Raw genomic sequence first — 230,686 nt, forward strand, 5'->3', positions numbered from 1 at the left:
CTTCCATTTTTAATGTTATGGAATATTCTTTGGCTTATCCTCTCTTCGCTGATTATGGCGGTCATTTTTTATTCTGATGATAGCAACCGTTCCTCCAACGATAAGGAGGGCGGCAAATGAATGCGGCACTTCCTATTATAGGATTTTTCCTTCTTCTGGCTCTGGCTATTGGAATATACGCCAAGCGTGGGCGTAAGATGAGCCTTGAGCAATGGACCGTCGGCGGCCGGGGATTTGGCAGCCTGATGGTATTCTTCTTAATGGCCGGTGAAGTTTTTACGACATTTACATTTTTAGGTGCGAGTGGCTGGTCATACAGTAAAGGGGCGCCAACTTTCTATATTCTTGCTTATGGTTGTTTGGCTTTTGTAACATCCTACTGGATATTGCCCCCAGTTTGGCGTTTTGCAAAAAAACACAATCTTGTATCGTTTCCTGATTTCTTTGCGACCAAATATCAAAGTAAGGCCTTAGGCATTGTAATTGCTATTATTGCCGCTATCGGCATGACGTCATTGCTTATTATCCAGCTGCGTGGGCTGGGTGTTATTGTTTCACAAACCTCCTATGGTGCGATCACTCCATCTATTGCTATTTTTATCGCGGCAATTGGTATGGTTGTTTATACAATCATTTCCGGCGTTCGCGGTTCTGCCATTATTGCTATTTTCAAGGATATGATGATCCTCATTATGGCAATCTTTTTAGGTCTTTACCTGCCTTATCATTATTATGGTGGTGTCACCGAGATGTTCACCATGATCAATCAGGCTAAGCCCGAATTTTTGCGATTGCCAGATGAGGGATTAAGTCTGACCTGGTATAATACGACTATTCTGGTTATCGGCCTTGGCTATTATCTTTATCCCCATGCCTTTACTGCAATCTACACAGCCGAGAGTGAACGCGCTATTCGCAAGAATGCAATTTTAATGCCACTCTATCAGATTGTTTTGGCTTTCATGTTTCTTGTCGGATTTGCTGCAATTTTCAAGATTCCACAATTGACCGGTGCAGAAGGAGATCTGGCTTTATTTTATCTGATCAAACAGACCTTTAGTCCTTGGTTTGTCGGTTTGATTGGCGGTATCGGTCTGTTGACAGCACTCGTACCGGGAGCCATGATCCTGCTTAATATTTCAACACTGGTTTCCAGAAATATTTATCAGGAGGGGCTAGCTCCTCAAACAACAGATGCCAATGTTGCTAAAATTGCCAAATTTATTTTACCTCTTTTTGCTTTGATTGCCGTTTATTTTACCTTGGGCGGTGGTGCAACATTTGTGTCCTTAAGTATATTTGCTTCCAGTTTGCTGACCCAACTTTTACCGACTTTCGCTTTTGCCATTTTGCCGCGTCCTTTCGGTAATAAATATGCGGCCATTGCCAGTATCATTGTTGGTGGCGCTGTCATCGCTTATTTCAGCCTTTCGACTTTGCCTTTTTCCCAACAGGTACCCAATGCCCCTTCTTTCATTCGTTTCATGAATACGGGAATGATTGCGTTGTTGTTGAATGCTGCTACTTTTGTTCTTGTTTCTTTGCTGACACGCAAATCATCGACCGGAATTATCAAGGAATAGGATATGTCAAAGTCATTCGATGAAATTTTTAATAGGAATGATAATCCTGCGGTTACGTTGCGGCGTGAGTTCCATCGCTTTCCAGAGACCGGATTTCTAGTTTATCGGACTGCTTCGTTGACGGCAGATTATCTTGAAAAGATGGGGTTTGATGTCAGGGTTGGGCCTGAGGTTATGGATAAGAGTGAGATTATTGATCCACCGAGTGTGGCTGCTGTAGAGCAGGCAAAAGCGGAAGCTTTGCAGGCGGGTGGTATCGCAAAATGGATGGATAAAATGCCGGATGGGCAAACTGGCATTGTGGCAACAAAAACATTTGGTGATGGTCCTGTTTTAGCTTTTCGATTTGAGATGGATGCATTGCCGGTCGAAGAGACATTGGCGCAAGACCATGAGCCGAATGAGGGGGGCTATCGTTCATGTCGCGAAGGTTTTATGCATGCCTGTGGTCATGATGGGCATAATGGCATAGGTCTTGCCGTAGCTGCTCGCCTTGCACAAATGAAGAATCTGAAAGGTACGATCAAGTTTATCTTTCAACCTGCAGAAGAAATTGCCCAAGGTGCCAAGCCGATGGTTGCGGCAGGTGTTGTCGATGATGTCGACTACTTTTTCTGTCAGCATCTTGGTTGTTTTCTACCAAGTGGCTCTTTGGCTGCTGATACGATTGGCTTTTTGGTTGCATCCCGTTGGAAGGCTGTTTTTACCGGTGTCGGGGCGCATGCAGCTATGGGGCCGCAAGAGGGAAAAAATGCCCTTATGGCCGGCGCAACAGCAACATTGAATATTAATGCTATTGCCCGCTTTACCGGTTCGCAAACCTTTGTCAATGTTGGTCAATTATCCGCAGGCAAAGGATATAATGTTATCCCTGAGCATTGCGAAATGTTATTGGAGGTACGTGCCGAGAACCGAGAGGCACATGACTTTATGGCAGGGCGTGTTCATGAAATTCTCAATGGTGCAGCTCTTATGCATGGTGTGAAACTGACATTGGAGCCTAAAACCCATATGCCGGGCAACCAGAACAGTCCCGAAGCTGTGGCCATGGTAACGAAAGTTGCGCATACTATATCCGCCTTGAAAGAAATATTGCCTGAATGGTCAATCGGCGGGGGGGATGATGCTTCTCTTATGATCCAACGTGTTCGTGAAAGAGGCGGTTATGGTTGTTACTTTATGATTGGTAGTGATATTCCGGCTGTGCATCATGCTGATAATTTCGATATTGATGAATCAAGCCTTGAAATTGGCATAGAGATGTTTTTGGGGCTAGCCAGAGAAGTCCTTGGGTGTCCATAAAATACTATGGTGAAGCCGTGATCGATTAAATCGTCACGGCTTTTGTCTATTGGCTATCTATTTGGGTTCAGCCGTTGATATGCTGCATTGATGGTCGATATAGGGTAGGGCATGAATGAGAGATTCCCGGAAGACCAGCCATTCATGGTCCCCGTTAATGATGCGTAGCTCGACATTGTCCGGTTGGATTGTATGCAAGCGCCAATAGAGATTGGCTGACATAACGGCAATGCCCAAACGGTCATTGTCGCCGCTTTCAATCCACATGGATACGGGGGTCTTTTTTTGTTTGTAGCTTTCAAGTGCTGTCGGATAATTTAGGCTTTTCCATAGACTCTCGTTAAACTTTCCATCTTTTCCCATAAATTGCTCGGCTCGACGAGATGCAGAATCCATTGGTGGTAAAGGGTCGTAGATGGCAGGGCTGAGAATGGCGGCGCCACAAAAAAGGTTGGGTTGGCGTAATGAAATATTCAGGGCGCCATAGCCGCCCATGGAAAGGCCGCCGATTAAACGTCCGGAACGTTGTTTTTCTGTCTTATAGTGGCTTTCGATATAAGGGATAAGATTATCAACAAGTGCGGCTGCGTCCTTTTCATGTGCGCCATCCGTATACCATGATTCTGGTCCAAAGGTTGGCATGACAACAATCATTGGTCTTATGGCCTTTTGGGCGATTAGTCCGTCAAGCGTATATTGAACCGAACCTTTTTCTTGCCATGTGTGTTGATCTTCATCGGCACCATGCAGCAGATAGAGAACTGGAAAATCGCTTTTGGAATCATCATAGCCCTCCGGTAGGTATATACTGTATGGAATGTCGCGGTTGAGTATTTCTGATGAGACGGTACCGTCTTTAAGTGTGCCGCCACGTGCAAACGCTGTTGATAGTGTTGCGAGCAATATGCTGCTGATAAAGAGTACTTTTTTAAGTTTGGTATGATGCATGATAATTCGCTCCCATATGTGCAGTATCGACAGAGCTGGGCTGTCAGTAATTTTGAGTAGAACAGCATGCTGTTGATGTAGCAATAAAAGTCTAATTCACATTGCGGTGAGAAATTTAACCTTATCTGTGAGCGTCTATAATTCTGTATATGTTATTTTCCCCATTGATGAATGAAGATGTGTCGGTTAGAAAGCGGACAGTTCTATTTTTTTTAGGATAATGCGCACCCGTAGCTCAGCTGGATAGAGCGCTGCCCTCCGAAGGCAGAGGTCTCAGGTTCGAATCCTGTCGGGTGCGCCAAAATCATCAATAAAAACAATATGTTATAAGATCGTAAAATGTAGGCAAAAAGATTTGGCATTTTTTGTAGCAGTTTTGTAGCAATTAGGGTCAAAAAAACACTTAAAACCAGCGCGTTACAGATTTTAAGAAGTGTCGAAAAGACGACTTTTTGCTCTCTAAAACATCATTTGGAGCAGTGATATTTATATGCGTTTTTTCTGGTGATTCTTTGTTGGTTGATGTGACCTTATCAGTCTTTCTTCTGTTGGCATAAGCTTTCGGTTTTGTTTCGAATGACATCGTTTTAGATAGCTTCTTCAAATCATCAATACGGTGTGTATATAATTTGGAAAGTTCATCAACCGTTTTTATGGTTACAAAATGCTCGCGTTTAATGGCGAGAAAGCTTTCAGGTTTGTCGCCGCTCTTTTGCTTAGATCGCCTTTTTCAAGGGTTTTGAGTGCGCTTATCCAATACCATTGATTTCCTGTTTCATCATAATAAGCATACCAGAGGGGTATTCTGAAAAGGCTTTCGAACATTAAGGCGCGTCTTAATTCATCATTATAATTCAAGGTATAATTGTCATAAGTTTCAGAATATGTATAATTTTTAGCGTCAATGGCAATTAGTCCAATGGATTGGATCAATAAAAAGAAATCAGGTCTTTTTGTGCTGCCGGAAAACAACTGAGTAAATGTTTCTGGAGACTGGCAGATGGAAACATATGGTAACTGAGAGTCCGATAGCCATTTATTGAGGGCGTTTTCGCCTATTTCCCCTTGTTTTATAAGTTCGTTCATTATTCCCCACTTTTTGTTTTCATAACATAGGATTAGGCTTTTTATAGATACGATAGTTAAATATCAAAATCCTTGTGTGATCATGTCTAGTGCCGAAATGATCGTATCATGTTCATGGGATAGGTTGGTAATGAGCGATTTAAGCTCTGGAGTTTCAACCGAAGCCATGAATTGTGTAACCATGACATAATCATTCTTACCAATCTTAAAGATTGGATTTAGTTTTTGTGCCGGAGAAGGGGCTTTATCGCGCAATATAAGAGGAACGACAATTCGCGTTTTGAGTTGGTCAAGAAGATCAGCTTGTACGTCCAGCAATAGAATATCATTGCTGCCCTGATAAACATCATATCGCGCCATCAGAATTGCCGATGCTTTACCAGAGGAAGCCCATTTTTAGACACATAGTCATTGGAGCTTTCGAGCGCTATGGCATTTTCTTGTTTCCATAGTTCAGTTTTGGCTTTGCTTAATGCTTCAATAATGCCGTTTTCTGCTGCTTTAGACATATTGATTCTGTATGAGCGTGCTTCTTTTAAAAGCTGCCCATTCAAAGATAGATTGACTGGCTTCCGCAATTGTAAGGCTGGCATAATATACTCCATAAATATGCGCATACTTTATATGTATATAATGGCGTTAATATGATCGAATTACAAGTGATTAAACTAAGCTCATGACTCACTAATTAAGATAGAATATGACTGTAGCGGCGATGCATATAGCTGTGAAGAAGGTATGAGCACATCGATCATAGCGCATAGCGATACGCTGCCAGATATACAAAAATATTTTGGCATTAAAGGAAAATTGAAATGATTGTGGGTGATAAAAATAACTTTGCTATCGAAACAGAAATGATCGAAGCATATGAAAACCTTGGATCATTAGCATGGGGATTTTTTGTTATTTATCTCGATGGTGTTTGTTATGGTGTTCGGGAACCAGATGCAACATGGTTAGCTTGTTCGTATAATACAGTAAAAGATAGACTCAGACAGCGAGGTAAACACGTCGCTCCGTTTTTGTGTAAAGCTTCAGCAAAGGCAATTGTTTGGGCACATGAGAACACATATTGGCGATATTCGGAAAAAGAAAAGCATTTTTTTGGACTTGGTAAGGATGAATTAGATAAATTTATACTTGCTAATGAAATAGAATGGGCTCCTGATGGAGATGAAGCATTTGATGATTGTAGCAGAGTTTTACAGTTTGATGAAGGTGATTTCGTTCGTCTTATTGGATACAAATCTTTGAACCCTAAAAAGAAGATGTTTGATACGATAAGAGAAATCATAATTCCAAGTGATGAATATTATCAAATTTTATCAAAATGGATACAAGACTTTGACGAAATGTGGAAGGATACGCCTAAAATGTAAAAATGACCTAATCTGGGCGATATTGTCAGAATAACTTTGCGTTTGGTGAGGGCGTGATGTTTTGGGAGATGAGCAAGTCAGATCCTTTCAAGTATTTCAAAACGTCGCCTGAAATCATCCGCTTGGTGGTGATGGTTTTTACGTGCGATATCCACTGAACTTTCGTCAGGTTAGAAATGTTCGCTATGTATAAAATGAATATCTGGCGTTTGAATGATACAAGATGGGTAAACTTAAAATATCTCTAACGTCTCAATTCCATTGTTTTATAAGTGTCATTGGTCAACAATGTTATTGAAAAATCACCTCTTCACCTTGTGTATTCTTCTTGTGCTGTCCGGCTGTGCGCTAACCGTGCCATGGCAGACACAGACAATTGCCGGTTGGAATGACCGACCGATTGGCACGCTGCAAGCGGTTTTGGGTGTGGCTGATGATGTGCAGTCTGCAAAAGAGGGAACCCGCTATATCTGGCAGCAAAGTGATATACGCTGGGTAACATCGTCAACTTCTGCGTAAAGCTTGTCCATCCCGCCCCTTTCAGATGAGTTAGAGTTAGTCTGACAACACCTTTTTAATAGATCATTAACCATGCTGGCGTAACTGGGCATGAAAGTACGAGGCTGCTTCTTGATTCGTTCATTATTTAAATCGTCTTAAGTCGTTAATATCCAAAATATAATCCATCCATGGTAAAAAAAGATGCCAAGAATTATTTTCTCCCACCGTCTGTGCTTATTAGCGGCTATAGCTGTTGCAGGGTTATCTACCGGAACAACACTTGTCGCTGCACAAGAGTTTTCTCCAACTGACCTTGGGACACTCGGCGGAAATACTTCATCTGTCAAAGCCATCTCTGCGGATGGTCGTGTCATTATTGGTAATAGCCAAACGGCCAGCGGGAACAGTCTCGCTTTCCGCTGGACAGAGGCCGGTAATATGCAAGATCTTGGAACACTGGGGGGGGGCTATTCATATACCACTGCCATCTCTGCAGATGGTCGTGTCATTGTTGGCGATAGCCAAACGGAGAGCGGAAAAAGTCATGCTTTCCGCTGGACGGAGGCCGGTAATATGCAAGATCTTGGAACACTGGGGGGGAGCTATTCATATACCACTGCCATCTCTGCAGATGGTCGTGTCATTGTTGGTGATAGCCAAGCGGAGAGCGGGTACAGTCGCGCTTTCCGCTGGACAGAGGCCGGTAATATGCAAGATATTGGAACACTTGGCGGAAACTATTCATCTGCCAAAGCGATCTCTGCAGATGGTCGTGTCATTGTTGGTGATAGTGACACGGCGAACCGAAAAAGTCATGCTTTCCGCTGGACAGAAACTGGCAACATGCAAGACCTTGGAACTCTCGGCGGGGTCACTTCATCTGCCAAAGCCATCTCTGCAGATGGTGATGTTATTGTTGGTAATAGTTACACGGCGAGCTTTAACATTCACGCTTTCCGCTGGACAGAGTCCGGCAATATGCAAGATCTTGGTCACCTTGGTGGAGACTATTCATCTGCCACTGCCATCTCTGCGGATGGTGGTGTCATTATTGGTGATAGCAAAACAGCGAGCTTAAATATTCACGCTTTCCGCTGGACAGAGGCCGGTAATATGCAAGATCTTGGAACACTTGGTGGAGACTATTCATCTGCCACTGCCATCTCTGCGGATGGTGGTGTCATTATTGGTGATAGCTCAATGACGGGCTTGAACTTTCACGCTTTCCGCTGGACAGAGTCCGGTAATATGCAAGATCTTGGAACACTCGGTGGGGATGTTTCATCTGCCAAAGCGATCTCTGCAGATGGTAATGTTATTGTTGGTGATAGCCAAACGGCGAGCGGGGACATTCACGCAGTTCTTTGGAAATTTTCTCCTAGTGTGATCTCGCCTAGGCCTATTGATGTTAACAACACGATTGAGACCGTCGCTGCGGCTGCCAATGACAGTTTTGCTGCTATGGAAATGCAGCGCATGGGGCTTACCCGTCTGCAAGATGGCTGTTATGCCAACAAGGCCGGTGAGACATGCTACAGCATAAAATCTGACATCAACAGTTTTGATGGCAATAGGGATATTCAGGCACGTATGAATTTTGGACATGCATTCACGGATAACTTCTCTGCCGGTATATCGATTGCCCATTCTGTCTGGCGTGATTTGCCAGATAGCTTTGAACGCAACAACAATAATATTGGTGGCGGTCTTTATGCGCAGTGGAAAGATACAACCTCCGATGGTAGCTGGTATGTGCGTGGAGCACTTGCAGCCAATCGTTACGATGTTGAGCGCAAACGCTCTGTGCTTGCCTATACGGAAGCAGGAGCTGGAGATAGTGTTGTTCATGGCTGGGGCGCTTCGCTTGAATTGGGACGTAACCATTCCCTTTCACAAAAGGATAGTTTCGGTTATTATGGCGGCCTGCGTTACAGCCATCTGAAGATGGATGGATATACAGAGAGCAATGTTGCGTTTGCCTTCAGCTATTCGGACGTTAAATCAGAACGCACTGCCGCCTATCTGGGAGCGAATTACACCAGAAATCTTACCGATAAGGTGATATGGTCGATCAACGGAGAAATCGAACAAGATCTTTCGTACAAAGATCCAAGCCTTCTTGCCCGTGCCGACTATATTGGAGCATTCAGATTCGGTGGCCATGCAGAACACACACGTGCAAATCTCTTGACGACCTTATCTTATGCTGTTTCCGACAAGCTCAGCTTTGACGTGACACCTTATGTCAGTGGCACGACAACACGCGATGCTGCTTATGGTACAATGATTGGTATAAGTGGAAAATTCTAGAGTATAAAAGGCGGCGGTATGGCCTTGTCAGAATAACTTTGCGTTTGGTGAGGGCGTGATGTTTTGGGAGATGAGCAGGTCAGATCCTTTCAAGTATTTCAAAACGTCGCCTGAAATCATCTGCTTGGTGGTGATGGTTTACGTGCGATATCCACTGAGCTTTCGTCAGGTTGGAAATGCTTGCTATGTATAGAAATCAATATCTGGCAGCAAAGTGATACAAGATGGGCAAACTTAAAATATCTCTAACGTCTCAATTTCATTGTTTTATAAGTGTATAGTTCAATGTAGAATTGCCGTAAGCTTCCAAAAATTCAAGTTTGGTAAGGCGCCGTTCAGCCATTTCAGAGTGGCAACGGCGCTCTTTTCTTTATTCAGCAGCAATTGCGGCTTTAACGGAATCACGTTGTTTCATGCGGGCGATAAAAGCGGCAAGAGCTTTAAAGCCTGAAATATCAACGCCGACATGGCTGCACCATTGTGTGACAACAAATAGATAGCAATCGGCAACACTCATGTCGTTGCTTGTCAAATATTCATTTTCAGCCAATGCTTTTTCAGTAAGTTCGAAACGGTTCATAAGTTTCTGTTTGGCTGCATTCTTTTCCGACTCTGTCGAGGCTGGATTAAAAAGAGGGCCGAAATTCTTATGCAATTCTGTTCCGATATAGTTTAGCCATTCCTGCACTTTTGCACGTTCAAAGCTTCCGGCTTTGGGGAGGAGGCCTTTTTCAGGTTTTAAGTCGGCGAGATATTGTACGATTGCCGGGCCTTCTGTTAGCACGCGTCCATCGTCAAGCTGCAGGGCAGGAACATAGCCTTTGGGGGTGATGGCTAGAAAGTCGGCGCCGTCAGCTGTTTTTTTTGTGTTAAGATCAATGGAGATAAGTTGAAGATCAATGCCAAGTTCGCAGGCCACAATATGGGCGGATAGGGAGCAAGCGCCACGTGAATAATAGAGCTTCATTTGTTTTCCTTTTTTAGTTTGTCATAATAACGCATTGTTTATATGGGGATTGTCTACCTTAAAAAGCAAATGAATTTATAATAATTGCGCTTCATAGGTTGTAATGATTGTGTTTTTCATTGCGTGTGGTTACAGATTATGCTGAATTTTAATTTGCACAACAAAGAGGCAATTGAGTTGGACTGGTTGGCACGCCCTATAGATATAGGTTCTGTTACGGTAAGAAACCGTGTCTTTCTTGCACCTATGTCCGGTGTGACAGATTTACCCTTCCGGCAGCTGGCGTGGGAAGCCGGTGCCGGGCTGGTGGTTTCTGAAATGGTTGCCAGTGGAGAGCTCTGCCAAGGTCGAGATGAAAGCTTGGTCCGTCTATCGGGTGAGGGGCTTGGCTTGCATATGGTGCAACTTGCTGGAAGGGATCCTTATTGGATGGCTCAGGCTGCGTGTATCGCAGAACAATCGGGTGCCCATCTTATTGATATTAATATGGGGTGCCCGGCTAAAAAGGTTATCGGTGGTTATTCTGGTGCCGCATTGATGCGGGATGTGGCTTTGGCAGCACGTATGATTGATGCTGTTGTCAAAGCTGTCACAGTGCCCGTTACGCTGAAAATGCGGCTTGGATGGGATGAATATTCTATAAATGCACCACAGCTGGCGGCTATGGCCGAAGATTTGGGTGTTGCTATGGTGACTGTTCATGGACGGACACGTATGCAGTTTTATTCAGGCAGGGCAGATTGGCGTGCTATTGATGCTGTGCGTCAAAAGATAAACATACCTCTTGTCGTTAATGGTGATATTGGTGATGAGGAAAGTATAGGCAAGGCTATTGAAGAATGTGGTGCCGATGCTGTCATGATTGGGCGTGCCTGTTATGGCCAACCTTGGCTTGCCGGTTGTCTTGCCGGCGCTTTGCCTCCGGATAATATCAGTGGGTATATCAAGCGCCATTATCATATGATGCTTGCCCATTATGGAGAAAAAGTCGGCATTCGCCATGCCCGCAAACATCTAGACTGGTATGTGATGCGTCATGGTGGTTCTGGTGCCCTCGAATGTAAGCGGTTATTGATGCAAACAACGGATCCGCAGACTGTCGAGATGTTGATTGATTCATTGTTTGAAAATCGACGTCCAAAAACAAAGGTAGCTTGATTTTATGGCTGTACAACAAAAGATCGAAAATGATTTGGCGGCCAATGTATTGGATGCTGTTTGTCATCCTATTATTATGGTTGATGCTGATAATTATATTACCTATGCCAATGCCGAGGCAGAGCAGTTTTTTAAAGCGAGTTCTGTTGTTTTAGCCCGTAATCAAATTGATCAGATTGTTCCTTTCGGTAGCCCGGTTCTGACATTGATCAAGCAGGTACGAAAGAATCCTATTCCAGTTAATGAGTATAAGGTGGATCTTTCATCGCCGCGTTTGGGCAAGGAAAAGCTGGTTGATGTTTTTGTTCAGCCTTTGCGAGAGGTTGATGGTGGCGTTGTCTTGTTGTTTCAGGAAAAATCTATGGCCGAAAAGCTTGATCGGCAAATGACCCATCGCGCGGCTGCACGCTCGGTGACGGGATTGGCATCAATGCTGGCCCATGAAATTAAAAACCCGTTATCTGGTATTCGCGGAGCGGCACAATTATTGGAAACGGTTGTCGGTGATGATGACCGTCAGCTAACACGCCTTATTACGGATGAGACAGATCGTATTGTTGCACTTGTTGACCGGATGGAAGTTTTCTCGGATGAGCGTCCGATTGAGCGTTTTCCAGTCAACATCCATCTTGTTCTTGATCACGTTAAGGCGTTGGCTGAAAACGGTTTTGCAAGCCAGATCAAGTTTATTGAAAAATATGATCCGTCACTGCCACCGGTTTATGCCAATCGTGACCAATTGGTGCAGATATTCTTGAATTTGGTCAAGAATGCCGCAGAAGCAATTGGGAATCGTGAGGATGGTATTATTACACTGACGACAGCCTATCGCCCAGGTATCCGTCTTTCTGTGAAAGGTAATCCCGATAAGGTTGCTTTGCCATTGGAGTTTTGTGTCGAAGATAATGGTTCTGGCGTGGCGCCGGATATTTTACCGCATCTTTTTGATCCGTTTGTGACCAGCAAAACCAATGGTTCGGGACTAGGCCTCGCTTTGGTGGCAAAAATTGTCAACGATCATGGCGGTGTGATTGAATGTGAATCTCATGCCGGACATACGGTGTTTAAGGTACTTTTGCCCATGTGGAAGCCCGATATAGAGGATGAAGATAATAGAAGGATGTTGCGATGAGCAAGGGGATGATACTTGTAGCTGATGATGATGCGGCCATCCGTACAGTGCTCAATCAGGCTTTGTCGCGTGCCGGTTATGATGTCAAGGTTGCAGCCAATGCAGCAACATTATGGCGTTGGGTTGCTTCCGGTGATGGTGATCTGGTGATTACCGATATTATAATGCCGGATGAAAATGCTTTCGATCTTTTGCCTCGGATAAAGAAGGCGCGTCCGGAAGTGCCTATTATTGTTATGAGTGCGCAGAATACTTTTATGACTGCTATCAAGGTATCAGAGGCGGGGGCTTATGATTATTTGCCTAAACCTTTTGATTTGACCGAACTTATCAGCATTGTCGGGCGGGCACTTGCAGAGCCTCGCGCCAAAAGCGAAGTGTCAAAGATAGAAGAGGGCGGTGAGAGTATGCCGCTTGTCGGACGATCGGCGGCAATGCAGGAAATTTATCGTGTTCTGGCGCGCATGATGCAGACTGATCTTACGGTTATGATAACGGGTGAATCCGGCACAGGTAAAGAGCTTGTTGCATGTGCGCTGCATGAATATGGTCGTCGCCGCAAGGGGCCCTTTGTTGCCATCAATATGGCTGCTATTCCACGGGATTTGATTGAATCGGAATTGTTCGGTCATGAAAAGGGGGCTTTTACTGGCGCAAATACACGCTCGATGGGGCGTTTTGAGCAGGCCGATGGCGGCACCCTCTTTCTGGATGAGATTGGCGATATGCCGATGGAAGCGCAGACCCGTCTTTTACGTGTTTTGCAGCAGGGTGAATATATGACTGTTGGTGGGCGTACACCGATCAAGACCGATGTGCGTATTGTGGCTGCAACCAATAAGAACTTACATCAATTGATTCATCAGGGATTGTTTCGTGAAGATTTGTTTTATCGGTTGAATGTTGTGCCATTGCGTTTGCCACCCTTGCGGGAGCGGACTGAAGATATTGGAGATCTAGTTCGTCATTTTTTCAAGAGTGCGGCAAATGAAGGGCTGCCGCTAAAGCATGTCAGCAAAGCCGGTCTGGAAATGTTGCAGCGTTATTCGTGGCCGGGTAATGTGCGTGAGCTAGAAAACCTGATCCGGCGGTTGGCTGCGCTTTATCCACAAGAAGAGATCAATGTTGATGTGATTGAAGGCGAGTTGAAAAACGAGATGCGCAGTGGCCATGCACAAGATGTGCAGGCACCAATTGGCGATATCTCGATTGCTCAGGCTGTCGAGTTGAATATGCAGAAATATTTTTCTTCTTTTGGGCAGGATTTGCCGCCAAACGGGCTTTATCACCGTGTTTTGGCCGAGGTTGAACATCCGCTTATTCTGGCTTGTTTGACAGCAACACGGGGCAACCAGATCAAGGCGGCGGAATTGCTCGGGGTTAATCGTAATACATTGCGTAAAAAAATTCGGGATCTTGGTGTTAATGTATATCGTGGCACACGTTAATCGGTTTTTTAATGCCGTATTGTTATTTCTCCATTGACCTTCTCGAAGAACATTGTAAAGAAAAAGCACGGCAAACCGGAGGGGTGGCCGAGCGGTTTAAGGCACCGGTCTTGAAAACCGGCGTGCAGGAGACTGTACCGTGGGTTCGAATCCCACCCCCTCCGCCATTCTGGAATAAAAGTGGAAACCTGTTTTTGCAGTGTTTTTTCACCTGAGAGACCAGCAAGCACCCGCAACAGATTTCCCTTATGCCCGATAATCCGAACGCGGACGTCGCCGACCTCGACCCGCTGGGCGAGTGCCCGCAGGTGTTCACGTCGATAACCGCTTGATGGTTCACGCAGCCGCCTCCGGGCTGCCTCGGCGAAGTATTCCAGCATTTGTGGGGTGATTGCCTTCTTTTGCGAACTGTCGAGCATGGCGGAAATGTGGGAGGTGAACTAGAGCAAAATAGTGATGCAAAAGGTTTGATTGGAACAGATTTTGAAAAGTACTTGCAAAAAAAATAGGAGGAATAGGTAGCTTTAAGATCTCTAAAAATGGTCGTGAGGTTGACGGTGCATATGGCCCAAATAATAGTATCTGGTATGAAGCTAAATCTGGTAGGTATTGGGAAAAAGATGTTTTAGGGAAACCTAGGCTCAGGACTCATTAATTGAGATAGAAGATGACTGTAGCGGCGATGCATATGGCTGAGAAGAAGGTATGAGCACATCGATCATAGCGCGTGGCAATACGTCGCCAGTCTTTGAGTTTGGCAAACAGGTTCTCGATTTTGTGTCGTAACCGATAAGTTTTCCTGTTAAAAGCTATTTCGGTGGTTCTGCCCTTTCTGGGTGGAATACAAGTCTTGATCTTTCTGTCAAGCAGTGCCTGCCTGAACCAGTCAGCATCATAACCGCGGTCAGCAATCAACTCCTTGGTATCTGGCAGCATTGGCAGCAGAAGAGCGGCACCTTTGTAATCGCTCATCTGTCCTTCAGTCAGCAGCAGGCATATCGGCTTTCCATCCTGATCGCAGACCGTATGCAGCTTCGAGTTCAAGCCGCCTTTTGTGCGCCCAATATAGCGGGGAACATCCCCTTTTTTAAAAGGCTGGCAGCAGTGCGATGTACCTTGAGATGCGTGGCATCAATCATGATGCGTTCAGGCTTAGGCCCCTGTCCGGCAAGAGCGGAAAAGATGCAGTCAAATACACCCATCCGGCTCCAGCGGATAAAGCGGTTATAGAGCGTTTTATGCGGACCATAGCCGACGGGTGCATCCTTCCATTGCAAACCATGCTTGATCACGTAGACAATGCCACTGATAACGCGCCGGTCGTCCACACGCGCAACTCCATGAGACAACGGGAAAAAGGGAGATATCCGCGCCATCTGCTCTTCACTCAATAGAAACAAATCACTCATTGTTTTTACCTCCTGTAAAAATAATGAATCATAAATCAACCAAAATAGGAATCCTCAAAATTAATAGGTCCTGAACCTAAAAAAACGATATTGCATGAATTACATCGCTTATATACAAGCAATTCGGCTGGTGGTGTATCTGGTGCACTAGTCACAAGAGAGACAAAAAGTGCACAAGATTTTGCTGACAAAGCGTTTTTGTATCTTAAGGGAAAATGATAATGGATCGAGAGATACTTCATAAATGGATAGATACCGCAAATAAAATTATTGAGAACAGCAATGGAAATTATACATGCCCACTTTGCAATAAAAATGAATTAGTTGTTATAGATTGCGAAAACGATGAAGGTACTGTCATTATAGAAAAATTTGTATCATGCAAAAATTGTAATATGAGAACAGCCATTTTAATTAATAAAAAAAAGTAATAAACTTTACGTCATTGTCAGAATAACTTTGCGTTTGGCGGTAGCATGATATTTTGGGGTATGAGCAAGTCAGCTTCTTTCAAATATTTCAAAATATCGCCCGAAATCATCCGCTTGGCAGTGATGGTTTATTTGCGATATGCAATGAGCTTTCGTCAGGTTAGAAATGCTGGTTATGTATAAAAATGAATATCTGGTGTTTGAGTGATACAATATGAGCAAACTTAAAGTATCTCTAACGTCTCAATTCCATTGTTTTATAAGTGTCATTGGTCAACAATGTTATTGAAAAATCACCTCTTCACCTTGTGTATTCTTCTTGTACTGTCCGGCTGTGCGCTAACCATGCCATGGCAGACACAGACAATTGCTGGTTGGGACGACCGACCGATTGGCACGCTGCAAGCGGTTTTGGGTGTGGCTGATGATATCCAGTCTGCAGAAGAGGGAACCCGCTATATCTGGCAGCAAAGTGATACACGATGGGTAACATCGTCAGCTTCCTATAAAACGGCAGGGCTGAAAATGGTCAATGGCCACAATGTAGCAACCATTCGCAATGGCCCGCCCATCCGGACATTGCAACCGGTTTCGTGCCGTGTAACGGCAACAGTTGACCCGAAAGGCAATATCATAACGTTGACCACAACATCTAACGGAATGAGCTGTCAGAACCTGCTTTCAAAACTATAGTCTTTATTAATTCCATAGCCATAGTTGTCGATTTGAATGTCGTTGTGTAGATCACGGCAGGAAGCAATCCGCTATTCGGCCTTGTCGGCGATGAGAAGGCTGGCGACATCACCTTAAAAGCAGGTGAAGATATCAATCTGGTCAGTGCTGTCGGTTCGCAAGACAGTAAAAGCAAATCGCAGTCGGAGAGCGTTCAGATTGCCCCTGATCTCAAAAGCGGAAATGCCTATTTTGACAAGGGTAAAACCACAACGGATGGTACCTATAATGTTAACAGCCATGTGACGGGAACAGGCGATGTCAGCCTTGAATCGGGCAAGGATACCAATCTCAAGGGGGCCGTTGTTTCCGGCGAGGGTGTCAAGGTTGATGTGGGTGGCAATCTCAATGTTGAAAGCCAGTTGGATAAGGAACGGATCAAGATTGATCATACGACCATATCGGGCGGCTATGGAAACAACAGTGCCAATTTTGATTACACCAAGCAAAAAGGCAAGGGCAAAAGCGACACGGTCAATGAACAGTCAGGCATTCATGCTGGTGATAGCGGCTTTGATATCAAGGTTGATGGCAACACTGATCTTAAGGGTGGCCTGATTACCAGTGAGGCCGGGGAAGATAAGAATAAACTTGAAACCGGCACTTTGACTTGGTCGGATGTTGAGACCAAGTCGGAATGGAGTACCAAGACATCGGGCTTTGGTGGCACAGTGGGCCCTGGTACGCAGGGTGCGCCGGGTAGCGGGCCATTGATCAAGCCGACATTGAAAGATGGCGACAAGGATGAAGGCAGTGCCAAGACAGCTGTTTCACCGGGTGAAATCACGATTACCAAGCCGGACGAACAGAAACAGGATGTCAATACGCTCAACCGCGATACGGCCAATACCAATGACGAGATCAAAGGTCTGCCGGATCTGCAGAAGAAGCTCAACGAGCAGCTGAAGACACAACAGGAATGGGCTAAGGCTGCCGAGAATATGGCCAAGGGTGTCAAGGAAGCCTCGGACTATATGAGGGAGCATGCCAAATCAGAAGCAGAAAAAAAGCTTTGGGATGAGGGTGGTGCCGCCCGTGCGGCCTTGCATGCTATTGCTGGTGGATTGCTGGGCGGTGTCAACGGGCTGGATGGTGCGATCAAGGCGGCGATTGGTGCGGGTGTCAGTACCATCATTGCCCCGTATGTCAAAAAGATTGTTGATCAGGCGATAGCCCAATCTGGCCTTAAAGGCGAGGATGCCAAGCGTTTGAGTGATACACTGACGTCAAGCATCGTGCTTGGTCTTCTCAGCGGTGCGGGTGGTAGCGATACCGGTGGTTATGCATCAAATGAGATCAAGTATAATTATTTGACAGAAAAGCAGAGAAAGAAAGCTGAAAAACTTGCAGAATGTTGGTTGAATAATGACGCCTGTGAGCCTGGAGAGCTGGAAACTTTTAATGAACAAATAGCTTTGCTTCTTGCCGAGTCGAAACAACAGACGTTGATTATGATGGACGTTTGCAATCAGGGGCCAAGTGAGGCTTGTTCGGCCATGATGAAAGATGCACAGGAGTTCCTTGATTGGCATAATACCGTATTCGTAGATTTTGATAAATGGGTCATTTTAAATTCAAATAACTTCTCTGTTAAAGATAAGGACGCGCTATTGGGAGCCAACCTCGATTCAATTGCGGTTGATGTATACAGTAGGGGGTTGTATGGTGAAGAGGCATCCCGTGAGATAGCTGCCCAGATTGCACGCCATGATGGACGTGTGCAGGTGGTGATGGGAGTGGTACAAATTGCCGGTGTTGCAGTGTGTTCAGCGGCCAATATTGCCTGTGTTTTGGGTGTCTCATCCGCATTGCTTGGTGTAAACCGTTTGGAGCAAGGCGCCCATCAGATTATCACATCTAAAGAACAGCTTTCTCTGATTGAAAAAGGGTTGATAGCAACCGGAGTGTCGCAAGCTCAAGCAACAGAAGTTTTGAATTTGATAGAAACAGGTGATGCCATAGTTACCCTTGGTTATGGCGGTTATGTCATCATTACATCAAAGCTTGGGAAGACAATTGCTGTTTCAAAAATTGGAGATGAGATTGTTGAGGGTGGTAGTAAATCAGCTAATGTTGATAATACTACTTTTGAAAAACTGTTTCCTAAAGGTGCAAATGGTAATCAAGGTGTTATTGATATTTTGAATCCTAATGGCAAGTTGATAGGTACAAATACATCAGGAAGCCGATATTTTGTTAGAACAGTTACACCAGAAGAATTCAATCAGCTTCAAACCCGGCTCCTTCAAGACGCAACACCAGCAGGCCCATATGCAAATGGAAATGGTATCTGGTATAATCTTCCTGCTGGAGGTCGTATTGGTGTTAGAAAATCTGTTGATAATGGCGTAACATTAGATTTTGATGTGCCGGGTATTTCAAACAAATTTAAAATACATCAAAAATAGGACGCTAATTATGAAGTATACACGCGATAATTTAGTCATGGATGCTAAAGAGTTATTGGATGAAGATGACTTTCCATTTGGATTAATAATTGACATGGGACGAGAAAAAAAAATGTTAGGTATTAGTCTAAAAAATTATATTAGAGAATATGTGCATGCAATATTTATGGCAGGTGGAGCACCTGTAAGTGATAAACACTATGAAACAAAGGATATTGATAAATTTGTAAATGATAAAATCATGGAATATGAACGTGCTGGTGGAGATAATTCAGATCAGCATACTTATTTTTACATGGAGCCATGGTTTAGCAAGTTTTCAGTTAAATAGAAATTTAAATTATCAGTGGTTAATTTGCCCCTGATCTCAAAAGCGGAAATGCCTATTTTGACAAGGGTAAAACCACAACGGATGGTACCTATAATGTTAACAGCCATGTGACGGGAACAGGCGATGTCAGCCTTGAATCGGGCAAGGATACCAATCTCAAGGGGGCCGTTGTTTCCGGCGAGGGTGTCAAGGTTGATGTGGGTGGCAATCTCAATGTTGAAAGCCAGTTGGATAAGGAACGGATCAAGATTGATCATACGACCATATCGGGCGGCTATGGAAACAACAGTGCCAATTTTGATTACACCAAGCAAAAAGGCAAGGGCAAAAGCGACACGGTCAATGAACAGTCAGGCATTCATGCTGGTGATAGCGGCTTTGATATCAAGGTTGATGGCAACACCGATCTTAAGGGTGGCCTGATTACCAGTGAGGCCGGGGAAGATAAGAATAAACTTGAAACCGGCACTTTGACTTGGTCGGATGTTGAGACCAAGTCGGAATGGAGTACCAAGACATCAGGCTTTGGTGGCACAGTGGGCCCTGGTACGCAGGGTGCGCCGGGTAGCGGGCCATTGATCAAGCCGACATTGAAAGATGGCGACAAGGATGAAGGCAGTGCCAAGACAGCCGTTTCACCGGGTGAAATCACGATTACCAAGCCGGACGAACAGAAACAGGATGTCAATACGCTCAACCGCGATACGGCCAATACCAATGACGAGATCAAAGGTCTGCCGGATCTGCAGAAGAAGCTCAACGAGCAGCTGAAGACACAACAGGAATGGGCTAAGGCTGCCGAGAATATGGCCAAGGGTGTCAAGGAAGCCTCGGACTATATGAGGGAGCATGCCAAATCAGAAGCAGAAAAAAAGCTTTGGGATGAGGGTGGTGCCGCCCGTGCGGCCTTGCATGCTATTGCTGGTGGATTGCTGGGCGGTGTCAACGGGCTTGATGGTGCGATCAAGGCGGCGATTGGTGCCGGTGTCAGCACTATCATTGCCCCGCATATCAAAAAGATTGTTGATCAGGCGATAGCCCAATCTGGCCTTAAAGGCGAGGATGCCAAGCGTTTGAGTGATACACTGACATCAAGCATCGTGCTTGGTCTTCTCAGCGGCGCTGGCGGTAGCGATACCGGTGGTTATGCCAGTAATGAGTTGAAGTATAATCTTTTAACTGTAAAGCAAATCGTTAGATTATCTGAGCTTGAGGAAATCTTACTGAAATGTGCCAAAGGCGCGTGTTCTGATGAAGAAAGAGAAAAAGTTTTAAAAGAACTTTCAGAAATTGATAAAGAAAATGAAAAATCAAACAAAGAGGTCTTGGAGCAATGCTCAAGAGGCGAAAGGCTGTTGTGCGATAATTACTTATATAAAAACGATATAAATCGTAAGTATATATACGACTTAGGCCAAGCCTTTAAAAAAGGTGAAATAAGTCAAGATGATTATGAGTTTTGGAAAGAATATAACTTAAACCTTTTGACTTTATCTTGGTATCAAGATCCACATTTAGTAACTGAATTCAATCGTGCATTTGGTACGCAGGGTGAATATGCGATAGATATTTTAACGATCATCTTTACAGCTGGAGAATCAGGTGTTGGGACAAGTGCAAAACTTGCTGCTCGCGCAAAAGCAGCACAGGTCCTTTCTCGTCCTCTAACGCAAGCAGAAAGCATAGCTCTTAGGGTGCAATTGACTGGTGAAGAGATCGCCGCTGGTCACGCATTTGAAAAACACGTTCTAGCGGGAGAATTTTCAGAATTTGGTATTCAGACTAGAAAACAATATGCTCGATTTATTGAAAATATTATTATAAACCCATCAGAAATTAGGTATGCTAAAGATGGGCGTATATTCTATTTAGATAACAAGACACGTACAGTTGTTGTTAGGAATCCCAAAGCGGAAGGTACAGCCTTTAGGCCCCCGTCAGCTAAAGAATGGGAAGATTACATCGCTACAAAAGTTCCTACTCGTAACAAGCCGCATTAGGAGTTAACATATATGATTAGAAATTACGATCTGACCAATGATGAAATTGAAACCATTAATAGGTCTATGACAAATTGTCTTATAAATATTGAAGATTGGGAATTCAATTCTCTTACAGGAGGGGAGAAAAGTGACATCTATAATCTTCAGCTCAAAATCAAGAAAATAAAGGAAGAAAAAAAAATAAATATCCAGTTTAATGATGATGAAATTAGATATATTCTTTCATGTTTAGCGGAGACTATGTTGAATAGTAGCTGGCATGCCAACAATTATCTTGCCATTATGGGGTCATATGGTGACAATGTTATTCCATTGATGGGTAAAGTAAGAAAATTAATCGATAATTACAATATAGAACTTTAATGGGCATTGTCAGAATAACTTTGTGTTTGGCGGGTAGCGTGATATTTTTGGAGTATGAGCAAGTCAGATCCTTTCAAATATTTCAAAACATCGACTGAAATCATCTGCTTGGCAGTGATGTTTTACGTGCGGTATCCACTGAGTTTTCGTCAGGTTAGAAATGCTCGCTATGTTTAGAAATGCTCGCTATGTATAAAAATAATATCTGGCGTTTGAGTGATACAAGATGGGTAAACTTAAAATATCTCTAACGTCTCAATTTCATTATTTTATAAGTGTCATCGGTCAACAATGTTATTGAAAAATCCTCTTTTCACCTTGTGTATTCTTCTTGTGCTTTCCGGCTGCACGCTAGCCATGCCATGGCAGACACAGACAATTGCCGGTTGGAACGACCGACCGATTGGCGCGCTGCAAGCGGTTTTGGGTGTGGCTGATGATATACAACCTGCAAAAGAGGGAACCCGCTATATCTGGCAGCAAAGCGATACACGATGGGTAACATCATCAGCTTCCTACAAAACGGCTGGGCTGAAAATGGTCAACGGCCACAATGTGACAACCATTCGCAATGGCCCGCCCATCCGTACCCCGCAACCGGTTTCGTGCCGTGTAACGGCAACAGTTGACCCGAAAGGCAATATCATAGCGTTGACCACAACATCTAACGGAATGAGCTGTCAGAACCTGCTTTCAAAACTATAGTCTTTATTAATTCCATAGCCATAGTTGTCGATTTGAATGTCGTTGTGTAGATCACGGCGGGCAGCAATCCGTTATTCGGCCTTGTCGGGGATGAAAAGGCTGGCGATATCACCTTAAAAGCAGGTGAAGATATCAATCTGGTCGGTGCTGTTGGCTCGCAGGATAGTAAAAGCAAATCGCAGTCGGAGAGTGTTCAGATTGCTCCTGATCTCAAAAGCGGAAATGCCTATTTTGACAAGGGTAAAACCACAACGGATGGTACCTATAATGTTAACAGCCATTAAAGAAAAAAATGTTACAATATCTCAGAGTAAATTTATTCAGCTAGTTAACACCCTTGAAAATATGGAAAATTTTAATGAAAAATAATTTTTGCGTTCATCTTAATGTTGGAAAGAATATATACAATGTAATATGCAAAGATGATTTTGCTAAAATATTTTTTAATGGTGTCGAAAAAAAAATGTGAATACTTTCTATTATCATCCATCTTTTTCGTTTGTAGGTGATTATACTGTTTATATTTGGTTTTGTACGAATCTATATATTTTAAATGGAGATGAAATAATAGAAATAGACTCAGATTATGAGTTACATTCAATTTTTTCTGTTTCAGAAAATACGCTTATTGTTGTTACGGAATTGAGTGTTTCTTGGAGGTCAACTTCTAACTGGGGCTTGTTATACGAGTATGTTCATGATGAAGTTATAATGAGTTATAGCATAAATGACATGAATTCGGTTTCATTTGAAGATTTTAATAATAAAAAATTTATTATAAATAAAGATGCTGGTATTGTGGTATTGTAAGAATATCTTTGCCTTTGGTGGGCGAGTTCCAATGTGAAGTGCAACACTCCAGAGCAATATGGTATTGCTCGTTTATCACAACGCGGAGTGTTGCCATGTCATCTTATTCACATTTGAGTTTTGAAGAAAGATCAGAAATCCATAATTTGCATATTCTGGGTTACAGTCTGGAAGCCATAGCAAAGCGTCTGTCACGTCATCGCTCAACCATTGGTCGCGAACTTAAACGCAACCGTCTCACCCACGGCGGCTATTCCCCTATTGTCGCACAAGGACGTTATCGGTTAAACCGGCAACGGCTGTGCCTTCTGGAAAAAGATAGCACTTTAAGCAGCTTTGTTATTGACCTATTATCCGAAGGCTGGACACCCGAACAGATCAGCGGTTGGCTAAAAGCAGAGAACGAGAAAGGCCTATGTGCTATTGCCTTTGAGACCATTTATACCTTCATCTATCGGGCCTCACAAAAAGGGCGCAAGCTATGGAAATATCTCACCCGTCATCACCATAAGCGTAAAAGGCAAGGTACTAAGGCCTCACGCGATAGGATCAAAGAGCGCCAATCCATTCACGACAGGCCGGATCATATCAATGATCGCTCGACCTTCGGCCATTGGGAAGGTGATCTGGTCATCTACAAAAAAACGTCCGCTATTGGTTATCCATGAGAGAAAGAGCCGGATAACCTTTATGGCTCGTATTGCCAACAAGTCAGCCGATGAAACACTCAATTCCATGTTGGCCATATTAAGCCGCCTTCAGCCACAGGCACGTCAATCTGTGACATTCGATAATGATATGACTTTTGCCAAACACCACGTTCTTGCCAAAAAGCTTAAGCTGGAAACGTGGTTCTGCGATGCTTATGCCTCGTGGCAAAAGGGCGGTGTCGAAAATACCAATGGCCGCATCAGGCGATGGCTACCGCGTCATACGGATCTCGACGCAATCAAGCAAAACGACATAGAGGACATTATCATCACGATGAACACGACACCGCGTAAATGCCTGAAATTCCAAACACCACTCCAAGCCTTCATGAAAGAACTTGGAACCAACATCAAATTATGATTCAAATAACCCAGTGTTGCACTTCACGCTGCAATCTACCGAGCTAAATTGAGATCGTAAATCTAAGCAAGTTTTGTTGTGTCTTTACAGTTTGTTCCATTTTAATGGTCATCTTAGATAAGAAACGGTGATATAGTTCTAAATACCGATGAATGGTTAGCTTAATTGCCATGGTTTGATGATTGTCGGCGTATGATTTTATCTATAATCATTATTTTTTATTCTGATTATAGGTGACGGTGATGTTGTTTTTTCGGTTTGTCGCACTTTCTTTTATGGTTTTGACTTATCTGGCCCAGCCTGCTGTGGCTGCAGATAAGGTGAAGCTGACAATTGCCTTGGCGCGTAATACGATAACGCCGGGAGAAGAGAACTATATGTACGCAATACCCAAGCAACTGGGCTATTTCGATCAGGATAATCTTGATGTTGAAATTTTACCGACGAATGGTTCTACGGCTGCCTTGCAGGCTGTTATTTCTGGTACGGCCGATATAGCCTTTGCATCATCCGCCAATATTGCTGCAGCGATTGATAAAGGAGCCGATCTGAAAGCCTTTGCAGGGGTTACAATTGTTTGGCCTTATTATATTGGTGTTCCTGAAGATTCTGGCATTTGGACGGTGGATGACCTTAAAGGTAAACGGATTGGTGTTATCAGTACGGCTTCAGCTTCTTATTCCGATTTGATGGCGAATTTAAAAACAGCCGGTTTGTCGGAAGACGATGTGGCAATTATTCCTGTCGGTGCTGGAGCACGTGCCGCGGCGGCTGTTAAATCCAACCAGATTGATGCTATGGATAGCTATACAGATGGTTTTACAGCTATGGCACAAAATGGTGTGAAGCTGCGCATGCTGAAAAGACCTGAAAAGATGGACAGGTTGTTTAGTGTGACTATGGTGACAACCAATAAGACTTTAGCTGAAAAAAGAGAACCGCTGATTCGATTTGTACGTGATGCCTATAAAGGGGTGATTTATACTAGGCTTTATCCTGAAAGTGCTATAAAAATGGCCTTTAAAGAGTTTCCTGAATTGCCCGGATCGAACGACATCAAAAGCCAGAAGGCAAAGAATACATTTGAACAAATGATGGATGCTCTTCATTACACGATACCGGCAGATGGTTCAGATCCGTATCATTGGGGACATTGGCTTGATTTACCAAAAGAGCGTTGGGAGGCTGTATTGGATTTTGCCTACCAATCGGGGCTGACAACTAGAAAGCTTGCCGTTGACGATATCTGGGATGATTCCTTGATGAATGAAATATACCAGTTCGGTATTGAGCAAATCCAACAGCAGCCATAAAAGGCTTAAGCATGTTTTAGCAAAAGAGATTGGGCTTGTGTTATTCGTTGATCGCGTTAAAACGCGCATTCATGGTGTGATAACCGGCAAGTGGTGTTTGTGTGATTGAAATTCGACATCTTAACAAGAGTTATAAAACCCATCAGGGGGAAATGACAATTGCTCTGAAGGATGTCGATCTTACGATTGCCAGTGGAGAATTTGTTTCTCTGGTTGGGCCTTCGGGCTGTGGAAAAACCACCTTGCTAAAAATATTGGCCGGCTTGGATCCATCTTTTGAGGGACATGTGTCTGTCAACGGTCATCCGGTTGTTAAGCCGACCGCTGATATTGGGATGGTTTTCCAAGATCCTATTCTTTTGCCGTGGCGCACTATTATTGAAAATATTTTGCTTCCCGTGGAACTCCATGGTTTGGAGCGTGAATTTTATACCGATCGCGCTATGGAACTTATGAATATGATGGGATTAAAAGGGGTTGATAATAAGTTCCCAAGTGAACTCTCTGGGGGGATGCGGCAGCGTGCCGGCATCTGCCGTGCTTTGATTCGCGATCCGCAGGTCTTGTTGATGGATGAGCCTTTTGCAGCTCTTGACGCCATGACACGTGACTTTTTGAATGAAGAGCTGCAGCGCATCTGGATGAGTAGCGGCAAGACAATTATTTTTGTAACCCACTCTATTCCAGAATCGGTTTTTCTCTCGGACCGTGTCGTTATTATGAGTCCGCGCCCCGGCTGCATTGCCGATATCGTTTCTGTCAAGCTTGCGCGTGAGCGCAAAAGAAGAGATTTGGCAAGTGACGAAGCCAATGATATCCTTTTTCGCATTCGTGATCATTTCACGCTTCATCCGCAATGATCCAGTCTGGTATGAGTAGAATAGGTTGAACCGTATGTTCACGAAACATCCTTGGTTGACACAGTGTTTTTATGTGGTGCTGTTTTTTCTTGTTGTCACCAGTTTGTGGGAAGTGACGGTTGTCTATTTTAATATTTCCCCCATGGTTTTGCCTTCACCAAGCATGATTGGCGATGAATTGTGGCGGTTTATCTGGGGATATGATCATTTTTGGGATCATTATATCATTACCATGCATGAGGTGCTTTTGGGGTTTGTTCTGGCGACAGCTATTGCTTTGATTCTGGGGATTGCTATTTCCGAGTGTTTCGTTTTGCGTCTGGGGCTTATGCCTTATGTTGTTGCTTTTCAGGTTGTGCCGACTGTTGCTTTGGCGCCTATTATTACCAACTGGTTCGGTTATGGCATGACATCCAAGGTGTTAATGGCGGCGCTGATCGCATTTTTTCCAATGCTATTGAATGTGATTGCTGGTTTGCAGGCTTCGCGTAATGACCAGATACAGATGTTGCGCTCATTTGGTGCAACAAACTTCCAGATTTTGCGCAAAGTTCGTATTCCAAATGCGCTTCCTTATATGTTTGTGGCGTTGGATCTCGGTATTATTTTTGCTTTGATCGGTGCTATCGTTGCCGAGTTTCAAGGCGCTCAGAAGGGGCTTGCACGAATGTTGCTGCAATATAACGAAAACTTCGAAATTGCGAAAATGTTCGCGGTTTTGGGGTTGCTTTCGTTGACCGGCGTCATTCTTCATATTGTTGTCGAATGTGTAAAACGCCGTATTATCTTTTGGGATGGTGAATAGGGGTGTTCCTGATTCACATTTGATTGCATAAATAATGGGGAAGAAATGGTGGGCGATGAGAGACTCGAACTCCCGACATCCTCGGTGTAAACGAGGCGCTCTACCAGCTGAGCTAATCGCCCGTTGAAGTTATATCAACAAACTGTGCCGCATGCTTTATGCAAAAGTCGCGTGAAGCGCAAGAGGCTGAATAGAAAGAATCGTTTTTTTTTCAATAAAATTGAAATTTATGCATTGCATAACACTTTTTTTAAAAAACCTCTCTCTACTTGCTTGACAGAAATGGATGAACACCGTAAACGACCGCTCACCAGATATTTGTTCTGGTTTAAAAATGGTGCGCGGGTGTAGCTCAGTTGGTTAGAGTGCCGGCCTGTCACGCCGGAGGTCGCGGGTTCGAGCCCCGTCACTCGCGCCATTTTTATTTTCCCCTTATTTATTACAGTCTAGTCTCTTGTGATGCCAGAGCTGTTGTTGGTTGAAAACCTCCGAATCCCTTGTTCACATTATTTTGCGATAAAAAAATAAAAAATGCGGTTTTATTTGGATGAAACCTATTGCTTCATCGCGAGGTGTGCGCTAACCCTCTGGCAGGAAAATTGATCGTACGGCATGCCCTTGAAGCTGTTAGTGTGAGACAATGTCTTAAAGCGCTTGGCATGTCTTGGTTTTAAGATGTGCTATGTTCGCTGCATTGACTTGTATACAGAGGTAGGCAATTGGATCATGACTGAATCATTGAGTGCATTATTGACTGCGTATCTGCCTGCGCTGATTTTCATTATTATCTCGATTGTGATTGTCGGTGCACTTTTGGTTATGCCGTATATTCTGGCATATCGTTCTCCTGATCCTGAAAAACTTTCTGCATATGAATGCGGATTCAATTCATTTGATGATGCGCGCATGAAGTTCGATATCCGCTTTTATCTCGTATCGATTCTTTTTATTATTTTTGATCTTGAAGTAGCCTTTTTATTCCCGTGGGCGGTTTCCTTCGGTTCGGTTGGCCTTTTTGGTTTTTGGTCGATGATGCTGTTTCTTGCCGTGCTGACAATCGGGTTTATTTATGAATGGAAGAAGGGAGCTCTCGAATGGGATTGACGAGCAGCAATTCGACTCTGGTTGCCCCGAAGCCGAAAGGGATTATTGATCCCAATACGGGTAAGCCGATTGGTTCTGATGATAAATTTTTTCAAGAAATCAATTCCGAGCTTTCCGATAAAGGTTTTCTGGTCACTTCAACGGACGCCTTGATTACATGGGCGCGTACTGGGTCTTTGATGTGGATGACTTTTGGTCTTGCCTGTTGCGCTGTTGAAATGATGCAGGCATCAATGCCGCATTATGATAATGAACGTTTTGGTTTTGCCCCGCGTGCTTCACCGCGTCAGAGCGATGTGATGATGGTTGCTGGCACGTTGACCAATAAAATGGCGCCTGCGCTTCGCAAGGTTTATGACCAGATGCCTGAGCCACGTTATGTTATCTCGATGGGCTCCTGTGCGAATGGTGGCGGTTATTACCATTATTCCTATTCGGTTGTACGTGGTTGTGATCGTATTGTGCCTGTTGATATTTATGTGCCCGGATGTCCGCCAACGGCGGAAGCGCTTCTTTATGGCATTCTTTTGCTTCAGAAGAAGATTCGCCGCACCGGTTCGATTGAGCGCTAAAGGAGTATCGCAATGTCTGTGGAAGCGCTTGTAGAATTGCAGAGCTATTTGCAAGAAAAGCTTGGGAAGAAGCTTGAGGAAGCCGTTTTGGCCTATGGAGAGCTGACGCTGGTGGTGGCGCCGAAAGATCTGGTTTCTGTGTTGGCCTTTTTGCGTGATGATTCACAATGCCTATTTGTTAATTTTGTTGATGCCAGTGGTGTTGATTTCCCGAGTCGTGAAAAGCGTTTTGATGTTTCGTATCATTTGCTCTCGCCGCGACAGAATATGCGTATTCGTGTTAAGGTTCGTACCGATGAAGAAACAGCTATTCCTTCGGCTTGTTCTGTTTATCCTTCGGCAGAGTGGTTTGAGCGTGAAGCTTATGACATGTATGGTATTCTTTTCTCTGGACATCCAGATTTGCGCCGTATCTTGACCGACTATGGTTTCGAGGGGCATCCTCTACGCAAGGATTTTCCGGTTACAGGTTTTTTTGAATGCCGTTATGATAATGAGGTCAAGCGCGTTATTTATGAGCCTGTTGTGCTTCGTCAGGAAATGCGTAGTTTTGACTTTCTGTCCCCATGGGAAGGAACGGAATATGTCCTTCCGGGTGATGAAAAAGCGGGAGAGGGCAAATGATGATTTGCAATATGCTCCGTTCTAACAGTGAAGGAGTTGATCGTGGCTGAGGTCAATGTCCGTAATTTTAATATCAATTTTGGTCCGCAGCACCCTGCGGCACATGGTGTTTTGCGTCTTGTGTTGGAGTTGGATGGTGAGGTTGTCGAGCGGGTTGATCCGCATATCGGCCTGTTGCATCGCGGCACCGAAAAGTTGATGGAAACCAAGACCTATTTGCAGGCGACACCTTATTTGGATCGTCTTGATTATGTTGCGCCGATGAATCAGGAGCATGCTTTTGTTCTGGCTATTGAAAAGTTGTTGGGTGTCGAAGTGCCCAAACGTGGCCAGTTGGTGCGTGTGCTTTTCAGTGAAATTGGCCGCATTCTCAATCATCTTTTGAATGTTACAACTCAGGCCATGGATGTTGGTGCGTTGACGCCACCTTTGTGGGGGTTTGAGCAGCGTGAAAAATTGATGATCTTTTATGAGCGTGCCTGTGGTGCACGATTGCATGCTAATTACTTCCGTCCGGGCGGAGTCCATCAGGATTTACCGGAAGAACTGGTCGAAGATATTGGCAAGTTTATTGATCCGTTTTTGGTTGCTTTGGGTAATCTTGATGATTTGATCACGCCAAACCGTATTTTCAAACAAAGAAATGCCGATATCGGTGTTGTTTCGCTTGATGACGCATGGGCACGTGGTTTTTCTGGTGTGATGGTGCGCGGCTCGGGTGCGGCTTGGGATTTGCGCAAAAGCCAGCCTTATGAATGTTATGACGAAATGGAATTTGATATTCCTGTCGGCAAAAATGGTGATTGCTATGATCGTTATCTCATCCGTATGGAAGAGATGCGTCAGTCGGCACGGATTATGCGTCAGTGTGTAGAACGTTTGCTGAGTACTGAAAGATATGGGCCGGTATCGAGCCTTGATCATAAGATTACGCCACCTAAGCGTGGTGAGATGAAACGTTCGATGGAATCGCTTATTCACCACTTCAAGCTTTACACGGAAGGTTTTCATGTACCGGAAGGTGAAGTTTATGCGGCTGTGGAAGCGCCAAAAGGAGAATTTGGTGTTTATCTGGTGTCAGATGGTACCAATAAACCTTACCGCGTCAAATTGCGTGCGCCGGGTTTTGCCCATTTGCAAGCCATGGATTTTTTGACAAGAGGCCATATGTTGGGTGATGCGACAGCAATTTTGGGTTCTCTTGATATCGTTTTTGGAGAGGTTGACCGCTAATGTCTGTACGCCGTCTCGCTGATGAATCTGTTCAACCGTCCAAGTTTTCCTTTAGCAAGGAAAATATGGCTTGGGCAGAAAAGACAATTGCCAAATATCCGGAAGGTCGGCAGCAGTCGGCTGTTATTCCATTGCTGATGCGTGCGCAAGAACAGGATGGTTGGGTTACACGTGCTGCGATCGAATATATCGCAGACATGTTGTCTATGGCTTATATCCGTGTTCTTGAAGTCGCGACTTTTTATACGCAATTCCAGTTGAAGCCGGTGGGTACGAAAGCGCATATCCAGGTTTGTGGAACAACGCCTTGTATGTTGCGTGGTGCCGGCGATCTGATAAAGGTCTGTCAGAAAAAAATTCATCATGATCCTTTCGAAACAAACAAGGATGGTACCTTGTCTTGGGAAGAGGTTGAGTGTTTAGGTGCTTGTGTGAATGCACCTATGGTTATGGTCTTCAAAGATACTTATGAAGATCTAACACCAGAACGCTTGGAAGAGATTATTTATGCTTTTGAAGCGGGTAAGGGGGAAACAATTCCTGTTGGTCCGCAATCAAGTCGTTATAGTTCGGAACCTATTACCGGATTGACATCATTGGATGATGGTGCATCCGATAAGCCTGCCAAAAAATCCACAGCCACTAAAAAAGTAGCTGAAAAGAAGACTTCTGATGGCAAAGCTCAGTCACCTGCGCGCTCTGCACAAAAGGGTAAGTCGACTCTTGTTGGCGAATCGACGGGTAAGGAACCGAAAGAAAAACAGAAGGCTGCGCCCAAACCTAAGGCTGCGCCTAAGAAAAAAGTTTAATTGAGCGCTTTTACGCGTTGAAAGAAAAGGGAAAGGTGAGACATGCTGGCTGATAAAGATCGCATCTTCACCAATATATATGGCTTGAAGGACAAGTCGCTTAAAGGTGCCATGGCCCGTGGTCATTGGGATGGCACCAAGGCGATTATTGATAAGGGTCGAGATTGGATCATCGATGAGATGAAAGCATCCGGCTTGCGTGGTCGTGGTGGCGCAGGTTTCCCGACCGGTATGAAATGGTCATTTATGCCGAAACAGAGTGATGGTCGTCCCCATTATCTTGTTGTTAATGCGGATGAGTCAGAGCCGGGTACATGTAAGGATCGTGAGATTTTACGCCATGATCCGCATACATTGATTGAAGGTTGTGTTATCGCAACTTTTGCAATGGGGGCCAATACAGCTTTTATCTATGTGCGTGGTGAATATATTCGCGAGCGTGAAGCGCTTCAGGCCGCTATTGATGAATGTTATGATGCCGGTCTTCTGGGTAAGAAAACCAAGCATGGACATCCTTGCGATATTATCGTCCACCATGGTGCCGGTGCTTATATTTGCGGTGAAGAAACAGCCTTGCTGGAAAGCCTTGAAGGTAAAAAAGGCCAGCCGCGCTTAAAGCCGCCATTTCCTGCCAATATGGGCGTTTATGGTTGTCCTACAACTGTCAATAACGTTGAATCGATCGCTGTTGCGCCGACCATTTTGCGGCGTGGTGCATCATGGTTTTCTAGTATTGGCCGTCCCAACAATGTTGGAACCAAGTTGTTTATGGTCTCAGGTCATGTCAATACACCCTGCACAGTTGAAGAAGGTCTTGGGCTGACATTTCGTGAGTTGATTGATAAACATGCTGGCGGTATCCGTGGCGGTTGGGACAATCTCTTGGCGGTTATTCCCGGTGGGGCATCCTGTCCTGTCGTCCCAGCTGAAAAGATGGCCGATGCCATTATGGATTTTGACGGCATGCGTGAGGTCGGTTCTTCCTTTGGTACCGGCGGTGCGATTGTGATGGACAAATCGACAGATATCATTAAGGCTATCTGGCGCATTACGGCGTTTTTCAAGCATGAAAGTTGTGGGCAGTGCACGCCTTGTCGTGAAGGCACAGGCTGGATGATGCGTCTGTTGGGACGCATGGTCGAAGGTAATGCTCAGAAGCGTGAAATCGATCTTCTGTTTGAGGTTTCAAAACAGGTTGAAGGACATACAATTTGCGCGTTAGGCGACGCAGCTGCGTGGCCGGTGCAAGGGTTGATCCGTAATTTCCGTCCGGAAATTGAAAAGAGAATTGATCAATATACGAGAAATGCAGTCCAGAGTAAAAATATAGCTCTGGAAGCTGCAGAGTAACATGTAGGTTTGTAAGATTAATACAAGGCGGTTTTAAACGCTGGGTTTAAGGTAAAGGGCGGATTGACCGCCGGTCTGGAAAAACGATGGCAAAGATCAAAGTTGACGGCAAAGAGATCGAAGTCCCCGATCATTATACATTGCTGCAGGCAGCGGAAGCTGCTGGAGCCGAGGTACCGCGTTTTTGTTTTCATGAGCGCCTTTCGGTTGCTGGTAACTGCCGTATGTGCCTTGTCGAGGTAAAGGGTGGACCGCCTAAACCAACAGCTTCCTGTGCGATGGGCGTACGTGATTTGCGGCCAGGTCCTAACGGTGAAGCGCCGGAAATGTTTACCAATACACCTATGGTCAAGAAAGCGCGTGAAGGTGTGATGGAGTTTCTGCTTATCAACCATCCGCTTGATTGCCCCATTTGTGATCAGGGCGGTGAGTGTGACCTGCAGGATCAGGCTATGGCCTATGGCCATCATTCATCGCGTTACAGCGAAAACAAGCGTGCTGTTGAAGATAAGTATATCGGGCCTTTGGTTAAGACAGTGATGACTCGTTGTATCCACTGCACCCGTTGTGTCCGCTTTACCACTGAAGTCGCGGGTATTTCAGAACTGGGTTTGATCGGTCGTGGTGAAGATGCTGAAATTACAACCTATCTTGAACGTGCGATGACATCGGAATTGCAGGGCAATGTGATTGATCTTTGTCCTGTTGGTGCTTTGACATCTAAGCCTTATGCGTTTCACGCACGTCCTTGGGAATTGACCAAGACAGAATCCATTGATGTGATGGATGCTGTTGGCTCTGCTATTCGTGTTGATACACGCGGACGTGAGGTCATGCGTATTATGCCGCGCATCAATGAAGCGGTGAATGAAGAATGGATTTCGGATAAAACCAGGTTTATTTGGGATGGGATTCGCACCCAGCGTCTTGATCGTCCTTACGTGCGCCAAGGTGGCAAGCTTGTTGCGGCAAGTTGGCAGGAAGCATTTTCTGCCATTAAGGCCGCGGTTGATAAAGCCTCCAAAAAGAATATTGGTGCGATCGCCGGCGATATGGCAAGCGTTGAAGAAATGTACGCGTTGAAGCAGCTTCTTGCGTCTCTTGGCTCGACCAATATTGATTGTCGTCAGGATGGCTCGGCCATTGATCCGGCTTTGGGGCGTGCAAGTTATATTTTCAATCCGACAATTGCTGGCATTGAAGAAGCAGACGCCTTGCTGATCATCGGATCGAACCCGCGTTTTGAGGCTTCGGTACTCAATGCCCGTATTCGTAAACGCCAGCGCATGGGTGATTTCCCAATCGCTGTTATTGGTGAACAGGCTGAGTTGCGCTATCCTTATAGCTATCTTGGTGCTGGTGCTGAGACATTGGCATCGATTGCCAATGGCAAGGGTGATTTCTTTAACATTCTTAAAAAAGCTGAAAAACCGCTGATTATTATTGGGCAGGGCGCGCTTATAGGTGCGAATGGTGCCGATGTATTGGCGGCATCTGCAGCCCTTGCCGATAAGGTGGGTGCATTATCAGCTGATTGGAATGGTTATGCCGTTCTACATACAGCGGCTTCACGTGTCGGTGGCCTTGATATCGGTTTTGTACCGGAAAAAGGTCAAAATGCGGCTGCGATTGTTAAGAACGCACCGGTTCTTTTCTTGTTGGGTGCTGATGAGATTGAATTGCCTGCAAAGAAGGGCTTTACGGTCTATATTGGCAGCCATGGCGATAATGGCGCCCATGCAGCCGATGTTATTCTGCCAGCATCTACCTATACAGAAAAGTCGGGCCTTTATGTAAACACTGAAGGTCGTGTGCAAATGACAAATCGTGCAGGTTTCGCGCCGGGTGAGGCCAAGGAAGATTGGGCAATTTTACGTGCGCTTTCCGATGTTTTGGGGCAGCGTCTTCCCTTTGATTCCCTGACGGCTTTGCGTGCAAAACTCTTTGCTGAATATCCGCATCTGGCTGCAATCGATACGATTGAAAGTGGAAAAGTTGCTGATATTAAAAAACTTGGCTCAAAAGTAGGTGATATCGGCAAGCAATCATTTGCTTCTTGCGTGAAAGACTTCTATTTGACAAATCCAATTGCTCGCGCGTCTGCAGTTATGGCTGAATGTTCGGCCCTGGCTAAAGGGCGTGTTCAAGAAGCTGCGGAATAAAGGACGGAGAGGGAAAGAAAGCTCATGTATGATTTCTTTATAAACTGGCTCCTGCCTTTGTTGATCATCGTTGGCAAGTCATTGCTTCTGATTGTTGTGATGCTGCTACTGATTGCTTACCTTCTTTATGCGGATCGTAAGATTTGGGCGGCTGTACAGTTGCGCCGTGGCCCTAATGTTGTTGGACCTTGGGGATTGTTCCAGTCTTTCGCGGATTTGATCAAATTCGTATTGAAAGAACCTATTATACCGGCTGGTGCCAATAAGGGAGTGTTTTTATTGGCGCCTTTTGTGTCGGCTGTGTTGGCTATTGCTGCTTGGGCTGTGATTCCTGTCAATGAAGGTTGGGCGGTTGCAAGTATCAATGTCGGTCTTCTCTATATTTTGGCGATATCTTCATTGGAAGTTTATGGCGTTATCATGGGTGGCTGGGCTTCTAATTCGAAGTATCCATTTCTTGGCGCCCTACGTTCGGCCGCGCAAATGGTATCTTATGAGGTATCGATTGGCTTCGTGCTTGTGACTGTTATTCTGGTAAGTGGCTCGGTCGATCTGACCACCATCGTTACAGAGCAATCAAACGGTATTGGAACACGCCTTGGCCTTATGCCAAGTTTCCTTGATTGGAACTGGTTGGCGCTGTTCCCGATGTTTATCATTTTCTTCATTTCGGCTTTGGCTGAGACCAATCGTCCTCCTTTCGATCTTGTTGAAGCGGAGTCCGAACTGGTTGCCGGTCATATGGTTGAATATTCATCGACGCCTTATATGCTGTTCTTCCTTGGTGAATATGTTGCCATTGTTTTAATGTGTGCACTAACGACTATTCTTTTCCTTGGTGGTTGGTTACCGCCACTGGATGTCTCATGGTTGAATTGGGTGCCGGGTGTTGTCTGGTTTGTTCTGAAGCTTTGCTTTGTTTTCTTCTGGATTGCGATGGTTAAGGCTTTTGTTCCGCGTTATCGCTATGACCAGTTGATGCGTCTGGGCTGGAAGGTTTTCTTGCCATTGTCACTTGCCATGGTAGTTATCACAGCTGCCTTCTTGAAATTAACGAATTTTGGTTGAAGGAGGAAAAAAGATGAATGCTGTTTTCCAAGCTGCCAAATCACTGCTTTTGCTGGAATTTGTCAGTGCCTTCTGTTTGGCGATGAAACAATTTTTTTCGCCTAAGCCGACAATCAACTATCCTTATGAAAAGGGGGTTGTCAGCCCGCGTTTTCGTGGGGAGCATGCTTTGCGTCGTTATCCCAATGGTGAAGAGCGTTGCATTGCCTGCAAATTATGTGAGGCGATTTGTCCTGCACAGGCAATTACAATTGAAGCCGGACCTCGTCGTAATGACGGCACAAGACGCACAGTGCGATATGACATTGACATGGTCAAATGCATCTATTGTGGCTTCTGTCAGGAAGCATGTCCGGTTGAAGCTATTGTTGAGGGACCGAATTTTGAATTCGCAACCGAAACACGTGAAGAACTTTATTATGACAAGGAAAAGCTCCTTGCTAATGGTGATCGTTGGGAGCGTGAAATCGCCCGCAACATCGCAATGGATGCTCCCTATCGCTAAGATAGATGTGTTCACATAAATGCTGCCGATGCATTCAATGGATCGGTAAAAAGTCGGATATTGAATGGTTCGGTATCCTTGGTGGTCTAACGAGTAGGGGAAACCCATGCTGACAGGTTTAGCGGCGCTGTTTTTTTATATCTTCGCCTTTATCATGATTGCGGCGGCAATTATGGTTGTGGCGGCGCGCAATCCGGTTCATTCGGTCTTATTCTTGATTTTGGCTTTTTTTAATGCCGCGGCATTGTTTTTGCTGACAGGAGCTGAATTTTTGGCTTTGATCCTGTTGGTTGTGTATGTCGGAGCTGTCGCAGTTTTATTCCTTTTTGTTGTTATGATGCTGGACGTCGACTTTGCCGAACTTAAGCGCGGGGTTCTTCAATATGCACCAATTGGCGCTTTGATCGGTTTGATTGTTCTCGTTGAGCTTGTTGTTGCTTTTACCAGTTCTTATTTTTCATCAGATCTTGCAATTAAGGCAGTTGAAAAAATACCGGATGGGCGAAGTAATATTCAGGCTCTAGGCGATATTCTCTATACGGATTATGTTTTTTATTTCCAGATGGCCGGATTAGTTCTGCTGGTGGCTATGATTGGCGCTATTCTCCTAACATTACGTCATAAGCCGAACGTTAAGCGTCAGAAAATTTCTGAACAGGTTGCTCGAACAAAAGAAAACGCAATCGAAATCAAACAAGTTGAATCTGGTAAAGGTATTTGAGAGGAAAACGACAATGCATGTTGATATTGCTCACTATCTGACGGTTTCAGCTATTATGTTTACGATCGGTATTTTTGGTATTTTCCTGAATCGTAAAAATGTAATCATTATTTTGATGTCAGTGGAATTGATCCTTTTGTCGGTCAATCTGAACTTTGTCGCGTTCTCATCGGTTCTCAAAGATATGACCGGTCAGATATTCGCGCTGTTTGTCTTGACAGTTGCTGCTGCTGAAGCAGCGATTGGTCTGGCTATTCTTGTCGTCTTCTTCCGTAATCGCGGTTCGATTGCTGTTGAAGATGTTAATGTGATGAAAGGTTGACGGCACCATGTTTTACGCAATCGTCTTCCTTCCTCTGCTTGGGTTCCTGATCGCCGGTCTTGGTGGTAGGACAATTGGAGCAAGGGCAAGTGAACTCGTAACCTGTACCTTTATGGTTATTTCGGCTGTTCTGTCATGGGTGGCTTTTTTGACCATTGCCATGGGGGATGGAGAGACTGTGCGTGTGCCGGTTCTTCATTGGGTTAGCCTTGGCGGTCTTGATTTTGACTGGGCTTTCCGTGTTGATACGCTAACGGCTATTATGCTGGTCGTTGTCAATACGGTTTCTGCTTTGGTGCATATCTATTCTATCGGTTATATGCATCACGATCCCAGCCGTCCGCGGTTCTTTGCCTATTTGTCGTTCTTTACTTTCATGATGTTGATGCTGGTTACTTCCGATAATCTCATTCAAATGTTTTTTGGCTGGGAAGGTGTCGGTGTTGCATCCTATCTGCTCATTGGTTTCTGGTTCCAGCGTCCGTCTGCAGGTAAAGCAGCTATCAAGGCCTTTGTGGTCAACCGTGTTGGCGATTTCGGGTTTCTGCTTGGTATCTTTTGTGTTTTCACCTTGTTCCAGACAGTTGGTTTCGAACATATATTTGAAAAAGCACGTGATAATAGCTTCATTCAACAGATGACATTTCTCAATTGGCATGTCGACGTGGGCGGTGCGCTGACAATCACCTGTCTGTTGCTCTTTATCGGTGCAATGGGTAAGTCGGCCCAGTTTCTGCTGCACACATGGCTGCCTGATGCGATGGAAGGACCGACACCTGTTTCGGCTCTTATCCATGCTGCGACCATGGTGACGGCTGGCGTCTTTATGGTTGCCCGTATGTCGCCGATCTTTGAATTGTCCCATACTGCATTGACTGTTATTGTTGTGATTGGTGCAACAACGGCATTTTTTGCCGCAACCGTCGGTCTGGTTCAAAACGATATCAAGCGCGTTATCGCTTATTCAACCTGTTCACAGCTTGGCTATATGTTCGTGGCGCTCGGTGTTGGTGCTTATGGTGCCGGTGTTTTCCATCTTTTTACCCATGCTTTCTTTAAGGCGCTTTTGTTTTTAGGAGCAGGTTCCGTTATCCACGCTGTTTCTGATGAGCAGGATATGCGTAAAATGGGTGGTCTTCGTAAATATATTCCGACAACCTATTGGATGATGATTATTGGTACGATTGCGTTGACTGGTGTTGGTATTCCGGGAACGTTGTTCGGTACTGCTGGGTTCTTTTCCAAGGATGCAATTATTGAATCAGCTTTTGCTTCGCATAATTGGGCGTCTGGCTATGCATTCTGGATGCTTGTTATTGCCGCTCTCTTTACCAGTTTCTATTCATGGCGTCTGATTTTCATGACTTTCCATGGTAAACCGCGGGCAACAGCAGATGTTATGCATCATGTGCATGAATCCGGTTTAGTTATGCTGGTTCCGCTTTTTGTGTTGGGTATTGGTGCATTGTTTGCTGGTGTTGTCTTCCAACCGCATTTCTTTGGCGATATGTATGATCATTTCTGGAAAGGCGCGTTGTTTACTGGGGCAGAAAACCATATTCTTCATGAATCGCACGGTGTTCCGTTGTGGGTGAAATGGTCACCATTCATTGTGATGGTTATCGGTTTTGTTCTGGCCTTTATTTTCTATATTGTCGCAACTAGTATTCCGAAAATGCTTGCTACGGCTTTTGCACCTATCTACCGTTTTCTGCTCAACAAATGGTATTTTGACGAGCTTTACAACGTTATCTTTGTCCGCCCTGCATTCGCTATCGGTCGTTTCCTTTGGAAGATCGGTGACGGCAAGATCATTGATGGTCTTGGTCCTAACGGTATCGCTGCACGTGTTGTAGATGTTACCAATAGAGTTGTGCGTATGCAGACCGGCTATCTTTACCACTATGCATTTGCAATGCTGATTGGCGTTGCTGCGCTCGTCACTTGGATGATGATCGGGAGCTTATGATAATGACCGACTGGCCCATTCTTTCAACGGTTACGTTCTTTCCGCTTGTCGGTGCGTTGATTATCCTTTTGGTTAAGGATGACAGCGAAGCCGCAAAGCGCAATATTCGTAATGTCGCGTTGTTTACGACCCTATTTGTATTTGTAATTTCTCTCATTATCTGGGCTGGATTTGATCGTTTGAATCCTGGTTTCCAGATGGAAGAGAAGATCGGCTGGCTGGGTGGCGGTATTAGCTATCATATGGGCGTTGACGGTATATCCGTACTTTTTGTTGTCCTGTCAGCTTTTCTTATGCCGTTTTGTATCTTAGCTAGCTGGGAAACAGTTAAGGATCGTCTGAAAGCTTATATGATTGCTTTCTTGATCTTAGAAACAATGATTATCGGTGTTTTCTGTGCTCTTGATGCGGTTCTTTTCTACGTCTTCTTTGAAGGCAGTCTTATTCCGATGTTTATTATTATCGGGGTATGGGGTGGTCCGCGGCGTGTTTATGCCAGTATCAAGTTTTTCCTTTATACACTGCTTGGTTCTGTTTTGATGCTGGTTGCGATCATGGCCATGTTTGCTGTGTCGGGTACTCTTGATATTCCAACTTTGTTGCAATACCAGTTCCCTGCACAAATGCAGTTCTGGTTATGGCTTGCCTTTTTTGCTTCCTTCGCAGTCAAAATGCCAATGTGGCCAGTTCATACATGGTTGCCGGATGCCCACGTTGAAGCACCGACAGCAGGTTCTGTCGTTCTGGCGGGCGTTCTTCTGAAGTTGGGTGGTTATGGCTTTCTGCGTTTTTCATTGCCGATGTTTCCTGATGCATCCGCCTATTTTGCTCCGTTTGTCTTCTCGCTATCGGTGATTGCGATTATTTATACATCGCTTGTAGCCTTGGTGCAGGAAGATATGAAAAAGCTGATTGCTTATTCATCGGTCGCCCATATGGGGTATGTGACGATGGGCATATTTGCAGCTAATGAACAGGGTGTTCAGGGTGCTATTTTCCAGATGCTCTCACACGGTATTGTTTCAGGCGCTTTGTTCTTATGTGTTGGTGTGATTTATGATCGTCTGCACACACGTGAGATTGCTGCGTTTGGTGGCCTTGCCAATAACATGCCGAAATATGCTACCGTTTTCTTGATTTTCACTATGGCAAATGTCGGTCTTCCCGGTACATCAGGTTTCTTGGGCGAGTTTTTCTCCCTGATCGGTGTATTCCAAGCGAACACATGGGTTGCTCTTTTTGCAACGACAGGTGTAATTCTCTCGGCCGGTTATGCGCTTTATCTTTTCTATCGTGTTGCTTTTGGACCGCTTGAGAAGGAAAGCCTGAAGGCTCTGCTTGATTTGTCACCCCGTGAGAAATTCATTCTCTACCCGATGATTATACTGACGGTTTTCTTCGGTATCTATCCTGCTCCGATCCTCAGTACGACAGCAGCTGCGGTAGAAAACCTTGTTAAACCCTTTGTTGCACAGCTGCACTAAAAGAGGCGAATGTGATGCAAACTGATATGATGGCCCAATTGACACTGATTTTTCCGGAGCTTTTGCTGGCCGGAGGCGCATTGGTGCTTTTGTTGATCGGTGTTTATTCTGGCGCCCGTTCTTATGTGACTGTAACAGGCTTAGCAATCGCTTTGCTTGTTGCAACCTGTGTCGTGGTTGTGGCATTCCCCAACGATGGGTTCTTTTCTCACAACGCCCTGATTATTGACCCTTTCAGTCGTTTTATGAAAGTGTTGACATTGATCGGCTCTGTTGCGGCATTAATTATGTCTGTCGGATTTGCAAGAGCCCAGAATTTTGATAAATTCGAATTTCCGGTTCTTGCTGTTATTGCAACACTGGGCATGATGATCATGATTTCAGCTGGCAATATGTTGTCGCTCTATCTTGGACTGGAGCTTCAGTCTTTGTCCCTTTACGTTCTCGCTGCAATCAATCGTGACAATATCCGCTCTACTGAAGCGGGCTTGAAGTATTTTGTGCTTGGTGCACTTTCATCAGGTATGCTTCTCTATGGTATTTCGTTGATATACGGCTTTACCGGACAGATTGGATTCCGTGAGGTTGCAATCGTTATGCAGGGCAGTGAAGCACAATTGGGCCTTATTTTTGGTATGGTCTTTGTTCTTGCCGGTCTTGCATTTAAGATTTCTGCTGTTCCCTTCCATATGTGGACACCTGATGTTTACGAGGGCGCACCGACCCCGATTACGGCTTTCTTTGCCGGCGCACCTAAAATTGCAGCTATGGCTTTGATTGTACGTATTATTATTGATGCTTTTGCGCCACTGACGACAGCTACTGGTCACTTGGCGGCATGGCAACAGGTCATTGTATTTGTATCCATTGCTTCAATGGTTCTGGGTGCTTTTGCGGCAATTGGTCAAAGTAATGTCAAGCGACTGATGGCTTATTCGTCTATCAGCCATATGGGCTATGCGTTGGTCGGGCTTTCTGCTGGTAATGTATTTGGCGTATCCGGTGTGATTTTGTATATGACCATTTATCTGGCTATGACGATTGGTTGTTTTGCTTTTATCTTGGGTATGCGCAATCGTGAAGGCAATGTTGAAGACATCTATGAACTGTCGGGCCTTGCAAAAACGAATCCCTATATGGCTATCATTATGACGATGCAGCTGTTTTCTCTTGCTAGCATTCCACCGCTCGCCGGTTTCTTTGCCAAGTGGTATACTTTTTCAGCGGCTGTTGGTGCAGGGCTGACAATTTTGGCCGTCATCGGTATGGTTGCATCGGTTGTTGGCGCTTTCTATTATCTACGCATGATCAAGATTATGTGGTTTGATGAGCCTAAAGCCGGTTTCATTGCATTGAGTGTAGAGCTGAAAGTAATTCTTGGTCTTTCAGGCTTGTTCGTTCTGTTCTTCATTGTTTTCGGTGGATGCTTGAAACCATTGGCAGATGCGGCAGCAGCCTCGCTTTTTTAAAGCGTTGTGATGAATTTTTATCCTTATCGGGAAATTTTCGACAATGGGTATAAGGTGGAGTGGCATGAAAGTGTCAGTTCCACCAATTTGCTTGCTGCACAAAAGGCCGAAGAAGGAGAGAGCGGAAAACTTTGGTTTGTTGCAGATGAACAAACCCAAGGGCGTGCGCGCCGCGGGCGACATTGGGCAAGCGAAAAAGGTAATCTTTATACTTCCTTGCTTTTATCAGAACGTGACTATGGAAAGTCGGAAATGGTTGCTGCTCTTGGTTTTGTCGCCGGAGTCAGCATGGCGGAAGCTGTTTTAGAAATGGCCAGTCATCATGGTGCTTCTGATTTGCCACTAACTTTGAAATGGCCCAATGATATTATGCTTGCAGGTGCCAAAGCGTCGGGTATTTTGCTTGAATTGATTAAGACATCGTCTTTTGGTTCGTATCTGGTGATTGGTATTGGCATTAATCTGATTCATAAGCCCCATTATGCTGATTATCCAACTGCAAGTCTGCAAGAATACGGCCTTTCTTGTGGGGCAAGGGATCTATTTATTGCCATGATGCGTCATTGGGCTGTCAATTTTGATCTTTGGCAGACACCTCGAGGGGCAGAGTTTATTCGGGATAAATGGTTGTCCTATGCTGCAGGGCTAAAACAGACTATTAGTGTGGTCAACCATGGTAAAATAGTGAGCGGTATATTTGATACGATTGACAATGACTTTCGTTGTGTGATCTGTGCCGCTGATGGATGTGTTCATACCATAGCGGCCGGCGATGTATTTCTGGGCAATGTAGCCAGTGTTAAAGCCGGGCAAAAGTAATTCTGGAGTGAAGTTTAAATGACAGTCGCCAATGATAATGAATTTGTTTTTCTCCCTTTAGGGGGCGTTGGCGAAATTGGTATGAATTTGGCTTTATATGGGTATGGCCCTGAAGGTGATAAGGAATGGCTCATTGTTGATATGGGCGTGAGTTTTGCTGGCTTGGACTTGCCGGGAGCTGATCTTATTCTACCCGATATACGATTCCTTGAAAGTGAAAGACATAATTTGCGCGGACTTGTTTTAACTCATGCGCATGAGGATCATTATGGTGCTGTAATGGATTTATGGCCGCGTCTTAAAGTGCCGGTCTTTTGTACGGCTTTTACAGCCGGATTGCTTGAAAGCAAAAGACAATCCGATTTTAACTCCTATGATGTGCCTGTGACTGTTTTTAAGGCTTCGGAACGCTTTCAGGTCGGTGTTTTTGATATTGAGGCGGTTTCGGTTAGTCATTCAATTCCCGATCCGGTGTCACTTGCGATTACGACGCCATTGGGCACTGTTATACATACTGGCGATTGGAAGATTGATCCTGAACCGTCTTTGGGCGGAGTGACAGATGAAAAGCGTTTTCGCGCCATTGGGGAAAAAGGCGTGTTGGCCCTTGTATGTGATTCAACCAATGCAATGCGTGACGGGGTGTCACCATCAGAACGTGAAGTGGGAGAAAGTCTCGAAAAGATTATTTCTCAAGCGCGGGGGCGGGTAGCGATTACGACTTTTTCATCTAATGTCGGGCGTATCCGCTCTATTGCATTGGCCGCAGAGGCGGCCGGTCGTCAGGTTCTCCTTGTCGGGCGGTCAATGAAACGTTCAGTCAATGTGGCTGAAGAATTAGGAATGATGGAAGGTGTTGCGTCTTTTGTCAGTGAAGAAGATTATGGTTTTATTCCGCGGGAAAATATTGTTCTTGTTTTGACTGGTTCGCAGGGAGAGCAACGCGCAGCGCTTGCAAAACTGTCGCGGGATGAAATGCGTAATCTGGCATTGAGTCCTGGTGATACGGTTATTTATTCATCACGTGCTATTCCCGGGAATGAGCGAGCAATTATTGATACCCAGAACCGCCTGATTGATCGTGGCATAAAAATCATAACTGATCATGATGCGTTGGTTCATGTATCAGGTCATCCCCGCCGCAATGAACTGTTGAAAATGTATGAATGGGTAAAGCCTCAAATATTGGTTCCTGTCCATGGAGAAGCGGCGCATTTGACGGCCCATGCGGAACTGGGAGCCAATGCTGGCATTAAAACTGTTGCAACGATCCGTAATGGCGATGTGCTACGTTTGGCACCTGGAAATGCCGAGGTTATTGATCAGGCTCCTGTTGGTCGAATCTATAAGGATGGCAATCTTATTGGCGATGAAGACGAGCTTGGTATAAGCGAACGCCGCAAGTTGAGCTATGTAGGCCATGTGGCGATATCGTTGCTGATCAACAGCCGACATGAGTTGGAAGAAGAGCCGGATCTTGTTGCTTTTGGTCTGCCGGAGACGGATGGTCAGGGCGAGTTTATGGAAGATATTTTGATGGATGTTGTCGAGGATGCGATCAACAATATTCCACGGGCGCGCCGCAAGGATAATGAGCTGATCCGTGAGGCTGCGCGTCGGTCTGTGCGTTCGGCTGTCAATGAGATATGGGGTAAAAAACCAGTTGTAACTGTATTTCTTCACCGTGTTTGATTGCAAAAAAATGCAAGGCCGAAGCCTTGCAATTTATGATAAATACGCGTGATCCATTCCTAAAATTCAGGCGGCTGCGCTATACGCGCCTAGATCATTATCCCTCCCAAGACTTGATCGCGTATGAACGGTTGTTCCATTCTTATTATCACTTATTTTCATATCCGAGCTTTTTTGACTTGTCATCAAAAAAATACAATTAAAGCACAATTTTGCCATATTTAGATATGGATGGCACACTATTATTACTGTTTTTAATAGCAGAAAGCCCCGTTTGTTTTGTCAGAACTGTTAAAACCAGTGTATCTATTGTCATGGATGTTAACAGATACTGGATTTTCAAAGCACGATTGTGCATATCTGCGGCTGTCTAATTTGAATCGTTTGATTCGTTAACCGAGCAGGAATTTCCTTAATGCGCCTTTCCCATTATTTTCTTCCCATCCTTAAAGAAAATCCCAAAGAGGCGGAGATCGTTTCCCATCGCTTGATGTTGCGAGCCGGTATGATCCGGCAACAATCTTCAGGTATCTATTCTTGGCTGCCTTTAGGGAAAAAAGTCCTTGATAAGGTTTGCAATATTATCCGTGAAGAACAGAACCGGGCAGGGGCACTGGAAATATTAATGCCAACGCTTCAGTCGGCAGATTTATGGCGCGAAAGCGGTCGTTATGATGCTTATGGTCTGGAAATGCTGCGTATCAAGGACCGGCAGGAACGTGATATGCTTTATGGCCCGACAAATGAGGAAATGGTCACAGATATTTTTCGTTCTTATGTCCGTTCTTATAAAAATCTGCCGCTTAATCTCTATCACATTCAGTGGAAATTTCGTGATGAAATTCGCCCCCGCTTTGGTGTTATGCGGGCGCGGGAGTTTTTGATGAAGGATGGTTATTCATTCGATCTCAATTATGAGGGGGCGAGAGCGGCTTATAATCGTACATTTGTCTCTTATTTACGTACCTTTTACCGTTTGGGGTTGAAGGCAATCCCTATGCGTGCGGATACTGGACCGATCGGTGGCGATTTAAGCCATGAGTTTATTGTATTGGCCGACACAGGTGAGAGTGGCGTATTTTGTGATAAAAAATATCTTGATATGAAGTCTCCGGATGCAGAAATCGACTTTTATGATGATGCTGCTATGGAAGCGATTGTTAAAGAGTGGACAACGCCATATGCGGCAACAGATGAAATCCATGATGAAGATGCGTGGATGAAGGTTGCACCATCTGATCGATTGTCGGCTCGCGGTATTGAAGTGGGGCATATTTTCCATTTTGGGACGAAATATTCACAAGCTATGGGCGCAAAGGTAATGGGGCCAGATGGCAAGGAACATACGGTTTCCATGGGTTCTTATGGCATAGGGCCATCCCGTTTGATTGCTGCGGCCATTGAGGCGTCTCATGATGAAAACGGTATTATTTGGCCGGATTCCATGGCACCATTTAATTTTGGTATTATCAATATGAAACCGGGTGATGAAAAATGTGATTCGATGAGTGAAAAGCTCTATCAGTCATTTCAGAATGCTGGTTTTGATTGTTTGCTTGATGATACAGATGATCGTCCAGGGTCGAAATTTGCAACAATGGATTTGATCGGTATCCCTGTTCAGATCATAATTGGGCCTAAAAGTGCTGCCAATGATGAAGTTGAAATCAAAATTCGGAAAACCGGTGAACGCGAAAATATGACGCTTGAAGCGGCAATCAATAAGTTGGTGAAATAACCAATGGCAGATAGCAGCAATTTATCCGTAACAACCTCGAAGGCATTTGCAACCTTTGAGCGGATGATTGCGCTTCGCTATATGATTCCCAATAAAAAACAAATATTTACATCGATAATATCAATTATATCTTTAGTTGGAATTACGCTGGGCGTCTTTGCGCTTGTCGTTGTGATGTCCGTGATGGGTGGTTTTCGGGCTGATTTGCTTGATCGCATATTAGGGATGAACGGGCATCTGACTGTTTATAGCGGTATGGACAGTGATTTTTCCGATTATAAAACTCTGATTCCCAAGCTGGATACAGTTGAAGGGGTCAAATATGTTCTGCCTATTGTACGAGGACAGGCATTGGTGCAGGGGCCATCGGGTGACAGTAGCGGTGCTTATGTACGCGGCCTTCGCGCTCAGGATATCGCAAAGATAGAAATCATTGTGAAAAACATCAAGTCAGGTTCTCTTGCTGAATTTGATAAGACTGACGGTGTGGTTATTGGTCAGGATATGGCAGAGAAACTAGGGCTTTTTGTAGGAGACGATATTCGGATTATTTCGCCGGATGGTGATACGACGCCTTTTGGTGTTAATCCACGGGTTAAGGCCTATAAAGTATTGGCTATTTTTCAAATTGGTGCCGTTGATTTTGATTCAGGGTTGATTTTTATGCCCCTGAAAGAAACAGAGGCTTTCTTTAATCTTGATGATCGTATTAATGCGCTGGAAGTATTTTCAAATAATCCTGATGAGATTGATAAGATTAAGCCTTTACTTGAAAAAGCAGCCGGACGGCAATTGGCTATGAGCGATTGGCGACAGAACTATAGTGCCTTGTTTAATGCCTTGCAGGTAGAACGGGTAACAATGTTCATTATTTTGTCATTGATTATCCTTGTTGCCGCTTTGAATATTATTTCCGGCCTGATCATGCTGGTGAAAGACAAGACCCATGATATAGCGATTTTACGTACTATGGGGGCAACACGCTGGGCTGTTTTGCGCATTTTTATTATGGCGGGAATGGCAATCGGCGTGATCGGGACAGTAGTTGGGGCTATTCTTGGCATTATATTCTGTTTCAATATCAATGCTGTTCAGGAGTTTTTGTCGTGGATTCTGGGTGTTGATCTTTATAATGCGCAGACCTATCTTGTAGCTAAACTTCCATCTCGGGTTGATCCGATTCAGGTTTTTCTGATTGTCAGTTTATCTCTATCTCTTTCTTTTATTGCCACGATTATTCCGGCATGGCTTGCTGCCCGTCTCGATCCGGTAAAAGCATTGAGGTATGAGTGATGGCTGCTGTTTTACAATTACAAAATATCAGTCGCAGTTATCATGATAGTGATAAGGAACTGGTCATCCTTAAAGATGCAGATTTCACCCTCAATAGGGCCGAGACTGTTGCGCTGGTTGCTCCCTCTGGGGCTGGTAAATCAACTCTTTTGCATATTGCTGGCCTTTTGGAACGTCCCAACTATGGTGATGTTTTCTTGCATGGACATAGCTGTGCGGCATTAAGTGATAATGATCGGACATCAATCCGACGTGGTGACATTGGTTTTGTTTATCAGTTTCATCATTTGCTGCCCGAATTTACGGCTCTTGAAAATGTCATGATGCCGCAAATGATCGCCGGTCTTACAAAATCCGAGGCTGCCGATCGCAGTTTGAAATTGCTGACTTATTTGCGTGTCGGGCATCGCGCCAAGCATCGTCCATCGGAAATGTCGGGTGGAGAACAACAAAGGGTAGCTATTGCCCGTGCGGTTGCTAACGCTCCGTCTGTTTTGCTTGCTGATGAGCCAACCGGAAATCTTGATCCGGTAACATCGTCTTATGTTTTTCAGGCTCTTTCTGCACTTGTTCGCCAGTCAGGATTATCGGCACTGATCGCAACGCATAATCATGCTTTAGCCAAGCAGATGGATCGACGTATTACATTGCGTGGCGGCAAGGTTGTGGAGCTGCCTTAGGGTTTTGTTAACTTAATTGGCGCGAGCAAAATAAAATTATTTTTTAGGGGTTGAAATAAGAACAAAACAAGAACATAATAAAAACCAATAAAGAACAGGAGTTTGTTATGTCAGAATTTGTTTATGATATCCTTTCCTTTTTATCGGTTAGCTTATTTGTTGCCACTATAGGCATTTGGATGACGGTACTATAAGCCATTTTAAGTCGATTAGGCAGAAAGCTGTGGTCTTTTTTATCCGTACTGGACTTTGGACGTTGGAAAATACAAAAGTAGTGTCTTGAATTATTTTATGTAGACAAAAGAGATTGTCATATTTTGTTTGCCAGCTCAATGACAAGTCCAGATTGTGATGACAACAGCTGAAAAGAATAAAAGTGTCGATGGTGTTAGTGGCGCGGGTATGGAAATGCCACGCTTTATCCATCTGCGTGTTCATTCTGCCTATTCCTTATCAGAAGGTGCGCTGAAGGTTAAGCAAATCGTCAAATATGCCGCAGATGATCAGGCTCCGGCAATAGCGATTACAGATACGAATAATCTGTTTGGTGCGCTTGAATTTACCCAAAGTTGTTTAGGTTCAGGAATCCAGCCAATTATTGGTTGTCAATTGGCTGTTGATTTCGATGAGGATGAGAGCGAGCAGCGGTTGACACCTTCCCGTCAGCCTATTGATTATGCATCCATTGTTTTGTTGGCGGCCAACGAGACAGGATATAAGAACCTTGTCCATCTTGTCAGTAAATCATATCTTGATACGGCTGACTTCGAACCATGTCATGTAAAAGCGTCGTGGCTTAGTGAATTATCAGATGGTATCATTGCTCTGAGTGGCGGCTCTGATGGACCCGTTGATCGCTTATTAAAAGAAGGTAAGCAGGATAAAGCCTATCAGAACTTAAAAGTATTACATCGGATTTTTGCCGATTGTTTTTATGTCGAGTTGCAACGACATGGTAATTATAACAAGAGTGTAGAAGCACAGTTGGTCCAGTGGGCCTATGATGAATCTGTTCCGCTTGTTGCGACCAATAATGCTTTTTTTGCCCATCGTGATGGGTATGAGGCTCATGATGCCTTGTTGGCTGTTGCTGAAGGGCAGGTGATTTCAAATCCCGACCGTCGGCGCGTTACACCGGATCATTATCTAAAAACGCAGGATGAAATGGTGGCGCTTTTTGCAGATCTGCCAGAAGCTTTATCCAATACTGTTGAAATCGCGCTACGTTGTCATGTCTATACGTCAACCCATAAACCTATTCTGCCTCATTTTGCCGGTGCGTCTGATAATCCGGAAGAAGCGATTGCGCTTGAAGCTGAAGAATTGCGTCGACAGGCTCGGGAAGGGCTGAAGCAACGCCTAAAGAACAATGGTGTTGCCGCGGGTTATACGGTTGAAAATTATGAAGAACGGTTAGAATATGAACTTGATATTATCGTTCGTATGCAATTTCCAGGTTACTTTCTAATTGTTGCGGACTTTATCAAATGGGCCAAGGCGCATGATATTCCGGTAGGGCCGGGGCGTGGTTCAGGGGCGGGTTCTCTTGTTGCCTTTGCCTTGACAATCACGGATGTTGATCCGTTAAGGTTTTCACTGCTGTTTGAACGCTTTCTTAATCCGGACCGCGTTTCAATGCCTGACTTTGATATTGATTTTTGCCAGGACCGTCGTGAAGAGGTTATCCGTTACGTTCAGGAAAAATATGGGCGAGATCAGGTTGCCCAGATTATCACCTTTGGTAAATTGCAGGCGAGGGCGGTTTTACGTGATGTTGGGCGTGTACTTGAAGTTCCCTATTCGAAGTCTGATTATCTGAGCAAGTTGGTGCCTCAGGCGCCAGGGGCCAATATCGAACTGGCAAAAGCCATTGCAGATGAACCGAAATTTGATGAAGAGCGCCGTAACGATGCGGTTGTCGGGCGGCTTCTGGATATCGCCTTGCAGCTTGAGGGACTTTACCGTCATGCATCGACCCATGCAGCCGGCATTGTGATTGGCGACCGACCCTTGTGGCAACTGGTTCCTATGTATCGCGATCCCCGCTCGGATATGCCTGTAACACAGTTCAACATGAAGTATGTTGAGCAGGCTGGTTTGGTCAAGTTCGATTTTCTGGGATTGAAAACACTAACGATCCTTAAAACGGCAGTTGAGTTTGTCCGCCGTAAAGGCATCGATATTGATCTTTCTCATATACCGCTTGATGATCAGAAAACCTATGAAATGATGTCTCGTGGTGAGACGGTTGGCGTATTCCAGGTTGAAAGTGCAGGCATGCGTAAGGCATTGCTGGGCATGAAACCCGATTGCATTGAAGATATTATTGCACTTGTCGCGCTTTATCGTCCAGGTCCGATGGAAAATATTCCAACCTATAATGCGCGTAAACATGGTGAAGAGGAAATTGCCTCTATCCATCCCAAGATTGATCATTTGGTCAGCGAGACGCAGGGTGTTATCGTCTATCAGGAACAGGTGATGCAGATTGCACAGGTTCTATCCGGTTATTCATTGGGTGAAGCGGATTTGCTGCGCCGTGCTATGGGTAAGAAGATCCATGCGGAAATGGAACAGCAGCGTACGCGTTTTGTCGAAGGCGCGCTTGCCGGTGGAGTTGAAAAGGTTCAGGCCAATACGATTTTTGATCTGTTGGCCAAGTTTGCCGATTATGGTTTTAATAAATCCCATGCTGCAGCCTATGCGATCGTATCCTATCAGACAGCCTTTATGAAGGCTCATTATCCGGTCGAGTTTCTTGCTGCGTCAATGACCTACGATATGACCAATACTGATAAACTCAATGATTTTAGACGGGAAGCCAATCGTCTTAATATTGAAGTGATTCCTCCATCTGTGCAGACGTCGTTTCGTGTTTTTGAAGTTGGCGAAAACTGTATCTATTATTCTCTTGCTGCCATTAAGGGAGTCGGTGAGGCGGCTGTTGAGCATATTGTGGCCCAACGCGGTGATAGACCCTTTGCTGATCTTGCCGATTTTTGTGAACGTACAGATCCCCACCTTGTCAATAAGCGCGTTATGGAAGGATTGATTAATGCTGGTGCATTTGATTGTTTTGCCATTGCCCGTGAGCGGCTTGTTGCAGGATTGGAAACAATAAATGCTCGCGCAATGCGCAAGCGTGATGACCATTCAAGCGGTCAGACAGATATTTTCGGGCTGGGAGATGGGCCGAAAGAGCCGCTTTTATTACCCAATGCCACACCGTGGCTGCCTGCCGAAAAACTGCATCGGGAATTTCTTGCTGTCGGCTTTTATTTGTCTGCCCATCCATTGGACGAATATCGTACGCTACTTGATAAGATGCGTGTCCAGAAATATGCCGATTTTGATATTTCTGTACGAAAGGGCGTCACAGCCGGTCGTTTGGCGGGAACAGTTGTTGCCAAACAGATACGCAAGACTCGTATGGGCAAGAAAATGGGTATCATACAGTTTTCAGATGCGACAGGGCAGTTTGAAGCTATTCTATTTGCAGAAGGACTGGCGCAATATGGTGACCTATTGGAGCCAGGACAATCGGTTGTTATTACTGTTGGTGCAGAAAACCGGCCTGAAGGTGTGAGTTTGCGCATTCAGTCTGTGCAATCTTTAGAGGATGAAGCAAGCCGTCTGCAAAAGACAATGCGTGTTTTTGTGCGTTCGTCTGAAAACATTAATGCTATCTCGCATCAGTTACTCAAGGGGGGAGACGGCCAAGTTTCCATAATCATGATACAAAATGATGGTGCGCGGGAAACGGAGATTGCTTTACCGCAACGTTATAAGCTTAGTCCCCAGATCGCCGGTGCAATGAAGGCACTTTCTGGTGTTGTCGATGTTGAGGTCGTTTAACTTCGGCATAAAAATGCTGCGCTCCATGAGTTAAACTTGCTTGCCTTGTGTGTGTTTTTTTGTCAGTTTGAAATTATGTATGTCTCTGCGACGGATATTATGTCTGCTGCGCGATTTATTCGTATTGAGAAGAGGATTTTATGAAAGCTTTTATTTCTTTGTTGGCAGGCGGAATCTTGGCTGCCGGAATTTCATCAGCTTCGGCTTCTACTCTTGATGATGTTAAAGCACGCGGTGTTTTAAACTGTGGTGTCAGCAGCGGGCTTGTAGGCTTTAGTATTCCGGACGAAAAGGGAGAATGGACCGGCTTTGATGTTGATTATTGTCGTGCTGTTGCATCTGCTATTTTTGGTGATGCCAAGAAAGTAAAATTTGTTCCTCTTTCATCGAAGGAACGATTTACAGCATTACAGTCAGGTGAAATTGATGTTTTGATCCGCAATACGACATGGACGATGAGCCGTGATGTTTCGTTGGGATTAGAATTTACCGGTGTCAACTATTATGACGGCCAAGGGTTTATGATCAATTCCAAGAAAATTCCTGACATTACATCGGCCATCCAACTTTCCGGGGCATCTATTTGCGTCCAGTCAGGGACATCGACAGAACTGACATTGGCAGATTTTTTCCGAGATAACAAAATGGAATATAAGCCTGTTGTATTTGAAAAGTTTGCCGAGACCAATGCTGCTTATGATGCAGGGCGTTGTGATGTTTATACAACGGACCAATCATCGCTTTACGCTGTACGTCTTCAGCTTGCACATCCTGATGATCATACTGTATTGCCACAGATTATTTCTAAAGAGCCCTTTGGTCCGGCTGTTCGTCAGGGGGATCCGCAATGGGCTAATATTGTGCGCTGGACAAATTATGCCCTTATCAATGCTGAGGAGTATGGCATTACCCGTGCCAATGTTGAGGAAATGACAAACTCTAATAACCCGGATATCAAGCGGATGCTCGGTGCCGAACAGGGGAACAATATCGGGAAAGATCTTGGTCTTGATAATGATTGGGTTGTAAAAATCATTAAAAATGTTGGAAATTATGGCGAAATTTTTGAACGTAATATTGGGCAGAACACACCATTGAAAATATCACGTGGTATTAATGCACTCTGGTCTAAAGGTGGCCTAATGTATGGTATCCCGATCCGCTAGGTTTTTGGTTAGTACTTTTGGCTTCTTGCGATCCTATGAAAGACTGTCCATCTTCTTATCCCTTTAAAAAAATTGGATTTTTTAGGGCGAAGTTTTGGCGTAGCCTTTTTTGGCAGCTTTTTATTGTTGTCATTATTGTTTATGGTCTCCAGTGGTTGGTCAATAATACAATCGATAATTTAACGCGTGCAAAAATTACGTCTGGTTTTGGCTTTCTTGATATGCGGGCCGGTATTTCTATACCTGATAGTCTAATCGCCTATAATCCCGATTCTACCTATCTTCAAGCTTTGCTAGCTGGGTTGGTCAACACGATTGTTATGGCTATATTATCAATCTTTACAGCAACAATTATCGGCTTTTTTATTGGTTTGGGGCGTCTTTCGCATAATTGGCTGTTGCGTCAGTTCTGTACCGTTTATGTTGAGCTTTTTCGAAATATACCGCCCTTATTGGTGATATTTTTCTGGTATTTCGGGGTTTTGACGGTTTTACCGGATGCTAATAACAGTTTGTCCTTTGGTAAGTGGCTTTATATCAATAAAAAAGGGTTTTATTTCGCTGCTCCGCTTTGGGATGCCAACAGCTGTTTTGTCTTTTGGGTCTTCTTGGGAGGACTTTTATTAAGTGTTGTCTATGGATTTTATTGCCGTCGTCGTCAGCCCCATTTTTTACGTTGGCCTGTTTATTTGTTGTTGGTGCTTATCGTGCCACTGGCTATGCTTATTTTCTGGGTGCCGCCAACGGGGTTTGACTATCCGGTGAAAGGTTTTTTCAATTTCAGTGGTGGTAAGGCGGTATATCCTGAGTTTTTAGCCTTGTTTCTAGCTCTTTCACTTTATACGGGGGCTTTGATTGCAGAAACTATTCGCTCTGGTCTTCTCGGTGTTCCTAAGGGATATATTGAAGCTGCCAGCGCATTAGGTTTTAAAACACGGCAGCGTATCCGGCTGATTGTTGTTCCACTTGCAATGCGTATTATAATACCACCTCTGGCAAGCCAATATATGAATTTGATTAAAAACACTTCACTTGGTGTAGCTATTGGCTATTCTGAACTGATGCGTGTATCCAATACAATTTTTATCCAGACCAACCAATCTATCGAGGTCGTTGTTATATGGCTTGTTGTTTATCTGGGATTGAGCCTTATCGTTTCTTTATTGATGAATTGGTTTAATCGTAAAATGGCATTGGTGGAAAAATAGTATGGATAAAACACCATCATACAAGCCGCTTATAGCCGCTTCCCCACCGCCGGTTAAAGAAAAAAGCGTGAAGAGATGGCTCTTAAGTAACTTATTTAAGTCTTTACCTGATGGTATTGTTACTATTACCCTATTGGTTGTCATATATTTTATTTCAGTGCCGTTGTTACATTGGCTTTTTATTGATGCGGCATGGATTGGTGATGATCGTGGCGTTTGTACAACCTTGTCGCAAGGTGGGCTTAAACCTGATGGCTGGTCGGGAGCGTGCTGGGCTTTTGTTAATGCCAATTTTTCACAATTTATATATGGCAATTATCCGGTAGGAGAACGTTGGCGCGTCGACTTCACAGCGTTGATCGCATTGATGGTCAATATTCCGCTTTTGGTTCCGTCGTTTGGATACAAGTTTCTCAATGCCGCGGTTTCCTTATTTGTTGTGCCGATTATTGGCTGTATCGTCATTTATGGAGGTCTTTTTGGCCTTTCTGCTGTTGATACACAATTGTGGGGAGGCTTGATGGTGACGCTGATTATTGCTTATATCAGTATCACTATTTCGCTTCCATTGGGTACGCTTCTAGCGCTTGGTCGTCGTTGTGATTTGCCAGTTATCAGCCTTCTTTCGACTGGTTTTATTGAAATATTACGCGGCATTCCTCTGGTTGCCATTCTTTTTATAGCGAGTGTTATGTTTCCGATTTTCCTTCCAGATGGAATGAATTTCGATAAATTCTTACGCGCTCTTATCGGGATCGCTTTGTTCACATCGGTCTATATTGCTGAAGTTGTTCGTGGTGGTTTGCAAGCTGTGCCAAAAAGCCAGTATGAAGCGGCTCAATCATTAGGTTTTGGCTATTGGGGTACAATGCTTCTTGTTATTTTACCGCAAGCTTTCAGAATTATCATTCCCGGATTGATCAATACATTGATCGGCATGTTGAAGGAAACAAGCCTTGTCTATATTATTTCGATGTTTGATTTGTTGGGCAAAGTTACCCAGCTTTCGCAACAGGCAAAATGGATTACGCCGCAGACACCGGCAACGGCTTATGTCTTTGCTGGAATTGTATTTTGGCTGTTTTGCTTTTTGATGTCGCGATATGCCCATTTTATTGAAAAACGCATGCAGCGCCGCGAGCGTTAGAGGATTTAATGATGGCGATAGAAAGCAAAAAAACGAATATGCCTTATGCCGTTGAGATGTCCGGCGTAAACAAGTGGTTTGGCGATAATCATGTTTTGCGCGATATTGATTTAAATGTCTCGAAGCAGGAAAAGATTGTTATTGTCGGCCCATCGGGGTCGGGAAAATCGACATTGATCCGTTGCATTAATGGTTTGGAACAGATTGAGCAGGGTGATATCGTCGTTGAAGGCCTGAAGCTTGGCAATAATGCAAAAAACATCGAGCAGATCCGCCAAAATGTCGGTATGGTATTCCAACATTTTAATCTTTTTCCCCACCTTACAATTCTTGAAAATTGTACGCTCGCGCCGATTTGGGTTAAGAAAATACCGAAAAAAAAGGCCGAAGAACGTGCGATGGAGCTGCTTGAGCGTGTAAAAATACCCGATAAAGCCAATCAATATCCTGGTCAGTTATCGGGTGGGCAACAGCAGCGTGTCGCTATTGCCCGTTCTTTATGCATGGCCCCTCATATCATGCTTTTTGATGAACCGACATCGGCTCTTGATCCGGAAATGATCAAGGAAGTATTGGAAACGATGGTTGATCTAGCGACAACCGGTATGACGATGATCTGTGTTACCCATGAAATGGGATTTGCACGTGAAGTGGCTGATCGTATTATATTCATGGATCAAGGCCAGATTATTGAAAGCAACAAACCGGATGCTTTTTTTAACGCTCCTGATCATGAGCGTACACGGGCATTTTTCAAACAGATATTATAAAAGCTGTATTATCAATATTTATTTTTTGGCGAATTCGGTTGCATCATAATTATAAAGCCAGTCGAGGCTTGACATAAAGCTTTCAGGTGAGCGCATTTTCATCATTAAATTGCGCGCGACAGCTACCATACCGGTTGCATGGTAAACAAAGCGGTTGAAATTGCCCCGTTTGGCAACCATGCTTACACGTGTCGTGCGGATGTTATTGAACAGGGAAAGCGCTTCTGGCAGCGTTAAATCTTTCATTGAGAGAACTTCAGCAAGAGCAGCGGCATCTTCAATGGCCATGGCTGCGCCTTGTGCCGCAAAAGGCAATACAGCATGCGATGCATCGCCGAGAAATACTTGGCACTTGTTACCAAGAAATCGCATGTGGTTCATCTGGAAGAGCGGCCAGAATGTCCATTTCTCTGTGCTTCTAAATATTTCAAGAATGCTTGGGTGCCAGTCCTTGAAGTGGTCGAGCAGTAATTGTCTGTCACCTTCGTTAGACCATGTCTTTCCGGGAGAACTGCCTTTGGTGATGGCAACAAAGTTATAGGATTTCCCTGATTTTATCGGATATGTGACCAAATGGTTGCTTGGCCCCATCCATGCAGAGACAGTGCCACTCTCTTGCAGAGAAGATAGAAAAGCTCGAGGTATGTTTTCCATGGGAATAGTCGCACGCCATGCAATGAATCCGCTAAATACGGCATTTTCTTCTAAAGGTTGCAACTGTCGCAACTTTGACCATACACCATCACAGCCGACAAGAAGTGGCGTTGTCAGATGTTTCGGTTCTTCATTACAGGCAATTTTTATATCGACAGCATCAATGATAGAGGGGGCAATATCAACAACACTGTGTCCTAGCTTGAGTTCTATTCGTTTGTTGGTTTTAGCAAAATCTAAAAGTACGCGCTGTATATCGGCACGATGGATTGTAATATAGGGAGCATGCCACCGACGTTGGGCAATATCCTTTAAATTGACGCTTAAATAGTTTTTGAGATTTAATCCATCACTGAGAGTGAGAAGGGCGGGCTCAACCGCATATTTCATCAATTCGTCAAGCACACCTAAGCGCGCTAGAATACGCGTCGCATTGGGCGCAAGCTGAATGCCTGCACCCACTTCATGAAGTTCGCTTCCACGCTCGCATATTGTAACGGCAAAGCCTTTTTGGGCTAAGGCGAGTGCGGCTGAAAGACCTGCAATTCCAGCTCCGGATATAAGAATTGGTTTTTCAAGGTTGGCCATTATAAGGCTACCCTCCGGCAAGAAATTATATTAGGCCGCCTTATGATTGACGTCGAAATGGCATCCTTGGGGAATGGTTTCGCTGCCCTGTAATTTTGAATTATACTGATAAAATGTTGAGCAATAAGGACAAATCTTTGTATCATCTGCCCCCATATCAAGGAATATATGGGGATGGTCAAAAGGTGACGATGCGCCGACGCACATAAATTCCTTAACGCCGATATCGATCGTTTTATATCCGTGATCATTCTGGAAATGGGGAATCTGATGGTCTGCCATAGCTCTTACTCTGCTGTTTGTATAATCGAAAGGGAGCGATTCTTGTCGTAACCCAACTAAGTTAGTTTTGTCCTAATTTTCATCATAATGCAAGGTGGTTGCTGTGACAATTTGACATTGTTAATCATGGTGTCTTGTTCATAAAATTGTTATATTTCAAACAAAAATAAGGTACTATGTTCAAAGCATCATTGATGGTGCGCTCTGTAATTGGGGATATATATGACATCGAAAAAAAAACATACAGAAGATCATTCCAAAACCATACAGATGAATTTGACGACACCTTCTAGATTTATCAATCGTGAATTTTCTTGGTTGCAATTCAATAATCGTGTTTTGATGGAAGCATCGAATCCGAAACACCCGCTGCTTGAGCGTGTCCGTTTTCTTTCTATTTCAGCAACAAATCTTGATGAATTTTTTATGGTTCGCATTGCTGGCTTGGCTGGGCAGGTGCGCGCTGGCGTGATAACGCCGAGTGCGGATGGAAGAACGCCTCAGGAACAACTTGATTTTGTGTTGACAGAAGTCAGCCGTTTGCAAACAAATCAACAGGCTGAGCTACGTTCATTGCGCACAGAATTGAAGACGCAAGGTATTGAGATTATTCGTCCTGATAAAATGAACAAGGAAGAAAAGAAATGGTTGGAAGATCATTTTCTTGATACGATCTTTCCTGTGCTTACACCATTGTCGATTGATCCTGCCCATCCATTTCCATTCATTCCTAATCTGGGTTTTTCTATTGCGATGCAATTGGTGCGGCATACCGACAAGCATGTAATGACAGCTTTATTACGTTTGCCGACAACTTTGAAGCGTTTTATCCTTCTGCCAGCGCTTGGAAAGATAGCGCGCTATATTACCTTGGAAGATACGGTACGTCTCTTTATTGGATGTCTTTTCCCTGGGTATGAAGTAAATGGTGCGGGCACATTCCGTATTATCCGTGATAGCGATATCGAGGTTGAAGAAGAAGCAGAAGATCTGGTTCGTCTGTTTGAGACAGCCTTGAAACGTCGACGTCGCGGACAGGTTATCCGTATTGAGTTTGATTCTGAAATGCCGGAAAACTTGCGTCAATTTGTTGCAACTGAATTGGCTGTGCCTGAAAACAGGATCAGTGTGCTAGATGGCATTCTCGCTCTTAATATGATTTCTGAGATTGTCTCTATTGACCGCAGCGAACTGAAATTTGTTCCGTATAATCCACGTTTTCCAGAACGTATCCGTGAACATGGCGGGGACTGTTTTGCTGCTATTCGTGAAAAGGACATTGTTGTTCATCATCCTTATGAGTCTTTTGATGTTGTGGTCCAGTTTTTGCGTCAGGCTGCAGCGGACCCTGATGTTGTTGCAATTAAGCAAACGCTTTATCGTACATCCAATGATAGCCCGATTGTTCGTGCATTAATTGATGCTGCAGAGGCCGGAAAGTCTGTGACAGCATTAGTTGAGTTGAAAGCGCGTTTTGATGAAGAAGCCAATATACGATGGGCACGCGATCTTGAGAGAGCTGGTGTGCAAGTTGTATTTGGTTTTATTGAATTAAAGACCCATGCTAAAATGTCGCTTGTGGTGCGCCGTGAAGAAAACCGGCTACGCTCTTACGTGCATTTGGGTACAGGCAACTATCATCCTATTACAGCCAAGATCTACACAGATCTTTCGTTTTTCACGACCGATGACGAGATTGGCCGGGATGTTGCGTTGATATTTAATTACATTACCGGATATGCCCAGCCAGAAGCGGATATGAAACTTGCATTTTCGCCTCTCACACTTCGTAAGCGTATTCTCGGGCATATTGAAGACGAGATTGAAAATGCTAAAAAAGGATTGCCAGCGGCAATTTGGATGAAGGTTAATTCCTTGGTTGATCCGCAAATCATTGACGCGCTTTATAGGGCAGGGCAAGCGGGTGTTGAAATTGATTTGGTTGTACGTGGTATTTGCTGTCTTCGTCCGGGGATTAAAGGCTTTTCGGATAATATCCGTGCCAAGTCGATTGTCGGTCGGTTTTTAGAACACAGCCGCATCTTCTGTTTTGGTAATGGTCATGAATTGCCAAATGAAAAGGCCATTTTGTATTTCGGTTCTGCTGATATGATGACTCGAAATCTTGACCGGCGTGTAGAAACGCTTGTTCCTGTCTTTAATAAGACGGTACATCAACAGATACTTTCACAGATTATGCTGGCCAATATTGTTGATAATCAGCAAAGCTTTGAGATATTGAGTGATGGCACTTCACGGCGTGTTTGTCTTAAAGAGGACGAAATTCCTTTTAATGCACAGGAATATTTCATGAATAATCCAAGCCTTTCAGGGCGTGGCAAATCATTGCGTTCTTCCGCACCAAGGTTGATTGCGCAACGCAAACGCCATAAATAGTGATTTGGTCCATTCCTATTTTTTGTTTATAGGAATGGACATTATTTTTATTACGGGAAATTGCTTATGCATCCTCCTAAAGCGCAAGGACGTCTTAAAGGGCGCAAACCTTTGGCTGTTATAGATATTGGCTCCAACTCGGTCCGTCTTGTGGTCTATGAGGGGTTGGTACGTGCTCCTACGGTATTGTTTAACGAAAAGATACTTTGCGGCTTGGGCAAAGGTGTTGCGACAACAGGCCGATTGGAAGAAAGTTCTGTGACCATGGCCTTGCGTACGCTGAAGCGCTTTCGGGCTTTATGCGATCAGATGGGAACGATAGCTATCCATACTTTAGCAACGGCTGCTGCACGTGAAGCTGAAAATGGGCCCGCCTTTATTACTGAAGCCGAGGAAATACTGGGCGTTGAAATCAATGTTCTAAGCGGCAAACAGGAAGCAGAATATTCAGCCGCTGGTATTTTTTCTTCTTTTTATAAACCTAATGGCATTGCGGGTGATCTGGGTGGAGGAAGTCTTGAACTTGTCGACATTCATGGCAACAAGGCTACTAATGGTGTTACATTACCGCTTGGTGGATTGCGATTGCAGGACATGGCTCATGGAAACTTGAGTGAGGCTACAAAAATTTCCCGTCATTATTTGCGTAAGACAGCAATGTTACAGGCTGGGAAAGGACGAAAATTTTATGCCGTTGGCGGCACATGGCGCAATCTTGCAAAACTCCATATGAGTGCAAAAAATTATCCATTGCCGGTGATGCATGCCTATGAAGTAGTTACAGATGATGTTGAAAGTTTTCTGCAGCGTGTTGCGCATGGGGAGCTTGATCATATGCGCGGTATTTCTGCCGTTTCAAAAAATAGACGTCAGTTGCTTTCTTATGGTGCAACGGTTTTGATCGAACTGATCTATTGTATGGAGCCAGAAGCAATTGTATTTTCAGGTGCTGGCGTACGAGAGGGGTTTTTATATTCACTTTTGCCGAAAAAACTACAAAAGGCAGATCCTTTGTTAGCAGCAACTGAGGAAATGTCGGTTTTGCGTTCGCGCTCGCCGCAACATGCGAGGGAGTTGATTGATTGGACAACCAAGGCTTTTGAGGTTTTAGGCATTGAAGAGACTGAAAATGAGCGCCGCACACGTGAAGCAGCTTGTTTTTTGTCTGATATTGGTTGGCGAATTCATCCAGATTATCGCGGTGATCTCGCTTCAAACCAGATTGCCCTTGGTGCTTATCCTGGTATTGACCATGCTGGACGTGTTTATGCTGCTCTTGCTGTCTATTTCCGCAATGAAGGATTGGTTCACGATTCAGATGCGCCCTCTATCATGAAACTTGCTGATGATGCGACAGCCTATAAGGCTCGTGTGCTAGGCGCTTTAATGCGAGTTGCTAATATTTTTAGTGGTTCAACAGCTGGATTGCTACCACAAATTCTCTGGCAGAAGCAGAAACAAGGTGTATCCATTATTATACCTACAAAATGTGCTGATTTGATTGCTGAACGTCCTATCGGGCGACTGCAGCAATTGGAAAAGCTTGTCTCTATACCTTTGCAGTATCAGACTAGTTAGTCTCGGCTCATGGCTCGGGTTCTAGAGGAACAGATAGGAAATCTGCTGGCTCTCCGCTGAGTTCTTTATATAGATGTTTGATATTTTTGAGCCGGCATAGACCCGTGCCTTTTTCAGCGACAGCAGCTGTCCCGCATGCCGTTGCCAACCGGAAGGCTTCTTCTACATCACGTCCAATTGTCAAAGCATGAACCATACCGGCAACAAAACTATCTCCTGCACCTGATGCACTTAATACCCGTATAGGTGGAGATGAGAGATAAAGTATGCGTTCATCTGTGGCTAGTACGGCCCCTTGGTGCCCCAAGGTGACTGCAATAATTTTGCTGATACCCTTTTTGACAAATGTTTGCGCTTCTTCCGCAATTTCATGAACAGTCTGAAATGCTTTACCACAACAAGCTTCAAATTCACCCTGACTTGGTTTGATGAGCGTGAGACCACCTTTTTGGAAGACGTGGCGTAGCGATTCTCCCGATGTATCAAGGACACATTGTGCATTCCGACTATGTGCCAGATCTATTAAGTCGTCATAAACCTCAACCGGTACACCGCGTGGCAGACTGCCGCTGACTATCAACCATTCCCATTCCATTTCATGACAGCGTTTAATGACAGCTTGCCAGTCCTTGCGGGTCAGTACTGGACCTTGCGCAATAAACCGATATTCTAGTCCTGTGGATCGTTCATGCACCACATTATTAATTCGTGTATTTCCTTCGATCTTAATAATGTCGCACGGAATCTCCTGTTCTGTCAGAAGATGTTCTAGCACCTTGCCCATGACGCCGCCTGCGGCATAGAGGGCAGTTACATCGCCACCCAAAAGATGAATGACGCGGGCAACATTAATGCCACCACCACCCGGATGAAAGCTTTCATCAAAAGTTCTAATCTTGCGGGTAGAGCGGACATGGTCGGTTTCACTTGCCGCATCGACTGTCGGATTGAATGTGAGCGTAAGAATTTTTGCCATATCGGTAATATAACCTTTTATTGGACATTCATAATTGAGATTTTTTTATCAATAAACCGTAAGGCAATACGTCCTTCCAATAAGTCCAATGCAGATTTCCCGAACATTTCATAGCGCCATCCTTGCATGGCCGGAATTTTTGCATCTTTGCCCATGATGACTATTTTTTCTAAATCATCAGAATTGGCAAGGATGCGTGCAGCCAATCCGTTTTGGTCACTAATAAGTTTCAATAGTACCTTCAAAAGTTCTAAAGCTGCATTACCGCCTTCGGGTAAAGGTGTAGGACGTACAATGACAGGCAGCTCATCTTTTGGGGTGTCGCAGCCTTTTTTGATGGCATCAAGTAGACTTGCTGCATCGGAAGAACGTTCCCATCCATTTGAAATACCGCGGAGTCGGCCCAGCTCTTCTATTGATTTGGGTTGTTGTATAGCAATATCGACAAGATTGTCATCTTTGAGAACACGTCCACGTGGAACATTCTTTTTGCGTGCTATATCTTCTCGCCATGCGGCAATATGCTGCAAAACAGCAAGTTCCTTAGGTTTGCGAATGCGCCCCTTCACCCGTTTCCAAGCTTCATCCAATGGTGCGTCATAGGTTTTAGGTGACAGTAAAATAGCCATTTCATCATTCAGCCAGTCTTGACGATTTGAAGCTTTTAGCTGTTTTTTTAGGGAGAGATAGACATCACGCAAATAGGTTACATCTGCCAAGGCATAGTCCATTTGCTTTTCGGTTAAAGGGCGACGGCTCCAGTCTGTAAAGCGTGATGACTTATCAATATGGGCGCCCGTTATTTTTTGGACAATCTGGTCATAGGAAATAGACTCGCCATATCCGCATACACTTGCTGCGATTTGGGTGTCAAAAAGAGGAAAAGGAATAATGCCACCTAAATAATAGATAATTTCAAGATCTTGGCGGGCAGCGTGAAAAACTTTTGTAATTGATGGGTTTTGCATCAATGCAAAAAAAGATGCCAGATCGATGTTTTTTGCAAGTGGATCAATAAGAGCCTCACACTCAGGTGTTGCTATTTGAATAAGACAAAGATTGGGCCAATAGGTTGTTTCGCGAATAAATTCTGTATCAACCGTCACAAAATCGGATTGGGATATTTTTTTGATGTATGTATCTAATTCATCGGTTTTTGTAATCAGCATAGGCTTTATCCGTAGGGGGAAATCAATAATTGATTTCTTTTACAATATTTTTTATTGCGCATATGAGAGCATATCTTGACAAATAGCGATCAAAATGCGCTTTTGCGGCAGATATTAGGGTATGGCTTCCAGCCCTACAACATATTTTATAAAGGTTGGCATAATGCATCGTTATCGTAGCCATACATGTGAAGCACTTCGCAAGAGTGATGTGGGCAGTAATGTCCGTCTTTCCGGTTTTGTACATCGTGTCCGCGATCATGGCGGTATTCTGTTTATTGATCTTCGTGACCATTACGGCATAACACAAATTGTTGCTGATCCTGATTCTGCGGCTTTCAAAATAGCAGAGATGGTGCGTGGTGAATGGGTGATACGTGTTGATGGCGAGGTCAAAGCACGCTCAGAAGAGACAATAAACAGTGCACTACCGACTGGCGAGGTTGAGATTTTTGCTCGTGAGATTGAAGTGCTGTCAAAGGCTGAAGAATTACCTCTGCCTGTTTTTGGCGAGCCTGATTATCCTGAAGATATTCGCTTGCGTTATCGTTTCCTTGATTTGCGGCGTGAAACACTGCATAGCAACATTATGAAGCGTACTGAAATTATCCGTTCAATGCGCAAGCATATGCAGGATATTGGCTTTACCGAGTTCAGTACACCAATATTAACGGCATCATCACCGGAAGGCGCTCGTGACTTTCTGGTTCCAAGCCGCATCCATCCAGGTAAGTTCTATGCACTGCCACAGGCTCCTCAGCAATATAAACAATTATTGATGATGTCGGGTTTTGACCGCTATTTCCAGATTGCTCCATGTTTTAGAGATGAAGATCCACGTGCTGATCGCTTGCCGGGCGAGTTTTATCAGCTGGATGTGGAAATGAGCTTTGTTGAACAGGAAGATATTCTGTCAACCATGGAGCCGGTTATTCGCAGTGTTTTTGAGGAATTTGCGAATGGCAAACAGGTGAGTCAGAAATTTGCACGTATTCCTTATGATGAGGCAATGCGTAAATATGGTTCGGATAAGCCTGATTTGCGCAATCCAATTGTTATGGAAGATGTATCTGAACATTTCAGAGGATCTGGTTTTAAGGTTTTTGCCAATATTCTAGAAAGCGATAAGCAATCGCAAGTATGGGCTATACCAGCCAAAACTGGCGGTAGCCGTGCTTTTTGCGATCGCATGAATAGCTGGGCACAAGGTGAAGGACAGCCGGGCCTCGGTTACATCTTTTGGCGTAAGGAGAATGATGCTCTGGAAGGAGCGGGGCCTATTGCTAAGAATATTGGACCTGAACGGACTGATGCAATTCGTCAGCAACTGGGCCTTGATGATGGTGATGCATGTTTCTTTGTTGCGGGCGATCCGAAAAAATTTGCTTCTTTTGCCGGTAATGCTCGTATTCGTGCAGGCGAGGAATTGAATCTTCTTGATCGAGATCGTTTTGAATTGGCCTGGATTGTTGATTTTCCGTTCTATGAGTGGAATGAAGACGAGAAGCGGGTTGATTTTTCCCATAATCCTTTTTCAATGCCTCAGGGTGGAAAAGAAGCCTTGGATGGGCAGGATCCGCTGACAATTAAAGCATTCCAGTATGATATTGTCTGTAACGGTTTTGAAATTGCATCGGGCGGTATTCGCAATCATTTGCCTGAAACAATGGTCAAGGCATTTGAGATTGCTGGTTTATCAAAGGATACAGTTGAAGAGCGGTTTGGTGGGCTTTATCGTGCTTTCCATTATGGTGCTCCGCCGCATGGCGGCATGGCTGCGGGTATTGATCGTATTGTCATGTTGTTGTTGGGTGTGAAAAATTTGCGTGAGATTTCGCTTTTCCCAATGAACCAGCAGGCGCTTGATCTGCTCATGGGCGCTCCATCCGATGTGATGCCGGCACAGTTGCGAGATCTTTCAATTCGTTTGATTCCACAGACAAAAGAATAAAAAAAAGCCGGTTTTCCGGCCTTTTTTTTGTTTATTGGTTGGCTTTGAATTCGATATCAAGAATTTCAACCAACTTTTCCGGCTTTCCTCTGGTCTGCTTTTCAATGTCAGAGAAAAGAATCGGCGTCTTGCTCTTGGCGTGAATAGTGATGTTTTTCGGATCATCGAGGTAGCTGTTTACGGCACCTGTCAATTGTCCGACGAATTGTGTATTAGGAATTTTCATACCGATAAAGGGTAAGAAAGCTTTGATCTGGTCAGTCAATTGTTTGCGGGACTGTCCATTTTTTGTCGAAATATAATCAAGCACGCGATTGGTGAGCGAGGCATCTGAAAAATTCAATGTCAGTTCGCTGAAAGTAAGATCATGTGGGCTGGGAAATACTTTACCATTCGACTTTATATACCGCTCTTTAAACTCATTTGTCATAGCAAGGCTGGTCTGGAGGTTGAGTTCGCCGATATTATCGAGTTGTAATTTGCTTTGACGTAAATTGATTGCGCCGGTCGTTGATTGAAAGTTTAAAACACCGGACATTGAACCTTGCAGTTTATCATATCCAAGTTCTTGAAAAGTAGAATAAGCAAAGGATGGTAATACAGCCTTAGGTTCAACCATAAAATGTTCGACAGTCACTTGGCTATCTGCAGAATCATCTGTAAGTGCTGCATTGATATTCGTGGCGACAGCAATGGTTTTATTTTCTGCTAAAAGGCTGATGTCATCAATTGTAGAAGCTGCAAATAATGTATTGTCGCCATTATTCAAATCTGTAGACAGATTATCGATCTCAAGTCCCTTGATGTTGATTTTTCTTCCTTCGTCGAGATTGGCCTCTATTGGTTTGAAAATAATTTTCTCGGCCTTGAGGGTGCCATTGTCCTGTGAAACACCAGAAAAGTGAACTTCACTCACACGCATCGATTCATTGGGGTTGTTATCCGCTTCTGCCTGCAGTTCGACGTCTTTGAGAACAATTTCATTGTTAGTGCTGGAAGAGAGGCCGACAGTCAGTTTTTGGCCACGTTTTTCAGCCCATTTCTGTAGCGTTGACGTTAATTGCTCAGGTGTGACAGATTGTTGCGCATAGGATAGGGTCGGCAGGCCGGTAGATATAATAACGGCCAAAGAAAGTTGCGTTGAGAAGCGGGAGAGAATAGACATAAAGGCTCCTGAATATTTATGGGATGCTTAAAGCGGGTTTGTTCTAACAGTTGACGTTGATAACTTCAAGAATGCGCATAACGCTTGCCAGTTGCGGCTTGCAGGCGAATCACCCACTTGTTATGAGAAGATATGTCAAAAGAAGTGATTCCATCCGCAGCCGATCAAAATATACAAACAGTCGAATTGCGTTCTGCTTTGCAGGAGCGCTATCTTGCCTATGCACTTTCTACAATCATGCATCGTGCATTGCCTGATGTCCGGGATGGTTTGAAGCCAGTTCATCGGCGTATTATTCATGCCATGCGGCTTTTAAAGCTTAACCCCGATCAGGCTTATGCAAAATGTGCCCGTATCGTTGGTGATGTGATGGGTAAGTTTCATCCGCATGGTGATGCTTCGATTTATGATGCGCTCGTGCGTCTGGCACAGGATTTTGCTGTGCGTTATCCATTGATTGATGGGCAGGGTAATTTTGGTAATATCGATGGTGATAATGCAGCGGCTATGCGTTATACCGAAGCGCGGATGACTCAGGTTTCCAGCCTTTTGCTGGAGGGTATTAACGAGAACGCTATTGATTTTCGTCCCACTTATAATGAAGAAGATGAAGAACCTGTTGTTCTTCCTGGTGCTTTTCCCAATCTTCTCGCCAATGGCTCTTCTGGCATTGCCGTCGGTATGGCCACATCGATTCCGCCACATAATGTTGCAGAGCTTTGTGAGGCAGCACTTCATCTGATTGCCAATCCTCATGCAGCAAATGAAGATATTGTTACTTTTGTTAAAGGGCCGGATTTTCCAACGGGTGGCATCCTTGTTGAACCGAAAGAGCAGATTCTCGATGCCTACCGGACAGGACGCGGTTCATTTCGTCTGCGTGCGCGCTGGCATAAGGAAGAAGGCGCACGTGGCTCATATGTCATCGTTGTTACCGAAATTCCTTATCAGGTGCAAAAGTCACGTCTGATTGAGAAAACAGCTGAGCTGCTTTTAGCACGCAAGTTGCCAATGCTTGAAGATATTCGCGATGAATCTGCCGAAGATATACGTATCGTATTAGAACCTAAAAACCGTACAATCGATCCGGAACTATTAATGGAATCGCTATTCAAGTTGAGTGACTTTGAGGTGCGCATTCCATTGAATATGAATGTTCTTTCAATGGGCAAGGTGCCTAATGTTCTTTCTTTACGGGATGTTTTGCAGCAGTGGCTTGCGCATCGTAAGGAAGTCTTGGTGCGCCGGTCACAACACCGTTTGGATGAAATTGCTCGCCGTCTCGATATATTGGGTGGTTATCTTATAGCCTATCTCAATCTGGATGAGGTTATTCGTATCATTCGAGAGGAAGATGATTCTAAAGCTGAACTTATTCGCTCTTTTGAATTGACCGAGACACAGGCCGAAGCCATTTTGAATATGCGCCTCCGTTCATTACGGCGCTTGGAAGAGTTTGAGATCAAGAAAGAATTTGATTCTCTGACTGCAGAGCAAAAGGAATTGGAAGCATTGTTGCAATCCAACACCCGGCAATGGAAGACCATTGCCGGCGAAATTGCCGCTTTGCGCAAAACATTTTCGGTCGATACAGCGCTTGGTGCGCGTCGCACAAGCTTTGAAGATGCACCAACCCACGATATTGAAGATATCCAACAAGCCATGATCGAGCGGGAACCGGTCACCATCGTCGTATCCGAAAAAGGCTGGATGCGGGCCATGAAGGGGCATCTTTCAGATTACAAGAGCCTCTCTTTTAAGGAAGGTGATGGCCTGAAGCTAGCCTTCCCAGCCTATACAACCGATAAGATTATCGTTGTCAGTACAGCGGGCAAGTTCTTTACAATTGGTGCGAATATATTACCTGGCGGGCGAGGGCATGGTGATCCTATCCGTATTCTTGTTGATATGGATAATGATCAGGATATTCTGACGTCCTTTGTTCATGAGCCTCAAGGTAAGCTGTTGATTGCCTCCCATATGGGGAATGGCTTTATTGTGCCGGAAAGTGAAACGGTTGCCAATACACGCAAAGGCAAGCAGATTATGAATGTTAAGCAGCCGGATGAAGCTTATATCTGTAAACGCATACAGGGCGATCATGTTGCTGTGGTCGGTGAAAATAGAAAAATGTTGGTATTCCCACTGGATCAGATTCCCGAAATGAGCCGCGGCAAGGGGGTGCGTCTGCAACGTTATAAGGATGGTGGAATTAGCGATATTTGCACCTTCAATATTGCCGATGGTCTGGTTTGGACGGATGTGGCAGAGCGTATATTTACACGTTCAAAAGATGAATTGCTCGAATGGATTGGTACTCGGGCTGGCGCAGGGCGCATGGTGCCAAAAGGCTTTCCTAAAAGCGGAAAGTTCTCAGGATAACAAAAAGATAAGTTTCTTTGTTGGAGCGGATTGTTAATTATCCACGTCCACGATAGCCTGCAACATCCTGGGGTGGTATCCAAACATTTTCAGGGGTCTTGCCGCTTTGCCAAAAGACATCAATGGGAATACCGCCGCGCGGATACCAATAGCCACCAATCCGCAACCATTGTGGCTTTAACAAATCAAAAATCCGGCGTCCAATTGCAACGGTACAATCTTCATGAAAGGCGCCATGATTGCGAAAAGAGCCCAGATATAATTTAAGCGATTTGCTTTCAACCAGCCATTGGTCGGGAATATAATCGATAACCAGATGGGCAAAGTCCGGTTGTGCGGTGATTGGACACAATGATGTAAATTCGGGTGCGGTAAAGCGAACACAATAAGCTGTATCGGCTTGCGGATTAGGAACCTTTTCCAATACGGCCTCTTTGGGAGAGGCCGGTAAGTCTGTTTTTGTGCCGAGCTGCTTCAAGCCGTTATAGATGGATTTCTCACTCATTCGTCAGCCTCTTTCTTGATGTTTTTTTAATGTCTCTTGCCAGAAGTCTTCATCTTCATAATCGGTCGGATCGACAACTTCAGCAAGAAAAAAGGCTTCACGTCGTTCAACGCATGTTCCACAACGTCCGCAATGTTTTTCTCCGCCCTTATAACAAGACCATGTCTCGATAAAGGGAACACCATTTTCGTTGCCGTCACGGACAATGGCAGTTTTGTTTTTATCGACATAAGGCGCATAGAGCGAGACAGCATTGTCGAGTGATAGTTTTTCCATTGCATCAAATGCCGAAATAAAGTTGGGGCGACAATCGGGATAGATAAAATGGTCGCCGCCATGGACAGCAAGGGCGACATGGTCCGCTTTGTTTGCAGCCGCTATAGCATAAGCAATTGTTAAAAATACAGCGTTCCGATTAGGTACAACGGTTACCTTCATAGTTTCTTCGCTATAATGGCCATCAGGTACTGCGATATTGTCGGTTAAGGCTGATCCGATAAGGGCTTTGCCAATATTTGAAATATCAATGAGATGAAAGGGAACGCTAAGTTTTTGCGCACATAGCTTTGCGTATTGCATTTCTTTGCTGTGCTTTTGTCCATAATTGAATGAGATAATTGCACCAAGTGCGTTGCGGGCTTTGAGATGGTAGGCAAGGGTCACTGAGTCTAGGCCGCCTGAACAGATAAGATACGCATTCATTGTTATTATTTTCCATATCCGGTTTTTTCTGGACCACGCATATCCAAAAATTCCTGTTTGCCTGTTACGCCGTAGAGTTGCTTAAGAAAAAAGCGTACTTCTTGATTGTTTTTGAGCCGATTGCGATGCTGGTTTAATGTTCTTATCTTGATAAGGCCGGATTCTCCAAACCCATCAACAAGGACCAGACGCGGCTGACCTGTTCGCCAGCTCAAGACAACATTTGACATATCCATATCATGCACGACGATGCGGGTATGGCGCACCCATGAGATAATATCGACAATTTGCTCCATATAGAGGTCAATTTTATCGGCATAATACGCAATAGAATGGCCATAACCGTTATTTTCATCACATTCTGCTTCCATGACCATGCCCAGCCCCATATCTGTTTGGGCCAATTCAATAATAGATAGAATATGTGCACGGTCTTCAGGGGATTTGAATTTCTTAAATTCCCTATATTCACCCATATTGGTGCTATTGGTATGAAGTCCCTTCCATAAGCGTTTTACAGTCGAATAGCCGTAGATTTTTTTGATCCATTTTTGCAGCGGTATTTTAATCAGCAGGTTTTTATTGTCAGGATGTACGTAGACAGCTCGTGATGTTCCGGCAAATAAAGGTTTTTGATCTGATATCTTGATAATGGAGGTCATGGTTCACGCATGTATTCATAAAATTTTCGGGAACATACGCGCAATGGATAAGCAAGTAAATGCACAAAGAACCCTGTTGGGGAGGACAGCTATTCTATATATTGCCATCGGTCATTGATTAATCGTTCTTGTGGTCTGAAGCGCTGTTTATAATTCATCTTATGCGACCCCTCGACCCAATAGCCAAGATAGAGATAAGGGAGGCCCATATCTCGTGCTCGCTTGATATGATCAAGTATCATATAAGTGCCAAGTGAACGTTGAGAGAGAGACGGTCTATAAAAAGAATAGACCATAGATAACCCGTCGCTGATAACATCGGTCAGGGCCACGCCGACTAGCGAGCTTGACATGCAATCGTTTGCCGCTCCCATATCATCATTGCGATATTCAATAACCATTGTATCTACATGGGTATCTTCGATCATCATTTGATAGTCTTTCATTGTCATATCGGCCATCCCCCCGTTAGGGTGTCTATGGTCCTGATAGTCCTGAAAGAGTATGTATTGTTCCGGGTTTGCAAGTGGAAGGCACTGGTTTGAGAGAATATTGTGATTTCGTTTTTCAATGCGTTTCATTGATTTGTCCGCGGAAAAGGAAGCAACGCATACCCTCACGGATATGCATGCCTGACAGTTTTCACAAACTGGCCGATAAGCTATGTTTTGGGATCTCCTGAAACCACCTTGATTGAGCAGGTTGCCGATATCACAGGCAAATGGACCAGAAAGATGGGTAAACACTTTCCGTTCAAAATGCCCGTCAAGATAAGGACACGGTTGCGGTGCCGTCAAATAGAATTGCGGTTTTACCGTTTCGTGTTCGCTCATTCTGTCCGATATCCAGATATGATGTCAAAAACTGCAACACCTTGGTTGTCATATAATGTAGAATGATTATGGCCAGCGTGTTGTTTTATTTTTATTAGCGTGTGGCGGCCGTTACAATAATTTCAACCAGATAATCAGGGGACGCCAATTTGGCTTCGCCAGTTGCGCGTGCAGGCGTATTGTTAGGATCAACCCATTTTTCCCATACAGCATTCATTGCTTCGAAATATCTCATATCGCTCAGCCAGATTGTCGCTGAGAGGATCATGGATTTATCGCTATTTACACTGGCTAAAAGGCGATCGACTTCTGCCAGAGCGTCCTGTGTTTGTTTGGTAATATCCCCACCATTTTCCCCGACTTGTCCGGCTAAAAATGCCATCTTGTTATAGCTAACGACTGCACTCATAAGGTTGTTGGATTCAAGTCTGGTGATCGTCATTGTCTTTCCTTTTATTTATACAGCTATACCATAAAGGTCATAAGCATCTGATTTTTCTATTTTTACTGTTACGATGTCCCCTTGTCTCAGCGGACGGCGTGATGTGATGTGCACATTGCCATCAATTTCAGGTGCATCATATTTACTGCGACCGATTGCCTGTGTGCCATCGGCTTTGTCGATGATGACAGGCAGTCGTTTGCCAACTTTTTTGCTGAGTAGCTTGGCCGAAACTTTTTGCTGGGTTTCCATAAATTTGCGCCAACGCATTTCCTTTACGTCATCTGGAACCTCTAACAATCCTAATGCGTTGGAGGGTGCACCATGAACAGGTTCATATTTGAAACAACCTGCACGTTCGATTTTTGCTTCATTCAACCAGTGCAGCAACATATCAAAATCATCATCTGTTTCACCGGGAAAGCCAACAATGAAGGTAGAGCGCAAAGCAAGATCTGGGCAGATTTCTCGCCATTTTTCAATGCGCCTGCTTGTTTTTTCCTGATGGGCAGGACGCTTCATGTTTTTTAATACTGTTGGTGAAGCATGCTGGAAGGGGATGTCAAGATAAGGAAGTATCTTGCCGTCTGCCATTAAAGGAATAACATCATCAACATGCGGGTAAGGGTAGACATAGTGCATACGAATCCATATGCCCATTTCACCGAGTTCTGTAGCCAAATCTAGAAATTTAGTACGTATTTCACGATCTTTAAACGTGCTACTAGCGTATTTTAAGTCAACGCCATAAGCACTTGTATCCTGTGAAATGACAAGCAGTTCTTTGACACCTGCCTTAGCGAGTTTTTCTGCTTCGCGTAATACATCTGCGATCGGACGAGATACAAGATTGCCGCGAAGATGCGGAATAATACAGAAACTGCAGCTGTTGGAACAGCCTTCGGAAATCTTGAGATAGGCATAGTGGCGGGGCGTCAGGCGAATTCCTTGTTCTGGCACAAGGTCGACAAACGGATCATGGATGGGTGGCGCGGCTTCATGAACTGCATTAAGCACACTTTCATAGGCTTGCGGGCCAGTAATCGCCATAACACTGGGATGTGCTTTACGGATAATATCAGGCTCGGCACCAAGGCAGCCTGTTACAATAACTTTACCATTTTCCTTGATGGCTTCACCGATATTAGCCAATGATTCATCCCGGGCAGAATCGAGAAATCCGCAAGTGTTGACGATCACAAGATCCGCACCTTCATGATTACGGGATATTTCATACCCTTCAGAACGCAGGCTGGTAATAATACGTTCGGAATCCACCAGGGCTTTAGGGCAGCCCAATGAAACAAAACTTATTCTTGGTGAAGGCATGAGTTATCCTGACATAGAAACCGGTTAGGCAAGTGAAAAATTCGTTTGTTGCCCATAACACATAGGAAACAGGCAAGCAATAAATGCCCATCGTCATAAAAGTAGTCTTAATAACGTCGGATCAGGCCAACAAGTTTTCCTTGAACGCGAATCCGGTCTGGCCCAAAAATACGCGTTTCATAAGCAGGATTGGCGGCTTCTAGTGCTATGGACGCTCCTTTGCGACGATAGCGTTTCAATGTTGCTTCTTCATCATCAACAAGGGCTACTACAATTTCTCCTGGACTTGCCGTGTCTGATTTTTTAATAATAACGGTATCACCATCAAAAATACCGGCTTCAATCATGGAATCGCCTTTAACCTCAAGCGCATAATGTTCACCGCCACCAATCATATCGGCAGGTAGGGAAAGTGTATTTGTTTGATGTTCTATGGCTGAGATTGGAACACCTGCAGCAATGCGTCCCATCAAGGGAACATTGACATTGGCAGCTTCTTCCATATCGGTAGGCATTGCCATTTTGGTTTGGGCAGGTGCAGTGTTTTTAACCAGACTAGGACGAAAACCACCAGCTGGTGCCAAGCCTGGAGCAATGGAGTCAGGAAGACGTACAACTTCCAATGCTCGAGCACGATTAGGCAAACGGCGTATAAAGCCACGCTCTTCCAAAGCAGTAATCAAGCGATGAATGCCTGACTTTGAAGCCAAATCAAGAGCTTCTTTCATTTCATCGAAAGAAGGGGGAATGCCCGTCTCTTTCATGCGGTCATGAATGAACAACAAAAGCTCATGTTGTTTGCGTGTCAGCATAATGGTCCCCAACAGAATCAATGAAAACAAAACAAGAACATACACTATATGTTCCATTATTGTTCTGCAAGGGTTTCAAAAAAATTAATTTTAAATGGGATATTTGATAATGAATAGAGAGACCCAAGGTCTCTCTATTCATATTTTTAGACTTATTAGAAAAAGCTTTTTCTTTGCCACCAGCCGGCACGCTTGGGCTTTTCGGCCTCCGGTTCGGTGTTTGAAGATGTGACAACGGGTTCGCTTATAGCTTCTTCTGTTGTCTTTTTAGATGCAGCTTTTTTGGTGCGCGTAGTCTTCTTGGGAGGATCAATTGTTGAGTTAGTTGCAGGCTCTTGATCTTTTATTGTCTCGTTAGCTGCTTTTTTACTGCGTCTAATTACTGCTTTTTTTGTTTTCTTGGCAGATTCTTCAATTTCTTTAATATCAGATTCTACTTCAATTGTGACTTCTGCCTGCTTGGGTGCAGCTTTTTTGCGGCCACGTTTTTTAGGCGCTTCTTCACTGATGTTTTCTATAGGTGTTTCTGCAACAGCAATGTCGACTATCTCTTGTGTCGATGGTGCTGTCTTGTTGTTGCGACGTGATTTCTTGGCCTTTGTTTGTGTCTTAGGCTCAGAAACTTGGTCAGGTGCAATAAATGTATCAAGGTTGCCGACAGGCTCAGCTGCTGGTGCATGACGGCGGCGACGTGCTTCGCGTACTTCACGCAGAGCCTGTTCGGCAAATGCACCGACTGGTTCTGCATAGGGAAGACGACGACGATCAAATTCACCATCCCGATTGCGGCGTCCACCGCGACGTCCACGACGACGACGGCGGCGGCGGTCCTCTTCACGTTCACTGTCAGATGATTCAATATTCTGGTTGTGCCCGTTTTCATTATCAGAATGGCGCTCGCCACGTTGTCCACGGCGACGGCGGTTTCTCGACGGACGATGTGATTCTGTCTGTTCGTTGTTTTCTTCTTCGTCCTCGAAAGTGATATCCTCGATTGGGTCTTCTTCTTCAACCGGCAGAAGCTGGATTGGTGCAGCGGGCGTGCCGGTTGCCTCAGCCCCCTTGATGATAATAAGATGCTGGTTTCCAACGCTTTCATCTGTTTCGAAGTTGATAACAAGACCAAAACGTTTTTCCAGATCCGCTAGGACTGTTCTCTTATGATTGAGAACATAAAGAGCGGTAGAAACAGGTGTACGGACCGTAATGTCAAAATGGCCATTGCGTAGAAGGTATTCTTCAATCGTACGAACGACATGAAGGGCCAGTGAAGAATCTGAACGCACATGCCCGGTACCGCCACAGTGGGTGCAGGGCTGGGTTGTGCTTTCAAGAACGGAAGCCCGAATGCGCTGCCGGCTCATTTCCATAAGACCAAAATGGGAAATACGACCGACCTGAATACGGGCGCGGTCATCTTTTAGGCAATCTTTCAACCGTTTTTCAACAGCACGAATATTGCGTTTCTCATCCATATCAATGAAGTCGATAACAACGAGACCGGCCAAATCGCGCAAGCGTAATTGACGGGCAACCTCTTCTGCCGCTTCTATGTTGGTCTGATAGGCTGTTTCCTCAATTGAATGTTCTTTTGTCGAGCGACCAGAGTTAACGTCGATTGCGACAAGTGCTTCAGTCTGATTGATGACAAGATAACCGCCAGATTTCAATGTGACTTGCGGCTGCAACATTTTATCTAGCTGTGTTTCGATGCCATTACGGGCAAAAATAGGGTAGGGATCACGATAGGGCTGAACAACTTTTGCATGGCTTGGCATAAGCATGCGCATGAAATCTTTAGCTTCGCGATAGCCTTCATCTCCGGCTACAAGAATTTCGCTAATATCTTTATTATAAAGATCGCGGATCGATCGCTTGATCAGGCTACCTTCTTCATAGACAAGGGCAGGTGCCGTCGATTGAAGTGTCAGATTGCGAACATTTTCCCATAAACGCATTAGATATTCATAATCGCGTTTAACCTCGACCTTAGTACGATTGGCACCGGCTGTACGCAAAATAACGCCCATGCCTTTGGGGACTTCAAGTTCCTTGACAATATCTTTAAGGCGCTTGCGATCCTGTACATTAGTAATTTTTCGTGAAATACCGCCACCACGAGCTGTATTGGGCATAAGTACGGAATAGCGTCCGGCCAGCGACAGATAGGTTGTAAGCGCCGCACCTTTATTGCCACGTTCTTCCTTGACTACCTGGATTAGCAAAATCTGGCGGCGCTTAATAACTTCTTGTATCTTATATTGCTTGCGCTGGAATCGTTGTGTCGGCACTTCTTCCATCGCATCACCGGCGCCGACTGATTCAATGCTGTCTTCACTATTTTCGTTGTCCTCATCAGGCTCAACGTCAACAGATTCTGCATCTTCATGGAGCGTATCGGTTTCTACGTCTTCTGCTATTGTTGCTTTCTTGGGTTGACGCCCGCGTTTCTTTTTAGCGCTTTTTTCAGCGATCAGGTCATCTTCTTCATTATCTTCAATAGCGGCCTGTTCCTCAGCTTCAATAAGAGCCTGACGATCGGCAACCGGAATTTGATAATAGTCGGGATGGATTTCGGAAAAAGCTAAAAAACCATGACGGTTGCCACCATATTCGACAAAAGCAGCCTGCAAAGAAGGCTCTACCCTTGTGACGCGGGCTAGATAGATATTTCCCTTTAACTGTTTTTTGTGCTGAGATTCAAAATCGAATTCTTCAATTCGGTTTCCACGAACAACAACAACCCGTGTTTCCTCCTGGTGGGAGGCGTCGATAAGCATTTTGTTTGACATTGTAAATAATCCTGAAGGCGACGCGCGATAAAGCAAGCAAAGGCTTTGTATGATCAAAGCTGTTTGAAATGGCGCGATGTCTGCCGTTAAATGGCTGTTTTGCAGAAAAAATAGATAAAGAGCGCGGTAAGTTCGCGGTGATCGCAGCCAAATGAGAGCTGTATATCGATATAGCCGGAAAAGACATAATCCTGCGCTGTCTCCACAAAACGGTTTTTCTCAAATCCGGTTATGCCGGATCACGAAACTTTATTCAAAAGCGCGGTCATCTGCGGAAACGATAGGTAAAATAAACCTTGTTCGCCGATGCCTGCGCCGCTAGAGGTTGATGGGCAAGGGAAGAATGTACTATAAGACATTCGATTCGATGACCAATTCACCACGATACGCTTTTATTGGCATATTATGCTTATGACAAGTAGCAATATTTGGACAGAGCCTTTTCGGTGTGATGCTTTGGCGGAAAAAATGGTTTTGATAAAACGTTTTATCACTCTTTGTTGCCTTTTATTGGTTGGTTTAGGCGCCTTTTTTGTGACGTCTTTGGATGCTCAAGAAAAAAACAATGATCATTTGAAAATGATCAGTCTTCGTATTGTTGGCGACGATAATCGGCTACGGATTGTTACGGTTTTCAATCAGAGACCTGATTATAGGATCCAGCTTCTTAAAAATCCGACACGGATTGTTATTGATATGGATGCTATGGAGTTTGTTAATCCGGCTGAAACTGTTGCAACGCATGGCTTGATTAATGCCGTACGATATGGCGCTACGGGAAATGCCAGCTCGCGCATTATTTTACACGCCAATCGTTATATCAATATTGATAATGCCAGGATTGGGGCTTTGGACGGTGGTTTATGGCAACTGATTATAGATATAGAAAAAACGGATCGCGCATCCTTTGATAAAGCAGTCAGGCAATATCAAAAATCATTTTTACAAAATGATGATACTACCAGACAAAAGGGAGCCAATGATTTCCGTGTTGTCATTGATGCAGGCCATGGTGGCATTGACAGCGGTGCCAAGGGGCTAAGCGATATACTGGAAAAAAACGTAACGCTGGCTTTTGCCAGATCACTACGTGATGAATTGGAGCGAACTTCCGGGCTGGATGTGTTTTTAACACGTGATAGTGATGTATTTCTGAGGCTTAATGAGCGCGTCCAGAAAGCGCGTGCCTATGGTGCCGATCTTTTTATTTCTATTCATGCAGATACAATTAATGTGCGTGATTTACGCGGCGCCACCGTTTATACTCTTTCTGACAAAGCATCCGATGATATATCCAAATTATTGGCCGAACGAGAAAACAAGGCAGATCTTCTTGATGGATTGCCGCCGGATGAACAGCCTGAAATAGCTGATATACTGATTGATCTAACCCGACGTGAAACCCACAGTTTTTCTGTCAATTTTGCCGATAGCCTGATTTCGAATTTTAAAAATAACAATATATTGTTGATTAATAATCCGCATCGTTATGCCGGTTTTCAGGTGTTAAAAGCTCCAGATGTTCCTTCTGTTTTAATTGAAATTGGATATTTGTCGAATAATGAGGATGAAAAGTTGATAACGAATCCGCAATGGCGGAAAAAAATGGCGGCATCCATTGCTTCGTCTGTTCGTAGTTTCGCCGATTACAGGGCTGGCAGGATCAAAAGAGATTGATAGCCTGTTAATAACGCCTATATAAGGCAAAAATGATTTTTATGGTCATAAGAATGACAATAAGTTAAACGATAAGGCGCTTGCAAATTCACTGAAGGATGATTATCGCCAGTGGAGTATGTGTATGCGGTAGAGCGGAAATAAAGTGGCGACCTGTTAATATGATTAAATTTTTTAAAAGTATTGTTAGTCTGGGAATGGCGTCTACCGCTTTACTTACGCTGGCTTCTATGGCTCACGCTCAGGACAATAGTCGTAATCTTCCCGATTATGAAGTTCTTGAAAAATATGAACCACCGGTCATGACCCGCATCCATGCGGCTGATGGCGGATTAATGGCTGAATTTGCAACCAATAGACGTCTTTATATTCCAATCCAATCGGTACCTGATCAGGTAAAGGAAGCCTTTATCTCTGCTGAAGATAAGAACTTTTATAAGCATTACGGGTTGGACCCTGAAGGGCTTGCACGTGCTATTGTCAATAATGTGCGCAATTTCGGATCGGGGCGTCGTCCTGAAGGGGCCTCTACAATCACGCAGCAGGTTGCAAAGAATTTTCTTCTAACGTCGGATGCAACACTCCAGCGTAAAGTCAAGGAAGCAATTCTCTCGATCCGTATCGAAAAAGCCTATTCAAAAGATAAGATACTTGAGCTTTATCTGAATGAAATTTATCTGGGCCGCGGGGCCTATGGTATTGCTGCGGCTGCGCTAACCTATTTCAATAAATCGGTTAATGAGCTGACTATTGAGGAAGCCGCCTATCTCGCCTCTTTACCGAAGGGGCCATCAAATTATGATCCTTTCCGTCATACGCAACGTGCTCTTGATCGCCGTAACTGGGTCATAGATCGAATGGTTGAGAATGGTTACGTCACACAAGAAGATGGTGCAAAAGCCAAATTAAAACAGCTTGGTGTCACTCTGCGTGGCGATGATACCTACGTTTTTGCAGCGGATTATTTTACCGAAGAAGTACGACGCCAGTTAATTAATAAATATGGTTCGAAAGTTCTTTATGAGGGCGGATTATCTGTCAGGACGACACTCAATCCGAAGCTGCAAGTTACGGCGCGTCGTGCATTGCAAAACGGTTTGTTGAAATATGATCGCAACTATGGTTGGCGCGGTGCTTTCAATCATATTGATATAGCCGGTGATTGGGGGGTAACTCTTTCCAAGATTAACGGTTTCAGCGATGTGCCTGAATGGCAGCTGGCGGTTGTCCTTAATGTAAGTGCTGATAAAGTCGATATTGGATTACAACCCAAAAAAGAAGTTTCAGGCTTATTTTCAAAAGAACGTATATTTGGCACCATAGCAGCTGACGATATGAAATGGGCATATCGTTTGATTGATAAAAGCGGACATCGTTCAACGGCTAAAAATCCAACAGGTGTTTTCCAAGTTGGAGATGTTGTTTTCGTCGAGAAAAAAGGAGAAGGTAGCAATACCTACCTTCTAAGGCAGCCTCCAAAAGTTCAAGGCGCTATTATTGCGATGGAGCCTTTAACCGGTCGTGTTCTAGCTATGGTTGGCGGTTTTTCTTTTGCAGAATCTGAGTTTAATCGTGCAACACAGGCAAAAAGGCAGCCTGGCTCATCATTTAAACCTTTTGTTTATGCAGCAGCGCTTGATAATGGTTATACGCCGGCATCTGTTGTTCTTGATGGCCCTGTTGAAATCAGGCAGCCCAATGGCGAGGTATGGAGACCTAAAAACTACGGGGGCAAATTTGCGGGACCTTCGACATTGCGTTCTGGTATAGAACATTCGCGCAATTTGATGACTGTGCGTTTGGCCAATGATCTGGGGATGCCGATTGTTGCTGAATATGCCGAACGTTTTGGTATTTATGATAAATTGCAACCCTATTTGCCTATGGCCCTTGGTGCTGGTGAGACAACGGTATTGCGCATGGTGACTGCGTATTCTGTGATTGCCAATGGCGGGCGTTCTATTACAGCTTCAATGATTGACCGTATTCAAGATCGATATGGTAAAACTATTTATCGACATGATCAGCGTGAGTGTCCTGATTGCAACGTATCTTCATGGCAAAACCAGAATGAGCCAGAATTGATTGATGTCCGTGATCAGGTGCTTGATCCGATGACAGCTTATCAGATCACATCCATGATGGAAGGCGTCGTGAAGCGTGGTACAGCTGCCCGCCTTAATTATCTTAACCGTCATATTGCCGGTAAAACTGGAACGACAAATGATTCACGAGATACGTGGTTCATCGGTTTTACACCTAATATCGTTGTTGGTGTATTTATTGGTTATGACCAACCTCATAATCTTGGTTATGGCGCGACTGGTAGCTCTTTACCTTTGCCGGTATTTGGAGAGTTTATGGAAAAGACAATGGCTGGACAGCCGGATGTGGCTTTCAAAATGCCTGAGGGGATGCATCAAGTATCAATTGACCGGACAACGGGCATGCGTGCTGAACCGGGTGATACCAATGTGATTGTTGAAGCTTTCAAACCAGGAACAGGGCCTGCTGATGTCTATCAAGTAATTGGTGGCACAGAATCCTTTCAGGAAGGTGTCGCAACGCCCCCTGTTTCTCAGCGAGCCCAAGACGCTATCAATAGTGGTTCTGGCGGTTTGTTTTAATTTTCCGTGTTAACCCTTGTTAAGGCTTTGACATTACGGTGTTGGAAACCTATGTTCCGCGCACAAGATAACAGGGCAAGATTTTGACTTTGCAGAGATATAAAAATGCGTGCAGAAATTGAAACTTTGGTAGATGAAATCAGGCAGGCGATAAGCCTGCTGAGGAGGCATCTTTGACTGGGATCAGTCTTTAAAGCGTCTTGATTATCTTAATAGTCAGGCCGAAGATCCAAATTTCTGGAATGATGCAGCCAAAGCGCAGGAATTGATGCGAGAACGTCAACGTCTTGAAGAATCAATTCAAGGTATCAATCGCCTGACCCAGACATTGGATGATAGTATAGAACTGATCGCTATGGGTGAAGAAGAAGGCGATCAAGCTATCGTCAAGGATGCAGAAGAAGCCATTCGCGGTCTCAAGGAAGAAATTGACAGCCGTCAGATTGAAATGCTGCTTTCTGGCGAAGCTGATGCCAATGATACCTATTTGGAAGTCCATGCAGGAGCTGGTGGGACCGAAAGTCAGGACTGGGCATCGATGCTTTTGCGTATGTATACACGCTGGGCAGAAAAACACGGTAATAAGGTCGAAATCATGGAAATCCATGACGGAGAAGAAGCCGGCATTAAATCTGCGACTATTCTTGTTAAAGGCCATAATGCTTATGGTATGCTTAAAACGGAATCCGGCGTCCATCGTCTTGTACGTATTTCACCTTATGATTCAAACGCTCGCCGTCATACTTCTTTTGCGAGTATTTGGGTCTATCCGGTTATTGATGACAACATTGAAGTCGATGTATCAGAATCTGATGTCCGCATTGATACATATCGTGCATCCGGCGCAGGGGGGCAGCATATCAATACGACAGATTCTGCCGTACGTATCACTCACATAAAAACAGGCATTGTCGTTCAATGTCAGGCTGAGCGTTCACAGCATAAAAATCGTGCAGCAGCATGGTCAATGTTGCGCGCGCGCCTTTATGAAGAAGAACTGAAAAAGCGTGAAGAAGAGGCGAATGCTGTAGAGGCGAGCAAGACAGATATCGGGTGGGGGCATCAGATACGCTCTTATGTCTTGCAGCCTTATCAATTGGTGAAGGATTTGCGTACAGGGGTAGAAAATACAGATCCCTCACGTGTGCTTGACGGTGATCTTGATGCTTTTATGGAAGCAGCTCTTGCGCAGCGCGTTCATGGCACAAAAGCGGATGTCGAGGATATTGATTAAAGAGAAATATATTAAAAGCGGTGACCTGTAATAATCGGATCAACGTGTATATCGGAAGAAAGATCAAGCGGTTTTTCCACATCTGTATGGCCCACAACAACAGGAGGCATAGGTTGTTGGCTGACTTTTACGACGGTCGCTGTAGAGTGAATTGGCTTTTCGATCATCAAGCTATTGTTATTTGGAACAGCCGCAAATGCGGTGCTGATCGTAGTCAAACAAGCAATAATACAAGATGTCTGTAAAAGGCGCATAAGACTTATTCCGTCATTAAATCATTAACAGAATAGGTCTTATTTCTTAACAAATCCTTACCCTTAGGATTCAGCTAGTGCTTGGCAGGCTTTTAAAACGGTCTCCGCATGATTGGGGACAGAGACTTTACGCCAGCATTGAACAATCTTGCCATGACTATCAATAAGCAGGGTTGTTCGTTCAACGCCCATATATTTACGGCCATACATGCTTTTTTCAACCCACACGCCATATGAATTGAGTGTTTCTTTGTTTTCATCCGCAACAAGGCACAGATCAAGCTCATGTTTTGCTATGAATTTTTCATGCTTTTTTATGGGGTCAGGTGACATTCCGATAATCGAAACATTGAGCTTACGAAATGATTCTTGCAACAGGGTAAAATCCTTTGCTTCAACCGTACAGCCGCTTGTATCGTCTTTTGGATAAAAATAAAGAACCACCGGATGACCGCGTAAATCTGACAATTTTATATTTTTTCCGCCGTTTGCAGGTAGATTGAAATCGGGAGCCATATCTCCAATATCGGGACGTGTCATATCAACGCCTTTCTTTTCTTGTTTAAGGCTGTCGACTTTGCCCTTTGAGTAGCTGAAATGCAAGTTATGACGTGGTAAAGTCATTCGTAATTAAAAGATGAACGGTTGTTGATGTGACTGGCCCCCATAAAAAAATAAGATTCTCGTCAAAAGAGATCAAAAAACTTGGAACATATCCATCTGCAACTGATAGCAGCGGTATTCAGGTTAAGACTCGGCGACATAAGCCAAAACGGCGGAAATTGAGACGTTTCTTGTCCATTCTTTTTTGTTCACTGCTGGCTCTGTTTGTTTTGGCTGTTCTTCTTTTAAAGGTGGGGATTAGTGGTGAAATTTTAACTGGACAAATGCAGGCTGCCTTGGATCGTCAGCTCAAGAATACTGTTTCCATCAAAATATCGAATGCCCAGATATCTTTGGATGACAATTTTCATATAGCACTTGAAGCGAGTGATGTTAAAATCAATGATTTGAAAGCTCCTGTGGAAGTCGAGAAAATAGGCGCCATCAAACTCGGACTTTCAACTTTGGCATTGTTGACCGGTAGAGTTGAAGTCCATCAGGTTGAGCTCCATCAATCCCGACTGAGTTATCGTTCAAACGGCGATTCCAATGTTTTTGCTAATTTACCAAAAACAGTTACAGGACAGGTTGATATGGCTGTCATTGGCAATCTTGCCTTTCAGTCATTGGATCGTTTTTTCTTGAGCCTACAAAACCAGTCTATTCGCAGTATTGTCTTCGATGATGTCGATATGCGTTTAAAATCCACGGATCGTGAGACGGATATAAGAATTGATCGTTTGTCCAGTTATCGCTCATCCAAAGAAATCAAGGTGGAGGGGGATGTTTTATGGAACGATTCACCGCTGACAATAAATATGCAGGTACAGTATCAGGATAATAAAGCTGTATCTTTGATGGCATCTATAAATAATTTTCCATTGCATCTTGGAGCTGCGGATGGTGTCAGTCCTTTCTTACCCAATGGTCGTACTAATAATGGCCATTTCAAATTAAAAGGCCAAACAAATTTTAATCTTTCAGCCCGACGGGACACTTCGGGTGATCTACAGCGCATGGACATTGGTATTGATCTGGGACGAGGACTTATGGATCTTGGAACAGAACAGAATATGCCTGCTCATATAAGACTGAAGGCAGAATTTGTAGTCGGGAGCGGCAAAATAGAAATATTGCCGTCCCTGATCGAAGTTGCTGGTGTTCGTATTCCTTTTAATGGCGCGATGGGAGCAATGCCAAGCGAGGGGGAAGATTCTTCTGAATATGGTGAATATCGGTTCGAGATCGTTGGTAATGATGGGCGTTCAGCACCTAGTGAATCCTCTGAAAAAGCCACGCATTTTGCATTGAAAGTAGCAGGACACCTCAATCCCGAAAACAAACGGATAGAGTTCAATGAAATTACGCTTAATACAACAAGTGGGCAACTCTTGGGACGAGGGACCTTGGTATTTGGGCAGGGGTCTCCTGAAACTATTTTTGTTTTAAATGTGCCTAAATTATCAAGCGCGGATGTAAAACAACTTTGGCCGGTAAATGTTGCACCTGGTGGGCGTCGATGGGTACTTTCTCATGTTTATGGTGGTGAAATATCAAACGGCACAATCGAGATTGCATTGCCATTAGGATATTTTCGTAGTGGTATACCGGCAGAACCGTTAAGCGAAAAAGAAATAAAGATCAGTGCTGCACTTAATGATATCCGATCCGATATTATTGGTGAATTGCCAGCGATTCGCGATGCCGCCGGCAAAGTAGAAATCCAAGGGACAACAACGACAATTACGCTTGATAAAGGTATTGTATATATGCCGGACAATCGCCAGTTTGAGCTTTCAAATGGGATGCTTGTGATTCCATGGGGTCCGCAACGCCCAGTTTATTCGGTGGCAGAAGTCTATGTCAAAGGCGATTTACAGTCAGCCGGTCAACTGATTGGTATGCAGCCAATCAATGCACGTAGCCGTTTGCCATTCAATGTGGATGATGTTAGTGGGCAGACAGACGCTCGCGTCAAGGTCCGTTTTCCGGTTACACATGATAATCCACGCGGGGCCTTTACATATGATGTGGCGATGAATTTCAAAAATTTTTCCTTGGCCAAACCTATGAATGACATAAGCGTTGCTGCGGCAAATGGAACAGTCAATGTCACAAATGATGGCGTTCATATCATCGCTTCTGGCAGGATGAATGATCTGCCTGCTGATGTCGATATTGTACAGCCTTTCAACAATTCTTCCGAAATGAAGAAAAGTGAGAAACTTGTCTTAAAACTGGATGATGATACACGTAAAAAGCATTTTTCTTTCCTCGACAATATAGTGACAGGAACATTGCCGGTTGAAGTTGGCAGTGACGATAAGGGTAAGCGCCATATCAAGGCGGATCTGACTCAAATTACTTTGAATTTTCCATGGATTGGCTGGTCGAAAGGTAAGGGGATAGCAGCAATTGCGGAATTTGATCTACCCGCTAATGTAGCCAAGGCTGAACATTTTGAAGTTGAGAAATTCAAGATAAATGGCAGTGGAATTGATATTAATGGAAGTCTAAAAATCATTGCACGTCAGCTTGATAGTGCCATTTTTTCTAAAATAGCTCTTAATAAGGGGGATGATATTTCGCTGGATATCAAGCGTCAAAATAAGACACTCAATGTTACAGCCAAAGGTAATGCATTTGATGTCCGTTCGCTTATAAAGTCGATCGGAAAAACACCGTCTAATGATGGAAATGACGTCATATTGAAAGCCGATATCAATACGGTAACAGGCTTTAACAATGAAAAGCTTAATAAGCTGGCTATGAATTATAGCAATATAGCCAGTAAAAATACACAAATGAAAGTCAATGCACTAACGGCAAGTGGACAGCCCGTCACTGTCCAGATGAGTAATAGTCCGTCTAGCCAGACATTAAAAGCAGAAAGCCGTGACGCCGGCGCTGTCATGCGATTTATGGATTATTATGATAAGATATATGGCGGCACTTTGAAGGCAACATTGAGTGGCAATAATGGTGATCTATTGACTGGTCCTGTCAGCATTCGAAATTTTAATGTGATTAATGAAACCAAGCTTGAAAAACTTGTTTCAACTCGACCAGTACAAACTGGGAAGAGTTTGAATGAAGCCGTAAACGGAAAAATTGATAGTTCGAAAGTCTATTTTGATGTCGCTTATGCCAAAATAGGCAAGGGCAATAATTATTTGGTGCTTGATCGTGGTGTGGTTCGTGGCCCGTCCGTTGGCGCAACATTCCAAGGGGTACTTTATGATGCCTCTAGCAATATGTCGATTACCGGTACATTTATGCCAGCTTATGGGCTCAACAGGTTATTCGGTGAATTGCCAATACTTGGACAGGTGCTGGGTAATGGCCGTGATCGTGGCCTGATTGGCATTACCTTCAAAATTGAAGGCAATACCAAGCAACCCCAAATTATGGTCAATCCGATATCGGCGATTGCGCCAGGGATATTCCGCTCAATTTTTGAATTCCAATAAGGAGCCGGGTAAAAATAACAGGCAGGCTGCTTTATTCTGGACGGATCAAAACGTGTTTCTTACGCCCGAATGAAAGTTTGATGACACCATCATTGGTTAAGTCTCTTTCTGTGACCATGATGGTTTCGTCATTTACCTGTTCATCATTAAGCCTTACACCACCACCTTGGACATGGCGACGGGCTTCACCATTGGATTTGGCAAGCCCGGCTTGAACCAATAAAGATAGAATACCTTCTCCGGTTTTTAGTTTTGCCATTTCAATAGCGATTGTCGGAAGATCTGTACTTAAAGCACCTTCTTCAAAGGTTTTCCTTGCTGTTTCAGCTGCAGCTTCTGCAGCCTCTTGCCCATGAAGCATAGCAGTAATTTCGGTTGCCAGAAGCTTTTTTACATCATTGAGTTCAGCACCTTGAACTTTTTCAAAACGGGCGATTTCACTCAAAGGCAAGGCTGTATAAAGTTTCATGAAGCGGATAACATCGGCATCTTCAGTATTACGCCAATATTGCCAGAAGTCATAAACGGATAATAATTCGGCATTCAACCATACAGCGCCGCCAAGACTTTTGCCCATTTTAACACCCGATGCCGTTGTTAAAAGTGGTGATGTCAGTGCATAAAGCTGTGGACAGTCCATACGGTGGCCCAGATCAATACCATTGATAATATTGCCCCATTGGTCCGATCCACCCATTTGCATGCGCGCATTATAACGTTTGTTCAGTTCTACAAAGTCATAGGCTTGCAAAATCATATAATTGAATTCGAGAAATGACAGTGAATGTTCACGATCCAGACGTGTTTTAACCGAATCAAATGACAACATACGATTGACTGAAAAATGGCGACCAACATCACGCAGGAATTCAAGATAGTTTAAGTTGCGCAACCAATCCGCATTATTAGCCATAATGGCATCCTGTTCACCATCATCAAATTTGATGTAACGTGAAAAGACCTTTTTAATACCTGCAATATTCTGTTCGATAGTTTCAACAGTCATAAGCTTGCGTGCTTCATCCTTAAAGGAAGGGTCGCCGATCATACCGGTGCCGCCGCCCATAAGGGCGATAGGGCGATGTCCGGTCTGCTGCATCCAGTATAGCATCATGATCTGCATCATATGTCCGACATGCAGACTGGAAGCAGTTGGATCAAATCCGATATAAGCTGTAACTTTTTCTTTGCTGAATAGTTCGTCCAGGCCTTGCTCGTCAGAGATTTGATGAATAAATCCCCGTTCTTGCATGATACGAAGAAAATCAGACTTAAAACCAGCCATCGATTAGGCTCCCTCATAAAACTGCGTTCAACATAGAAAACTGCTTTTCTTGATGGCGGGCTTTATCATAGATTGCGTATCAATAACAAGGAATCTCATATGGTATTGTCAAAAATAGCAATTGGTCTGATGAGCGGTACCTCAATGGATGGTATTGATGCTGCGATGATACGTACAGACGGTTTGAAACGAATCGAAGTTATCGACCATTTGAGTATTCCATATGAAAAAGATTTTCGAGCACGATTAAAGACTGCACTAATCGATGCAGAAACAGTCAGCAAACGTCAGGAAAGACCGGGACGCCTTAAACAGGTTGAATGGGAGATCACAGAAAGACATAGCAAGGCCGTTAAATTGATATTGGATAAAACAGGCATGAAGCCTTCGGATATAGATATCATTGGTTTTCATGGACAAACTATTTTGCATAGGCCAAATCAAGGGCTGACAGTACAATTGGGTGATGGAAGGAAGCTTGCAAAAGATTGTGCAATCGATGTGATCTATGACATGCGAGCCAATGACGTAAAGCATGGCGGACAAGGTGCGCCACTTGTACCGGCCTACCACCATGCTTTAGCATTGAAATTGGCTGACCAATTGTCGTTTCCTGTTGTTTTTGTCAATATTGGTGGGATATCCAATCTAACCTATGTTGATCAAAAGCAAAGTCTTGTTGCTTTTGATTGTGGCCCGGGCAATGTTCTTATCGATCAATGGATGGAGCGTTGTGTACAAAAGGCTTTTGATCTGGGTGGTAGAACCGCTATGCAAGGCCAAATCGATAACGATATTGTGCAACGTTATCTGGATATGAAAAAGCATCAAAAAAGTCTTGATTGGCGAGATTTTCCGCCATTGGAAGATAGCAATGTAAGCCTTGAAGATGGCGCTGCAACATTGTCATATATTACGGCTAAAATGATTTTTGACAGTTGTGCCCAGCTGCCCTCTTGGCCAATGACGGTAATTCTCAGTGGTGGTGGCAGCCATAACGCAGCCATTATTTGCAACTTACAGCAGTTGTTTTCACCGTCTTGTGGCCATGTCAGGCTCGCATCGCAATTAGGACTGAATGAAGATTTTATGGAGGCCGAGGCTTGGGCTTTTCTAGCAGTACGCTCTTTTTTAGGATTGGCGATAACTTATCCTGAAACCACCGGCTGTCCGCAGCCATTAACCGGTGGTGTTCTCTGTAATCATTAGGCCTTTTTATCTTTAGCGTAGCCGTTTCATGCGGGGTTCGGCAAGTTCCCCCGCCATACGGCGGTCAAGATATTCTGAACAGTCACCGATCAGCTCTTCAACGTGACCGCTAAAGAAATGATTGGCACCTTCAATTGTTTTTTGGGTGATTGTGATGCCTTTTTGTGTTTTTAGCTTGTCGACCAGCCCTTGGATATCTTTGGCTGGTGCAACTTTATCCTGATCACCATGGATAATTAGGCCCGATGACGGGCAGGGGGCCAGAAATGAAAAATCATAAGTATTTGGTTGAGGCGCAACGGATATAAAGCCTTCAATTTCCGGACGACGCATCAAAAGTTGCATGCCGATCCATGCGCCGAATGAATAACCGGCGACCCAGCAGGTTTTTGAATCGGGGTGAAGAGCTTGTACCCAGTCAAGGGCAGCAGCAGCATCTGATAATTCACCGGCACCGTGGTCGAATTCACCTTGTGAACGGCCGATGCCACGAAAATTAAAACGCAAAGTCGTAAAGCCACGTTGCTGGAACATGTAGAAAAGATCGTAGACAATACGATTGTTCATTGTTCCGCCAAATTGTGGATGGGGGTGGAGAATGATAGCAATCGGTGCATTCTTTTCTAAGGAAGGTTGATAACGGCCTTCGAGACGTCCGCTTGGACCATTAAAAATAACTTCAGGCATCAATTACTCCATATAGTGCAGATATAGACTGCGATAATTTCGGATAGCCTTTAAAGAAAAGGCTTTTCTTTTTTCAGATGTGTTAATAGGCTGTTCTATAATCTATTTTCAAGAAAATTACGCCCGAATTAAAAGGGAAAGTTTGATTTATTTTGTAAAAGGAAGATATTTTGCCTGTAACGCGCTGTTATCTTGACTACAATTCAACTTCACCTCTATGCAGAGCTGCTCGGCAGGCGATTATTGATAATCTTGATCTTTATGGCAATCCGTCGTCAATCCATACCGAAGGGCGCGTAGCAAAAAATGCATTGGAAAAAGCCCGCAGCCAAGTCGCCGGGCTAATTCATGCATCTCCAGATAATGTCATTTTTACATCTGGCGCCAGCGAAGCAGCGCTAATGTTGCTTAGTCCATCCTATCAATTGGGGCGTTCACCGGTGCGTGTATCCAAGCTTTATTTTGGTGCCACTGAACATCCTTGTGTTGCATCAGGCGGACAATTTAAAGCTGAAGATAGGATTGTTGTTCCTGTTGCGCCAAATGGCATCATCAACTGTTCGAAACTACAACAATTATTAGACGGACATGATCGTAGCTTTGGTGTGCCTCTTGTTGCGATTCAAGCTGCCAATAATGAAAGTGGTGTTATTCAACCATTAAAACAGATCGCAGCAATTGTAAAAGATGCGGGCGGTATGCTGGTCGTTGACGCTGTACAATTTGTCGGCAAAAATCTTCTAGATATTGAAGAATTGGGTGGAGATTTCTTTTTTCTTTCCGCCCATAAAATCGGTGGCCCTAAAGGTGTCGGTGCGTTGATCGCGAATGGAAATATAATGCGGCCCCAGCCAATACAGATAGCTGGTGGACAAGAAAAAGGCTTCCGAGGCGGTACGCAGGCACTTTCATCAATCATTGCATTTGGTGCGGCTGCCGAGGAAGCCCGTACGAATTTTGAAGTTTATTCTTCTCATTGTGCCCATCTGCGACATCATCTTGAGCAGGGCTTACGGCAGCTTGCTAATAATATTATCATCATTGGTGAGGGGGCGCCTCGCTTGCCCAATACGACATTTTTTACTATCCCCGGTATTAAGGCGGAAACATTACAGATTGCTTATGATCTAGCTGGATTTGCTATCTCGGCTGGTTCAGCATGCTCTTCGGGTAAAATCGGGCAAAGTCATGTTTTGCATGCCATGGGGATAGAAGGAGACGGTGCTATTCGTGTTTCGACCGGAAAATCAACGAGCATTAAGGAAATTGGCCTGTTTCTAGCGGCAACACAAGAGATATTGAGCCGGAAAAACACAAATAGATAAAATCCTGTCTTGAAATCTAGTTTAGAATAGTTTTAAAGAACTATCAAAGAAGCTTGACTAAGAATCTCATGTTTTATGTTGAAGTTTGATTTTCTTACCTTTAAATTCGATTTGAAATCCTTTCAAGCCGAAATAGGTTGAAGATTTCAGGCTGCAACTGCCGGTTTTTGATCCGGCCAGATGGAGAATGCCCATGCCCGCCGTGCAGGAAACAATACGTCAAGTCAAGGAAATTGACGTTGACCAATATAAGTATGGTTTTGAAACGCATATCGAGACCGATAGAGCACCTAAAGGACTAAACGAAGATATTATTCGTTTTATTTCTCATAAGAAAAATGAACCTAATTGGATGCTGGAATTGCGTTTACAAGCTTTTGAACGCTGGCAGCAAATGGATGAGCCTAATTGGGCCAGACTGCAATATCCCAAGGTGGATTTTCAGGATCTGTATTATTACGCTGCTCCTAAAAATCAATCAGGACCGAAGTCACTTGATGAAGTTGATCCTGAACTGCTTACAACCTATGAAAAGCTGGGTATTCCTCTGAAAGAGCAGGAAATATTGGCTGGCGTGAGAAAACAACAGGAGCCGTCAGAACTTGATGACAATATTTATGCATCCGGTCGTGTTGCCGTTGATGCTGTATTTGATTCAGTCTCAGTAGTCACAACCTTCAAGGAAGAATTAGCACGGGCAGGGGTTATCTTCTGTTCGATTTCAGAAGCTATCCGCGAGCATCCAGAACTTATAAAAAAGTATATGGGTTCTGTTGTGCCGGCCGCGGATAACTTCTATGCAGCCTTGAATGCAGCCGTTTTTACAGACGGTTCATTTGTCTACGTACCTGAAGGTGTGCGTTGTCCGATGGAGCTTTCGACTTACTTCCGTATTAATGAGCGCAATACAGGCCAGTTTGAACGTACACTTATTATTGCCGAAAAGGGCGCTTACGTTTCTTATCTGGAAGGTTGTACAGCGCCACAACGTGATGAAAACCAGCTACATGCCGCTGTGGTTGAGTTGATCGCCATGGATGATGCCGAAATTAAATATTCGACAGTACAGAATTGGTATCCAGGGGATAAGGATGGCAAAGGTGGTATTTATAACTTTGTGACCAAACGCGGTGATTGTCGTGGTAATAATTCCAAGATTTCATGGACACAGGTTGAAACTGGTTCGGCTATTACATGGAAATATCCATCCTGCCTTTTACGTGGTGATAATTCGCGCGGTGAATTCTATTCCATTGCTGTGTCGAACGGCTATCAGCAGATTGATTCCGGCACAAAGATGATCCATTTGGGAAAAAATACATCGAGCCGCATTATTTCAAAAGGCATTTCCGCTGGCTTTTCCAATAATACCTATCGAGGCCAAGTAACAGCCTATAAAAAAGCCAGTAATGCACGTAATTTTACCCAATGCGACAGTTTGCTAATCGGCAATGATTGTGGGGCCCATACAGTTCCTTATATTGAAGCCAAAAATGCAACGGCACAATTTGAGCATGAAGCAACGACTTCGAAAATATCAGAAGATCAACTTTTTTACGTTATGCAACGCGGCATTCCTGAAGAAGAAGCCATTGCGCTTATCGTCAATGGCTTTGTCAAAGAGGTTATTCAGGAACTGCCAATGGAATTTGCCGTTGAGGCACAAAAGCTTATCGGCATCAGCCTTGAAGGCAGTGTCGGTTAATTTACTCTATCAAAGGCGCTTTATAATCAGCTGCCAGACAAGGAAATAGTTATGTTAGAAATTAAAAATCTTCATGCAAAGATTGCGGATACCGAGACCGAGATCATTCGCGGTTTGGATCTGACTGTGGCTGATGGTGAAGTTGCGGCCATTATGGGGCCAAATGGCTCGGGCAAGTCGACATTATCATATATTATTGCTGGTCGGGATGATTATGAGGTAACCGATGGCGATATCCTTTATAACGGCCAGTCCTTATTGGAAATGGATCCTGCTGAACGTGCGGCAACGGGTGTGTTTTTGGCTTTCCAGTATCCAATGGAAATACCCGGCGTTGCCACAATGGAATTTTTGAAAGTTGCGATGAATGCACAGCGTAAGGCACGAGGTGAAGCGGAATTGAAGATTCCTGATTTTCTCAAACGTGTCAAGGAAAGCGCTAAACACCTTGAAATGAATATAGATATGCTGAAGCGTCCACTCAATGTCGGTTTTTCCGGCGGAGAAAAAAAACGCGCCGAAATTTTACAGATGGCATTGCTGGAACCCAATCTTTGCGTCCTTGATGAGACCGATTCAGGTCTTGATATTGATGCGTTGAAAATCGTTGCTGATGGTGTCAATGCATTGCGCTCTGACAAGCGTTCGTTTCTTGTGATTACGCACTATCAACGGCTATTGGATTATATTGTTCCCGATACGGTCCATGTTCTATATCAAGGACGTATTATCAAGAGTGGTGATAAAAAGCTTGCTGTTCATCTCGAAGAAAATGGATATGCAGATGTTATAGGTGCAGCAGTATAAGGGCGAGAGAGATGGGTTTACAGAACCAAAAATATCTGACGCCAGCAGAAGGCGCCATTGTTGAAAATTTTAAACAAATTGCCAGTAGCCTTCCTGGGGGAGAATCTGTTTTGAAGCAGCGGGAAAGGGCTTTGAAACAATTTGAATCGTCTGGTTTACCATCTCGACGCATTGAAAGCTGGCATTATACCGATTTGAAGACTTTATTGAAAACGGTTGAGCAATACGGACAGGACACAAAAAAAGAGACTTTATTGCCTCTTTTGGCGCAGACCCCTGTTTTTGAAATCAATAATGGTAAAGCTGGCACTGTGCCACAGTTGTTGTTTGGCAAGGCTCAGTCTTTGGCACAAGCACTTGATGGCGATGGTTTTACTTTGCCCTTACCTGTCGAGCCGAATGACTTCATTGGCCAACTTAATACATCTTTTTCCGGTGATGGCTGGCTGATTGATATTAATGCCAATCTTGAAAAAGAGCCGATAATTGAATTACAAAACATCCAGAATAGTGGCCAAAGCCACAGCTTTAACAGGGTGAATGTCGGACAGAATAGCGGTATCTGGATTATCGAACGTCAAACTGGCACAAATGAATCAGCTTTTGTCAGTTCTGTATCCTCACTTGAGATCGCTGATAACAGCGAAGTCAATTGGGTTTTAATACGCGATCGCGGTTTTGATGCTACGCAGTTTTCCAAATTTAGTGCCGTGTTGGAAAAACAGTCCAAACTTAATCTATATATTATCAATCTTTCGTCCGTATTAAGTCGCCAAGAGATTGAGGTTGAGTTGCGTGGTAGGGAGTCTGACTTCCAGTTGCGCGTTATCAATTTATTGGGCGGTAAAAGTCATACTGACATTACCATGACCGTCAAGCATGTGGATGAGGCGTCAACGTCAACAGAAATTATACGCAATGTGGTGAGTGATCATGCTCGTGGAGCTTTCCAAGGGATGATCCGTGTTGCACAAGCAGCACAAAAAACCGATGCACGCATGGCATGTAATAGCCTTATTCTATCGGATGAAGCAGAGTTTGACGCAAAACCTGAACTTGAAATTTTTGCTGATGATGTCGCATGCGGTCATGGTGCAACGGTTACTGAAATCGATCATGATCATCTATTTTATCTCAAAGCGCGCGGCATTCCGGACGCTTTGGCACGAGGTCTTCTTGTCCGTGCTTTTGTGTCGGAACAGTTGTACGAAATAGAGAATGAGGAATTACGTCATATTCTCAACAATTATGTCGATACTTGGTTACACACACATATCTAGGATATGCTTATGGAGATGCCTGCAAAAGATACAGAATTTGATGTCGAGTTGATCCGGCAACATTTTCCTATTCTGGAACGTAAAGTTTATGGCAAAAGGCTCGCATATCTTGATAATGGTGCTTCGGCGCAAAAACCATCCTGTGTGATTGATACAATGATGCAGATGTATCGTGATGGCTATGCCAACGTTCATCGCGGTCTTCATTTTCTTTCCAATAGCGCAACGGATGCTTATGAAAAGGCGAGGGAAATAACGCGTCATTTTTTAAATGCAAATGCACCCAATGAGATTGTATTCACAAAAAATGTAACTGAAGCGATTAATACAGTTGCCTATGGTTGGGCTATGTCTCGTATAAAGGCAGGGGATGAAATCATTCTCACCATTATGGAGCATCATTCCAATATTGTGCCATGGCATTTTTTGCGTGAGCGTTTGGGTGCAAAACTTGTTTTTGTTCCGGTAGACGATCAGGGCGAACTCCATATAGAAGATTTTCAAAAAGCCTTGTCGCCGAAAACACGTCTTGTTGCCATTACCCATATGTCGAATATGCTTGGTACTGTGCCGCCGGTTAAAGAAATGATCGATCTGGCACATGAATATGATATTCCCGTTCTCATCGATGGTGCACAGGGGGCTGTGCATCTTGATGTTGACGTTCAAGCTCTTGATTGTGACTGGTATGCCTTCACAGGTCATAAAGTTTATGGCCCAACAGGCATTGGCGTTCTTTATGGCAAAAAACAGCGCCTTGAAGAAATGCAACCTTTTCAAGGTGGCGGTGAAATGATCGACAATGTCACGGAAGAAACCGTTACCTATAATCATCCACCGCATCGCTTTGAAGCCGGTACACCGCCGATTGTCGAGGCAGTCGGACTTGGTGCCGCCTTGGAATTTATGGAAAAAATAGGGCGCAAGGCCATTGCTACCCATGAAGGAGCGTTGACATCTTATGCGCATGCCAGACTAGCCGAAGTTCCTGATTTACGCATTTTTGGACAGGCTAAAGGCAAGGGGGGCATTATTTCGTTTGAACTGAAAAACATTCATGCCCATGATATATCGATGTTTATCGATCGACAGGGCGTTGCTGTTAGAGCAGGTACTCATTGTGCGCAACCTTTACTCAAACGTTTTGGTGTGACATCAACTTGCCGCGCTTCGCTTGCCATGTATAATAACCGGCAGGATATTGACCAATTGGTTGATGCTCTCAAAGCTGCAAGGTCTTTTTTTAATGACTGATGAAACTGCACAAAAACCAATCCCGATCACATCATCTATACCGCCAGCAGAGCTTGACCGTTTGACGGATGACATTATTGCAGCGCTCAAAACTATCTATGATCCTGAAATTCCGGCTGATATCTATGAGCTTGGTTTGATATATCGGATCGATATTGAAGATGATCGCAGCGTCAAGATTGAAATGACGCTGACGGCGCCAGGGTGTCCTGTTGCAGGTGAGATGCCGGGATGGGTTGAAAATGCAGTCGCTTCGATTGAAGGAATTTCCCATGTTGAGGTCACAATGACATTTGATCCGCCATGGACGCCCGATCGCATGTCCGAAGAAGCCCAAGTTGCCGTTGGCTGGTATTAACTTTTTCTATTAACCTTCTTGGCTTAAATCCGGGCTTAAGAGCTATTTTTCCGTTTTATATTTCACTTTGTTACGTTATTTGAACTTTCAGTTAAAAAATATGGTTTAATATTTATTAACTGCGAATCATGCACGTATCGACATAACAGGGAAGTCGTCTGGTTGTCAGGCGGGAAATTAAAGCGGACTGAATGATGCGATTACGACAATCAAATGGTTTTATGCACAATAGCTTTCGTTGTGTTTTGTTGTTTCTTTTAGGAGCTGTTTTAGCTGCCTGTACAACGACCGGTTCGTCAAATGTCGCTATGAATAGCACTGTTGGAAAGACCGATTACAATCAAACCGTTGTGCCCGTCGATACAAAAACTGCAACTCTTGTTACTAAAAAAACAAATAATGCTGCATCTGCAAAAGTTTCAGCTTTTGCCGCCAATAATGTGAAAAAAAACAATCAGTTTATAGGAATTGTCGGTCAGCCTTATCAGGTTAATGGTAAATGGTATCGTCCAACCCTTGATGAATCATATAGCAAGACAGGCCATGCTTCATGGTATGGTTCGAAATTCCATGGCCGTTTGACAGCCAATGGTGAAATTTATAACAAGAACCTGTTAACCGCAGCGCATCCAACAATGCCGCTTCCCAGCTATGCTCGCGTTGTTAACCTAGAAAACGGTTCTTCTCTTGTTGTCCGTGTCAATGATCGTGGTCCATTTGCCAAAAACCGCATTATCGACCTATCTGAAAAAGCAGCCGATATGCTTGATTATAAAGATGATGGAACGACCAATGTAAAAGTAGAATATCTTGGTCCTGCCCCCAAAGATGGGCATGACGAGAGCTTTTTAATAGCTTCGTTTAAACCGGCTGGTGAAACAATATTGCTATCAATATCTGAAGATGTTGCAACTGCTGATCAATCACTTCCTTCTTTGCCTGAAATAGGCCCAATATTAGCCTTGAAGCCAAGCGATATATCTGTCACAGCCTATAATCAGATAAAATTACCACCTATGGGGCCAAACGCCTTTTCGGATATTCTTACTGATAAAACCTATTAGTTGTCGGAATTCTTCTTGCCGTTTTGGTGATTTAACGCTTGTTTGCTTTTAAAGCTTATGCTTTCTGTCAGGCAGCTTTTTTTTGCTTTATGATAAATCGGCTAAGATAAGGAGATGCGCAAAATGCGCGGCGTTATATATTCTTTATGCGCTTTTTGCACATTCATATGGATGTATTCAGCAGCCGATGCTCAAGAGTTTCAATCTGTATTACCGCAAGTTTTAGCCATTGATGGTGAAACAGGGGCTGTCCTTTATAGCAAAAATGAACAGGAATCATTTGCGCCGGCCTCCCTAGCTAAATTGATGACAGCTGAAGTTGTTTTTGAAGCCCTGGAAAACAATGAAATAAGTCTGGATAATGCATTTTCCGTTAGCGAATTTGCATGGCGCACAGGTGGAGCACCGTCACGAACAACCTCAATGTTCGCAGCCTTGAAAAGCAAAATCAGGGTAGAAGATTTGCTACGCGGTCTGACAACTGTCGGCGCCAATGATTCTGCTATTATTTTGGCAGAAGGTTTATCCGGTACTGAAAAAGCTTTTGTAGAGCGTATGAATGCACGTGCCAAAGAACTTGGATTAACGGATAGTCATTTTGTCAATGCAACAGGCTTGCCACAAGAGGGACAAAAGATAACAGCCCGTGATCTAAGTCTCTTAGCGCGTCACCTCATATATGAACATCCAGAATATTTTTCCTTTTACAGCACAGATTCGATTGAATGGAGCAAGATATTTCAACGCAATCGTAATCCATTGATCAATCTTGGAATCGGCGTTGATGGATTAGTTTTCGGTTTCACCCAAGATGTTGGTTATTCGGCTGTTGTTTCAGCCTTCCAGAATGGGCGGCGTGTCATTGTTGTTTTGCATGGTGCCAAACGAGATCGAGATCGTGATAATGAAGCTAAACGCATTGTAACATGGGCTATTAATAGCTTTGAACCAAAACTTGTTTATGAGAAAGATCAGATTGTTGGACGAGCCAAGGTTTATGGTGGACGCTCTTCAGAAGTCGATTTAGCGGTTCATGAGCCTGTTGGCGTCTTGTTGCCTAAGCATAATACACTTCCGCTTACCGGGCGAATTATCTATAATGGTCCATTGACCGCGCCAGTCGAAAATGGTGCTGAAGTTGGATATATAGAAATTTTGTCCCAAAAAAATATCCTTATTGAAAAGAAGGTCTATACTGCTGGTTATATTGAAGAAACCGGACTTGGGGGAAAAGCGGGGGATGCCCTTTATGAATTGTCATTCGGATGGTTACGTGCTTTGTCGCCAATGGAATGGCTGAAAGAAAAGATCCATAGAAAAGGAAAATAGGTGGCTGGCTGTTTTATCACGTTTGAGGGAGGCGAGGGTGCGGGTAAATCGACGCAAATAGCGATGCTTTCGCAACATCTTAAGCAGATAGGATATGAGGTTATTGTAACCCGTGAACCCGGAGGCACAGCAGGCGCTGAAGCGGTGCGCCATGTCCTGTTGAGTGGAAGCGTAGAAAAATACGGTCAAGCGATAGAAGCTGTTTTATTTGCTGCTGCACGAGCTGACCATATAGACGAGTTGATTGCGCCGGCTCTTAACCAGAATAAAATTGTATTATGTGATCGTTTTATTGACTCTACTCGCGTTTATCAGGGGCAGGGAGGCCGTCTGTCGCATTCTTTTCTCAGCATTCTTGAAAAGGCCGCTATTAGTAGGTTATTGCCAAATATAACATTCATTTTGGATATCCCTGCCAAGGATGGTATGGCTCGGGCCGATAAAAGACGCGGAAAAAAAGCAGATGCCGACCGTTTTGAAAAAGATAGCCTAGATATACAGGAGGCTCGCAGAAAAGCTTTTCTCAATATCGCAGAACAGGAGCCGGAACGCTGCATCGTTATTGATGCTAATCGTGGCATCGATATCATATCTAAGGAAATATGTGCTCATGTCGATCGTTATCTACAGGCCATTACATCATGATTGATTTGCCGGCTGCAGCTCCCTCTTTCGATGATATCGATGGCATTCTTTCCCCTATAGAAAATATAGCGTTTTTTGGACAACAGCATGCTGTAACGCTGATCGAGCAAATGCGACGTGAAAACCGTCTTCATCATGCAATCCTATTTGAAGGACCACGTGGCGTCGGCAAGGCAACATTCGCTTTTCGTTTGGCTTGGAATATATTGACCGGCAGGCAGGGAACTTTGTTATCTCCCGATAAAGAAAGCATCGGCTGGCGGCGCATGGTTCAGCTTTCCAATGAACGTATGCTTTATATATCTCGTCCTTACGATGAGAAAAATCAACGTTTTAAATTGGCCATTACAGTTGATGAGGTCCGCTCTATTAGCCGATTTCTTAGCCGGACAACATCGGATGGCGGTTGGCGTGTTGTGATTATTGATTCAGCTGATGATATGAATAGAAATGCAGCTAACGCACTTCTTAAAACACTTGAAGAGCCGCCGTCTAAGACTTTGTTATTGTTGATTTCTCATTTTTCAGGCCGACTGTTACCAACAATACGCTCACGTTGTCAGTCTATACGGTTCAAGCCATTACAGAAAGAGGATTTATCAAAGGCATTGTATTACGCACAGCGCAACGAATCTCCGCAGGGGCATGAGCTTATCAGTGATAGAATGTTTAAGAAGTCGGAAGGAAGCGTCAGACGCGCAGCTTTGTTGATTAACTTTGGCGGGCTTGAGATTATGGATACAGTAGAACAGCTACTGGATAATCCAGTATTGGATATTTCTCAATTACAGCATTTGTCAACAGTATTGAGCAACAAGGATTCAACGGTTCAATATCAGTTATTCGGTGAAGGCATACTAGATATTATTTCTATTTTCGCCAAAACTAATGAGCAGGATGCTGCCAATTGGGCTCAAATATGGGAAATGACCCAGACAGCATTAAATGATGCAGATTCGTTCAATCTTGATAAAAAGCAGTTTATTATTATTACAATCAGCCAGTTGCATGATATAATTTGGAAAAAAAGCGTAAAATCATAAAATTGAACGTTAAATTCGTGACAAGTAGATCAACAAGCAGTAAGGCATGGGTGTTATCTTCTGACAGACAAAAGAGTTGTTATGCGCGAAAAATATTACATTACCACCCCAATATTCTATCCTAATGGTAACCCGCATATTGGGCATGCTTATAATGCAATTGCCACAGATTCGATGGCCCGTTTTCAGCGTGCCAACGGCAAAGATGTCTTTTTTCTATCTGGTACAGATGAACATGGCTTGAAAATGCAGCAGACGGCCGAAAAGGAAGGAATTACACCGCAACAGCTTGCGGATCGTAATAGTGCTGTTTTTCGCAATATGTTGCAAAAACTGAATTGCTCTAATGACGAGTTTATTCGCACAACAGAAGAGCGCCATCATCAAGCGTGTCAAGCTTTGTGGACACTTATGGAAAAGAATGGCGATATTTATCTTGATCGATATGCCGGTTGGTATTCGGTCCGTCAGGAAGCTTATTATGATGAAAAAGATACTGTCGTAGGAGAAGATGGCATACGGCGTGAAACTGAGGTCGGGTCTCCGGTGGAGTGGAACGAAGAAGAAAGCTATTTTTTCCGTTTATCCAAATATGAAAAACCTCTTTTAGAATATTATGAAAAACATCCTGATTTTATTGGTCCAAACGAACGGCGCAATGAGATCATAAGCTTTGTAAAATCGGGGCTTAAGGATCTATCTATATCCCGTGCAACTTTTGATTGGGGAATTCCTGTGCCGGGTAATCCCAAACATGTCATGTATGTCTGGGTCGATGCACTAACAAATTATATTACAGCGACAGGTTTTCCTGACAAAACAGCCGAAAAACGTGACTTCTGGCCAGCAAATGCACATATTATCGGTAAAGATATTGTCCGCTTTCATGCAATTTATTGGCCGGCATTTCTAATGTCTGCAGGCATTGATCTGCCAAAACGTGTTTTTGCCCATGGTTTTCTACTTAACCGCGGTGAAAAAATGTCAAAATCAGTTGGCAATGTCGTTGATCCTTTTACGATGATTGACGAATATGGATTGGATCAAGTGCGCTATTTCTTCCTGCGTGAAGTTTCCTTCGGGCAGGATGGCAGCTATAGTCATGAGGCAATTGTAAACCGGACCAATGCCGATCTTGCTAATGATCTTGGCAATCTTGCCCAACGCTCATTGTCCATGATTGCTAAAAACTGTGATGGTAAAACGCCATCGCCTGGTCAATTTTCAGTGCAAGACGAACAGTTGTTACATCAAAGTGTTGAAGCCCTTAAGAGCGCGCGCGAGTCTATGCTTAAACAGGCGCCACATCTTGCCTTGGCAGCGATTTTCTCGGTTGTTGCTGAAGCCAACCGCTATTTTGCAAGTGAAGAGCCTTGGGCTTTGCGTAAGACGGATGAAACTCGTTTTGCAACAGTTCTTTATGTAACTATTGAAGTGCTGAGACGCGTTTCCATTATGCTGCTTCCATTCATACCACAATCGGCATCCAAATTACTGGATAGTCTTGCAGTGCCACAGGATGAACGTATGCTGCACCATGTTTTGGATAGTGAAATGCTGGCAGGGCGGGTTATGCCTGCGCCAGAGCCTGTTTTCCCGCGTTATATGCCGAAAGAGGAAAATAACTAAGCATGTTGATCGATAGCCATTGTCATCTGGATTTTGATGTTTTCGAGCCCGAGTTTGACGATATTATCGAACGGGCGCGTCTTGCTAGCGTTGAGAAAATTATAACTATTTCAACCCATGTTGCACGCTTGCAGCGTTTATTAGATATTGCGGGGCGATATGGACATATTTACTGTTCCGTTGGTACACATCCCAACAGTGCACATGAAGAACCTGATGTAACTGCAGAACAGTTGGTAAAACTGAGCGCCCATCCTAAAGTTGTAGCGATAGGAGAGGCTGGACTGGATTATCACTATGATTATTCTACGCCCGCACAACAAAAAAAGAGCTTTTTGGAACATATTTCAGCCGCACGGGAAACTCAACTTCCCTTGGTTATCCATGCCAGAAATGCCGATGATGATATGGAAGATATTTTAAGGCAGGAAAGCAGAAAGGGGACATTTCCTTTTATTCTTCATTGTTATTCATCCGGCAAAAAATTGGCACAAGCGGGTATCGAGCTTGGCGGATATATTTCATTTTCTGGGATTTTAACCTTTAAGTCGGCACCGGAAATTCGTGAAATTGCACAACATGTCCCGCATGATCGTCTTCTTGTCGAGACAGACGCTCCTTTTTTAGCGCCAGTACCTTATAGAGGTGAGACAAATGAACCTGCCTATGTTGTTGAAACAGCAAAAATGCTTGCCAAAACATTAGACGTAGATTTCTCATATGTTGCGCAAAAAACGACAAGTAATGCATTGCGTTTATTTGCAAAAATAGAACGGGAGTAGGGCGTGACTTATCGCTTTACAATCCTTGGCTGCGGATCCTCCCCCGGTTCTCCTCGTCCAAATGGTGATTGGGGAGCTTGTAATCCCAATACCCCTAAAAACAGACGTTTCCGTACATCATTGCTTGTTGAACGCTTGAAATCGAATGGCGATAAAACGGTTGTAGTTATTGATACAGGACCGGATTTTCGCTCGCAGATGATTGATAATAATGTCACCTATCTAGATGGTGTTGTTTATACACATAGTCATGCTGATCACACGCATGGCATTGATGATTTGCGAAGCTTTGTGATGGGGCGTAACAGGCTTATGGATATATATGCCGATGCGTCAACTTTTGACCGGTTGGACGAGGGATTTGGATATTGCTTCAAAACACCGTCCGGATCAAATTATCCACCAATTCTAACCGCCCATATCATCAATCAAAATGATAACTTCTCCGTTTCTGGCGCAGCAGGAGATATTATTTTTTCACCCCATTATCAGAAGCATGGTGATATCCATTCTCTAGGCTTCAGAATTGGAGATGTCGCTTATTGTACCGATGTCAGTGCATTTCCAGATGGCATAGAAGAAAAACTTGCTAACCTTGAAGTTCTTATTATTGGCGCTTTACAGTACCGTTCACATCCCAGTCACTTTTCAGTTGACGAAGCTTTAAGTTGGATCGAGCGCTTAAAACCCAAGCGAGCTATTCTTACGCATATGCATATCCCTCTAGATTATGATGTCGTCATGCAAGAAACGCCTGATAATGTTGAGCCAGGCTACGATGGATTGAGTTTTGAAATATGAAATATTTACGGTCTATTCCATCCAGTATGGATGCCAATATTGTCGGGTCAATTGATCAACGTTTAAAAAATGTTGAAAGACAATATAATGTCCGTATTCTTCATGCAATTGAAAGTGGGAGCAGGGCATGGGGCTTCCCTTCTCCAGATTCCGACTACGATTGTCGTTTTATCTATGTGCGTCCTATCGAGGATTATTTGCAGCTTTATGCAGAGCGTGATGTGATAGAAACACCACTTGATAAGATATACGATGTTAATGGATGGGATTTAATTAAAGCACTTAGACTTTTGCATTCTGGTAATGCTGTGGTGCTGGAATGGTTACAATCGCCGATTATTTATCAGTCTGTTGAACCATTCAGAACTGAATTGCTTGAGCTGGCTATTGCAACCTTTAATTACAAAAAGGTATTTTACCATTACCTAAATTTGGCGCGCAAACAGATGGCGCTATGGTTGCATGATGAGGTTAAACTAAAAAAAATATTCTACATGCTTCGCCCAACCTTTGCCTTACAGTGGCTGATGGAAGGTCATCTAGGTATTGTACCTATGGAATTTTCGACCCTGCTGGAAGAGTGTCTAGTGGAGAAGTCTCTTTTGGACTTGATTCATGAGCTTATGGCTCAAAAGGCAATAACACGCGAATTGGGAAGCGGAAAAATAGCCGAGCCTATCTTAAGCTTTCTATATCAAACCATACAAAGGGCTGAAGATTTTATTCAGAATGATGAAAATGATAAATTGGAAAGCAAGGAATCGATAAAAGACTTAAATAACTTTTTCTATAAGTGGATAAAGTTAAATGGGGAATGCAATTAATCGAATTATTATTTTTCATACAATTATCGCATAAGATATATTATGGAACTTTTGTCTATGCGGTTAGCTGTGCAACATAGAGATGTCCTTCAACAGGTTTGCCTTGTTCAGCTCTGACAATTATTGGATCGACCGCAAGCAAATTCATTTTATTTTCTATTAAAAGTTTACGAACATAGCTTTGTGTATGGGCAAAACGTTGATAAGGACCGACAATAAAATTGCAATCGTTAAACATTGCTTTTGTTTGTGTTTCACTCGAGAAGATAAATATCCCATCTTTTTCAAGACACTTTGCAATGCTTGCCATGAAAGCTGACAATTCTCCCATGTAAGGCAAAACATCGGCAGCTGTTATCAATGACCATGACTGTATATAATTTTCTTTGAGATAACTTTCAGCATCGGCAATAAATAATTGATCATAATCACCTTTTTCATGAGCGATAGCAATCATGTTTTCGGATAGGTCAACGCCGATACGATGACTTGTTTGATCATATAAGGCTTCGCCCACCAATCCGGTGCCACAGCCAAGATCAAGAAGTCGATCAAAATGGTTTAGTCCTAGAGATTCAATCCGTTCTCGCATCAGATTGGGCACGTCGTAACCCAGCTGATCGACTAAGATCATGTCAAAAACATCAGCCGTCTGATCAAAAAGGGTTGCAACATAAGCCTTGGGGGCTGTGGATGGTGTTGCCGCCTTCCCTATGGAAGCTAAACGGACAATAACACCGCCATGATCTTCAGGATCAATAGCCAAGGCAGTATGATAAGCTTTGGCTGCACCTTCATAATCACCGGCTTTTTCGCACTTCAGTCCTTCATTATAGGCTTTTTCAAGTGCATCCTCATCAATCTTCATTGGTATTCATCTTTCGTTCGGCAAAATGCTGGGCAATAACACTGCATGCCATGAGTTGGATTTGATGAAATAGCATGAGCGGTAAAACAATAGGCCCTACAAGCGCAGCGGGAAATATGGCACTAGCCATAGGTGCGCCGCTTGCAAGGCTTTTCTTCGAACCACAAAACATAATTGTGATACGGTCTTTTTTATTAAAGCCCAAAATTTTTGATCCATACCATGTTATGGCTAAAACAATAGCAAGCAAAGCGAGGTTGAATGCAGCCATAACAATAAGATCTTGCCATGACATCTTGCTCCAGAGCTTCCCGACGACTGCCTCACTAAATGCCATGTAAACAACAAGAATAATTGAACCGCGATCTACAATGGAGGTCAATATTCTATGGGTGCGTATGAAATTGCCAATCCAGCGTTGTAATATCTGGCCTAAAATAAATGGCACAAGTAACTGTAACAAAATACCTTCGATTGCACTGGGCGATATATGGGTTTCACCGCTAGCGCTAAATAATAGTCCGACCAATAAGGGCGTGATGAACATACCTAGAATATTGGATGTTGACGCAGAAACAATGGCAGCCGGTACATTACCTGAAGCAATTGATGTGAAAGCAATAGAAGATTGCACAGTAGAAGGCAAAACACATAAATAAAGAATGCCGAGATAAAAAGCCGAGTCCTTGAAGCCGGGAATAACCCAGCCTGAAAGAAGACCAATCAATGGAAATAGTATAAATGTGCAGCATAATACGGTTAGATGTAGTCGCCAATGTACAATGCCGGCAACAACGGCTTCTCGTGATAACCGGGCACCGTGCAGAAAAAACAACATGGCGACAGAGAAGTTTGTAAATAAGCCAAACCAATAGGCCGCTTTACCCTGAATGGGTAGAAAGCTCGCCAGCAAAATAGCAGCAATCAACATGCATAAAAATTTATCGAATAAATATTTCATCAAGGGCCGCCGATAGTCATTATTGCAAGATCTATATTCTGGAATAGAATTTTATTTTTTCTTTTCCAAGCTCGATTGATAACGTGTTATTTTCTCCTGATAATGTTGGGCTCCTTCTGAAATGATTTTTCCTTTCATTTCATCAATTACTGCAACAGCTTTGGCAGGAGCTCCCATAATCAAGGAGTTTTCTGGAAAAATTTTTCCTTCAGTAACAAGGCTCGCGGCCCCGACAATTGAGTTCTTTCCTATATGGGCGCCGTTCATGATGATGGCTCCCATACCAACCAGAACATTATCCTCAATTGTACAACCATGAATGATGGCACGATGACCGATTGTACAGTTTTTACCAATTTTGACCGGGAATGATGAGTCGACATGTATGATGGCTCCATCCTGAATATTGGAGCCATCGTCAATTTTGATTATATCATTATCTGCGCGAAGAACGGCTCCGAACCAGATACTGCAATTTTCACCAATATGCACATTGCCGATAATATCGGCGTTTTCAGCAACCCAAGAGGATTTTTCTGCTATTTGCGGACTGTTGCCGTCAAGAGCATATATAGCCATAATTTTACCTCCCCTATGATATTAATTTGCGAAAAGCAGCTTCACCTTTTTGCGTCAGGTCAACATCAACAGTCATAGTTCCTTTTTCATCCACATCACAAACTATATTTTGGCCATTATTGTAAAGCCAATTCATCAGGCCGAACTGATGGGCCTTCAGATGAAAGGAAATGCGTTTACTTTTCCCGTAGATAAGCTGTTCAAGCGTATCAAGTAGTGGCTGAGCACCCTCGCCCGTAACAGCTGAAATCGGTATTGCAATATGACTGTTAGAGTGGGCTGCATCAAGTAATATTGTATGTGATTCAGGTTCAAGCATATCAACTTTATTCCAAACCTCGACAATTCGTTCACGATTGTCTGTATCCACACCTAGATCGTGCATGATTTTATTCACATCGGCAGCATGTGCATTATGATCGGGATCAGACATATCTCGCACATGCAGGATAATATCGGCTTCAATCACCTCTTCCAATGTGGCACGGAAAGCCGCAATGAGATGCGTTGGCAAATCGGTAATGAAGCCGACTGTATCGGAAAGAATAATTTTTTGGCCATGTGGAAGCGTTACATGGCGTAAAGTCGGATCCAGTGTTGCGAAAAGCATATTTTTTGCAAAAACCTTCGCGCCAGTCAGATGATTAAATAGGGTTGATTTTCCGGCATTGGTATAACCGACTAGCGCAACAACAGGATGTGGCACTTTTTGACGTTTGTCCCGATGAAGCTTTCGTGTTTTGACAACTGTTTCAAGTTCGCGCCTGATCCGGAGGATTTTATCCTGCAATATGCGTCGATCTGCTTCAATCTGTGTTTCCCCCGGGCCGCCAAGAAATCCACTACCGCCTCTCTGACGTTCTAGGTGGGTCCAGCTTCTGACAAGGCGCCCTTTTTGATAGTTGAGATGGGCAAGCTCAACTTGCAACACCCCCTCTTTTGTTCTGGCACGTTCGCCAAAAATTTCAAGAATAAGTGCTGTTCGGTCAATAACCTTGCAATTGATATCTTTTTCAAGGTTCCTCTGTTGTACAGGGGTTAGCGTTTGATCAACAACAATAAGGTTTATTTCGTCTTCATTAACCTGCTCTGCCAGCTCTTTCACCCATCCAGAACCGATGAGCGTTGCCGGTGTAATTTTATTTAGTTTAATGTCAATGCAACGAACAACATCCAGTGCAATGGCATGGGCAAGACCAACAGCTTCAGCACAGCGTGCAGAAACCGAACGCATTTTTTCTTCGGCAGCACGCACTTCAACAATAGGAACAACGACAAGCGCCCTGACGTTTGGCGGTTTATGAGAAATCAGGTCATGTCGGGATTTTTGCTCAGTCAATTGAAGTCAACTCGAACTTAAAATCCCTGGTCATTACCACGCTATTCTGCCTCTTCGCTTTCCAGCATTTGAACAGGCTGACTCGGCATAATGGTTGAGATAGCATGCTTATAAACCAATTGTGAATGGCCGTCCCGACGTAGCAATACACAAAAATTATCAAAGGAGGTAACGATACCGGTCAGCTTCACACCATTTACAAGGAAAATCGTCAATGAAATTTTCTGCTTGCGAACGGCATTAAGAAATAAATCCTGAAGATGTTGGGAGCGTTCTGCCATTTTTTTTATACCTTTTGTAGAGAACCGCAAAAACAAACTATTACTCTGCCTCAAGGGCCGAAATCAAGCTTTTCTATGACTTTAATCAAGAAATAATAATTTATCCATGACTAAATCAGTATATTGCATGGCTTACTTATTCGCAATCATGATAGTTATGGGCAAAGAAGGCCTCCATATCTGATATTTTCCCAGATCATCGGCGTTTGAAATAGAAATTTTTAGCAATTTCGCTCCAATATTACGCCGTATCATCATCATCATCTGTTCGCTTTCATGGGTAACAGCGGTTGCGACTAAAATGCCGCCTTCTTTAAGCGCCTTCCAGCACCATTCAAAAACACCATCATCACTCAATCCACCACCAATAAAGATAGAATCAGGTGGATTTAATTTATCAAGGATGTGGGGAGCCTCTCCATCAATGATTTCCAAGGCAGACATGCCTAATCTTTGACGGTTTTTTTCTATATTCTTAATGCGTTGTTGGTCTTTTTCGATTGCAAAAGCTTGCATGTGTTGACCAGATCGCAACCAATCTATGCTGATCGCACCACTCCCTGCCCCGACATCCCACAATAACTGTCCGTTACGAGGAGCAAGATGGGTCAGAACGATACTACGTATGTCCTGTTTTGTAATCAGTCCATCATGGATGAAGGCTGAATCCGGCAGCACCCCTTTATTATTCTCAATCTCACCCATTTTTATGCCATACCGACAATCAAGTGCAATGACATGCAAATCATCAAAATTTTGCAATGTCGGTATATCCGGGTTGAAAGATTGGATTTCTTCATGAGCTCCGCCAAGATGGCTTAAGATGGTTATCGAACTATCTGTCCATCCCTGCGATGCAAGATAGGCTGCCAATTGATTTGGCGTATCGCCATTGTGCGGTAAAATTAAAAATTTCTTGCCTGGTTTTAAGTGATGCCATGCCTTACTTAAAGGGCGCCCATGAACAGAAAGACAGGTAATATCCTGTAAAGGCCATCCCATACGGGCAGCAGCAAGTGAAAATGCAGATGAATGTGGGATAATAAGCATTTCTCTGATATCAAAATATTTGCAAAATGTTGCACCTATTCCAAAGAACATGGGGTCTCCGCTAGCAAGCACAACAACTTTTTCATTGCGCAAGGCTGAAATGTCATCGATGACATTAAGAAGAGGCCGAGGCCATAGATGCCTTTGTGCCGGATAGTTTTCATTCAAAAAAGATAAGTGCCGCTGTCCGCCAAAAACATGTTTGGCTTCTTGCAAAAGCTTAAGACTTCTTGCACTTAGCCCTTCAAGCCCATCCTCTCCAATACCGATGATGATGAGCCATGGCTGAGGCAATTTATGTTTATTTTCTTCAATCATATTTTGAAGCTTTAAATATATGGGATATGAAGGGCAAGTTTGTTTTGACATGGATTATAGGATCGCTTGATTTGTTAACACCATCACAACAGGATAAACGGCGAGCTGCTTGCCCGGGATTTTATAGAATGCCGACTGCTAATGACGGCTTGCTTTGCCGTCTCAAATTATCACTTTCACAAATTACGACACCACAAGTAAAATGCCTTGCTGATGCGATTCTAGCTTATGGTAATAACTGTCTGGAATTAACCAATCGTGGTAATGTCCAATTGCGAGGCATTAAAGAAGATTTCCGTCTAGCATTGATTGATCATCTTACTATGGGAAATCTTGCACCAAAAACGCAACAAGGCGATGATGTTCGCAATGTTATGATCAGTTCAACTGCGGGTATAGATCCATTCGCTAAAATTGATACGCGGCCGATTGCCGTAAATCTTCTTGATATGTTGCAATCAGATGCAATTTATCAACGCTTGTCGCCCAAGTTTTCCCTCTTCATTGACGGGCAGGAATCAACAGCACCGCTTTTCCATATTAACGATATCTGGTTGTCTGCCATAAATGCAGATTTTTTTTTGATCGGCATTGATAGCGCCCCCCTTGTCATAGACTGTAACGATAAAATAATCGGAGCCATTCAAACACAAGATGTCAGATTGACAATTCGAACCATATTGGATGTTTTTTTATCCTATCAGCACCATAACCCGGCAATAAAACGGATAAGAGATATAACAAAGGTGGGCCGGTTAACAGACTTTATTGCCGACATAAAAACAAGACTTCCTGGCCTTGACAGAGAAGCACTTTATACCAACCGCACAGCTGCAAATCATGGCATGTTGGGTATTGGAGAGCAAATCCAAGAAAATAGATTCTATGTCAGTATAAAACCACCTTTAGGTAGGCTCAATAATTCGCAATTGAATGATCTACTTGCTCTTACAACGTATAGACAAGAGAATAGCCCCCTTATTGTATCAACTTGGCAAAGCATCATTATTCCTAATTGTACACTGCAAGAATCTGAAACCATTTTGGAAAATGCACAACAACATTGGATAACCGATAAAACAGATACTCTAAGCGCTATACGGTGCTGTGTCGGAGCGCCTTACTGTGCTGCGGGCAAAGCGAATATTCAATACGCAGCCAGAGAACTGGCCGGTAAACTTGAACGAAGTTATAAAATACACTTGAGCGGTTGCGAGAAATCATGCGCAACAAATACGGCTAAGCCGCTTACCCTTCTGGCAATTGATCTTGACCATTATAATCTATATGCCGCTGAAGAAGGCAGTTTAAATAAATTCGGTCGACTTATCGCCCAAAATAAGACGATTGATGATATTGCAATGATAATCAACAACGACCGACAAGAAGATGAAAAGCGATACCATGTTTGAATATATCCGTGATGGAAAAGAAATCTACAAACTTTCTTTTCAGACAATCCGTCAAGAAGCGGATCTATCTACTGTACCACATGATTTGGAAAAACTCGTAGTACGTATCATCCATGCTTGTGGTATGCCATCAATTACAGATGCTATTGACTTCTCGCCAAATGCGGGAGCAATAGGGCGACAAGCATTACAACAGGGGGCGCCTATTCTTTGTGACTCTATGATGGTTGCCAATGGCATAACGCGAAGCCGTTTGCCTGCGGATAATCAAGTGATATGTACATTACAGAATAAAGATGTGGCAAATCATGCGACCCAGATAAATAACACCCGTTCAGCTGCTGCTATTGATTTTTGGGGCGAGCAAGTGGATGGTGCAATTGTTGCAATCGGTAATGCACCGACCGCCCTCTTCTATCTGCTGGAAAAAATGGCAACGACACAGATCAAGCCAGCCCTTGTTTTGGGTTTTCCTGTCGGTTTTGTCGGTGCGGCAGAGTCAAAAAAAGCCCTTTCTCAAAATAAAGCCGATATAGCTTTTGTCACATTACATGGCCGCTTAGGTGGAAGCGCCATGGCTGCAGCCGCAGTTAACGCTCTCGCTAGTGAAGTGGAATAACTGTATGACCAAAGGAACACTATATGGCGTTGGTGTTGGCCCGGGGGATCCAGAGCTAATTACGGTTAAAGCTTTAAAAGCGATTGAAAAGGCTGATATTATTGCCTTCCACCAAACGCGTCGACAAGAAAGCAAAGCGTTAGCGATAGCGAAGCAGTATATCGATACAACAAAACATCGTATGGTTCCCCTCACCTATCCGATAACAACAGAAGAAAATGCCTTGTCCAAAACTTATTATGAGGCGCTGGACCATTTTTATATTGATACGATTAATAGGTTAAAAGAATCCCTTGATATCGGTCACAATATTGCTGTCCTGACGGAAGGTGATCCGTCTTTCTATAGCTCATTTATGTATATTCTGGATGGCTTAAAAGGTAATTATCATGTTGAAGTCATTCCGGGCGTATCTTCTGTTTTTGCAGCAGCCGCAGCAGCGCAGACTTCTCTATGCTATCGCAACGAGACTTTTACAGTCTTGTCGGCGGTCTTGCCTGAAGAACAATTGGTTGAAAAGTTAAACGCCGGTGATGCTTTTGCAATTTTAAAAATAGGACGCAATTTTACAAAAGTTCGTAATGCTTTAAAAAAAACGGGGCTAGAGGAACAGGCATATTATATAGAGTGGGCTTCGCATCATCATGAGCGCATACTAAGTATTGATCAGGTCAAGCCTGATGAATGTCCCTATTTTTCAATTGTTTTAGTGCCAGGAAGCACTTGGCGCGAGCAGGCAGAATGAAACCATTACATATTTTTATTCTTAATAAGGCTGCACTTGAGCAAGCAAAGAAACTGCAGCATTTTTATCCTCAAGCTTGTATTCTGATACCGCGCAAAATTGAAAATCATGAGGGCCTCTATTATGATGATTTCAAGCAAGCCTTGCAAAACTCTTTTCGTGAAGGAGCTTCCATCGCTGCTTTTTGTGCGAGCGGTATTCTTATTCGTATTCTTGCCCCCTTGTTGCATGATAAGTTTAATGAACCAGCTGTTCTTTCAATTGCCGAAGATGGTACTTCAATTGTTCCATTACTTGGTGCCAATGCAGGTGCCAATAAACTTGCTTCTTATATTGCGGATTGCCTTGGCGGTCATGCTGCGATTACCACATCAGCCGAAATACGTTTTTCAATCAACTTGTTAAATCCGCCAGATGATTTGCAACTTATAAATCCTCAACACGCGAAGAGCTTTATCGCAGATATGCTAAATGGTACGGCGATCTCTCTTAAGGGCAAGCATCCGTGGCTTGAACAGGTGAAGCTTCCCATTAAAAGTGGGGCAACCCATCTCATTGAAATAACAGAGGAAAAAAAAGAAGGTTCAGATAAGCACCTTGTCTATCTTAAGAAACATAAAAACAAGGGAAAAATCACCGTTGTCGGGTTAGGCCCAGGAGCTCTTCAGTATAGAACCCCCGCTGCATCCAAGGCAATTCAGAACGCCGATATTATTATGGGATATGATTTTTATATCAGGCTGGCAGCTCCATATATGCCTCATCAAAAAATTATAGAAAGTGATAACCGTATGGAGCTTGCACGTGCGAAAGAGGCGCATGTGCTGGCATCCAAAGGCTACAAGGTTGCATTGTTGTCTTCTGGCGACCCTGGTATCTTTGGTATGAGTGCGGCTCTTATGGAGGCTTGGGAATCGATCGGAAGTGATGATATTCAGGTTCAGATCGAGCCAGGAGTTAGTGCGGCAATGATGACGTCTGCACGTGTTGGCGCACTTTTAGGGCATGATTTTGCTGTTATTTCGCTTTCTGATAACTTGAAGCCATGGTCGATCATAGAAAAAAGAATTAAGGCGGCAATAGAAAGCGATCTGGTTATAGCATTCTATAATCCAGTATCGAAAGCTCGGCCTAATCAGATTATTCGCTGTATCGAGCTTTTACGTGAACATTGCCATAATGAACGTTATTGTATTATCGGCTCGGATATTGGGCGAGAACAAGAAGCAACAAAAATTGTAACACTGTCAGAACTCAATTCGTCAGACATTAACAGCCGCTCTACTTTATTAGTCGGTTCGTCGCAAACGCGCGTTTTTATTAAAAATGGCATGGAATACGCTTACACGCCACGCCATTATCCAAAATGACGTTTTATATTTAGCCTGCCGGTTTGGTCGCTGTTTTGACGGCTGCTTTTGCTGCAGCATCTTTTGCAGCCTTTGCCTCGGCCTCTAACTGGTCGGCACTTTTAGGCGATGTATCAACAACAGAGCGTACTACGCCATTTGCTCCGATAACACATTGTGCATCACGTACATCTACTTTCAGAATAACAACATTTGAACCATCATTTTGAGTACGAGAATCAACTGCATGGATGACACGTGTTGGCAAATAATATTTGTTGGCTGCCGATACAATACAGGCATTGGCCATATCAGGATCAACATTGTTTTGCGTAATGTTGAATGATGGCAGTATAACACCTGAGCGGCGTGACGGATTTGTCATCGTACAGGCAGAAAGGACACAGATAGATGCCGTTGCAATGATACTGGTTTTAATAAAGAAACGCATGCGTTTTCCTAACCCTTTATTGGGAAATTGCTTGTTCGGAAAGCGTCTTTAGCGCTTTTTTCCATTGTCGTCATCTATAAAATATCAATGTTGTTTTTTCCACCAATCTTCCCCCTGCTCTATCTTCACAATTTCGGCATCATCATTGAGCATTCGGGTCCAGTCCAAAATACTGCGATTTTCAATTTTTAATTTTCCTGCAATCTCACACAAGGGATAAAGGACAAAACCGCGTTCGAAAAGGCGGGGATGTGGCAAGGTAACAGTTTCAGATTGATAACGCGGATAGGCTTCCATATAGAGAATATCGATATCCAATGTACGCGGCCCCCAACGGACAAGGCGTTCACGCTTATGGTTCTTCTCAATAGCAAGACATAAAGCCAGAAGTGAATCGGGCTCTAGTGTTGTTGTGATTTTGCAACAAATATTAAGAAAATCCGGTTGATCTGTTACATGCCCCCATGGTGGTGTGCGATATAAGGAAGAAACAGCAAGAACCTGACAATCAACATTTTGCTCAAGATGGGAAAGAGCATCGTGCATGATTTGGGCTGTATTATCCAAATTGCCCCCCAACCCTAAAAAGGCGGCCGTTTTAGATTTCATTGCTGTTATCCATCATAGCATCAACAACATTAAGGGCATCTTTATTAAACGCTACATTATGGACACGAAAGATTTTAAAACCTGAAAGCCGCAGTATAACAGATGTTGAAGCTGTTCCTACATCACGCAGAACCGGCTCGTCCCGGCCTGTAAGCGCACCGACAAAACGCTTGCGCGATGTGCCAGCAAGAAGAGGAAAGCCGAATTGTTTTAGCTCAGCGGCCCGTCGCATCAGTTCAAGATTATCCTTATATTCCTTGGCAAAACCGAAACCCGGATCCAGCACAATTTGTTCACTTTTAACCCCCGCCGATCTTGCAATAGCAAGAGATTTATCAAGGAACAATTTCTGATCTTCAATGACATCAGGATGAACTTCACGTTCTCGTCCTGTATGCATGATCACAAGACCGGCATTATAGGCTGCACATATATCGGCAATTTCCGGTTCTTTTTGTAATCCCCATACATCATTTATAATATGTGCGCCGGCCTCAATCGCCAAACGCGCAGTCTGGGCACGGTACGTATCAACCGAAATAATCATGTCATGAATGGCTGATAGTCTTTCCAGTACCGGCAGCAAGCGTTTTTGTTCTTCTTCTGCTGAAATCTGGTATCCATTCGGGCGGGTAGATTCAGCGCCCACATCAATAATGGCCGCCCCTTGGTCAAACATATAGCGCGCGGAATCAATGATCTCTTCAATGTTTTTATAACGACCACCATCAGAAAAGGAATCCGGTGTAACATTGAGAATGCCCATTAAAATGGCATGACCGGACAGATCGATTTCCTTGTGATGAGCCAGCTTCCATAGTGCCATTCAATTCTCCGTTTTTTTCTCTGAAAGGCTTTATCCTGCCCGATATCTTGATTATGATGAATTGAAATGATTTGGAATGAAATTGCAACGCAAACATACCAATAGTGAAAAAAGACTACAATTCGGGATTTGATATGAATTCAATTATTTTTCGTCTTATTGCCATTGGCGTTGCTTTGGTTGCTTTATCCGTGCAGGCCCATGCTGCTAAAATATACAAAAAGTATCATTATTATACGATTTCAGGCAGAACTGCCGCTGAATTGGACCATTCACTTACCCGAAACGGGCCGTATCTAAAAAGCACAGGAAGCCACCATCCCGGAGCTACCGAACTTCGCTTTGATCCTCATGTCGAGATACAACAAGAGGGACGTTATTGTAAGGTCAAAGCTGTCCGTGTTGATATACAAGCAGATATCAAAATACCTAAATGGAAACAGCGCTCAATAACAAAGTCAAAGGAACTGGCTCTAATATGGGATGTTTTGTCGCGCGATATCAAACGACATGAAGAAAGTCATGTTGTCATTGCACGCGAACATGCCAGTAAAATTGAGAGACATATCCGCTCTCTGCCCTATCGCAAAGATTGTACGCGATTAAAGCAGGACATTGATCTTACTGCGATGAAAATATTAGCGCATCATGATGAAGCCCAGAAACGTTTTGATCAGATTGAGGCTAAAAATTTTGAACGCCGTTTTACACGTTTGCTAGTCTACCGATTGCAGAACTTAAACCCAAAACCAAAAAGTTAGCCTTGTTTTGCCGGTACATTGATAACAATACCATCAAGCGCTTCTGTCATAATGATCTGGCAAGCAAGACGTGAATTTTCGTTGATATCAAAGGCAAAATCCAACATGTCCAACTCCATCATTGTTGGAGCCGGCAATAGGTTCCGCCACACGCTATCAATATGGACATGGCAAGTTGCACATGAACATGCCCCGCCACATTCGGCAAGAATGCCTTTGATATGATTGGTGACGGCATTTTCCATAATTGATACACCTATCTGTGCATCAACAGTTTTTCTTGTTTTATCCTGTTCGGACACAAACTCAATAAAGTACATTAAAAAAAACACCTAATTAATTGATATAAAATGTTTTTACAAAGAAATAGATGGGCGGTCGATTGGCGCGTTAACTTTATCTTCAAACTCTCGCCACTTTGACCCGGAATATATTCCTTTCTAAAAGATTAACAGTTAAGATAAGAACATAAGTTCTGACAATTTATAATTCCGATTGTCTACATATATCGTAAAGCATGAGGCGAAAATGGCACGTAGAACCAAGGAACAAAAGATCGAGCTCGAGGTCGAAGAAGCGCTTGAAGAAGCGTTGGACTTTGACTTTGATGACACGTCCCTCGGCTTGTCTGACGATATAAATACTGAAAATCTGATTGATCTTGACGATTTGGCACAGCAAATTGCCATGGCAACCGAAGAGACTGCCGTTGAAGGTGCCCAGCAATTTGACAATGCAGTAAATGCAACTGTTGTGGATGAATCTGTCGCAGCCGAACTATTTAACAAACAACCGGCTGCCGCTCCGGCTTCGACAGTTGGTGGAACCGTTCGCGATTCAATGGTTACCATGCCATTGCGTCCAGCCAATGATGACCGCACAACAAAGTTGCATACAACATCAATTAAACAGAAACTGTCTAAGACATATCGCAATACAACAGCCTTGAGTGTTCTGTGGGCTGCGGGTGGTGCTGCTGTTGCCTCCGCCCTTTCCTCGACCTCGTTGGCATCCTTGAGCGGTATTGGCACCTTTTTGTCATCTCCTGTCGGTGTAGGTGTTGCTGCAGGAACAGCTGTTCCTATTATGATGTTCTGGGGCTTTGCGCAGCTTTACAAGCGTGCAGCAGAACTGAAATCCATGATGAGCGCAATTAGCGATGCTGCTCAAAATTTGGGTAACCCACGGACATCTGACGAAGCAGAAATCGTACGCATGGGCGCAACTGTCCGCCAAGAAGTTGCTGCGATGAGCGAAGGAATTGAAAGAACATTATCGCGCGCAGCTGAGCTTGAAGCAATTGTTCAGGGAGAAGTTAATAATCTCGAACGTGCTTATTCTGAGAATGAAGCGCGAATTCATGGCCTAATCCGTGAACTTACCAATGAGCGTGAAGCGATTTTGGGGCATGCAGATCGTGTAAAAACAACAATTCGCAATACACAAAATCAACTCACAGAAGAATTTGGCTCTGTTACTGCCAACATGGCCTCAAATGTCAATGCTATGGCTAGCACCCTTTCAGACACACTGAATGAGAGCGGTAATCAATTGGTTGAACGATTGAATAATGTTGGTGAAAATGTGACGCAGTCTTTAGCTCAACGCGTCGAAGAGTCGACTTCTAACATAGAATCACAAAATCGCACGCTCTTTGACAAGTTTGATGAGCGGTTGCTTTCTGTGCAAACGTCTATTGCTGAAAGCAATGATCGTTTGAATAATTCGCTTTCCGTATCTCTTGAAGATATAGAACAAAAAGCATTAAATGTTGCCGACAAGCTGGGTGCAAGCGCGGAGCAGGCCCTATCTTCTTTTGAGAGTACTTTTTCTAAGATTGATGATGCTATTGTTGATCGTAGCAACCAATCTATAGCAGCTTTTGAAGAAAAGATTACCCAGCTGGGGCAACGTTCTGATGACTTGAGCGCTCATTTTGATGTGGCCACAACTCAGGCGATAGAGAATTTTGAAAACCGACTGAAGGAAATGGATTCATCCCTCGGGGAGAAGAGCAATTCAATCATTCATTCTTTCATTGCACGTGCACAATCCCTTGAAGGTAACACAGAAAAACTCGGACAAGTTCTTGAAGACTGCGCCAAGCAAATCAACGAAACGCTTAAAGAACGCACACGTGATATTGCAAACACATTCACAGATGGGCGCAATGAATTTGTGAATCTTGTCGATGAAACTAAGTCCAAACTTAAAGATGACATTCAAGAAGTCGGCGGTGCATTGTCACAGGTCTTTGAAAATAACGTTAGCAAACATATGGATACCTTCAATCAATGCAATGATGCGTTGAACGATGTAATGAAAAATCAAGCAAATGTTCTGGAAGAGCGTGTCGAGCGTATACGTGATTTAATTTCTCAAGGCGATCTACAATTTGGCGATGCGTTGACTAAGCAGGCAGAAATTGTCGATAAGGCTGTTGCGGAAAACAGTGCAATGCTCAAGGAAACTTTTGCCACTCATCTTGTTTCCTTTAAACAGCTTGAGACAACGTTTAGTGAACAGACATCTGTCCTTGAAGAACGCACGGCTACAATGCAGAAAGCGCTTGAAACAGGTGTTGATAATGTGCGTACTACATTAGAGACAGGCGCTATCAACCTTGCCCAAAAACTGCGCGAACGCATTAGTGAGGCGACAGGAAGCTTTAAGACAGAAGCCCAAAAGGCTGATGAGGTTATTATTCAAATTGAAGGCAAGCTTGGTAAGGTTGTAAGTGAATTTGAAAGCAATATTGCACGTGCCAATATTTCAATTGAGACAGGCAGCGATCGTATCGCTGGCGAAATCCAGTCTCGTTTGACAGATGTTTCTGATGCTATGACCAGACATGCAGAAGATGCAAGTCGTATGATTGTATCAGCCGGTGAACATGTTACCAATTCTGTTATAGATGCAGCGTCAGTCATCGAGCAGCGCCTTGCCGACCGTGCAGAGGTTCTTCAACAAACCGTTCAACAGATTGATACTGACTTGAGCGGCAAAGTAGAGCATATTGGCCAGAGATTGGTTGAAATCAATCAGACGAATGGTGATCAATTATATAATCATGTGCAACAAATTGGTTCTCTTGCAGAAAACCTTAATCAGGCTGCTGCCCAAACAACACAAAGTCTTGGAACGATGGCCGAACAGTTTGGCGCACAGTTGACCAGTGCCGCCCAACAGGCACAAGAGCGATTGAATGCTGAAAATGAAGCTTTAATGTCGGCTTTCAGTCAGCGTGCAGATGAAACCATCAATGCAGTTAATGCAGTAAATGGCAGCCTTAATGAAAATGTAGGGCATGTATTAATACAGATTGAGCAATCGCTCGGTAATATACAAAATAGTACACAGCATCTTTTGTCTGGGGTTCAGGATGTTGACGGACGCTTTAGCGAGGCCGCCAATATTTTCTATCAAAATGTCGGACAAGCCTCTGAAAGCCTTACTTCATCCAGCAATTTATTAAATAGCAACATTCAAGCTTTACAGGGGGTATCGGAGTATACATTATCACAACTAGGCCAGATCACTCAGCATTTTAATGAACATGCGCAAGCTCTTAACAGCGCTGCCCATCTTATTGATAATACACAGAATAGTTTTCACGAAACGATCCAACAGCGTGAACAATCCCTCCAAATGCTGACACAAGCTCTTTCAGAAAAATCATCTGAGATTTCCAATGTCATCAGTCATTATGAGCAGATGATCACGCAGGCATTAGCAACAACACAAGAGAATACACTTCAGTCGACCTCCGAAATCGAAAATACGCTTGGCGGTCTGGTAAGTGATGCAGTGCAACGCTTTACAAATGCAACCAATCAAATTCGTCACTCTGCCGATGAAATTCGCAATGAATTGGCTCGCACATCTAATGATATCAATGCTAGCGTTCGTACATTACCAGCTCAGGCCCGCGAATCGGCGGAAGCCGTTCGCCGTGCAGTCAGCGAACAAGTCAAGGCGTTGAAGGAATTGACCGGTATTGTTGAAAAGTCAGGTCGTTTGAGCGATTTAGCACAGCCAAGCAAAGCAACGATGTCAACACCACAATTCACAGCTGCGACACCGATTCTATCAAGGCCGTTAACGGACAATCAGGCTGAGCGTTCCGGTGGTTGGGTATCGGATTTATTGGCTCGTGCTTCACGCGACGATCTTGATGATCGTAGGCCTGTTCAGGCAGTACGTACACCGGCACATGTGGTTGAAACATTAAATTCGTTGTCCGTAGACATTGTTCGTGCCATCGATCATGCTGCTGCTGTCGATTTGTGGGATCATTACAAGCGTGGGCAACGTAATATCTATACCCAGCGTCTTTACACCCTGACAGGACAACACACATTTGAAAAAATCAAGCATAAGTATGCTGTTGATGGTGAATTCCGTCGTTCTGTTAATGATTATATTGCAGACTTTGAGAAGCTTCTTCGTGATATTTCTCAAAACGGTAATGGCCGTGCGGCAGTTCGTAATTATCTTACTTCAGATACCGGCAAAGTTTATACAATGCTTGCCCATGCCAGCGGGCGTATCCAATAAAAAAGGGAGCAATTTGCTCCCTTTTTTATTATCCTGAAAATACTTTTATTACAGAATGCTAAGCGCCCACCCCACCATTTCGATGGTAACCTTTTCAAAAGCTTTGTTAATTGCATCCGTATAACGGTTATTCCCCTGCCCTGTAACAACTTGTTGGGCCTGAAATATATGGGAAGAACGAATACTACCGTTACGGTCGTCCATAATTTTCACAGCGATTTCTACCTTGGCTACACGCTGCCCATTCATTATCTGGACACCGAATGTCCGAATATCTGATAGTACCTGATAATTAATAGCTAGTCCTTCACCCGGACGTCCGACGCCAGCAAGCTGCCCTGTATTTTCAAAGGCCTGTACAAAACGTGCTTGTACTAGATTCGGTAATCTATCTCCCCATTGTGCACCTTTAAGATATTCAATCGATGCTGTTGAGCCACCAATGACAATATCCTGTCCATCAAGAGCTTTGACAGCCGTTGGCACAGCAACAAGAATCTGTATGTTCCTATGATGTGTTTTGGTATCTGTACGCACGGTAGAAGCAGTCAGATCAAAGGTATCTCTTGGCGTTGTCGATGCACAACCGGCAAGCATAATTGGCAATGATATAACAGTCAGTTTAATAGCATTGGAAACCATACGTTTATCCATTATCGTCTTGTCCTTCCGTCATATTGCGGAACAGACCCACTTCCACCCCAAATAATACGTTGAGGATTCCTCTCAAGATCACTTAAAGCCCGTTCTATACGTTCAATCGAGCGGCGGCTATCTGTTACAACAGCCTCTATATTGTTGAGCCCTTGTCCTGAAAAGCGTTCTAGATTGCTAGCAATCGGACCGATATGGGCATTCAATGTATCTGTTGTTTTCTGGATAGAGCGCAATGTCTCCTGTGCTTGAACAACGATACTATTACGATTATCCGGAGATAACATATCATCCAGCTTATCCATAATCCCTTGAACGCGAAGAGATGCGGTATTCAGACGTCCCATCATCTCTTTGGTCTCGCCAACAATTTGTTGTAAATCTTCACGATTGTTTGCAAGAGTCTGAGTGAATGCATTGGTATTTTTAACTGTATCTGTCAAAGGTCCACGTACGTCTTTGATGAAGCCTTCCAGCTCACCGATAGCAGTATTGGCACGAGCAAAAATATCCTGAGCCGTTGCTAAAAGATTATTAAATGTCGATGGATCCGCATCGATGCGTGCAACAGCATTGTCATGCTCGGCTTCATCAAGAAGATTACTTTCATGGAGCGATCCCCCCTTTAACTCAATGAAAGCCAATCCTGTCAGACCTTGGAACCCCAATGTCGCTTCAGTTGAGCGGGTGATTGGCGTCGAACCTAATATTTCAGTTTTTGCAATCACCATATTCGGATTGGATTCATCTAATACCAAACGACGTACTGTCCCAACACGAATACCATTAAAGAAAACCTGACTGCTTTCAGCTAGCCCTGTAACAGAACCGGGGATACGTACATCCAGTGGTTTCAGGTTACTTGATTCCCCCAAACGGGATATAAAAAAGACAATACAAAAGGCAGCAATAATTACAGCAACAGTAAAGATTCCGACCAAAACATAATTTGCTTTTGTTTCCATCCTTAACCTACCGTCTACCCATTAATTCTCATTATCATTTCTATTTATAGCCGATACATTAATATGGCGTGCACGCTTGCCTTGAAAATATGATTTAACCCAAGGATCATTTGCCTTTAGCATATCCTCTATAGTTCCCTCAACCTTTACACGCTTGTCACCTAAAACAGCAATGCGACTACATATTGCATAAAGGCTATCAAGATCATGAGTAACCATATAGACTGTTAACCCCATTGTATCACTTAAATCTGCAATCAATTCATCAAACTCGGCCGCACCAATAGGATCAAGCCCGGATGTCGGCTCATCTAGGAAAACAACGTCAGGATCAAGAGCGAGCGCACGAGCCAGAGCTGCACGTTTAATCATGCCACCTGATAGTTCTGATGGAAATTTTTCTGCGGTGTCAGGATCTAGCCCTACCAGTTCAATCTTCAAACGCGCCAATTCATTCATAAGTCGCGGTGAAAGATCAAGATATTCACGCATAGGCACCTGAATATTTTCAAGAACATTGAGCGCTGAAAACAAGGCTCCATGCTGAAATAGAACACCCATTCGCATATCAATACCGATTTTTTCAGCGTCACTGACACGGTCAATATTATGACCAAAAATTTCAATTTGCCCCGATTTTTTTTTATTAAGGCCCAAAATAGTGCGCATCAAAACAGATTTACCGGCCCCTGAAGGCCCGATAAAACCTAAAATTTCACCACGATGGATATCAAGATTAAGACCATCCAATACTTTTTTATTGCCAAATTGAACCGTTACATCACGAACTGAAATAACAATATCGTCCACATTCTTTTTGATAACGCTTAAAGGTGTCTTTTTCATTCTCTCATCTTTAAAAGTTGATCGCGGCATAAAAGATAGCAAAGAATCCATCGATCACAATAACGATAAATATGGACTTTACGACCGATGATGTGACGCGTTGGCCAAGCGATTCAGCACTACCACCAACTTTCAAGCCTTCAACAGAGGCTATAATTCCAATAATCAAAGCCATAAAGGGAGCTTTGATGAGACCGGCGAAATAGGTGGTTAGCCATACAGCGTCGTTAAGACGATTCAAAAAAGCATCAAAGCCTATATTGGAATAAAGTTTAGCAACGACAGCAGCACCAATAAGAGCAGCCAAATCTGCAACAACTGTCAAAAGCGGCAAAACAATTGCCAAAGCAACCAATCGTGGAAAAACCAATACACCAATTGGGTTGAGGCCGATGACAGTCAGCGCATCAGTCTCTTCGCGCATTTTCATAGAGCCGATTTCAGCAGTAATCGCACTTCCTGAGCGTCCGGCAATCATAATTGCTGTTAACAACACGCCTAATTCTCGAAAAACCAATATGCCAACCAGATCGACAACAAAGAGTTCCGCGCCAAAATAGCGGAGCTGAAAAGCGCCTTGTTGAGCTATAATAGCTCCCACAATAAAAGACATGAGAATGATGATTGGAATTGCCCCAACCCCCATTCTATCCATCTGGGTAACAAGGGCAGGAAGGCTGATTCCTGCATTTTTGCCAGCCTTCATTTGGGCGCCACGTATTGTTGCGCCTAAAATATGCATGGCCAAAATAAAATCTTGCCCCATACCAACAGTAAAACGACCTATTAAATCGGTGCATTGAATATAGAAGGGAAGTTTTTCAAGACGACTATCAGGGTCAAAGCGGCCAACACTTTCTCCCACTGTTTTAAGGAGAGACTTCCACGAAGTTTTTACGCCATCTACCGCAACATCAAGGCCACGTGCGCGTAAAGTTCCAGCTAAGCGCTCAATAAGCCATGCGCCTGCTGTATCCATGATATCAATGCTACTAATGTCTATTCTGACACGATTGCCATTATAGGTTTCAATCTTACGTATTTCATCATCAACAAATCGAACCGTATGGGTATTCCAATAACCGGTTAGACGAATCAACAATGTATCATCAGCCGTTTCCTGATGGATGACAGGAAAAAGACTGCCCTCTTCCTTATTGTTTTCTTCATCATATGACATTCTCTACCTATCAGATTCGGGCATTATGTAATTATCGCTCGCGCAAATTAAGAGAGTGTTAACCGCATAACTACTTTGAAACTTAACGGCTTATAACACATTGCTCTATTGGGTTTCATTACATTTATTTTACTGCGACTTTAATAAATATATTCTAAAATCACTCGACAATACCTTGCTATTATGTGACTCTGTCCATGCAGCTATTTCAGATCATAAATAAAAACATAGAAATTCTGCATAAAACGATATTGGAGATTATCTGCTCTTTCAAAAAAGGGATTGGTGATGTCATAACATTTTTATCTTCAGAGCAGGCAAGCCACAAACTTGCTATTATCTGATTGTTGATCATGACCTCTTATCGCGTATTTTAAATAACTGGGATTTTCTAATGGCACAGAACAAACAAAAAAATAGCGCATCAAGTGAACTTGAAGAAGCAGCACTTTTCTATCATCAGTATCCGACTCCCGGCAAACTTGAAATTCAAGCGACAACACCATTAGGAAACCAACGGGACTTGGCTCTTGCCTATTCCCCAGGCGTTGCGGCCCCTTGTTTAGCAATCCACGAAAATCCGGCGCTGGCGGCTCGATATACATCACGCGCTAATCTTGTCGGCGTCATCTCCAATGGAACAGCCGTTTTAGGGCTTGGCAATATAGGTCCTCTGGCTTCCAAGCCTGTCATGGAGGGTAAAGCCGTTCTTTTTAAGAAATTTGCTAATATCGATGTTTTCGATATTGAAATTGACGCATTGGATATCGACCATATGGTGACCAGTATCGGTGCGTTGGAACCCACATTCGGCGGAATCAATCTTGAAGATATCAAGGCACCGGAATGCTTTGAAGTTGAAGAGAAGTTGCGCGCTTCAATGAAAATTCCTGTTTTTCATGATGATCAGCACGGCACAGCTATTATTGTCGCTGCCGGTATTCTAAACGGCATTGATCTTGCTGGAAAAAAACTCGAAAAAGCCAAAATAGTGACGTCTGGCGCGGGTGCAGCCGCCCTTGCCTGCCTCAATCTTCTTGTTAAATTAGGCGCAAAACGTGAAAACATCTGGGTAACAGATATTGAAGGCGTGGTCTATGAAGGCCGTGAATCACTCATGGATCGCTGGAAATCGGTTTATGCGCAAAAAACCGATTCTCGGACATTGGCTGAAGTCATTGATGGAGCTGATGTTTTTCTTGGCCTTTCAGCTGGCGGCGTACTCAAGCGCGAATTGCTTGAAAAAATGGCCCCTAAACCGATCATTATGGCTTTGGCCAATCCAACACCGGAAATAATGCCTGAAGAAGCTCGTGCTGTCAGACCTGATGCGATGATTTGTACAGGCCGTTCAGACTTCCCCAATCAGGTCAATAACGTCATCTGTTTCCCTTATATTTTCCGTGGTGCGCTTGATGTCGGGGCAACAGCGATTAATGAAGAAATGAAAATGGCTGCCGTTCACGCAATTGCAGCTTTGGCCCGTGAAGAAACATCTGATGTTGTTGCCAAAGCCTATTCGGGTGAAAGCGTAAAATTTGGTCCTGAATATCTTATCCCCTCTCCTTTTGATCCCCGTCTTATCCTGCGAATAGCGCCAGCGGTTGCAAAGGCCGCTATGGATACGGGAGTCGCCGAGCGTCCACTCGATGATATGGAAAATTACCTTGATCGCCTGAACCGTTTTGTTTTCCGTTCAGGCATGATTATGAAACCTGTTATATCGGCTGCCCGTGATTCAAAGCGAAAGCGCGTCATTTATTCAGATGGTGAAGATGAACGCATCTTGCGGGCAGCGCAAATTGTTTTGGAAGATAAAACAGCAACGCCTATTCTTATAGGACGTCCGCCTGTTGTTCTGTCACGACTTGAACGTTTTGGATTGAAAATTAGACCAGGCGTTGATTTTGAATTGATCAATCCCGAGGATGATCCGCGCTATCGTCATTATGTTGATTTATTTCTGCATTATACTGGCAGACGTGGTGTTACTCCTGAAGTTGCTAAAACAATCGTTCGCACCTCGACAACAGCGATTGCAGCTTTAGCTATGATGCGCGACGAAGCCGATGCCATGATTTGTGGCCTAGGGGGGCGTTTTGAACGCAACTTGCAGCTGGTTGAGCAGATTATCGGCATAGCCCCCAACGTCAGTCATTTTTCCGCCTTGAGTCTACTTATTTCACAACGTGGAACACTGTTCTTGACTGACACTTATGTGAATGTTGATCCAAGCGCGGAAGAAATTGTCAATATGACAGTGCTTGCCGCCCGTGAAATCAAGGGGTTTGGCATCGAACCCAAGGTTGCACTGCTCTCACACTCCAATTTTGGTTCAAAAGATACAGCAAGCGCAAAAAAAATGCGCTTGGCAGCCAATATACTGGCTGAGCGTTATCCGGAAATTGAAAGTGATGGCGAAATGCATGGGGATGCCGCTCTTTCGCAATTGCTGCGTGAACGTTCATTACCGGATAGTCGACTTACAGGAGAGGCCAACCTGTTGGTTTTCCCTAATCTTGATGCAGCCAATATTACCTTGAATGTCGTCAAGCAGATAACAGATTCCTTGCATGTAGGCCCGATCTTGCTAGGTCCAACACGCCCTGCCCACATTTTAACGCCATCGGTTACATCTCGTGGTGTTGTCAATATGACGGCTCTTGCCGTTCTGGAAGCCAACAGGAAATCTCTGCAAAGAACTGATTCGTCAAATCCCGCCACAAAGGCAAAAAGATAAGCCTATCAATGAGGCTTGAATAAAAGAGACCGCTTCAGCAGTAACTTTTAAAGGTTACCTTAAGACTATCAACAAAGAGAAGCGCCGTTTTCGGCGCTTTTTGTCGATTAAGCCTTTTTTTTAACGGCAAAAACCATTAGATAGGTGCTCATATGCGTTATCAGAGGCGCACACAAAAATAAGGAATAGTGAATTGTCTTCTACATTTGATAGAGTTGCCGACATCATTGCTGAAACCAGCGAAATTGATCGTGACACCATTACACCTGAAAGCCATACGATTGACGATCTTGGTATTGATAGTCTCGATTTTCTCGATATCGTCTTTGCAATTGACAAAGCTTTTGGCATCAAAATCCCGCTTGAACAGTGGACACAGGAAGTCAACGAAGGCAAAGTTGCTACAGACGAATATTTCGTACTGAAAAACCTTTGTGCAAAAATTGACGAACTCGTTGCTGCAAAATCAGCTGGTTGAGTTACGCTTACATGCAAAAAAAATCGGTTGTCATAACAGGTATTGGTATTCTTTCATCTTTAGGTGAAGGCGTTGATGTGCATTGGAATGCCTTGAATGAGAGGAAGCAGCCTATCCTTAACACACAGGATTTTGCACCTTACATCGTGCATCCTTTGTGTGAAGTGGATTGGAACGCACAAATACCAAAACGTAGTGACCAGCGGCAAATGGAAGCTTGGCAACGTATAGGCACCTATGCAGCCGGCCTGGCGCTTGATGACGCCGGCATGAAAGGAAATGAAGCGCTCACATCGACAATGGATATGATTGTAGCTGCTGGCGGTGGAGAGCGTGATATCGATGTCGATACGCAGATATTGGCCAAAGCACGTGAAACAAGTGATCGGGGCACAATGTTGAACACAATGTTATCAACAGAACTGCGTCCCACATTGTTTCTTGCCCAATTGTCGAATTTGCTGGCCGGCAACATTTCAATTGTTCATAAAGTTACGGGGTCATCTCGTACCTTTATGGGTGAAGAAGCGTCTGGTATTGCAGCATTGGATGTTGCTGTAAAACGTATTGCAGCCGGTCAAAGTACCCATGCATTGATTGGTGGTTCCTATAATAGTAGCCATTTTGATATGCTTTTAGGGCAAGAGCTTAACAGACTGCTGAAAAATGACGGTTGGGCTCCTGTTTGGGAGCGTGATACATCGTCTCCTTCAGGCCTGATTACCGGGTCTGGTGGTGTTTTTCTGGTGCTTGAAAATGCTGAGCATGCTAAAGCACGTAACGCAAAAATCTATGCCGAAATTCATTCCGTTCTGGCAGAGCAGACCAATAGACAGCATAAGCCACTTGGCAAAACAATCGCTACTATGCTTGATACAATCAAAAAAGATGAAGACCTTTTTCTTGTATCTTCAGCTTCGGGTGTCAGCGTTCCGACAGTAGAAGAAAAGAACATACTTGATAAAACCGGAATCCATTATCGCGCGATGAGTACGCTCCTTGGCCATATGCGCGAAGCACAGTTTCCTTTTGCCGTTGCTTTGGCTGCAATTGCGCTTAAAAATAAATGCGCCTTTAGCCCGTTGAGTAAAGATGAAACAGCTTTGGAAAATCCCATCCATTCTGCGATTGTCAGCGGTATAGGTATTCATCGTGGCGAAGGATTTGCACGTTTAACCGCAATTTGAGGACGAAACCATGACCAATTTTAAAGACCATCTTGGCCGTCCTGTAGTCGCTATTACCGGCGCAGGTGTTGTGTCATCGCTGGGACAAGGCAAAGATGAAAACTGGAAGAAACTGACAAGCGGTATCAGCGGCATCCATAAAATCACACGTTTTCCCGTTGAAACACTGGCAACACGTATTGCTGGCACGGTTGATTTTCTTGATGAGAGCAACAAAGGTGCTTCCGCATTATCAGAAAAATTAGCCCGTTTGTCGGCAGAAGAAGCGCTTGAGCAGTCTGGTTTTAACAAAACAGATTTTGGTGGTCCGTTATTTTTAGCCGCGCCACCTGTCGAATTAGACTGGAAAGCACGATTTGCTTTGGCCGATGAAGCAGCCGCCCTTGGCGAGGCAAGTTACAGCCATTTATTGCAAACTTGTCATCAAACATCACATGAAGCTTTTTTCAACACAACCCAATTCGGTTATATTGCAGAACGTCTTCAAGACAGTTTTGGTACAAAAGGCCTGCCTGTTACTCTCTCGACGGCTTGTGCCTCGGGGGCAACAGCCATCCAACTTGGTGTTGAGGCCATTCGTCGTGGTGAAACCGATCGTGCACTGACGATAGGCACAGACGGCTCTGTTTCGGCTGAAGCCTTAATTAGGTTTTCATTGCTTTCTGCTTTGTCGACCCAGAATGAACCTCCTGAAAAGGCAGCCAAACCATTTGCACGTGGACGTGATGGTTTTGTTATGGCTGAAGGCTCTGGCGCACTGGTTCTTGAATCTTTGGAAAGTGCAGTAAAACGAGGCGCTCAAATATTGGGTATCTTGGCAGGTTGTGGCGAGACAGCGGATGATTTTCATCGTACCCGTTCAAAACCCGATGCTTCTCCAGCAATTGGTTCGGTCAAGGCCGCATTGGCTGACGCTGGTCTTGATATTGACGGAATTGATTATATCAATGCCCATGGTACATCCACACCTGAAAATGAAAAAATGGAATATCTGGCCTTGTCATCGGTTTTTGGCAGCAACCTTGAACATATTCCAGTATCTTCAAACAAGTCGATGATTGGGCATACCTTGACGGCGGCGGGTGCTATTGAAGCTGTATTTTCGTTGCTTACAATCCACACCGGAATTTTGCCCCCAACCATCAATTATGACGAGCCCGACCCGACAATTCCGCTTGATGTTGTTCCCAATGTCAGCCGTCAGGCTGAAGTTGCTTCTGTTCTATCCAACTCCTTTGGATTTGGCGGGCAAAATAGCAGCCTTGTCATTCGGGCATTTAAAGGTTAATTCCGACATTCAACATACAGCTTTGGCTGTCATTGAAACCCGAGCAAAGGAAATATGATGCGCGCACTCCAGCTCCTTGATGATCGTCGTCTTGAAGTGACTGATATTGCACCGCCGCCACCACCCGGTCCCGGTGAGGTAACTGTCAAAATCAAGGCGGTCGCTTTAAATCATATCGATGTATGGGGATGGCGCGGTATGGCTTTTGCCAAACGAAAAATGCCACTTGTTATCGGTGCAGAAGCGTCGGGTGAGGTTTCAGCAATTGGCTCTGGCGTCGGAAATTTACAAGAAGGCCAAATTGTTTCTATTTATGGTGCACGCACCTGCGGAATCTGTCGGGCTTGTCGGGAAGGACGGGATAATCTCTGTACACATGTTGGTGGTGTCCATGGTTTCCATCTTGATGGTTTTGCCTGCGAAGCGGTTAATCTCCCTGCCCGTCTATTGGTTCCAGCGCCTCCCGCTTGTGATGCCATCGGGGCAGCTGTTGCACCGGTTACCTTTGGTACTGTTGAACACATGCTCTTTGATAATGCAAAGTTGCAGCCGGGCGAAACTATTCTAGTTCAAGCTGGAGGCTCAGGTATCGGTACCGCAGCAATCCAGTTGGCAAAAAAAATGGGATGTACAGTTATTACAACAGTTGGTGCGGACAACAAGATTGAAAAGGCTAAAGCATTAGGTGCCGATCATGTTATCAATTATCGTGAAGACCGTTTTGAGGGTGTCGTTCGCAAACTGACAAAGAAAAAAGGTGTTGATGTCGTTTTCGAGCATGTCGGAGCCGACACGTGGGCTGGATCCATGCTTTGTCTTAAGAGAGGTGGCCGTCTGGTTACTTGCGGTTCTACATCAGGTGTATCAACATCCATGAACTTGATGCAGCTCTTTCAACAACAGCTAAAAATTTTTGGTTCTTTTGGTTGTCGAATGGAAAATATGGCCAATGCTATGCAGAAAATGGCAGAAGGTATTGTTGAACCGGTTATTGATACAATTGTTGGTTTTGACGAAATTGATAAAGCTTTGTCCCGCATGGAAGGACGCGATGTCTTTGGAAAGATCATCCTAAGAATTGATTGATGTTTAAGCTTCGCCTAAAATTGTTCCTCTATCGTCTGACCAGTAAGCTAAAAGACTGGTGGGATTGGTTGTGGGCCCATGTTGTTGCTTGGATTTTGGCACTCATGCGTTTTTTTCCCGCACATGCAGGTATTTCATTCTTTGCTTGGCTTGCCCGTACAGTTGGCCCTTTCATGCCAAGACATCAGATCGCCTTGGAAAACTTGCGGCTTTCCTATCCCGAAAAAGATGACGCCGAAATAAAAAAGATAGCTCGCCAAATGTGGGATAATATGGGGCGTCTTTTTGCAGAATATGTCTTTCTTGACAAGATATTCGACTTTGATCCTGATGCAAGTGAACCCGGTCTTATTGAAGTCGATGGCATTGAAATATTCCTGCGTCTTCGCGACGAGAAAAAGCCACATATCTTTTTTACCGCCCATACGGGCAATTTCGAATTGCTGCCAATTTGTGCCGCAACCTTTGATCTCAATGTGACCGCTTTATTTCGTCCTCCTAATAATCCTTATATTGCCAAAAGGGTTTTGCGCAGGCGCCGTACAGCCATGGGGCATCTTGTTCCTTCAAAAGCCGGATCGGCATGGGTGTTGGCTGGTAAACTCGCCGAGGGCGAGAATGTGGGTATGCTGGTTGATCAGAAATATCGTCAGGGTGTATTAGGAACTTTTTTTGAACGGCCAGTTAAAACCAACCCACTCTTGGCAAAGCTTGCACGTCAATATGACTGCGATGTGTATCCTGCTCGCTGTATCCGTTTGCCTGGAGGGCGTTATCGTCTAGAGCTTTATGAACGTATGGAGCTTCCTCGCGATAAAGAAGGTAATATTGATATTAGTGCAACGGCGCAAAAACTCAATGATACCGTTGAAACATGGGTGCGTGAATATCCGGATCAATGGATGTGGTTCCATAAACGTTGGCTTGATAAGGATCCCCGCTGGATAAAACGCCTTAATCGGTAAGCCCCCCCAAAAAAAACTATCAGTGCATTGAATGCCTCGATAACAGTGGCCGTCCCCGTTTTTTCGCAATAATTTATCTTTTAAAACATCATAGGCGCTAATTATAATTTTTTGATATTCTATTGGTAGCCATCCGGATTTTTTATCTGAAAATTCCACATGTCCTTGCACATGTCTTCAAGACTACGTTCGGCCCTCCACCCCAGCTTTTTATAGGCTGTTTCGGGATTAGCATAAAATTCAGCAATATCACCGGCACGGCGAGGCGCAACCTCATATGCTATCGGCCGATTTGAAACATGCTCGAACTCCCGTATCACTTCCATGACACTACGTCCCTGCCCACAACCGAGATTAATTACATCACAACCGGGCTTATCAAGCTTCTCAAGCGCCATAAGATGCCCAAGTGCGAGATCTTCGACATGAATATAGTCACGAACCCCTGTTCCATCACGTGTATTATAATCGTTACCCCAGATCATTAGCTTTTCCCGACGTCCAGAAGCAACCTGCGCAATGATAGGCATCAGATTATTGGGAATACCTTTAGGGTCTTCCCCTATCAGACCACTTTCATGAGCACCAACCGGATTGAAATAACGTAAAATCGAAATAGCCCAATCAGGTTCTGCAGCAACAAGATCTTGCAACATATTTTCAACGACAAGCTTCGTACGACCATAGACACTCTCCGGCGCCAATGGATGATCTTCATCATAAGGAAGATAGACAGGATTGCCATATACTGTAGCTGTCGAAGAAAAAACTAGCTTCTTGATACCACTTGAGCGCATGGCCTGAAGAAGACGCAAAGAACCTATAACATTACAATCATAATATGTAAGCGGCTTTTCTGCTGATTCTCCAACAGCTTTCAATCCGGCAAAATGGATAACCGCCTCACAATGATGACGATCGAAAACCATTTCTAAAAAACTACGATCACGCACATCACCTGATTCATTAAAAACATCTCGACCAGTGATTAAAGAAATTCTTTTGAGAACCTCTGGATGGCTGTTATCAAAATTATCGACAACAACAACATCATGCCCTGCATTTAAAAGCGCAACACAGGTATGAGAACCTATATAACCAGCACCACCAGTAACAAGTATTTTCATTTCAATATCCAATTGGAAAAAACGAATTGACCTGTTATGCGGGAAGATGATGATTAAAACAAGATTGAAGCATGGCATGGATATACAATCACAACCACTTTATAGGAAAAAAATGGAAGCCTCCCGTGACATCAACCGACTGATTGAAATCATGCAATCCCTTCGCGATCCTCAATCGGGCTGCCCATGGGATATCAAACAGACTTTTGAGACGATTATGCCCTATACGATCGAAGAGGTATATGAGGTTGCCGACGCCATCAATCGCCAAAATTCATATGATTTTTGTGAAGAGCTTGGTGATCTTTTGTTACAGATTATCTTTCATGCGCGTATGGCTGAAGAAAAAAACATGTTTGATTTTGGCGATATTGTAAAAGCCATCACGACAAAAATGATCCGCCGTCACCCCCATGTTTTTGGCTCGGAAGAACAAAAAAAACGCGGATTACAAAAAGGAGACTGGGAACAGATAAAAGCAATAGAAAAAGAGGAACGCCGGCAAATACAAGATTATGATACGCTATCGCAACATCCAGAAGAGCGCTATCTGGATAGTGTACGCTCCTCCCTGCCGCCTTATATAGAAGCAATCAAATTGCAAGCCAAAGCCGCTGAAGTTGGATTTGACTGGAAACAAGCCAAACCTATTTTTAATAAGCTTGATGAGGAGATCGACGAACTGAAATGTGCGATTTCGGAGCAAGATAAAAATGCAATCGAATCAGAGTTTGGTGATGTACTATTTACAATTTTGAATTTGTCTCGCAGACTCGAAATTTCAGCAGAACAAGCTTTAGCCAAAACAAACAAGAAATTTCGGAATCGCTTTTCCTATATCGAGAGCGAGCTTATGAAAGATGGAAAAAAACTTTCTTCTACAACACTGGAAGAAATGGAAAGACTATGGAATAAGGCAAAGTCCTTACAAAACAAATAAATAATCAATTTGCTTTACTTAGGACATCAACTTTCTCAGCTGAAACAGGAACTATTTCAACGGACTCGCCACAACCACAAGCTGAAGTCTGGTTGGGATTATTGAATATAAACCCGGTGCGTAATGTCGTCACCTCAAAGTCCATTTGGGTACCAAGTAAAAAAAGAACTGCTTGCCGCTCAACATAAACACGCGCTCCATCCTGCTCAACACAATCCGCATTTTGTGGCTCTTCTTTCGCAAGCTCGATCGTGTACTCCATTCCGGCACAGCCACCTTTCTTGACACCAATTATGAGACCAATAGAATCACTATTGGATGCTATAATCTCTTTGATGCGATCCACTGCGGCATCGGTCAGGGTCATAACAGAAAATCTTGCCATATTTTTATCTTTCAAAATGAGACACTTGATATGGGAATTCACACCCAGTCCGTAAAGGGGCCAATAGCAGCTCTTTGAATCAATACAAATATCATATATCGATATTATCCAATCTAACAATCTATTTACTCATCGTGGAAGCTTTTTATGAACTTGCTGCGCATAATTCTGATCTTTTCTTTCTTGCCTGCCTTTTTGCCGGTTACAGCATCGATTGCTCAGAATGTCGACCAAGGGAAAAAAGTATTCAATCGCTGCATTGCTTGCCATTTTGCCGACCAAGATCGTAATAAGGTTGGCCCTAGCCTCAAAAATTTAATGGGGCGCAAAGCGGGAAGCGTAGAAGGCTACTATTATTCACCCGCCATGATCGAAGCCGGCAAAGATGGACTTATATGGACAAAAGAAACGCTAAAACAATATTTGCATAATCCGCGCGCTATGGTTCCTGGCACAAAAATGGCCTCCATAAGAATTAACAACGATGAGGATATTGACGCCTTAATTGAGTATCTTAATTCTGTAGCGGATTCCACACCACAAAACCAATAATCGAAGTCATTAGATTGGCTTTTTGTAATAATTTAAAAAAAAGACAATTTTTGCTTGAACCTTCACGCACAAGCCTATAGGGATTTCAACGGCTCGGAGCGTAGCGCAGCCCGGTAGCGCACTTGACTGGGGGTCAAGGGGTCGTGGGTTCGAATCCCGCCGCTCCGACCATTTTTTATAATAAAATACCAATTTCAATGTTCGTATGAAAAAGGTGGCACATCAGCGCCACCTATAATCCATAACAGATATATCAATACGCGATTAACGTGGAAGAACGGTTTCACCCATCAGGAATTTATCAATAGCATGGGCAGCTTGTCGCCCTTCACGAATAGCCCACACCACCAAAGACTGCCCCCGACGAACATCACCCGCTGCAAAAAACTTATCGATATTGGTCTTATAGTCCTGATCATTGGCCGTTACAGAACGGCTTCCTCGACGATCTGTCGATAATACCAGCTTGTTGCCAAGTTCCTTGCAAACACCTGTTTCAAAAGGACCGGCAAAACCAATTGCAATAAAAGCAAGATCCGCCCGGATAAAAAATTCAGTACCGACAATAGGCTGACGTTTCTCATCTACATGACAACATTTTACATGAGTCAATTCATCTTCCTCAGCAATGAATTCGAGGGTGGCAACCTGAAACTCACGCTCGGCCCCTTCTGCTTGACTGGTCGATACACGCATTTTTGTTGCCCAGTAAGGCCAAACACTCAACTTATCTTCCTTTTCAGGTGGCTGTGGGCGAATATCAAGCTGTGTAACCTTAACCGCCCCTTGCCTAAAGGCTGTTCCAACACAGTCAGAAGCAGTATCGCCACCTCCAACAACAACAACGTGTTTGCCATCGGCAATGATTGCAGGCGACGGCCAGCCGACAGATTCAATATTTTCACGACCAAGACGCCGGTTCTGCTGCACAAGGTAATGCATCGCATCATAGACGCCCGGTAAATCCGAGCCAGGGATTGTTGAGGCACGCGGTGTTTCAGAACCGCCGCAATAAAGCACCGCATCATACTCTTTTAAGAGCGCTTGAACACTTTTATCAACGCCAACATTGACACCACAATAGAACGTCACCCCTTCACCCTCCATCTGGGCGATACGGCGATCAATTAGGTGCTTTTCCATTTTAAAATCTGGAATCCCATAACGTAACAAACCGCCAGCACGGCTTTCCCGTTCATAAACATCAACATTATGTCCAACACGCGCCAATTGCTGGGCCGCAGCCATGCCTGCAGGTCCCGATCCAATGATGGCAATTTTTTTACCGGTTTTATGAGCTGATGGTTGCGGCTCTATAAAACCACCCTCAGCTGCTTTATCTGCTAATGTCTGTTCGATTGTCTTGATTGTAACCGGTACATCCTCAAGATTGAGTGTACAGGCTTCCTCGCATGGTGCCGGACAAATGCGACCGGTAAATTCGGGGAAGTTATTGGTCGAAAACAAATTGCGGATCGCTTCATCCCAATTGCCATTATAGACCAAATCATTCCAGTCAGGTATCTGGTTGTTAACAGGACAACCGGTTGATCCATGACAATATGGAATACCGCAATCCATACAACGTGCGGCTTGTTTACGTACTTCATCCTCATTCAAAGGAATAGCAAATTCCCTGAAATGCCTGATACGATCAGATGCCGGCTGATACTTTAGTGATTGCCGATCAATTTCCAAAAAACCTGTAACTTTACCCATTTTACCAATCCGTATTTATAACCCGTATCAAAACAGTCCTATTCGGCAGCAGTTCCCATACGCATACGTTCCATTTCTTCCAAGGCTCGCCGATATTCAACAGGCATGACCTTAACAAATTTAGGTCTATATTTATCCCAGTGATCAAGAATTTCCTTGGCACGTAAAGATCCTGTATAATGATGATGATTAGCAATCATTTGTGCCAAGCGCTCTTCATCATGATGGGTCATATTGGCCGAGACATCGACACGGCCTTTATGCATAAGATCACCACCATGGTGATGCAGCTTTTCAAGCATATCATCTTCTTCCGGCACTGGTTCAAGCTCGACCATTGCCATATTACAACGTTGTGCAAAGTCCCCATCCTCATCAAGAACATAAGCAACACCACCTGACATACCAGCGGCAAAGTTACGTCCTGTTTGACCAATAACAACAACAACACCGCCTGTCATATATTCACAACCATGATCACCGACACCTTCAACAACGGCGGCAACACCGGAATTGCGCACGGCGAAGCGTTCACCTGCAACGCCACGGAAATAACATTCACCTTCAATACCACCATAAAGAACGGTATTACCGACAATAATGGAATCTTCAGCAATAAGTTTTGAATCATCAGATGGACGAACGATAATACGGCCTCCGGAAAGTCCTTTTCCAACGTAATCATTACCATCGCCAATTAATTCAAAGGTAATTCCTTTGGCCAGAAAAGCACCAAATGCCTGTCCCGCTGTACCAGTAAATTTAACATTGATTGTATTATCCGGCAGCCCCCGATGACGATAACGCTTGACCAACTCACCCGAAAGCATCGCACCGGTTGAACGATCGACATTGCGTATTGCCGTTGTTATTTCAACCGACTTTTTCTCTTCCAATGCAGGTTTTGCCTGTTCAATGAGCTTTCTATCCAAAACATCATGAATCGGATGATCTTGTATCTGTGTATGATAAATATTTTTACGCTCAGCATCCGGCTTGAAGAATATCTTGCTAAAGTCAAGACCATTGGATTTCCAATGATCAATTACGGGTTGTTTATCGAGAAGATCAGATTGTCCGATAATATCATCCAGCTTTTTGAAACCCATCTCAGCCAAATAAGCACGTACTTCCTCTGCCAAATAAAAGAAGAAATTAATGACATGCTCTGGCGTCCCTTTAAACCGTTTACGTAACACAGGGTCCTGTGTTGCAACACCCACAGGACAGGTATTGAGATGACATTTACGCATCATAACGCAACCTGCGGCGATCAAAGGTGCCGTAGCAAAACCGAATTCATCTGCACCAAGCAATGCGCCAATAATAACATCTCTGCCTGTTCGTAAGCCACCATCAACCTGCAAAGCAATACGTGAACGAAGTCCATTAAGAACCAGAGTTTGCTGAGTTTCAGCAAGCCCCATTTCCCACGGACTTCCGGCATGCTTAAGCGAAGTAAGCGGCGAAGCACCAGTCCCGCCATCATAACCAGAAATTGTAATATGATCAGCACGGGCTTTTGCCACGCCGGCAGCAACCGTACCAACACCAATTTCAGAAACCAGTTTGACGGAAATATCCGCAACCGGATTGACATTTTTTAAATCATAAATCAGCTGAGCCAGATCTTCGATTGAATAGATGTCATGATGCGGCGGCGGGGAAATTAGCCCCACGCCCTGGGTTGAATGGCGCGTTTTAGCAATAGTTGCATCGACTTTATGTCCAGGCAACTGCCCACCCTCGCCCGGCTTCGCGCCTTGTGCAACCTTAATCTGGATTAAATCTGCATTAACAAGATATTCAGCCGTTACACCAAAGCGGCCTGAAGCAACCTGTTTGATCGCAGAACGTTGTGGATTAGCAGTGCCATCAGGAAGCGGATAAAAACGATCCGGCTCTTCGCCACCTTCACCCGTATTAGATTTTCCACCTATATGGTTCATCGCCCGAGCAAGTGTTGTATGTGCTTCTCTGGAAATCGATCCAAAGGACATCGCACCAGTAGAAAAGCGTTTAACGATTTCACTGGCCGGTTCTACTTCAGCAATATCAATCGCTTTTTCACCACGCTCTACGGCTGTGCGGATATGAAACAACCCGCGAATAGTCTTGGCATCAGCAGCCTGCGCATCAATGCGGCGCGAATACTGCGTAAAAATCTCCGGATTACTGGTGCGTACGGCATGTTGAAGATCTGCAACTGCATCAGGCGACCATATATGGGCTTCACCTCTTATACGAAAAGCATATTCACCGCCAACCTCAAGAGAATTAGCCAAAACAGGATCATTACCAAATGCGCTTTTATGGCGCCGAACAGTCTCATCTGCAATCTCGGCAAGACCAACACCTTCAATGGTTGTTCCTGTGCCCGTAAAAAACTTGTCAATGAAAGACTGCTTCAGGCCAACTGCATCAAATATTTGGGCGCCGCAATAGGATTGATAGGTAGAAATGCCCATTTTGGACATAACTTTCAACATGCCTTTGCCAATAGATTTAATATAACGATATACAACCTCATGCTCACTGACTTCGGCAGGAAATTCGCCACGCTTATGCATGTCAATCAATGTATCAAACGCAAGATATGGGTTAATAGCTTCTGCACCATAACCTGCAAGACAACAAAAATGATGAACTTCTCTAGGCTCACCCGTCTCAACAACCAGCCCCACAGAAGTACGCAATCCCTTACGGATCAAGTGATGGTGGACAGCAGCTGTTGCCAATAATGCCGGTATTGGAATACGATCAGGTCCAACCTGACGATCAGACAGAATGATAATGTTATAACCACCATGGACTGCAGCTTCTGCACGTTCACAGAGGCGTTCAAGCGCACCTTCCATACCAGCGGCACCTTCTTGAACCGAATAGGTAATATCAATTGTTTTGGTATCAAAACGATCCTCGGTTTGTCCGATTGCACGAATTTTTTCCAAATCCACATTGGTCAAGATAGGTTGACGTACCTCAAGACGCTTTCGCCGTGATGTACCAACAAGATCAAAAATATTAGGACGCGGCCCAATAAAAGAAACAAGGCTCATAACCAATTCTTCGCGAATCGGATCAATCGGGGGGTTTGTGACTTGTGCAAAGTTCTGTTTGAAATATGTGTAAAGCAAAGTTGAACGTTTGGACATTGCCGAAATCGGCGTATCTGTCCCCATAGAACCAATAGGTTCTTGCCCGGTTGTCGCCATTGGCGACATAATAATTTTTGTATCTTCCTGACTATATCCAAAGCTTTGCTGACGATCAAGAAGCGAGACATCCTTACGCAATGAACGCGGTTCCACGGGAGCGAGCTCTTCCAAGATCAACTGCGTATTTGCCAGCCATTGTTTGTAAGGATGCTTTTGCGCCACTTCATTTTTAATGTCTTCATCAGAAATAATTTTGCCTTGCTGAAGATCAATCAACAACATGCGACCAGGCTGCAAACGCCATTTGCGAACAATATGCTTTTCCTCAACCGGAATAACACCGGATTCAGATGCCATAATAATATAATCGTCATCAGTAACGATATAACGTGCAGGACGAAGACCATTACGATCAAGTGTTGCACCAATTACACGTCCATCAGTAAAAGCAACAGCCGCGGGGCCATCCCATGGCTCCATCAATGCAGCATGATATTCATAAAAAGAGCGACGTTCATCACTCATCAAACCATTTCCTGACCAAGCTTCAGGAATTAGCATCATCATGGCATGCGGAAGCGAGTACCCGCCCTGAAAAAGAAATTCCAAGGCATTATCAAAACAAGCTGTATCCGACTGCCCTTCATAAGAAATCGGCCAGAGCTTTGAAATATCATTCCCAAAAAGCTCTGAATCAACGGACGTTTGACGGGCTGCCATCCAGTTCACATTACCACGTAGCGTATTGATTTCACCGTTATGAGCAACCATCCGATAAGGATGCGCCAATTTCCATGACGGAAATGTATTGGTAGAAAAACGCTGATGAACAAGCGCAATGGCGCTTTCAAAACGTTCATCCTGCAAATCTTTATAATAGGCGCCAACCTGATAGGCGAGGAACATCCCCTTATACACAATGGTTCGCGATGACATGGAAACAATATAGAAACCATTATCCCGCCCACCTGTTTCATGGAAAATACGATTTGAAATTACCTTACGCAGAATGAATAGGCGCCGCTCAAAATCATCATTATTGGTGATATTTTTGCTGCATTTGATAAAAACCTGCAAATGGAACGGTTCTGTTGCAGCGATCGCAGGCGCTTTTGACAGGGATGAGTTGTCAACCGGCACATGACGAAACGCAATAAACTCCTGCCCCTCAGCAAGAATGACCTCTTTAATGATGCGCTCAATATGAGCCCGCATTTCATCATCCTGCGGCATGAAAATATGTCCAACAGCATATTCACCTACAGGAGGAAGCTTAATGCCTGACGCTTCCATTTCTTCACGAAAAAAACGGTCAGGTATCTGAACAAGCAAACCGGCCCCATCCCCCATCAACGGATCCGCGCCCATTGCACCACGATGTTCCATATTCTCAAGCATAAACAGACCATCTTCAATGATCTTATGTGATTTGACATTTTTCATATGGGCAATGAAGCCAACGCCGCAGGCATCATGTTCATTTTTAGGAGAATACAATCCTTGCGCATCTGGAAACCCGAATGGCTTTGCCGTCACGCCACTAACCGCCCTTAAAGAAGGCTTATCTTCTTTAATCCCGATGCCCATTTCTATCTCCTTAGCCAATGCAATCATATAATATGGCCAGACAAGCCATTTTCCGAGCACTCATCGCAAAAACCAAAAGCATAATCAAGGAGAAAAAATAAAAAATAAAACTTAAAAATAAAAAATATTAATTATAAGCAATATTATTTCTTTTTATCGCCACTTAAAGAAACTATATTTTTAACGCTGTCACTCAGTTTCGGCATAAATAAAAGGCAACCGCGACATTATGCGTCCTTAAAAACAACATTTTTTCGTATTATTTTCAAAAGAGTATATCGAATTGGGGTCACTAAATGAAAAACAGATTCATATCCCTTGCTTTAAGCGCTTCTGTCTTTATTGGCATATCAACCATGCCATCACTTGCTGATCATGGTTTCCTGACAAGCCAGGAGATGAATAGTTTCTTTCCGGCCCTTACAGCTCCGCCACTTATAAACAATGAGCGTGATATAAGAGATCGACATATTTTTGAAGAAACAAGAAAGCTGGCAGGAACAGCACGCTGGAAACTTGCACAAGAAGATACGGATTCCAGTGCTGTTTATCTTACCAAAATATACAGTTGTTCATCCCGTAAGAAACTGGGAATGGACACCTCTCCGCTTCTTTTTTCATTGCTGACAAAAGCAATTAACGATGCCAACCATTATATCGATAGAGATAAGAGCCGATTTAAGCGTAATAGACCGTTTGTCAATCTTGAAGGGCAAATTTGCTCATTCCGTTCCGAAGGATTTGACTACCCTTCAGAGGATGCAACACGCGCATGGGTAGGAGCATTGATTATCAGCGACATAGTTCCTGAACGCAAAGCATCTATCTTTAATCGTGCAACAACATATGGAGAAAGCCAAGTTATTTGCGGCACGACAAATGCAAGTGCCGTCGATTCTGCTCCCGACTATGCCTATGAAATCGTGCGCGCTATCAAAAGTTCGCCAAGATTCAAAGCTGAATTTGAAAAAGCAAAAAAAGAGGTCAATGCCTTACCGGCTTTTATCTCCTATGAGGCTTGTGGCGATATCGAAAAAATCAGTCGAATACGCCCTCTCGCCAATATAAAATAAAACGGCCCTCATATGAGGGTCGTTTCTTTATATGAATTATAGGACAAGTTTATTCTGCAGCTTCCATTTCAATAGTTGGCTTGCGCAGTTTTTTAGATGAAGTTCCTGTCTTCACAGTAACTTTGCGCGGCTTCATGTCTTCAGGTATCTCACGCTTAAGCTCTATATGAAGCAACCCGTTTTTCAATTCGGCCCCAACAACCTCGACATGGTCTGCAACTTGAAAACGACGCTCAAATGCTCGCGATGCTATGCCACGATATAGAAAATCGCCTTCATCTTCCTGTTCTGTATGTTTTTCGCCTTTAACCAACAATTGATTGCGTCTTGCTTCAATATCAAGTTCACTTTCATCAAAGCCGGCAACAGCCATCGATATCCGATATGAGTTTTCACTCAGGCGTTCAATATTATAAGGCGGATATGACGGAATATTATCTGGCTGCCCTGCCGTATCAAATAAATTAAAAAGACGGTCAAAACCAACAGTTGAACGATAAAGTGGTGAAAAATCTAAATTACGCATTTTATGCCCTCCTTTAGAGCGACTAAAAATTTTGATATTTTTGTACCCCCTCTTACGGCAGATACAAATACCAGCAACCCCATTCTGGCAGCTGCATAATAAATCTGGTATCTCCCCAAACAGGTTTCAAGATTTTCTTTATTTTTTTGTGACAATAAAACGAAAAATAGGATTCAAACATGAATGATGAGCTTATTATCGTTTTAACGCTACTTGCGGCCGCCGTTATTATGTTTGCCCTTAATAAGCCACGTATGGATGCAGTTGCGCTTATCATGATTTGTCTTCTGCCACTAACCGGCGTCATTACAATGCATGATGCACTTTCCGGTTTTTCAGATCCTGCTGTCATTTTGATTGCATTGCTTTTTGTCATCGGTGAATGCCTAACCCGAACAGGTATTGTTCAAAGACTGGGAGATTGGCTGATCCAACATGCTGCAACAAGTGAAAAACAGCTTGTTATTCTTTTAATGCTCACTGTTGCAGCCATTGGTGCTTTTATGAGTTCTACCGGTGTCGTTGCCATATTTATTCCAGTTGTGCTTCGAATTGCCAAGCGCACCAATTACAATATATCTCACCTTATGATGCCTTTGGCATATGCCGCTCTGCTCTCAGGTATGCTTACTCTGGTTGCCACACCACCAAACCTTATAGTCCACAGTGAACTCATCCGTAACGGGCTTCCTGGCTTCTCCTTCTTTTCATTTACAACGCTTGGAGTGCCGCTCTTGGTTCTGGCTATTATCTATATGCTTGTAATCAGAAGGTTCATTTCAAACAAAACAAATGAAACCACTCAGCATAATCGTCCACATATCGCCGACTGGGTTAAAGAATACCATCTTGAACGTCATGAAGCCCGCATACGTATTCTTAAAGACTCTCCTCTTGAAAACAAAAGCCTCTGTGATCTGGATCTGCGTCAAACAAGCGGCATCAATATTCTTGCAATTGAGCGTCCCTCGCCTCTTACACGAAAATTATTAACCCCACGTCCAAACACCACCCTTAAAGTCGGTGACATTCTGCTACTTGATATTATTAATATGCCTGAAGCCGAAACAATCAGCAATCTTTGCAAGACATACAAGCTAAAACAGCTCCCATTATCAGGACGCTATTTATCTGATATATCACAGCATATCGGCATTGCCCAAGCCATGATACCGGCAGCTTCTCCACTCATTGGCCACTCCCCTTTAGAAATACGTTTTCGCAATCGTTATGACCTAACCGTTATAGGCCTCAAACGTGGTGAGCATGCGGTTGTTGAACGTCTTGCAGATTATAAGTTTGCCATGGGTGATACTATTTTACTGATTGGCCCATGGCGCGCTATTCGACGCCAGACAATTTCCATGCAAGAACTGATCATGCTGGACATGCCTGAAGAAATTGATGACGCTGTCATTGCCCCATCACGCGCACCATATGCCATTATAGGATTGCTACTAATGGTTGCACTCATGATTTCGGGCACTGTCAGCAATGTCATGGCTGCCCTCATTGCCTGTCTATTTTTTGGCGCAACACGATGCATTCATCTTGATGCTGCCTATCGCTCTATTCATTGGCAAAGTCTCATATTGATTATAGGTATGATGCCATTTTCAATTGCATTGCAGAAAACCGGTGGTATCGAGCTGGCTTCTAATCTCGTTTTATCTGTAGCAGGGCAGTCATCCCCGCACATTGTCTTAATCGCCCTTTTCATTGTCACAGCTGTCTTGGGATTGTTTATTTCAAACACTGCAACAGCCGTTCTAATGGCTCCTGTTGCTCTTTCAATTGCCCATAACCTTGGTGCATCACCCTATCCTTTTGCAATGACTGTTGCACTTGCAGCCTCTGCGGCCTTCATGACTCCAGTATCATCACCTGTAAACGCGTTAGTTATGGGGCCCGGGCGTTATCGTTTTATTGATTTTATTAAATTTGGCGTTCCCTTTACAATCATTACAATGATTGTCTGTATAATTTTAATTCCTCTTTGGTTCCCTTTTTAAGCTAATCTCAGTATAAAAAACACATCATTTAACTACAAAGACAGCAAATGAATCAACCGCAAACAAGCCCTACCGAATTGTATATATTCAACCATGAACCCGCTGGCAGCCTTGTCTTGCGGTGCGCCCATTATCGTGTTCCATTTCATCAAGAGCAAGGTACTGTTGTTATTCTACAAGGCTATGGTGAGAAAATTGAAGCCTATCATGAAACCATTTTAAGGCTAGCTGAAAAAAATTTATCCTCCGTCACTTTTGATTGGCTTGGACAAGGCGGATCCTACGATAAAAACATCCCTTATAGCCGTGCAGAACAAATGAATGTCAAAACTGACCTTACCCATTTGCAGCAATTTCTGCGTGATATTGTCTATCCCGATTTTAAACCACCGTTTTTTCTACTCGCCCATGACATGGGGGCTCTTTTAACGCTGGCAGCACAAGACATTATCGGCAACCAATTTGAACGTATACTGCTTACCTCACCTAGTTTTTCCCCTTTTGGGCATCAGGTCAATGGCTTTTATCATAAGTTTTGCCAGTGTGTCAGCGCCTTACAACTCGGACGCCTCTTCAAAGCACGTATGGGAAAAAAGTACCGTATCCACCCTGTCCGTGACCTTGGAGCTCGTCCAAAATCCATATCTGAAACTGCGGAATATGATTCCTTTGAGCCAACAATCAACACAGCAACAACTCTACTGAATTTATCACGACATTGCCTTTATTCGTCTTCAGCAGTGCATGTTCCTTGTCTCATCGTGCAAGCTGGACAAAACAGATCAAGAACAGATGCAATCCAATACTTCCTACAGCGTATAAGACTTCTCGACGCCTTAACTATTATGGGCTCAGATAAAGATATATTATTTGAAGATGAACGCTATCGCACCCAATTCTGGGCTGCATTTGATGCCTTCATTCCTGGTAGCAAAGCCCCCGAGAATGCTTTGAGGCCAATTTAATAGATTATGCAGGATTAAGACACTCGATAATCTGGTTATGTAAATCACGATTGGCACAAGCTATAATATTACCAGCCTTTTCGGCTGGTCCACCACTCCAATTTGTAATAATTCCGCCAGCCTGCTCAATAATCGGAATAAGGGCAGCAATATCATAAATATGCAGCCCAGTTTCAATGACGACATCAATATGCCCTGCCGCCAACATGGCAAAAGCATAACAATCGGCTCCATAACGTACAAGCTCAACCCGCTTTTTTAGTCTATCAAACGTTAAAGCAGATTCTCCTTTGAAGAGTTCAGGTTGTGTTGTGAATAGACGGGCTCTATCAAGCTGCCGACATGTGCTGGTATGTAATATTTCATCGCAATCATTCAGCCGATGCTGCAAAAAGCTGCCTTGTCCTGTTGCATAAAAAATCTCGCCTATATAGGGTTGGATCATGGCACCAGCTATCGCTTTTTGATGATGATAAAGCCCAACCAAGGTTCCCCAAACAGGCATGCCACAAATATACGAACGGGTCCCATCAATAGGATCAATTATCCAACAATACTCTGCACCTTCATTTTGCGTACCAAACTCCTCGCCAGTAATTTGATCATCAGGAAAATGACTGGCAATAAATTGACGTAAAGCATTTTCAGTATTTTTATCCGCTATTGTTACCGGATCAAAACCAATCTTTTCTTTATTATCGACATCCATTGACTTGCGAAAATGCATAAGTGTTTCTTTCGCCGCTACCTTATAGAGCTTTTTAAAGAAATTCTTATCAATAACCCTGTTCACTTTCGCCTCTTTTCCAACTACAAGCTGCCATAACTAATCTACATCAATTATCATTTAAGCAATGAGTTTTTTTTATATTCTATTTTCTGAATTTAATCAGCCAGTCCATTTTCTACGCAGACAGCTTTCTTGCAAGATAAACTGCTACGACCTTTGATATTCTATTCCAAGTTTTTGCCCACAAAAAGTGAATTTCATTCTGCGGCAATGCGACAAGCAAAAAGCTCATCTTCCGGCAAAGACATTAGATCCGCCGAAAAGCGCATAAGATCTCTTTGTAACGAAACAAAATTAGACTTTTTTTCCACCTTGTATTCATCGAGATAAAGCGCTCTGTTTATTTCAATTTGCAAAACATGCCGACCATCTTCAGCTGCTCCATAATGGCTCGTAATATAACCACCCGCATAAGGCCGGTTAAAGACAACAGTATATCCAAGATCACTCAAAAGTTGTGCTGCATATTCAGATAGAGCCATTGAACATGAGCGCCCATGGCAATTACCTAAAATGAAATCAGGTTGCATGGTATTACCGAAAAACTTTAAATTAGAGGGCATGGAATGACAATCGATCATAACAGCCAAAGAAAATTTTTGCTGCAATGCCTGTAAAATAGCCTCAAGCGCCTCATGATATGAAAAATAAAAACGTGATATACGCTCAATCGCCTCATTCAAGCTAGGGTTGACGTTATATATTTCCTGTCCAAAACTAACGACACGAGGCACAGTGCCTAAGCCTGCACTTGCACGTTGTGTCTCGGGCCGTGCGAAATCTGGTAATTCTTCTTTAAACATTGCCCCCTCAAGTTCGAAGGGGCCACGATTGATATCCAAAAAGGCACGTGGAAAATTGGCTTTCAATACAGCTGCCCCTTGCCTGACAACGTCTTCAAAAAGAATATCGACATAAGCATCTTCCGAACTGCGTATTTCACGTGCATCCAAAACACTGCTATCAAGAAAGGAAAGAGGATAATGGCGCCCGGAATGCGGCACATTAAAAAGATAAGGCACCCGAAAATCGGCCGGTTGAAAAAAATCAAATGCAGGTACACCATCAAAGTCAGGGGCAGAGTTTTTTAAATGGGCATTTAAATCAAGCTCTTTACCTGCAAAGACAGAACCCTTTTTGCCGACTAAAGAATTAACCATCTTAACAACTCCAGAAACCTATATGCGCTTTAGCTCTTTTTTTACGAACAATCCATAAGGTAATATAAGAACAAATTTATTCCATTGCCCTCTGGCTTTAACTCTTGTGGACGGACCCATGAAAAGAATTTTGCTTGCTGAAGACGATAATGATATGCGCCGTTTTTTGGCAAAAGCTTTAGAACGCGCAGGTTATACGGTAACCGATTTTGACAATGGCGCAAGCGCCTATCAGCGTTTACAAGAAGAGCCCTTTTCTCTTTTGCTAACAGATATTGTCATGCCTGAAATGGATGGCATTGAACTGGCCCGCCGTGCAACCGAAATTGATCCTGACCTTAAAGTCATGTTTATAACCGGTTTTGCAGCTGTGGCCCTCAATGCCGATGCAAATACTCCACGTGATGCCAAAGTTCTTTCTAAGCCTTTTCACTTGCGCGACCTGGTAAATGAAGTCGAAAAGATGCTGATTGCCGCTTAATTTTTTTTATTTTCCTCCTTTTTGGAAAATGGGCATTGACGTTCGATCTTTGATATGGTGTATGGCACCCCATTGGATGGGCGTGTAGCTCAGCGGGAGAGCACTACATTGACATTGTAGGGGTCACAGGTTCAATCCCTGTCACGCCCACCATTCCTAAGACAGATATAAACAATCAAAAAACTTATTGCTCCCAGAACTATATGTAACAAGGCGTATAGCCCCTAGCGTGATAGCGTGTTATTGCAATAATCATTGTTACATCAAAAGAATAATCCCATGCCAAAAAATAATAAAAATCCAGATCAGTCTCATGCCGTTAATAAAATAATGGGATTCCAATCCAGCCCAATGCGTCCTGCGGCAGTCGGTGAAATCCATGCACGTCCCTACCCACTTCTTCAAGGCCCTATTACACTCATTCAGCTGGCCTTTTTAACTGAAGCCGGAACCAATCAGGATCACGAAGTTCTTTCTGCTCTTTCTCAAAACCTTGGCATAGCACCTCCTTCGCTGAACGCCCGTCATCATTCGATGCCCTGGAATAAAGGGAGTCTGCGCTGGGAAAAACATAGTGAATTTTCGACTTATTTATGGGATGCCCCTGCTAAGTCGGCCAAACAAGGCATCAGTGAGAGTTCCCCCTTCGGAAAAGGTTTTTCAGCTCCCGGACAGGCTATATCCGGCATCCGTTTACAAGTAAAACCTTGGAATAACACAACTGACAAATTTATTTCTGAATTTGATCCGGCAAGCCTATGCTTCTCTCTCGTTGAAAATGGCAAAGCTGCTATTGTTACAGACTTTCGTCAGGATGGTGATGGACTAACCAATATCCTCATTTTAGATAAAGGGCTCTCACAAGCGCGTTTGGGGGCACTTTCTCAACGCTTGATTGAAATTGAGACCTATCGCATACTCGCCATGTTAGGCCTTCCTCTGGCCCAGAGCCTATCTCCCCACATAAGGCAGATGGAAGAAAAACTTGCATCCATAACATCTCAAATGCGTTCTATTGATGAACGTGATAACCGTAAGCTACTGGATGAGCTGACAGACCTTGCAACTGCACTGGAAGCCGATAGCGCAGCCAGCCTTTTCCGCTTTGGTGCAAGCCGTGCTTATGACGGCATTGTAGGTGAACGATTAAAGGCCCTGCATGAAGAACCTGTATCTGGCTATGATACATGGATCGGTTTTCTACAACGCCGTATGGCACCAGCTATGCGTACATGCCGTTCTATTGAAGAACGGCAGTCTGTTTTATCAACGAAGCTAACCCGGGCAACAACATTATTACGAACATGGATTGATGTGGAGCTGGAAGAACAAAACCGGGACTTACTGGCATCTATGGATAAACGCGCAAGAACACAGTTAAGATTACAACAAACTGTAGAGGGCCTATCCGTTGCAGCTGTTTCTTATTATGTCGTTGGATTAATCGGTTACCTCAGTAAAGGCACCCATGCTTTTGGTTGGTCAATCAGTCCTGAGTTTATAACGGCACTAGCTGTTCCTATTGCATTACTCTTGGTATGGTGGCTTGTCCGCCGTATTCGCAAACATCACGAAGAAAAATAAAAAAGCGACCATTAGCCGCTTTAGAAATTTATAAAAAAACTAATAAACAACAGCAAATCTTATAGAACCGATAGATCCTGAAAAAATCTGTTTACCGCTTTGCTCAAGCTGCTGAACATATTTTTCATTAATAGCCGTACGATCAATCATCGACCCACTAATGCTGCCTTGCTTCCAGTCAACACTCTTGCCAATCAGGTTTTCTGCCTCACCCTGATTGTATATCTTAGCGGTGTTATCATTGAGCGCACGGAACAACTTTTCATTACCGGCATAAATGCCACCAGGTTGCACTGAACGACGCACGATGTCCTTCAAGTCTGAATCAGAAATAGTATTAGGCGTATAAACATCAAAAGCACCAGACGGACGACCTTCAAAAGCTTCATACTTTGATGGATCGGCAGCATTTAATGTCCCTTGAAAATATCCTTGATTGAATCCGATAACAGACGAAGTGCCGCCAATGATACTGGTGCTATCAACACCCTTCTCAACCAGTTCCTGAATACGAGAAAGCGCGTCATAAATACGAGGTGTAATAATATCGCGCTCATTCACACTCACGCTTGGCACATTGCGTTCATTATCAAGAATTTTATTGATATTTTCTATCGCGCGTGAACCAGGATTTTGGTAATCATCACGAATACTATTATTTTGAAGTGGTTGAACTGAAACCATCATTCACTCCATAAAAAGGGTATCGACCACCAACGATCCACACCTCGCTCTTGTATATGGTTAATTCTACCCTGTTTTAAGTAAAAAATCAAATCATCAAGTTATCGGAATTATAAAAAAGCCATCCTTACTCAGGCTTCTTTCGTATGAAATGAATTAGTACAGAACCCGTTGAATCAAGAAAGCTTAATTCGTTCTCATCTGCCTTGAATCCTGAAACCTTATCCAGCAGATCAAAAAAAGCTTGCTCCTGCTTCATCAACTTTTCTTCACAGGCCATCTGTGTCGATATTATTGGCAGAAATTCAATTTTCTGACCGGATATCTTAAAGCCACCGTTGAATCGATTGCATCCGGCTATGCCAGCAATATGATCATCTGCAATATTGATACCAAAGGGCGTTGAACCAATAACCTTTTTACCCTTAAGGCGGTCAATTGTCCAATCACCGGAAAGCGCTGCCCTAGAATCGGAATCTGATGAATCCTTAACGCGCTCAAGCATCAAGCGGGGTTCATTTTCATCTTCTTGAAAAACAGGGAAATGTTCTGCGCTCATATAAAGCAACCTCCCTCCGCTCTCAATTTTTGCTTGCAAAATATAGGCTGCCTTAGGCTTAATATTACTGGAATCAAAACGAATTTCAAATTGAATAGGCACCTCAGTTTGTGGCTTGAATTTTGTAACACCTATAGTTTTTGGCGGGATATCTGATCGAGATACATCCAGTAATGAAACTTCAACTATCGAGTCCATCGGTAAAGCCACACGCTCACGATAGAAAACCTCACCCTTGAGGTATAAAGGCGTTGCATAGGCTGATCCCATTAAAACGCCCCAAACAAGAGCGGGTGCAAAAAATCTTATTTTTTTAAGAATCGATAGCATTTAAATTCCTTCCTGCATTTATGTATACCTTAGCATATAAAGCAGATGTAAAATCTGGCACGGTTATTAATAAGCGAAAAGTGATTTTTTATTCATTCACGGCTCATCTATTTTAGCCACCAAAGAGAGTCCTGCGAAAAAATATATTATTATGACCGCGCCTTATGATCAATCTTCCATGGAATATTCATTTTACACAGTCAGGAAAAGCTAATGGGTCTTACATACTATATTGCACCAATTATTTTATTGGTTTTTTCAAACCTTTTCATGACATTGGCATGGTATGGGCATCTTAAATTCACTAACAAACCACTCATTATCGTTATTCTTGTAAGTTGGGGAATCGCTTTTTTTGAATATTGCCTTGCTGTTCCAGCGAACCGAATCGGTCATAATGTCTACAGTGCCGCACAACTCAAGACCATTCAAGAAGTTGTCACACTTCTTATTTTTGCCGGATTTTCAGTCCTCTATCTAGGTGAAAAAATCACATTAAACCATCTTGTTGGTTTCGGCCTGATATGCGGCGGCGCCTATTTTGTTTTTAAAGGACCATTGTAAACCTGTTTGGGCTTTTCATTGATCGTTTTTCGATGCTATACCCAAACCATCAAACAAGGAGAGGAAGTCTTATGGCTAAAATCAAGGTTGCAAATCCCGTTGTTGAGCTCGATGGCGACGAGATGACCCGTATTATCTGGCAATATATCAAAGACAAATTAATTCATCCCTATCTTGATATTGATCTTAAATATTATGATCTTTCGGTTGAAAACCGCGATGCAACCGATGATCAGGTAACGATCGACTCAGCCAATGCGATTAAGAAATATGGCGTGGGCGTTAAATGTGCGACGATCACACCGGATGAAGCACGCGTTGAAGAGTTCAAGCTCAAGAAAATGTGGAAATCCCCTAACGGAACAATCCGCAATATTCTAGGCGGCGTCATTTTCCGTGAACCGATCATCTGTAAAAATGTTCCTCGTCTGGTTCCCGGTTGGACCAAGCCAATCATTGTCGGACGCCATGCTTTCGGTGATCAATATCGTGCAACTGACTTCAAATTCCCCAGCAAAGGCAAATTGTCGATCAAGTTTGTTGGCGATGACGGCAAGGTTATCGAGCATGATGTTTATGATGCTCCTAGTGCAGGCGTTGCCATGGCTATGTATAATCTTGACGATTCCATTCGCGATTTTGCCCGCGCATCGTTTAATTATGGCTTGCAACGCAATGTTCCAGTCTATCTGTCTACAAAGAATACAATTCTAAAAGCGTATGATGGCCGCTTTAAAGATATCTTTCAGGAAATATTCGATAAAGAGTTCAAGGCTGAATTTGACAAGAAGAAGCTGACCTATGAGCATCGTCTGATCGACGATATGGTTGCCTCTGCTCTTAAATGGTCAGGAGGCTATGTCTGGGCTTGTAAAAACTATGATGGCGATGTCCAGTCTGACATTGTTGCGCAGGGCTTTGGTTCACTCGGCCTTATGACATCTGTTCTCATGACGCCTGATGGCCAAACCGTTGAAGCCGAAGCCGCCCATGGCACGGTTACACGTCACTATCGCCAACATCAAAAAGGTGAAGAAACATCGACAAATTCGATCGCTTCTATCTTTGCATGGACCCGTGGCCTGGCCCATCGTTCAAAACTCGATAATAATGCTGAATTGAAGCGTTTTTCTGAAACACTTGAAAAGGTTTGTATCGATACTGTCGAATCTGGCTATATGACAAAGGATCTGGCTTTATTGATCGGCCCTGATCAGAAATGGCTTTCAACAACAGGATTCCTCGACAAGATTGACGAGAATTTGAAAAAAGCGATGAATGCCTAAAACAAAATTTAAAAACCCCGCAAAAGCGGGGTTTTTTATTGCCTTTTTATCCTAATCCTGAGCCAATGTATCTTTGACGGCTTCGGCCAAGGCTTTCAATGAGAACGGTTTAGCTAAAAAACCGAATGTTGCATCATCAGGAAGATTCTTGGCAAAAGCATCTTTTGCAAAACCAGACACAAACATGAATTTAATATCAGGGTAGGTTTTCAACATTTCACGCAACAGAGTTGGACCATCCATTTCAGGCATCACAACATCCGAAACAACAATATCTATTTTGCCCTCATATTCCTGAAGGACTTCCAAAGCTTCCAAACCGGTTGAAGCTTCCAATACGGTATAGCCGCGTGTTTTCAAGGCACGTACGCCGCCCATACGAACAGCATCTTCATCTTCAACCATCAAGACCGTCGCAGATCCGGATAAGTCAGCAGACTTCTTATTCTGTTCTTCAACCATTGCTGACTCTTTTGGCAAAAGCTCAACAGCACTTTGTTCTTTTGCAACAAACCGCGGCAAAAAGATACGGAATGTTGTTCCCTTTCCAAGCTCTGAATCACAATAAACATGACCACCAGATTGCTTGATAATGCCATAAACCATGGAAAGGCCAAGTCCGGTTCCTTTGCCAACCTCTTTAGTTGTAAAGAACGGTTCAAACATCTTGGCCTGTACTTCTTCACTGATTCCAGTGCCTGTATCCGCAATGCTGAGCATGACATAATTATCTGGTACAAAACCATCATATTCAAAACCGCGTGCTGCCTCAGTCGAAATATTCTTCGTTGAAATCGTTATCGATCCTCCATCCGGCATGGCATCACGTGCATTAATACATAAATTCATAATAACACGCTGCAAGGATTCCTGATCAGCTTCAATCGGCCATAAATCGCGGCCATGCGTAATCACAAGCTTGATCTTATTTCCCAAAAGATGACTGACCAATGTGCGAATATCCGATAGTATATCTGTCAAGTCGAGTTTGACTGGCCGCAATGTCTGACGCCGTGAAAAGGCTAACAACTGCTGAACAAGTGACGCAGCACGATTGGCATTATTTTTAATGTTGATAAGATCTGAATAAGCAGGATCAGAACTACGATGGCTACTTAAAAGAAGATCACACGACATAATAATTGCCGTTAAAACATTATTGAAATCGTGTGCAATCCCACCAGCAAGCTGCCCAACGGCTTGCATTTTTTGATTTTGAGCCATTTGTTGCTCAAAGATTTTTTGTTCAGTTGTTTCAATTGCAGTTATAAAAATAAATACTTCTGTTGCATCAGGCGATCTTTTCAAACCACTAAAATGCAAGCGGATATGTTTATCTCCCTCACCTGCTATGCCAACATCAAGAGGTTCAGCAGATTGTTTATCCTGCACCCTTTGGATGGCATTTTTCAGTAAACTGCGTTCTTTATCAATAAGATAGTGATCAAGACATTCACTACTGTTACGTGAATTCTCAGACATATTAACGAGTTTACGAAAAGCCTGGTTCGAGAAATGAATCGTACCATCCAACCGCACACCCGCTAAAGCCACCGGTATGGTTTCACAAAACGCGGCGATATCATCCGTTGAAGTGTCGCTTATTGCCTCAAAAGCAGTTTGCTTCAACAAATATTCCGGCACAATTACAGCCCGGCCTATACCTACTGCATGCTCCGTTTCATTTTTTTCCCCCTGCCAAGACACAAAGACCCAAACAGGCATTACGCCATTGGTTGTCTTTAAATGGAAGACAAAAGGTTCATCAACGTTTTGCTTAAACAGCATATCCCTATTATCTGTCTCTGCAAATAGCTGGGATATCGTATGATCACCAAACTTAAACCCACCAATATCCAGACCGACCCAATCTGCCAAAGTCGCATTGACGTAGGCCAACTGTCCTTCAGTATCATATGAAAAGAAGCCAACAGGCGCACGGTCGAGATGATTGATGGTTTCTTGTAAATTATGAAAAAAGTGGTGCTGATCTGTCTGAACATTATGACCAATCGTAAATTGCCATAATAGTTTTCCCATTTTAGGCTTATCAAGATTATCAAGACAAACTTGCAAATAACAGGACTCACTATCCAATTTTAACCGATCTGCTATTGTTTGTGGTAAAGGCCGGATAATCTCGCTGAAAGACTGTCCGTTTTTGATAGTCATGACTGCCCTATACAACAACTGGCTCAACTGTTTTTCATAGGTAAACAAGGCTTGCGGTCCGACAGGCGATGCGCTGTCAGATAATGAAGAATATGTTTTATTGGCAAGGACAACCGATCCTCGACGGTCCGTCACCACAACAGCACCTTGCAATTGTTCAAAAAGCTTAAATAGCAATGTATCATCGGTTCCAGTGCGTCGCAGCTTAAACATGCCTAAAAGCGCACCAAATACCAAAAAGATAATAATTGCGATTAAAAGTGCCAAAATCAGCATAGCTGGTAAATTATAAAGACCATGACGCATAGATAAAAATCCGATAACGCCAAAACAAGCAATCAAGGCAACAGCCAATAAGCGTAAGGTAATGTCAGCAAGACGTTCTCTCACTTCTATCTTCATAGCTGAAACCACCCATCCTTCATAAGTTGCCTGCCACATCGGCCAAGATTAATCTACAAGCATAAACGATTCCTGCCAAAACATAATCAATACCGATTGAAAAGTAACGACATTCTACAACTTTGCATCGTCTAAAAAAGACGTCAAAAAAAACAAACAGTAATAGCTTTCTTGCCTCTGCTTCTTTATGTTGCCACGTTCAACAGTTAATAAAATGGCTACACAACCGGATATTGGAGTTTCATATGAATGCTTGGCTTGCAAACCAGATCGGACAATCTGCCGCAAATATTATATCTGCGGTTGTTGTACTTTGCATCGTTATAGCCGCCATTTATCTGACAGTACTGGTCTTACGACATATGGGAGGCGGCACTTTTGTTGTGGGCGGAAAAACCCGTACACCTCGCTTATCTGTACGCGATGCCGCCGCTGTTGACCGTACACGCCGCCTCGTTCTGGTGCGCCGTGATAATGTAGAACACCTTATCCTGATTGGCGGCCCAACAGATGTTGTCATCGAACGTAACATTAACATCGATGAATCCCCTGAAAATATTTCCCCGCTTGAGCCTGTAACCGAAAAAACAGATGTCAAAATAGATTCAGAAGCTCTAACGGCTCATTCTTCTACAACACCCTCACCTACCGCCTATACAAAAGCTGTATCCAACCAGCCACAAACACAATATGAGAAAAACACGACATCCTCCGGCCCGGCATTTGATATTGCAGTGCCTCCGACCAGAACATCATCTACAACCGGCGATCTATCCGACGTAACACCTCGTATCGAAGAAATTGCCATGGCAGAAATAGAAGGGCGACAAAAACCAGTCGTTACGGCTCAAGCTACGCCTCGCAATATTTTAGATGATAGCGATTTTGACCGTCTGCTTGAAGATGAAATTGGAAAATCAATCAACCATCGTTGATGCTCTTCAAAGCCAATTAATTTGAACTACGAAAATCCTTGGCTATACGATCAAGAACACCATTCACCAGTTTTGGCTCTTCATCGATAAAAAATGCCTTGGCTATATCGACATATTCATTAATGACAACAGCTGTAGGAACATCCTGACGGTTTTTTAATTCCCACGCGCCGGCACGTAACAAGGCTCGCAAAGTTGAATCAATACGTGATAATGGCCAACTATCAGGAAGACGCTGACGAATGGCTGGATCAAGTGTTTTCTGCTCTTCAACCACACCTGCTAGGATAGCACGAAACCACTGGGGGTCAGCATCAAGATATTGATCACCATCAATATCCTTGCCAAGCCTGAAGCTTTCATATTCTGCGGCCACCTCCATCACACCGCTACCTGACATATCCATCTGGTAGAGGGCTTGGACAGCAGCAAGCCGTGCCACACCACGTTTGTTGGCCACACGCAATTGCGGTTGACTGGCTGAATGATTTTTTTCGCCTTTTATATTAGTCAAATCAGGCTCCGAGTTTCTTTTTTATGGCAATCATGGACAATGCAGCATCGGCAGCAAAACCACCTTTGTCTTTTTCATTCTTTTTCGCACGTGCCCATGCCTGTTTTTCATTTTCAACCGTCAGAATACCATTGCCAATGGCTAAGCGCTTACGAATAGCCAAATCCATCAGGCCTCGGCAGGATTCATTCGAGACAATCTCAAAATGGTAAGTCTCTCCACGAATAACACACCCCAGAGCAACATAACCGTCATAGGTGACTTTCCCTTTTTCAGCCTGTGCAATCACACCAGGTATTTCCAATGCGCCCGGCACGGTAATAACATCATAACTTGCCTTCGCTTTTTTCAATCGCGCAATAGCGCCTTCAAGAAGGGCATCTGATAGATCGTCATAAAAACGTGCCTCGATAATCAGCAAATGTTTTTCATTTTTTCCAGTCATCACACACTCCTTGCTTGCCGTTTCCTCTACGCCTATTTATCCAAAGCTGCAAGCAATTGTAGCCGCTCTTATGGCCTAAATTCCGCCAGCCGCGCTGCATAACGTGCCATAGTATCAATCTCGACATTAACATGATCACCCTTTTGGCGCAGTCCCCATGTCGTTACATCAAGTGTATGACGGATGATCAAAACATCGAATATATCACCATCGACATTATTGACGGTCAAGGATGTACCATCAAGCGCAACAGAACCTTTGGCGGCAACAAATTGTGCCAGATGATCAGGTATCCGGATGCGGAACCGTTTGGCATCCCCTTCATTTTGAACATCAATAATCTCGGCGCAACCATCAACATGACCGGAAACTAAATGCCCTCCCATTTCATCACCAAGTTTTAGCGAACGTTCAAGATTTACACGTCTATTCGCTTTCCACTCTTTTATGGTCGTCAGCCTTAAGGCCTCTTCCCATGCTTCCACTTCAAACCAATTATGGTTTGCTCCCTCTTTGGCGCATTTTACAACTGTCAGACATACACCCGAACAGGCAATCGATGCCCCAATATCGATTGTATCAGGATCATAGTGAGTCACTATCTTTATACGCAAACCTTCATTTAACGGCTCAATTTCTTCAATCTGGCCGACATCAGTTACTATTCCGGTAAACATAAACCTGTTCCTGTCCATTGAGTATAAATATCCTGCCCATAAAGGCGACGCTCTTCTATGTGCATATTTTTAGTCAAACTTTCAATGGAAGGAGCATAAATCAGCTCTCCATCCAACACAGTATTGGATTGGAAAAGCCCCAGCCGATCTATAAACCCCGCTTGTTTGAAAGCTTGTGCTATTTTCGCCCCTCCCTCAACAAGAACAGATGAGATATCTCTTTCCGACAGACGAGAAAGAATAGCACCTAGAAAATCTTCTGATTCTATTTTATCAATGGGAATAACGAAACATCCCGCTTTCTCAAGAGCCTCCACCTTATTGGCGTCGACATGCATATGACAAAATATAATAAGCGGAATTTTATAGGCTGTTTTAACAAGCGCACTATCCAAAGGTATACGTAATTTTCGATCTAATACGACACGTTGGGGAGAGCGTGAGGCCAATCCATCCAACCGGCAGCTCAATAATGGATTATCTACAAGAGCAGTTTCCACGCCAATCAAAATAGCATCATATTCTACACGCATCATCTGGGAACGCATCTGTGACACAGTATTACTAATGGCTACCTTGCCCTGCCCTTTTATACCAATTGCATTTTCCTTTGATAACGCCAGCTTCAACGTGACCCATGGCCGCTGTCGCAACTTAAGGGATAAATATCCCTCCAACCCATTAATGGCCAGCTCTTTAGCTATACTTACATCAACCTGAATGCCTGCACTTTTCAATTTTTCAATGCCACGACCGGAAACACGGCAATCGGGATCACGAAGTGCAATAACAACCCGACCAACTTTCGCCTTGATCAAAGAATCAACACAAGGCGGTGTCTTGCCAATATGAGAGCAAGGTTCCAATGTCACATAAACAGTAGAGCCGATAGCCTTTTCTCCCGCCTCTTCCAATGCCTGAGGTTCGGCATGCGGACGCCCTCCACAAGCTGTAACACCACGTCCGACAATGACCTTAGCAGAACCGATTGTTTGGACAACCAATGCGCCAACAGATGGATTTTCAGCAGTCAAACCAAGATGTTGACGAGCCAAACGGATAGAAGCCGCCATAAATCGGCAGTCATCCTTTTGCAATACCATCCTCAGTCATCCGTTTCAGAATCTATATCATCAGCCAGCTCATCAATAACATTATGAAAATCTTGAGCTGTATTAAAATTACGATAGACAGACGCAAAACGAATATAAGCGATATCATCAATCCCTTTGAGGACTTCCATCACCAAACGACCAATTTCATCCGACTGAACCTCAGGCTCACCCAGACTTTCCAATTGCCGCACAATACCTGAAATCGCCCGCTCTATACGCTCTGGATCAATGTCACGCTTACGAACAGCAACTTCAACAGATTTTGCCAACTTATCACGATCGAAAGGCACGCGCCGCCCGCTTTTTTTAGTAACGGTCAACTCACGCAGTTGAACGCGTTCAAAGGTTGTAAAACGACCGCCACATACCGGACAAACACGACGGCGCCTTATAACTGCACCATCTTCAGCAGGACGAGAATCTTTAACCTGCGTATCTTCTGACTGACAATAGGGGCAGCGCATCCTTATCCTCTTTTCTTATAATCACCGTTAACCGAGATATCCATAAAGCGGAAAGCGCTTTGTCAATTCAACAACCTTGTTTTTAACGGCCTCTTCAACAGCATGGTTGCCATCGTCATCATTGACCTTTTTAAGTCCATCAAGCACTTCGGTAATCAAATCGCCAATCAACTCGAACTCAACCTGACCAAAACCACGTGTTGTCGCCGCAGGAGCCCCCAAACGAACACCTGATGTAACAAATGGCTTTTCAGGATCAAACGGAATACCGTTTTTATTGCAGGTAATATTGGCTCGTCCCAAAGCAGCCTCAGCACGCTTGCCGGTTGCATTTTTAGGACGCAGATCAACCAGCATCAGGTGATTATCTGTTCCCCCGGAAACAATATCAAGACCGTTTTTCTTAAGCCTCTCGGAAAGTGCACGTGCATTGGCAACAACCTGTGCTGCATAATCCTTAAAACTTGGATCAAGCGCTTCCTTGAAGGCAACAGCCTTGGCAGCGATAACATGCATCAAAGGTCCGCCTTGGAGACCGGGGAAAACAGCAGAATTGATTTTTTTCGCAATACCTTCATCATTCGTCAAAATCATACCGCCACGAGGGCCGCGCAATGATTTATGTGTTGTAGTCGTTACCACATGGGCATGTGGTAACGGTGAAGGATGGACGCCACCAGCGACAAGACCAGCAATATGCGCCATATCGACCATAAGATAAGCACCGATTTCATCGGCAATTTCACGAAAACGCTTCCAGTCCCAAATACGTGAATAGGCTGTCCCCCCAGCTAAAATAAGCTTTGGCTTATGTTCATGGGCCAAGCGTGCAACCTCATCCATATCCAGCAATTGGTCATCACGACGCACACCATAAGAAACGACGTTGAACCATTTACCCGACATATTAACGGGAGAGCCATGGGTCAAATGACCACCGGAATTAAGATCAAGCCCCATAAAAGTATCACCGGGCTGTAACAGCGCCAGAAAAACAGCTTGGTTCATCTGACTACCAGAATTCGGTTGTACATTGGCAAATTTACAATCAAACAGCTTTTTAGCCCGTTCAATTGCCAATTCTTCAACCACGTCTACATATTCACAACCACCATAATAACGCTTGCCCGGATAGCCTTCTGCGTATTTGTTGGTCAAAACAGACCCCTGTGCCTCCAGTACAGCTCTTGAAACGATATTTTCAGAAGCAATCAGTTCGATTTCATGGCGCTGACGACCAAGTTCATTCTTGATGGCATCAAATATATCAGCATCAATAACCTTGAGTTCTTCATTAAAAAAGCGCTTCTGCACTCCATTCGCCTGATCGCTCATGAAAAAAGTCCTATTCTGTTGAATAACAATGTCTGGATACCTGCTGGGAATGAGATAGCACACTGATTTTCATTCGCCAATAAGCACCATCCGTTTTTGACAATCAATTCCTTCTTTCAACGCTTTTTCTTTTGAAAGAAGATTATTCTTTGCTACAACACAGAACACAATCAAAAAGGATCAGGATAATGGCAACAAAGGTTTTCATTGATGGCGAACATGGCACAACGGGCTTGCAGATCAGGACGCGGCTTGGTAAGCGCCGTGATATTGATCTGATTTCAATTGCCCATGCCGACCGTCACAATGCAGATTTGCGGATAGATTATCTGAAATCTGCCGATATTGCCATACTCTGCCTGCCAGATGATGCTGCACGTGATACGGTTGCCGCTTTAAGCGGAACAAGTACGACACGTATTATTGATGCATCAACCGCCCACCGGATTGACCCGCAATGGACCTATGGTTTTGCTGAAATGACCAAAGGACAAAACGAACGCATTAATTCTGCCCGCCTTGTTGCCAATCCGGGCTGTTATCCAACCGGTGCAATCAGCCTTATCAGGCCATTACGTGAAAGCGGTCTTCTTGCCGCAGAACATCCAACAACAATCAACGCTGTCTCCGGTTATAGCGGCGGCGGCAAACAGATGATTGCGCAGATGAAAGACCATACCCGCGACGATGCGATTACAGCCAACTATTTTCTTTACGGTCTCAATCTGTCACATAAACACATGCCAGAGATCCGTATGCATGGATTGCTTGACCATGCGCCGATCTTCATGCCCAGCGTTGGACGGTTTCCACAAGGCATGATTGTCAATCTTCCGATACATCTCAGTCAGCTCAAATCTGGCACAACAGTGGAAAATATCTATTCAGTCTTTATGCAACATTATGCTGGACAGGATGTCATCAGCGTTGTCTCACCAGAAGAGATCAAAAGTACAACACGTCTCGATGCTGAAAGCCTCGCTGATTCCGATAGAATGAAGATATATATATTCAGCAATGAAAAAGATGGTATCGTCAACCTTAGTGCCGTCCTTGACAACCTTGGCAAAGGAGCATCAGGCGCTGCCGTTCAAAATCTCAACTTGATGATAAAAGCTTAAAAAACCCATTCAGCCTTTATGCCTGAATGGGAAAAGCACCCTTGGTTGCTCGCCAATGTGCCACAGCAAAACATAAAACAACCAAGGCAAAGAACTGATGTGTCAAGCCCCACTCAATGGGAACACGCGTCAATAGTGTTATAATGCCGAAAATTGCCTGCAAGACAATTAAAACCAACAATATCATTGCCCGTTTTGCATGAAACGAATTGTTGAGCAGCTTATCAACACGAAAAGCGTGAATAATGGCAATAATGAGCAAAGCATAAGCAAACATGCGATGAATAAATTGCACTGTCATCGTATTTTCAAAAATATTGCGCCACGCAGGCTCTTGTGACAACAGGCCATCAGGCACAAATTTTCCATCCATGAGCGGCCATGTATTATGACTTAATCCGGCATGAAGCCCTGCAACCAAGGCGCCAAGATAGATCTGAAACAATACAAGAAATACCATCCATCCAGCAAACTTCTGAATACTTCTTTGCGCCGGTTTCTCACGATAAGAAACCAAGCCTCTTGCCAGATCAGTAACAAATATAATGATAATGCAAGCTGTTACCAAATGGATAGCCAATCGATATTGGCTGACACTTGTCAACTCGCTATTGCCAACGCCTGAAGAAACCATCCACCAGCCAATTGCGCCCTGGATACCGATCAATATCGGAACCGCACAGAACCTTACCATTAAACGCTTTTCGACCCATCCCTTTATAAAAAAGAAAATGAGAGGAAAAATAGCGATCAAACCAATGATTCTGCCAAGTAAACGATGGCTCCATTCCCACCAGAAAATATGTTTAAAACCATTAAGTTCCATGCCCTGATTAACGTGTTGATACTGAGCTATTTGCTGATATTTTCCAAACTCTTCCTGCCATTGTGCTTCACCAATAGGCGGAATAATACCATGTATAGGCTTCCATTCTGTAATAGACAGACCCGAACCGGTCATACGGGTTGCCCCGCCGACCATAACAATTGCAAGACACAAAATGAGAATTGTATAAAGCCAACAACGGAAAACTTTGCGGTGCTTGGATTCACATGACGTCAACTCTGAGTCAAAATCGGAAACTGCACTCATTATAGGCTCCTCGAAAACATTCCATGGATCAATAAAGCAGATCCGCTCCGTGAATCATAAGTTACACATCTTCTAACGTTTCTGTTTTAAGAAATATAGCATAATTAACCGCGACACGCAGTCGCGTTCAAACCATAACGAACGTAAAGCGTCGATATTCCATGGCTTCCAAGGTCGAAGCCCATAAGAGTGCTTCTTCATCTTGATCACCATGGCTTACAACATAAAGATGGGCATTATCCAAAAAAGAATGTAATGGCAAAGCCGTTGCTTCGCTTAAGCTCATAACAACAATTTGATAATGCGCACGAATATCAGAAACAATATGATCTGCAGCTTTTACAGTATCATATTCACCACTTAAAGCAGCCTTACCTTTTGTCAAAATATCAACACCAGTTTCCTTGTCGTGATAGATTGCGTCATGAAGGCTACTTAAATTTTCCAGAACATCACTCAATCCAACATGACTTGTAATATACCGGCTTATTTCCTGTCCGCCAAGATCAACCATCAAAACATCAAATTTCTTAGTTTTACAGAGCGCCAATTGCGCGGCCAATTCCTCCGCACCATTACCAAAGAAACAATAGGCTCCTTTTATAGAATCTGCTGTTTCATTAATAAGTTTCTCTCGCGAGATTTTTTTCTTTATCACCGTCGAATGAAGATTGCCTTTTCCTGGATCTGCTAACGATGACCGTGAAGAATCATAATAAAAGAAAACAACAAGGCCAGAAAAAACCAAAATAAAAAGAATAAAGGTCCCTGCTATCCATCGATAATAGAGAGGACTATCCTCCTGAGGAGACGTTGCATCGCCGATAAGGCGTGGCATCAACGTTGCCAATGATGGTTTCTCGTATTTCCTCAAATAAGAAATCTTTGCATCCAATGCGGCGAACATCGCCTTTTGCGCATCATCAATATCTTCAAAAGAATTTGAGTCTATGACAGGTAATACCGTGTTATTCAGTTCCTCTTCTATTTTCCTCACAACCGAGGCACTGATTTCCGCATCATTCTTGAATTGCCATGCCAACCGAAGAGCTTCCTTTTCAATCTGGCGTGCACGTGAATCATACTCCTTACGCATAGCACGAATTTGCGGTGATTGATCACCAAGCTGGCTTTGCATATGGGCAATCTGCGTTTCAAGTGAATATTGTCTCTGCAACAAAACAACCATGGAAGGTGCTTGTGCAATAAAAGATAGGTTCAACAGCGAGCGTTCTTGATGCAATGTCATATCTATTTCATATGCCAATGCATTTTTCTGATAGTTGTCAATTAAAGCATCAATCAACTTTTGCATTAAAGATGCACGCCGCATATCATCAATGTTTTTGCGCGAAGATGGTTTATCAAAATGCATTTCCATTATCTGCTGTAACCGTCGACGCGCTTCAGTAATATCGTGATCAAGCGTGCTCAGATTTTCATTATCTATTTGATTATATTGATCAAAAAAATTCTGAGCGGCACGACGATAAGCATCGGCATAAGAACGGGCTAAGGACTGCACCAATTGTGGATTTTCGTCCCGGGCCGTAACAACAAGATGAGAACCATCTGTTCTAAAACGAAGTTTCTCACGAATGTCCTGACGACCTAGATTAAAGCCTGTATCTTTTTTCAATTCTACTGCTGTTGCATCTAATACATTCTGTGACAATAACAATGCATCAAAATCAGGATAATGATTGCTAAAATCTGTAGCCGTTTCACGGATTAAAACAATATCTGAACGATAAGACAAAGGCTGCAGGAGAAAATATATCCAGACAAGACAAGCGCAAAATAGCGAAGCCATAACGACAACAATGCCGGGCTTATACCAATGCTTGATTGTCATTCCTATTTTTAAAGCCTGTCGCACAAATTATTCCAACATGATTCGAATCTATTTCTTTTTATAAGAAATGAGTAACCATGTTGTTAAAATTAAAAGCCGCTCTCATGAACGGCTTTTAAAGATGGAGATAAATCCTCTTATGTTTCCGTCCCTAAAGAAAGCTCTGGTGCACCATCCATATGATAAATGTCATCGCGAAACTGCACCACACCATCGCCGGTGGACCATGCCGAAATATACACAAAATGCAACGGAATCGGGTCAGCAATATTAATTGGCGTATTTTGACGTGAATTGATTACGGCCTCCATACGCGCGCGATCCCATCCATCTGTATTCTTCAAAATCCACTGATTAAGGTCACGAATATTCTGAACACGTATACATCCGGAAGAATCAAATCGCATCAGATTGTTAAACAAAGTCTGCTGCGGCGTATCATGCATATATACAGCATAAGGATTAGCAAAATTGATTTTCGTTGAAGACATTGCATTAATCTTGCCCGGATCCTGACGGAACATTAGGCTCACAGCCTCATCACTATACCAATTAACACTTTCCGGAGATACTTCTTCGCCCTTGGCGTTAAAAAGATGGATATTATTATCAGCCAGATAGGATGGCTTCTTTTGCATAAGCGGAATAATATCCTTGCGAATGATTGATTTCGGCACCGTCCAGAATGGATTAAGAATGATCTGGCTAATCTTGGAATCAAGAATAGGAGTCTGACGATCAATCTTGCCTACAACAGCGGTGTGACGCTGGACGACAACACCATCCTCAACAGCCTCGATCTGCGCTGCCGGCACATTGACCATTACAAAGCGATGCTCTTGTGATGTCTGTTCTGCCTTCGGCGTCAAACGCCCAAGATTGGTATTTAACTGATTGAGCCGAACCGGTGCACTAACATTGAGAGCCTTCAAGGTTGTCATTCCAACAACACCATCCGCTGGTAAGCCATGTCGAGTCTGGAAACGTTTGACAGCGGCCTCTACATAAGTATCAAAAGAAGCTGAAATACCAGCCTCACGGGCAAGATCGCCCGATATAGCCAAACGACGACGCAAAGCAATGACGCTCTGATCACTGCCCCCCAAACGCAATGGTGCTTGTGATGCAGGCACATTATTCCAGCCACCATCACTAACGATCTGCTGATACTGGACGATTGCCTGTTGAAGATAGGCAACCGTTGCAAGGCTCAAAACAGGCTGATTGGAAGCTACACTATTACCACCTGTCGCCTGAGCATCAAACTGGTCATCCCATTGCCCACGAGAGCGCTGTGCATGCCCAACATTTGCAATGCCGGCTAGTGATGCGGCCAATGAAGCGCCTAAAAAGTAGCGCCGTGATAATAATGTATCCCTTTTGGACATAATTTGCTTTTTGAAACCCATTTTGATTACATTCAATCTATCTATAAAATCGATACTTCAGTTAAACACCATCGTGTTTAAAAAAAACTAAAACAGAAATATCTATCATGCCTGAAGTTAAATATTTTTCACGGCCTAATTATGACGACACTCAATAAGCTGTTGTCATTTCTGTTGTTTTACGGGATGAAATAAAAATCACAAGACGAAACACAACAAAAATCAGTAAAGAAACAATATGAATAAATGCAGTACGTGGCACCCACTCAAAAATTGATGCATACACCGTCATAGCAAGACTTTCCGCACAAGCGGCGCATATCCATAACAACGTTCCCCAACGCGATGCCATCCAGAGGCCACACGCAGCAACAGGATAGATAACAGCAAGACACACACTCAATGTTCTCCATTCAACCGGCATGGTTTCAAAGCGCCATAAATCTCCGGGATAATAACCAACCAGCCGCACCCAATAGATACTGGCACAAAACAGGCAAAAAAGAGAAACTGCACGCAGATAAAAACGATAACCGACAATAAGGCGGCTTTCCTTCAACTGATGCAAACTATCACCCATTATAGCTCCAGTTCTTTATCAAGAGGCTGAAAAATCGCATCGACTGCCTCGGACGAGACTTCAGCCAACGTTGCAGGCATCCATACCGGTTTATAATCCTTATCAATCAACTGTGCGCGTAATCCCTCATAAAGGTCATGTCCGCGCATTAGATGATAAGCCAACCGATAGTCGAGACGCAAACAGTCTTTAAGACTCAAAGGACGATATTCAGCAAATTGCCGGAATATGACTTTCTGACTGGTGGGCGAACGACGCAAAAAATCTTCATAAATGCGTACAGCTAATGCATTGCCAGCATTTGCCTTTTCTGCAAGCGCTGAAGCAATCTGTTCAAGACTTGCCCCACTGAAAAACTGGTTGATCACAGCACGCTGTTCAGCCTTGGTCTCATAATCAACTTCAACAGCAATTTGCTCAAGTATTGTACGCGGCTCGCCATTATCGATAATAGACTGGCGTAAAGTCGGATAATCTTCTTCATGGATTGCGTGGGTTCCAAGTCCGGTCTGCAAACAATCTCCCCAACCGATTCGAGCCGATGTCAATGCGCAGTAAAGCCCCAAATTGTCACTCATCCGCGAAAGATAATAAACAGACCCTACATCGGCAAAATAACCGATTGTCGCTTCCGGCATAGCCAACTTGGTATTCGGCGTTACAATACGATGCGAACCATGCAGTGATATACCAACACCGCCCCCCATGACATAACCGTTCATGAAAGCGACATAGGGCTTGGTATAACGTGAAATATATTCATTGAGGCGGTATTCATCGGCCATATAATCATCGGACGGACAATTATTTTTACCAGCATGATAAACAGAGACTACATCACCACCGGCACAAAAAGCTTTACCTTCAGCCTCGACAAGAACACAACAGACCGTATCATCAGTTTCCCATGCATAAAGTGCCCGGCTCATGGCATTGACCATCTTATGACTTAACGCGTTCAATGCACGCGGTCTGTTTAGTCTGATAATACCGGCTTTGCCTTCTTGAAAAAACAGAACATCGTCATCACCGCCAAAATCCACCTGCATTTTCAACTCCGTCTTTTCAAGACCTCACAAAGGTCTATGTCGTATCTGCTCAAGATTCTTGCCGGCTACCGAGTTTTGGAAAAAGCTGCATGAACGCACCAATGAAATAAACATAAAGCCCGCTTACAGCCAACCCAATCTTAGCCCATTCGGGCGGCTCCATGGCACAAACCAAACCAACGACACCAAAAGCACACCATACCAAAAATATCGGTAAATTGATGAAACGCAATCTTTTAACCCGTACAGGATGCAAAAAGTGAACCGGAAAAAATGACAGAACGGCAGAGAGAAATACCACAGAAAAAACAATCCATTCATTCGGCTTGATGATAAAAAGAGAAAACACCACTATATTCCAGACGACAGGAAAGCCTTTGAAGAAGTTTTCTTTGGTTTTCATACCTGTATCAGCATAATAAATTGCACTGGACACAACGATCAATGCACCGCATACAAATGATAATTCGCGATCCATCATCTTGTTCTGATACAAAGCAAAAGCCGGAATAAGCACATAAGTGACATAATCGATAATATTATCGAGAAGCTCCCCCGACCATGTCGGCAAAACTTCCTTGACCTGAAGGCGCCGAGCAATCGGTCCATCAATACCATCCACAAAAAGCGCAAGTCCGAGCCACCAGAAAGTAGCGGTCCAACGGCCTTCCGCAGCAGCGACCAAAGACAAAAAAGCTAGAAATGACCCAGATGCCGTTAAAAGATGCACCGAAAAGGCCCGCGCCTGCGGCATTGTAACCTTTTTTTTAGTTAAACGCCCGGCCTGACGTTTGAGTGTACCGCCTATTTTTTGCTTCACTGAACCTACCATCACGTCAATCGAGGCATACTATTTTATGGTCTATGCCGTAAAATCAGCGAAAAAACAATTCTCATATGCTGATTTCCTGTGACTTTAATCATCAAAAGGCATTATAGTGTAATGGAATTATTCAAAGGCCGTACCATGACTTCGAAACCACAACAATCAAACAAACCACAAAATCCAATTAGCATTAGTGGCGCAGGCCCCGCTGGTATGATCACCGCGCTTTGTCTTGCTCAAAAAGGAATAGCAAGCCAACTTATAGGCCCTTTGACAAGTGGCAACGACCTGCGCACAACGGCCTTGATGATGCCTGCTATTGAGGTATTGAAAAATATAAATGTCTGGGATGAACTTTCAAATCATGCCGCAGCATTAAGCACCATGCGTATTATTGATGGCACAAATCGGTTAATTCGTAGCCCGACAGTCTCTTTTCGTGCGAGCGAAATTAACGAAAAAGCCTTTGGTTACAACATGCCAAACGAATCTCTTAATGCAGCACTTGAAAAACATGTTAAGGCCAATGCCCTCATTACACGAATTCATGCCACTGTCAGCCATATCCATCATCAAGAAAACAATATTGAAATCAAGCTTGTTGACGACAGGATCATCAAAAGCAAACTTTTGATTGCAGCCGACGGACGCCACTCAATGGCGCGCAAAGCGGCTTCTATTGACATCCGGACATGGCAATATCCACAAACTGCTGTGATATTGAGTTTTTCCCATACTCTTCCACATCAAAATATTTCAACCGAGTTTCATACGGAAGAAGGCCCCTTTACACAGGTCCCCCTGCCCAATTCCTACCAATCAAGCCTTGTATGGGTATGTAACCCGCAACATGCCGCCCAACTTTTGGCACTCGGACCCAATGCCTTGGCGCAAGCTATTGAAACACAAATGCATTCCATGCTTGGTACAATAAAAGTAAATACAACGCCGCAAGCATGGCCTCTTTCAGGTATTGTGCCTAAGCAATTTGGTGCACGCCGGACGCTTCTTGTTGGCGAGGCCGCCCATGTTTTCCCACCAATTGGTGCACAAGGCCTCAATCTTGGTGTTCGCGATGCAATTAATATTGTTGAATCCGTAATGCGTGACCCGACAGATCCTGGAAGTGATACCGTCATCCAGCACTACAATCGAATAAGACGTCCAGATATATGGGTGCGTACAGGCTCGGTTGACGCCCTAAATCGTACGCTTTTGTCTGATTTCTTACCGGCCCAGCTGGTACGCAGCCTTGGTCTTGAAGTCTTGCGCCAACTACCGCCATTACGTAATTTCTTTATGCGAGAAGGCATGACACCAGGAAATGGATTACGGAATATCATTGCAGCTTTGCCCTTGGGCAAGCTAAAACTTAAAACCTAAATCAATCCATTCTGCATCAAATAAAGCAATACCGAGAGTGTCAGCATTGATACAATAGTGGAAATGAGAATGGCTGCCGACGCTCTTTCCGACCAGATTCCATATTGCTGAGCCAAAACAAAAACATTGCTTGCTGTCGGCAATGACGCCATCAACACAGCCGGAAACACCCATTGAGGTGGAAACCCGTCAACCAAATGCAAACCGATATAAACAAGCGTTGGATGGAGCATCAATTTTATAATCAGGATAAAACCGATTTCGCTTGGAATGCGTTTAATCGGTCGAGAAGCAATTGATACCCCCATAATAAACAAAGCACACGGTCCTGCAGCATCGGCAAAACTGCTGACAAGCTTCTCAAACGGAGTCGGCAATTCCATGCCACTCAATGCAAAAAAAAGACTAACCAGTGTTGCGACAATAAAAGGATGGAAAATAATTCCAGAAACAATACCGCGAACCATCATCATCGGTGATTTCTTTTCTTTTCCTGCAATTTCCATCATCACCGGCGTCAGTGTAAACAACAACGCATTATCAAAACAAAAAACTAAAGCGACTGGAACAGCAACGTCCGGCCCAAATGCCGCCAGAGCAATAGGAGGGCCTAAGAAACCAACATTACCATAAGATGCGGCAAGTCCTGCAATTGTACTGGATGAAACATCTTTATGTGTGCACAGCATAGCAATGGCAAACATCAGCAAAAAAACAATCAATGTTGCTGATGTCGTGGTTAAGAAAAAGTGCCAATGCGTCAACTGGTCAACAGGTGTTTTGGAAAGTAATTTAAAAAACAGACAAGGTAGCGCGACATAAAGAATAAAAATATTCATCCAGCCCGCGGCAACAGGTGGTAATTTAAAAAAACGCTGACAACAGGCACCAATGGCAATCATGCCAAAAAACGGAACAACAAGTGATAGAATACCGAGCATAGGGAAGCCTGTTTTACCTACAAAATAAAAAGGCCCCATCAGGGGCCTTTTATTAAATCAGAATAACCATCAATTGCCGGATTTGGCTTTTTCCTGTTCAGCTTTCATACGGTCTTCGATTTCTTTTTGCTTGGCCTGAACTGCATTTTGCAATTTTTCCTGCTCAGCCTGAAAATCCTTTTCTTGCATGCCCGGACCGGTAAAGGCCTGAGTGAAGCCCGTCAGCGAAATCTCGATGGGATTTACACTACCTTGAAAATTAACCGATGTAACTGTCAGTTTCTGACCTTTTTTCATCGCTTCAATTGTCTTGTCATCAAGCTGTGCATCGGCAACGCAAGTTGGCCCAAAGCAGAAAACATAATTGACCTTGGCAGCTGGCGCGTCGCCAATTTGAACATGTACGCCTTCCTGGATCAAACGGCCAGTCGGTACAGTAATACGCAGACGTTTCTGGTTTTCCTTGCCTTTAAATTCAATCAAATTAACGATTGTCAAAGGCTGACCAGTTTCTGAAACAACATTATTCAGTGTATTACAAACATCAACGTCTTGTTGTTTGCTGCATACTTTGAACCAGCCTTGCGGCATGCCCTGAGCAGCGGCCGGAGTATAAGAAGAACCGTAAACGGCCATGGCCCCAGCCAATGTCAAAACGGCAGCAAATGTCTTTTTATGGGACATGATCAGGTGATTCCTTTCGATGCACAAAATATAGTAACCAATTGAGCCAGATTCTTGCCATATAATTAAGGCAACAGAATGACCCTCGCTTCGCGCATTAACATAAGATGCAAGAGAAAATCCAGTCCCTATAAGTGATTTTAAGCCTGTAACTTGAGGTTTGCACCACAAATCACGACAGGTTGAAGAGATAGAGAGGCAAATTGCATAAGACAAACGGCAACCGTTTAAAAACTTGCATTTAAAACCAACCCCTAAAACTGATAGTATCATCACTAGCGAATCATCACTAAACACAACGAGAATCTTTTTGAATCATATCCAAATCATGCCCCGATATTCATCCCGATGGTTTGCAGCCGCATTTTTTTGCTTTTTAGCATGCTGTTGCGGAACAACACTGGCACAAAGCAACTCAACAGGTCTGGCCATGCATGGCAGCCCTAAAGAAAGTATTGATTTTTCCCACTTTCCCTATGTGAACCCTAATGCACCACGCAATGGGAAAATCAGCTATGGCGTTGTCGGTACATTTGACGGACTAAATCCATTTGTCATAACCAGTGTGCGCACGACAGCGCGCGGGCTTTTTGGCGACCAGCAATTCGGTAATATGGTTTTTGAATCCTTGATGACCCGCTCCCGCGATGAGCCATTCACCCTCTATCCGCTGATAGCACAACGTTACCAGCTTAACGATGAACGCAGTGAAATGATCATCTGGCTGGATCCCAAGGCCCGCTTTTCTGACGGACTGCCGGTTACCGCCGATGACATTATTTTTTCCTTTGATCTTTTAAAAAACAAAGGGCGTCCTCCATTTAACCAATACATCCAACGCATCAATACAATTGAAAAACTTGATGCACATTCAATCAAATTCACCTTTAATAGATCAAAGGATAGAGAATTTCCGCTGATTTTACTCTCACTCATTCCAGTCCTGCCACAACATGCCATTGATGTAGAAAAATTTGAGCAAAATGGCCTCACTGTCATTTCTGGTACAGGGCCTTATACGATAGCGACAGTCAAACCGGGCCAACGTATCGTATACAAACGCAACCCCGATTATTGGGGGGCTGATCTCGCAGTCAATCGAGGCCTTAACAATTTTGAGACTGTCACCATAGAATATTACCGTAATGACAATGCACGATTTGAGGCCTTTAAAAAAGGCCTCCTTGATGTTTTCATTGAAGAAAACCCCAATCGTTGGCGCATTGGTTACAACTTTCCTGCCGTACAGGATGGCCGTGTAATTAAAGAGCATTTCAACAAAACGACACCAGCCAATATGGTAGGATTCGTATTCAACACAAGGCGGACTTTTTTTGCCGACCCCACTGTTCGACAGGCCCTTGCACTGGTTTTTGACTTTGAATGGACCAATAGAAACCTCTTCAATAACAGCTATAAACGCATCGAAGGCTTTTGGGCGGGATCCCCGCTTTCATCGATCGGTATAGCTGCATCACAACGTGAAAAAAGTCTGCTATCTCCATTTCCCGGCAGGGTTTCAGCCGAAGTAATGAATGGAACATGGCATGCCCCGAAAACAGATGCCTCGGGCATGGACCGTCACCAACTCAATCAGGCATGGAAACTTCTGACTTCTAAAGGTTTTATCCGTCGTGGTGGCATAACATATCTACCTGATGGCAAACCCTTTCAGTTTGAAATCATGACCCAGACAACAGATGAAGAAAAGGTCGCCCTCGCCTTCCAGCGTAGACTGCAGTACCTTGGCATTGCTGTCACCGTCCGTACTGTCGATGATACGCAATACCAAAACCGGTTAAGTTCCTTCGATTATGATATGATTGTTGGCAAATTGAGTGCAAGTCTCTCACCGGGCAATGAACAGATCAACCGATTTGCTAGTATCTCGCGAGATATAGAAGGAAGCTTCAATTATAGTGGTGCCCATGATCCTGCAATTGATGCCATGATTGATGCCATGCGCAATGCACGCTCGCAGGAAGATTTTATTGCTGCCGTGCATGCATTAGACCGTTTACTGATCTCAGGTAACTATTTCATCCCGCTTTATTATCTTCCCGACCAGTATGTTGCCCGTTGGTCTTACATACACCATCCACAATATACCTCCGCCTATGGCTTCTGGCTGCCGAGCTGGTGGCGTGACAATCAAACCCCTTAAGGAGGGCATAGCGTGTCCGACAAAATCATTTCAATTGATGTCATTTCAGATATTGTCTGCCCATGGTGCTATATAGGGCGTCAACGCTTGACAAAGGCCATCCATCTACTTGATCATCTAGATATCATAGTAAACTGGAAACCTTTTCAGCTTAACCCACAAATGCCAATCACCGGCAAACCCTACCAGCAACATATGCGTGATATAAAAGGCAGCAAAGATTCGGTTGATGCCGATGAGCGCACCTTAATTGAATTGGGGCTTGAAGAAGAAATAGAGTTTGATTTTGAATCAATCCAAACAGCCCCCAACTCACTGGATGCCCATCGTCTTATCTATTGGGCCAGCCAGGATAAAAAAGAAACACAAGGCAAAATCGTCAAGGAGCTCTTTTCACGCTATTTCGAAAAAGGCCAGAACATTGCGGAGAATCGTATTTTAAGTGATAGTGCAAAAGCTGTCGGCATGCATGCCCACATTATTGAAAAATTGCTAGAAACCGATATCGACAAAGATACAATCATTAAAGATTGTGCTATTGCCCACCAGATTGGCGTCCGTGGTGTGCCATGCTTTATTATGGATCGAAAATTTGTTGTTATGGGTGCACAACCCGTTGATGTACTAGCTGATGCAATCCAGCAAATCGCTGACGGCTTTGAACCCGCCACATCTGAAGACCGGTAAATTAGACCGCACACCGCCACCAATAAAGGGCATATGCTGGCACTTCGCGCAAAGTTGAATAAAGATCACGAATATTGAATACCCGACTATAGGATGAAAAGGGAGCCGCAACACCTTCGCACTGAAGTGCCAACCGAATGCGTGGAATATGGAAAAACTGGCTGATGATTGTGACTGTTTTTAAATGCCGCGCCTCCATGATAGCTTTGAGATTAACAGCGCTGGCCTTTGTATTGATACCCGCACTGTCAACAATAACAACGGATGGCGGCACACCATTGGCAATAAGATAATCAGCCATAACTCGCGCTTCGTCATGCCCTTCTATACCTAAGCCACCACTAACTAAAATCAGTGAAAAATTTCCCTTTTGGTATTCTTCCAGTGCCTGATCAACACGCCCCTTTAAAAAAGAGGACATTTGCCCATCTGGATAGACCGTGGTTCCCAGTACAAGAGTAACATCGCTTTTACCCGTTTTTTCCTGAAATCCCTCATAGGCTAGAAAGCCTGCAATGCCGAAAACAATCAAAACAACAATAAAGATAATCAGAAAAACTTTTTCATTATTCCATCTCTAACCAGCAGCATTATCGACAAATTTTGCCAGCTGGGCCATAAGACTGGCAGCACCATTAAGGCGCTGTTCAGCTTTCGGCCAATCACGAATAATAACAATAGACTGGTCCGCACGTATTTTAGCCATCCCCCCTTGCTCGGCAATCCATTTGACCAAAGCTGTGGGATTGGCAAAATTGTTATGACGCAATTGAATAACAGCACCTTTAGGTCCAACGTCAAGTTTTTCCACATTGGCACGTCGACACAAGGTTTTGATAAAGACAACCTTAAGCAAGTGCTGGACCTCGATCGGCATCGCACCAAAACGGTCGATCATTTCCGCACCGAAAGCATCAATGTCTTGAGGTGTCTCAAGATCAGCAAGGCGACGATACAACTGTAGCCGCAAACCAAGGTCGCTGACATAATTTTCAGGAATAAGAACAGCGGTTCCAAGCTGGATTTGCGGCGACCATTGACTATCTTCCACATTGACCTGACCGCGCAACTCGGCAACAGCCTCCTCAAGCATCTGTTGATAAAGCTCAAAACCGACTTCCTTGATATGGCCAGACTGTTCTTCTCCCAGAAGATTACCCGCCCCACGAATATCCATATCATGACTTGCCAGCTGGAATCCGGCTCCAAGTGTATCAAGAGATTGCAAAACCTTGAGGCGCCTGTCTGCACTGGGGGTCAGTGCTTTGCCGACCGGCAATGTAAACAGGGCATATGCGCGTTGTTTTGAACGTCCTACACGACCACGCAGTTGATAAAGTGCCGCCAAACCGAACATATCAGCTCGATGTACTAGCAATGTATTGGCAGTGGGAATATCCAATCCCGACTCAACAATAGATGTCGACAACAAAACATCATACTGGCCATCGTAAAAAGCATTCATAATATCATCGAGCTGTCCGGGAGCCATTTGCCCATGCGCTGCAACCACTTTAAGCTCAGGCACATGAGTTTGTAAAAATTCCTGCACCTGCCCCATGTCAGAAATACGTGGACAGACATAGAAACTCTGTCCACCTCGATAATGCTCGCGAAGCAGAGTCTCGCGCACAATCAATGGGTCAAAGGGAGAAACAAAGGTACGCACAGCCATGCGATCAACCGGCGGCGTTGCGATCAAAGACAACTCGCGTACGCCCGTCAAAGCCAATTGCAATGTGCGCGGAATAGGTGTGGCTGAAAGGGTGAGTACATGAATATCGCTTTTCAACTCTTTTAGCCGCTCTTTATGTTTAACACCAAAATGTTGTTCTTCGTCAATAATCAGTAATCCGAGATTGGCAAAATCAATACTACTGCCCAACAAAGCATGCGTTCCGATGACGATATCAATCTTTCCTTCAGCAACGCCCTGTTTGACAGCGGCCAGCTCTTTTGTACCGACAAGACGTGATGCATGCCCAATTTTCAATGGCATGCCTTGAAATCGCTCAACAAAATTTTTGTAATGCTGACGAGATAATAAGGTCGTCGGCACCACAACGGCAACCTGATAACCGTTCATTGCGGCAACAAAAGCAGCACGAATGGCCACTTCCGTCTTGCCAAAACCGACATCGCCACAAATCAAACGATCCATTGGCCGCCCAGCCCCAAGATCATCCAATGTAGCATCAATGGCACGCAACTGATCCTCTGTTTCATCATAAGGAAAGCGGGCAACAAACTCGTCATAGGCACCTTCAGGTGGCATCAATACCGGGGCACCATGCATGGCCCTCTCAGCCGCAATCTTGATAAGACCATCAGCAATTTCCAACAGTCTTTTTTTCAAACGCGCTTTACGTGCCTGCCATGCAACTCCGCCCAATTTATCAAGAATGGCATCACTGCCTTCCGCCCCATAACGCGAAAGCAGCTCAATATTCTCGACAGGCAAGAACAATCGGTCATCACCAGCGTAATGAAGCTCCAAACAGTCGTGTGGTGCCCCCGCTGCCGTAATTGTTTTCAAACCGATAAAGCGACCGATACCATGCTCAACATGGACAACGATATCACCGGCATTAAGAGATGATACCTCACTGATAAAATCGCTTTGGCGTTTGCGTTTCTTGGCATGGCGAATAAGCCTATCACCCAGAATATCTTGTTCGCCGATAACAACCAGATCGTCACAGATAAAACCATGTTCGATATTCAAAACGGCAGCACATATCTGGCCATCAGCCGCATTTTCAACGGCATTCAGATTTTCACTAAACTCGAATTTTTCGAGCCCATGCTCTTTTAAGACCTGTATCAACCGGTCAAGCGAACCTTCACTCCATCCAGCCAACAAGGTTTTCTTGCCCTGTGAACGCAAATCAGCAAGATACTCAACGACAGTTTCAAACAAATTGACATCTTCCGATGTCCGCGCTTCGACAAAATCCGGTCCCTTATGAATATCCAGATGAACAATCCGACGTTCTGTACTTGGTGGCTGTCTAAACGGCGTAATCTCAATACATTTTTGCCCGATCATTTCATTGATCACTTCAGGCGCCAAATAAAGTGCTTCAGGGGCGAGTGGATGATAAGGAGCTGAATCATTGCCCTTTTGATTTTCACGCTCTTTGCGCGCTTCATAATAATCAAGAATAAGACGATGACGCGCTTGTAATGCATCCTGCACCAGATGGTTGAAAATCACCGGTGCCCCCTTGGCATAATCAAAAAGCGTGTCCAGATGGTCATAGAAAAGAGGCAGCCAATGCTCCATGCCGGAAAAACGCCGACCTTGGGAAATTGATTCATAAAGAGCGTCTTGACGTTCTGCCGCACCAAACATTTGGATATATTGGCGACGAAATTGGCTAATAACAGATTCTGTAATCGTCACCTCGCTCATTGGCTGAAGCGTAAAGGAATCGATACTAGCTTGTGTGCGTTGGCTTGCAGGATCAAAGCGGCGGATTGTCTCCAATGTATTGCCAAAAAAGTCCAATCGTAACGGGAGCTCTTCACCTGCCGCGAACAAATCCAAAATGCCACCACGTACGGCAAACTCACCTTTCTCACGAACTGTTGCCACCCGCTCGAACCCATTCCGCTCCAGATGGTGGACCATCAGATCCATTCCGAATGCCTGCCCACAACGGGCATGAAACAACTGCGCTTTCAAGGCATCAAAAGGTGGAACTTTTTGTAAAACCGCATTCGCGGTTGTTAAGATGATCGCACCATGCGGTTTTTCACAAAGAACCTGCATAGCGGAAAGAGCTGCCAGTCTTTTAGCCAAAACTGCAGCACCGGGCGAAACGCGGTCATAAGGTAGACAGTCCCATCCGGGAAACTGGATAACCGGCAAATCAGGACGGATAAACTTTAATGCCTGTTCGAAATCATCCAATTGCTGCCCGTCCGACGCAACATAGATGACAGGGCCCTGTGGATCAAGGCTCTCAGCCAGTCGCGATAAGGCAAAAGGTTCAAAACCTTCCACCACATTATCAACAATCAATGGCCCCTTTTGCTCAAAAGCAATATTCCACTTAGAAAAAACAGTCATCTTTAAGTGTTGAAATCCATGCGGGTACGATAAGCCAGAATGTCATGGAACATTGGTATATCAATGCTCTTCGGCATAGCAACTTCACCAGTAACCCAAGTTAGTAAGTCACGATCCTCGAATGACATGATGAACTCCAGAACATCAAGTTCATCATCATTCATGGTACTGATATGAGCATCAACATATTGTCCCAAAACCAGATCCATCTCGCGGATGCCACGATGCCATGCTCTAAAGACGACCTTACGTTTACGTATATCAAGCATATCAGTAGTAAGTTTGGAACCGGTCATGAAAAACTCCTGAAATATAACTGAGGTATAACCGCCATCCGCAGCAGGTTCAACGGGGCAGAACGTTTTTCTTTTAAAACCGGATCAACAATATAATTGCATTTTTATAGTCGTGATGATTTATTCGACGTATATACAATCATAGACAATCCAATACAGTAAAAGCGATGTCTGATAACGCCTCTCCATCGAAAAGCCTATTGTTCAAACAAGGGTTTGTTGCCTGTGTTCCAACATTGGCAAGTTATTGGGCTGTTGGCTTTGCTTGCGGGGCTATTGCTGCAGCAACGGGATTTTCTTTTTGGCACATCACCTTTCTCGCCATCTTTCTTTATGCCGGTTCCGCACAATTTCTTTTTTTTGCACTCCTTGCAAAAGGTGCAGGGATTATGGAAGTGGCCTTGTCGGTCGCCTTCATCAATCTTCGCTATCTTCTAATCAACACCTATATGGCTCCCTACTTTAAAAAGTCGACATTAATCGAAAAACTTGTCGGCAGTCTTCTAATGACCGATGAGACATTCGGTGTTGCTGCACAATATGCCAAAAGACATAACAACCAGATTCCCTATTTCTGGCTTTTGGGCCTCAACCTTGTCGCTTGGCTTAACTGGATATTTGCCAATATAATCGGGGCATTATTAGCAACAGCGTTACCTGATTGGTTGAAGGACGGGTTAAGTTTCAGCCTAGTCGGTATGTTTGTCGGCTTATTGATCCTCAACTGGCAAACAAGCCGGACACGCTTGATCGAAATCATCGTTATCATTGTCAGTGCCCTCTGTGTGATTTTCACAGATAGTCTTATCGGCAGCAATCTTTCAACAATTGCAGCAACAATACTGGCCGCCACTGTCGGCCTTGTCTGCCTTCAAAAAATGCGACGAGGCGCCTATGGATCATAATACTGTTTTCTGGGCGCTTGTTACTTCGGCAATTGTTACCGCCGTCATCCGCGCGGCACCGGTTCTATTTTTGGCACACCGTCCCTTTCCTGCTATTTTTCGTGACTGGCTCTCCTTTATTCCAGGCGCTATCCTATCTGCCATCATTATTGCCGATCTTATTGCGCGCCCCCAGCAGACAAATTTTGGAATCTCGATTGCTTTACTGGCAACATTAGCTTCGATTATTGCAGGACTATTAAGCCGCAGCCTGATTATAACTGTACTTGTCAGTATTTTTGCCTATCTGCTTTTCCAGCTCGGTTTTCCAGCCTGATCAGCCATTATTTTCTCTTAAAGTACGAATTTCTTTCGCAAAGTTTCTAGAAAAAATGCCAGCGCATGACTGCAAAATAAAAATCAATATGAGCCAAATCAATATTGCCAAACCGAAAGCCTCTACGGATTGAAAAGTATAGCTACTATAAAGAGTTGCAGAAACAAAAACATCCTTAATACCAACGACCGAACAAAGCATGGTCAGGTGCAAGATCATGATCGCCTGATTAACAAGAAGAGGAAACCCTTGCTTAAAACCAAGACTAAAGGCTCGTGTCTTATATAGACCTGTTTGCCATGAACGAATGGAAACATAGAGAATATCAGCCATATAACCGGCCATAGCTATCCCAATGATAACACCAATCAAAATCAGCGATGACACAAATTTGATATCCAATAATTGCCACACCCCAAAATAGATTATCACAATCATAAATGATGGTGGCAGCCCGATAAAAAATTTAATTAGAACGAAAGCAATAAGATTGAATCCCTTATCTTGCGAAACACGCATCATCGCCAAGCCAAAACCAACAACGACAGCAATGAGAATTGCAAGAAAACCGATAATCAAATTATTGACAAGCCCTGCCAAGAGCATCAATAAAAGTTCTTGATCCATATTCAGACTCCCCTTTTTCGGTTTATTTATCCGCCCTTCTTGCTCACATCAACAGACGGCCTTTATTATAGCCTCTTTTCTTTTTCACAGACTTGATTAAATTCAATTTATGCGACCATCCTTGCTCGACCCCTTATTCCGATCTGTACGCACCTTGACCGGCATTGGCCCTAAGGTTTGTGCATTATTGGCAAAGCTTCTGGAAACCGACCCCCTACAAACGGAACCACGGCTGATTGATCTTCTCCATCTAATGCCGCATTCCGTTATTGACCGCCGCAATCGGCCCGGCATTGCCTACGCGCAAGAAGGAACAATTGCGACCATCGAAATCGTCATTGACCATCACCAGCCGTCACCGTCGGGCAAAAGGCAGGTGCCATATCGTGTACTGGCACATGATAACACGGGGGAAATAACGCTCGTTTTCTTTCATGCCCAACGCTCTTGGTTGGAACGCCAGCTACCCGTTGGTGAAAAAGTAGTCGTCTCAGGCAAAGTAGAATGGTTCAACGGCCGTGCATCAATGATCCATCCCGACCATATGGCAACGCTCGCACAGGCCGACACATTGCCTCTTATTGAGCCTGTCTATCCCTTAACGGCCGGTCTCTCATCCAAAACCCTGCAACGCGCCATTAGCGAAGCCACCTCACATATTCCGACTTTACCTGAATGGATAGAACCAAGTGTCCTGTCAGCACACATGTTTCCATCCTATAGCGAAGCGCTCAAATCCGTCCATCACCCAGATGATCCCTCTATCATCGTGGCCAATAGTCCCGTCAGGCAACGTCTTGCCTATGACGAATTTCTGGCGGGACAACTGGCACTCGGCCTTGTCAGACTTAAAACACGCCGCCTTACAGGGCGCCCTTTGCCTGCCCAAGCAAGACTAACCAATCGCCTTTTGCAAATATTGCCATTCCCCCTTACCAAAAGTCAGAAACAAGCTATTGCCGATATTTCTGCCGATCTTGCGTCAGATGAACGTATGTTGAGGCTACTACAAGGCGATGTCGGATCGGGTAAAACCGTTGTTGCATTCATGGCTATGGCACAAGCAGCAGAAAGCAATACACAATCCGTTCTCATGGCCCCAACAGAAGTGCTGGCTCGCCAACACTTCGCCACCATAAAGCCATTAGCTGAAAAAATCGGCCTCAATGTCGCCCTATTAACCGGACGTGAAAAAGGACGCGATCGACAAGCCATTCTGGATTATATCGCTGACGGGACAACCCATATCATAATCGGCACCCATGCCCTGATACAGGACAAGGTGGTCTATCACGACCTTGCTTTGGCAATCATCGACGAGCAGCACCGCTTTGGCGTACATCAGCGCCTACAACTCACAGCCAAAGGGCATATGCCCAATATGCTTGTCATGACAGCGACCCCTATTCCGCGCACACTTGTTCTGACAGCTTTCGGTGACATGGATATTTCAAGGCTTGAAGAAAAACCCGCCGGACGCCAACCCATTAAAACAGCAACCATGCCCATTGAGCGCCTTGAGGAATTGATTGCACGTATAGCTGTCGCCCTTGATCATGGAGATAAAATTTATTGGGTTTGCCCACTTGTTGAAGAATCTGAAGTCTCCGATCTGACAGCTGTCACGCAACGCTTTGAAAGCCTAACCCAAATTTTTGGCGACAGAATAGGACTTGTTCACGGCAAGATGTCAGGAACTGAAAAAGATATGGCGATGGAGAGCTTTAAAGCCGGCAAAACACGTCTACTTGTCGCCACAACGGTTATTGAGGTCGGCATCGATGTTACCGATGCCTCAATCATCATTATTGAACATGCCGAACGCTTCGGATTAGCACAATTGCATCAGTTACGCGGTCGTGTCGGGCGCGGTGACAAAGCTTCGTCATGCATTCTTCTGTATAAGGCCCCGCTTAGCATAACAGCACAAGCACGCCTTAATATTATACGCGAAACCGAAGATGGTTTCAGAATTGCAGAAGAAGACCTCAAATTACGAGGAGAAGGTGAATTGCTGGGAACACGTCAATCAGGCGTGCCAGGTTTTAGCCTTGCCGATATAGAAACCCACGCCGATCTTTTGCCAATTGCCCGCCAAGATGCCCGTCTGATCCTTGAACAAGATGCAAATCTTCAGTCAGAGCGTGGACAAGCCTTACGATTGCTCCTTTATCTTTTCCGGCGTGATGATGCGATCAAATTATTACGTGCGGGATAAAACTCTAGGCTGTCAAACGTATTTCATTTCCCCAAGGATCAAGAAAAACACCGACATCCCTCTTTTGGCTGCACAAGGAAACAAAAGAAAGACCTGCTCGATCATTCGCGCGCATTCCGGCTCCGAAGCTCGTCCAACTATTACATGCAACATGATGATGATAACCGCCTGTCGAAAGAAAAACAGCTTGGTCGCCATAATGTTGAACCGCATCAAATCCTAGCATATCATGCCACCATAACTGCGCCTGAGCTGGAAGCCCAACCCGTAGATGAACATGTCCAATTACCGTATTCTCTGGCGCTCCTTGCCATATATTCCCCTGGCGTCCTGTCTCTTTTAACAAAGAAACATGATCAAGCGGCCTTGTACCCATTTTTACAAGCCCTTGTTGCCATTGCCAGCCATTTTCAGGACGATCCGAATAAACCTCGACACCATTACCATCAATATCCTGAAAATAGATCGCTTCGCTCACATCATGATCAGACGCCCCCGTTATAGGCGCATTTATCATGAGAACATGACGGAAAAACCGTGCAAGGTCAGCGCGGGAAGGTAGAAGAAAAGCGATATGGAATAATCCGGCCTCACGCGGATTATCTTGACGCGCATGATCAAACTGCTCAATTTCCAATAATAGCCGATCGGCTACACCTAACTGGATCGTCTGATTTTGGCGCCCTATTTCAACCAACCCTAACAACCATTGATAAAAAGAAGCAAGACGTTGCGCATTACTGGAGCGCAAACCAACATGATCAATATAAATAGGTGCCTTTTGAGCAAAAGCCGTGTATTCCATTTTATGCCTCGCTGGATTAAGAATACCTTCTATATATAGCATCGCGATTGTTTCGATAATAAGCCGTTATATATACGGATTGTCTTCCGATTGACTACAATTGACAAAACAAATGGATACAACCATGAAAGCCAATCAAGCCTCTATTCTTATTGTACCAGGTTATAAAGGTGCAGGACCGGAACATTGGCAAACAAGGTGGGAGAATCGTCTCAGCACCGCGACACGCGTCAATCAGGCAGAATGGTCAAAGCCCGTTTTGTCCGATTGGATTGCCAATGTTGAAAAAAGCGTGGCGGCGGCTGATAAACCGGTTGTTCTGGTTGCCCATTCTCTTGGCATCCCTACCGTTATACAGGCCTTGCCACGCATTCATAAAAAGATAAAGGGGGCTTTTTTTGTTGCACCACCTGATGTTGAAAATCCCCGCATTCGCCCTAAACATCTGATGACATTCGGCCCCTATCCCAAAGAGCGTTTACCCTTTCCTACTCTTATAATTGCCAGCCAAAACGATCCATTCTCATCCTTCGAGAAATCTGAAGATATTGCCACTCATTGGGGAGCTCTATTAATTGATGCTGGAGAATCAGGCCACATCAATAGCGAATCAGGACATGGACCTTGGCCTGAAGGATTAATGGTATTCTCACAATTTCTAGCTAAACTATAATTTAAATTAAAATCATAAAAAATCCGCTTAGCGCGGTTATTGATTTTATTATCATCCGGTCTTTTTTACATCGCCTTGCAGCCGTTCCACTGCTTCACTCATGAAGCTTGTCATTAACTCACGAATCTCATCGCCATCAAATTCAACATTGGCATCCGCCATGTCTTCTTCAATCTTAGTCAAAACGTCTTCTTCATAACCGTGCTTGAGCGCAGTCATAATAATCGCCTTGGCATAGGCAATAGCATCATCACCTGTTTTACCAAGCTTCTCGGCAACCCACATACCTAAAAGACGATTGCGCAGCGCGCCTGCTTTAAAACGCAGTTCTTCATCCAACGCATATTTGTTTTCAAAAGCACCTTTGCGCTCTTTCATCCCTTCCATCAAGATCTCCTGCTCAAAGAAGTTTTAGTGGTTAATTTATTTTATTGCAGCATTTATTGCCGCAAGCAAGAGATAGATGAAAATTAATTGTTTTAAAATCCAGAAAATTCTTTGAACACACTAACTCGCCGTTGTGAATTTTGATTGTATGAGATAGGAACATAAGGAAGTAGGCTATTATTTACACCAATATTCCAACAGAGAAAAAAACATGAACCGACGGCACCGCATTTATGAAGGCAAGGCCAAAATCCTATATGAAGGACCCGAGCCTGGCACTTACATTCAATTTTTCAAAGATGATGCTACTGCATTCAATGCAAAAAAACATGAAGTCATTGACGGCAAAGGCGTGCTGAACAACCGTATCTCGGAATATATATTCACAAAGCTCGAACGTTTGGGACTTCCTACCCACTTCATCCGGCGTATCAACATGCGCGAACAGCTGATCAAAGCTGTTGAAATCATTCCTCTGGAAGTGGTTGTTCGTAATGTTGCCGCAGGCTCTCTTGCCAAACGGCTCGGTTTAGAAGAAGGCACTGTTCTACCACAGACAATTGTCGAGTTTTATTATAAAAAAGACGAACTTGACGATCCAATGGTCACCGAAGAACATATTACAGCTTTTGGCTGGGCAAGCCCCGCTGAACTAGATGATATTATGCAGATGGCTATTCGAATCAATGACTTTCTCAGCGGTCTTTTTATCGGCGTTGGTATCCAGTTGATCGACTTCAAAATGGAATTCGGCCGTCTATGGGAAGGTGATTTGATGCGCATTGTTCTTGCTGACGAAATATCACCTGATTCTTGTCGTTTATGGGATGTAAACACGCAGGAAAAGATGGACAAAGACCGTTTCCGCCGTGATTTAGGCGGACTTGTTGAAGCCTATCAGGAAGTAGCCCGCCGTCTGGGTATTATGAATGAAAATGACACACCGCGTCCTACAGGGCCGGTATTGGTTAAATAACAGGAACACAGCCTATGAAAGCACGTATAATCGTGACACTCAAAAACGGGGTTCTTGACCCTCAGGGCAAGGCTATTGTCGGAGCACTCGACAGCCTTGCCTTCAAAGGTATCCAATCTGTACGCCAAGGCAAGGTTTTCGACATCACGCTTGACGAAACAGACAAAACAAAAGCGCACGAAAAACTTGAAGCCATGTGTGAAAAGCTCTTGGCCAACACCGTCATTGAAGACTACCAGATCGAATTCATTTAACAGGATTTGCGCCATGAAAACCGCGGTTATTCAACTCCCGGGCCTCAATCGCGACCGCGATATGATCGCTGCACTCCACAAAATCAGTGGCATCGAGCCGGTAAAAATCTGGCAAACCGAAACAACAATTCCAAATGTCGATCTCATTGTCATTCCGGGTGGGTTTTCATATGGCGACTATCTGCGTTGTGGCGCTATTGCAGCACGTATGCCGGTCATGCGCGCCATAAAAGAAAAAGCAGAAAAAGGCATAAAAATCATTGGTGTGTGCAACGGTTTTCAGATATTACTTGAAGCTGGGTTACTCCCCGGAGCCTTGATGCGCAATACATCGCTCAAATTCGTCTGTCGCGAAGTCAAACTTGAAGTTATCAACAACCAATCAGTGTTTACACGCAACTATAAAAAAGGCGATATCATACGCTGTCCCGTTGCCCATCATGACGGCAATTATTTTGCCCAATCCGAAATGCTTGAACGTCTGGAAGGTAACGGGCAGGTTCTTTTTCGTTATACTCAGGATACGAACCCTAATGGCTCAATCAACAATATTGCCGGCATCGTCAACGATAAAGGCAATGTACTGGGTATGATGCCCCATCCTGAAAATCTGATTGAAGCCGCCCATGGCGGCACTGACGGCCGCGCCTTGTTTGAAAGTGTATTAGGAATTGCCGCATGAACAAATATAATATAATTACCGGCTTGAGCCTGATGGGATTGCTTTCAGCCTGTGCTGGCCCCGGCCCCGGCAGCATTGAGCTAGGTACAGATGTAGCAGCTCTCAAAACTATGGAAACCGTCACCGCCAATGCCAATCGCTGTTGGTTTAAGACAGGGCAAAAAGAATTCAAAGGCTACAGACTTGCACCGGAGCTTCAATCCTTCAGTGGACGCCCGCGCATGCTGGTTGTTCCGGCCCACAATCCCGGCGGCCGCCCGGCTCTGGTAATCGAGGCAGAAGGTAGCCCTTCCCGCGTCACTGTATATGGACCAATGATGGCTGAACCAGTCGGTAATAAAATTGCCGATTCAGTAGACCGTTGGACCAAAGGCGACGATCAATGCTGAAATACAAAAAATATGGAGTCCTTTGCTGATGAGCGTGCGCAACGATTTTGCCATAACCAATGAACTGATTGCAGCTCATGGACTCAAGCCTGATGAGTATCAACATATTCTCGACTTAATCGGCCGTGAGCCAACTTTTACAGAATTGGGTATTTTCTCAGCTATGTGGAACGAGCATTGCTCGTATAAATCGTCCAAAAAATGGTTGCGCACCTTACCGACCCAAGGCAAGTGCGTTATTCAGGGCCCGGGTGAAAATGCCGGCATTGTCGATATTGGCAATGGCAATTGCGTTGCTTTTAAAATGGAAAGCCATAACCATCCCTCCTATATCGAGCCCTATCAAGGCGCTGCCACAGGTGTTGGCGGTATTTTACGTGATGTCTTCACCATGGGGGCTCGCCCTGTTGCCGCTATGAATGCATTACGGTTCGGTGATCCCGATCATCCACGTACCCGCCATCTGGTCTCTGGTGTTGTTTCCGGCATTGGCGGTTATGGCAATGCCTTTGGCGTACCGACAGTAGGCGGCGAGGTTAACTTTGATAAACGCTATAATGGCAATATTCTTGTCAACGCTTTTGCTGCCGGCATTGCACGTACTGATAGTATATTCTATTCAAAAGCCGAAGGTGTTGGTCTACCTGTTGTCTATCTCGGCGCCAAAACCGGACGCGATGGTGTCGGCGGTGCAACCATGGCATCAGCGGAATTTGATGACACGATTGAAGAAAAAAGACCGACAGTACAAGTTGGTGATCCTTTTACCGAGAAATGTCTACTCGAAGCCTGCCTTGAACTAATGGCATCAGGGGCCGTTATTGCCATTCAGGATATGGGGGCAGCCGGTCTTACTTGTTCCGCTGTTGAAATGGGAGCAAAAGGCGATCTTGGCATTGAACTGGATCTTGATAAAGTACCAGTACGCGAAGAAAACATGACCGCTTATGAAATGATGCTTTCTGAAAGTCAGGAACGCATGTTGATGGTCCTACGGCCGGAACTGGAAAAACAGGCAGAGGCTATTTTTCATAAATGGGGACTTGATTTTGCAATCGTCGGCAAAACAACCGATGATCTGCGCTTCCGTGTCATCCATCAAGGCGTTGAGGTAGCCAATCTGCCGATCAAAGAATTGGGCGACGAGGCCCCCGAATACGATCGCCCATGGATAGAGCCAACAAAAAAAACAACCTTATCTGCCAAAGACATTGAGCAGGTCCATAATCTAAATGACGCCTTGCTGCGTCTTGTAGGCTCTGCCGACCAATCATCCCGACGCTGGGTCTATGAACAATATGACACCCTTATTCAGGGCAACTCCCTTGTATGCCCGGGAAGCGATTCAGGCGTCATCCGTATTGAAGGCGACGAACAACGCGCCCTTGCCTTCTCATCCGATGTCACCCCGCGCTACTGCGAAGCCGATCCTTTTGAAGGCGGCAAACAGGCTGTTGCAGAATGCTGGCGTAATATTACAGCTTCAGGCGCCCTACCATTAGCATCGACCGATAATCTCAATTTCGGAAATCCTGAAAAACCTGAGATCATGGGCCAGCTGGTTTTTGCCATCAAAGGCATTGGGGAAGCATGCAAGGCACTGAATTTCCCAATCGTCTCCGGCAATGTTTCTCTTTACAATGAAACCAATGGCGAAGCCATCCTGCCAACCCCTACTATGGCTGGTGTTGGTCTGATTGAAGACTGGTCGAAGATAGCAACAATTGGCGGTATGCAAAATGGCGACCGTCTTATCCTCATTGGCCCCTATGGTACACATCTTGGTCAATCCATCTATCAACGTGACATTCTCGGACAAGCCGATGGTGCGCCTCCGCCGGTAAATCTGTTACAGGAAAAACAACATGGTGACTTCATCCGCCAATTGATTAAATCTGGTAAGGTTAGTGCCTGCCATGACCTCTCCGATGGAGGATTGGCGCTTGCTCTGGCTGAAATGGCCTTAAAGGCTCGAAAAGGAGTTGTCGCAACAATTCCCGGCCTCCAGCCGCACGCCGAGCTTTTCGGGGAAGATCAGGCACGATACCTTATCTCGGTAACAGCTGAGGATGCCAAGCAGATACTGGAAGAAACAGGTGCGTTAGGCATCGAAGCTTACAATATTGGTGAAGTATCAGGAGATCATCTTGTTATTTCCCAGACAATAAAACTGTCTGTTGAGACATTATCCAATGCCTATGAAAATTGGTTGCCGCAATTTATGGGCAAAGAATAATACGAATGTCGATTCAAATAAAAGTTTATGATAATTTTAATAACCAATGAGGAGACCTATAATGGCAATGGATGCTCATACGATTGAAAAGCTCATTCGTGAAGGTATTCCGGATGCTACCGTGACCATTAGAGATCTTGCTGGAGACGGTGAACATTATGCTGCCGAGGTCGTTGCGGAAAGCTTTCGCGGTAAAAGCCGTGTCCAGCAGCATCAGATGGTTTATGAATCCTTGCAGGGCAATATGGGTGGCGTTCTTCACGCGCTTGCTTTGCAAACCAGTATACCGGAATAATTCGATTACGCCCTTGCGGTTATCAATCTTGCATGCTTATCTAATATAAAGCCCTTCAAATGCGGCAGTTCAATCAAGGAAAACAGACATGTCAGGCATTCATGATTTTATCGACAATGAAGTCAAGTCCAACGATGTTGTACTTTTTATGAAAGGAACGCCGGGATTTCCTCAATGTGGGTTCTCGGGTCAGGTTGTGCAGATACTTGATTATCTTGGCATCGATTATAAGGGAATCAATGTATTAACCTCGGATGAGTTACGCCAAGGCATTAAAGATTATGCCAATTGGCCAACAATCCCCCAGCTCTATGTGAAGGGCGAATTTGTTGGTGGCTGTGACATTGTTCGCGAAATGTTTCAAGACGGCGAACTTAAAAAGCTCATGACCGAAAAAGGTATTGAAACCAAATCGGCATAAACGCCTATCTAGTATCCAATAGCCAAGGTGTCGGATTTTCCGGCACCTTTATCTTTTTTTCTCTCCCCTATTTGCAAAAGATCACATGCCGCAAAACATCGAAGAAGAAAACCATATTTCCGCATTAAAAGCAAAAATCGGCAAGACAGAGTTTGTCATTCTTATGGCTGCCCTCATGGCAACCAATGCCTTTGCAATTGACATCATGTTGCCAGCCATGGCCGACATGACTCAAAGCCTTGGTGTAATGGGAGAGAACACCCAACATTATATTATTTCAGCCTATTTGCTAGGTTTTGGGGTGTCCCAGCTCTTTTTTGGTCCTATAAGTGACCGTTTCGGTCGTCGAATCCCTATCATTTTGGGTTTAATTTTCTATTCTTTAACCTCGATAGCCTGCACTTTTGCGCCCAGTTTTGCCATGCTGTTATTATTGCGGGCTATACAAGGTATTGCGGCCGCAGCAACACGCGTTCTAACAGTTTCTATCGTACGTGATCTTTATGGTGGTCGCCAAATGGCTGAAGTCATGTCAATCATCATGATGGTTTTTATGATTATTCCGGTCATTGCACCTGCGACCGGTCAGCTCATCTTGATGTTCGGCCCATGGCACCTGATCTTTTTCTTTATGGCACTGGCCGGTTTTCTGATCTTATTATGGGTATTATGGCGGCTGCCAGAAACGCTACATGAAAAGCGCCCTTTAACCTTTGCATCCATCGGGTCCAGTCTCTACACAATTATCACCAACCGTGTATCGCTGTGCTATACATTGGCATTTTCAGTTATTTTGGGTGGTCTATTTGCCTCTCTTAATACAGCCGAACAAATTTATGACGGAATCTATAAACTCGACAAATGGTTTCCTGCAGCCTTTGCAATAGTTGCCACATTTCAAGCTCTATCCTCTTTTCTCAACTCACGACTTGTCGGAAAAATTGGTATGCGCAAAATATCCCATACCCTTTTATTCTTCTATATTGGTGCTTCTTTTGTCTGGTTGTTATGGCAATCCAACTCTGACACTCCCATCCCCTTTCCTATCTTTATGATACTTTTTATTGTCATCATGTTTTCTTTTGGCGGCATGGGGGCCAATTTCAATGCTCTTGCTATGGAATCTCTTGGAAAAATTGCCGGAACGGCATCTGCAGTTTTTGGTTTCATGCAAACAACAATCGGTGCAGGACTTGGTTTTCTAATCAGCCAGCAGTTCCATCACACAACAACACCAATTGCCATTGGATTTTCAGCTTTGGGACTTCTAGCGCTGATATTTGTATTAATTGCCGAAAAGGGTCGTCTTTTCAAACCTCATTATGAAACCGTATCAACAAAAATAGTTTCTGAAACAAAGGAATAGATTATTTCCGCAGTTCCACTTTATGACTGTGGGAAAAGCGCCTTAAAATCAAATAAAGACGTATCAAGCATATGGCTTGGCCTGATATTACCCAAAGCACGGATCATCGTGTCTTTACGTCCAGGCATGCGTTTTTCTATATCATTCAGCATGGCCTTCATCGCATTACGCTGTAAGCCGTCCTGACTACCGCATAAATTACAAGGAATAATGGGAAATTTCATAATTTGTGCAAATTTTTCAAGATCTTCTTCAGCCGCATAGATCAGCGGACGCATAACAGCAACATCGCCTTCATCATTAATCAATTTTCCCGGCATAGATGCCAAGCGGCCACCATGAAAAAAATTCATAAAGAATGTTTCTAAGGCATCATCACGATGATGCCCAAGAATTAAAGCCTGACAACCTTCTTCCCGTGCAACACGGTAAAGATGACCACGACGCAACCGTGAACATAAAGAACAATAGGTCTGCGCTTCGCTCAGCTTATCCGTTACGACAGAATAGGTATCTTGGTATTCAATCCGATGTCGAACACCAATCTTATCCAGATAATCGGGTAAAATATGCTTAGGAAACCCCGGTTGTCCTTGATCCAAATTACAGGCAATCAATTCAACAGGCAACAAACCGCGCCATTTCAGATCAAGCAGCAAAGCCAGAAGGCCATAAGAATCCTTGCCGCCGGATAGAGCAACAAGCCATTTGTCACCCGGACGGATCATGAAAAAATCATCAATAGCCTGACGCATATGACGCAACAGCCGCTTACGCAGCTTATTAAACTCTACATTTGCGGGTATCTCGCGAAACATCGGATGACAACCGTCATCGCCTGCCTCAATATCAATAACAGCTTCACTCATTCTTCATCCGCCATCATCGGTTGATTGATAAAAACACAATAAATAAAGGGGGCCGAAGCCCCCTTTTCATTCATACAATTATCAAAATTAACGTGAATAGAATTCGACAACCAAATTAGGTTCCATCTGGACGGCATAAGGCACATCAGAGAAAGCAGGAATACGTGTATACGTTGCCTTCATTTTATTATGATCAACATCGATATATTCAGGAACATCACGTTCAGCAAGCTGAACGGCTTCCAAAACAAGCGTAAGCTGTTTTGATTTTTCACGTACTTCAATGACATCACCCGGCTTGCAGCGATAGGACTGAATATTGGTACGACGACCATTAACATTGATATGACCATGATTAATGAACTGGCGTGCAGCAAAAATAGTCGGCACAAATTTGGCGCGATAAACAATTGCATCCAAACGTGATTCAAGCAAACCAATCAGGTTTTCACCAGTATCACCACGACGGCGAGCTGCTTCATCATATGTCTTGCGAAACTGTTTTTCAGAAACGTCACCGTAAAAGCCCTTGAGCTTCTGCTTGGCGCGCAACTGAATACCAAAATCGGAAAGTTTGCCTTTACGACGCTGGCCATGCTGGCCCGGACCATATTCACGGCGGTTAACAGGAGACTTCGGACGTCCCCAGATATTTTCGCCCATACGGCGATCAAGTTTATACTTGGCGGATTCGCGTTTACTCATCGCATTTCCTCATCAACAAAAACAAAGCCCGCTATGCAGACTTCAAGGAAACGCACCCTCCTCTGCCTTCTGTTTTTGAAGACTGACAGGATAAATAGCTTTTACGCATAGTATTTATCCACGGGACACGTCGGTTTATAGGCTTTTTATAAAGCTTGCCCTGTCATTAGGGCGAGCATGCCGTAATGTCAAGCTCTAGATTAATTTTATCGATATGAAGTCCGAACCCTTGCAGAAGGCGTCGTGTCGAAAAATCAACATGCCCGGATGTAAAATAGGCGACATCATCTTTCAAATGCTCGCCTTGTGTCTCTATCGGCTGGGACAAAAGCGAAAGAGCACGCTTGGCAATAGCTTCTGCCGGATCCAGCCAATCAACAGGCCACGGTGCCAATTTGCGAAATAGATTGATTAGAAATGGATAATGGGTGCAGGCAAGCACAACAATATCCGTGTGTAAACCATCCTGCTCGACAAAGCAGGGCAAGATTTCCTTTAAAACCGCTTCACGATCCAGCGTGATCCCACGCAGATAATCCTCAGCGAAGCCTGCCAAGCGTTGAGATCCGACAAGACGGACATGACACTGGCTTGCATATAAAGAGACAAGATCATGTGTATAAGCACGTTTGACCGTGCCCGGCGTTGCCAACACAGAAATCAAACCACTACGCGTCTGTTCTGCTGCTGGTTTTATTGCCGGAACAGTACCGACAAAAAGAGTATCAGGAAAGTGCTGGCGCAAATCCCCCATCACCAATGTTGAAGCGGTATTACATGCAATAACGCATAGAACAGGCTTATAACGCTCAATCAACTGCCCAAAAAGCGTTATAATACGCTGTTTCAAAGATTCTTCAGGCCATTTGCCATAAGGAAAGCCTGCATCGTCCGCAACATAGACAATTTGACGATCCGGCATTTTAACCCGTGCTTCACGCAATACGGTCAAACCACCTATTCCACTATCAAAAAATAAAATGGGCCGGTCACTCATCATGTGCTTCTTTTGGTTTTCGTGCCCGCATCAAAGGCGCACCAGCTCCTCGCGGCTTCTTCGGTGAGAAATGATCAAGGGAAGTGATAACACCACGCAACACTTTGACTTCTGCCTCGCCAAAATTGGCACGCGTCAATACAGCACGCAAGTTGGACACCATAATGTCTTTACGTTCAGCGGGACGAAAATAGCCACGCACATCAAGTGCTTCTTCAAGTTGTACAAAAAATCCGAAAAGCTGCTCTTTAGATGCCGGCTCCATATCAACACCACGAAAAGCCGTATCCGTTTCTTTAGCCAAACTGGACTTCATCCATTCATAGGACATCAACAACACAGCCTGTGCAATATTCAGCGATGCAAAAGCCGGATTAACCGGAAATGTCACAAGCTCATCAGCCAGACTGATTTCCTCGTTTTTCAATCCCCAACGTTCACGGCCGAATAAAATACCACAGCGTTGTCCTGAAGTTTCCCGCTTTCGAAGAACATGGGCAGCCTCAACCGCACTGCGCACCGGTTTGAACCCATCCCGTTCCCGCGCCGTTGTCGCAAAAACATAGACAAGATCCTTAATCGCTTCCGGTAATGTTTCATAAACTTTGGCACCATCAATCACATGATCGGCTTTGCTGGCAGCAGCACGTGCCTTATCACTTGGAAATTCTTCCCGCGGATTGACCAACCGCAATTCACTAAGGCCGAAATTAGCCATAGCGCGCGCTACCATACCGATATTTTCCGGTAATTGCGGTTCTACCAATATAATGACGGGCCCCGATTCAATATTGGGACGGTTTTTATCTGTACCAGCCATATTCTCTCAACCTTTGCTGCACAGCATTTAGACCAAAAAAACACATCATGAAACCTGTTTTTACTCCCTCCCCCACAGTATATGCGCCTCAAAACAACCCCGAAATGATCTCTCTTTTGCCATGTTTTATTCTCAATCCGGCCAGTTTTTTCCTACAAATATAAAATCATGATTGAAACCAATGCGAGGGTAACGCGATGGATACTGAAACCAGAACCACACTAACATTGATTGCAGCCGGCATTACAGCATCGCTGATGGTGCTATGCGCCAATATGAATGCGCTGGATATTATTCATACCCTATTTTAATACGAACAACCTCAAGGTTAGCCGGACAAATACCGTTTACATAAGCCTCTGTTCATATTAATTTTCGATATGCGATTTGCTTCTCCACTCACCCAAGGCAAACTTATCCACCGATATAAGCGTTTTCTCGCTGATATTGAGCTTCATAACGGCGACACAATCACCGTTTCTGTCCCCAATACCGGTTCTATGCTAGGTCTCGATATGCCCGGCGCCAATGTTTGGCTTTCACATTCATCCGATCTCAAACGTAAATACCCCTATCGGTTGGAATTGGTTGAGGCAGACAATACAATTGTCGGAATCAACACCGGACTGCCAAACAAAATTGCACGAGAGGCACTTGAAACAAGTCTGATCCCCGAGATTGAGGGATATCAAGTAATAAAGCCGGAACAAAAATATGCGCAACATTCACGGATTGATTTTTTATTGCAACACCATCCCAATCAATCTGATTTGTATCTCGAAGTTAAAAATGTACATTTTATCCGTCAAAAAGGGCTAGCTGAATTTCCTGACACGGTCACGGATCGCGGTGCCCGTCATCTTGATGATCTTGTTGCAATGAGACAGAGTGGCTATCGTGCCGCCATGGTCTTTATCATTCAGCGTGAAGACTGCAACCAGTTTAAAATTTGCGACGACCTTGACCCTGTCTACGGACAAAAATTTGTTCACGCTATCGCAAGTGGTGTTGAGGCATATGCAATCAAATGCCATATTACCCCTTCTTCAATTATACCGACAAAACGAGTCGACATCATCCATTCAAAACTCTAAAAGTCTGGATAGTATTTAATCTGAAAGACAGTTATGGTTAGTTACATCAATTACAAAGAGACACCAATCAAATATACAGGCCAAATTCGTATTTTTGACGAAGAAGCCTTTGCCGCTATGCGTGAAGTCTGCCGTATCGCAGCCGAATGTCTTGATGCACTCACCGCAATTGTAAAACCCGGCGTTACGACCCAAGCGATTGACGACTTTGTCTTTGCTTATGGTGCCGATCGCGGTGCCCTGCCTGCAGATCTCAATTATCGTGGCTATACACATTCTTGCTGCACATCGATCAACCATGTTGTCTGCCATGGAATCCCCGACCAAAAACCACTTCGTGAAGGTGATATCGTCAATGTCGATGTAACTTTTATTTTAAACGGATGGCATGGTGATTCCAGCCGCATGTATGCCGTAGGGCCGGTCAAACGTGCCGCTGAACGACTAATGGAAGTCACCCATGAAAGCCTGATGCGTGGTATCAAAGCAGTCAAACCGGGAGCTCGTACCGGTGCAATCGGTGCCGCTATCCAAAATTATGCAGAAAGTGAACGCTGCTCGGTTGTACGGGACTTTTGCGGCCATGGCATTGGTCAGCTTTTCCATGACACACCTAATATTCTCCATTATGGCAAACCCCACGAAGGCCCCGAAATCAAGGAAGGCATGATTTTCACAATCGAACCGATGATCAATCTCGGCAAGCCCGGCGTTAAAGTCCTTTCCGATGGCTGGACTGCTGTCACTCGCGACCGTTCATTGACCGCGCAATATGAGCATACGATAGGTGTCACCAAGGATGGTTGTGAAATATTCACACAATCACCCCAAGGCATCTTCTATCTGCCGCCGGCTTCCTGATAGGCAGACAATATGGTGAAAAAAGAAAGAACAGAACGTTTTGCCGAAATTGGCATACATTATTCAGATACTTCTTTTTCACCATCAAAGTCTAAGCATGACAGCATCAAACCGCATTACACCGGCCACAGAGAACGTTTGCGCCAGCGTTTCAAGGAAAGTCCACAATCCCTTGCTGACTATGAATTGTTGGAACTTTTTCTATTTCGTCCAATCGCGCGTAGCGATACAAAACCTTTAGCAAAAGCCTTGCTGAAAACCTTTGGTTCATTGACCGAAGTTCTAGCTGCCTCACCAGAACGCTTAAAAGAAGTCAACGGCTGTGGCGATGCCGTTATAACCGAATTAAAGCTAATATCCCACCTATTCCAGCGCGTTCAGCTTTCTCAGGTTGAAAAACGAAATATCTTTTCTTCATGGGATAAGGTCATCGCCTATTGCAAAACAACAATGGCATATGAAACGCGTGAACAATTCCGCATTCTATTTCTGGACAAAAAAAACGGCCTTATTGCCGATGAAATACAACAAAAGGGAACCGTAGACCATACACCGGTCTATGTGCGCGAGGTTGTCCGCCGTGCATTAGAGTTATCATCCTCAGCACTTATCTTGCTGCACAACCACCCATCGGGTGACACAACACCTTCGCACGAAGATATTGCCATGACAAAAAAACTTATAGAAGCCTGTGATTTAATGAATATTACAATCCATGACCATATCATCATTGGCCGTGACAGCTTCTCAAGCTTTAAAACCCTCAAATTATTCTAAAAGATAAAATATCAAAGGTCGATATCAAGAATTGCCATCGAAAAATTATAGGATAATTCTCCCTCATCCTCATCGCGATAGATAATACCAAGAAACTCATCCCCCAGATAAAGTTCGCATGAATCATCCTTGCGGGGGCGCGACTTAACCTGCAAGCCAGCGTTTTGGAAGGTCTTCTTGAAATAGGCATCAAGTTTTTTAATTTCGTCCGGATTCACAACTCTCTCCTGAAAGCATTGATTAAAAATGAAATAGGTCAGCTTACCTATTATGTAAAGGGAAGAAACTCATATCCCTTCGCCAATCCCCATGACCTGATCCATAACAAGGGCCGGTTCATCATGACCACTCTTGCCGACAATACGAGCTGGTACACCGGCAACAGTTGCATGGGAAGGAACAGGTTTCAACACAACCGAACAAGCCGCAATTTTAGCACATTCACCAACTTCAATATTACCAAGAACCTTAGCCCCTGCACCAATCAATACGCCTTGTCGTATCTTGGGATGGCGATCTTCACAGTCTTTACCGGTGCCACCAAGTGTCACATCCTGCAGCATAGAGACATTATCCTCGACCACCGCCGTTTCTCCAACAACAAGACCGGTCGCATGGTCAAGAAACACACCAACCCCGATACGAGCAGCAGGATGTATATCCGTTTGAAAAATAGACGATGACTGGCTCTGTAGATAATAAGCGGAATCCTTACGTCCCTGCAGCCATAGCTGATGTGCAAAACGATGGGTCTGGATTGCCTGAAAACCTTTCAGATAAAGTCCCGGCTCCATAAAGCGGTTTGTCGCAGGATCACGATCCACAACAGCCTGTATATCAGTTGCAATTGCTTCAGCCAGTCCGCCAATTTGATCAATCAATGAAAAAAACAAAGCTTTGAGCTCTTCAAATTCGATGGTTGATTGTGACAACCGGTCAGCCAACCGATAAGCAACCATTTCTTCCAACCGCCGATGGTTCAGCACAAAGCGCGTCATAAAAGGAGCTACAGCCGCATCAGCAATAGATGCTTGCTGCGCTTCCTGTTGCAATTGATGCCATACATACAGGGGATCTGCTACCTTTGTTGTGGTGTTTTCACAGCATGACATATGCATCATTTCCTAAATAAGCCAACATATAATAGCCCCCTCATGTCATAGGATGGCGTGAAAGAAAATCGACAACACCCTTTTTATAGACACGATCGCCAACAGCCAACATATGGTCCCGATCTGGAATAATCAATGCCTGCGCATCGGGCATCAAAGCTGCAAGAGCCTGGGGTTCCCCGCCGATTTCGTCCTTACTACCAACTGCAACAAGTGTGGGCTGAGAGATTGAATGCATCTGTCGGGCATCCAATTCTTCTTTCGACGTTATGACACAAGCAGCAAGCGCCAGTCGATCGCTGCCTGTATGATCGGCAAATTTGCGAAACATCAATCCCCGCGGATTCGTGATAGTCGTGATATCATCAGCCAACAAGGCCTCAGCTACCGGCTCCCAATTGCCAGCACCTGTCACCATGCCAATTCCCAAGCCGCCAAAGACAAGGCTATGTACCTTATGTGCATAGTGGATAGCCATGAATGCACTAATCCGCGCCCCCATTGAATACCCCATAATATGAGCTTTTTCGATATTAAGATAATCAAGCAAGGCCGCAGCATCACCAGCCATTTTCGTCGGTGTATAGTCGCTTTTATCGTGGCTCGTCTGCGAAAATCCATGCCCGCGATTATCAATCGCAATAACGCGATAGCCTGCCTCGGTCAGCGTCGTAAACCAGCTGGTACCATACCAGTTAACCCGCGAGGATGAAGCAAATCCGTGAATAAGCAATATGGGTTCCCCCTGTCCATCTTCACGATAGGCAAGCTTGAAGCCGTCATGCGTAAAATATTGAACATCTTCAGCAGTCATTTTAACGACACCATACATGCATGATCAACAACAGGGTGAGAAATGGAATCACCAACGGATATATTGTGCTTGGCAACTTCACCTGCATTCAATTCGACAACAAATTTTGCCGGTGCTGGCGACTTTATAATGTCATGAGAATAAGGCTGACTATTTTTAAAAATGCCGACAATCTTACCACATCGATCCGTAAAAAGCATATCAAGCGGAATCGGTGTATTAGCCATCCACATCATCACCATCTCTTCTGTTGCAAAATTGAAAAGCATAACGCGATCAGCAGGAAAATCCGTCCGATACATCAAGCCGCGTTCCAATTGCTCATCATTGCTTGCAATTTCGACATCATAATTCATCACCTTTTTGCCCGCTGAAATCACGAGCGGCTTGGAATCAACAGGCAATAACATTGGCCGTTCGGCATGCAATTCTTGACATAGCAACAATAGCGATAAAGATAGAGGTAAAATACGCAATATGAATTTTAAATGCCGTATCATTGCCTTAACCCCTAAAAAAAAGAATTGCGCATTTCATGAAGAAAAGCGCAATTCACAAATTGTCATATATGTAGCATAGACGTCAATGCGTCGAAAAAGGCACCGCAATATCAGGATGGATTTCAGCAGCCATCAACCCTTTATCGCCTTTGCCATATCGAACCAAAACAACTTGGCCAGGACGCAATTCTGCAAGACCATAACGGCGCAGAGTTTCCATATGGACAAAAATATCTTCTGTCCCCTCTCCGCGACTTAAAAAGCCAAATCCTTTGGTACGGTTGAACCATTTGACAATCGCCCGTTCAAGACCACTTTCAGGCACAACAACAACATGTGTACGTGCAGGCAGTTCTGCAGGATGAATTGCGGTTGAAAGATCAATTGAGACAACGCGGATACATTGCAGCCCACGCTCACCTTCTCGCACGGCACAAACAATACGAGCACCTTCAAGTGCCGTCTGGAAACCATCCCGGCGAAGCACGGTAACATGCAACAGAATATCAGGCAGCGTTGCGATATCGGGAACGATAAAGCCATAGCCTTTGCTGACATCAAACCATTTGATTGCACCGCTGATTTCAATAATCTCAGCACTATCGTCAGGGCTATCTTGTACCGCTAAGTGGTTCAATGACTGATCTTTACTGGCCATAGTGCTTTTTATTCCTACTAACAAAGGGCAAAATGATTCTCTTTTCACGAGTAGACATTGCGTAATATAACGGTGCAAGAGGAGAAAAAAGATTTCCCCAATAGTTACTTAATTCAATATTGCGCATATCTTCGGCATTCAAATAAGCATCTATGCTTGAATGAGACTGTCAAACGCACTAAATCAGCAAAATATTATCTTTCAATCTTGAGGCGAAGGAGCACACAATGCGTTATCTGCACACTATGGTACGCGTGCAAAATCTTGATGAAGCACTTGACTTTTATGTCAACAAGCTGGGTTTGAAAGAAGTCGCCCGCACAGAAAACGAAGCCGGACGTTACACGCTTGTTTTTCTTGCAGCAAAAGATGATCCGACCGATGGAACCTCGCGCAGTGCCCCAACATTGGAATTGACATATAATTGGGACACAGAAGCCTATACAGGCGGTCGTAATTTCGGCCACCTCGCTTATGAAGTCGACAACATTTATGATTATTGCCAAAACCTGATGGATCAGGGCATAACGATCAATCGGCCGCCACGTGACGGTAATATGGCCTTTATCCGTTCAAACGATGGCATTTCAATTGAGCTACTACAAAAGGGAAAACCATTGCCTGTTCAAGAACCATGGGCTTCCATGCAGAATACCGGCAACTGGTAATACTTACTTGCGTATAAATGGTAATACTTACTTGCGTATAAAAAAGGCACAACAGAATGCGAAATATTCTTTCTGTCCCCATCGTTCTTTGTCTCCTCATAAGCGGCGTCAATAGCGCTAACGCCAAATGGGTAAAGGTCGATGATCAGACAAGCTATTCTGTTGATTATGATGATTCTCTGGTCACATCGGATGCAACAATCCGCCTTATTCTGGCACGCATGAATTATCATGCCCAACAACAGGTTATCACTGGCGAATATTTAGGTACAATTGAAATGATTATCCGCCTTGATTGCAGCAAAAAGACATCACGCATTCTAAAATATACCTATTACAGTAAACCGGACAGCAAAGGCGATATCTTTCTAACCGATATAAGTACAAAACCGGAAAAACCGATCAAGATACCCAGTCCAATGAATCTGCTTTTAATGCGTGTCTGTATCCAATCATAGCGAACAGCCGCCTTTATATTCACTCTTAGCCTGTAGAAATGTGCATATTCATGTTGGTTATTTGCAAGGCACACTTGTATGCAATGAAACTTCTCGTTAATATTTTAGATATCGATTATTAAATACGGGGGATGAAAACCATGATATTCAAAAAAAACCTTGCTGTTGCCGTTGCAGCAACTGCAATGACAGTCAGCGCCTATGCAGCCGACCCGATCAAGATTGGTGTCTATCTGCCATTGACAGGCCAGAATGCTTTTGGCGGTCAGCTGGAGCTTGAAGGTGTCCAGCTTGCAAATAAAAAAATGTCTGAAGTTCTGGGCCGCAAAGTCGAACTGGTTATCGTTGATAACAAATCCGACAAGGTAGAAGCAGCAAATGCCGTTATGCGTCTGACTGCAAGCGACAAGGTCAGCGGTATTATTGGTACCTATGGTTCATCATTGGCTCTTGCCGGCGGCGAAGTTTCCGAACAGGCCAAAACACCGGCTATTGCAACATCTGCAACCAACCCATTGGTAACACAGGGTAAAAAGTACTATTTCCGTGCCTGTTTCATCGACCCTTATCAGGGCGCCGGTGCTGCTACCTATGCCATTCAAAATCTTGGCGCAAAAAAAGCAGCTATTCTTAAAGACGTTTCAAACGACTATGCAATTGGCCTTGCCAACTACTTTGACTCCTCGTTCAAAAAACAAGGGGGCGAAATTGTTGCCAATCTGAACTATAATTCAGGCGATCAGGACTTTTCTGCCGCTCTAACCCAAATCATCTCCGAAAAACCGGATGTTCTATTTATTCCTGCCTACTTTGCAGAAGGCGCGATTATTATGAAACAGGCCCGTGAATTGGGGGCAACATTCCGCATTATGGGTGGTGACGCCATGGATAACCCTGAAACCGTGACCATTGGCGGACAGGCTGCCGAAGGCTTCCTGCATACAACTTTCCCATATGATGAAAATATGCCCAACATGCCGCAAGCGGCAAAGGATTTCACCACAGAATGGCGTGCAGCATTCCCGAATAAAGAACCAAACGTAAATGCGGTTCTCGGCTATACGTCCTATATGATGTTCATGCAAGCTATCCAAGCTGCAGGTAGCGATGACCGCGAAAAGGTTACCGAAGAACTTGCAAAATTAAAAGATTTTCAGACACCATTCGGTCCAATGACTATGGACAAAAATCACAATCCAGAAATTCCGATTGGTGTAATTGAAATCAAGGATGGCAAGCGCATCTATATGGGCGAAGTCAAACCAGCCCTCTAATAAACCTTATCCATACGTCTCGGCCGGACATGCAAATCCGGCCGATTTTTATATGGAAGATTACCTCTTTATCAGTAGACTCGATGAATTCAGAGCGATAAAGAAGGATATCCTATAGATATCATAAGAACGATCTGTGACATTTCTTCAATTGGCATGGCAGATCAGAGAAAGGGTAAGCGATGAGCACAGAAATGTTCATCCAGCATTTTTTTAATGCACTGGCATTAGGGTCACTCTATGGCCTAATCGCCATTGGCTATACAATGGTTTACGGCATCTTGCGGCTGATAAATTTTGCCCACGGCGACATCTTTATGCTGGGGGCCTATTTTGTTTTCTTCTCAACCATCAGTTATATGCCCGCATGGGCGGCCGTCCTTTTGGTCTTATGTGCCCTCATCGTCTATTATTCAGTCTTTGTCGGCTATCGCAAAATGCCTAAAAGCTATTGGTTAGCCGTTTTTGCCATCTTTATCGCTGCCTTTATTTATTATGGCTTTATTGCGCCACAGGACTTTACTCCTATTTGGATATTAGCTGTCTGCTTTGCCGTCTTTGTCACAAGTGCAGCCGGTATCACTGTTGATCGTATTGCTTATAAACCCTTGCGCAATGCACCACGTATTTCTGCCCTTATCAGTGCGATCGGCATGTCTTTTTTCATTGAAAATCTGGCGACGGTTCTTTTCACCGGTGTGCCCAAAAGCGTTAAACAGCCTGATCTTCTTGTTACGCCAATTAAATGGCAATTTGGCGATGGTGCTGAGGGTATTATACGTATCGTACCCATGGCACTTATTGTGCCAGTTATCTCATTCATTCTTGTTATTGTGCTATTATTCATCATTAACAAAACCAAACCCGGCCTTGCGATGCGCGCTATTTCACGCGATATAGAGACAACCCGTTTGATGGGGGTTTCGGTTGACAAAATTATCGCTTTTACTTTTTGTGTAGGATCCGGTCTTGCAGCTATTGCAGGCATTATGTGGGCATTGCGCTATCCGCAAGTGCAGCCACTTATGGGCGTTATTCCAGGCCTTAAAGCCTTTATCGCAGCGGTTATTGGTGGTATTGGTTCCATCCAAGGCGCTATGCTCGGCGGTATGCTGTTAGGCTTTATCGAAATTATGATCATCGCTTTCTTCCCATCTCTTTCCGGTTATCGCGATGCCTTTGCATTTATTTTTCTCATCATTATCCTTCTTATCATGCCGACCGGTCTCATGGGTAAGAAGTCCGAGGAGAAAATCTAATGTCAAAATCTTTGCAGAACATTCTCTCGATTTTCGGTATTCTTTTTATAGTTGCCTTCCTATTTTATGCCGAAGCGAATTTTGATACCTATACAGTACGGATCATGAACCTGATTGCGATCAATGCCATTTTGGCCATATCGCTTAATCTGATCTACGGTTTTACCGGTATGTTCTCATTAGGACACGCGGGATTTATGGCAATCGGTGCCTATGTTTGTGCCATTTTGTTACTCCCTCCCGAACAAAAGCAGATGATGTGGATATTGGAGCCTATCTATGCACCGCTACAAAACCTGCAAGTACCATTCTTTTTTGCCGTAATTATCGGTGGTATATGCGCCGCAATTCTTGGCCTTATTATCGCCATTCCCGTATTACGTCTGGGTGGGGATTATCTTGGCATCGCAACGCTTGGATTTGCAGAAATTATTCGCGTGGTAATCACCAATGCAACGCCTATTACCAATGGTTCGCTCGGTATTAAAGGTATCCCCCAATCTGCCACACTATGGTGGAATTACGGGTGGCTTGCTTTTACCATTCTTTTTGTCGTGCTTTTATTGCGCTCCAATACTGGTAATGCACTTTGCGCCATCCGTGATGATGAAATTGCTTCACGCACCATGGGCATCAATACTTTTTTTTATCGCTGCCTTTCCTTTACAATAGGTGCCTTCTTTGCCGGTGTAGGCGGCGCATTAATGGCAGCCCTGATCTCGACTATTGATCCAAAAATGTTCAACTTCCTGCTAACATTCAATATATTGATGATCGTGGTAGCCGGTGGTTTGGGTTCGGTTACCGGCAGTATTATCGGCAGTATTATTATAACCGTTATGTTGGAATGGCTGCGTATTGTTGAAAATCCACTTGACCTCGGCTTTGTTCAGATCCCCGCCATACCGGGACTTCGTATGGTGATATTCTCTGCATTATTGATGGCTATTATCCTTTTTCGTCGTAGCGGCCTGCTTGGTCAACGTGAATTCTCGTGGAACGGTATTTATCGTTTTTTCTTCCGCTCTAAAACCAGCCAGAAGGAGACCTTATCATGAATGATGCTCTCCTGAAACTGGATAAAGTCACTATGCAATTTGGTGGCCTCACAGCAGTTGACGGCTTTGATGCCAACATCAAACGCGGCAGTATTACCGGCCTGATCGGCCCCAATGGTGCAGGAAAAACAACTGTATTCAACATGATTTCCGGTTTTTATACACCAACAAGCGGAACAATCACCTTAGATGGACAAGCCATCTCAGGTCTACCGCCCCATAAGGTCTGTAAGCGCCATATTGCCCGTACATTCCAGAACATCCGTCTTTTTACCGGATTAAATGTTCTACAAAATGTAATGGTTGGTAATTTTATCCGCCAAAAAAGTTTCTGGTTTTCAGCCGCTCTACTGCTACCTAGCGCACTGAAAGAAGAACGCCATATCCGTGATAAAGCCATGGCCCTGCTTGAACGAGTTAATCTTGCCCATCTTGCTGATCATCCTGCATCATCCCTTCCCTATGGAGCGCAACGTCGGCTGGAAATTGCCCGCGCACTGGCCACACAACCCAAACTTTTACTGCTTGATGAGCCCGCTGCCGGCATGAACCCGCAGGAAAGTGAGGAACTTCGCCACTTTATTGCAAAAATCCGTGATGATTTCGACCTTACAATCTTGCTGATTGAACACGATATGCGTGTCGTTATGGGCCTTTGCGAACATATCTACGTACTTGAATATGGTCGATATATTGCTGATGGCGATCCACAATCCATACGCGATAATCCTAAAGTGATAGAAGCCTATCTTGGTGGAGAATACCCATGAGCTTGCTTGAGATTGATAACCTTCACGTGCACTACGGTGCAATTGAAGCAGTGCAAGGCCTTAGTATGAAGATTGAGGAAGGCAGCATTGTAACACTGATCGGAGCCAATGGCGCAGGCAAAAGCAGTACAGTGCGCTCGATCGCTGGCCTTAACAACAATATTTCGGGTAAAATCACCTATCGCGGTCAACAGATTTCAGGCAAATCACCTGACGAGATATTGCGTCTGGGCATTGCACTAAGCCCTGAAGGCCGTAAAATCATGCCCCATTTTACCGTCTTAGAAAATCTGCATCTCGGTGCCTATATCCGCAATGACAAAGCCGGCATTGCGCGCGACATCGAGTGGGTCTTCGATCTTTTTCCACGTCTACGTGAACGTTCCAAACAGCTTGGCGGCACCATGTCGGGCGGAGAACAACAGATGCTCGCTGTTGGTCGTGCACTGATGAGCAATCCTGACGTCGTTATGCTGGACGAACCCTCCTTAGGACTGGCCCCTATTCTGGTTAAGGAAATTTTCTCCATCATCCGTAAGATTAATGAAATAGGGAAAACCGTTCTTTTAATTGAACAAAATGCAGCCGCAGCGTTATCTGTTGCCAATTATGCCTATACTCTTGAAGTCGGAAAGATCACTCTAGAGGGCGAAGGCAAAGAAATGCTGCAAAATTCACGGGTCAAGGAAGCCTATCTTGGCGGCTGACACACCATTTGGAAACCAGTAGCTATCTGATAGAGGTAAAAAAGCGGGCAAAGCCCGCTTTTTTACCACCATTTATGGGGAGTAAACTTACCTGCTGCCTGCTCGATAATATAAGCAGTCTTAAACAGAACCTCTTCATCAAAAGGTCTACCAATCAATTGAAGACCTAGCGGCAAACCATCTGCTGAAAGACCTGCCGGAATAGATATGCCGGGTAAGCCAGCCATATTGACCGTAACGGTGAAAATATCATTGAGATACATGGCAACCGGATCATTTTTAAGCTTTTCATCGCCAATACCGAAAGCCGCTGTCGGTGTTGACGGGGTTAGGATTGTATCAACCCCATTGGCAAAAGCTAAATCGAAGTCCTGTTTAATCAGGGTCCGAACTTTTTGTGCACGCAAATAATAAGCATCATAATAACCGGCTGAAAGCACATAAGTACCAATCATAATACGACGTTTGACTTCGTCGCCAAAACCTGCCGAGCGTGTATTTTCATACATTTCAATAATATCTTTGCCCGGCACACGCAAACCGAAGCGCACGCCATCATAACGAGCAAGATTGGAAGAAGCCTCTGCTGGCGCCACAATATAATAGGCAGGCAAGGCATATTTTGTATGAGGTAGCGAGATATCAACGATTTCTGCCCCCGCGTCTTTCAACATCTGAATGCCTTTTTGCCAAAGAGCAACAATCTCATCTGACATACCGTCAAGACGATATTCCTTAGGAATACCAATTTTCATGCCTTTAACCGACTGGCCTATCGCGGCCTGATAATCAGGAATTGGCATATCGATAGATGTAGAATCCTTCACATCAAAAGAAGCCATAGATTGCAGCATGATTGCACAATCGCGTACATCACGGCTAATAGGACCAGCCTGATCCAGAGACGAAGCATAAGCAATCGTACCCCACCGTGAGCAACGTCCATAGGTCGGCTTGATTCCGACTGTACCTGTAAAGGCTGCCGGCTGACGAATCGAACCACCAGTATCCGTTGCCGTCGCACCGGCACAAAGACGGGCAGCAACGGCAGCCGCCGAGCCACCGGATGAACCGCCCGGAACCCGATCAATCTGATCTTTTGTCGAGCGCCACGGATTTTTGACCGCACCATAATAGGATGTCTCGTTTGATGACCCCATAGCAAACTCATCCATGTTAAGCTTGCCCAACATCACGGCACCATCGGCCCACAGATTGGCTGTCACTGTCGATTCATACTTTGGTTTGAAACCATCAAGAATATGCGAGCAGGCCTGTGTATGAACATCTTGCGTAGCAAAGAGATCTTTAACCCCAAGCGGAATACCTTCCAAGATACCGACTTGACCACTTTCCCGTCGCTTATCACTGGCTTTCGCCATAGCGATAGCCTGATCTTCTGTTACACTGACATAGGCATTAATTGTCTTATTGCTATCATCAATGGCCTTGAGATAGGCCAGTGTCAGTTCCTGCGAAGTAAACGCCTTCTTATCAAGCCCATTCAAGGCTTCGGCAATGGTCAGGGACGTTAGATCACTCATATCAAATCTCACAAATGTTTATTCAGCCAACACAGCGGGCATAAATTTTTTGGCTATTATTCGACAACCTTGGGCACAAGGAAGAAATTTTCTTCACTCATCGGTGCATTGGCAACGATATCATCAGCCTTATCGCCATCATTCACCACATCTTCACGCATACGCAGCGCCATAGGCATAACCGAAGTCAACGGTTCGACACCGTCAATATCGACTTCATTCAGCTGTTCGACGAAACCGAGTATGTCGTTCAGCTCTCCCGTCATACGGGCCACCTCGTCATTATGAATGGCAACACGGGCAAGATGCGCCACACGCTTTACGGTTTTTTCGTCTACGGACATTAAAGTTTCCTTATCGACAACAATAATATTCAGATATTAAAGGGCTATACAAGCCCGCTTTGCCAAGCGCAACCCTACAACCGGACTTCTAGACGGGCAAAATCTAAAAAATCAGAGTTTCACCAATTTTAGGTACTACAACTTTTGTTTTCGCTCCCTTCATAGCTTCAACAAATTTATCGGCATTCGGCTCTATCATCGGAAACGTACCAAAATGACATGGAATAGCAGTCTTGAAATTCATGAAACGCTGACAAGCCAATGCTGCCATAGCACCACCCATGGTAAAACGGTCACCAACCGGCACAATACCGATATCGGGTTGGTGCAATTCATCAATCAATGCCATATCCGAAAATATATCGGTATCCCCCATATGGTAAAGTGTCGGGGCATTATCAAAATGAAAAACCAGCCCGTTAGGATTACCAAGTGCCTGAGAAACTCCATTTTCATCAAGCATAGCGGAAGAATGCAATGCATTGGTAAAAGTAATTGAAAAACCTTTATGATGCTGGGTGCCACCGGTATTACCGGGACTTAACTGTTTAACACCTTGTGCAGCCAGCCAGCTGGCAAGGTCAGCATTAGCAACAACAAGCGCATTTTTTTCATGTGCAATTTTAACGGTATCGCCTACATGATCAGCATGTCCATGGGTCAATGCAATATGGGTGACACCATCAATAGCCTTGGCAAAATCAAGATCTTTGGCAATCTGATTACCGGTCAAAAAAGGATCAATCAATATAACGGAATCATCCACTTCGACACGAAAGGCCGCATGGCCAAGCCAAGTAATCTTCATTTTATGTATTCCTTCCTTTTCATTACACAATAAAATAGTATTGAGCTAATAAGTGAAAAACAACATATATAGGCATCAAAAAAGTATGAGCGTCATCGATATAGAGCAATTAGCACAAATGACACTCGTCAAACAGACAATTATCGGCCTTGATCTTGGCACAAAAACAATCGGTATTGCCGTATCCGATCTTGGCCACAGCTTTGCCAATCCACGACCAGTTCTCAAACGTAAAAAGTTTTCAATTGACGCGATAACGCTCATGGCAACGCTAAAAGAAGAAAATGCAGGTGCAATTATTATCGGACTACCTATCAACATGGATGGCTCCAACGGACCACGTGTTCAAGCAACGCGCGCTTTTGTCCGCAATATGGAGGTGATGACGGACATTCCCTTTATCTTCTGGGACGAAAGACTTTCAACCGTTGCTGCCGAACGCCAGCTAGTATCCATGGATGTATCACGCGCAAAAAGATCACAACGCATTGATTCCGCCGCGGCAGCCTTCATACTTCAAGGCGCTCTCGACAGCCTGCATAATATGCATCAAAAAAACAACAGCCCAATTCAAACTTCAGGATAAAGCACTTCAAGAATATGACGACTATTATGGCGTGCACTCAACATGCCATAAGACGAGCGCCACTGTCCGCCCAAACGGCTTTCAACAAAAGCCTGAGCCACAACATCTGTATCATATTCATTAAGTGCTGCGGCTGCCGCCGCATAAGCAAGCTGCTCACATAGCAATCGTCCCGATCCCGCATCGCTTGTTGATATTTGTGCAGCTGCTTGTAAGACTTCAACTGTGCGCTGTCCACCAGCCCCTATTTTTTCACCAAAACTTGCAAGCAATTCCTGAAAAAGACTAGGAGCACGTATCGACGATGTCAGCACATCAGCAACAAGATGATTACCGTCCATTTCATTCAACATCCTTGCCGGTGAATCAACCAATGAACGGGCCAACAAACTGCCATCAGTATAAGCGCCAGCACCCGCCTGTATCACAAGCTCATTGACAACCGGTCCGACAAGGCCATTGACCCAGAAGGCAATGACCGGCGTCATAATACGGGCAAAAGCCGCCTGCGCACGATCTGTTGCCGCCATATCAAATGCATGGGCCAATCGCATAACAAGACATTCAGCAGCAGCAACATCCAAAGCAATATCAGCCAGAACCCGTGCTGATAACAATTCATTCTCGTCTCCCGCATAGAGCCTACGCCAATCCAGTGCCTCACGCACACAGGCACGCATAATACCGGCAGACATCACTACTTGGTCAAAGCGCAACATTGTTTCAATGTCGCTTATCGTCTTTTCACCCTGCCCGGCCTGTCCGATCAGCCAACCGATGGCCCCATCAAAGTCAATCTTGCACAAGGCCCGCGAACGGATACCATATTGCGAATCCATATCAACAATTGAAAAATGGTTGGTAGCTCCATCAATAAAACGCGGTATGAAAAAACATGACAGCTGTCCACCAAGAAAAGCGGTTACAAAAAAACCGTCAGCCTGCGGATTACCAACCCGCACCTTACGCCCTTTTAACCGGTAGCGGTTGCGACCTTCCTGTTCATTAAACGACTGTAAGTCTGCATGAGATTGGTATTGTGCATTTTGTCCTTCATAAAAAGCAAAAGAAAAAGAGGTCCCTCTTTTTAGATCGATAGGTCGTGAGCTTGTATCATGCTGACGACTCAACAAGCTTGGTTGCCATTGTCGATACAATTCCGCTTCTACCGTTAACGCCGCGATACCGGCACTGGTTGCCGATATGTCCATGAGATGGCCCGTTTCTAAGCCCGCCATTAAAAATAACCGAATTGCACGGGCCTGATAACGCACACCGCTTTCATCAGGCTTCTTTTCCCACAATGAACTCGTCAGACCAATCTGTTTTGAGCGACGTATCAAGGCATGATAGGCAGGATGATATTCAACATAATCACGCGCACATCCCCAACGATCACGGTCACACAGAACCGGCCTATAAAAATTGGCAAGTCTTGCAAGATCATTGGCCTCGGATGTAGCTACATAGCTCCCCAGTTCCTCAAATCCCGCTAAAAGCTGTGGCGGCATTTTTGCCACAATCGAAAACAACAATGGATCACTTGAAAAGCTATTTCGGCTTTCTATGGTCTTGATATCCTGTGTTTTCACACCATCACCTTCCCCAGACAAAGAATCATTTGTCTTTAATCTAGTGCCATTTTATTTTTTTACGGTTAAAAACAAATATCGTCCCCACAAACGTGCTTGTCGTCTCTTATAGATCGCTTTATAAGCTTCATTTGACATGAAAAAAGAAACCGACTTCCCGATCTTTCCACACAGGCACCTTCTTGGCATCAAGGGGCTCAGTCGTGATGATATTAATCTATTGCTCGACCGAGCCGACAGCAATGTCGATATTTCGCGCCAGATTGACAAGAAAAAATCCAGTTTACGCGGACAAACACAGATCAATCTGTTTTTCGAAGCCTCGACACGCACTCAATCTTCCTTTGAACTTGCAGGAAAACGTCTAGGTGCCGATGTCATGAATATGTCGGTCAGTAACTCCTCGGTCAAAAAAGGGGAAACGCTGATTGACACAGCCATGACCCTCAATGCGATGAACCCCGACATTCTTGTCATTCGCCATTCCAGCGCCGGTGCAGCTGCACTATTGGCGCAAAAGGTCGGATGCGCGGTTGTTAATGCCGGTGACGGTGCGCATGAGCACCCCACACAGGCATTGCTTGATGCACTGACGATCCGGCGAGCAAAAGGAATAGTTGAAGGGCTGACCATTGCAATTTGCGGTGACGTTCTTCATTCACGCGTTGCGCGTTCCAATATAATTTCGCTTAACGCATTAGGAGCCCGCGTACGCATCATAGCCCCCTCAACACTGCTTCCTGCCGGAATTCATGACATGAGTGTCGAGGTATTCACCAATATGGATGAAGGCCTGCGCGATGTCGATGTTATCATGATGCTGCGCTTACAACGCGAACGTATGGCGGGAGCCTTTGTGCCTTCAGTGCGTGAATATTTCCACTTTTTCGGCCTAAGCCGCCAGCGTCTTGAAAAAGCAAAGGCCGATTGCATTGTCATGCATCCCGGCCCGATGAATCGCGGCGTTGAAATTGCATCCGATGTGGCCGATGGCACACAAAGCGTCATCCAGACACAGGTTGAAATGGGCGTGGCTGTACGTATGGCCGTCATGGAAGCGCTGCTTGATCCACGGCACAATCCGGCAGGAGACAGCTGATGAAACCACTTCATCTTAAAAATGCCCACATTGTCGACCCTTCGCAAAATATTGATACAATGGGCAGCCTGATTGTCGAAAACGGTAAAATCCAAGCTATTGGGAAAGAGGCCCATAATCAGGGCACACCGGAAGGTGCGGATGTTATTGACTGTCATGGCCATACCATCATGCCAGGTCTCGTTGATGCCCGTGTCTTTATCGGCGAACCAGGAGGCGAGCATCGTGAGACCATCGCTTCTGCCAGCCGTGCTGCTGCAGCCGGCGGCGTAACATCGCTAATCATGATGCCGGACACCAGTCCGGTTATAGACGGTGTCGCCCTCGTTGAATTTATCGAACGCACCGCCCGTGAAACAGCATCGATCAACATCCACCCTGCAGCCTCCATCACCCGTGGCATGGAAGGGCGGGAAATGACCGAATTCGGCCTCTTGCGCAATGCCGGTGCTGTCGCCTTTACGGAAGGGCGCAAGACCATTACCAATAGTGCCATTATGCGCCGCGCCATGACATATGCACGTGATTTCAATGTACCTATTATTCATGAAACACAAGATAAAGACCTCACGGGTCAGGGTGTCATAAATGAAGGACTTCTAGCCAGTTGGCTTGGGCTTTCCGGCATAGCTCGCGAAGCAGAAGTCATCCCGCTAGAAAGGGACATCCGTCTAGCCGCGCTGACCAAAGCACGTTACCATGCAGCCCAAATTTCCTGTGCCATGTCTGCAGATGTTATGCGCCGAGCCAAGCAAACGCTTGATAATGTTTCGACCGGAGTTTCCATCAACCATCTTTGCCTTAATGAAAATGATATTGGCGAATATCGTACATTTTTCCGCCTTTCTCCTCCTCTACGCACAGAAGAAGACCGTCTGTCCATGATCGAGGCCCTGCGTGACGGCACAATTGATATTATTGTTTCCTCACATGACCCACAAGATGTCGACACAAAGCGTCTTCCCTTCGATGAAGCCGCAAGTGGAGCAGTCGGGTTGGAAACTCTGCTAAGTGCGGCCTTGCGTCTCGTGCATAACGATGATCTTTCCCTGTCCCGTATTATTGAGTTGCTCTCTACAACACCGGCAAAACTGTTCGGTCTTGATGCTGGCAGTTTACGGGTTGGCAAAAATGCCGATTTTATTCTGGTCGATATCAACGAGCCATGGGTTCTATCGCTTGATATGCTACACTCCCAATCCAAAAACAGCTGTTATGAGAATGCTCGCTTTCAAGGCCGCGTCCTACAAACATGGGTAAAGGGCGCAAGCGTCTTTACCGCAGCACAACTCTAAGGATTAAAAAATGGATGGTTATGCTAATTTCATAACATTGATAACCATCGGTATATATATCCTCTGTTATCTTCTGGGATCCATTCCCTTCGGTCTCATCCTGACAAAAATGGCAGGATTGGGCGATGTTCGCGCCATCGGATCGGGCAATATCGGCGCAACCAATGTTTTGCGTACAGGCAATAAAAAAATTGCAGCACTAACATTGTTTTGCGATCTTCTAAAAGGAACCGCCGCAGTTCTTCTTGCCTATTATATTCTAGCGCCGGCCCTATCCATTGAAACCGTTCCTCTTGCCGGATTTCTTGCTTTCCTCGGCCATCTTTTTCCGGTCTGGTTGAAATTTAAAGGCGGAAAAGGCGTTGCAACCTATATAGGCGTTATTTTAGGGCTTTATTGGCCAGCGGCTCTCGTTTTCGGCCTAGTCTGGCTGCTCGTAGCCTTAGTCACACGTTACTCCTCACTGGCAGCCCTGATCGCCATGGTCGCTGTACCGATATTCTGCTTATTCATGCCGACGGGCTATAATAGCACATTGACAATAACAGTCACATTGATGAGCGTGATAAGCATTGCAAAACACCATGCCAATATCGTGCGTCTGCTTAAAGGCCAAGAAAGCAAAATCGGTGCGAAAGATAAAAAATGACAGCAGCCAAGGGCATTGTATTAACTGAAAAACAACGTCTCAACTGGCTTCGTCTCATCCGTAGTGAAAATGTTGGCCCTATCACTTTCCGTAGCTTAATTGACCATTATGGTAGTGCAGCTGACGCATTGGATGCCCTCCCCCAAATAGCTGCCAATGGTGGAAAACGGGCAATCCGCATTGCCAGCATGGGGCTGGCCATGAAAGAACTAGAAAAAGCGACCCGTGCCGGAATTCGTTTTATCGGTATTGGTGAACCCGATTATCCACCACTGCTGCGGCTGGTTGAAGGCGCACCACCTTTATTAGCCATTCGTGGCTCGACCCGACACCTTTTATCCTCCTCGATTGCTATTGTCGGCTCACGCAATGCATCTGCAGCAGGACAAAAAATAGCCCATATATTGGCACTTGAACTTGGCCAACATCAATTATCCATTGTTTCCGGCCTTGCCCGCGGCATTGATGGCGTTGCACATAAAGCCAGTCTTAAAACAGGTACCATTGCAGTTTTGGCAGGCGGAGTGGACCATATTTATCCACCCGAACATAAGAACCTATATGACGAGATTATCGCCCATGAAGGAGCTGTCATATCGGAAATGCCTTTGGGCTATATTCCAAAAGCCAATGATTTTCCCAGACGCAACCGTATCATTGCAGGACTAGCAAATGGACTGGTTGTTATCGAAGCAGCGGCACGCTCCGGATCACTGATCAGCGCTCGCCTTGCCAATGATATTGGGCGTCTTGTTTTCGCCATACCCGGCTCACCACTTGATCCACGGGCGACCGGCACCAACAACCTAATCAAAGAAGGCGCTATACTTGTCACTGAAGCCAAGGATATTATTGATGCCATTATGCCGCTTGTCCCACAGCACAAAAACAACCAGCCCGGACTTTTTGAAAGAACGGATGAAACGCAGGCAACCGTGGAATTTCCTTCCTCTCTCAGTCATGCAACAACGACAAAAAGCAACATCAACAATACCGATTCAGAGCGCAAAATCATATATGACCTTCTGACAACAACACCCGTCAGCATTGAAACATTATGCGAACAAAGCCAGCTCGATTTACCAGCGCTTTATCTTATTTTAATGGAACTGGATCTAGCAGGCAAACTGATCCGCCACTCAGGTGGCTTTGTTTCCCGCATGCCATAAAATAGCAATATTGTGCCTATTAGTTCACAACCGAATACATAGATTTGCATTTAAAGTACAATAAAACAACCTTTAGTTGTATTTTTTAAAAAAAAGAGCAATCAGCTCTTGACCAATGCCTTCTGTCTGTTCATTTGAACTAACATTAATATTCAAGATGCATTTTCAAGCATCAGCCAAACGGCGGAAAGAGGATAACCAAGAAATAAGAATGAATGTTGTTATCGTTGAATCACCGGCCAAAGCAAAAACAATCAACAAGTATCTTGGCAATGACTATAAGGTACTAGCCTCATTCGGCCACATCAGAGATTTACCGGCCAAAGACGGTTCAGTTCTACCCGATGATGATTTTTCAATGACATGGAGTGTTGATAGCGCTTCTTCAAAACGTTTAACTGACATTGCCAAAGCAGTCAAAGATAGTGACAGTGTTATTCTCGCAACCGACCCTGATCGCGAAGGGGAAGCCATTTCATGGCATTTGCTTGAGGTTCTACAACAGAAAAAAGTGCTGAAAGACAAGCCGATCAAACGTGTTGTCTTCAATGCCATCACAAAAAAAGCTGTTCTGGATGCAATGGCCAATCCGCGTAATATCGACGAGCCATTGGTTGATGCCTACCTCGCACGCCGTGCATTGGATTATCTTGTCGGCTTCAATCTTTCACCGGTCTTGTGGCGCAAACTGCCGGGGGCTCGTTCTGCCGGACGTGTGCAATCGGTCGCCTTGCGCCTTGTCTGTGACCGCGAAGCCGAAATAGAACGCTTTATCCGTGAAAATTACTGGACCATTGCGGCTGATTTGATCACACCACGTGATGAAAAATTTACCGCCCGGCTTTATGCCTACAATGGCAAAAAGCTCGGGAAACACGACATTAAAACCGCCGACCTAGCACAAACAATAGAAAAAATGCTGGAACAGGCTGAATTTCAGGTTTCAAGCGTTGAATCAAAACCGACAAAACGTAACCCTGCCCCTCCTTTTACCACCTCGACACTACAACAAGCCGCTTCCGCCAAGCTTGGCTTTTCTGCCTCACGCACAATGCAAGTAGCCCAACGTCTTTATGAAGGCGTAGATCTGGGAGGCGAAACCGCCGGTCTGATCACCTATATGCGTACAGACGGCGTACAAATGGCCCCCGAAGCACTAGATGCGGCACGCCGTGCGATCAGCGATAATTTCGGCACCAATTATGTACCTGAAAAGCCGCGTTTCTATTCAACCAAGGCCAAGAATGCGCAAGAAGCACATGAGGCCATCCGGCCAACCGACTTTTCGCGCACTCCTGACAGCGTCAAAAAATACCTTGATGCCGATCAGGCCCGACTTTATGGACTGGTTTGGAAACGTGCCATTGCTAGCCAAATGCAACCTGCCGACATTGAACGGACAACGGTTGAAATCGAATCTATCCAGGGATCCAACACGGCCAATTTACGGGCGACCGGTTCGGTGATCCGCTTTGACGGTTTTATCGCCGCCTATATCGACCAGCGTGAAGACGACAACAATCATGACGATGATGATGACGAAAAAAGATTGCCGCCCATCACCACCGATGAAATGCTCAAGCGTGACAAAATCGATTCCATACAGCATACAACCGAACCACCACCACGCTATTCCGAAGCATCCCTAATCAAAAAGCTTGAAGAGCTGGGAATCGGTCGTCCTTCAACCTATGCGTCCACACTTGCAACCCTGCAGGAACGTGAATATGTCAACATTGATAGACGCAAGCTTATACCGGAAGCAAAAGGACGTGTAGTCACAGCTTTTCTTGAAAATTTTTTTAACCGTTATGTCGAATATGACTTCACCGCTGGCCTTGAAGAAAAGCTTGACCTTATTTCAGACGGAAAGCTCAACTGGAAAGATGTCCTACGTGATTTCTGGAAAGATTTTCATGCCTCAATAGACGACATAAAAGAACTGCGTGTTACCAATGTGCTCGATGTTCTTAATGAGACATTGGCACCCTTGGCTTTCCCACCGCGCGAAGACGGAAGCGACCCACGTTCCTGCCCTCTTTGTGGCAATGGACAACTTTCATTAAAACTCGGTCGTTACGGTGCTTTTGTCGGATGCTCCAACTATCCGGAATGCAAATTCACCCGCCAGCTTGGCAACGAACAGGATGAAAATGCCGATGGCCCGCGTTCTGATGAACCATCTGTACTTGGTAACGATCCACAAACAGGTGAAGAAATTTCACTACGCAACGGACGATTTGGTCCTTATGTACAGTCAGGGGAAGGCAAAGAAGCAAAACGGGCAAGCTTGCCCAAGGGCTGGACGATGGATGCCATAACACTTGAAAAGGCCCTTGCTCTATTGGCCCTGCCCCGTGACGTAGGCCTCCATCCCGAAACCGGAAAAATGATAGTTGCCGGCATCGGTCGCTACGGTCCCTATGTAGCCCATGATGGCAAATATGCCAATCTTGATAATGCTGAAGAAGTCTTCACAGTCGGCCTTAATCGCGCTGTTAGCGTGTTGGCCGAAAAGGCCAACAAAGGCGGTGGGCGTACACGCTCGACACCAGCAGCACTTGCAACACTGGGTGATCATCCCGATGGTGGTGCTATAACCGTGCGCGACGGCCGTTATGGTCCCTATGTCAATTGGGGAAAGGTCAATGCAACCTTACCCAAGGGAAAAGATCCGGCGACTGTTACCTTTGATGAGGCTCTTGCCTTGATTGCGGCAAAAGCCGGAACACCGAAAAAGAAAAAAACAACAACGAAAAAAGCGAAATAACAAAGATGACGCGGGCGAGAAAAAAAGGAAACAAGGCCCCCGCGTCTTCATGCTCGCCCATAAAACTACCGAGCCGAAACGATATTATCACTTTTATCAATGAAAACCCTTCCCTGTCAGGTAAGCGTGAGATTGCAAAAGCCTTCAATCTCAAAGGGGATTCACGAATTTGGCTTAAAGATCTTTTACGTGACTTGACGGTGCAAGGCGTGATTGAAAAACGCAAAAAAACATTAGTCACAGCGGGGCGCTTACCACCGGTTACGACACTGACAATTATAGGACGTGATAAAGATGGGGGCTTTATAGCCAAGCTCCATGGAGAAAGCAGCGGAAAAGATATCATTGTTGCTGTTCATCCATCACGGCGAGAAAAATCTCCGTCCATCGGCGTAGGTGATACAATACTGGCCAAAATTTTTCCCAGTAAGGATAAATCTGGCCCCGATTATACCGCACGCCCCATCCGAAAAATAGAACGTCAGAAGAATACCCGCCTTGGTGTTTTACGCAAACTTGATGATGGCAGCTGGCGACTTGAATCTATTGAACGAGGTGAAGGCGAAATCAAACTGGACACAACAGCGCCGATCGAAGCCAATTCCGGCGATCTTGTCGAAGTCGAGATGACACAAAACAATCGCTACGGCTTAAAACGTGGCAAGATCCGCGAAGTTCTCGGCCATATCGACAGTGAAAAGGCCCTGTCGATGATTGCAATAATCACCCATGATATTCCATATGTTTTTGACGCTGAAACATTGAATGAAGCCGATAAAGCCAAAGGCGCAACCATGGATCATCGCGAAGACTGGCGCGCGCTGCCTTTGATTACAATCGACCCAGCCGATGCAAAAGACCATGACGATGCAGTTTTTGCACAGGCAGATGACGATACAGATAATATTGGCGGTTTCATTGTGACTGTCGCAATTGCCGATGTTGCCTATTACATCAAAACCGGCTCCACCATGGATCATGAAGCACTTAAGCGTTCCAATTCGGTCTATTTTCCTGACCGTGTGGTTCCCATGCTACCAGAGCGTATATCAAATAATCTGTGTTCACTGCGTGAAGGTGAGGAACGCCCTGCCCTTGCTGTGCGCATGGTCTTTGATTCCCAAGGGAACAAACGCACGCATAAATTCTATCGCATCATGATGAAATCAGCAGCAAAGCTTTCCTATCAACAAGCACAAAGTGCTATAGACGGCCTACCTGACGATAAAACCGCACCTATAGTGGAAACAATCCTAAAGCCATTATGGGCAGCCTACGCGGCCATGAAAATGGCACGCAGTAAGCGTGCCCCCCTTGAGCTTGACCTACCGGAAAAGAAAATCGTTCTCGATGAAAATGGACGCGTCAAAGATGTGATCGTACCACCGCGCCTTGATGCCCATAGACTAATTGAGGAATGCATGATCCAGGCCAATGTCTGTGCGGCAGAAACATTGAAAAAACTGCACCAGCCACTAATCTATCGAATCCATGACCAACCTTCAATGGCAAAACAAGAAAGCTTGCGTGATTTTCTTCACAGCCTCGGCATGTCCTTGGCCCGTGGGGTCGAGCTTACTCCCGCCAAAATGAACAATATTCTTGCCAAGGTTGAAAACACGCCACAGCAGGAACTCGTCAATCAGGTTGTATTACGCAGCCAAAGTCAGGCCGAATATAGCCCCGACAATATCGGCCATTTTGGTCTTAACTTGATAAATTATGCCCATTTTACATCACCAATCCGTCGTTATGCCGACCTTATCGTCCATCGGGCACTAATCCGCGCCCTGCATTTGGGTGATGACGGATTAACGGATCAACAGCAAAATGAACTGGCTGAAATTGCAGGCTTGATTTCCGGCAACGAACGCCGTGCCATGACAGCAGAACGCCAGACGGTTGACCGGCTTATTGCCCATTATCTAGCAGATAAAATTGGTGCCCAGTTCAATGGTCGCATCGCCGGCGTTACCAAATCAGGACTTTTTGTCAGTTTGGATAAATTTGGAGCTGATGGTTTTATACCAATTTCCACACTGGCTGACGACTATTATCATTTTGATGAAAAGCGGCATAGCCTGATTGGCGAAAAAACAAGAAAAGGCTACCAGCTAGGCGATATCGTAACAATTCGTCTCATTGAAGCCCAACCCGTCGCCGGTGCCTTGCGCTTTGAAATGCTTACACAGCCACAGAAACTACCATTTTCACCTGTTTCCCATCATAAAAGCGGCGCCGGCAAACATAACCGTCGGAATGGACGAAAAGGGCGACGTTAATGGCATTTCCGGAAGATATTCCGATCAAACCGCAACCGGCGGCAACTATCCTGTTGCTCGACCATCGTGCGGACGGCATATACACATTGATGGGCAAGCGGCATAAAAATTTAAAATTCCTCCCCGATTTTTATGTTTTTCCCGGCGGACGGGTAGAAAAAAATAACACATGTGTACCGGTTCTAACCGATTATCCACGATTATTCTTCACACGCCTCTACAATGACACAAGTGGCCGGACACATGCCGTCAAAGCTATTACTCTTGCTGGAATTCGCGAACTTTATGAAGAAACTGGGCTTATATTAGGAACTCGCCATTGTCAGGCATCTTGTTATGCATCTTTTCCACAATGGCGCGCTTTTGCACACGCACAGGCCACACCCGATTCTTCAACTCTATATTATTTTGCACGCGCCATCACTCCGCGTGGTCATATACGCCGATTTGATACTCGTTTTTTTCTTGCCTATTATCGCGATATATTAAACACAGACAGCCTCAAATCATCCGATGAACTTGGCAACTTATGCTGGGCAAAGCTGCAAAACATTGGCAGAAACAAGAATTTTAATTTAAAAACCATCGCGTTAACACGCTATATTCTCAACTATGTAAACCAGATAATGGCCTATTCATTACCGACAAAAACATCCATACCTTTTAAATTCATACGCAATGAACATACATTGGAGAACGTTCTTGTCAGTTAATCCCAACCAGTCATGGCGTGCTATTTTTGCTGCAACGGCAACTATCGGTGCAGTTGGTATTGCTTTGGGACTAGGGCAGCAGCTTATTGCATTGCTCATGACGGAACGGCATTTTTCCGATAGTGTCATCGGCTATAGCGGCACGGTCGGTGGATTAGCGACCATTATTGCAGCAGCGTGCACCTCACGCATCGCACTAAAATTCGGGGTTGTTCCACCGATCCTTACCATGTTGGCCATCGGCACGTTAAGCTTTTTGGGGTTTTATTACTTCCAATCTATCTGGATATGGTTCGGTCTGCGTTTCACACTACATTTTGCTATGACGGTCATGTTCATTCTGTCTGAATTTTGGGTCAATCATTCGGCGCCACCGCACCGCCGCGGCATGATACTAGCCATTTATGCGATTACATTAGGACTAGGTTTTGCTGCTGGCCCAGCCATTTTAACGCATGTGGGTTCTACTGGCTTCATTCCTTATGGGACTGGCATTGTCATCATTGCTCTAGCAGCCATCCCTATTCTTGCGGCCTGGTCAATCAGCCCACGCTTTGAGGATCATGAGCATGTCACGTTTCTTCCCTTTATTTTTAAAGTACCAACATCGACAATGGCTGTTTTCGTCTATGGTGCTATTCAACTCGGCGCTTTGACTCTCATCACGCCTTTTGCCGTAAAACAGCTTAATGTCAGCGGAGAAGTAGCAGCCCATTACACCTTTCTATTAACTTTCGGCAATGTATTGCTTCTCGTTCCTATCGGCATGATCAGCGACCACTTGAAGGATAGACGTATAGCATTAATGGGCTGTGCGCTTATTGGCCTCGCTGGCACTCTGGCTGTCCCTTTTGTTGCATATAACCATATATTGCTATCAATTGATCTTTTTATTCTAGGTGGCGTATCCGGCGGTTTATACACAATCGGTCTTGCACAGCTTGGCACACGACTAAAAGGCCATGAACTGGCTGCCGCCAATTCGGCCTTCATCTTCTGCTATGGAGTCGGCATGCTTTTTGGCCCGACCTTTATCGGCAAGGCTATGGATTACTTTCCGCCTTACGGTTTTTCATACTCAATGGCGATTTTTTTCGGCCTTTATGTACTTCTTGTTGTCTCAAGACTCTTTGGAAAGCTATTCCGCTCTTGACATTTGTCTGTGTTTCGCTAAGTTCGCGCCAAAATCCGCTCGGGCTTTCTGCTGCGGTATCATTCAAATTGATCAGGAATTGCATTATGGCCAAAGCGACCACTATTAAAATCAAGCTTTTGTCGACAGCCGATACAGGTTTCTTCTATGTAACGAAGAAAAACAGCCGTACGATGACCGACAAAATGAGCAAACGCAAATATGACCCAATTGCGAAAAAGCATGTCGAATTTAAAGAAACAAAAATCAAGTAAGATTTTTTTGCATTAAAAAAAACGCTGCATCATAAACTTGATGCAGCGTTTTTTATTGATTCAATGGTCATGAATCCTATCCGGCATTAGCCCGACTTTCTGTCGTTTTCTCAAACGCTTTTTTCATTTCATCATCACGATGATAAGCATCATCGTAAAACTCTATTTTCCCACTTCTAAAATCCGGCCATGCAGTAAAATAAACAAGATAGACCGGTACAGTTTCAGATAATTGAAAATTGCGTTCATGCGCCCCGAAATAAGGTTTCAACCCCTCAACCGGCATCCCCATAACAGCAGCAGCCATCTCACGTGGTTTTTCAAGACGCACACAGCCATGGCTAATTGCCCTATTATCACGAGAAAAAGCTGCCTTATTCGGTGTATCATGCAAATAGATATCATGCTTATTGGGGAAAAGAATTTTTAATTCGCCTAATGCATTATTACGCCCCGGTGATTGCTTTATATCAACACCGCCCCCCGTCGAGGCAACAGTATTCCAATCAATATCGTCAGCGCTCACACGCTGGCCGGCACGATTATAAACTTCATAGCCATTACGGGAAAGATAGCTCGGATCAGCTGCAATACGCGGCAACATCTCATTTATAATGATAGAACGCGGCACTCCCCATGAAGGATTAAATGTCACAAGACGAATATTGTCATAGAAGAAATAGGTCTGATTGGCAGGACTACCGACAACAACCTTCATATTGAGCCTTTCCCGCCCTTCTTCAAAATACTGGGCCATAAAGGCAGACTGATTGACAAAAACATAGCGGGAAGGAAAATCGTGTGGCAGCCAACGCAAGCGCTCCATAGCGTAGACCACACGTTCACGTTTGATCGTATTGCTCAGACCATTGAGCATATTAATCGTCGAGGGGCCGATAATGCCATCATCAGCCTTGCCTGAAAGCTTCTGGAAGGCTTTTATGGCCGGTTCCAATGACGGATCATATAGACTGGCGCTTTGATATGAATCCAACACAGATTTATATGTATCCAAATAATCCTGAGGTGCTTCACGTAAAATAAGCTTCACCACATTGGCCAACTCGTTATTTTCCTGACCCGGATGGATTACTGTATTGGCAGAGATTATAATATTTTCGTCCTCTTTCTGCTCGTTCAAAGCAGCAAGTGTAACTTTAAGTGCCTTATACCATGGTGATTGTGGCTGATAGGAAGCCAATATTGTATCTGGTACGTCACTCTGAGACAAAGCAAGAAGAACATCGGATAAATTGATTTTAGGGCGTGGCAAATCATAATAGGCAGACAACCGGTCTGCAATAATTCGCCCCTGCCCGGCATCTTTGACATAACGTAACGCACGAGCAGATAATAAAACATCAAAATCGACGAATGCCTGCTGTTTCTCATCGCCCTGTAAGCCGCTATCAGGTATATCAACCTTATAATCATCCGGAATAAGCCCGTCTTCAAAGGCATGATCGAAATAGGTCAACATTTGACGGGCTGCTGCTGTCGGCTGGCCATTCCGAGACCAGATCAAAGACTGCTTTTGAGCATAAAAAGCACTAACCGCCTCACGAATATCCGGCTCCATCCGTAGGGTGCAATTTTTCAAAAACGGTACGATATTATCAGACTGAGGCGTATTGGCAGCATCAGCGGCCGCCTGAAAATCGATTTTAGTAAAATTGATAGCAACCAGTGAATCAGGTTTATAATTATATATTTTAGGTGCAGAGATACGCTTACGGTTTTCCAGTTTGAACGTAGGTGCATTCTTAACGGGATCAGCTTTTTGTTCATTGCGTTTACGAAAAAGATCAAGCAGATTCGTCGCACTATCTGCAGATGAGATAGTGCCAACCAAAATGGATGCACAACCCAATAATACTATTATCCGTTTAGAATAGCTTATGCGATTTTGCATCACATTCCCCTTGAGCTTGATAAAGTGATTCTCAAAAATCAATCTTATGCAATAATAACGAAGACAAAAGAGTGCTTACAGCTATTTCCCAGTATTTATTGCTGTATGGAAGCGATGTTGATCGCAAGCTTTCTATAGTAAAATATTATTCATCGGCTTATGATCATTTAAAAGCGACAGATAATAAATAATATAATGGCAGCGATTATGGATCAAAACACACTCTCAGTCATTATGGCCGGTGGAAAATCAAGCCGTATGGGCCAAGATAAAACTTTGGCCGTTCTACATAACCGTCCCCTGATCATCCATATTATCGAACGATTGCAGCCCCAGTCATCTCAAATTGCTATTAATAGCAATATAGAATCAGACTTTATCAAAAAAATCGGACTGCCCATTATAGCCGACCATGCAAAGCATAAGAATACCGGCCCCTTGTCAGGCATTGCCGCCTCTCTTGCTTACGCAGCCTGCCATGGGTTTGATAGAATCATTACTGTTGCAATCGATACCCCTTTTTTTCCGACAAGCTACATTGCAGATATGCACGCAGAATCGGATAAAGCTCCTGAAGTTCCGCTCATAGCCCGTAATCAGGATGGTTTGCAGCCGACTTTCGGCCTATGGCCTGTTGCCTTATTGCCTGCATTCCTAAACCATCTTGAGGTGTCTGATGATAAGAGTATCCGTAGCTTTGCCTATGCCAACAAGGTCTCTTTTGTTGATTTTTCAAAAAAAGAAAGACACGCTTTCTTCAATATTAATACACTACAAGACCTCGCATACGCCCACAATTTTTTAAAGGATATGTAATCATGCCCCACACCTCTCAAAAAGTTTTTGGCGTTACCGGATGGAAAAATAACGGCAAAACAACGCTCACAATCGCAATTGTCAAAGAACTCACACAGCGTGGCTATAAAATATCAACGATCAAGCACGCCCATCATGACTTTGATATAGACCATGAAAATACCGACTCATGGCGCCATCGTCAGGCAGGCGCCGCAGAAGTCGCTATTGTATCATCAAAACGTTGGGCACTCATACATGAAAATAAAGACGAGGAAGACTCGTCTCTTAACCAAATTATTGCCAAGCTTGAACCATGTGATCTGGTTATTGTTGAAGGCTATAAACATGAGCCCCATAACAAGATCGAAGTCCGCCGCAGCAAGGGAAATGATGGCCCGCATTTAAGTGAAAGCGATCCCCATATTGTTGCTGTTGCCAGCGACCGACGGGAAATCATACAAAATATTCCCATTTTCCATATTGACGACATCACAGCAATTTCCGACTTTGTTGAACAACATATGCATTTGAAAGGCTAAAATCATGCTTACATTATGGGGACGACCAACATCAGGTAATGTTAAAAAGGTGTTATGGACTCTGGATGAACTCGGAGTCGACTATGAAAACATCAAAGTTGGCGGCCCTTATGGCGGCCTTGATGATCCGCAATTCCTGCAAATGAACCCTAATGCGCTCATTCCGGTTATCAAAGACGGCGATCTGATTTTATGGGAATCAAATACAATCGTACGCTATCTGGCTGCCCGATATGGCAAAGGCTTCATCTGGATTGATGATTGCGGCCAACGCGCCAGCGCAGAAAAATGGATGGATTGGGCCTCGAACACCATATATAAACCTTTTCAGGACATCCTTTTCAATGCAGTACGCCTTACACCTGAAAAACGTGATGCGGCAGCTCTCAATCAAGGTATTATCAACTTCGAAACCGGTCTTTCCGTACTTGAAAAAACATTGCTGAGCCAAAATTGGCTTTCGGGTGAAAATTTTGGCATCGGCGATATCGTTGCTGGCGTTCTCATTTATTATTATTACGAAATCGACATTGAACGACATCAAGAATTCAATTCTGTCATACGCTGGTATGAGGCTTTGAAATCACGTCCAGCCTATAAAACCCACGTTATGACTCCCATCGTATAACATCTATATGATGGCAAATAAAAAAGGCCTGACACTTAAAGACCTGTTTGTTGCACTGGCTGTCATCACGCTGGCAGCCTACCTTGGTCTACATGAGAAAAATAAACCGACACCGCAACAGCCCTTGCCCTCAACGATTAAAGGCCGTGCTATTATTATTGATGGTGACACACTTACCATCAATAATACCAGAATCAGGCTACTGGGCATTGATGCGCCCGAGCTCCACCAAAAATGTGGCGAACCCGACAAGCTCTATGACTGTGGCAAAGAAGCCAAAAATTATCTGGTTAATCTTATCAAAGATAATGATGTTGAATGCCGTTGGAACAAAAAAGACCAGTATCAACGCATATTGGCAGTCTGTCTTGTCGATCATAAGGCGCTTAATCCGCTTATGGTGACAGATGGCTGGGCGGTCAGTTATTACGACTACAAAGACGAAGAAAAAGAAGCCAAAATGCAAAAACGTGGCCTATGGGCGCATCCCTTTGAACGACCGCGACAATGGCGGGATAAAAATCCGCATTAGCATTCTTATCGATATTCTTTCACTTCGCGCTCAATTTAAAACAGACATCCAAAGCAAGATAGCTTGAAAAACTGCCACCTAACTGTTTTTTAAGGCACATCTTTTTCAAGACTGCATCAAAAAGCCCGACCATTTATCGGCAAGCTTTATCTTTAACGCTATTTCCCGATCATAGCATTCCTGCCATTTACGGTTCTTAGTCAATGCTCCTTTATTCTTCACAAGGCTGCAATATTGGTCTACGTTATATTGTGGAAACGATTGCCCATATGCTGTTTTGGTTAGAAAACCAAAAGTCAGAATAAAGGGGATCCATAGATTTCTTTTCATCATTGCAGAGTA

205 protein-coding genes, 6 tRNA genes and 5 pseudogenes (1 of these 216 running past the window's edge) are annotated in these 230,686 nt (G+C 44.2%); 133 read left to right on the top strand and 83 right to left on the bottom strand.

Features of this window, described 5'->3' with window-relative positions:
• The 3 genes in view from ACYZ97_RS04035 to ACYZ97_RS04045 are tightly spaced (at most 3 nt apart) and all read left to right on the top strand, a layout consistent with a single transcriptional unit that may run on beyond the window.
• On the top strand, window positions 1-120 hold the 3' portion of the coding sequence (locus ACYZ97_RS04035; protein WP_473300198.1) for a DUF3311 domain-containing protein. 93 nt of this gene lie to the left of the window's left edge; the window shows 120 of its 213 coding nt (coding positions 94-213); its start codon lies beyond the left edge, outside the window; the stop codon is at window positions 118-120.
• On the top strand, window positions 117-1,583 hold the full coding sequence (locus tag ACYZ97_RS04040; RefSeq protein ID WP_473300199.1) for a sodium:solute symporter family protein: 1,467 nt from the start codon (window positions 117-119) through the stop codon (window positions 1,581-1,583). Before ACYZ97_RS04035 ends, ACYZ97_RS04040 begins: the two co-directional genes overlap by 4 nt.
• 3 nt (window positions 1,584-1,586) lie before the next feature.
• Complete coding sequence (locus ACYZ97_RS04045) at window positions 1,587-2,885, top strand: amidohydrolase (RefSeq protein ID WP_473300200.1); 1,299 nt, start codon at window positions 1,587-1,589, stop codon at window positions 2,883-2,885.
• A gap of 57 nt (window positions 2,886-2,942) precedes the next feature.
• Here the strand turns inward: ACYZ97_RS04045 and ACYZ97_RS04050 are convergent, their stop codons facing one another.
• Entirely contained in the window at window positions 2,943-3,833 is an 891-nt protein-coding gene (locus ACYZ97_RS04050; protein ID WP_473300201.1) for an alpha/beta hydrolase, read from the bottom strand.
• A 224-nt stretch (window positions 3,834-4,057) separates the two neighbouring features.
• Here ACYZ97_RS04050 and ACYZ97_RS04055 point away from each other — a divergent pair.
• Window positions 4,058-4,134 (top strand) — tRNA-Arg (locus ACYZ97_RS04055).
• A 356-nt stretch (window positions 4,135-4,490) separates the two neighbouring features.
• Here ACYZ97_RS04055 and ACYZ97_RS04060 read toward each other — a convergent pair.
• From ACYZ97_RS04060 to ACYZ97_RS04075, 4 genes and pseudogenes are all read right to left on the bottom strand, one after another.
• Complete coding sequence (locus ACYZ97_RS04060) at window positions 4,491-4,919, bottom strand: hypothetical protein (RefSeq protein ID WP_473300202.1); 429 nt, start codon at window positions 4,917-4,919, stop codon at window positions 4,491-4,493.
• A gap of 63 nt (window positions 4,920-4,982) precedes the next feature.
• Window positions 4,983-5,279 carry a CcdB family protein gene (locus ACYZ97_RS04065; protein ID WP_473300203.1) on the bottom strand — a complete coding sequence of 99 codons (297 nt, stop codon included), beginning with the start codon at window positions 5,277-5,279 and terminating at the stop codon, window positions 4,983-4,985.
• Window positions 5,279-5,524, bottom strand: coding sequence for a type II toxin-antitoxin system CcdA family antitoxin (locus ACYZ97_RS04070; protein WP_473300204.1), 246 nt, complete (start codon window positions 5,522-5,524; stop codon window positions 5,279-5,281). The genes ACYZ97_RS04065 and ACYZ97_RS04070 overlap by 1 nt, the downstream gene beginning before the upstream one ends.
• 79 nt (window positions 5,525-5,603) lie before the next feature.
• Window positions 5,604-5,696: pseudogene (locus ACYZ97_RS04075) on the bottom strand (IS5/IS1182 family transposase); the annotation flags it as partial.
• A gap of 38 nt (window positions 5,697-5,734) precedes the next feature.
• Between ACYZ97_RS04075 and ACYZ97_RS04080 the strand changes: the two are divergent.
• From ACYZ97_RS04080 to ACYZ97_RS04090, 3 genes are all read left to right on the top strand, one after another.
• A complete protein-coding gene (locus tag ACYZ97_RS04080) occupies window positions 5,735-6,301 on the top strand; it encodes an Imm42 family immunity protein (RefSeq protein WP_473300205.1) in 567 nt (188 codons plus the stop codon).
• Between the two features lie 288 nt (window positions 6,302-6,589).
• The gene (locus tag ACYZ97_RS04085) at window positions 6,590-6,820 is read left to right on the top strand and encodes a hypothetical protein (protein ID WP_473300206.1); all 231 of its coding nucleotides are present in this window, start codon (window positions 6,590-6,592) and stop codon (window positions 6,818-6,820) included.
• 183 nt (window positions 6,821-7,003) lie between these two features.
• Window positions 7,004-9,112 (top strand): autotransporter domain-containing protein, encoded by a 2,109-nt coding sequence (locus ACYZ97_RS04090; protein ID WP_473300207.1) that lies wholly within the window; start codon window positions 7,004-7,006, stop codon window positions 9,110-9,112.
• Window positions 9,113-9,482: 370 nt separating this feature from the next.
• On the opposite strand, the gene gstA is transcribed toward ACYZ97_RS04090, so the two are convergent.
• Window positions 9,483-10,079: a glutathione transferase GstA gene (gstA, locus tag ACYZ97_RS04095; RefSeq protein ID WP_473300208.1), complete on the bottom strand. Its 597-nt coding sequence runs from the start codon at window positions 10,077-10,079 to the stop codon at window positions 9,483-9,485.
• Window positions 10,080-10,256: 177 nt separating this feature from the next.
• On the opposite strand from gstA, the gene dusB reads away from it, so the two are divergent.
• The 4 genes from dusB (at window position 10,257) to ACYZ97_RS04115 (ending at window position 13,984) form a co-directional block, all read left to right on the top strand.
• Window positions 10,257-11,237, top strand: a complete 981-nt coding sequence (gene dusB, locus ACYZ97_RS04100; RefSeq protein WP_473300631.1) for a tRNA dihydrouridine synthase DusB — start codon at window positions 10,257-10,259, stop codon at window positions 11,235-11,237.
• A 4-nt stretch (window positions 11,238-11,241) separates the two neighbouring features.
• Entirely contained in the window at window positions 11,242-12,369 is a 1,128-nt protein-coding gene (locus ACYZ97_RS04105) for a two-component system sensor histidine kinase NtrB (protein ID WP_473300209.1), read from the top strand.
• The gene (gene ntrC, locus ACYZ97_RS04110; protein WP_473300210.1) at window positions 12,366-13,817 is read left to right on the top strand and encodes a nitrogen regulation protein NR(I); all 1,452 of its coding nucleotides are present in this window, start codon (window positions 12,366-12,368) and stop codon (window positions 13,815-13,817) included. Before ACYZ97_RS04105 ends, ntrC begins: the two co-directional genes overlap by 4 nt.
• A gap of 77 nt (window positions 13,818-13,894) precedes the next feature.
• Window positions 13,895-13,984, top strand: a tRNA-Ser gene (locus ACYZ97_RS04115).
• Between the two features lie 484 nt (window positions 13,985-14,468).
• On the opposite strand, the gene ACYZ97_RS04120 is transcribed toward ACYZ97_RS04115, so the two are convergent.
• Window positions 14,469-15,226 (bottom strand): IS5 family transposase gene (locus ACYZ97_RS04120; protein WP_473300211.1). Its coding sequence is split into 2 segments (ribosomal slippage): window positions 14,469-14,893 and window positions 14,893-15,226, totalling 759 coding nucleotides; the frame shifts between segments, so codons are not numbered across the junction.
• Between the two features lie 710 nt (window positions 15,227-15,936).
• On the opposite strand from ACYZ97_RS04120, the gene ACYZ97_RS04125 reads away from it, so the two are divergent.
• The 10 genes and pseudogenes from ACYZ97_RS04125 (at window position 15,937) to ACYZ97_RS04170 (ending at window position 27,058) form a co-directional block, all read left to right on the top strand.
• Complete coding sequence (locus tag ACYZ97_RS04125) at window positions 15,937-16,350, top strand: hypothetical protein (RefSeq protein WP_473300212.1); 414 nt, start codon at window positions 15,937-15,939, stop codon at window positions 16,348-16,350.
• Window positions 16,351-16,487: 137 nt separating this feature from the next.
• Complete coding sequence (locus tag ACYZ97_RS04130) at window positions 16,488-18,797, top strand: hemagglutinin repeat-containing protein (protein ID WP_473300632.1); 2,310 nt, start codon at window positions 16,488-16,490, stop codon at window positions 18,795-18,797.
• A gap of 10 nt (window positions 18,798-18,807) precedes the next feature.
• Window positions 18,808-19,128: a hypothetical protein gene (locus ACYZ97_RS04135; RefSeq protein WP_473300213.1), complete on the top strand. Its 321-nt coding sequence runs from the start codon at window positions 18,808-18,810 to the stop codon at window positions 19,126-19,128.
• Window positions 19,129-19,232: 104 nt separating this feature from the next.
• Window positions 19,233-21,128: pseudogene (locus tag ACYZ97_RS04140) on the top strand (hemagglutinin repeat-containing protein); the annotation flags it as partial.
• A 12-nt stretch (window positions 21,129-21,140) separates the two neighbouring features.
• Entirely contained in the window at window positions 21,141-21,494 is a 354-nt protein-coding gene (locus tag ACYZ97_RS04145; RefSeq protein ID WP_473300214.1) for a hypothetical protein, read from the top strand.
• A gap of 291 nt (window positions 21,495-21,785) precedes the next feature.
• Complete coding sequence (locus ACYZ97_RS04150; RefSeq protein WP_473300215.1) at window positions 21,786-22,199, top strand: hypothetical protein; 414 nt, start codon at window positions 21,786-21,788, stop codon at window positions 22,197-22,199.
• Between the two features lie 905 nt (window positions 22,200-23,104).
• Window positions 23,105-24,080, top strand: a pseudogene (locus ACYZ97_RS04155) (IS30 family transposase).
• A 242-nt stretch (window positions 24,081-24,322) separates the two neighbouring features.
• On the top strand, window positions 24,323-25,393 hold the full coding sequence (locus ACYZ97_RS04160; RefSeq protein ID WP_473300216.1) for an ABC transporter substrate-binding protein: 1,071 nt from the start codon (window positions 24,323-24,325) through the stop codon (window positions 25,391-25,393).
• Window positions 25,394-25,545: 152 nt separating this feature from the next.
• The gene (locus ACYZ97_RS04165) at window positions 25,546-26,253 is read left to right on the top strand and encodes an ABC transporter ATP-binding protein (RefSeq protein ID WP_473300217.1); all 708 of its coding nucleotides are present in this window, start codon (window positions 25,546-25,548) and stop codon (window positions 26,251-26,253) included.
• Between the two features lie 34 nt (window positions 26,254-26,287).
• On the top strand, window positions 26,288-27,058 hold the full coding sequence (locus ACYZ97_RS04170; RefSeq protein WP_473300218.1) for an ABC transporter permease: 771 nt from the start codon (window positions 26,288-26,290) through the stop codon (window positions 27,056-27,058).
• Window positions 27,059-27,104: 46 nt separating this feature from the next.
• Here ACYZ97_RS04170 and ACYZ97_RS04175 read toward each other — a convergent pair.
• A tRNA-Val gene (locus tag ACYZ97_RS04175) sits at window positions 27,105-27,180 on the bottom strand.
• A 219-nt stretch (window positions 27,181-27,399) separates the two neighbouring features.
• Between ACYZ97_RS04175 and ACYZ97_RS04180 the strand changes: the two genes are divergently transcribed.
• The 25 genes from ACYZ97_RS04180 to ACYZ97_RS04300 all read left to right on the top strand — a co-directional run bounded on the left by ACYZ97_RS04180 (window position 27,400) and on the right by ACYZ97_RS04300 (window position 56,818).
• Window positions 27,400-27,476 (top strand) — tRNA-Asp (locus ACYZ97_RS04180).
• A gap of 308 nt (window positions 27,477-27,784) precedes the next feature.
• Complete coding sequence (locus ACYZ97_RS04185; RefSeq protein ID WP_473300219.1) at window positions 27,785-28,162, top strand: NADH-quinone oxidoreductase subunit A; 378 nt, start codon at window positions 27,785-27,787, stop codon at window positions 28,160-28,162.
• Window positions 28,153-28,734, top strand: a complete 582-nt coding sequence (locus ACYZ97_RS04190; RefSeq protein WP_473300220.1) for a NuoB/complex I 20 kDa subunit family protein — start codon at window positions 28,153-28,155, stop codon at window positions 28,732-28,734. The genes ACYZ97_RS04185 and ACYZ97_RS04190 overlap by 10 nt, the downstream gene beginning before the upstream one ends.
• 12 nt (window positions 28,735-28,746) lie before the next feature.
• Window positions 28,747-29,358, top strand: coding sequence for an NADH-quinone oxidoreductase subunit C (locus tag ACYZ97_RS04195; RefSeq protein WP_473300221.1), 612 nt, complete (start codon window positions 28,747-28,749; stop codon window positions 29,356-29,358).
• A gap of 42 nt (window positions 29,359-29,400) precedes the next feature.
• Window positions 29,401-30,591 (top strand): NADH-quinone oxidoreductase subunit D, encoded by a 1,191-nt coding sequence (locus ACYZ97_RS04200; protein ID WP_473300222.1) that lies wholly within the window; start codon window positions 29,401-29,403, stop codon window positions 30,589-30,591.
• Complete coding sequence (gene nuoE, locus ACYZ97_RS04205) at window positions 30,591-31,400, top strand: NADH-quinone oxidoreductase subunit NuoE (protein ID WP_473300223.1); 810 nt, start codon at window positions 30,591-30,593, stop codon at window positions 31,398-31,400. Before ACYZ97_RS04200 ends, nuoE begins: the two co-directional genes overlap by 1 nt.
• Window positions 31,401-31,442: 42 nt before the next feature.
• The gene (nuoF, locus tag ACYZ97_RS04210) at window positions 31,443-32,750 is read left to right on the top strand and encodes an NADH-quinone oxidoreductase subunit NuoF (protein ID WP_473300224.1); all 1,308 of its coding nucleotides are present in this window, start codon (window positions 31,443-31,445) and stop codon (window positions 32,748-32,750) included.
• A gap of 86 nt (window positions 32,751-32,836) precedes the next feature.
• On the top strand, window positions 32,837-34,912 hold the full coding sequence (gene nuoG / locus ACYZ97_RS04215) for an NADH-quinone oxidoreductase subunit NuoG (protein ID WP_473300225.1): 2,076 nt from the start codon (window positions 32,837-32,839) through the stop codon (window positions 34,910-34,912).
• Window positions 34,913-34,936: 24 nt separating this feature from the next.
• Window positions 34,937-35,980: an NADH-quinone oxidoreductase subunit NuoH gene (gene nuoH / locus ACYZ97_RS04220; protein WP_473300226.1), complete on the top strand. Its 1,044-nt coding sequence runs from the start codon at window positions 34,937-34,939 to the stop codon at window positions 35,978-35,980.
• Window positions 35,981-35,993: 13 nt separating this feature from the next.
• Window positions 35,994-36,485: an NADH-quinone oxidoreductase subunit NuoI gene (gene nuoI / locus ACYZ97_RS04225; RefSeq protein ID WP_473300227.1), complete on the top strand. Its 492-nt coding sequence runs from the start codon at window positions 35,994-35,996 to the stop codon at window positions 36,483-36,485.
• 106 nt (window positions 36,486-36,591) lie between these two features.
• A complete protein-coding gene (locus ACYZ97_RS04230; protein ID WP_473300228.1) occupies window positions 36,592-37,206 on the top strand; it encodes an NADH-quinone oxidoreductase subunit J in 615 nt (204 codons plus the stop codon).
• A gap of 13 nt (window positions 37,207-37,219) precedes the next feature.
• Entirely contained in the window at window positions 37,220-37,528 is a 309-nt protein-coding gene (nuoK, locus tag ACYZ97_RS04235) for an NADH-quinone oxidoreductase subunit NuoK (protein ID WP_473300229.1), read from the top strand.
• 7 nt (window positions 37,529-37,535) lie between these two features.
• On the top strand, window positions 37,536-39,497 hold the full coding sequence (gene nuoL, locus ACYZ97_RS04240) for an NADH-quinone oxidoreductase subunit L (protein ID WP_473300230.1): 1,962 nt from the start codon (window positions 37,536-37,538) through the stop codon (window positions 39,495-39,497).
• A 2-nt stretch (window positions 39,498-39,499) separates the two neighbouring features.
• Window positions 39,500-40,981 (top strand): NADH-quinone oxidoreductase subunit M, encoded by a 1,482-nt coding sequence (locus ACYZ97_RS04245; RefSeq protein ID WP_473300231.1) that lies wholly within the window; start codon window positions 39,500-39,502, stop codon window positions 40,979-40,981.
• A gap of 14 nt (window positions 40,982-40,995) precedes the next feature.
• Window positions 40,996-42,450 (top strand): NADH-quinone oxidoreductase subunit NuoN, encoded by a 1,455-nt coding sequence (gene nuoN, locus ACYZ97_RS04250; RefSeq protein WP_473300232.1) that lies wholly within the window; start codon window positions 40,996-40,998, stop codon window positions 42,448-42,450.
• Between the two features lie 9 nt (window positions 42,451-42,459).
• A complete protein-coding gene (locus ACYZ97_RS04255) occupies window positions 42,460-43,269 on the top strand; it encodes a biotin--[acetyl-CoA-carboxylase] ligase (protein ID WP_473300233.1) in 810 nt (269 codons plus the stop codon).
• 18 nt (window positions 43,270-43,287) lie between these two features.
• A complete protein-coding gene (locus ACYZ97_RS04260) occupies window positions 43,288-44,961 on the top strand; it encodes a ribonuclease J (RefSeq protein WP_473300234.1) in 1,674 nt (557 codons plus the stop codon).
• 415 nt (window positions 44,962-45,376) lie between these two features.
• On the top strand, window positions 45,377-46,699 hold the full coding sequence (gene proS, locus ACYZ97_RS04265; RefSeq protein ID WP_473300235.1) for a proline--tRNA ligase: 1,323 nt from the start codon (window positions 45,377-45,379) through the stop codon (window positions 46,697-46,699).
• A gap of 3 nt (window positions 46,700-46,702) precedes the next feature.
• Window positions 46,703-47,992, top strand: coding sequence for a lipoprotein-releasing ABC transporter permease subunit (locus ACYZ97_RS04270; RefSeq protein WP_473300236.1), 1,290 nt, complete (start codon window positions 46,703-46,705; stop codon window positions 47,990-47,992).
• On the top strand, window positions 47,992-48,672 hold the full coding sequence (locus tag ACYZ97_RS04275) for an ABC transporter ATP-binding protein (RefSeq protein ID WP_473300237.1): 681 nt from the start codon (window positions 47,992-47,994) through the stop codon (window positions 48,670-48,672). Before ACYZ97_RS04270 ends, ACYZ97_RS04275 begins: the two co-directional genes overlap by 1 nt.
• Before the next feature lie 351 nt (window positions 48,673-49,023).
• Entirely contained in the window at window positions 49,024-52,527 is a 3,504-nt protein-coding gene (gene dnaE / locus ACYZ97_RS04280; RefSeq protein ID WP_473300238.1) for a DNA polymerase III subunit alpha, read from the top strand.
• A 140-nt stretch (window positions 52,528-52,667) separates the two neighbouring features.
• A complete protein-coding gene (locus tag ACYZ97_RS04285) occupies window positions 52,668-53,693 on the top strand; it encodes an amino acid ABC transporter substrate-binding protein (protein ID WP_473300239.1) in 1,026 nt (341 codons plus the stop codon).
• A 155-nt stretch (window positions 53,694-53,848) separates the two neighbouring features.
• A complete protein-coding gene (locus ACYZ97_RS04290) occupies window positions 53,849-54,901 on the top strand; it encodes an amino acid ABC transporter permease (protein ID WP_473300240.1) in 1,053 nt (350 codons plus the stop codon).
• 1 nt (window position 54,902) lies between these two features.
• Complete coding sequence (locus ACYZ97_RS04295; RefSeq protein ID WP_473300241.1) at window positions 54,903-56,048, top strand: amino acid ABC transporter permease; 1,146 nt, start codon at window positions 54,903-54,905, stop codon at window positions 56,046-56,048.
• An 8-nt stretch (window positions 56,049-56,056) separates the two neighbouring features.
• Window positions 56,057-56,818 carry an amino acid ABC transporter ATP-binding protein gene (locus ACYZ97_RS04300; RefSeq protein WP_473300242.1) on the top strand — a complete coding sequence of 254 codons (762 nt, stop codon included), beginning with the start codon at window positions 56,057-56,059 and terminating at the stop codon, window positions 56,816-56,818.
• A gap of 18 nt (window positions 56,819-56,836) precedes the next feature.
• On the opposite strand, the gene ACYZ97_RS04305 is transcribed toward ACYZ97_RS04300, so the two are convergent.
• Together ACYZ97_RS04305 and ACYZ97_RS04310 are read right to left on the bottom strand one after the other, a co-directional pair.
• The gene (locus ACYZ97_RS04305) at window positions 56,837-58,060 is read right to left on the bottom strand and encodes an FAD-binding protein (RefSeq protein ID WP_473300243.1); all 1,224 of its coding nucleotides are present in this window, start codon (window positions 58,058-58,060) and stop codon (window positions 56,837-56,839) included.
• Window positions 58,061-58,090: 30 nt separating this feature from the next.
• Window positions 58,091-58,342, bottom strand: coding sequence for a zinc-finger domain-containing protein (locus tag ACYZ97_RS04310; protein ID WP_473300244.1), 252 nt, complete (start codon window positions 58,340-58,342; stop codon window positions 58,091-58,093).
• Window positions 58,343-58,627: 285 nt separating this feature from the next.
• On the opposite strand from ACYZ97_RS04310, the pseudogene ACYZ97_RS04315 reads away from it, so the two are divergent.
• Together ACYZ97_RS04315 and ppx are read left to right on the top strand one after the other, a co-directional pair.
• Window positions 58,628-60,739, top strand: a pseudogene (locus ACYZ97_RS04315) (RNA degradosome polyphosphate kinase); the annotation flags it as partial.
• A 66-nt stretch (window positions 60,740-60,805) separates the two neighbouring features.
• Window positions 60,806-62,317, top strand: a complete 1,512-nt coding sequence (gene ppx / locus ACYZ97_RS04320; protein WP_473300245.1) for an exopolyphosphatase — start codon at window positions 60,806-60,808, stop codon at window positions 62,315-62,317.
• Window positions 62,318-62,324: 7 nt separating this feature from the next.
• On the opposite strand, the gene ACYZ97_RS04325 is transcribed toward ppx, so the two are convergent.
• The gene (locus ACYZ97_RS04325; protein WP_473300246.1) at window positions 62,325-63,293 is read right to left on the bottom strand and encodes a 1-phosphofructokinase family hexose kinase; all 969 of its coding nucleotides are present in this window, start codon (window positions 63,291-63,293) and stop codon (window positions 62,325-62,327) included.
• A 17-nt stretch (window positions 63,294-63,310) separates the two neighbouring features.
• Complete coding sequence (gene rnd / locus ACYZ97_RS04330) at window positions 63,311-64,462, bottom strand: ribonuclease D (protein ID WP_473300247.1); 1,152 nt, start codon at window positions 64,460-64,462, stop codon at window positions 63,311-63,313.
• Window positions 64,463-64,625: 163 nt separating this feature from the next.
• Here rnd and aspS point away from each other — a divergent pair, with 163 nt between their 5' ends.
• A complete protein-coding gene (aspS, locus tag ACYZ97_RS04335) occupies window positions 64,626-66,413 on the top strand; it encodes an aspartate--tRNA ligase (RefSeq protein ID WP_473300248.1) in 1,788 nt (595 codons plus the stop codon).
• Between the two features lie 31 nt (window positions 66,414-66,444).
• Here the strand turns inward: aspS and ACYZ97_RS04340 are convergent, their stop codons facing one another.
• Window positions 66,445-67,578 (bottom strand): hypothetical protein, encoded by a 1,134-nt coding sequence (locus tag ACYZ97_RS04340; protein WP_473300249.1) that lies wholly within the window; start codon window positions 67,576-67,578, stop codon window positions 66,445-66,447.
• A 132-nt stretch (window positions 67,579-67,710) separates the two neighbouring features.
• Between ACYZ97_RS04340 and parC the strand changes: the two genes are divergently transcribed.
• Entirely contained in the window at window positions 67,711-69,960 is a 2,250-nt protein-coding gene (parC, locus tag ACYZ97_RS04345; protein WP_473300250.1) for a DNA topoisomerase IV subunit A, read from the top strand.
• Between the two features lie 37 nt (window positions 69,961-69,997).
• Here parC and queF read toward each other — a convergent pair whose 3' ends face one another.
• From queF to ACYZ97_RS04385, 8 genes are all read right to left on the bottom strand, one after another.
• Window positions 69,998-70,465 carry a preQ(1) synthase gene (gene queF / locus ACYZ97_RS04350; protein ID WP_473300251.1) on the bottom strand — a complete coding sequence of 156 codons (468 nt, stop codon included), beginning with the start codon at window positions 70,463-70,465 and terminating at the stop codon, window positions 69,998-70,000.
• A 3-nt stretch (window positions 70,466-70,468) separates the two neighbouring features.
• Window positions 70,469-71,167 carry a 7-cyano-7-deazaguanine synthase QueC gene (gene queC, locus ACYZ97_RS04355; RefSeq protein ID WP_473300252.1) on the bottom strand — a complete coding sequence of 233 codons (699 nt, stop codon included), beginning with the start codon at window positions 71,165-71,167 and terminating at the stop codon, window positions 70,469-70,471.
• A gap of 5 nt (window positions 71,168-71,172) precedes the next feature.
• Window positions 71,173-71,829, bottom strand: coding sequence for a YrbL family protein (locus ACYZ97_RS04360; RefSeq protein WP_473300253.1), 657 nt, complete (start codon window positions 71,827-71,829; stop codon window positions 71,173-71,175).
• An 89-nt stretch (window positions 71,830-71,918) separates the two neighbouring features.
• A complete protein-coding gene (locus ACYZ97_RS04365) occupies window positions 71,919-72,662 on the bottom strand; it encodes an arginyltransferase (RefSeq protein ID WP_473300254.1) in 744 nt (247 codons plus the stop codon).
• A gap of 94 nt (window positions 72,663-72,756) precedes the next feature.
• Window positions 72,757-73,104, bottom strand: coding sequence for a RidA family protein (locus ACYZ97_RS04370; RefSeq protein ID WP_473300255.1), 348 nt, complete (start codon window positions 73,102-73,104; stop codon window positions 72,757-72,759).
• Between the two features lie 15 nt (window positions 73,105-73,119).
• Window positions 73,120-74,433 carry a 30S ribosomal protein S12 methylthiotransferase RimO gene (gene rimO / locus ACYZ97_RS04375; RefSeq protein ID WP_473300256.1) on the bottom strand — a complete coding sequence of 438 codons (1,314 nt, stop codon included), beginning with the start codon at window positions 74,431-74,433 and terminating at the stop codon, window positions 73,120-73,122.
• A 107-nt stretch (window positions 74,434-74,540) separates the two neighbouring features.
• Window positions 74,541-75,245, bottom strand: coding sequence for a transcriptional repressor LexA (lexA, locus tag ACYZ97_RS04380; RefSeq protein ID WP_473300257.1), 705 nt, complete (start codon window positions 75,243-75,245; stop codon window positions 74,541-74,543).
• Between the two features lie 155 nt (window positions 75,246-75,400).
• Window positions 75,401-78,037: an Rne/Rng family ribonuclease gene (locus ACYZ97_RS04385; RefSeq protein WP_473300258.1), complete on the bottom strand. Its 2,637-nt coding sequence runs from the start codon at window positions 78,035-78,037 to the stop codon at window positions 75,401-75,403.
• A gap of 534 nt (window positions 78,038-78,571) precedes the next feature.
• Between ACYZ97_RS04385 and ACYZ97_RS04390 the strand changes: the two genes are divergently transcribed.
• From ACYZ97_RS04390 to prfB, 3 genes and pseudogenes are all read left to right on the top strand, one after another.
• Window positions 78,572-79,714, top strand: a complete 1,143-nt coding sequence (locus ACYZ97_RS04390; RefSeq protein WP_473300259.1) for an N-acetylmuramoyl-L-alanine amidase — start codon at window positions 78,572-78,574, stop codon at window positions 79,712-79,714.
• Between the two features lie 260 nt (window positions 79,715-79,974).
• Window positions 79,975-82,341, top strand: a pseudogene (locus ACYZ97_RS04395) (penicillin-binding protein 1A); the annotation flags it as partial.
• 105 nt (window positions 82,342-82,446) lie between these two features.
• Window positions 82,447-83,575 (top strand): peptide chain release factor 2 gene (gene prfB, locus ACYZ97_RS04400; protein ID WP_473300260.1). Its coding sequence is split into 2 segments (ribosomal slippage): window positions 82,447-82,515 and window positions 82,517-83,575, totalling 1,128 coding nucleotides; the frame shifts between segments, so codons are not numbered across the junction.
• A gap of 11 nt (window positions 83,576-83,586) precedes the next feature.
• Here prfB and ACYZ97_RS04405 read toward each other — a convergent pair.
• Complete coding sequence (locus ACYZ97_RS04405) at window positions 83,587-83,829, bottom strand: hypothetical protein (RefSeq protein WP_473300261.1); 243 nt, start codon at window positions 83,827-83,829, stop codon at window positions 83,587-83,589.
• A 63-nt stretch (window positions 83,830-83,892) separates the two neighbouring features.
• A complete protein-coding gene (locus ACYZ97_RS04410) occupies window positions 83,893-84,369 on the bottom strand; it encodes a peroxiredoxin (protein WP_473300262.1) in 477 nt (158 codons plus the stop codon).
• Between the two features lie 254 nt (window positions 84,370-84,623).
• On the opposite strand from ACYZ97_RS04410, the gene ACYZ97_RS04415 reads away from it, so the two are divergent.
• Entirely contained in the window at window positions 84,624-87,902 is a 3,279-nt protein-coding gene (locus tag ACYZ97_RS04415; RefSeq protein ID WP_473300263.1) for a DUF3971 domain-containing protein, read from the top strand.
• A gap of 31 nt (window positions 87,903-87,933) precedes the next feature.
• On the opposite strand, the gene tyrS is transcribed toward ACYZ97_RS04415, so the two are convergent.
• Entirely contained in the window at window positions 87,934-89,187 is a 1,254-nt protein-coding gene (tyrS, locus tag ACYZ97_RS04420; protein ID WP_473300264.1) for a tyrosine--tRNA ligase, read from the bottom strand.
• 99 nt (window positions 89,188-89,286) lie between these two features.
• On the opposite strand from tyrS, the gene ACYZ97_RS04425 reads away from it, so the two are divergent.
• Window positions 89,287-90,396 carry an anhydro-N-acetylmuramic acid kinase gene (locus ACYZ97_RS04425; protein ID WP_473300265.1) on the top strand — a complete coding sequence of 370 codons (1,110 nt, stop codon included), beginning with the start codon at window positions 89,287-89,289 and terminating at the stop codon, window positions 90,394-90,396.
• 12 nt (window positions 90,397-90,408) lie between these two features.
• On the opposite strand, the gene ACYZ97_RS04430 is transcribed toward ACYZ97_RS04425, so the two are convergent.
• Window positions 90,409-91,083, bottom strand: coding sequence for an alpha/beta hydrolase (locus ACYZ97_RS04430; protein WP_473300266.1), 675 nt, complete (start codon window positions 91,081-91,083; stop codon window positions 90,409-90,411).
• 170 nt (window positions 91,084-91,253) lie between these two features.
• Here ACYZ97_RS04430 and ACYZ97_RS04435 point away from each other — a divergent pair, with 170 nt between their 5' ends.
• The 14 genes from ACYZ97_RS04435 to ACYZ97_RS04500 all read left to right on the top strand — a co-directional run bounded on the left by ACYZ97_RS04435 (window position 91,254) and on the right by ACYZ97_RS04500 (window position 105,929).
• A complete protein-coding gene (locus ACYZ97_RS04435; protein WP_473300267.1) occupies window positions 91,254-92,408 on the top strand; it encodes a cysteine desulfurase family protein in 1,155 nt (384 codons plus the stop codon).
• 193 nt (window positions 92,409-92,601) lie between these two features.
• Window positions 92,602-94,113 carry a Fe-S cluster assembly protein SufB gene (sufB, locus tag ACYZ97_RS04440; RefSeq protein ID WP_473300268.1) on the top strand — a complete coding sequence of 504 codons (1,512 nt, stop codon included), beginning with the start codon at window positions 92,602-92,604 and terminating at the stop codon, window positions 94,111-94,113.
• A 51-nt stretch (window positions 94,114-94,164) separates the two neighbouring features.
• Entirely contained in the window at window positions 94,165-94,920 is a 756-nt protein-coding gene (sufC, locus tag ACYZ97_RS04445; RefSeq protein WP_473300269.1) for a Fe-S cluster assembly ATPase SufC, read from the top strand.
• Window positions 94,921-94,931: 11 nt separating this feature from the next.
• On the top strand, window positions 94,932-96,200 hold the full coding sequence (sufD, locus tag ACYZ97_RS04450; protein WP_473300270.1) for a Fe-S cluster assembly protein SufD: 1,269 nt from the start codon (window positions 94,932-94,934) through the stop codon (window positions 96,198-96,200).
• 9 nt (window positions 96,201-96,209) lie between these two features.
• A complete protein-coding gene (locus ACYZ97_RS04455) occupies window positions 96,210-97,454 on the top strand; it encodes a cysteine desulfurase (protein WP_473300271.1) in 1,245 nt (414 codons plus the stop codon).
• Window positions 97,447-97,812 (top strand): SUF system Fe-S cluster assembly protein, encoded by a 366-nt coding sequence (locus ACYZ97_RS04460; protein WP_473300272.1) that lies wholly within the window; start codon window positions 97,447-97,449, stop codon window positions 97,810-97,812. Before ACYZ97_RS04455 ends, ACYZ97_RS04460 begins: the two co-directional genes overlap by 8 nt.
• A gap of 191 nt (window positions 97,813-98,003) precedes the next feature.
• Window positions 98,004-98,876: a septal ring lytic transglycosylase RlpA family protein gene (locus tag ACYZ97_RS04465; protein ID WP_473300273.1), complete on the top strand. Its 873-nt coding sequence runs from the start codon at window positions 98,004-98,006 to the stop codon at window positions 98,874-98,876.
• A 123-nt stretch (window positions 98,877-98,999) separates the two neighbouring features.
• Window positions 99,000-100,205: a D-alanyl-D-alanine carboxypeptidase family protein gene (locus ACYZ97_RS04470; protein ID WP_473300274.1), complete on the top strand. Its 1,206-nt coding sequence runs from the start codon at window positions 99,000-99,002 to the stop codon at window positions 100,203-100,205.
• Window positions 100,206-100,850 (top strand): dTMP kinase, encoded by a 645-nt coding sequence (gene tmk, locus ACYZ97_RS04475; RefSeq protein WP_473300275.1) that lies wholly within the window; start codon window positions 100,206-100,208, stop codon window positions 100,848-100,850.
• On the top strand, window positions 100,847-101,893 hold the full coding sequence (locus ACYZ97_RS04480) for a DNA polymerase III subunit delta' (RefSeq protein ID WP_473300276.1): 1,047 nt from the start codon (window positions 100,847-100,849) through the stop codon (window positions 101,891-101,893). Before tmk ends, ACYZ97_RS04480 begins: the two co-directional genes overlap by 4 nt.
• 81 nt (window positions 101,894-101,974) lie before the next feature.
• Window positions 101,975-103,522, top strand: coding sequence for a methionine--tRNA ligase (metG, locus tag ACYZ97_RS04485; RefSeq protein WP_473300277.1), 1,548 nt, complete (start codon window positions 101,975-101,977; stop codon window positions 103,520-103,522).
• A gap of 2 nt (window positions 103,523-103,524) precedes the next feature.
• Window positions 103,525-104,304, top strand: a complete 780-nt coding sequence (locus ACYZ97_RS04490) for a TatD family hydrolase (protein WP_473300278.1) — start codon at window positions 103,525-103,527, stop codon at window positions 104,302-104,304.
• Window positions 104,305-104,307: 3 nt separating this feature from the next.
• Window positions 104,308-105,105, top strand: coding sequence for an MBL fold metallo-hydrolase (locus ACYZ97_RS04495; RefSeq protein ID WP_473300279.1), 798 nt, complete (start codon window positions 104,308-104,310; stop codon window positions 105,103-105,105).
• Complete coding sequence (locus ACYZ97_RS04500; protein WP_473300280.1) at window positions 105,102-105,929, top strand: nucleotidyltransferase domain-containing protein; 828 nt, start codon at window positions 105,102-105,104, stop codon at window positions 105,927-105,929. The genes ACYZ97_RS04495 and ACYZ97_RS04500 overlap by 4 nt, the downstream gene beginning before the upstream one ends.
• A gap of 55 nt (window positions 105,930-105,984) precedes the next feature.
• Here ACYZ97_RS04500 and ACYZ97_RS04505 read toward each other — a convergent pair whose 3' ends face one another.
• From ACYZ97_RS04505 to cbiE, 6 genes are all read right to left on the bottom strand, one after another.
• On the bottom strand, window positions 105,985-106,797 hold the full coding sequence (locus ACYZ97_RS04505; protein WP_473300281.1) for a methyltransferase domain-containing protein: 813 nt from the start codon (window positions 106,795-106,797) through the stop codon (window positions 105,985-105,987).
• Complete coding sequence (locus tag ACYZ97_RS04510) at window positions 106,787-107,758, bottom strand: bile acid:sodium symporter family protein (RefSeq protein WP_473300282.1); 972 nt, start codon at window positions 107,756-107,758, stop codon at window positions 106,787-106,789. The genes ACYZ97_RS04505 and ACYZ97_RS04510 overlap by 11 nt, the downstream gene beginning before the upstream one ends.
• A gap of 51 nt (window positions 107,759-107,809) precedes the next feature.
• The gene (locus tag ACYZ97_RS04515; protein WP_473300283.1) at window positions 107,810-108,337 is read right to left on the bottom strand and encodes a gamma carbonic anhydrase family protein; all 528 of its coding nucleotides are present in this window, start codon (window positions 108,335-108,337) and stop codon (window positions 107,810-107,812) included.
• Between the two features lie 13 nt (window positions 108,338-108,350).
• Complete coding sequence (hflX, locus tag ACYZ97_RS04520) at window positions 108,351-109,676, bottom strand: GTPase HflX (protein ID WP_473300284.1); 1,326 nt, start codon at window positions 109,674-109,676, stop codon at window positions 108,351-108,353.
• A gap of 41 nt (window positions 109,677-109,717) precedes the next feature.
• A complete protein-coding gene (gene hfq / locus ACYZ97_RS04525; RefSeq protein ID WP_473300285.1) occupies window positions 109,718-109,957 on the bottom strand; it encodes an RNA chaperone Hfq in 240 nt (79 codons plus the stop codon).
• Between the two features lie 132 nt (window positions 109,958-110,089).
• Complete coding sequence (gene cbiE / locus ACYZ97_RS04530) at window positions 110,090-111,325, bottom strand: precorrin-6y C5,15-methyltransferase (decarboxylating) subunit CbiE (RefSeq protein WP_473300286.1); 1,236 nt, start codon at window positions 111,323-111,325, stop codon at window positions 110,090-110,092.
• Here cbiE and cobG point away from each other — a divergent pair.
• Genes cobG through cobJ form a run of 4 tightly spaced genes read left to right on the top strand, consistent with a single transcriptional unit; the run spans window position 111,289 to window position 115,471 of the window.
• On the top strand, window positions 111,289-112,737 hold the full coding sequence (cobG, locus tag ACYZ97_RS04535) for a precorrin-3B synthase (RefSeq protein ID WP_473300287.1): 1,449 nt from the start codon (window positions 111,289-111,291) through the stop codon (window positions 112,735-112,737). The genes cbiE and cobG overlap by 37 nt on opposite strands.
• The gene (locus ACYZ97_RS04540; protein WP_473300288.1) at window positions 112,730-113,356 is read left to right on the top strand and encodes a precorrin-8X methylmutase; all 627 of its coding nucleotides are present in this window, start codon (window positions 112,730-112,732) and stop codon (window positions 113,354-113,356) included. The genes cobG and ACYZ97_RS04540 overlap by 8 nt, the downstream gene beginning before the upstream one ends.
• 4 nt (window positions 113,357-113,360) lie before the next feature.
• Entirely contained in the window at window positions 113,361-114,101 is a 741-nt protein-coding gene (gene cobI / locus ACYZ97_RS04545; RefSeq protein ID WP_473300289.1) for a precorrin-2 C(20)-methyltransferase, read from the top strand.
• Window positions 114,098-115,471, top strand: coding sequence for a precorrin-3B C(17)-methyltransferase (gene cobJ / locus ACYZ97_RS04550; RefSeq protein WP_473300290.1), 1,374 nt, complete (start codon window positions 114,098-114,100; stop codon window positions 115,469-115,471). Before cobI ends, cobJ begins: the two co-directional genes overlap by 4 nt.
• A 10-nt stretch (window positions 115,472-115,481) precedes the next feature.
• On the opposite strand, the gene ACYZ97_RS04555 is transcribed toward cobJ, so the two are convergent.
• From ACYZ97_RS04555 to folP, 3 genes are all read right to left on the bottom strand, one after another.
• Window positions 115,482-115,901, bottom strand: a complete 420-nt coding sequence (locus ACYZ97_RS04555) for a hypothetical protein (RefSeq protein WP_473300291.1) — start codon at window positions 115,899-115,901, stop codon at window positions 115,482-115,484.
• An 84-nt stretch (window positions 115,902-115,985) separates the two neighbouring features.
• The gene (gene folK / locus ACYZ97_RS04560) at window positions 115,986-116,510 is read right to left on the bottom strand and encodes a 2-amino-4-hydroxy-6-hydroxymethyldihydropteridine diphosphokinase (RefSeq protein ID WP_473300292.1); all 525 of its coding nucleotides are present in this window, start codon (window positions 116,508-116,510) and stop codon (window positions 115,986-115,988) included.
• The gene (gene folP, locus ACYZ97_RS04565; RefSeq protein ID WP_473300293.1) at window positions 116,500-117,336 is read right to left on the bottom strand and encodes a dihydropteroate synthase; all 837 of its coding nucleotides are present in this window, start codon (window positions 117,334-117,336) and stop codon (window positions 116,500-116,502) included. Before folP ends, folK begins: the two co-directional genes overlap by 11 nt.
• Before the next feature lie 134 nt (window positions 117,337-117,470).
• On the opposite strand from folP, the gene ACYZ97_RS04570 reads away from it, so the two are divergent.
• The gene (locus tag ACYZ97_RS04570) at window positions 117,471-118,097 is read left to right on the top strand and encodes a DUF922 domain-containing Zn-dependent protease (RefSeq protein ID WP_473300294.1); all 627 of its coding nucleotides are present in this window, start codon (window positions 117,471-117,473) and stop codon (window positions 118,095-118,097) included.
• Here ACYZ97_RS04570 and ACYZ97_RS04575 read toward each other — a convergent pair.
• The gene (locus ACYZ97_RS04575; protein WP_473300295.1) at window positions 118,094-118,417 is read right to left on the bottom strand and encodes a 2Fe-2S iron-sulfur cluster-binding protein; all 324 of its coding nucleotides are present in this window, start codon (window positions 118,415-118,417) and stop codon (window positions 118,094-118,096) included. The two genes, ACYZ97_RS04570 and ACYZ97_RS04575, sit on opposite strands and share 4 nt — an antisense overlap.
• A gap of 208 nt (window positions 118,418-118,625) precedes the next feature.
• Here ACYZ97_RS04575 and ACYZ97_RS04580 point away from each other — a divergent pair, with 208 nt between their 5' ends.
• The gene (locus tag ACYZ97_RS04580) at window positions 118,626-122,654 is read left to right on the top strand and encodes an apolipoprotein A-IV repeat region-like domain-containing protein (RefSeq protein WP_473300296.1); all 4,029 of its coding nucleotides are present in this window, start codon (window positions 118,626-118,628) and stop codon (window positions 122,652-122,654) included.
• A gap of 48 nt (window positions 122,655-122,702) precedes the next feature.
• Here ACYZ97_RS04580 and ACYZ97_RS04585 read toward each other — a convergent pair whose 3' ends face one another.
• The 4 genes from ACYZ97_RS04585 to ACYZ97_RS04600 are packed head-to-tail and all read right to left on the bottom strand — an operon-like array spanning window position 122,703 to window position 126,299.
• Complete coding sequence (locus tag ACYZ97_RS04585) at window positions 122,703-123,308, bottom strand: ABC-type transport auxiliary lipoprotein family protein (protein ID WP_473300297.1); 606 nt, start codon at window positions 123,306-123,308, stop codon at window positions 122,703-122,705.
• On the bottom strand, window positions 123,308-124,273 hold the full coding sequence (locus ACYZ97_RS04590; RefSeq protein WP_473300298.1) for an MlaD family protein: 966 nt from the start codon (window positions 124,271-124,273) through the stop codon (window positions 123,308-123,310). Before ACYZ97_RS04590 ends, ACYZ97_RS04585 begins: the two co-directional genes overlap by 1 nt.
• Window positions 124,274-124,294: 21 nt before the next feature.
• Complete coding sequence (locus ACYZ97_RS04595; RefSeq protein ID WP_473300299.1) at window positions 124,295-125,119, bottom strand: ABC transporter ATP-binding protein; 825 nt, start codon at window positions 125,117-125,119, stop codon at window positions 124,295-124,297.
• A 10-nt stretch (window positions 125,120-125,129) separates the two neighbouring features.
• Window positions 125,130-126,299, bottom strand: coding sequence for an MlaE family lipid ABC transporter permease subunit (locus ACYZ97_RS04600; protein WP_473300300.1), 1,170 nt, complete (start codon window positions 126,297-126,299; stop codon window positions 125,130-125,132).
• Window positions 126,300-126,693: 394 nt separating this feature from the next.
• Between ACYZ97_RS04600 and ACYZ97_RS04605 the strand changes: the two genes are divergently transcribed.
• The 6 genes from ACYZ97_RS04605 to ACYZ97_RS04630 all read left to right on the top strand — a co-directional run bounded on the left by ACYZ97_RS04605 (window position 126,694) and on the right by ACYZ97_RS04630 (window position 134,043).
• Complete coding sequence (locus ACYZ97_RS04605; RefSeq protein WP_473300301.1) at window positions 126,694-129,039, top strand: NADP-dependent malic enzyme; 2,346 nt, start codon at window positions 126,694-126,696, stop codon at window positions 129,037-129,039.
• Window positions 129,040-129,232: 193 nt separating this feature from the next.
• Window positions 129,233-129,517: an acyl carrier protein gene (locus ACYZ97_RS04610; RefSeq protein ID WP_473300302.1), complete on the top strand. Its 285-nt coding sequence runs from the start codon at window positions 129,233-129,235 to the stop codon at window positions 129,515-129,517.
• Between the two features lie 11 nt (window positions 129,518-129,528).
• Complete coding sequence (locus ACYZ97_RS04615) at window positions 129,529-130,704, top strand: beta-ketoacyl-ACP synthase (protein WP_473300303.1); 1,176 nt, start codon at window positions 129,529-129,531, stop codon at window positions 130,702-130,704.
• 10 nt (window positions 130,705-130,714) lie between these two features.
• Window positions 130,715-131,992 carry a beta-ketoacyl-ACP synthase gene (locus ACYZ97_RS04620; RefSeq protein WP_473300304.1) on the top strand — a complete coding sequence of 426 codons (1,278 nt, stop codon included), beginning with the start codon at window positions 130,715-130,717 and terminating at the stop codon, window positions 131,990-131,992.
• A gap of 57 nt (window positions 131,993-132,049) precedes the next feature.
• Complete coding sequence (locus tag ACYZ97_RS04625; RefSeq protein WP_473300633.1) at window positions 132,050-133,078, top strand: zinc-binding dehydrogenase; 1,029 nt, start codon at window positions 132,050-132,052, stop codon at window positions 133,076-133,078.
• On the top strand, window positions 133,075-134,043 hold the full coding sequence (locus tag ACYZ97_RS04630; RefSeq protein ID WP_473300305.1) for a lipid A biosynthesis lauroyl acyltransferase: 969 nt from the start codon (window positions 133,075-133,077) through the stop codon (window positions 134,041-134,043). The genes ACYZ97_RS04625 and ACYZ97_RS04630 overlap by 4 nt, the downstream gene beginning before the upstream one ends.
• A gap of 119 nt (window positions 134,044-134,162) precedes the next feature.
• On the opposite strand, the gene galE is transcribed toward ACYZ97_RS04630, so the two are convergent.
• Complete coding sequence (gene galE / locus ACYZ97_RS04635; RefSeq protein WP_473300306.1) at window positions 134,163-135,170, bottom strand: UDP-glucose 4-epimerase GalE; 1,008 nt, start codon at window positions 135,168-135,170, stop codon at window positions 134,163-134,165.
• A gap of 151 nt (window positions 135,171-135,321) precedes the next feature.
• Between galE and mazG the strand changes: the two genes are divergently transcribed.
• Window positions 135,322-136,110 carry a nucleoside triphosphate pyrophosphohydrolase gene (mazG, locus tag ACYZ97_RS04640; protein ID WP_473300634.1) on the top strand — a complete coding sequence of 263 codons (789 nt, stop codon included), beginning with the start codon at window positions 135,322-135,324 and terminating at the stop codon, window positions 136,108-136,110.
• 4 nt (window positions 136,111-136,114) lie between these two features.
• Here mazG and sufA read toward each other — a convergent pair whose 3' ends face one another.
• Complete coding sequence (sufA, locus tag ACYZ97_RS04645) at window positions 136,115-136,495, bottom strand: Fe-S cluster assembly scaffold SufA (RefSeq protein ID WP_473300635.1); 381 nt, start codon at window positions 136,493-136,495, stop codon at window positions 136,115-136,117.
• A gap of 147 nt (window positions 136,496-136,642) precedes the next feature.
• Between sufA and ACYZ97_RS04650 the strand changes: the two genes are divergently transcribed.
• Window positions 136,643-137,047: a c-type cytochrome gene (locus ACYZ97_RS04650; protein WP_473300307.1), complete on the top strand. Its 405-nt coding sequence runs from the start codon at window positions 136,643-136,645 to the stop codon at window positions 137,045-137,047.
• Window positions 137,048-137,141: 94 nt separating this feature from the next.
• Window positions 137,142-137,218: transfer RNA gene (locus tag ACYZ97_RS04655), tRNA-Pro, on the top strand.
• Window positions 137,219-137,311: 93 nt separating this feature from the next.
• Here the strand turns inward: ACYZ97_RS04655 and ACYZ97_RS04660 are convergent.
• Both ACYZ97_RS04660 and gltB read right to left on the bottom strand, forming a co-directional pair.
• Entirely contained in the window at window positions 137,312-138,766 is a 1,455-nt protein-coding gene (locus ACYZ97_RS04660; RefSeq protein WP_473300308.1) for a glutamate synthase subunit beta, read from the bottom strand.
• 38 nt (window positions 138,767-138,804) lie between these two features.
• Window positions 138,805-143,511 carry a glutamate synthase large subunit gene (gene gltB, locus ACYZ97_RS04665; RefSeq protein ID WP_473300309.1) on the bottom strand — a complete coding sequence of 1,569 codons (4,707 nt, stop codon included), beginning with the start codon at window positions 143,509-143,511 and terminating at the stop codon, window positions 138,805-138,807.
• Between the two features lie 296 nt (window positions 143,512-143,807).
• Between gltB and ACYZ97_RS04670 the strand changes: the two genes are divergently transcribed.
• A complete protein-coding gene (locus tag ACYZ97_RS04670; RefSeq protein ID WP_473300310.1) occupies window positions 143,808-144,584 on the top strand; it encodes a phosphatase PAP2 family protein in 777 nt (258 codons plus the stop codon).
• A 49-nt stretch (window positions 144,585-144,633) separates the two neighbouring features.
• On the opposite strand, the gene ACYZ97_RS04675 is transcribed toward ACYZ97_RS04670, so the two are convergent.
• A complete protein-coding gene (locus tag ACYZ97_RS04675) occupies window positions 144,634-145,110 on the bottom strand; it encodes an Hsp20 family protein (RefSeq protein ID WP_473300311.1) in 477 nt (158 codons plus the stop codon).
• A gap of 179 nt (window positions 145,111-145,289) precedes the next feature.
• On the opposite strand from ACYZ97_RS04675, the gene ACYZ97_RS04680 reads away from it, so the two are divergent.
• On the top strand, window positions 145,290-147,122 hold the full coding sequence (locus ACYZ97_RS04680) for an SLC13 family permease (RefSeq protein ID WP_473300312.1): 1,833 nt from the start codon (window positions 145,290-145,292) through the stop codon (window positions 147,120-147,122).
• A gap of 47 nt (window positions 147,123-147,169) precedes the next feature.
• Complete coding sequence (locus ACYZ97_RS04685) at window positions 147,170-148,087, top strand: alpha/beta hydrolase (RefSeq protein WP_473300313.1); 918 nt, start codon at window positions 147,170-147,172, stop codon at window positions 148,085-148,087.
• Window positions 148,088-148,091: 4 nt separating this feature from the next.
• Here ACYZ97_RS04685 and hisN read toward each other — a convergent pair whose 3' ends face one another.
• On the bottom strand, window positions 148,092-148,814 hold the full coding sequence (hisN, locus tag ACYZ97_RS04690; protein WP_473300636.1) for a histidinol-phosphatase: 723 nt from the start codon (window positions 148,812-148,814) through the stop codon (window positions 148,092-148,094).
• Window positions 148,815-149,074: 260 nt separating this feature from the next.
• Window positions 149,075-150,037, bottom strand: a complete 963-nt coding sequence (locus ACYZ97_RS04695; RefSeq protein WP_473300314.1) for an N-formylglutamate amidohydrolase — start codon at window positions 150,035-150,037, stop codon at window positions 149,075-149,077.
• A 118-nt stretch (window positions 150,038-150,155) separates the two neighbouring features.
• Here ACYZ97_RS04695 and cpdR point away from each other — a divergent pair, with 118 nt between their 5' ends.
• The 3 genes from cpdR to ACYZ97_RS04710 all read left to right on the top strand — a co-directional run bounded on the left by cpdR (window position 150,156) and on the right by ACYZ97_RS04710 (window position 152,102).
• Window positions 150,156-150,518: a cell cycle two-component system response regulator CpdR gene (gene cpdR / locus ACYZ97_RS04700; RefSeq protein WP_473300315.1), complete on the top strand. Its 363-nt coding sequence runs from the start codon at window positions 150,156-150,158 to the stop codon at window positions 150,516-150,518.
• A gap of 78 nt (window positions 150,519-150,596) precedes the next feature.
• A tRNA-Val gene (locus ACYZ97_RS04705) sits at window positions 150,597-150,671 on the top strand.
• A 126-nt stretch (window positions 150,672-150,797) separates the two neighbouring features.
• Window positions 150,798-152,102 carry a DUF3422 family protein gene (locus tag ACYZ97_RS04710; protein WP_473300316.1) on the top strand — a complete coding sequence of 435 codons (1,305 nt, stop codon included), beginning with the start codon at window positions 150,798-150,800 and terminating at the stop codon, window positions 152,100-152,102.
• Window positions 152,103-152,141: 39 nt separating this feature from the next.
• Here ACYZ97_RS04710 and ACYZ97_RS04715 read toward each other — a convergent pair whose 3' ends face one another.
• Window positions 152,142-152,789 (bottom strand): hypothetical protein, encoded by a 648-nt coding sequence (locus ACYZ97_RS04715; protein ID WP_473300317.1) that lies wholly within the window; start codon window positions 152,787-152,789, stop codon window positions 152,142-152,144.
• 124 nt (window positions 152,790-152,913) lie between these two features.
• Entirely contained in the window at window positions 152,914-153,615 is a 702-nt protein-coding gene (locus ACYZ97_RS04720; protein ID WP_473300318.1) for a YbaY family lipoprotein, read from the bottom strand.
• Between the two features lie 273 nt (window positions 153,616-153,888).
• Between ACYZ97_RS04720 and ACYZ97_RS04725 the strand changes: the two genes are divergently transcribed.
• Both ACYZ97_RS04725 and ACYZ97_RS04730 read left to right on the top strand, forming a co-directional pair.
• Window positions 153,889-154,239, top strand: coding sequence for a DMT family protein (locus ACYZ97_RS04725; protein ID WP_473300319.1), 351 nt, complete (start codon window positions 153,889-153,891; stop codon window positions 154,237-154,239).
• Between the two features lie 71 nt (window positions 154,240-154,310).
• The gene (locus ACYZ97_RS04730) at window positions 154,311-155,525 is read left to right on the top strand and encodes an NADP-dependent isocitrate dehydrogenase (protein WP_473300320.1); all 1,215 of its coding nucleotides are present in this window, start codon (window positions 154,311-154,313) and stop codon (window positions 155,523-155,525) included.
• Between the two features lie 51 nt (window positions 155,526-155,576).
• Here ACYZ97_RS04730 and ACYZ97_RS04735 read toward each other — a convergent pair whose 3' ends face one another.
• The gene (locus ACYZ97_RS04735; RefSeq protein ID WP_473300321.1) at window positions 155,577-158,099 is read right to left on the bottom strand and encodes an ATP-binding protein; all 2,523 of its coding nucleotides are present in this window, start codon (window positions 158,097-158,099) and stop codon (window positions 155,577-155,579) included.
• A gap of 245 nt (window positions 158,100-158,344) precedes the next feature.
• Here ACYZ97_RS04735 and ACYZ97_RS04740 point away from each other — a divergent pair, with 245 nt between their 5' ends.
• Entirely contained in the window at window positions 158,345-159,034 is a 690-nt protein-coding gene (locus ACYZ97_RS04740; RefSeq protein WP_473300322.1) for a flagellar biosynthetic protein FliO, read from the top strand.
• A 16-nt stretch (window positions 159,035-159,050) separates the two neighbouring features.
• On the opposite strand, the gene nusB is transcribed toward ACYZ97_RS04740, so the two are convergent.
• The 6 genes from nusB to glyA form a co-directional block, all read right to left on the bottom strand.
• Window positions 159,051-159,539: a transcription antitermination factor NusB gene (gene nusB / locus ACYZ97_RS04745; RefSeq protein ID WP_473300637.1), complete on the bottom strand. Its 489-nt coding sequence runs from the start codon at window positions 159,537-159,539 to the stop codon at window positions 159,051-159,053.
• Between the two features lie 10 nt (window positions 159,540-159,549).
• Window positions 159,550-159,993, bottom strand: a complete 444-nt coding sequence (locus ACYZ97_RS04750; RefSeq protein ID WP_473300323.1) for a 6,7-dimethyl-8-ribityllumazine synthase — start codon at window positions 159,991-159,993, stop codon at window positions 159,550-159,552.
• A gap of 68 nt (window positions 159,994-160,061) precedes the next feature.
• Window positions 160,062-160,670 (bottom strand): riboflavin synthase, encoded by a 609-nt coding sequence (locus ACYZ97_RS04755; RefSeq protein WP_473300324.1) that lies wholly within the window; start codon window positions 160,668-160,670, stop codon window positions 160,062-160,064.
• A complete protein-coding gene (gene ribD, locus ACYZ97_RS04760; protein ID WP_473300325.1) occupies window positions 160,655-161,773 on the bottom strand; it encodes a bifunctional diaminohydroxyphosphoribosylaminopyrimidine deaminase/5-amino-6-(5-phosphoribosylamino)uracil reductase RibD in 1,119 nt (372 codons plus the stop codon). The genes ACYZ97_RS04755 and ribD overlap by 16 nt, the downstream gene beginning before the upstream one ends.
• A 2-nt stretch (window positions 161,774-161,775) precedes the next feature.
• Entirely contained in the window at window positions 161,776-162,249 is a 474-nt protein-coding gene (gene nrdR / locus ACYZ97_RS04765) for a transcriptional regulator NrdR (protein WP_473300326.1), read from the bottom strand.
• Window positions 162,250-162,276: 27 nt separating this feature from the next.
• Window positions 162,277-163,584 carry a serine hydroxymethyltransferase gene (gene glyA, locus ACYZ97_RS04770; RefSeq protein ID WP_473300327.1) on the bottom strand — a complete coding sequence of 436 codons (1,308 nt, stop codon included), beginning with the start codon at window positions 163,582-163,584 and terminating at the stop codon, window positions 162,277-162,279.
• A 188-nt stretch (window positions 163,585-163,772) separates the two neighbouring features.
• Between glyA and argC the strand changes: the two genes are divergently transcribed.
• Window positions 163,773-164,705: an N-acetyl-gamma-glutamyl-phosphate reductase gene (gene argC, locus ACYZ97_RS04775; protein WP_473300328.1), complete on the top strand. Its 933-nt coding sequence runs from the start codon at window positions 163,773-163,775 to the stop codon at window positions 164,703-164,705.
• 16 nt (window positions 164,706-164,721) lie between these two features.
• Here argC and ACYZ97_RS04780 read toward each other — a convergent pair whose 3' ends face one another.
• The 6 genes from ACYZ97_RS04780 to pcsA all read right to left on the bottom strand — a co-directional run bounded on the left by ACYZ97_RS04780 (window position 164,722) and on the right by pcsA (window position 171,502).
• Window positions 164,722-165,798 carry a COX15/CtaA family protein gene (locus ACYZ97_RS04780; RefSeq protein ID WP_473300329.1) on the bottom strand — a complete coding sequence of 359 codons (1,077 nt, stop codon included), beginning with the start codon at window positions 165,796-165,798 and terminating at the stop codon, window positions 164,722-164,724.
• 127 nt (window positions 165,799-165,925) lie between these two features.
• Window positions 165,926-167,677 (bottom strand): hypothetical protein, encoded by a 1,752-nt coding sequence (locus ACYZ97_RS04785; RefSeq protein ID WP_473300330.1) that lies wholly within the window; start codon window positions 167,675-167,677, stop codon window positions 165,926-165,928.
• Window positions 167,678-167,790: 113 nt separating this feature from the next.
• A complete protein-coding gene (locus tag ACYZ97_RS04790; RefSeq protein ID WP_473300331.1) occupies window positions 167,791-169,041 on the bottom strand; it encodes a L,D-transpeptidase family protein in 1,251 nt (416 codons plus the stop codon).
• Window positions 169,042-169,192: 151 nt separating this feature from the next.
• Window positions 169,193-169,621 carry a DUF6163 family protein gene (locus ACYZ97_RS04795; RefSeq protein WP_473300332.1) on the bottom strand — a complete coding sequence of 143 codons (429 nt, stop codon included), beginning with the start codon at window positions 169,619-169,621 and terminating at the stop codon, window positions 169,193-169,195.
• On the bottom strand, window positions 169,621-170,670 hold the full coding sequence (locus ACYZ97_RS04800; RefSeq protein ID WP_473300333.1) for an enoyl-CoA hydratase/isomerase family protein: 1,050 nt from the start codon (window positions 170,668-170,670) through the stop codon (window positions 169,621-169,623). The genes ACYZ97_RS04795 and ACYZ97_RS04800 overlap by 1 nt, the downstream gene beginning before the upstream one ends.
• Before the next feature lie 49 nt (window positions 170,671-170,719).
• Window positions 170,720-171,502: a phosphatidylcholine synthase gene (gene pcsA, locus ACYZ97_RS04805; protein WP_473300334.1), complete on the bottom strand. Its 783-nt coding sequence runs from the start codon at window positions 171,500-171,502 to the stop codon at window positions 170,720-170,722.
• 111 nt (window positions 171,503-171,613) lie between these two features.
• On the opposite strand from pcsA, the gene ACYZ97_RS04810 reads away from it, so the two are divergent.
• The gene (locus ACYZ97_RS04810; protein WP_473300335.1) at window positions 171,614-172,879 is read left to right on the top strand and encodes a UbiH/UbiF family hydroxylase; all 1,266 of its coding nucleotides are present in this window, start codon (window positions 171,614-171,616) and stop codon (window positions 172,877-172,879) included.
• Here the strand turns inward: ACYZ97_RS04810 and ACYZ97_RS04815 are convergent.
• Window positions 172,876-173,820 carry an AEC family transporter gene (locus tag ACYZ97_RS04815; protein ID WP_473300336.1) on the bottom strand — a complete coding sequence of 315 codons (945 nt, stop codon included), beginning with the start codon at window positions 173,818-173,820 and terminating at the stop codon, window positions 172,876-172,878. The two genes, ACYZ97_RS04810 and ACYZ97_RS04815, sit on opposite strands and share 4 nt — an antisense overlap.
• 69 nt (window positions 173,821-173,889) lie before the next feature.
• Window positions 173,890-174,504: an invasion associated locus B family protein gene (locus tag ACYZ97_RS04820; protein WP_473300337.1), complete on the bottom strand. Its 615-nt coding sequence runs from the start codon at window positions 174,502-174,504 to the stop codon at window positions 173,890-173,892.
• Window positions 174,505-174,934: 430 nt separating this feature from the next.
• Between ACYZ97_RS04820 and ACYZ97_RS04825 the strand changes: the two genes are divergently transcribed.
• Window positions 174,935-176,668, top strand: coding sequence for an extracellular solute-binding protein (locus ACYZ97_RS04825; protein WP_473300338.1), 1,734 nt, complete (start codon window positions 174,935-174,937; stop codon window positions 176,666-176,668).
• Between the two features lie 12 nt (window positions 176,669-176,680).
• The gene (locus ACYZ97_RS04830; RefSeq protein WP_473300339.1) at window positions 176,681-177,355 is read left to right on the top strand and encodes a DsbA family oxidoreductase; all 675 of its coding nucleotides are present in this window, start codon (window positions 176,681-176,683) and stop codon (window positions 177,353-177,355) included.
• A 1-nt stretch (window position 177,356) separates the two neighbouring features.
• Here the strand turns inward: ACYZ97_RS04830 and ACYZ97_RS04835 are convergent, their stop codons facing one another.
• Genes ACYZ97_RS04835 through ACYZ97_RS04845 form a run of 3 tightly spaced genes read right to left on the bottom strand, consistent with a single transcriptional unit; the run spans window position 177,357 to window position 181,726 of the window.
• Complete coding sequence (locus ACYZ97_RS04835) at window positions 177,357-177,887, bottom strand: SanA/YdcF family protein (protein ID WP_473300340.1); 531 nt, start codon at window positions 177,885-177,887, stop codon at window positions 177,357-177,359.
• A 45-nt stretch (window positions 177,888-177,932) separates the two neighbouring features.
• A complete protein-coding gene (gene mfd, locus ACYZ97_RS04840; RefSeq protein WP_473300341.1) occupies window positions 177,933-181,430 on the bottom strand; it encodes a transcription-repair coupling factor in 3,498 nt (1,165 codons plus the stop codon).
• 2 nt (window positions 181,431-181,432) lie between these two features.
• On the bottom strand, window positions 181,433-181,726 hold the full coding sequence (locus tag ACYZ97_RS04845; protein WP_473300342.1) for an FAD assembly factor SdhE: 294 nt from the start codon (window positions 181,724-181,726) through the stop codon (window positions 181,433-181,435).
• Window positions 181,727-181,893: 167 nt separating this feature from the next.
• On the opposite strand from ACYZ97_RS04845, the gene ACYZ97_RS04850 reads away from it, so the two are divergent.
• Together ACYZ97_RS04850 and ACYZ97_RS04855 are read left to right on the top strand one after the other, a co-directional pair.
• Window positions 181,894-182,631, top strand: a complete 738-nt coding sequence (locus tag ACYZ97_RS04850) for an AzlC family ABC transporter permease (RefSeq protein ID WP_473300343.1) — start codon at window positions 181,894-181,896, stop codon at window positions 182,629-182,631.
• Window positions 182,621-182,947, top strand: coding sequence for an AzlD domain-containing protein (locus ACYZ97_RS04855; RefSeq protein ID WP_473300344.1), 327 nt, complete (start codon window positions 182,621-182,623; stop codon window positions 182,945-182,947). The genes ACYZ97_RS04850 and ACYZ97_RS04855 overlap by 11 nt, the downstream gene beginning before the upstream one ends.
• Here the strand turns inward: ACYZ97_RS04855 and ACYZ97_RS04860 are convergent, their stop codons facing one another.
• A complete protein-coding gene (locus ACYZ97_RS04860) occupies window positions 182,948-183,574 on the bottom strand; it encodes a hypothetical protein (protein WP_473300345.1) in 627 nt (208 codons plus the stop codon).
• Between the two features lie 109 nt (window positions 183,575-183,683).
• On the opposite strand from ACYZ97_RS04860, the gene recG reads away from it, so the two are divergent.
• The gene (gene recG, locus ACYZ97_RS04865) at window positions 183,684-185,792 is read left to right on the top strand and encodes an ATP-dependent DNA helicase RecG (RefSeq protein ID WP_473300346.1); all 2,109 of its coding nucleotides are present in this window, start codon (window positions 183,684-183,686) and stop codon (window positions 185,790-185,792) included.
• Between the two features lie 4 nt (window positions 185,793-185,796).
• On the opposite strand, the gene ACYZ97_RS04870 is transcribed toward recG, so the two are convergent.
• On the bottom strand, window positions 185,797-186,597 hold the full coding sequence (locus ACYZ97_RS04870; RefSeq protein ID WP_473300347.1) for a VOC family protein: 801 nt from the start codon (window positions 186,595-186,597) through the stop codon (window positions 185,797-185,799).
• Between the two features lie 124 nt (window positions 186,598-186,721).
• On the opposite strand from ACYZ97_RS04870, the gene ACYZ97_RS04875 reads away from it, so the two are divergent.
• The gene (locus ACYZ97_RS04875; RefSeq protein WP_473300348.1) at window positions 186,722-187,270 is read left to right on the top strand and encodes an RBBP9/YdeN family alpha/beta hydrolase; all 549 of its coding nucleotides are present in this window, start codon (window positions 186,722-186,724) and stop codon (window positions 187,268-187,270) included.
• 51 nt (window positions 187,271-187,321) lie between these two features.
• Here ACYZ97_RS04875 and ACYZ97_RS04880 read toward each other — a convergent pair whose 3' ends face one another.
• On the bottom strand, window positions 187,322-187,657 hold the full coding sequence (locus ACYZ97_RS04880; RefSeq protein WP_473300349.1) for a DUF1476 domain-containing protein: 336 nt from the start codon (window positions 187,655-187,657) through the stop codon (window positions 187,322-187,324).
• Between the two features lie 211 nt (window positions 187,658-187,868).
• Here ACYZ97_RS04880 and purC point away from each other — a divergent pair, with 211 nt between their 5' ends.
• The 8 genes from purC (at window position 187,869) to ACYZ97_RS04920 (ending at window position 194,276) form a co-directional block, all read left to right on the top strand.
• Entirely contained in the window at window positions 187,869-188,633 is a 765-nt protein-coding gene (gene purC, locus ACYZ97_RS04885) for a phosphoribosylaminoimidazolesuccinocarboxamide synthase (protein WP_473300350.1), read from the top strand.
• A gap of 14 nt (window positions 188,634-188,647) precedes the next feature.
• Window positions 188,648-188,887: a phosphoribosylformylglycinamidine synthase subunit PurS gene (gene purS, locus ACYZ97_RS04890; protein WP_473300351.1), complete on the top strand. Its 240-nt coding sequence runs from the start codon at window positions 188,648-188,650 to the stop codon at window positions 188,885-188,887.
• Between the two features lie 13 nt (window positions 188,888-188,900).
• Window positions 188,901-189,569: a phosphoribosylformylglycinamidine synthase subunit PurQ gene (purQ, locus tag ACYZ97_RS04895; protein WP_473300352.1), complete on the top strand. Its 669-nt coding sequence runs from the start codon at window positions 188,901-188,903 to the stop codon at window positions 189,567-189,569.
• Complete coding sequence (locus tag ACYZ97_RS04900; RefSeq protein ID WP_473300353.1) at window positions 189,566-189,958, top strand: hypothetical protein; 393 nt, start codon at window positions 189,566-189,568, stop codon at window positions 189,956-189,958. The genes purQ and ACYZ97_RS04900 overlap by 4 nt, the downstream gene beginning before the upstream one ends.
• 28 nt (window positions 189,959-189,986) lie before the next feature.
• Complete coding sequence (purL, locus tag ACYZ97_RS04905) at window positions 189,987-192,194, top strand: phosphoribosylformylglycinamidine synthase subunit PurL (RefSeq protein ID WP_473300354.1); 2,208 nt, start codon at window positions 189,987-189,989, stop codon at window positions 192,192-192,194.
• 61 nt (window positions 192,195-192,255) lie between these two features.
• Window positions 192,256-192,489, top strand: a complete 234-nt coding sequence (locus tag ACYZ97_RS04910) for a BolA/IbaG family iron-sulfur metabolism protein (protein ID WP_473300355.1) — start codon at window positions 192,256-192,258, stop codon at window positions 192,487-192,489.
• Window positions 192,490-192,577: 88 nt separating this feature from the next.
• Entirely contained in the window at window positions 192,578-192,910 is a 333-nt protein-coding gene (gene grxD, locus ACYZ97_RS04915; RefSeq protein ID WP_473300356.1) for a Grx4 family monothiol glutaredoxin, read from the top strand.
• 85 nt (window positions 192,911-192,995) lie between these two features.
• Window positions 192,996-194,276, top strand: a complete 1,281-nt coding sequence (locus ACYZ97_RS04920) for a multidrug effflux MFS transporter (protein ID WP_473300357.1) — start codon at window positions 192,996-192,998, stop codon at window positions 194,274-194,276.
• A gap of 20 nt (window positions 194,277-194,296) precedes the next feature.
• Here the strand turns inward: ACYZ97_RS04920 and ttcA are convergent, their stop codons facing one another.
• The 4 genes from ttcA to ACYZ97_RS04940 all read right to left on the bottom strand — a co-directional run bounded on the left by ttcA (window position 194,297) and on the right by ACYZ97_RS04940 (window position 197,667).
• The gene (gene ttcA / locus ACYZ97_RS04925; protein ID WP_473300358.1) at window positions 194,297-195,145 is read right to left on the bottom strand and encodes a tRNA 2-thiocytidine(32) synthetase TtcA; all 849 of its coding nucleotides are present in this window, start codon (window positions 195,143-195,145) and stop codon (window positions 194,297-194,299) included.
• Window positions 195,146-195,232: 87 nt separating this feature from the next.
• Complete coding sequence (gene rpsD / locus ACYZ97_RS04930) at window positions 195,233-195,850, bottom strand: 30S ribosomal protein S4 (protein WP_473300359.1); 618 nt, start codon at window positions 195,848-195,850, stop codon at window positions 195,233-195,235.
• 166 nt (window positions 195,851-196,016) lie between these two features.
• Window positions 196,017-196,847 carry a glutamate racemase gene (gene murI / locus ACYZ97_RS04935; RefSeq protein WP_473300638.1) on the bottom strand — a complete coding sequence of 277 codons (831 nt, stop codon included), beginning with the start codon at window positions 196,845-196,847 and terminating at the stop codon, window positions 196,017-196,019.
• On the bottom strand, window positions 196,840-197,667 hold the full coding sequence (locus ACYZ97_RS04940; protein ID WP_473300360.1) for an RNA methyltransferase: 828 nt from the start codon (window positions 197,665-197,667) through the stop codon (window positions 196,840-196,842). The genes murI and ACYZ97_RS04940 overlap by 8 nt, the downstream gene beginning before the upstream one ends.
• Before the next feature lie 380 nt (window positions 197,668-198,047).
• Here ACYZ97_RS04940 and sfsA point away from each other — a divergent pair, with 380 nt between their 5' ends.
• The 3 genes from sfsA to radC are packed head-to-tail and all read left to right on the top strand — an operon-like array spanning window position 198,048 to window position 200,399.
• On the top strand, window positions 198,048-198,761 hold the full coding sequence (sfsA, locus tag ACYZ97_RS04945; protein WP_473300361.1) for a DNA/RNA nuclease SfsA: 714 nt from the start codon (window positions 198,048-198,050) through the stop codon (window positions 198,759-198,761).
• A 33-nt stretch (window positions 198,762-198,794) separates the two neighbouring features.
• Window positions 198,795-199,622: a type I methionyl aminopeptidase gene (gene map / locus ACYZ97_RS04950; protein WP_473300362.1), complete on the top strand. Its 828-nt coding sequence runs from the start codon at window positions 198,795-198,797 to the stop codon at window positions 199,620-199,622.
• 12 nt (window positions 199,623-199,634) lie between these two features.
• Complete coding sequence (radC, locus tag ACYZ97_RS04955; protein WP_473300363.1) at window positions 199,635-200,399, top strand: RadC family protein; 765 nt, start codon at window positions 199,635-199,637, stop codon at window positions 200,397-200,399.
• Between the two features lie 11 nt (window positions 200,400-200,410).
• Here radC and ACYZ97_RS04960 read toward each other — a convergent pair whose 3' ends face one another.
• From ACYZ97_RS04960 to ACYZ97_RS04980, 5 genes are all read right to left on the bottom strand, one after another.
• Complete coding sequence (locus ACYZ97_RS04960; RefSeq protein WP_473300364.1) at window positions 200,411-200,617, bottom strand: DUF3126 family protein; 207 nt, start codon at window positions 200,615-200,617, stop codon at window positions 200,411-200,413.
• A gap of 69 nt (window positions 200,618-200,686) precedes the next feature.
• Entirely contained in the window at window positions 200,687-201,520 is an 834-nt protein-coding gene (cysE, locus tag ACYZ97_RS04965) for a serine O-acetyltransferase (RefSeq protein WP_473300365.1), read from the bottom strand.
• 31 nt (window positions 201,521-201,551) lie between these two features.
• Window positions 201,552-202,325 carry an alpha/beta fold hydrolase gene (locus ACYZ97_RS04970; RefSeq protein ID WP_473300366.1) on the bottom strand — a complete coding sequence of 258 codons (774 nt, stop codon included), beginning with the start codon at window positions 202,323-202,325 and terminating at the stop codon, window positions 201,552-201,554.
• Window positions 202,322-202,825 (bottom strand): DUF192 domain-containing protein, encoded by a 504-nt coding sequence (locus ACYZ97_RS04975; protein ID WP_473300367.1) that lies wholly within the window; start codon window positions 202,823-202,825, stop codon window positions 202,322-202,324. The genes ACYZ97_RS04970 and ACYZ97_RS04975 overlap by 4 nt, the downstream gene beginning before the upstream one ends.
• Before the next feature lie 82 nt (window positions 202,826-202,907).
• A complete protein-coding gene (locus tag ACYZ97_RS04980) occupies window positions 202,908-203,483 on the bottom strand; it encodes a cold-shock protein (RefSeq protein ID WP_473300368.1) in 576 nt (191 codons plus the stop codon).
• A 227-nt stretch (window positions 203,484-203,710) separates the two neighbouring features.
• Between ACYZ97_RS04980 and ACYZ97_RS04985 the strand changes: the two genes are divergently transcribed.
• The 7 genes from ACYZ97_RS04985 to ACYZ97_RS05015 all read left to right on the top strand — a co-directional run bounded on the left by ACYZ97_RS04985 (window position 203,711) and on the right by ACYZ97_RS05015 (window position 209,677).
• A complete protein-coding gene (locus ACYZ97_RS04985; protein WP_473300369.1) occupies window positions 203,711-204,151 on the top strand; it encodes a VOC family protein in 441 nt (146 codons plus the stop codon).
• A 56-nt stretch (window positions 204,152-204,207) separates the two neighbouring features.
• Window positions 204,208-204,609 carry a surface-adhesin E family protein gene (locus tag ACYZ97_RS04990; protein WP_473300370.1) on the top strand — a complete coding sequence of 134 codons (402 nt, stop codon included), beginning with the start codon at window positions 204,208-204,210 and terminating at the stop codon, window positions 204,607-204,609.
• 140 nt (window positions 204,610-204,749) lie between these two features.
• A complete protein-coding gene (locus tag ACYZ97_RS04995; protein WP_473300371.1) occupies window positions 204,750-205,883 on the top strand; it encodes an ABC transporter substrate-binding protein in 1,134 nt (377 codons plus the stop codon).
• A 182-nt stretch (window positions 205,884-206,065) separates the two neighbouring features.
• A complete protein-coding gene (locus tag ACYZ97_RS05000) occupies window positions 206,066-207,142 on the top strand; it encodes a branched-chain amino acid ABC transporter permease (protein WP_473300372.1) in 1,077 nt (358 codons plus the stop codon).
• Entirely contained in the window at window positions 207,142-208,200 is a 1,059-nt protein-coding gene (locus tag ACYZ97_RS05005; RefSeq protein WP_473300373.1) for a branched-chain amino acid ABC transporter permease, read from the top strand. The genes ACYZ97_RS05000 and ACYZ97_RS05005 overlap by 1 nt, the downstream gene beginning before the upstream one ends.
• The gene (locus tag ACYZ97_RS05010; protein WP_473300374.1) at window positions 208,197-208,970 is read left to right on the top strand and encodes an ABC transporter ATP-binding protein; all 774 of its coding nucleotides are present in this window, start codon (window positions 208,197-208,199) and stop codon (window positions 208,968-208,970) included. Before ACYZ97_RS05005 ends, ACYZ97_RS05010 begins: the two co-directional genes overlap by 4 nt.
• A complete protein-coding gene (locus ACYZ97_RS05015) occupies window positions 208,967-209,677 on the top strand; it encodes an ABC transporter ATP-binding protein (RefSeq protein ID WP_473300375.1) in 711 nt (236 codons plus the stop codon). Before ACYZ97_RS05010 ends, ACYZ97_RS05015 begins: the two co-directional genes overlap by 4 nt.
• A 62-nt stretch (window positions 209,678-209,739) precedes the next feature.
• On the opposite strand, the gene gatA is transcribed toward ACYZ97_RS05015, so the two are convergent.
• The 3 genes from gatA to ACYZ97_RS05030 all read right to left on the bottom strand — a co-directional run bounded on the left by gatA (window position 209,740) and on the right by ACYZ97_RS05030 (window position 212,373).
• On the bottom strand, window positions 209,740-211,221 hold the full coding sequence (gene gatA / locus ACYZ97_RS05020; protein ID WP_473300376.1) for an Asp-tRNA(Asn)/Glu-tRNA(Gln) amidotransferase subunit GatA: 1,482 nt from the start codon (window positions 211,219-211,221) through the stop codon (window positions 209,740-209,742).
• A gap of 56 nt (window positions 211,222-211,277) precedes the next feature.
• A complete protein-coding gene (gatC, locus tag ACYZ97_RS05025) occupies window positions 211,278-211,565 on the bottom strand; it encodes an Asp-tRNA(Asn)/Glu-tRNA(Gln) amidotransferase subunit GatC (protein WP_473300377.1) in 288 nt (95 codons plus the stop codon).
• Between the two features lie 103 nt (window positions 211,566-211,668).
• Window positions 211,669-212,373: a metal-dependent hydrolase gene (locus ACYZ97_RS05030; protein WP_473300378.1), complete on the bottom strand. Its 705-nt coding sequence runs from the start codon at window positions 212,371-212,373 to the stop codon at window positions 211,669-211,671.
• A gap of 85 nt (window positions 212,374-212,458) precedes the next feature.
• On the opposite strand from ACYZ97_RS05030, the gene ruvX reads away from it, so the two are divergent.
• Window positions 212,459-212,959: a Holliday junction resolvase RuvX gene (ruvX, locus tag ACYZ97_RS05035; RefSeq protein WP_473300379.1), complete on the top strand. Its 501-nt coding sequence runs from the start codon at window positions 212,459-212,461 to the stop codon at window positions 212,957-212,959.
• Here ruvX and ACYZ97_RS05040 read toward each other — a convergent pair.
• Window positions 212,944-214,551 carry an acyl-CoA dehydrogenase family protein gene (locus ACYZ97_RS05040; RefSeq protein WP_473300380.1) on the bottom strand — a complete coding sequence of 536 codons (1,608 nt, stop codon included), beginning with the start codon at window positions 214,549-214,551 and terminating at the stop codon, window positions 212,944-212,946. The two genes, ruvX and ACYZ97_RS05040, sit on opposite strands and share 16 nt — an antisense overlap.
• A gap of 136 nt (window positions 214,552-214,687) precedes the next feature.
• Between ACYZ97_RS05040 and ACYZ97_RS05045 the strand changes: the two genes are divergently transcribed.
• The 9 genes from ACYZ97_RS05045 to rpmG all read left to right on the top strand — a co-directional run bounded on the left by ACYZ97_RS05045 (window position 214,688) and on the right by rpmG (window position 225,935).
• Window positions 214,688-215,650, top strand: coding sequence for an aspartate carbamoyltransferase catalytic subunit (locus ACYZ97_RS05045; RefSeq protein ID WP_473300381.1), 963 nt, complete (start codon window positions 214,688-214,690; stop codon window positions 215,648-215,650).
• Window positions 215,650-216,945: a dihydroorotase gene (locus ACYZ97_RS05050; protein WP_473300382.1), complete on the top strand. Its 1,296-nt coding sequence runs from the start codon at window positions 215,650-215,652 to the stop codon at window positions 216,943-216,945. The genes ACYZ97_RS05045 and ACYZ97_RS05050 overlap by 1 nt, the downstream gene beginning before the upstream one ends.
• 10 nt (window positions 216,946-216,955) lie before the next feature.
• Window positions 216,956-217,594, top strand: coding sequence for a glycerol-3-phosphate 1-O-acyltransferase PlsY (gene plsY / locus ACYZ97_RS05055; RefSeq protein ID WP_473300383.1), 639 nt, complete (start codon window positions 216,956-216,958; stop codon window positions 217,592-217,594).
• Entirely contained in the window at window positions 217,591-218,763 is a 1,173-nt protein-coding gene (gene dprA, locus ACYZ97_RS05060; protein ID WP_473300384.1) for a DNA-processing protein DprA, read from the top strand. The genes plsY and dprA overlap by 4 nt, the downstream gene beginning before the upstream one ends.
• 211 nt (window positions 218,764-218,974) lie before the next feature.
• Window positions 218,975-221,533: a type I DNA topoisomerase gene (gene topA, locus ACYZ97_RS05065; protein ID WP_473300385.1), complete on the top strand. Its 2,559-nt coding sequence runs from the start codon at window positions 218,975-218,977 to the stop codon at window positions 221,531-221,533.
• Window positions 221,534-221,538: 5 nt separating this feature from the next.
• The gene (gene rnr / locus ACYZ97_RS05070) at window positions 221,539-223,815 is read left to right on the top strand and encodes a ribonuclease R (protein WP_473300386.1); all 2,277 of its coding nucleotides are present in this window, start codon (window positions 221,539-221,541) and stop codon (window positions 223,813-223,815) included.
• On the top strand, window positions 223,815-224,528 hold the full coding sequence (locus ACYZ97_RS05075; protein WP_473300387.1) for an NUDIX hydrolase: 714 nt from the start codon (window positions 223,815-223,817) through the stop codon (window positions 224,526-224,528). Before rnr ends, ACYZ97_RS05075 begins: the two co-directional genes overlap by 1 nt.
• On the top strand, window positions 224,518-225,681 hold the full coding sequence (locus tag ACYZ97_RS05080) for an MFS transporter (protein ID WP_473300388.1): 1,164 nt from the start codon (window positions 224,518-224,520) through the stop codon (window positions 225,679-225,681). The genes ACYZ97_RS05075 and ACYZ97_RS05080 overlap by 11 nt, the downstream gene beginning before the upstream one ends.
• Before the next feature lie 86 nt (window positions 225,682-225,767).
• Entirely contained in the window at window positions 225,768-225,935 is a 168-nt protein-coding gene (gene rpmG, locus ACYZ97_RS05085; protein ID WP_473300389.1) for a 50S ribosomal protein L33, read from the top strand.
• A gap of 76 nt (window positions 225,936-226,011) precedes the next feature.
• On the opposite strand, the gene ACYZ97_RS05090 is transcribed toward rpmG, so the two are convergent.
• Window positions 226,012-227,847 carry a L,D-transpeptidase family protein gene (locus tag ACYZ97_RS05090; protein ID WP_473300390.1) on the bottom strand — a complete coding sequence of 612 codons (1,836 nt, stop codon included), beginning with the start codon at window positions 227,845-227,847 and terminating at the stop codon, window positions 226,012-226,014.
• Window positions 227,848-228,054: 207 nt separating this feature from the next.
• On the opposite strand from ACYZ97_RS05090, the gene mobA reads away from it, so the two are divergent.
• The 4 genes from mobA to ACYZ97_RS05110 are packed head-to-tail and all read left to right on the top strand — an operon-like array spanning window position 228,055 to window position 230,344.
• Window positions 228,055-228,663 carry a molybdenum cofactor guanylyltransferase gene (gene mobA, locus ACYZ97_RS05095; protein WP_473300391.1) on the top strand — a complete coding sequence of 203 codons (609 nt, stop codon included), beginning with the start codon at window positions 228,055-228,057 and terminating at the stop codon, window positions 228,661-228,663.
• 2 nt (window positions 228,664-228,665) lie between these two features.
• Window positions 228,666-229,184: a molybdopterin-guanine dinucleotide biosynthesis protein B gene (gene mobB, locus ACYZ97_RS05100; protein WP_473300392.1), complete on the top strand. Its 519-nt coding sequence runs from the start codon at window positions 228,666-228,668 to the stop codon at window positions 229,182-229,184.
• Between the two features lie 4 nt (window positions 229,185-229,188).
• A complete protein-coding gene (locus ACYZ97_RS05105; RefSeq protein WP_473300393.1) occupies window positions 229,189-229,812 on the top strand; it encodes a glutathione S-transferase family protein in 624 nt (207 codons plus the stop codon).
• A gap of 7 nt (window positions 229,813-229,819) precedes the next feature.
• The gene (locus ACYZ97_RS05110; RefSeq protein ID WP_473300394.1) at window positions 229,820-230,344 is read left to right on the top strand and encodes a thermonuclease family protein; all 525 of its coding nucleotides are present in this window, start codon (window positions 229,820-229,822) and stop codon (window positions 230,342-230,344) included.
• The last annotated feature ends 342 nt before the right edge of the window (window positions 230,345-230,686 follow it).

The sequence above is a fragment of the Bartonella sp. bp_1 genome, from assembly GCF_055808085.1.

Excerpts from the sequence above, each read along its gene's own strand:
- hfq (WP_473300285.1), bottom strand. The coding sequence starts at position 109,957 with ATGGCAGAACGCTCCCAACATCTTCAGGATTTATTTCTTAATGCCGTT.
- ACYZ97_RS04370 (WP_473300255.1), bottom strand. The coding sequence starts at position 73,104 with ATGACGATCACCAGACTTGAATCCAACAACCTTATGAGTGCAGTCGTT.
- sufC (WP_473300269.1), top strand. The coding sequence starts at position 94,165 with ATGTTAGAAATTAAAAATCTTCATGCAAAGATTGCGGATACCGAGACC.
- purL (WP_473300354.1), top strand. The coding sequence starts at position 189,987 with ATGAGCGTGCGCAACGATTTTGCCATAACCAATGAACTGATTGCAGCT.
- nuoN (WP_473300232.1), top strand. The coding sequence starts at position 40,996 with ATGCAAACTGATATGATGGCCCAATTGACACTGATTTTTCCGGAGCTT.
- ACYZ97_RS04465 (WP_473300273.1), top strand. The coding sequence starts at position 98,004 with ATGATGCGATTACGACAATCAAATGGTTTTATGCACAATAGCTTTCGT.
- plsY (WP_473300383.1), top strand. The coding sequence starts at position 216,956 with ATGGATGGTTATGCTAATTTCATAACATTGATAACCATCGGTATATAT.
- nuoF (WP_473300224.1), top strand. The coding sequence starts at position 31,443 with ATGCTGGCTGATAAAGATCGCATCTTCACCAATATATATGGCTTGAAG.
- folP (WP_473300293.1), bottom strand. The coding sequence starts at position 117,336 with ATGGCACTATGGAAGCTGGCTCATCACAAGGAAATCGATCTGTCCGGT.
- ACYZ97_RS04740 (WP_473300322.1), top strand. The coding sequence starts at position 158,345 with ATGAATGCTTGGCTTGCAAACCAGATCGGACAATCTGCCGCAAATATT.
- rnd (WP_473300247.1), bottom strand. The coding sequence starts at position 64,462 with ATGCTGATTACAAAAACCGATGAATTAGATACATACATCAAAAAAATA.
- ACYZ97_RS05030 (WP_473300378.1), bottom strand. The coding sequence starts at position 212,373 with ATGAAGATTACTTGGCTTGGCCATGCGGCCTTTCGTGTCGAAGTGGAT.
- ACYZ97_RS04995 (WP_473300371.1), top strand. The coding sequence starts at position 204,750 with ATGATATTCAAAAAAAACCTTGCTGTTGCCGTTGCAGCAACTGCAATG.
- ACYZ97_RS04300 (WP_473300242.1), top strand. The coding sequence starts at position 56,057 with ATGATGGCGATAGAAAGCAAAAAAACGAATATGCCTTATGCCGTTGAG.
- ACYZ97_RS04425 (WP_473300265.1), top strand. The coding sequence starts at position 89,287 with ATGGTATTGTCAAAAATAGCAATTGGTCTGATGAGCGGTACCTCAATG.
- ACYZ97_RS04085 (WP_473300206.1), top strand. The coding sequence starts at position 6,590 with ATGTTATTGAAAAATCACCTCTTCACCTTGTGTATTCTTCTTGTGCTG.
- ACYZ97_RS04105 (WP_473300209.1), top strand. The coding sequence starts at position 11,242 with ATGGCTGTACAACAAAAGATCGAAAATGATTTGGCGGCCAATGTATTG.
- ACYZ97_RS05105 (WP_473300393.1), top strand. The coding sequence starts at position 229,189 with ATGCTTACATTATGGGGACGACCAACATCAGGTAATGTTAAAAAGGTG.
- ACYZ97_RS04340 (WP_473300249.1), bottom strand. The coding sequence starts at position 67,578 with ATGTCTATTCTCTCCCGCTTCTCAACGCAACTTTCTTTGGCCGTTATT.
- ACYZ97_RS04260 (WP_473300234.1), top strand. The coding sequence starts at position 43,288 with ATGACAGTCGCCAATGATAATGAATTTGTTTTTCTCCCTTTAGGGGGC.
- ACYZ97_RS04160 (WP_473300216.1), top strand. The coding sequence starts at position 24,323 with ATGTTGTTTTTTCGGTTTGTCGCACTTTCTTTTATGGTTTTGACTTAT.
- lexA (WP_473300257.1), bottom strand. The coding sequence starts at position 75,245 with ATGCTGACACGCAAACAACATGAGCTTTTGTTGTTCATTCATGACCGC.
- sufA (WP_473300635.1), bottom strand. The coding sequence starts at position 136,495 with ATGGCAAGATTTTCTGTTATGACCCTGACCGATGCCGCAGTGGATCGC.
- rpmG (WP_473300389.1), top strand. The coding sequence starts at position 225,768 with ATGGCCAAAGCGACCACTATTAAAATCAAGCTTTTGTCGACAGCCGAT.
- nuoH (WP_473300226.1), top strand. The coding sequence starts at position 34,937 with ATGTATGATTTCTTTATAAACTGGCTCCTGCCTTTGTTGATCATCGTT.
- ACYZ97_RS04135 (WP_473300213.1), top strand. The coding sequence starts at position 18,808 with ATGAAGTATACACGCGATAATTTAGTCATGGATGCTAAAGAGTTATTG.
- ACYZ97_RS04505 (WP_473300281.1), bottom strand. The coding sequence starts at position 106,797 with ATGAAGATTGATGAGGATGCACTTGAAAAAGCCTATAATGAAGGACTG.
- recG (WP_473300346.1), top strand. The coding sequence starts at position 183,684 with ATGCGACCATCCTTGCTCGACCCCTTATTCCGATCTGTACGCACCTTG.
- purS (WP_473300351.1), top strand. The coding sequence starts at position 188,648 with ATGAAAGCACGTATAATCGTGACACTCAAAAACGGGGTTCTTGACCCT.
- ACYZ97_RS04620 (WP_473300304.1), top strand. The coding sequence starts at position 130,715 with ATGACCAATTTTAAAGACCATCTTGGCCGTCCTGTAGTCGCTATTACC.
- ACYZ97_RS04430 (WP_473300266.1), bottom strand. The coding sequence starts at position 91,083 with ATGCCTGAAGTTATTTTTAATGGTCCAAGCGGACGTCTCGAAGGCCGT.
- ACYZ97_RS04295 (WP_473300241.1), top strand. The coding sequence starts at position 54,903 with ATGGATAAAACACCATCATACAAGCCGCTTATAGCCGCTTCCCCACCG.
- map (WP_473300362.1), top strand. The coding sequence starts at position 198,795 with ATGGTTAGTTACATCAATTACAAAGAGACACCAATCAAATATACAGGC.
- ACYZ97_RS04855 (WP_473300344.1), top strand. The coding sequence starts at position 182,621 with ATGGATCATAATACTGTTTTCTGGGCGCTTGTTACTTCGGCAATTGTT.
- ACYZ97_RS04650 (WP_473300307.1), top strand. The coding sequence starts at position 136,643 with ATGAACTTGCTGCGCATAATTCTGATCTTTTCTTTCTTGCCTGCCTTT.
- ACYZ97_RS04825 (WP_473300338.1), top strand. The coding sequence starts at position 174,935 with ATGCATGGCAGCCCTAAAGAAAGTATTGATTTTTCCCACTTTCCCTAT.
- rpsD (WP_473300359.1), bottom strand. The coding sequence starts at position 195,850 with ATGAGTAAACGCGAATCCGCCAAGTATAAACTTGATCGCCGTATGGGC.
- ACYZ97_RS04920 (WP_473300357.1), top strand. The coding sequence starts at position 192,996 with ATGCCGCAAAACATCGAAGAAGAAAACCATATTTCCGCATTAAAAGCA.
- pcsA (WP_473300334.1), bottom strand. The coding sequence starts at position 171,502 with ATGGTAGGTTCAGTGAAGCAAAAAATAGGCGGTACACTCAAACGTCAG.
- ACYZ97_RS04070 (WP_473300204.1), bottom strand. The coding sequence starts at position 5,524 with ATGGAGTATATTATGCCAGCCTTACAATTGCGGAAGCCAGTCAATCTA.
- sufB (WP_473300268.1), top strand. The coding sequence starts at position 92,602 with ATGCCCGCCGTGCAGGAAACAATACGTCAAGTCAAGGAAATTGACGTT.
- ACYZ97_RS04675 (WP_473300311.1), bottom strand. The coding sequence starts at position 145,110 with ATGCGTAATTTAGATTTTTCACCACTTTATCGTTCAACTGTTGGTTTT.
- ACYZ97_RS04755 (WP_473300324.1), bottom strand. The coding sequence starts at position 160,670 with ATGTTTACCGGAATAGTAACTGATGTCGGCCAGATTGAAGAAATTGAG.
- ACYZ97_RS04270 (WP_473300236.1), top strand. The coding sequence starts at position 46,703 with ATGGCAGATAGCAGCAATTTATCCGTAACAACCTCGAAGGCATTTGCA.
- ACYZ97_RS04625 (WP_473300633.1), top strand. The coding sequence starts at position 132,050 with ATGCGCGCACTCCAGCTCCTTGATGATCGTCGTCTTGAAGTGACTGAT.
- sufD (WP_473300270.1), top strand. The coding sequence starts at position 94,932 with ATGGGTTTACAGAACCAAAAATATCTGACGCCAGCAGAAGGCGCCATT.
- ACYZ97_RS04590 (WP_473300298.1), bottom strand. The coding sequence starts at position 124,273 with ATGGAAACAAAAGCAAATTATGTTTTGGTCGGAATCTTTACTGTTGCT.
- ACYZ97_RS04900 (WP_473300353.1), top strand. The coding sequence starts at position 189,566 with ATGAACAAATATAATATAATTACCGGCTTGAGCCTGATGGGATTGCTT.
- ACYZ97_RS04940 (WP_473300360.1), bottom strand. The coding sequence starts at position 197,667 with ATGGCTGGTACAGATAAAAACCGTCCCAATATTGAATCGGGGCCCGTC.
- ACYZ97_RS04715 (WP_473300317.1), bottom strand. The coding sequence starts at position 152,789 with ATGATGGTTTCAGTTCAACCACTTCAAAATAATAGTATTCGTGATGAT.
- mfd (WP_473300341.1), bottom strand. The coding sequence starts at position 181,430 with ATGACTGTTTTTTCTAAGTGGAATATTGCTTTTGAGCAAAAGGGGCCA.
- ACYZ97_RS04710 (WP_473300316.1), top strand. The coding sequence starts at position 150,798 with ATGCCAAAAAATAATAAAAATCCAGATCAGTCTCATGCCGTTAATAAA.
- cbiE (WP_473300286.1), bottom strand. The coding sequence starts at position 111,325 with ATGATTGAAGAAAATAAACATAAATTGCCTCAGCCATGGCTCATCATC.
- ACYZ97_RS04975 (WP_473300367.1), bottom strand. The coding sequence starts at position 202,825 with ATGATACGGCATTTAAAATTCATATTGCGTATTTTACCTCTATCTTTA.
- ACYZ97_RS04150 (WP_473300215.1), top strand. The coding sequence starts at position 21,786 with ATGTTATTGAAAAATCCTCTTTTCACCTTGTGTATTCTTCTTGTGCTT.
- ACYZ97_RS04820 (WP_473300337.1), bottom strand. The coding sequence starts at position 174,504 with ATGTCCCATAAAAAGACATTTGCTGCCGTTTTGACATTGGCTGGGGCC.
- murI (WP_473300638.1), bottom strand. The coding sequence starts at position 196,847 with ATGAGTGACCGGCCCATTTTATTTTTTGATAGTGGAATAGGTGGTTTG.
- ACYZ97_RS04800 (WP_473300333.1), bottom strand. The coding sequence starts at position 170,670 with ATGCAGGTGGATTTTGGCGGTGATGACGATGTTCTGTTTTTTCAAGAA.
- ACYZ97_RS04125 (WP_473300212.1), top strand. The coding sequence starts at position 15,937 with ATGTTATTGAAAAATCACCTCTTCACCTTGTGTATTCTTCTTGTACTG.
- ACYZ97_RS04195 (WP_473300221.1), top strand. The coding sequence starts at position 28,747 with ATGTCTGTGGAAGCGCTTGTAGAATTGCAGAGCTATTTGCAAGAAAAG.
- ACYZ97_RS04460 (WP_473300272.1), top strand. The coding sequence starts at position 97,447 with ATGACTGATGAAACTGCACAAAAACCAATCCCGATCACATCATCTATA.
- hisN (WP_473300636.1), bottom strand. The coding sequence starts at position 148,814 with ATGCATTTTCGCAAGTCAATGGATGTCGATAATAAAGAAAAGATTGGT.
- ACYZ97_RS04405 (WP_473300261.1), bottom strand. The coding sequence starts at position 83,829 with ATGCGCCTTTTACAGACATCTTGTATTATTGCTTGTTTGACTACGATC.
- ACYZ97_RS04385 (WP_473300258.1), bottom strand. The coding sequence starts at position 78,037 with ATGTCAAACAAAATGCTTATCGACGCCTCCCACCAGGAGGAAACACGG.
- rnr (WP_473300386.1), top strand. The coding sequence starts at position 221,539 with ATGACGCGGGCGAGAAAAAAAGGAAACAAGGCCCCCGCGTCTTCATGC.
- gltB (WP_473300309.1), bottom strand. The coding sequence starts at position 143,511 with ATGGGCATCGGGATTAAAGAAGATAAGCCTTCTTTAAGGGCGGTTAGT.
- ACYZ97_RS04040 (WP_473300199.1), top strand. The coding sequence starts at position 117 with ATGAATGCGGCACTTCCTATTATAGGATTTTTCCTTCTTCTGGCTCTG.
- ACYZ97_RS04875 (WP_473300348.1), top strand. The coding sequence starts at position 186,722 with ATGAAAGCCAATCAAGCCTCTATTCTTATTGTACCAGGTTATAAAGGT.
- ACYZ97_RS04685 (WP_473300313.1), top strand. The coding sequence starts at position 147,170 with ATGAATCAACCGCAAACAAGCCCTACCGAATTGTATATATTCAACCAT.
- ACYZ97_RS04810 (WP_473300335.1), top strand. The coding sequence starts at position 171,614 with ATGGAATTATTCAAAGGCCGTACCATGACTTCGAAACCACAACAATCA.
- ACYZ97_RS04680 (WP_473300312.1), top strand. The coding sequence starts at position 145,290 with ATGAATGATGAGCTTATTATCGTTTTAACGCTACTTGCGGCCGCCGTT.
- ACYZ97_RS04615 (WP_473300303.1), top strand. The coding sequence starts at position 129,529 with ATGCAAAAAAAATCGGTTGTCATAACAGGTATTGGTATTCTTTCATCT.
- ACYZ97_RS04600 (WP_473300300.1), bottom strand. The coding sequence starts at position 126,299 with ATGTCATATGATGAAGAAAACAATAAGGAAGAGGGCAGTCTTTTTCCT.
- ACYZ97_RS04165 (WP_473300217.1), top strand. The coding sequence starts at position 25,546 with ATGACAATTGCTCTGAAGGATGTCGATCTTACGATTGCCAGTGGAGAA.
- ACYZ97_RS04970 (WP_473300366.1), bottom strand. The coding sequence starts at position 202,325 with ATGACTGCTGAAGATGTTCAATATTTTACGCATGACGGCTTCAAGCTT.
- ACYZ97_RS04510 (WP_473300282.1), bottom strand. The coding sequence starts at position 107,758 with ATGAAATATTTATTCGATAAATTTTTATGCATGTTGATTGCTGCTATT.
- ACYZ97_RS04595 (WP_473300299.1), bottom strand. The coding sequence starts at position 125,119 with ATGAAAAAGACACCTTTAAGCGTTATCAAAAAGAATGTGGACGATATT.
- ACYZ97_RS04750 (WP_473300323.1), bottom strand. The coding sequence starts at position 159,993 with ATGACTGGAAAAAATGAAAAACATTTGCTGATTATCGAGGCACGTTTT.
- ACYZ97_RS04410 (WP_473300262.1), bottom strand. The coding sequence starts at position 84,369 with ATGACACGTCCCGATATTGGAGATATGGCTCCCGATTTCAATCTACCT.
- ACYZ97_RS04880 (WP_473300349.1), bottom strand. The coding sequence starts at position 187,657 with ATGGAAGGGATGAAAGAGCGCAAAGGTGCTTTTGAAAACAAATATGCG.
- argC (WP_473300328.1), top strand. The coding sequence starts at position 163,773 with ATGGCAACAAAGGTTTTCATTGATGGCGAACATGGCACAACGGGCTTG.
- ACYZ97_RS04470 (WP_473300274.1), top strand. The coding sequence starts at position 99,000 with ATGCGCGGCGTTATATATTCTTTATGCGCTTTTTGCACATTCATATGG.
- ACYZ97_RS04060 (WP_473300202.1), bottom strand. The coding sequence starts at position 4,919 with ATGAACGAACTTATAAAACAAGGGGAAATAGGCGAAAACGCCCTCAAT.
- mobA (WP_473300391.1), top strand. The coding sequence starts at position 228,055 with ATGGATCAAAACACACTCTCAGTCATTATGGCCGGTGGAAAATCAAGC.
- ACYZ97_RS04480 (WP_473300276.1), top strand. The coding sequence starts at position 100,847 with ATGATTGATTTGCCGGCTGCAGCTCCCTCTTTCGATGATATCGATGGC.
- ttcA (WP_473300358.1), bottom strand. The coding sequence starts at position 195,145 with ATGAGTGAAGCTGTTATTGATATTGAGGCAGGCGATGACGGTTGTCAT.
- ACYZ97_RS04050 (WP_473300201.1), bottom strand. The coding sequence starts at position 3,833 with ATGCATCATACCAAACTTAAAAAAGTACTCTTTATCAGCAGCATATTG.
- nuoK (WP_473300229.1), top strand. The coding sequence starts at position 37,220 with ATGCATGTTGATATTGCTCACTATCTGACGGTTTCAGCTATTATGTTT.
- ACYZ97_RS04720 (WP_473300318.1), bottom strand. The coding sequence starts at position 153,615 with ATGGGATCAGCCTATGCAACGCCTTTATACCTCAAGGGTGAGGTTTTC.
- topA (WP_473300385.1), top strand. The coding sequence starts at position 218,975 with ATGAATGTTGTTATCGTTGAATCACCGGCCAAAGCAAAAACAATCAAC.
- ACYZ97_RS04325 (WP_473300246.1), bottom strand. The coding sequence starts at position 63,293 with ATGGCAAAAATTCTTACGCTCACATTCAATCCGACAGTCGATGCGGCA.
- ACYZ97_RS04795 (WP_473300332.1), bottom strand. The coding sequence starts at position 169,621 with ATGGGTGATAGTTTGCATCAGTTGAAGGAAAGCCGCCTTATTGTCGGT.
- ACYZ97_RS04360 (WP_473300253.1), bottom strand. The coding sequence starts at position 71,829 with ATGACCTCCATTATCAAGATATCAGATCAAAAACCTTTATTTGCCGGA.
- parC (WP_473300250.1), top strand. The coding sequence starts at position 67,711 with ATGTCAAAAGAAGTGATTCCATCCGCAGCCGATCAAAATATACAAACA.
- ACYZ97_RS05010 (WP_473300374.1), top strand. The coding sequence starts at position 208,197 with ATGAATGATGCTCTCCTGAAACTGGATAAAGTCACTATGCAATTTGGT.
- ACYZ97_RS04305 (WP_473300243.1), bottom strand. The coding sequence starts at position 58,060 with ATGGCCAACCTTGAAAAACCAATTCTTATATCCGGAGCTGGAATTGCA.
- ACYZ97_RS04605 (WP_473300301.1), top strand. The coding sequence starts at position 126,694 with ATGGCACAGAACAAACAAAAAAATAGCGCATCAAGTGAACTTGAAGAA.
- ACYZ97_RS04310 (WP_473300244.1), bottom strand. The coding sequence starts at position 58,342 with ATGGCAGACCATCAGATTCCCCATTTCCAGAATGATCACGGATATAAA.
- grxD (WP_473300356.1), top strand. The coding sequence starts at position 192,578 with ATGTCAGGCATTCATGATTTTATCGACAATGAAGTCAAGTCCAACGAT.
- ACYZ97_RS04065 (WP_473300203.1), bottom strand. The coding sequence starts at position 5,279 with ATGGCGCGATATGATGTTTATCAGGGCAGCAATGATATTCTATTGCTG.
- ACYZ97_RS04575 (WP_473300295.1), bottom strand. The coding sequence starts at position 118,417 with ATGTACTTTATTGAGTTTGTGTCCGAACAGGATAAAACAAGAAAAACT.
- ppx (WP_473300245.1), top strand. The coding sequence starts at position 60,806 with ATGCATCCTCCTAAAGCGCAAGGACGTCTTAAAGGGCGCAAACCTTTG.
- ACYZ97_RS04230 (WP_473300228.1), top strand. The coding sequence starts at position 36,592 with ATGCTGACAGGTTTAGCGGCGCTGTTTTTTTATATCTTCGCCTTTATC.
- ACYZ97_RS04365 (WP_473300254.1), bottom strand. The coding sequence starts at position 72,662 with ATGAGCGAACACGAAACGGTAAAACCGCAATTCTATTTGACGGCACCG.
- ACYZ97_RS04570 (WP_473300294.1), top strand. The coding sequence starts at position 117,471 with ATGAATTCAATTATTTTTCGTCTTATTGCCATTGGCGTTGCTTTGGTT.
- ACYZ97_RS05045 (WP_473300381.1), top strand. The coding sequence starts at position 214,688 with ATGAAAAAAGAAACCGACTTCCCGATCTTTCCACACAGGCACCTTCTT.
- nuoI (WP_473300227.1), top strand. The coding sequence starts at position 35,994 with ATGAATGCTGTTTTCCAAGCTGCCAAATCACTGCTTTTGCTGGAATTT.
- ACYZ97_RS04245 (WP_473300231.1), top strand. The coding sequence starts at position 39,500 with ATGACCGACTGGCCCATTCTTTCAACGGTTACGTTCTTTCCGCTTGTC.
- gstA (WP_473300208.1), bottom strand. The coding sequence starts at position 10,079 with ATGAAGCTCTATTATTCACGTGGCGCTTGCTCCCTATCCGCCCATATT.
- glyA (WP_473300327.1), bottom strand. The coding sequence starts at position 163,584 with ATGAGCGATCAGGCGAATGGAGTGCAGAAGCGCTTTTTTAATGAAGAA.
- ACYZ97_RS05075 (WP_473300387.1), top strand. The coding sequence starts at position 223,815 with ATGGCATTTCCGGAAGATATTCCGATCAAACCGCAACCGGCGGCAACT.
- purC (WP_473300350.1), top strand. The coding sequence starts at position 187,869 with ATGAACCGACGGCACCGCATTTATGAAGGCAAGGCCAAAATCCTATAT.
- galE (WP_473300306.1), bottom strand. The coding sequence starts at position 135,170 with ATGAAAATACTTGTTACTGGTGGTGCTGGTTATATAGGTTCTCATACC.
- ACYZ97_RS04080 (WP_473300205.1), top strand. The coding sequence starts at position 5,735 with ATGATTGTGGGTGATAAAAATAACTTTGCTATCGAAACAGAAATGATC.
- ACYZ97_RS04500 (WP_473300280.1), top strand. The coding sequence starts at position 105,102 with ATGAAATATTTACGGTCTATTCCATCCAGTATGGATGCCAATATTGTC.
- cpdR (WP_473300315.1), top strand. The coding sequence starts at position 150,156 with ATGAAAAGAATTTTGCTTGCTGAAGACGATAATGATATGCGCCGTTTT.
- ACYZ97_RS04490 (WP_473300278.1), top strand. The coding sequence starts at position 103,525 with ATGTTGATCGATAGCCATTGTCATCTGGATTTTGATGTTTTCGAGCCC.
- cobI (WP_473300289.1), top strand. The coding sequence starts at position 113,361 with ATGACCAAAGGAACACTATATGGCGTTGGTGTTGGCCCGGGGGATCCA.
- gatA (WP_473300376.1), bottom strand. The coding sequence starts at position 211,221 with ATGAGTGATCTAACGTCCCTGACCATTGCCGAAGCCTTGAATGGGCTT.
- radC (WP_473300363.1), top strand. The coding sequence starts at position 199,635 with ATGGTGAAAAAAGAAAGAACAGAACGTTTTGCCGAAATTGGCATACAT.
- ACYZ97_RS04255 (WP_473300233.1), top strand. The coding sequence starts at position 42,460 with ATGAATTTTTATCCTTATCGGGAAATTTTCGACAATGGGTATAAGGTG.
- aspS (WP_473300248.1), top strand. The coding sequence starts at position 64,626 with ATGCATCGTTATCGTAGCCATACATGTGAAGCACTTCGCAAGAGTGAT.
- ACYZ97_RS04845 (WP_473300342.1), bottom strand. The coding sequence starts at position 181,726 with ATGACCGGTTCCAAACTTACTACTGATATGCTTGATATACGTAAACGT.
- ruvX (WP_473300379.1), top strand. The coding sequence starts at position 212,459 with ATGAGCGTCATCGATATAGAGCAATTAGCACAAATGACACTCGTCAAA.
- purQ (WP_473300352.1), top strand. The coding sequence starts at position 188,901 with ATGAAAACCGCGGTTATTCAACTCCCGGGCCTCAATCGCGACCGCGAT.
- ACYZ97_RS05005 (WP_473300373.1), top strand. The coding sequence starts at position 207,142 with ATGTCAAAATCTTTGCAGAACATTCTCTCGATTTTCGGTATTCTTTTT.
- ACYZ97_RS04725 (WP_473300319.1), top strand. The coding sequence starts at position 153,889 with ATGGGTCTTACATACTATATTGCACCAATTATTTTATTGGTTTTTTCA.
- dprA (WP_473300384.1), top strand. The coding sequence starts at position 217,591 with ATGACAGCAGCCAAGGGCATTGTATTAACTGAAAAACAACGTCTCAAC.
- ACYZ97_RS04190 (WP_473300220.1), top strand. The coding sequence starts at position 28,153 with ATGGGATTGACGAGCAGCAATTCGACTCTGGTTGCCCCGAAGCCGAAA.
- ACYZ97_RS04980 (WP_473300368.1), bottom strand. The coding sequence starts at position 203,483 with ATGGCCAGTAAAGATCAGTCATTGAACCACTTAGCGGTACAAGATAGC.
- cobG (WP_473300287.1), top strand. The coding sequence starts at position 111,289 with ATGGCTGAGGCAATTTATGTTTATTTTCTTCAATCATATTTTGAAGCT.
- nuoL (WP_473300230.1), top strand. The coding sequence starts at position 37,536 with ATGTTTTACGCAATCGTCTTCCTTCCTCTGCTTGGGTTCCTGATCGCC.
- ACYZ97_RS05090 (WP_473300390.1), bottom strand. The coding sequence starts at position 227,847 with ATGCAAAATCGCATAAGCTATTCTAAACGGATAATAGTATTATTGGGT.
- metG (WP_473300277.1), top strand. The coding sequence starts at position 101,975 with ATGCGCGAAAAATATTACATTACCACCCCAATATTCTATCCTAATGGT.
- ACYZ97_RS04990 (WP_473300370.1), top strand. The coding sequence starts at position 204,208 with ATGCGAAATATTCTTTCTGTCCCCATCGTTCTTTGTCTCCTCATAAGC.
- ACYZ97_RS04815 (WP_473300336.1), bottom strand. The coding sequence starts at position 173,820 with ATGCTCGGTATTCTATCACTTGTTGTTCCGTTTTTTGGCATGATTGCC.
- folK (WP_473300292.1), bottom strand. The coding sequence starts at position 116,510 with ATGAAATCTAAAACGGCCGCCTTTTTAGGGTTGGGGGGCAATTTGGAT.
- ACYZ97_RS04790 (WP_473300331.1), bottom strand. The coding sequence starts at position 169,041 with ATGTCCAAAAGGGATACATTATTATCACGGCGCTACTTTTTAGGCGCT.
- cysE (WP_473300365.1), bottom strand. The coding sequence starts at position 201,520 with ATGATGCATATGTCATGCTGTGAAAACACCACAACAAAGGTAGCAGAT.
- dnaE (WP_473300238.1), top strand. The coding sequence starts at position 49,024 with ATGACAACAGCTGAAAAGAATAAAAGTGTCGATGGTGTTAGTGGCGCG.
- ACYZ97_RS04515 (WP_473300283.1), bottom strand. The coding sequence starts at position 108,337 with ATGGCTATATATGCTCTTGACGGCAACAGTCCGCAAATAGCAGAAAAA.
- ACYZ97_RS04045 (WP_473300200.1), top strand. The coding sequence starts at position 1,587 with ATGTCAAAGTCATTCGATGAAATTTTTAATAGGAATGATAATCCTGCG.
- queC (WP_473300252.1), bottom strand. The coding sequence starts at position 71,167 with ATGAATGCGTATCTTATCTGTTCAGGCGGCCTAGACTCAGTGACCCTT.
- ACYZ97_RS04580 (WP_473300296.1), top strand. The coding sequence starts at position 118,626 with ATGGCACGTAGAACCAAGGAACAAAAGATCGAGCTCGAGGTCGAAGAA.
- rimO (WP_473300256.1), bottom strand. The coding sequence starts at position 74,433 with ATGCCTTCACCAAGAATAAGTTTTGTTTCATTGGGCTGCCCTAAAGCC.
- ACYZ97_RS04910 (WP_473300355.1), top strand. The coding sequence starts at position 192,256 with ATGGCAATGGATGCTCATACGATTGAAAAGCTCATTCGTGAAGGTATT.
- ACYZ97_RS05015 (WP_473300375.1), top strand. The coding sequence starts at position 208,967 with ATGAGCTTGCTTGAGATTGATAACCTTCACGTGCACTACGGTGCAATT.
- tyrS (WP_473300264.1), bottom strand. The coding sequence starts at position 89,187 with ATGGCTGGTTTTAAGTCTGATTTTCTTCGTATCATGCAAGAACGGGGA.
- ACYZ97_RS04730 (WP_473300320.1), top strand. The coding sequence starts at position 154,311 with ATGGCTAAAATCAAGGTTGCAAATCCCGTTGTTGAGCTCGATGGCGAC.
- ACYZ97_RS04555 (WP_473300291.1), bottom strand. The coding sequence starts at position 115,901 with ATGCGTTTCTTTATTAAAACCAGTATCATTGCAACGGCATCTATCTGT.
- ACYZ97_RS04285 (WP_473300239.1), top strand. The coding sequence starts at position 52,668 with ATGAAAGCTTTTATTTCTTTGTTGGCAGGCGGAATCTTGGCTGCCGGA.
- ACYZ97_RS04170 (WP_473300218.1), top strand. The coding sequence starts at position 26,288 with ATGTTCACGAAACATCCTTGGTTGACACAGTGTTTTTATGTGGTGCTG.
- ACYZ97_RS04585 (WP_473300297.1), bottom strand. The coding sequence starts at position 123,308 with ATGGATAAACGTATGGTTTCCAATGCTATTAAACTGACTGTTATATCA.
- gatC (WP_473300377.1), bottom strand. The coding sequence starts at position 211,565 with ATGTCCGTAGACGAAAAAACCGTAAAGCGTGTGGCGCATCTTGCCCGT.
- ACYZ97_RS04275 (WP_473300237.1), top strand. The coding sequence starts at position 47,992 with ATGGCTGCTGTTTTACAATTACAAAATATCAGTCGCAGTTATCATGAT.
- ACYZ97_RS05110 (WP_473300394.1), top strand. The coding sequence starts at position 229,820 with ATGATGGCAAATAAAAAAGGCCTGACACTTAAAGACCTGTTTGTTGCA.
- ACYZ97_RS04870 (WP_473300347.1), bottom strand. The coding sequence starts at position 186,597 with ATGGAATACACGGCTTTTGCTCAAAAGGCACCTATTTATATTGATCAT.
- mazG (WP_473300634.1), top strand. The coding sequence starts at position 135,322 with ATGCAATCCCTTCGCGATCCTCAATCGGGCTGCCCATGGGATATCAAA.
- ACYZ97_RS04860 (WP_473300345.1), bottom strand. The coding sequence starts at position 183,574 with ATGGATCAAGAACTTTTATTGATGCTCTTGGCAGGGCTTGTCAATAAT.
- ACYZ97_RS04850 (WP_473300343.1), top strand. The coding sequence starts at position 181,894 with ATGTCTGATAACGCCTCTCCATCGAAAAGCCTATTGTTCAAACAAGGG.
- sfsA (WP_473300361.1), top strand. The coding sequence starts at position 198,048 with ATGCGATTTGCTTCTCCACTCACCCAAGGCAAACTTATCCACCGATAT.
- queF (WP_473300251.1), bottom strand. The coding sequence starts at position 70,465 with ATGAGTGAGAAATCCATCTATAACGGCTTGAAGCAGCTCGGCACAAAA.
- ribD (WP_473300325.1), bottom strand. The coding sequence starts at position 161,773 with ATGGTATTGCAAAAGGATGACTGCCGATTTATGGCGGCTTCTATCCGT.
- ntrC (WP_473300210.1), top strand. The coding sequence starts at position 12,366 with ATGAGCAAGGGGATGATACTTGTAGCTGATGATGATGCGGCCATCCGT.
- cobJ (WP_473300290.1), top strand. The coding sequence starts at position 114,098 with ATGAAACCATTACATATTTTTATTCTTAATAAGGCTGCACTTGAGCAA.
- ACYZ97_RS04735 (WP_473300321.1), bottom strand. The coding sequence starts at position 158,099 with ATGAAGATAGAAGTGAGAGAACGTCTTGCTGACATTACCTTACGCTTA.
- ACYZ97_RS04670 (WP_473300310.1), top strand. The coding sequence starts at position 143,808 with ATGAAAAACAGATTCATATCCCTTGCTTTAAGCGCTTCTGTCTTTATT.
- ACYZ97_RS04780 (WP_473300329.1), bottom strand. The coding sequence starts at position 165,798 with ATGAGTGCAGTTTCCGATTTTGACTCAGAGTTGACGTCATGTGAATCC.
- ACYZ97_RS04455 (WP_473300271.1), top strand. The coding sequence starts at position 96,210 with ATGGAGATGCCTGCAAAAGATACAGAATTTGATGTCGAGTTGATCCGG.
- proS (WP_473300235.1), top strand. The coding sequence starts at position 45,377 with ATGCGCCTTTCCCATTATTTTCTTCCCATCCTTAAAGAAAATCCCAAA.
- ACYZ97_RS04090 (WP_473300207.1), top strand. The coding sequence starts at position 7,004 with ATGCCAAGAATTATTTTCTCCCACCGTCTGTGCTTATTAGCGGCTATA.
- nuoE (WP_473300223.1), top strand. The coding sequence starts at position 30,591 with ATGTCTGTACGCCGTCTCGCTGATGAATCTGTTCAACCGTCCAAGTTT.
- ACYZ97_RS04660 (WP_473300308.1), bottom strand. The coding sequence starts at position 138,766 with ATGGGTAAAGTTACAGGTTTTTTGGAAATTGATCGGCAATCACTAAAG.
- ACYZ97_RS05050 (WP_473300382.1), top strand. The coding sequence starts at position 215,650 with ATGAAACCACTTCATCTTAAAAATGCCCACATTGTCGACCCTTCGCAA.
- ACYZ97_RS04695 (WP_473300314.1), bottom strand. The coding sequence starts at position 150,037 with ATGGTTAATTCTTTAGTCGGCAAAAAGGGTTCTGTCTTTGCAGGTAAA.
- ACYZ97_RS04145 (WP_473300214.1), top strand. The coding sequence starts at position 21,141 with ATGATTAGAAATTACGATCTGACCAATGATGAAATTGAAACCATTAAT.
- ACYZ97_RS04985 (WP_473300369.1), top strand. The coding sequence starts at position 203,711 with ATGCGTTATCTGCACACTATGGTACGCGTGCAAAATCTTGATGAAGCA.
- ACYZ97_RS05000 (WP_473300372.1), top strand. The coding sequence starts at position 206,066 with ATGAGCACAGAAATGTTCATCCAGCATTTTTTTAATGCACTGGCATTA.
- nrdR (WP_473300326.1), bottom strand. The coding sequence starts at position 162,249 with ATGCGCTGCCCCTATTGTCAGTCAGAAGATACGCAGGTTAAAGATTCT.
- nuoG (WP_473300225.1), top strand. The coding sequence starts at position 32,837 with ATGGCAAAGATCAAAGTTGACGGCAAAGAGATCGAAGTCCCCGATCAT.
- ACYZ97_RS04540 (WP_473300288.1), top strand. The coding sequence starts at position 112,730 with ATGTTTGAATATATCCGTGATGGAAAAGAAATCTACAAACTTTCTTTT.
- mobB (WP_473300392.1), top strand. The coding sequence starts at position 228,666 with ATGCCCCACACCTCTCAAAAAGTTTTTGGCGTTACCGGATGGAAAAAT.
- ACYZ97_RS04185 (WP_473300219.1), top strand. The coding sequence starts at position 27,785 with ATGACTGAATCATTGAGTGCATTATTGACTGCGTATCTGCCTGCGCTG.